General features: G+C 33.4%; 221 protein-coding genes and 2 pseudogenes (1 of these 223 cut by a window edge). 86 read left to right on the forward strand and 137 right to left on the reverse strand.

From position 1 onward, the window contains the following. The first annotated feature begins 208 nt into the window (after window positions 1-208). The 3 genes from ACFFLS_RS07815 (at window position 209) to ACFFLS_RS07825 (ending at window position 2,610) form a co-directional block, all read left to right on the forward strand. Entirely contained in the window at window positions 209-793 is a 585-nt protein-coding gene (locus ACFFLS_RS07815) for an RNA polymerase sigma factor (RefSeq protein ID WP_379685974.1), read from the forward strand. Between the two features lie 49 nt (window positions 794-842). Further along, complete coding sequence (locus ACFFLS_RS07820; protein WP_379685975.1) at window positions 843-986, forward strand: hypothetical protein; 144 nt, start codon at window positions 843-845, stop codon at window positions 984-986. A 559-nt stretch (window positions 987-1,545) separates the two neighbouring features. After that, window positions 1,546-2,610 (forward strand): tetratricopeptide repeat protein, encoded by a 1,065-nt coding sequence (locus ACFFLS_RS07825; protein ID WP_379685976.1) that lies wholly within the window; start codon window positions 1,546-1,548, stop codon window positions 2,608-2,610. Between the two features lie 60 nt (window positions 2,611-2,670). Here the strand turns inward: ACFFLS_RS07825 and ACFFLS_RS07830 are convergent, their stop codons facing one another. Continuing rightward, on the reverse strand, window positions 2,671-3,330 hold the full coding sequence (locus tag ACFFLS_RS07830) for an endonuclease III domain-containing protein (RefSeq protein WP_379685977.1): 660 nt from the start codon (window positions 3,328-3,330) through the stop codon (window positions 2,671-2,673). 260 nt (window positions 3,331-3,590) lie between these two features. Between ACFFLS_RS07830 and bcp the strand changes: the two genes are divergently transcribed. Then, complete coding sequence (gene bcp / locus ACFFLS_RS07835; protein ID WP_379685978.1) at window positions 3,591-4,043, forward strand: thioredoxin-dependent thiol peroxidase; 453 nt, start codon at window positions 3,591-3,593, stop codon at window positions 4,041-4,043. A 239-nt stretch (window positions 4,044-4,282) separates the two neighbouring features. Here the strand turns inward: bcp and ACFFLS_RS07840 are convergent, their stop codons facing one another. Then, the gene (locus ACFFLS_RS07840) at window positions 4,283-5,743 is read right to left on the reverse strand and encodes a TonB-dependent receptor (protein WP_379685979.1); all 1,461 of its coding nucleotides are present in this window, start codon (window positions 5,741-5,743) and stop codon (window positions 4,283-4,285) included. Between the two features lie 90 nt (window positions 5,744-5,833). Here ACFFLS_RS07840 and ACFFLS_RS07845 point away from each other — a divergent pair, with 90 nt between their 5' ends. Further along, window positions 5,834-6,598: an MBL fold metallo-hydrolase gene (locus ACFFLS_RS07845; RefSeq protein ID WP_379685980.1), complete on the forward strand. Its 765-nt coding sequence runs from the start codon at window positions 5,834-5,836 to the stop codon at window positions 6,596-6,598. 13 nt (window positions 6,599-6,611) lie between these two features. Continuing rightward, window positions 6,612-7,115, forward strand: coding sequence for a hypothetical protein (locus tag ACFFLS_RS07850; protein ID WP_379685981.1), 504 nt, complete (start codon window positions 6,612-6,614; stop codon window positions 7,113-7,115). A 63-nt stretch (window positions 7,116-7,178) separates the two neighbouring features. Here the strand turns inward: ACFFLS_RS07850 and ACFFLS_RS07855 are convergent, their stop codons facing one another. The 5 genes from ACFFLS_RS07855 to ACFFLS_RS07875 all read right to left on the reverse strand — a co-directional run bounded on the left by ACFFLS_RS07855 (window position 7,179) and on the right by ACFFLS_RS07875 (window position 12,270). Next, window positions 7,179-7,745 carry a hypothetical protein gene (locus ACFFLS_RS07855; RefSeq protein WP_379685982.1) on the reverse strand — a complete coding sequence of 189 codons (567 nt, stop codon included), beginning with the start codon at window positions 7,743-7,745 and terminating at the stop codon, window positions 7,179-7,181. A gap of 98 nt (window positions 7,746-7,843) precedes the next feature. Further along, the gene (locus ACFFLS_RS07860; RefSeq protein ID WP_379685983.1) at window positions 7,844-8,488 is read right to left on the reverse strand and encodes an alpha/beta hydrolase; all 645 of its coding nucleotides are present in this window, start codon (window positions 8,486-8,488) and stop codon (window positions 7,844-7,846) included. 125 nt (window positions 8,489-8,613) lie between these two features. Beyond that, window positions 8,614-8,940 (reverse strand): hypothetical protein, encoded by a 327-nt coding sequence (locus ACFFLS_RS07865; protein WP_379685984.1) that lies wholly within the window; start codon window positions 8,938-8,940, stop codon window positions 8,614-8,616. 5 nt (window positions 8,941-8,945) lie between these two features. Then, window positions 8,946-10,196, reverse strand: coding sequence for a dihydroorotase (locus ACFFLS_RS07870; RefSeq protein ID WP_379685985.1), 1,251 nt, complete (start codon window positions 10,194-10,196; stop codon window positions 8,946-8,948). A 145-nt stretch (window positions 10,197-10,341) separates the two neighbouring features. Beyond that, a complete protein-coding gene (locus ACFFLS_RS07875; protein ID WP_379685986.1) occupies window positions 10,342-12,270 on the reverse strand; it encodes a BatA domain-containing protein in 1,929 nt (642 codons plus the stop codon). Between the two features lie 257 nt (window positions 12,271-12,527). Here ACFFLS_RS07875 and ACFFLS_RS07880 point away from each other — a divergent pair, with 257 nt between their 5' ends. Further along, window positions 12,528-13,640, forward strand: a complete 1,113-nt coding sequence (locus ACFFLS_RS07880) for a lactonase family protein (protein WP_379685987.1) — start codon at window positions 12,528-12,530, stop codon at window positions 13,638-13,640. 119 nt (window positions 13,641-13,759) lie between these two features. On the opposite strand, the gene ACFFLS_RS07885 is transcribed toward ACFFLS_RS07880, so the two are convergent. Then, window positions 13,760-15,106 (reverse strand): DEAD/DEAH box helicase, encoded by a 1,347-nt coding sequence (locus ACFFLS_RS07885; protein ID WP_379685988.1) that lies wholly within the window; start codon window positions 15,104-15,106, stop codon window positions 13,760-13,762. A 205-nt stretch (window positions 15,107-15,311) separates the two neighbouring features. Here ACFFLS_RS07885 and ACFFLS_RS07890 point away from each other — a divergent pair, with 205 nt between their 5' ends. Together ACFFLS_RS07890 and ACFFLS_RS07895 are read left to right on the forward strand one after the other, a co-directional pair. After that, window positions 15,312-15,929 carry a hypothetical protein gene (locus ACFFLS_RS07890; protein WP_379685989.1) on the forward strand — a complete coding sequence of 206 codons (618 nt, stop codon included), beginning with the start codon at window positions 15,312-15,314 and terminating at the stop codon, window positions 15,927-15,929. 53 nt (window positions 15,930-15,982) lie between these two features. Then, the gene (locus ACFFLS_RS07895) at window positions 15,983-16,498 is read left to right on the forward strand and encodes a hypothetical protein (RefSeq protein ID WP_379685990.1); all 516 of its coding nucleotides are present in this window, start codon (window positions 15,983-15,985) and stop codon (window positions 16,496-16,498) included. A gap of 106 nt (window positions 16,499-16,604) precedes the next feature. Here ACFFLS_RS07895 and ACFFLS_RS07900 read toward each other — a convergent pair whose 3' ends face one another. The 9 genes and pseudogenes from ACFFLS_RS07900 to ACFFLS_RS07940 all read right to left on the reverse strand — a co-directional run. After that, window positions 16,605-17,474, reverse strand: coding sequence for a hypothetical protein (locus tag ACFFLS_RS07900; RefSeq protein WP_379685991.1), 870 nt, complete (start codon window positions 17,472-17,474; stop codon window positions 16,605-16,607). 159 nt (window positions 17,475-17,633) lie between these two features. Continuing rightward, entirely contained in the window at window positions 17,634-19,529 is a 1,896-nt protein-coding gene (locus tag ACFFLS_RS07905; protein ID WP_379685992.1) for a hypothetical protein, read from the reverse strand. Further along, window positions 19,529-20,824, reverse strand: a complete 1,296-nt coding sequence (locus ACFFLS_RS07910; RefSeq protein WP_379685993.1) for a LysM peptidoglycan-binding domain-containing protein — start codon at window positions 20,822-20,824, stop codon at window positions 19,529-19,531. The genes ACFFLS_RS07905 and ACFFLS_RS07910 overlap by 1 nt, the downstream gene beginning before the upstream one ends. A 25-nt stretch (window positions 20,825-20,849) precedes the next feature. Further along, window positions 20,850-21,113: a hypothetical protein gene (locus ACFFLS_RS07915; protein WP_379685994.1), complete on the reverse strand. Its 264-nt coding sequence runs from the start codon at window positions 21,111-21,113 to the stop codon at window positions 20,850-20,852. A gap of 537 nt (window positions 21,114-21,650) precedes the next feature. Next, window positions 21,651-24,641, reverse strand: coding sequence for a sensor histidine kinase (locus ACFFLS_RS07920; protein ID WP_379685995.1), 2,991 nt, complete (start codon window positions 24,639-24,641; stop codon window positions 21,651-21,653). 10 nt (window positions 24,642-24,651) lie between these two features. Beyond that, a complete protein-coding gene (locus ACFFLS_RS07925) occupies window positions 24,652-25,407 on the reverse strand; it encodes a LytR/AlgR family response regulator transcription factor (protein WP_379685996.1) in 756 nt (251 codons plus the stop codon). An 86-nt stretch (window positions 25,408-25,493) separates the two neighbouring features. Further along, on the reverse strand, window positions 25,494-26,258 hold the full coding sequence (locus ACFFLS_RS07930) for a TIGR02757 family protein (protein ID WP_379685997.1): 765 nt from the start codon (window positions 26,256-26,258) through the stop codon (window positions 25,494-25,496). 109 nt (window positions 26,259-26,367) lie between these two features. Beyond that, window positions 26,368-26,817: pseudogene (locus ACFFLS_RS07935) on the reverse strand (ABC transporter ATP-binding protein); the annotation flags it as partial. 204 nt (window positions 26,818-27,021) lie between these two features. Continuing rightward, window positions 27,022-27,246 (reverse strand): annotated as a pseudogene (locus tag ACFFLS_RS07940) (ATP-binding cassette domain-containing protein); the annotation flags it as partial. A gap of 168 nt (window positions 27,247-27,414) precedes the next feature. Between ACFFLS_RS07940 and ACFFLS_RS07945 the strand changes: the two are divergent. Together ACFFLS_RS07945 and ACFFLS_RS07950 are read left to right on the forward strand one after the other, a co-directional pair. Next, entirely contained in the window at window positions 27,415-28,128 is a 714-nt protein-coding gene (locus tag ACFFLS_RS07945) for a phosphodiester glycosidase family protein (RefSeq protein ID WP_379685998.1), read from the forward strand. 11 nt (window positions 28,129-28,139) lie between these two features. Continuing rightward, the gene (locus tag ACFFLS_RS07950; protein WP_379685999.1) at window positions 28,140-28,427 is read left to right on the forward strand and encodes a hypothetical protein; all 288 of its coding nucleotides are present in this window, start codon (window positions 28,140-28,142) and stop codon (window positions 28,425-28,427) included. A gap of 49 nt (window positions 28,428-28,476) precedes the next feature. Here the strand turns inward: ACFFLS_RS07950 and ACFFLS_RS07955 are convergent, their stop codons facing one another. The 8 genes from ACFFLS_RS07955 to ACFFLS_RS07990 all read right to left on the reverse strand — a co-directional run bounded on the left by ACFFLS_RS07955 (window position 28,477) and on the right by ACFFLS_RS07990 (window position 36,929). Then, window positions 28,477-31,254 (reverse strand): T9SS type A sorting domain-containing protein, encoded by a 2,778-nt coding sequence (locus ACFFLS_RS07955; protein WP_379686000.1) that lies wholly within the window; start codon window positions 31,252-31,254, stop codon window positions 28,477-28,479. 302 nt (window positions 31,255-31,556) lie between these two features. Then, window positions 31,557-31,859, reverse strand: coding sequence for a DUF6787 family protein (locus tag ACFFLS_RS07960; protein ID WP_379686001.1), 303 nt, complete (start codon window positions 31,857-31,859; stop codon window positions 31,557-31,559). A gap of 33 nt (window positions 31,860-31,892) precedes the next feature. After that, on the reverse strand, window positions 31,893-32,327 hold the full coding sequence (locus ACFFLS_RS07965) for a DUF6146 family protein (RefSeq protein WP_379686002.1): 435 nt from the start codon (window positions 32,325-32,327) through the stop codon (window positions 31,893-31,895). 147 nt (window positions 32,328-32,474) lie between these two features. Beyond that, the gene (locus ACFFLS_RS07970) at window positions 32,475-33,044 is read right to left on the reverse strand and encodes a hypothetical protein (protein ID WP_379686003.1); all 570 of its coding nucleotides are present in this window, start codon (window positions 33,042-33,044) and stop codon (window positions 32,475-32,477) included. Window positions 33,045-33,204: 160 nt separating this feature from the next. Further along, window positions 33,205-33,564, reverse strand: a complete 360-nt coding sequence (locus tag ACFFLS_RS07975) for a hypothetical protein (protein WP_379686004.1) — start codon at window positions 33,562-33,564, stop codon at window positions 33,205-33,207. Window positions 33,565-33,660: 96 nt separating this feature from the next. After that, on the reverse strand, window positions 33,661-34,611 hold the full coding sequence (locus tag ACFFLS_RS07980) for a D-2-hydroxyacid dehydrogenase (protein WP_379686005.1): 951 nt from the start codon (window positions 34,609-34,611) through the stop codon (window positions 33,661-33,663). Between the two features lie 89 nt (window positions 34,612-34,700). Beyond that, window positions 34,701-35,771 carry a 3-phosphoserine/phosphohydroxythreonine transaminase gene (serC, locus tag ACFFLS_RS07985; RefSeq protein WP_379686006.1) on the reverse strand — a complete coding sequence of 357 codons (1,071 nt, stop codon included), beginning with the start codon at window positions 35,769-35,771 and terminating at the stop codon, window positions 34,701-34,703. 93 nt (window positions 35,772-35,864) lie between these two features. Beyond that, window positions 35,865-36,929 carry an acyl-CoA reductase gene (locus tag ACFFLS_RS07990; protein WP_379689273.1) on the reverse strand — a complete coding sequence of 355 codons (1,065 nt, stop codon included), beginning with the start codon at window positions 36,927-36,929 and terminating at the stop codon, window positions 35,865-35,867. A 137-nt stretch (window positions 36,930-37,066) separates the two neighbouring features. On the opposite strand from ACFFLS_RS07990, the gene ACFFLS_RS07995 reads away from it, so the two are divergent. Beyond that, complete coding sequence (locus ACFFLS_RS07995; RefSeq protein WP_379686008.1) at window positions 37,067-37,417, forward strand: 4Fe-4S dicluster domain-containing protein; 351 nt, start codon at window positions 37,067-37,069, stop codon at window positions 37,415-37,417. A 169-nt stretch (window positions 37,418-37,586) separates the two neighbouring features. Then, on the forward strand, window positions 37,587-38,750 hold the full coding sequence (locus ACFFLS_RS08000) for a hypothetical protein (protein ID WP_379689275.1): 1,164 nt from the start codon (window positions 37,587-37,589) through the stop codon (window positions 38,748-38,750). Here ACFFLS_RS08000 and ACFFLS_RS08005 read toward each other — a convergent pair. After that, window positions 38,745-39,494, reverse strand: coding sequence for a class I SAM-dependent DNA methyltransferase (locus tag ACFFLS_RS08005; RefSeq protein ID WP_379686011.1), 750 nt, complete (start codon window positions 39,492-39,494; stop codon window positions 38,745-38,747). The two genes, ACFFLS_RS08000 and ACFFLS_RS08005, sit on opposite strands and share 6 nt — an antisense overlap. An 84-nt stretch (window positions 39,495-39,578) precedes the next feature. Continuing rightward, a complete protein-coding gene (locus tag ACFFLS_RS08010) occupies window positions 39,579-42,233 on the reverse strand; it encodes a TonB-dependent receptor (RefSeq protein ID WP_379689277.1) in 2,655 nt (884 codons plus the stop codon). Between the two features lie 330 nt (window positions 42,234-42,563). On the opposite strand from ACFFLS_RS08010, the gene ychF reads away from it, so the two are divergent. The 12 genes from ychF (at window position 42,564) to ACFFLS_RS08070 (ending at window position 56,714) form a co-directional block, all read left to right on the forward strand. After that, complete coding sequence (gene ychF, locus ACFFLS_RS08015; protein ID WP_379689279.1) at window positions 42,564-43,658, forward strand: redox-regulated ATPase YchF; 1,095 nt, start codon at window positions 42,564-42,566, stop codon at window positions 43,656-43,658. Between the two features lie 417 nt (window positions 43,659-44,075). After that, window positions 44,076-44,753, forward strand: coding sequence for a TIGR02117 family protein (locus ACFFLS_RS08020; RefSeq protein ID WP_379689281.1), 678 nt, complete (start codon window positions 44,076-44,078; stop codon window positions 44,751-44,753). Window positions 44,754-44,761: 8 nt separating this feature from the next. Beyond that, window positions 44,762-45,442, forward strand: a complete 681-nt coding sequence (locus ACFFLS_RS08025) for a hypothetical protein (protein ID WP_379686016.1) — start codon at window positions 44,762-44,764, stop codon at window positions 45,440-45,442. A 93-nt stretch (window positions 45,443-45,535) separates the two neighbouring features. Beyond that, window positions 45,536-46,459 carry a YihY/virulence factor BrkB family protein gene (locus ACFFLS_RS08030; RefSeq protein WP_379686017.1) on the forward strand — a complete coding sequence of 308 codons (924 nt, stop codon included), beginning with the start codon at window positions 45,536-45,538 and terminating at the stop codon, window positions 46,457-46,459. Window positions 46,460-46,480: 21 nt separating this feature from the next. Beyond that, window positions 46,481-47,005, forward strand: coding sequence for an NADPH-dependent FMN reductase (locus ACFFLS_RS08035; RefSeq protein ID WP_379689284.1), 525 nt, complete (start codon window positions 46,481-46,483; stop codon window positions 47,003-47,005). A gap of 3 nt (window positions 47,006-47,008) precedes the next feature. Next, window positions 47,009-47,989 carry a transglutaminase domain-containing protein gene (locus tag ACFFLS_RS08040; RefSeq protein WP_379686018.1) on the forward strand — a complete coding sequence of 327 codons (981 nt, stop codon included), beginning with the start codon at window positions 47,009-47,011 and terminating at the stop codon, window positions 47,987-47,989. Window positions 47,990-47,997: 8 nt separating this feature from the next. Next, window positions 47,998-48,975, forward strand: coding sequence for a transglutaminase domain-containing protein (locus tag ACFFLS_RS08045; protein WP_379686019.1), 978 nt, complete (start codon window positions 47,998-48,000; stop codon window positions 48,973-48,975). An 84-nt stretch (window positions 48,976-49,059) separates the two neighbouring features. Then, the gene (gene pncB, locus ACFFLS_RS08050; RefSeq protein WP_379686020.1) at window positions 49,060-50,235 is read left to right on the forward strand and encodes a nicotinate phosphoribosyltransferase; all 1,176 of its coding nucleotides are present in this window, start codon (window positions 49,060-49,062) and stop codon (window positions 50,233-50,235) included. A gap of 163 nt (window positions 50,236-50,398) precedes the next feature. Beyond that, window positions 50,399-52,267 carry a DNA topoisomerase IV subunit B gene (locus ACFFLS_RS08055; RefSeq protein WP_379686021.1) on the forward strand — a complete coding sequence of 623 codons (1,869 nt, stop codon included), beginning with the start codon at window positions 50,399-50,401 and terminating at the stop codon, window positions 52,265-52,267. Between the two features lie 19 nt (window positions 52,268-52,286). Continuing rightward, entirely contained in the window at window positions 52,287-53,396 is a 1,110-nt protein-coding gene (locus ACFFLS_RS08060) for a PDDEXK nuclease domain-containing protein (protein WP_379686022.1), read from the forward strand. A gap of 3 nt (window positions 53,397-53,399) precedes the next feature. Continuing rightward, entirely contained in the window at window positions 53,400-53,963 is a 564-nt protein-coding gene (locus ACFFLS_RS08065) for a hypothetical protein (protein ID WP_379686023.1), read from the forward strand. Between the two features lie 36 nt (window positions 53,964-53,999). Next, the gene (locus ACFFLS_RS08070) at window positions 54,000-56,714 is read left to right on the forward strand and encodes a DNA gyrase/topoisomerase IV subunit A (protein WP_379686024.1); all 2,715 of its coding nucleotides are present in this window, start codon (window positions 54,000-54,002) and stop codon (window positions 56,712-56,714) included. Between the two features lie 47 nt (window positions 56,715-56,761). Here the strand turns inward: ACFFLS_RS08070 and ACFFLS_RS08075 are convergent, their stop codons facing one another. Both ACFFLS_RS08075 and ACFFLS_RS08080 read right to left on the reverse strand, forming a co-directional pair. After that, a complete protein-coding gene (locus tag ACFFLS_RS08075; RefSeq protein ID WP_379686025.1) occupies window positions 56,762-59,221 on the reverse strand; it encodes an AAA family ATPase in 2,460 nt (819 codons plus the stop codon). 6 nt (window positions 59,222-59,227) lie between these two features. Then, on the reverse strand, window positions 59,228-60,280 hold the full coding sequence (locus ACFFLS_RS08080) for a PKD domain-containing protein (RefSeq protein WP_379686026.1): 1,053 nt from the start codon (window positions 60,278-60,280) through the stop codon (window positions 59,228-59,230). A 200-nt stretch (window positions 60,281-60,480) separates the two neighbouring features. Here ACFFLS_RS08080 and ACFFLS_RS08085 point away from each other — a divergent pair, with 200 nt between their 5' ends. Then, window positions 60,481-60,807 (forward strand): hypothetical protein, encoded by a 327-nt coding sequence (locus ACFFLS_RS08085; RefSeq protein WP_379686027.1) that lies wholly within the window; start codon window positions 60,481-60,483, stop codon window positions 60,805-60,807. A gap of 28 nt (window positions 60,808-60,835) precedes the next feature. Further along, window positions 60,836-61,333, forward strand: a complete 498-nt coding sequence (locus ACFFLS_RS08090) for a hypothetical protein (RefSeq protein ID WP_379689286.1) — start codon at window positions 60,836-60,838, stop codon at window positions 61,331-61,333. Between the two features lie 63 nt (window positions 61,334-61,396). On the opposite strand, the gene ACFFLS_RS08095 is transcribed toward ACFFLS_RS08090, so the two are convergent. From ACFFLS_RS08095 to ACFFLS_RS08125, 7 genes are all read right to left on the reverse strand, one after another. Beyond that, window positions 61,397-63,181, reverse strand: a complete 1,785-nt coding sequence (locus ACFFLS_RS08095; protein WP_379686029.1) for a cytochrome-c peroxidase — start codon at window positions 63,179-63,181, stop codon at window positions 61,397-61,399. 73 nt (window positions 63,182-63,254) lie between these two features. After that, window positions 63,255-64,739 (reverse strand): PhoX family protein, encoded by a 1,485-nt coding sequence (locus ACFFLS_RS08100; protein ID WP_379686030.1) that lies wholly within the window; start codon window positions 64,737-64,739, stop codon window positions 63,255-63,257. A gap of 157 nt (window positions 64,740-64,896) precedes the next feature. Continuing rightward, window positions 64,897-65,529 (reverse strand): 3'-5' exonuclease, encoded by a 633-nt coding sequence (locus ACFFLS_RS08105; RefSeq protein ID WP_379686031.1) that lies wholly within the window; start codon window positions 65,527-65,529, stop codon window positions 64,897-64,899. Beyond that, window positions 65,529-67,448: a DUF294 nucleotidyltransferase-like domain-containing protein gene (locus ACFFLS_RS08110; protein WP_379686032.1), complete on the reverse strand. Its 1,920-nt coding sequence runs from the start codon at window positions 67,446-67,448 to the stop codon at window positions 65,529-65,531. Before ACFFLS_RS08110 ends, ACFFLS_RS08105 begins: the two co-directional genes overlap by 1 nt. A gap of 143 nt (window positions 67,449-67,591) precedes the next feature. After that, window positions 67,592-67,963 carry a DNA topoisomerase IV gene (locus tag ACFFLS_RS08115; RefSeq protein ID WP_379686033.1) on the reverse strand — a complete coding sequence of 124 codons (372 nt, stop codon included), beginning with the start codon at window positions 67,961-67,963 and terminating at the stop codon, window positions 67,592-67,594. 165 nt (window positions 67,964-68,128) lie between these two features. Then, window positions 68,129-68,704 (reverse strand): DUF1572 family protein, encoded by a 576-nt coding sequence (locus ACFFLS_RS08120; protein WP_379686034.1) that lies wholly within the window; start codon window positions 68,702-68,704, stop codon window positions 68,129-68,131. An 11-nt stretch (window positions 68,705-68,715) separates the two neighbouring features. Continuing rightward, window positions 68,716-69,066 carry a winged helix-turn-helix transcriptional regulator gene (locus ACFFLS_RS08125; protein WP_379686035.1) on the reverse strand — a complete coding sequence of 117 codons (351 nt, stop codon included), beginning with the start codon at window positions 69,064-69,066 and terminating at the stop codon, window positions 68,716-68,718. A 131-nt stretch (window positions 69,067-69,197) separates the two neighbouring features. On the opposite strand from ACFFLS_RS08125, the gene ACFFLS_RS08130 reads away from it, so the two are divergent. Further along, on the forward strand, window positions 69,198-70,001 hold the full coding sequence (locus ACFFLS_RS08130; protein WP_379686036.1) for a DNA alkylation repair protein: 804 nt from the start codon (window positions 69,198-69,200) through the stop codon (window positions 69,999-70,001). Between the two features lie 66 nt (window positions 70,002-70,067). On the opposite strand, the gene ACFFLS_RS08135 is transcribed toward ACFFLS_RS08130, so the two are convergent. The 5 genes from ACFFLS_RS08135 to murQ all read right to left on the reverse strand — a co-directional run bounded on the left by ACFFLS_RS08135 (window position 70,068) and on the right by murQ (window position 72,368). Continuing rightward, window positions 70,068-70,640, reverse strand: coding sequence for a pentapeptide repeat-containing protein (locus ACFFLS_RS08135; protein ID WP_379686037.1), 573 nt, complete (start codon window positions 70,638-70,640; stop codon window positions 70,068-70,070). Next, window positions 70,628-70,942, reverse strand: a complete 315-nt coding sequence (locus ACFFLS_RS08140) for a type II toxin-antitoxin system RelE/ParE family toxin (RefSeq protein ID WP_379686038.1) — start codon at window positions 70,940-70,942, stop codon at window positions 70,628-70,630. The genes ACFFLS_RS08135 and ACFFLS_RS08140 overlap by 13 nt, the downstream gene beginning before the upstream one ends. Further along, window positions 70,927-71,157: a hypothetical protein gene (locus ACFFLS_RS08145; RefSeq protein ID WP_379686039.1), complete on the reverse strand. Its 231-nt coding sequence runs from the start codon at window positions 71,155-71,157 to the stop codon at window positions 70,927-70,929. The genes ACFFLS_RS08140 and ACFFLS_RS08145 overlap by 16 nt, the downstream gene beginning before the upstream one ends. 27 nt (window positions 71,158-71,184) lie before the next feature. Further along, entirely contained in the window at window positions 71,185-71,406 is a 222-nt protein-coding gene (locus tag ACFFLS_RS08150) for a DUF6095 family protein (protein WP_379686040.1), read from the reverse strand. A 149-nt stretch (window positions 71,407-71,555) separates the two neighbouring features. After that, on the reverse strand, window positions 71,556-72,368 hold the full coding sequence (gene murQ, locus ACFFLS_RS08155; RefSeq protein WP_379686042.1) for an N-acetylmuramic acid 6-phosphate etherase: 813 nt from the start codon (window positions 72,366-72,368) through the stop codon (window positions 71,556-71,558). A gap of 167 nt (window positions 72,369-72,535) precedes the next feature. Here murQ and ACFFLS_RS08160 point away from each other — a divergent pair, with 167 nt between their 5' ends. The 3 genes from ACFFLS_RS08160 (at window position 72,536) to ACFFLS_RS08170 (ending at window position 77,461) form a co-directional block, all read left to right on the forward strand. Then, the gene (locus ACFFLS_RS08160) at window positions 72,536-73,678 is read left to right on the forward strand and encodes a helix-turn-helix domain-containing protein (RefSeq protein ID WP_379686043.1); all 1,143 of its coding nucleotides are present in this window, start codon (window positions 72,536-72,538) and stop codon (window positions 73,676-73,678) included. A 94-nt stretch (window positions 73,679-73,772) separates the two neighbouring features. After that, window positions 73,773-74,918, forward strand: a complete 1,146-nt coding sequence (locus ACFFLS_RS08165; RefSeq protein WP_379686044.1) for a helix-turn-helix domain-containing protein — start codon at window positions 73,773-73,775, stop codon at window positions 74,916-74,918. Between the two features lie 155 nt (window positions 74,919-75,073). After that, window positions 75,074-77,461 carry a TonB-dependent receptor domain-containing protein gene (locus tag ACFFLS_RS08170; RefSeq protein ID WP_379686045.1) on the forward strand — a complete coding sequence of 796 codons (2,388 nt, stop codon included), beginning with the start codon at window positions 75,074-75,076 and terminating at the stop codon, window positions 77,459-77,461. Between the two features lie 72 nt (window positions 77,462-77,533). Here ACFFLS_RS08170 and ACFFLS_RS08175 read toward each other — a convergent pair whose 3' ends face one another. Both ACFFLS_RS08175 and ACFFLS_RS08180 read right to left on the reverse strand, forming a co-directional pair. Beyond that, window positions 77,534-78,202 (reverse strand): ZIP family metal transporter, encoded by a 669-nt coding sequence (locus ACFFLS_RS08175; RefSeq protein WP_379686046.1) that lies wholly within the window; start codon window positions 78,200-78,202, stop codon window positions 77,534-77,536. Window positions 78,203-78,295: 93 nt separating this feature from the next. Beyond that, on the reverse strand, window positions 78,296-79,060 hold the full coding sequence (locus tag ACFFLS_RS08180; protein ID WP_379686047.1) for a class I SAM-dependent methyltransferase: 765 nt from the start codon (window positions 79,058-79,060) through the stop codon (window positions 78,296-78,298). A 149-nt stretch (window positions 79,061-79,209) separates the two neighbouring features. On the opposite strand from ACFFLS_RS08180, the gene ACFFLS_RS08185 reads away from it, so the two are divergent. The 3 genes from ACFFLS_RS08185 to ACFFLS_RS08195 all read left to right on the forward strand — a co-directional run bounded on the left by ACFFLS_RS08185 (window position 79,210) and on the right by ACFFLS_RS08195 (window position 81,500). Next, window positions 79,210-80,373 (forward strand): THUMP domain-containing class I SAM-dependent RNA methyltransferase, encoded by a 1,164-nt coding sequence (locus ACFFLS_RS08185; RefSeq protein ID WP_379686048.1) that lies wholly within the window; start codon window positions 79,210-79,212, stop codon window positions 80,371-80,373. 186 nt (window positions 80,374-80,559) lie between these two features. Further along, window positions 80,560-80,796 carry a hypothetical protein gene (locus ACFFLS_RS08190; RefSeq protein WP_091491243.1) on the forward strand — a complete coding sequence of 79 codons (237 nt, stop codon included), beginning with the start codon at window positions 80,560-80,562 and terminating at the stop codon, window positions 80,794-80,796. Between the two features lie 11 nt (window positions 80,797-80,807). After that, complete coding sequence (locus ACFFLS_RS08195; RefSeq protein ID WP_379686049.1) at window positions 80,808-81,500, forward strand: aspartate/glutamate racemase family protein; 693 nt, start codon at window positions 80,808-80,810, stop codon at window positions 81,498-81,500. 58 nt (window positions 81,501-81,558) lie between these two features. Here the strand turns inward: ACFFLS_RS08195 and ACFFLS_RS08200 are convergent, their stop codons facing one another. From ACFFLS_RS08200 to rlmD, 4 genes are read right to left on the reverse strand one after another with little or no spacing between them, the layout of a single operon-like run. Further along, window positions 81,559-82,497: an XAC2610-related protein gene (locus ACFFLS_RS08200; RefSeq protein ID WP_379686050.1), complete on the reverse strand. Its 939-nt coding sequence runs from the start codon at window positions 82,495-82,497 to the stop codon at window positions 81,559-81,561. 10 nt (window positions 82,498-82,507) lie between these two features. Next, the gene (locus ACFFLS_RS08205; protein ID WP_379686051.1) at window positions 82,508-83,305 is read right to left on the reverse strand and encodes a DUF6048 family protein; all 798 of its coding nucleotides are present in this window, start codon (window positions 83,303-83,305) and stop codon (window positions 82,508-82,510) included. Then, window positions 83,277-83,816: a DUF6452 family protein gene (locus ACFFLS_RS08210; RefSeq protein WP_379686052.1), complete on the reverse strand. Its 540-nt coding sequence runs from the start codon at window positions 83,814-83,816 to the stop codon at window positions 83,277-83,279. The genes ACFFLS_RS08205 and ACFFLS_RS08210 overlap by 29 nt, the downstream gene beginning before the upstream one ends. 11 nt (window positions 83,817-83,827) lie before the next feature. Beyond that, the gene (gene rlmD / locus ACFFLS_RS08215; RefSeq protein ID WP_379686053.1) at window positions 83,828-85,240 is read right to left on the reverse strand and encodes a 23S rRNA (uracil(1939)-C(5))-methyltransferase RlmD; all 1,413 of its coding nucleotides are present in this window, start codon (window positions 85,238-85,240) and stop codon (window positions 83,828-83,830) included. A 155-nt stretch (window positions 85,241-85,395) separates the two neighbouring features. Here rlmD and ACFFLS_RS08220 point away from each other — a divergent pair, with 155 nt between their 5' ends. Continuing rightward, a complete protein-coding gene (locus ACFFLS_RS08220; RefSeq protein WP_379686054.1) occupies window positions 85,396-86,445 on the forward strand; it encodes a sensor histidine kinase in 1,050 nt (349 codons plus the stop codon). Window positions 86,446-86,522: 77 nt separating this feature from the next. Here the strand turns inward: ACFFLS_RS08220 and ACFFLS_RS08225 are convergent, their stop codons facing one another. The 5 genes from ACFFLS_RS08225 to ACFFLS_RS08245 form a co-directional block, all read right to left on the reverse strand. Beyond that, the gene (locus ACFFLS_RS08225) at window positions 86,523-86,924 is read right to left on the reverse strand and encodes a hypothetical protein (RefSeq protein ID WP_379686055.1); all 402 of its coding nucleotides are present in this window, start codon (window positions 86,922-86,924) and stop codon (window positions 86,523-86,525) included. 55 nt (window positions 86,925-86,979) lie between these two features. Next, window positions 86,980-87,378 (reverse strand): hypothetical protein, encoded by a 399-nt coding sequence (locus ACFFLS_RS08230; RefSeq protein ID WP_379686056.1) that lies wholly within the window; start codon window positions 87,376-87,378, stop codon window positions 86,980-86,982. Between the two features lie 119 nt (window positions 87,379-87,497). Further along, entirely contained in the window at window positions 87,498-88,484 is a 987-nt protein-coding gene (locus tag ACFFLS_RS08235; protein WP_379686057.1) for an aldo/keto reductase, read from the reverse strand. Window positions 88,485-88,585: 101 nt separating this feature from the next. Beyond that, window positions 88,586-89,473, reverse strand: coding sequence for a cysteine synthase CysM (gene cysM, locus ACFFLS_RS08240; protein WP_379686058.1), 888 nt, complete (start codon window positions 89,471-89,473; stop codon window positions 88,586-88,588). A 1-nt stretch (window position 89,474) separates the two neighbouring features. After that, a complete protein-coding gene (locus ACFFLS_RS08245; RefSeq protein ID WP_379686059.1) occupies window positions 89,475-90,266 on the reverse strand; it encodes a serine O-acetyltransferase in 792 nt (263 codons plus the stop codon). A 192-nt stretch (window positions 90,267-90,458) separates the two neighbouring features. Here ACFFLS_RS08245 and ACFFLS_RS08250 point away from each other — a divergent pair, with 192 nt between their 5' ends. Beyond that, entirely contained in the window at window positions 90,459-91,160 is a 702-nt protein-coding gene (locus ACFFLS_RS08250; RefSeq protein ID WP_379686060.1) for a DUF1003 domain-containing protein, read from the forward strand. A 59-nt stretch (window positions 91,161-91,219) separates the two neighbouring features. Here ACFFLS_RS08250 and ACFFLS_RS08255 read toward each other — a convergent pair whose 3' ends face one another. Beyond that, on the reverse strand, window positions 91,220-91,501 hold the full coding sequence (locus ACFFLS_RS08255; RefSeq protein ID WP_379686388.1) for a DUF2752 domain-containing protein: 282 nt from the start codon (window positions 91,499-91,501) through the stop codon (window positions 91,220-91,222). Between the two features lie 105 nt (window positions 91,502-91,606). Here ACFFLS_RS08255 and ACFFLS_RS08260 point away from each other — a divergent pair, with 105 nt between their 5' ends. Then, window positions 91,607-91,780: a hypothetical protein gene (locus tag ACFFLS_RS08260; protein ID WP_379686061.1), complete on the forward strand. Its 174-nt coding sequence runs from the start codon at window positions 91,607-91,609 to the stop codon at window positions 91,778-91,780. A gap of 1 nt (window position 91,781) precedes the next feature. Continuing rightward, window positions 91,782-92,333 carry a DUF8465 domain-containing protein gene (locus ACFFLS_RS08265; RefSeq protein WP_379686062.1) on the forward strand — a complete coding sequence of 184 codons (552 nt, stop codon included), beginning with the start codon at window positions 91,782-91,784 and terminating at the stop codon, window positions 92,331-92,333. Window positions 92,334-92,470: 137 nt separating this feature from the next. Here ACFFLS_RS08265 and ACFFLS_RS08270 read toward each other — a convergent pair whose 3' ends face one another. After that, window positions 92,471-93,448, reverse strand: a complete 978-nt coding sequence (locus ACFFLS_RS08270) for a hypothetical protein (RefSeq protein ID WP_379686063.1) — start codon at window positions 93,446-93,448, stop codon at window positions 92,471-92,473. An 87-nt stretch (window positions 93,449-93,535) separates the two neighbouring features. Here ACFFLS_RS08270 and ACFFLS_RS08275 point away from each other — a divergent pair, with 87 nt between their 5' ends. Beyond that, entirely contained in the window at window positions 93,536-94,660 is a 1,125-nt protein-coding gene (locus tag ACFFLS_RS08275) for a cysteine desulfurase family protein (RefSeq protein WP_379686064.1), read from the forward strand. A 260-nt stretch (window positions 94,661-94,920) separates the two neighbouring features. Here ACFFLS_RS08275 and ACFFLS_RS08280 read toward each other — a convergent pair whose 3' ends face one another. Next, entirely contained in the window at window positions 94,921-95,505 is a 585-nt protein-coding gene (locus tag ACFFLS_RS08280) for an L-threonylcarbamoyladenylate synthase (protein ID WP_379686065.1), read from the reverse strand. A 221-nt stretch (window positions 95,506-95,726) separates the two neighbouring features. Here ACFFLS_RS08280 and ACFFLS_RS08285 point away from each other — a divergent pair, with 221 nt between their 5' ends. From ACFFLS_RS08285 to ACFFLS_RS08295, 3 genes are all read left to right on the forward strand, one after another. After that, entirely contained in the window at window positions 95,727-96,854 is a 1,128-nt protein-coding gene (locus ACFFLS_RS08285) for a glycosyltransferase family 4 protein (protein WP_379686066.1), read from the forward strand. A gap of 147 nt (window positions 96,855-97,001) precedes the next feature. After that, window positions 97,002-97,823 (forward strand): glycosyltransferase family 2 protein, encoded by an 822-nt coding sequence (locus tag ACFFLS_RS08290; protein ID WP_379686067.1) that lies wholly within the window; start codon window positions 97,002-97,004, stop codon window positions 97,821-97,823. A 37-nt stretch (window positions 97,824-97,860) separates the two neighbouring features. Next, entirely contained in the window at window positions 97,861-98,727 is an 867-nt protein-coding gene (locus tag ACFFLS_RS08295; RefSeq protein ID WP_379686068.1) for a hypothetical protein, read from the forward strand. 70 nt (window positions 98,728-98,797) lie between these two features. Here ACFFLS_RS08295 and ACFFLS_RS08300 read toward each other — a convergent pair whose 3' ends face one another. After that, complete coding sequence (locus ACFFLS_RS08300; RefSeq protein ID WP_379686069.1) at window positions 98,798-99,871, reverse strand: glycosyltransferase family 4 protein; 1,074 nt, start codon at window positions 99,869-99,871, stop codon at window positions 98,798-98,800. An 82-nt stretch (window positions 99,872-99,953) separates the two neighbouring features. Between ACFFLS_RS08300 and ACFFLS_RS08305 the strand changes: the two genes are divergently transcribed. Beyond that, entirely contained in the window at window positions 99,954-100,718 is a 765-nt protein-coding gene (locus ACFFLS_RS08305; protein WP_379686070.1) for a Kdo domain containing protein, read from the forward strand. Here ACFFLS_RS08305 and ACFFLS_RS08310 read toward each other — a convergent pair. Together ACFFLS_RS08310 and ACFFLS_RS08315 are read right to left on the reverse strand one after the other, a co-directional pair. Next, on the reverse strand, window positions 100,699-101,472 hold the full coding sequence (locus tag ACFFLS_RS08310) for a glycosyltransferase family 2 protein (protein WP_379686071.1): 774 nt from the start codon (window positions 101,470-101,472) through the stop codon (window positions 100,699-100,701). The genes ACFFLS_RS08305 and ACFFLS_RS08310 overlap by 20 nt on opposite strands. A 16-nt stretch (window positions 101,473-101,488) precedes the next feature. Beyond that, window positions 101,489-102,553, reverse strand: coding sequence for a glycosyltransferase family 9 protein (locus ACFFLS_RS08315; protein ID WP_379686072.1), 1,065 nt, complete (start codon window positions 102,551-102,553; stop codon window positions 101,489-101,491). 128 nt (window positions 102,554-102,681) lie between these two features. Here ACFFLS_RS08315 and ACFFLS_RS08320 point away from each other — a divergent pair, with 128 nt between their 5' ends. After that, window positions 102,682-103,428, forward strand: coding sequence for a glycosyltransferase family 2 protein (locus tag ACFFLS_RS08320; RefSeq protein ID WP_379686073.1), 747 nt, complete (start codon window positions 102,682-102,684; stop codon window positions 103,426-103,428). 89 nt (window positions 103,429-103,517) lie between these two features. Here ACFFLS_RS08320 and ACFFLS_RS08325 read toward each other — a convergent pair whose 3' ends face one another. Next, window positions 103,518-104,333 (reverse strand): 2,3,4,5-tetrahydropyridine-2,6-dicarboxylate N-succinyltransferase, encoded by an 816-nt coding sequence (locus tag ACFFLS_RS08325; RefSeq protein ID WP_379686074.1) that lies wholly within the window; start codon window positions 104,331-104,333, stop codon window positions 103,518-103,520. Between the two features lie 263 nt (window positions 104,334-104,596). Here ACFFLS_RS08325 and ACFFLS_RS08330 point away from each other — a divergent pair, with 263 nt between their 5' ends. The 4 genes from ACFFLS_RS08330 (at window position 104,597) to ACFFLS_RS08345 (ending at window position 107,964) form a co-directional block, all read left to right on the forward strand. Next, window positions 104,597-105,226 (forward strand): PAS domain-containing protein, encoded by a 630-nt coding sequence (locus ACFFLS_RS08330; protein ID WP_379686075.1) that lies wholly within the window; start codon window positions 104,597-104,599, stop codon window positions 105,224-105,226. 146 nt (window positions 105,227-105,372) lie between these two features. After that, window positions 105,373-105,618, forward strand: a complete 246-nt coding sequence (locus ACFFLS_RS08335) for a hypothetical protein (RefSeq protein ID WP_379686076.1) — start codon at window positions 105,373-105,375, stop codon at window positions 105,616-105,618. A 312-nt stretch (window positions 105,619-105,930) separates the two neighbouring features. Next, window positions 105,931-106,344 (forward strand): Holliday junction resolvase RuvX, encoded by a 414-nt coding sequence (gene ruvX / locus ACFFLS_RS08340; protein ID WP_379686077.1) that lies wholly within the window; start codon window positions 105,931-105,933, stop codon window positions 106,342-106,344. 126 nt (window positions 106,345-106,470) lie between these two features. Next, the gene (locus ACFFLS_RS08345) at window positions 106,471-107,964 is read left to right on the forward strand and encodes a malate:quinone oxidoreductase (RefSeq protein ID WP_379686078.1); all 1,494 of its coding nucleotides are present in this window, start codon (window positions 106,471-106,473) and stop codon (window positions 107,962-107,964) included. 39 nt (window positions 107,965-108,003) lie between these two features. Here ACFFLS_RS08345 and ACFFLS_RS08350 read toward each other — a convergent pair whose 3' ends face one another. Next, the gene (locus ACFFLS_RS08350; RefSeq protein WP_379686079.1) at window positions 108,004-110,226 is read right to left on the reverse strand and encodes an FUSC family protein; all 2,223 of its coding nucleotides are present in this window, start codon (window positions 110,224-110,226) and stop codon (window positions 108,004-108,006) included. 200 nt (window positions 110,227-110,426) lie between these two features. Here ACFFLS_RS08350 and def point away from each other — a divergent pair, with 200 nt between their 5' ends. The 3 genes from def to mazG all read left to right on the forward strand — a co-directional run bounded on the left by def (window position 110,427) and on the right by mazG (window position 112,434). Further along, the gene (gene def, locus ACFFLS_RS08355; protein WP_379686080.1) at window positions 110,427-111,017 is read left to right on the forward strand and encodes a peptide deformylase; all 591 of its coding nucleotides are present in this window, start codon (window positions 110,427-110,429) and stop codon (window positions 111,015-111,017) included. A gap of 64 nt (window positions 111,018-111,081) precedes the next feature. Beyond that, on the forward strand, window positions 111,082-111,564 hold the full coding sequence (locus ACFFLS_RS08360) for a DUF5606 family protein (protein ID WP_379686081.1): 483 nt from the start codon (window positions 111,082-111,084) through the stop codon (window positions 111,562-111,564). Between the two features lie 99 nt (window positions 111,565-111,663). After that, entirely contained in the window at window positions 111,664-112,434 is a 771-nt protein-coding gene (mazG, locus tag ACFFLS_RS08365; RefSeq protein WP_379686082.1) for a nucleoside triphosphate pyrophosphohydrolase, read from the forward strand. Here the strand turns inward: mazG and ACFFLS_RS08370 are convergent. Next, window positions 112,431-113,114: a Crp/Fnr family transcriptional regulator gene (locus tag ACFFLS_RS08370; protein ID WP_379686083.1), complete on the reverse strand. Its 684-nt coding sequence runs from the start codon at window positions 113,112-113,114 to the stop codon at window positions 112,431-112,433. The genes mazG and ACFFLS_RS08370 overlap by 4 nt on opposite strands. Before the next feature lie 202 nt (window positions 113,115-113,316). On the opposite strand from ACFFLS_RS08370, the gene ACFFLS_RS08375 reads away from it, so the two are divergent. The 8 genes from ACFFLS_RS08375 to ACFFLS_RS08410 all read left to right on the forward strand — a co-directional run bounded on the left by ACFFLS_RS08375 (window position 113,317) and on the right by ACFFLS_RS08410 (window position 121,940). Then, the gene (locus tag ACFFLS_RS08375) at window positions 113,317-115,704 is read left to right on the forward strand and encodes a heavy metal translocating P-type ATPase (RefSeq protein WP_379686084.1); all 2,388 of its coding nucleotides are present in this window, start codon (window positions 113,317-113,319) and stop codon (window positions 115,702-115,704) included. A 116-nt stretch (window positions 115,705-115,820) separates the two neighbouring features. Then, window positions 115,821-116,012 carry a cbb3-type cytochrome oxidase assembly protein CcoS gene (gene ccoS / locus ACFFLS_RS08380; protein ID WP_095930917.1) on the forward strand — a complete coding sequence of 64 codons (192 nt, stop codon included), beginning with the start codon at window positions 115,821-115,823 and terminating at the stop codon, window positions 116,010-116,012. A 2-nt stretch (window positions 116,013-116,014) separates the two neighbouring features. After that, window positions 116,015-118,198, forward strand: coding sequence for a cytochrome-c oxidase, cbb3-type subunit I (ccoN, locus tag ACFFLS_RS08385; RefSeq protein WP_379686085.1), 2,184 nt, complete (start codon window positions 116,015-116,017; stop codon window positions 118,196-118,198). A 7-nt stretch (window positions 118,199-118,205) separates the two neighbouring features. Next, the gene (locus tag ACFFLS_RS08390) at window positions 118,206-118,400 is read left to right on the forward strand and encodes a CcoQ/FixQ family Cbb3-type cytochrome c oxidase assembly chaperone (protein ID WP_379686087.1); all 195 of its coding nucleotides are present in this window, start codon (window positions 118,206-118,208) and stop codon (window positions 118,398-118,400) included. A 3-nt stretch (window positions 118,401-118,403) separates the two neighbouring features. Beyond that, complete coding sequence (locus ACFFLS_RS08395; protein WP_379686088.1) at window positions 118,404-119,339, forward strand: cbb3-type cytochrome c oxidase N-terminal domain-containing protein; 936 nt, start codon at window positions 118,404-118,406, stop codon at window positions 119,337-119,339. An 11-nt stretch (window positions 119,340-119,350) separates the two neighbouring features. Next, the gene (ccoG, locus tag ACFFLS_RS08400; RefSeq protein ID WP_379686089.1) at window positions 119,351-120,769 is read left to right on the forward strand and encodes a cytochrome c oxidase accessory protein CcoG; all 1,419 of its coding nucleotides are present in this window, start codon (window positions 119,351-119,353) and stop codon (window positions 120,767-120,769) included. A 12-nt stretch (window positions 120,770-120,781) separates the two neighbouring features. After that, window positions 120,782-121,231: a FixH family protein gene (locus ACFFLS_RS08405; protein ID WP_379686090.1), complete on the forward strand. Its 450-nt coding sequence runs from the start codon at window positions 120,782-120,784 to the stop codon at window positions 121,229-121,231. Window positions 121,232-121,238: 7 nt separating this feature from the next. Further along, a complete protein-coding gene (locus ACFFLS_RS08410; RefSeq protein WP_379686092.1) occupies window positions 121,239-121,940 on the forward strand; it encodes a sulfite exporter TauE/SafE family protein in 702 nt (233 codons plus the stop codon). 12 nt (window positions 121,941-121,952) lie between these two features. On the opposite strand, the gene hemN is transcribed toward ACFFLS_RS08410, so the two are convergent. The 5 genes from hemN to ACFFLS_RS08435 all read right to left on the reverse strand — a co-directional run bounded on the left by hemN (window position 121,953) and on the right by ACFFLS_RS08435 (window position 126,644). Beyond that, window positions 121,953-123,317, reverse strand: a complete 1,365-nt coding sequence (gene hemN, locus ACFFLS_RS08415; RefSeq protein WP_379686094.1) for an oxygen-independent coproporphyrinogen III oxidase — start codon at window positions 123,315-123,317, stop codon at window positions 121,953-121,955. 119 nt (window positions 123,318-123,436) lie between these two features. Next, on the reverse strand, window positions 123,437-123,913 hold the full coding sequence (locus ACFFLS_RS08420) for a hypothetical protein (protein WP_379686096.1): 477 nt from the start codon (window positions 123,911-123,913) through the stop codon (window positions 123,437-123,439). Between the two features lie 106 nt (window positions 123,914-124,019). Further along, on the reverse strand, window positions 124,020-124,367 hold the full coding sequence (locus tag ACFFLS_RS08425; protein ID WP_379686098.1) for a hypothetical protein: 348 nt from the start codon (window positions 124,365-124,367) through the stop codon (window positions 124,020-124,022). Window positions 124,368-124,470: 103 nt separating this feature from the next. Continuing rightward, the gene (locus tag ACFFLS_RS08430) at window positions 124,471-124,893 is read right to left on the reverse strand and encodes a DoxX family protein (protein WP_379686100.1); all 423 of its coding nucleotides are present in this window, start codon (window positions 124,891-124,893) and stop codon (window positions 124,471-124,473) included. Window positions 124,894-125,015: 122 nt separating this feature from the next. Then, window positions 125,016-126,644, reverse strand: coding sequence for an acyl-CoA carboxylase subunit beta (locus ACFFLS_RS08435; protein WP_379686101.1), 1,629 nt, complete (start codon window positions 126,642-126,644; stop codon window positions 125,016-125,018). Window positions 126,645-126,995: 351 nt separating this feature from the next. Between ACFFLS_RS08435 and ACFFLS_RS08440 the strand changes: the two genes are divergently transcribed. The 4 genes from ACFFLS_RS08440 to ACFFLS_RS08455 all read left to right on the forward strand — a co-directional run bounded on the left by ACFFLS_RS08440 (window position 126,996) and on the right by ACFFLS_RS08455 (window position 128,636). Continuing rightward, window positions 126,996-127,586, forward strand: coding sequence for a TetR/AcrR family transcriptional regulator (locus ACFFLS_RS08440; RefSeq protein ID WP_379686103.1), 591 nt, complete (start codon window positions 126,996-126,998; stop codon window positions 127,584-127,586). A 69-nt stretch (window positions 127,587-127,655) separates the two neighbouring features. Continuing rightward, window positions 127,656-128,114 carry a hypothetical protein gene (locus ACFFLS_RS08445; protein ID WP_379686104.1) on the forward strand — a complete coding sequence of 153 codons (459 nt, stop codon included), beginning with the start codon at window positions 127,656-127,658 and terminating at the stop codon, window positions 128,112-128,114. A gap of 2 nt (window positions 128,115-128,116) precedes the next feature. After that, complete coding sequence (locus tag ACFFLS_RS08450) at window positions 128,117-128,419, forward strand: DUF3817 domain-containing protein (protein WP_379686105.1); 303 nt, start codon at window positions 128,117-128,119, stop codon at window positions 128,417-128,419. A gap of 10 nt (window positions 128,420-128,429) precedes the next feature. Beyond that, window positions 128,430-128,636 (forward strand): hypothetical protein, encoded by a 207-nt coding sequence (locus ACFFLS_RS08455; RefSeq protein WP_379686106.1) that lies wholly within the window; start codon window positions 128,430-128,432, stop codon window positions 128,634-128,636. Between the two features lie 54 nt (window positions 128,637-128,690). On the opposite strand, the gene lpxD is transcribed toward ACFFLS_RS08455, so the two are convergent. From lpxD to prfB, 4 genes are all read right to left on the reverse strand, one after another. Continuing rightward, window positions 128,691-129,689 (reverse strand): UDP-3-O-(3-hydroxymyristoyl)glucosamine N-acyltransferase, encoded by a 999-nt coding sequence (lpxD, locus tag ACFFLS_RS08460; RefSeq protein WP_379686107.1) that lies wholly within the window; start codon window positions 129,687-129,689, stop codon window positions 128,691-128,693. 313 nt (window positions 129,690-130,002) lie between these two features. Next, the gene (gene msrB / locus ACFFLS_RS08465; protein WP_379686109.1) at window positions 130,003-130,449 is read right to left on the reverse strand and encodes a peptide-methionine (R)-S-oxide reductase MsrB; all 447 of its coding nucleotides are present in this window, start codon (window positions 130,447-130,449) and stop codon (window positions 130,003-130,005) included. A 29-nt stretch (window positions 130,450-130,478) separates the two neighbouring features. Next, window positions 130,479-131,333: a hypothetical protein gene (locus ACFFLS_RS08470; protein WP_379686111.1), complete on the reverse strand. Its 855-nt coding sequence runs from the start codon at window positions 131,331-131,333 to the stop codon at window positions 130,479-130,481. Then, window positions 131,334-132,432, reverse strand: a protein-coding gene (prfB, locus tag ACFFLS_RS08475; protein WP_379686112.1) for a peptide chain release factor 2 whose coding sequence is annotated in 2 segments (ribosomal slippage) — window positions 131,334-132,368 and window positions 132,370-132,432 — 1,098 coding nt in all. Because the reading frame shifts where the segments join, the coding sequence is not laid out codon by codon here. A gap of 152 nt (window positions 132,433-132,584) precedes the next feature. Here prfB and ACFFLS_RS08480 point away from each other — a divergent pair. Continuing rightward, window positions 132,585-133,604, forward strand: a complete 1,020-nt coding sequence (locus tag ACFFLS_RS08480) for a threonine aldolase family protein (protein WP_379686114.1) — start codon at window positions 132,585-132,587, stop codon at window positions 133,602-133,604. Window positions 133,605-133,720: 116 nt separating this feature from the next. On the opposite strand, the gene ACFFLS_RS08485 is transcribed toward ACFFLS_RS08480, so the two are convergent. Then, window positions 133,721-134,041, reverse strand: a complete 321-nt coding sequence (locus ACFFLS_RS08485; protein ID WP_379689289.1) for a YbaB/EbfC family nucleoid-associated protein — start codon at window positions 134,039-134,041, stop codon at window positions 133,721-133,723. Window positions 134,042-134,110: 69 nt separating this feature from the next. On the opposite strand from ACFFLS_RS08485, the gene ACFFLS_RS08490 reads away from it, so the two are divergent. The 3 genes from ACFFLS_RS08490 (at window position 134,111) to ACFFLS_RS08500 (ending at window position 138,608) form a co-directional block, all read left to right on the forward strand. Beyond that, window positions 134,111-136,246 (forward strand): S9 family peptidase, encoded by a 2,136-nt coding sequence (locus ACFFLS_RS08490; RefSeq protein ID WP_379686117.1) that lies wholly within the window; start codon window positions 134,111-134,113, stop codon window positions 136,244-136,246. Window positions 136,247-136,318: 72 nt separating this feature from the next. Continuing rightward, window positions 136,319-137,359 (forward strand): cysteate synthase, encoded by a 1,041-nt coding sequence (gene capA / locus ACFFLS_RS08495; RefSeq protein WP_135220240.1) that lies wholly within the window; start codon window positions 136,319-136,321, stop codon window positions 137,357-137,359. 355 nt (window positions 137,360-137,714) lie between these two features. Then, on the forward strand, window positions 137,715-138,608 hold the full coding sequence (locus tag ACFFLS_RS08500; RefSeq protein WP_379686120.1) for a LamG-like jellyroll fold domain-containing protein: 894 nt from the start codon (window positions 137,715-137,717) through the stop codon (window positions 138,606-138,608). A 93-nt stretch (window positions 138,609-138,701) separates the two neighbouring features. Here the strand turns inward: ACFFLS_RS08500 and ACFFLS_RS08505 are convergent, their stop codons facing one another. Continuing rightward, window positions 138,702-139,181 carry a hypothetical protein gene (locus tag ACFFLS_RS08505; RefSeq protein ID WP_379686121.1) on the reverse strand — a complete coding sequence of 160 codons (480 nt, stop codon included), beginning with the start codon at window positions 139,179-139,181 and terminating at the stop codon, window positions 138,702-138,704. A 426-nt stretch (window positions 139,182-139,607) separates the two neighbouring features. Between ACFFLS_RS08505 and ACFFLS_RS08510 the strand changes: the two genes are divergently transcribed. After that, complete coding sequence (locus tag ACFFLS_RS08510; protein WP_379686122.1) at window positions 139,608-140,390, forward strand: LamG domain-containing protein; 783 nt, start codon at window positions 139,608-139,610, stop codon at window positions 140,388-140,390. Between the two features lie 5 nt (window positions 140,391-140,395). Here ACFFLS_RS08510 and ACFFLS_RS08515 read toward each other — a convergent pair whose 3' ends face one another. The 7 genes from ACFFLS_RS08515 to gcvT form a co-directional block, all read right to left on the reverse strand. Then, window positions 140,396-140,767, reverse strand: a complete 372-nt coding sequence (locus ACFFLS_RS08515; protein WP_379686124.1) for a hypothetical protein — start codon at window positions 140,765-140,767, stop codon at window positions 140,396-140,398. A gap of 39 nt (window positions 140,768-140,806) precedes the next feature. After that, entirely contained in the window at window positions 140,807-141,226 is a 420-nt protein-coding gene (locus tag ACFFLS_RS08520) for an SMI1/KNR4 family protein (protein WP_379686126.1), read from the reverse strand. Between the two features lie 32 nt (window positions 141,227-141,258). Beyond that, window positions 141,259-142,581: an endonuclease V gene (locus ACFFLS_RS08525; RefSeq protein ID WP_379686127.1), complete on the reverse strand. Its 1,323-nt coding sequence runs from the start codon at window positions 142,579-142,581 to the stop codon at window positions 141,259-141,261. Between the two features lie 207 nt (window positions 142,582-142,788). Continuing rightward, window positions 142,789-143,205, reverse strand: a complete 417-nt coding sequence (locus ACFFLS_RS08530; RefSeq protein WP_379686128.1) for a hypothetical protein — start codon at window positions 143,203-143,205, stop codon at window positions 142,789-142,791. Window positions 143,206-143,366: 161 nt separating this feature from the next. Next, window positions 143,367-144,080: a YebC/PmpR family DNA-binding transcriptional regulator gene (locus ACFFLS_RS08535; protein ID WP_026729302.1), complete on the reverse strand. Its 714-nt coding sequence runs from the start codon at window positions 144,078-144,080 to the stop codon at window positions 143,367-143,369. A gap of 245 nt (window positions 144,081-144,325) precedes the next feature. Then, window positions 144,326-146,356, reverse strand: coding sequence for a S41 family peptidase (locus ACFFLS_RS08540; protein WP_379686130.1), 2,031 nt, complete (start codon window positions 146,354-146,356; stop codon window positions 144,326-144,328). A 187-nt stretch (window positions 146,357-146,543) separates the two neighbouring features. After that, complete coding sequence (gene gcvT / locus ACFFLS_RS08545) at window positions 146,544-147,626, reverse strand: glycine cleavage system aminomethyltransferase GcvT (protein ID WP_379686131.1); 1,083 nt, start codon at window positions 147,624-147,626, stop codon at window positions 146,544-146,546. A 541-nt stretch (window positions 147,627-148,167) separates the two neighbouring features. On the opposite strand from gcvT, the gene ACFFLS_RS08550 reads away from it, so the two are divergent. The 3 genes from ACFFLS_RS08550 (at window position 148,168) to ACFFLS_RS08560 (ending at window position 150,359) form a co-directional block, all read left to right on the forward strand. Then, complete coding sequence (locus ACFFLS_RS08550) at window positions 148,168-149,013, forward strand: NAD(P)H-hydrate dehydratase (protein ID WP_379686133.1); 846 nt, start codon at window positions 148,168-148,170, stop codon at window positions 149,011-149,013. A gap of 193 nt (window positions 149,014-149,206) precedes the next feature. After that, the gene (locus tag ACFFLS_RS08555; protein ID WP_379686134.1) at window positions 149,207-149,986 is read left to right on the forward strand and encodes a HipA family kinase; all 780 of its coding nucleotides are present in this window, start codon (window positions 149,207-149,209) and stop codon (window positions 149,984-149,986) included. Beyond that, entirely contained in the window at window positions 149,976-150,359 is a 384-nt protein-coding gene (locus ACFFLS_RS08560) for a DUF3037 domain-containing protein (RefSeq protein ID WP_379686136.1), read from the forward strand. Before ACFFLS_RS08555 ends, ACFFLS_RS08560 begins: the two co-directional genes overlap by 11 nt. A gap of 218 nt (window positions 150,360-150,577) precedes the next feature. Here the strand turns inward: ACFFLS_RS08560 and ACFFLS_RS08565 are convergent, their stop codons facing one another. Beyond that, window positions 150,578-151,696: a pectate lyase family protein gene (locus ACFFLS_RS08565; RefSeq protein ID WP_379689291.1), complete on the reverse strand. Its 1,119-nt coding sequence runs from the start codon at window positions 151,694-151,696 to the stop codon at window positions 150,578-150,580. Between the two features lie 233 nt (window positions 151,697-151,929). Between ACFFLS_RS08565 and ACFFLS_RS08570 the strand changes: the two genes are divergently transcribed. Next, window positions 151,930-152,502, forward strand: coding sequence for a Crp/Fnr family transcriptional regulator (locus ACFFLS_RS08570; protein WP_379686139.1), 573 nt, complete (start codon window positions 151,930-151,932; stop codon window positions 152,500-152,502). A gap of 259 nt (window positions 152,503-152,761) precedes the next feature. On the opposite strand, the gene ACFFLS_RS08575 is transcribed toward ACFFLS_RS08570, so the two are convergent. The 3 genes from ACFFLS_RS08575 to ACFFLS_RS08585 all read right to left on the reverse strand — a co-directional run bounded on the left by ACFFLS_RS08575 (window position 152,762) and on the right by ACFFLS_RS08585 (window position 155,504). After that, the gene (locus ACFFLS_RS08575; RefSeq protein ID WP_379686141.1) at window positions 152,762-153,268 is read right to left on the reverse strand and encodes a GNAT family N-acetyltransferase; all 507 of its coding nucleotides are present in this window, start codon (window positions 153,266-153,268) and stop codon (window positions 152,762-152,764) included. Window positions 153,269-153,292: 24 nt separating this feature from the next. Continuing rightward, the gene (locus ACFFLS_RS08580; protein WP_379686142.1) at window positions 153,293-153,880 is read right to left on the reverse strand and encodes a hypothetical protein; all 588 of its coding nucleotides are present in this window, start codon (window positions 153,878-153,880) and stop codon (window positions 153,293-153,295) included. Between the two features lie 91 nt (window positions 153,881-153,971). Then, window positions 153,972-155,504, reverse strand: a complete 1,533-nt coding sequence (locus ACFFLS_RS08585; RefSeq protein ID WP_379689294.1) for a S10 family peptidase — start codon at window positions 155,502-155,504, stop codon at window positions 153,972-153,974. Window positions 155,505-155,790: 286 nt separating this feature from the next. Here ACFFLS_RS08585 and ACFFLS_RS08590 point away from each other — a divergent pair, with 286 nt between their 5' ends. Beyond that, window positions 155,791-156,561 (forward strand): hypothetical protein, encoded by a 771-nt coding sequence (locus tag ACFFLS_RS08590; protein ID WP_379686144.1) that lies wholly within the window; start codon window positions 155,791-155,793, stop codon window positions 156,559-156,561. Between the two features lie 442 nt (window positions 156,562-157,003). On the opposite strand, the gene ACFFLS_RS08595 is transcribed toward ACFFLS_RS08590, so the two are convergent. The 6 genes from ACFFLS_RS08595 to thrA all read right to left on the reverse strand — a co-directional run bounded on the left by ACFFLS_RS08595 (window position 157,004) and on the right by thrA (window position 165,671). Continuing rightward, window positions 157,004-157,399, reverse strand: a complete 396-nt coding sequence (locus tag ACFFLS_RS08595; RefSeq protein WP_379686147.1) for a hypothetical protein — start codon at window positions 157,397-157,399, stop codon at window positions 157,004-157,006. A 58-nt stretch (window positions 157,400-157,457) separates the two neighbouring features. After that, complete coding sequence (locus ACFFLS_RS08600; protein ID WP_379686149.1) at window positions 157,458-158,474, reverse strand: hypothetical protein; 1,017 nt, start codon at window positions 158,472-158,474, stop codon at window positions 157,458-157,460. Between the two features lie 332 nt (window positions 158,475-158,806). After that, on the reverse strand, window positions 158,807-160,126 hold the full coding sequence (locus ACFFLS_RS08605; protein WP_379689296.1) for an AAA family ATPase: 1,320 nt from the start codon (window positions 160,124-160,126) through the stop codon (window positions 158,807-158,809). Between the two features lie 250 nt (window positions 160,127-160,376). Further along, window positions 160,377-161,666, reverse strand: coding sequence for a threonine synthase (gene thrC / locus ACFFLS_RS08610; protein ID WP_379686150.1), 1,290 nt, complete (start codon window positions 161,664-161,666; stop codon window positions 160,377-160,379). Between the two features lie 508 nt (window positions 161,667-162,174). Beyond that, on the reverse strand, window positions 162,175-163,098 hold the full coding sequence (locus tag ACFFLS_RS08615; protein WP_379686152.1) for a homoserine kinase: 924 nt from the start codon (window positions 163,096-163,098) through the stop codon (window positions 162,175-162,177). 125 nt (window positions 163,099-163,223) lie between these two features. Beyond that, the gene (thrA, locus tag ACFFLS_RS08620) at window positions 163,224-165,671 is read right to left on the reverse strand and encodes a bifunctional aspartate kinase/homoserine dehydrogenase I (protein ID WP_379686154.1); all 2,448 of its coding nucleotides are present in this window, start codon (window positions 165,669-165,671) and stop codon (window positions 163,224-163,226) included. 568 nt (window positions 165,672-166,239) lie between these two features. Here thrA and hutH point away from each other — a divergent pair. The 4 genes from hutH to ACFFLS_RS08640 all read left to right on the forward strand — a co-directional run bounded on the left by hutH (window position 166,240) and on the right by ACFFLS_RS08640 (window position 171,335). After that, window positions 166,240-167,754, forward strand: coding sequence for a histidine ammonia-lyase (gene hutH / locus ACFFLS_RS08625; RefSeq protein WP_379686155.1), 1,515 nt, complete (start codon window positions 166,240-166,242; stop codon window positions 167,752-167,754). Between the two features lie 48 nt (window positions 167,755-167,802). Continuing rightward, window positions 167,803-168,447: a DUF47 domain-containing protein gene (locus ACFFLS_RS08630; RefSeq protein WP_091491116.1), complete on the forward strand. Its 645-nt coding sequence runs from the start codon at window positions 167,803-167,805 to the stop codon at window positions 168,445-168,447. Between the two features lie 30 nt (window positions 168,448-168,477). Beyond that, window positions 168,478-169,818 carry an inorganic phosphate transporter gene (locus tag ACFFLS_RS08635; protein WP_379686156.1) on the forward strand — a complete coding sequence of 447 codons (1,341 nt, stop codon included), beginning with the start codon at window positions 168,478-168,480 and terminating at the stop codon, window positions 169,816-169,818. Between the two features lie 152 nt (window positions 169,819-169,970). Then, the gene (locus ACFFLS_RS08640) at window positions 169,971-171,335 is read left to right on the forward strand and encodes an SMI1/KNR4 family protein (protein ID WP_379686157.1); all 1,365 of its coding nucleotides are present in this window, start codon (window positions 169,971-169,973) and stop codon (window positions 171,333-171,335) included. A gap of 35 nt (window positions 171,336-171,370) precedes the next feature. Here ACFFLS_RS08640 and ACFFLS_RS08645 read toward each other — a convergent pair whose 3' ends face one another. From ACFFLS_RS08645 to ACFFLS_RS08655, 3 genes are all read right to left on the reverse strand, one after another. Next, a complete protein-coding gene (locus tag ACFFLS_RS08645) occupies window positions 171,371-171,892 on the reverse strand; it encodes a DUF421 domain-containing protein (RefSeq protein WP_379686158.1) in 522 nt (173 codons plus the stop codon). Window positions 171,893-172,003: 111 nt separating this feature from the next. Further along, on the reverse strand, window positions 172,004-173,371 hold the full coding sequence (gene rimK, locus ACFFLS_RS08650) for a 30S ribosomal protein S6--L-glutamate ligase (protein ID WP_379689298.1): 1,368 nt from the start codon (window positions 173,369-173,371) through the stop codon (window positions 172,004-172,006). A gap of 140 nt (window positions 173,372-173,511) precedes the next feature. Continuing rightward, complete coding sequence (locus ACFFLS_RS08655; protein WP_379689299.1) at window positions 173,512-176,058, reverse strand: ATP-dependent Clp protease ATP-binding subunit; 2,547 nt, start codon at window positions 176,056-176,058, stop codon at window positions 173,512-173,514. Window positions 176,059-176,315: 257 nt separating this feature from the next. On the opposite strand from ACFFLS_RS08655, the gene gyrA reads away from it, so the two are divergent. Beyond that, on the forward strand, window positions 176,316-178,955 hold the full coding sequence (gene gyrA / locus ACFFLS_RS08660) for a DNA gyrase subunit A (protein ID WP_379686160.1): 2,640 nt from the start codon (window positions 176,316-176,318) through the stop codon (window positions 178,953-178,955). 37 nt (window positions 178,956-178,992) lie between these two features. Beyond that, window positions 178,993-180,261, forward strand: a complete 1,269-nt coding sequence (locus tag ACFFLS_RS08665) for a tetratricopeptide repeat protein (protein WP_379686161.1) — start codon at window positions 178,993-178,995, stop codon at window positions 180,259-180,261. 71 nt (window positions 180,262-180,332) lie between these two features. On the opposite strand, the gene ACFFLS_RS08670 is transcribed toward ACFFLS_RS08665, so the two are convergent. The 6 genes from ACFFLS_RS08670 to ACFFLS_RS08695 all read right to left on the reverse strand — a co-directional run bounded on the left by ACFFLS_RS08670 (window position 180,333) and on the right by ACFFLS_RS08695 (window position 188,802). After that, window positions 180,333-180,752, reverse strand: a complete 420-nt coding sequence (locus tag ACFFLS_RS08670) for an OsmC family protein (RefSeq protein WP_379686162.1) — start codon at window positions 180,750-180,752, stop codon at window positions 180,333-180,335. A 195-nt stretch (window positions 180,753-180,947) separates the two neighbouring features. Then, on the reverse strand, window positions 180,948-182,939 hold the full coding sequence (locus tag ACFFLS_RS08675; protein WP_379686163.1) for a DUF349 domain-containing protein: 1,992 nt from the start codon (window positions 182,937-182,939) through the stop codon (window positions 180,948-180,950). A 426-nt stretch (window positions 182,940-183,365) separates the two neighbouring features. After that, a complete protein-coding gene (locus tag ACFFLS_RS08680; RefSeq protein WP_379686165.1) occupies window positions 183,366-184,118 on the reverse strand; it encodes a shikimate dehydrogenase family protein in 753 nt (250 codons plus the stop codon). A 2-nt stretch (window positions 184,119-184,120) separates the two neighbouring features. Beyond that, window positions 184,121-185,515, reverse strand: coding sequence for a tetratricopeptide repeat protein (locus ACFFLS_RS08685; RefSeq protein ID WP_379686166.1), 1,395 nt, complete (start codon window positions 185,513-185,515; stop codon window positions 184,121-184,123). A gap of 253 nt (window positions 185,516-185,768) precedes the next feature. Continuing rightward, window positions 185,769-186,962: an aspartate aminotransferase family protein gene (locus ACFFLS_RS08690; protein WP_379686167.1), complete on the reverse strand. Its 1,194-nt coding sequence runs from the start codon at window positions 186,960-186,962 to the stop codon at window positions 185,769-185,771. A gap of 178 nt (window positions 186,963-187,140) precedes the next feature. Continuing rightward, on the reverse strand, window positions 187,141-188,802 hold the full coding sequence (locus ACFFLS_RS08695) for an OstA-like protein (protein WP_379686169.1): 1,662 nt from the start codon (window positions 188,800-188,802) through the stop codon (window positions 187,141-187,143). 287 nt (window positions 188,803-189,089) lie between these two features. On the opposite strand from ACFFLS_RS08695, the gene ACFFLS_RS08700 reads away from it, so the two are divergent. After that, on the forward strand, window positions 189,090-190,961 hold the full coding sequence (locus ACFFLS_RS08700; protein WP_379686170.1) for an alpha-amylase family glycosyl hydrolase: 1,872 nt from the start codon (window positions 189,090-189,092) through the stop codon (window positions 190,959-190,961). 54 nt (window positions 190,962-191,015) lie between these two features. Here the strand turns inward: ACFFLS_RS08700 and ACFFLS_RS08705 are convergent, their stop codons facing one another. The 7 genes from ACFFLS_RS08705 to rsfS all read right to left on the reverse strand — a co-directional run bounded on the left by ACFFLS_RS08705 (window position 191,016) and on the right by rsfS (window position 196,645). After that, complete coding sequence (locus ACFFLS_RS08705) at window positions 191,016-191,795, reverse strand: superoxide dismutase (protein ID WP_379686172.1); 780 nt, start codon at window positions 191,793-191,795, stop codon at window positions 191,016-191,018. Between the two features lie 8 nt (window positions 191,796-191,803). Beyond that, on the reverse strand, window positions 191,804-192,073 hold the full coding sequence (locus ACFFLS_RS08710; protein ID WP_379686174.1) for an acyl-CoA-binding protein: 270 nt from the start codon (window positions 192,071-192,073) through the stop codon (window positions 191,804-191,806). Further along, a complete protein-coding gene (locus ACFFLS_RS08715; protein WP_379686176.1) occupies window positions 192,074-192,727 on the reverse strand; it encodes a phosphatidylserine decarboxylase family protein in 654 nt (217 codons plus the stop codon). Next, window positions 192,717-193,607, reverse strand: a complete 891-nt coding sequence (locus ACFFLS_RS08720) for a phosphatidate cytidylyltransferase (RefSeq protein WP_379686177.1) — start codon at window positions 193,605-193,607, stop codon at window positions 192,717-192,719. Before ACFFLS_RS08720 ends, ACFFLS_RS08715 begins: the two co-directional genes overlap by 11 nt. Window position 193,608: 1 nt before the next feature. Then, window positions 193,609-194,214, reverse strand: a complete 606-nt coding sequence (locus ACFFLS_RS08725) for a lactate utilization protein B/C (protein ID WP_379686179.1) — start codon at window positions 194,212-194,214, stop codon at window positions 193,609-193,611. A gap of 115 nt (window positions 194,215-194,329) precedes the next feature. Beyond that, window positions 194,330-196,258, reverse strand: coding sequence for an ATP-dependent zinc metalloprotease FtsH (gene ftsH / locus ACFFLS_RS08730; RefSeq protein WP_379686181.1), 1,929 nt, complete (start codon window positions 196,256-196,258; stop codon window positions 194,330-194,332). 15 nt (window positions 196,259-196,273) lie between these two features. Next, window positions 196,274-196,645, reverse strand: a complete 372-nt coding sequence (rsfS, locus tag ACFFLS_RS08735) for a ribosome silencing factor (RefSeq protein WP_007809313.1) — start codon at window positions 196,643-196,645, stop codon at window positions 196,274-196,276. A gap of 93 nt (window positions 196,646-196,738) precedes the next feature. On the opposite strand from rsfS, the gene ACFFLS_RS08740 reads away from it, so the two are divergent. Continuing rightward, window positions 196,739-197,467 carry a biotin--[acetyl-CoA-carboxylase] ligase gene (locus ACFFLS_RS08740; RefSeq protein WP_379686182.1) on the forward strand — a complete coding sequence of 243 codons (729 nt, stop codon included), beginning with the start codon at window positions 196,739-196,741 and terminating at the stop codon, window positions 197,465-197,467. Between the two features lie 98 nt (window positions 197,468-197,565). Here the strand turns inward: ACFFLS_RS08740 and ACFFLS_RS08745 are convergent, their stop codons facing one another. The 3 genes from ACFFLS_RS08745 to pyrE all read right to left on the reverse strand — a co-directional run bounded on the left by ACFFLS_RS08745 (window position 197,566) and on the right by pyrE (window position 199,567). Continuing rightward, complete coding sequence (locus tag ACFFLS_RS08745; RefSeq protein ID WP_379686184.1) at window positions 197,566-198,219, reverse strand: hypothetical protein; 654 nt, start codon at window positions 198,217-198,219, stop codon at window positions 197,566-197,568. 204 nt (window positions 198,220-198,423) lie between these two features. Next, entirely contained in the window at window positions 198,424-198,816 is a 393-nt protein-coding gene (locus ACFFLS_RS08750) for an SRPBCC family protein (protein ID WP_379686185.1), read from the reverse strand. A 106-nt stretch (window positions 198,817-198,922) separates the two neighbouring features. After that, window positions 198,923-199,567, reverse strand: coding sequence for an orotate phosphoribosyltransferase (pyrE, locus tag ACFFLS_RS08755; protein WP_379686186.1), 645 nt, complete (start codon window positions 199,565-199,567; stop codon window positions 198,923-198,925). A gap of 7 nt (window positions 199,568-199,574) precedes the next feature. On the opposite strand from pyrE, the gene ACFFLS_RS08760 reads away from it, so the two are divergent. Then, complete coding sequence (locus tag ACFFLS_RS08760) at window positions 199,575-200,213, forward strand: NUDIX hydrolase (protein WP_379686188.1); 639 nt, start codon at window positions 199,575-199,577, stop codon at window positions 200,211-200,213. A 301-nt stretch (window positions 200,214-200,514) separates the two neighbouring features. Here ACFFLS_RS08760 and ACFFLS_RS08765 read toward each other — a convergent pair whose 3' ends face one another. From ACFFLS_RS08765 to ACFFLS_RS08780, 4 genes are all read right to left on the reverse strand, one after another. Then, window positions 200,515-200,925, reverse strand: coding sequence for a hypothetical protein (locus ACFFLS_RS08765; RefSeq protein WP_379686189.1), 411 nt, complete (start codon window positions 200,923-200,925; stop codon window positions 200,515-200,517). Window positions 200,926-200,946: 21 nt separating this feature from the next. Next, window positions 200,947-201,282, reverse strand: a complete 336-nt coding sequence (locus tag ACFFLS_RS08770) for a cyclic-phosphate processing receiver domain-containing protein (protein ID WP_379686190.1) — start codon at window positions 201,280-201,282, stop codon at window positions 200,947-200,949. Continuing rightward, window positions 201,282-202,022 carry a DUF6882 domain-containing protein gene (locus tag ACFFLS_RS08775; RefSeq protein WP_379686192.1) on the reverse strand — a complete coding sequence of 247 codons (741 nt, stop codon included), beginning with the start codon at window positions 202,020-202,022 and terminating at the stop codon, window positions 201,282-201,284. Before ACFFLS_RS08775 ends, ACFFLS_RS08770 begins: the two co-directional genes overlap by 1 nt. Window positions 202,023-202,288: 266 nt before the next feature. After that, entirely contained in the window at window positions 202,289-204,016 is a 1,728-nt protein-coding gene (locus ACFFLS_RS08780) for a M14 family metallopeptidase (RefSeq protein ID WP_379686193.1), read from the reverse strand. A 485-nt stretch (window positions 204,017-204,501) separates the two neighbouring features. Here ACFFLS_RS08780 and ACFFLS_RS08785 point away from each other — a divergent pair, with 485 nt between their 5' ends. Further along, the gene (locus ACFFLS_RS08785) at window positions 204,502-205,863 is read left to right on the forward strand and encodes a DEAD/DEAH box helicase (RefSeq protein WP_379686194.1); all 1,362 of its coding nucleotides are present in this window, start codon (window positions 204,502-204,504) and stop codon (window positions 205,861-205,863) included. Between the two features lie 198 nt (window positions 205,864-206,061). Beyond that, a complete protein-coding gene (locus tag ACFFLS_RS08790; protein ID WP_111283618.1) occupies window positions 206,062-206,505 on the forward strand; it encodes a hypothetical protein in 444 nt (147 codons plus the stop codon). A 171-nt stretch (window positions 206,506-206,676) separates the two neighbouring features. Here ACFFLS_RS08790 and ACFFLS_RS08795 read toward each other — a convergent pair whose 3' ends face one another. The 5 genes from ACFFLS_RS08795 to ACFFLS_RS08815 all read right to left on the reverse strand — a co-directional run bounded on the left by ACFFLS_RS08795 (window position 206,677) and on the right by ACFFLS_RS08815 (window position 210,747). Next, complete coding sequence (locus ACFFLS_RS08795; protein WP_379686196.1) at window positions 206,677-207,255, reverse strand: PhnA domain-containing protein; 579 nt, start codon at window positions 207,253-207,255, stop codon at window positions 206,677-206,679. 76 nt (window positions 207,256-207,331) lie between these two features. Continuing rightward, window positions 207,332-208,354: a hypothetical protein gene (locus ACFFLS_RS08800; protein ID WP_379686197.1), complete on the reverse strand. Its 1,023-nt coding sequence runs from the start codon at window positions 208,352-208,354 to the stop codon at window positions 207,332-207,334. 20 nt (window positions 208,355-208,374) lie between these two features. After that, a complete protein-coding gene (gene coaD, locus ACFFLS_RS08805; RefSeq protein ID WP_379686199.1) occupies window positions 208,375-208,836 on the reverse strand; it encodes a pantetheine-phosphate adenylyltransferase in 462 nt (153 codons plus the stop codon). A gap of 101 nt (window positions 208,837-208,937) precedes the next feature. Next, window positions 208,938-209,630, reverse strand: coding sequence for a DUF421 domain-containing protein (locus ACFFLS_RS08810; protein WP_379686200.1), 693 nt, complete (start codon window positions 209,628-209,630; stop codon window positions 208,938-208,940). 145 nt (window positions 209,631-209,775) lie between these two features. Continuing rightward, window positions 209,776-210,747 carry a D-alanine--D-alanine ligase gene (locus tag ACFFLS_RS08815; RefSeq protein WP_379686202.1) on the reverse strand — a complete coding sequence of 324 codons (972 nt, stop codon included), beginning with the start codon at window positions 210,745-210,747 and terminating at the stop codon, window positions 209,776-209,778. A 310-nt stretch (window positions 210,748-211,057) separates the two neighbouring features. On the opposite strand from ACFFLS_RS08815, the gene ACFFLS_RS08820 reads away from it, so the two are divergent. Continuing rightward, entirely contained in the window at window positions 211,058-211,675 is a 618-nt protein-coding gene (locus ACFFLS_RS08820; RefSeq protein WP_379686203.1) for a PASTA domain-containing protein, read from the forward strand. Continuing rightward, the gene (locus tag ACFFLS_RS08825; protein ID WP_379686390.1) at window positions 211,668-212,714 is read left to right on the forward strand and encodes an RluA family pseudouridine synthase; all 1,047 of its coding nucleotides are present in this window, start codon (window positions 211,668-211,670) and stop codon (window positions 212,712-212,714) included. Before ACFFLS_RS08820 ends, ACFFLS_RS08825 begins: the two co-directional genes overlap by 8 nt. A gap of 236 nt (window positions 212,715-212,950) precedes the next feature. Here the strand turns inward: ACFFLS_RS08825 and ACFFLS_RS08830 are convergent, their stop codons facing one another. From ACFFLS_RS08830 to ACFFLS_RS08925, 20 genes are all read right to left on the reverse strand, one after another. Then, window positions 212,951-213,574 (reverse strand): hypothetical protein, encoded by a 624-nt coding sequence (locus ACFFLS_RS08830; RefSeq protein ID WP_379686204.1) that lies wholly within the window; start codon window positions 213,572-213,574, stop codon window positions 212,951-212,953. A 19-nt stretch (window positions 213,575-213,593) separates the two neighbouring features. After that, entirely contained in the window at window positions 213,594-214,817 is a 1,224-nt protein-coding gene (locus tag ACFFLS_RS08835; protein WP_379686205.1) for an ATP-binding cassette domain-containing protein, read from the reverse strand. A 17-nt stretch (window positions 214,818-214,834) separates the two neighbouring features. After that, the gene (locus ACFFLS_RS08840; RefSeq protein WP_379689303.1) at window positions 214,835-215,686 is read right to left on the reverse strand and encodes a sulfurtransferase; all 852 of its coding nucleotides are present in this window, start codon (window positions 215,684-215,686) and stop codon (window positions 214,835-214,837) included. Between the two features lie 104 nt (window positions 215,687-215,790). Then, window positions 215,791-216,180, reverse strand: a complete 390-nt coding sequence (locus tag ACFFLS_RS08845; protein ID WP_379686207.1) for a DUF1398 domain-containing protein — start codon at window positions 216,178-216,180, stop codon at window positions 215,791-215,793. A gap of 176 nt (window positions 216,181-216,356) precedes the next feature. Then, window positions 216,357-217,346 (reverse strand): alpha/beta fold hydrolase, encoded by a 990-nt coding sequence (locus tag ACFFLS_RS08850; RefSeq protein WP_379686208.1) that lies wholly within the window; start codon window positions 217,344-217,346, stop codon window positions 216,357-216,359. Between the two features lie 152 nt (window positions 217,347-217,498). Then, the gene (locus ACFFLS_RS08855) at window positions 217,499-217,906 is read right to left on the reverse strand and encodes a hypothetical protein (RefSeq protein ID WP_379686210.1); all 408 of its coding nucleotides are present in this window, start codon (window positions 217,904-217,906) and stop codon (window positions 217,499-217,501) included. Window positions 217,907-217,918: 12 nt separating this feature from the next. Next, on the reverse strand, window positions 217,919-218,356 hold the full coding sequence (locus ACFFLS_RS08860; protein WP_057122622.1) for an acyl-CoA thioesterase: 438 nt from the start codon (window positions 218,354-218,356) through the stop codon (window positions 217,919-217,921). An 82-nt stretch (window positions 218,357-218,438) separates the two neighbouring features. Then, the gene (locus ACFFLS_RS08865; protein WP_379689305.1) at window positions 218,439-219,536 is read right to left on the reverse strand and encodes a nuclease-related domain-containing protein; all 1,098 of its coding nucleotides are present in this window, start codon (window positions 219,534-219,536) and stop codon (window positions 218,439-218,441) included. 12 nt (window positions 219,537-219,548) lie between these two features. After that, complete coding sequence (locus ACFFLS_RS08870; protein ID WP_379689306.1) at window positions 219,549-220,013, reverse strand: SRPBCC family protein; 465 nt, start codon at window positions 220,011-220,013, stop codon at window positions 219,549-219,551. A 57-nt stretch (window positions 220,014-220,070) separates the two neighbouring features. Then, a complete protein-coding gene (locus tag ACFFLS_RS08875; RefSeq protein WP_379686218.1) occupies window positions 220,071-221,330 on the reverse strand; it encodes a Na+/H+ antiporter in 1,260 nt (419 codons plus the stop codon). A gap of 16 nt (window positions 221,331-221,346) precedes the next feature. Further along, window positions 221,347-221,745, reverse strand: a complete 399-nt coding sequence (locus ACFFLS_RS08880; RefSeq protein WP_379686220.1) for an NUDIX hydrolase — start codon at window positions 221,743-221,745, stop codon at window positions 221,347-221,349. A gap of 10 nt (window positions 221,746-221,755) precedes the next feature. Beyond that, on the reverse strand, window positions 221,756-222,310 hold the full coding sequence (locus ACFFLS_RS08885) for a hypothetical protein (RefSeq protein ID WP_379686221.1): 555 nt from the start codon (window positions 222,308-222,310) through the stop codon (window positions 221,756-221,758). A gap of 84 nt (window positions 222,311-222,394) precedes the next feature. Further along, entirely contained in the window at window positions 222,395-223,429 is a 1,035-nt protein-coding gene (locus ACFFLS_RS08890) for a hypothetical protein (protein WP_379686223.1), read from the reverse strand. Between the two features lie 79 nt (window positions 223,430-223,508). Continuing rightward, complete coding sequence (locus ACFFLS_RS08895) at window positions 223,509-224,819, reverse strand: DUF2931 family protein (protein ID WP_379686224.1); 1,311 nt, start codon at window positions 224,817-224,819, stop codon at window positions 223,509-223,511. A 618-nt stretch (window positions 224,820-225,437) separates the two neighbouring features. After that, on the reverse strand, window positions 225,438-226,196 hold the full coding sequence (locus tag ACFFLS_RS08900) for a hypothetical protein (RefSeq protein ID WP_379686226.1): 759 nt from the start codon (window positions 226,194-226,196) through the stop codon (window positions 225,438-225,440). Window positions 226,197-226,300: 104 nt separating this feature from the next. Then, on the reverse strand, window positions 226,301-226,936 hold the full coding sequence (locus ACFFLS_RS08905) for a WG repeat-containing protein (protein ID WP_379686228.1): 636 nt from the start codon (window positions 226,934-226,936) through the stop codon (window positions 226,301-226,303). 567 nt (window positions 226,937-227,503) lie between these two features. Further along, the gene (locus ACFFLS_RS08910; RefSeq protein ID WP_379686231.1) at window positions 227,504-228,127 is read right to left on the reverse strand and encodes a hypothetical protein; all 624 of its coding nucleotides are present in this window, start codon (window positions 228,125-228,127) and stop codon (window positions 227,504-227,506) included. A gap of 56 nt (window positions 228,128-228,183) precedes the next feature. Further along, window positions 228,184-229,239: a DUF4240 domain-containing protein gene (locus ACFFLS_RS08915; RefSeq protein WP_379686233.1), complete on the reverse strand. Its 1,056-nt coding sequence runs from the start codon at window positions 229,237-229,239 to the stop codon at window positions 228,184-228,186. Window positions 229,240-229,420: 181 nt separating this feature from the next. Continuing rightward, entirely contained in the window at window positions 229,421-230,059 is a 639-nt protein-coding gene (locus ACFFLS_RS08920; protein WP_379686234.1) for a hypothetical protein, read from the reverse strand. A 171-nt stretch (window positions 230,060-230,230) separates the two neighbouring features. Then, window positions 230,231-230,686 carry the 3' portion of an SIR2 family NAD-dependent protein deacylase gene (locus ACFFLS_RS08925; protein WP_379686236.1) on the reverse strand. It continues 369 nt past the right edge of the window, so only the last 456 of its 825 coding nucleotides appear in the window; its start codon lies off the right edge, out of view; the stop codon is at window positions 230,231-230,233.

Here is a 230,686-nt window from a genome sequence, read left to right on the forward strand (position 1 = left end):
GACTTGATTTTCAATGTAAATTTTGAGTTTATTTTTTATTAATTAATGATTTACTGCTAATTATTATTTATTTTATTTGCTTTTTAAAATAAATATTTGTTAAATTTGGTCACAATATTAACATAACTAAAAAAAGATACGCCTATACAATAAAACTACTTTTTATAAAAATTACTCCAATTTTAAAATAAAACTAAAAAGTAGTATTATGGCTGATCTGCATATTCCAGACGCTCTATTAGTAAAAAATTATGTTGACGGCAGTGAGGCTGCTTTGGCAACATTAATAAAAAGGCACGAATCTAAAATATATGGTTTCATATATTCAAAGATTGCTGATAGAGATATTTCAAATGATATTTTTCAAGATACATTTATTAAAGTAATCAAAACTTTAAAAAGCAATTCTTATAACGAAGAAGGTAAATTTCTTCCTTGGGTTATGCGTATTTCTCACAATTTAATTGTAGATCATTTTCGCAAAAACAAAAAAATGCCGATGTATAGAGAAACAGAAGAGTTTTCTATTTTTTCTATCATGTCGGATGATTCGCTTACAATAGAAAGCAAAATGATTTTAGATCAGGTAGAACTTGATCTGAAAAAACTGATTGAAGAACTTCCTGATGATCAGAAAGAAGTCGTGGTTATGCGTATGTATCAGGATATGAGCTTTAAAGAAATCTCAGAACTAACTGGTGTAAGTATCAATACAGCACTCGGAAGAATGCGTTACGCACTAATGAACTTAAGAAAAATAATAGATAAACATCAAATTATTTTAACCAACTAATACTATTTTGATAATTAGTCCGTTATACTAATATAAAACATTTGATAGTATGGCGAAAATTTACTCAAAAAAAGCATTAGCTTCTAAAAATCTTAAACCTAAAAAAGAAGTTATTTCTTTTTTATTAAATTATTCACAAGCCCTTACGGTAGTGAAAGTTAATGAAAAAAGTTTTGAGGTCATAGCTAACTAAACAACCCACTATATTTGTCGGATGTTTATCTAATAAAAACCAAAATGGTCGTTTTTGGTTTAGAGACTCACTGCTGGTATGCAAATACAAGCAGTGAGTTTTTTTATATAAATTTTTTAGTCTTTCGAATCTTTTTAAGTAAATTTTATAAGGAAATTACTTTGTTTTTAAATGTTTTTTGTTAAAATTTAATCTTTTGTTTGATTTTTTATTTTTATTTGATAATTAATCTTATTTTAGTTAAAAAGTAGTTTTTTATGCAGTAAGAAAGCATATTGATTGTACTTTTTTTTACTAATTCCAAAGTTGATTAATAAAAGTAAAATTTATTTAAAACGATAGAATGTTTAACCAATAACCAATAAATTATGAAGAAAAACTACCCAGATTCATTCTGTTAAGTTTACTACACATCTGATTTTGTGCGGAGAATATTTGAACCAGAAAATATTTTATCGCAATTGTAAAGCAGTCAAGGTGATAATGTTAAAATCATCCTTCTTTGCTATGCCTCAACAAACCTAAAAAATCATTTAACACAAAAAACTTAACCGAAAAAATGAAAGAGAATATTAAAATTTTAGCCTGCCTATTTTTGATTAATGTTGGAGCGTTTGCCCAAAAAGATCAAATCAAAGAGGCGCAATCATTGTATGATAAAGGAAAAAGCCAGGAGTCGCTGGTAATTTTAAATAAAACAGAATATCTTATCCTTAATGCTTCAAACGAAGACAAATCCGATTATTTCTTTTTAAAAGGAAATGTATTAAAAGATCTGGCTGTAAAAAATATAGACGCAGCCAATAATTTTACCATGGCTTCCCAGTGTTATCAGGATGTATTTTTATACGAAAACGAATCTGGTAAATTTAAATTTACTGTAAAAGCCAATGCTGCTTTAAAAGATTTGAAATCAAGTCTCGTAAACGGTGCAATGACTGATTTTAAAGCGGGTAAATTTAAAGAAAGTGCAGAAAAAAGCTACAAAGTATATCTGTTTGATAAAAAAGACACACTCAATCTATTTAATGCTGCATCTTCGGCATTAAACGCTAAGGATTTTGATTCGGCTATTAAATACTACGAGGCTTTAAAAAAACTTAATTACTCAGGAAAAGGAGTTTTATACTGCGCGATAAATAAGAAAACGAAAGAAGAAGATATCTTTATTTCGCCAAAAGCAAGAGAATCTGCAATTCAGCAGGGACTTTATGAAAAGCCAAGAACCGAAACGGTTCCATCCAAAAAACTGGAAGTCAATAATAATCTTGCCTATTCTTATGTAGAGAAAAAAGAATATTCTAAAGCAGAAGCTGTTTATAACTACGTTTTTGAGCTAAGTCCAGATTATTTGGACGCTTACATTAGTATGGCTTATTTGAAATTACAACTCAAAAAAGATGTAATGGATGAGATTTCAACTTTAGGAACTTCGCCTTCAGAAATGCAGAAATACGATAAGTTAAATGCGAGAAAAGATGACATTGCACGAAGCACAATTCCATATCTTAAAAAAGCTCTCGTAATTGAGCCTAAAAATCCAGATGCTACCAAAACGCTTCTAGGAGTTTACCGTTCGCTGGATATGACAAGTGAATACAATTCTCTAAAAGCAGGAATGTAGTTTGAAAAAAAGCTACAAAGCTGCATAGCTACAAAGGCACAAAGGTTTTTCTTTTGTGCCTTATTTTTTTAAAGTTTTATCTAACTCCGCAATTAATGACTTTTTGCCGACCGTTTTGGTAATAATATCCTTTTCTAAGTTCCAGCCTCGCGCAGGAGAATATTCTCGGCCGTACCAGATAATCTGAAGATGAAGATCGTTCCATAATTCTCTAGGGAATAATCTTTTAGCATCTTTTTCAGTCTGCGCTACATTTTTGCCGTTCGATAAATTCCATCTGTACATCAATCTATGAATATGCGTGTCGACCGGAAAAGCCGGAACTCCAAACGCCTGAGACATCACCACGCTTGCAGTTTTATGACCAACAGCCGGAAGTGCTTCAAGAGCCTCAAAACTCTGCGGTACTTCGCCATTATATTTTTCAATCAAAATTTCAGACAAGCCATAAATTCCTTTCGATTTCATCGGCGATAAACCACACGGACGTATAATTTCCTTAATTTCATCTACCGTCATCTTAACCATATCATAAGGATTGTCGGCTTTAGCAAACAACAAAGGCGTTATTTGATTGACACGGACATCTGTACATTGAGCAGAAAGCAAAACAGCAATTAAGAGCGTGTAAGGATCTTTGTGATCAAGCGGAACAGGTATGGTAGGGTAAAGCTCTTTTAAGGTGTTGATGACAAATTGTACGCGTGCTTCTTTATTCATTTCCGTAGATTTAACCCTGTAAAAATACTATAATTTTTATGATGTGCCTAATCCGGCTTTCCGTTTCAACTCCTCATTATGCCGGTTTTATTTTTAAGTATTTAAAAGAGCTTCCGTTGGTCGCTTTTTAAATACAAAAAATAATAACCATCATAATTCCGGGGTTTTCACTTCAATCCGGGGCATGAAAAGGTTATGAGTTAAAAGTTATGAGTTATCTTTGTTTGAATCTAAAATCTAAAATCTAAAATATAAAAGATATGACAACATTAAAAAAAGGAGATAAAGCACCCAATTTTTCAGGAACCGATCAGGACGGGAAAAAACACGAATTGGCCGATTATGCTGGAAAAAAGCTAGTGGTTTTCTTTTATCCAAAGGCAAGCACTCCAGGATGTACAGCAGAAGCTTGTGATCTTCGTGATAATTTTGAACGTTTTAAAGCTAACAATTACGAGCTTTTGGGAGTAAGTGCCGATAGTCAAAAAGCACAGTTAAAATTTAAAGATAAATACGAATTCCCTTTTCCGTTAATTGCAGACGAAGATAAATCAGTTATAAATGCCTTTGGAGTTTGGGGCCCAAAGAAGTTTATGGGAAAAGAATACGACGGAATTCATAGAACCACTTTCGTAATCGATGAAAAAGGAATCATTGAGGAGGTTATCGAAAAAGTAAAAACAAAAGAACACGCTTCACAGATTTTGAAATAAGAAATTTTGTTTCAGGGTTTTTCTTGTTTCAGGTTTCAGGTTTCGAACGAACGAGATTTAAACGTAAAGTTCGCAAAGCTAACCTTAAAAAGCGTTGTGAACTTTGCGTTTTTAAGTGGAGACTAAAAGAAAAACTTAGTGTGTTTTAAGTTTAAAAATTACACGTCAAAACAACTTGAAACCTGAAACAAGAAAAATCCTGAAACAAAAAAAAAGTCCCAATAAAGGGACTTTTTTCGCTATGTATTTTGTTCTAATTCTTTTTGCGGATGGTATCCAAAAAGATGATGCTCTTTTATGAGTTCAGAAATACCCGATGGCAACATAGGTTCCCAGCCAGATTTTCCTTGATTGATCATTTTTAAGACTTCGCGAGAGAAAACCGATAAAATGTTCGGGTCATAATCTTCAATATCAACAACTTTTCCGTTGAACTTAAAGAATTTGTACAATTCTTTCATTCTTGGGTGAACTTTTAAGTTGTTTGAATTCATTAATACACCTTCTTCATCAAGCATCGGATATAAGAAAACTTTCATATCGCGGTAGAATAATTTTCCAAATGCTTCAAGGATTCCTCCACTTAAATGGCGGTAATATTTTTCATCAAATATATCGACAAGGTTATTTACTCCCATTGCCAATCCCATTCGGGCTTTAGTATAATTGGCAAAATATTCAACAACTTTATAATATTCTTGGAAATTCGAAATCATTACGGTTTGCCCAAGTGAGCAAAGTAGTTCTGCTCTGTCCATGAAGTCGCGTTCGTCAATTTCGCCATCTGAGCGTAAATTCGAAAGCGTGATTTCAAAAATTACAAGTGTATTGCTTTTTTCAACCTTATTTTCTTTGAGAAACATTTCTAATGATTTCTCATACATGTCCATATTTACATTTGTTACCGGACGGAAACTTCCTCTTAGAGCCAAAAGATTCTTTTTATAAAGAATTGCAGCCGGAAGAATGTTTTTTCCTTCTGGATTAAACATTACGGCATCAGTCATTCCGTTTTTAACCAGTTGAAGACTTATTAAACGGTTGTCAACGTCGGCAAAACGCGGTCCAGAAAAGTTGATTGTATCGATTTCTAACTGATCTTTATCTAAGTGGTCGTATAGATAACGAAGCAGTCGTTTTGGGTCGTTGTATTTATAAAAAGCACCATAAATTAGGTTAACGCCTAAGATTCCAAGTGTTTCTTGTTGCAGTCTTGCGTCAGTTTCTTTAAAACGAATGTGAAGGATGATTTCGTTGTAGGCTTCATCCGGTTCAATCTGATAACGGATTCCGACCCAGCCGTGTCCTTTAAATTGTTTGGCAAAATCTATTGTGGCTACCGTATTGGCGTAACTAAAGAAAAGTTTCGTAGGATGTTTTTCTCTGCTCAGACGCTCTTCTATGATCTGGCCTTCGTGGGTGAGCATTTTTTTTAATCGCTCTTCGGTTACATATCGGCCATCGCTTTCAACTCCATAAACCGCGTCACTAAAATCTTTGTCATAGGCAGACATCGCTTTTGCAATAGTTCCTGATGAGCCTCCGGATCTGAAGAAATGTCTAACTGTCTCTTGTCCAGCGCCGATTTCAGCAAATGTTCCGTAAATATTCTCGTTTAAATTAATGCGTAACGCTTTGTCTTTTATAGAAGGAATCTGTTCGATGACTCTGTCACCTTTGAGTTTTATTTCTGTACCCATTTTATTTTAAATAGATTTGTTACAAAGTTAGCAAATTAGGCTTCTAATGAAAGAGAAATAATCCTATTTTTGTAAAAAAATTAACTCCAATTGAAGATCTATTTTTTAGGGACCGGCACTTCTCAAGGCATTCCGATTATTGGAATTGATCATCCTGTTTGTAAAAGTACTGATGCTAAGGATAAAAGACTCCGCGTATCCATTTGGATTACTTGGGACGAGCATTCGTATGTCATAGACTGTGGTCCCGATTTCAGGCAACAGATGCTTTCTTGTGGTTGCCGAAAACTCGATGCAATTCTCTTTACTCACGAACATTCCGATCATACGGCTGGTTTAGATGATATTCGTCCTTTTAATTTTAGACAAGGCGAAATTCCGATTTACGGACATAAACGTGTCTTAGATAATTTACGAAGACGCTTTGACTATGTATTTGAAACTGTAAATAAATATCCAGGCGCACCAAGCGTTAAAACGATAGAAGTCCATAACAACAAACCTTTTGAGGTTGGTGATAAATTGGCCATTCCTATTAACGCGATGCACGGCGACCTACAAGTTTTTGGTTACAGAATCGATGATTTTGCTTATCTCACAGATGTTAAAACTATTGATTCGGCTGAAATAGACAAGCTTAAAAATCTTAAAGTTTTGGTGGTAAATGCACTGCGCGTAGAACCGCATGATACTCATTTCAATCTTCAAGAAGCACTTGATTTTATTAAACTGGTAAAACCCGAAAGAGCTTATTTAACACACATCAGCCATGTATTAGGATTTCATGAAGAAGTTCAGAAAGAACTTCCAGAAAATGTTTTCTTGGCTTATGATAATTTAGAAATTACAATTTAATTATACGAAAAAAATGAAAAAATCCCTAATGCTTTACCTTCTCATCTTAGCTGTATTGATGAACCTTTTTACTTATATGTTTTACAGTCAGGAAGTGAAATTCGAGCAGAACAGATACGAAAAAACGACAAAAAAATTAAGAGACAGCATAAATCTGGTAAAAGTAAAATTAGACGAAGCCGATTATTTTTCGTTAGAACACAATGAAAATGCACAAAACTACTTTGACAATACCGCTTCGGGTGGTAAAATCATTCTTCACGAAAAACTGATTCCGGTAGTAACAGAGAAATTGTTAGATTTTAATGCCAATCCAAAAGGAAATCCTTATACAGGACAAGATCAGATTGGGCCAAACAAATTTATCATCAATAAAGTGAAAATTTTAAACCACAGATGGATTATTGCAGATTACAGCAACGGAGAAATGTGGGGAGAAGTTCTTTTAAAATACTTCGTTAACACAGATGAAAGCATTTCATTCGAAGTAAATCAAACTTGGTTATATCAGAAATAGGATTTTTTAAATCCTATTTTTTTTGTCCCAGTTTTACGTGATTGCAAAAATACTGTTTAGGTCTTAGTATATGGAATGCGCCATCAAAATAATCATATAAATCCAAAAATTATATAATAGGGTAAAGCCAAAACCATAAGCGGCGCTTTTTAGAAAATTACCCTTGCAAACAGCTGATTTCTTAAAAACAAGTCTCAAAGCCCGGAAGAAAATCCAATATAAGATTCCGATGAAGTTTAAGAGTATGATCCAAGCTGCGGTTTCAAACATCCAAAGGAGATAACTTCCGGCTATAGAAATAATAAACCATAATAAGAGACTGAATAAGATTCCGGCAAACCCATCGTCAATTTCTGGAATATCCATCTCTATAATCGAATTTTTACGAAAAAAGATGTTTTCTTGTTCTAGAACACCGAGATCGTTTTTAATTTTGGTTCCATTAAATAGACCGATTGAAATAAATAAAAAGAAAGAAACAGATAAAATTGTGGTAGACAAAAGTGAATTTGCAAACAATGATCTGTGATTATCCAGGCCTAAAACCCAAACCAATAAAATAGTTAGCGGAATAACGATAAGGGTAATTATAAAAATATTTCTAGAATTAATGATTTTATAATTGCTCATATTATTTTTTACTAAAGAAACTTTTTAGTTATGCTGTATAGATTTACGTTAGTGATTCAAAATAGTGACTGAATACTAAAATTCCTGACCACTGGACACTAACTAATCAGCCAATTCTTAAAATCAAAGAAATTTTGCGGAGCAACTCCATGTCCAACAGGATATTCTTTATAAGTAACTGGGATATTTAATTTCTCTAATATTGCGGGAGTTTTTCTAGCCCATTCAATCGGAATAACTTGATCTACTGTTCCGTGAGAGGCAAATATTTTTAGGTTTTTAAAATCGTTATTTTCAAAACCTTCTTTAATGATTTCTTCATTAAAATAACCGCTCATTGCAACAACTCTCTGAATTTTTTCAGGATAAGAAAGTGCTGTAGCATAGCTTAAAATGGATCCTTGGCTAAATCCGATTAAAGTAACATCATTAGCATCAATTGGATAATTTGCCGTTAATTCATCAATAAAAGAAGCAATCACGTCTCTCGAAGTTTTGGCTTGTTCGTTATCAGAAAATTTATTTTGGTCTGCATCGAAGTTAATGGCATACCAAGCATAAGCACCGTATTGTAAATCGTAAGGTGCTCTAGCAGAAATTATATAGTAATTGTCAGGAAGCTCTGAAGCAAATGAGAACAAATCGGCCTCATTGCTGCCGTATCCGTGTAACAACAGTAAAAGCGGATTTTTATCTAAAATTACTTTTGGTTCTCTTATTTTATATTCTAAAGATAAATTCATTTTTTTAGTATTCAGTGTTCAGATTTTCAGTGTTCAGTTTGAGCTTTGTCAAAGTTTGAAGCTTTGACAAAGTTTTGGAGCGTCTAGTGTTGGAATTTGGATTTTTTTAATTGGAATTTAAAAGTTTATCCAATTTTACGAAACCATTTTTGAAACAATTCTCCAACCAAAGGAATTGGTTTCATTTGCCCTTGAATAGCATTGAAAATACCAAAAGTCCAAAGAATCGAAATACAGATCCACATTGGAAAAGTGATAAAAAAACTATCGAAATTACTGATAATGGCTCCCAAGGAAATAAAAGTTAAAGACAAGCCTAAAGCTTGACGAATGTGAAAAGAAGCAAAAGAATTTTTATTCTCAGAATTCATGCTCATGGCGATTAAGACACCAATGATTAGGATATAACTGGTAATGGCAATTGATTTTCCTTCTTCGACTGTATTGTTCATTTTTATTATTTTGTAACGAGTTGATTTTGATTGAAAATTCCGTAAACAGAACCTTTTAATTCAGTTCCTAAGAAAGCAGAATTTTTAGATTTTGAAAGGATGTTTTCTTTTGTAAAAGTTGATTTTCCTTCGGTTGTAAACAAGGTAAGATTTGCTTTGGCACCTTCTTCAATTGTAGCGTTTTCTAGACCAAATACGCTTCTAGAGGCAGTAAGTTTGCTTACAATTGTTTCTACAGGAAGAACCGTTAATAAAGCTCCAAAAGCACTTTCTAGACCAATTGTTCCGTTTTTTGCTGTATCAAATTCCATTTTTTTGAATTCAATATCAATCGGATTGTGGTCAGATGTAATCATGTCGATAGTTCCGTCGGCAATTCCGTTAAGTAAAGCTTGTCTGTCAACTTCAGTTCGCAATGGGGGAGTCACTTTGAAACGAGTATCAAAACCGTCCAGTTTTTCATCTGTTAAAACTAAATGATGCACCGATGCACTACAAGTTACGTGCAAACCTTTAGCCTTGGCCTTTCTAATCAATTCAACTGATTTTTCGGTAGAAATTGTCGGAATATGAAGTTTTCCTCCTGTATATTCCAGTAAAAACAAGTTTCTTGAGATTTGAAGTTCTTCTGCTAGATTCGGAATTCCTTTTAAACCTAATCTGGTCGAAACGATTCCTTCGTTTGCAACACCATTTCCTTTAATGTTTGGATCTTGTGAATAAGCAATGACCAATCCATCAAAATCTTGGACATATTGTAGCGCAATTTTTAGGATATTAGCGTTGTCGATACTTTTGTTGTAATCTCCAAAAGCAATAGCTCCTGAATTTTTCATATCAAAAAGTTCTGCCATATCTTTTCCTTCGCTGGCTTTTGTTAAAGCTCCAATCGGGAAAATTTCAGTAGCAAAACCATTTGCTTTATTTTTTACAAAATTTACCTGAGATTGATTGTCAATAATTGGTAATGAATTGGGTTGTAACGCAATGGCTGTAAAACCGCTTTTTGCCGCAACATTCAGTCCGTTTGCTATAGTTTCTCGGTCTTCGTAGCCTGGCTCTCCAAAAGAGACACTGCTGTCGAACCAGCCTTGCGAAATGTGAAGATCATCAAATCTTACTACTTCGGCATCGTCGTTTGGAAGAGAAACTCCTATTTTTTCTATTAAACCATCTGCAATTAAAAGATCAACAGTCTGATTATGAAACGGACTTTTTGAGTCGATGATTTTGGCGCTTTTGATGATTATTTTCATATGTAGAGAAATTTATTTTTTTTTAAAGATTCTGCTTTGTCATTTCGACGAAGGAGAAATCTCACTAGATATTCCGTTCCAAATGTTCTCAGCATGTGTGATTTCTCCTTCGTCGAAATGACATACTAAACGAATAATTTGAAAATCATTTTACAAATTTTATAATCGCCATTTCTAATGCTAAAAACAGCAATGCAAAGATAACAAACCATTTCCAAATTTGGCTGTCTGTTCGCTCAGTTTGCAGCGTGTTAAAAATAGTCGAAATCGTATCGGCTGTTTTAAAATCTGATATTATTTTTGTGTTAGGCTGGCTTAAATCACTTTCTGTTCTTTTGTAATTGAAGCTGACATTTTCTACCTGCTCTTTTTTGTCAAAAATTCCATAGTTTCCTGCTGTTTCAGGAAAGTCGTTAAAGGTTAGTTTGACTTTATTATTCATAATCTGCTGAATGGGAATGAAAGAATCTTCCGTTCCTTTTACTTCTAAAATCGCATCTTTTGTCAATAAAACATCAGCAAAATAAGGAATATTGTTTCCTATCGTTAAAGCGTTTACACCCGTTTTCTGATTGTTCTGTCCGATTTTATAAAATAAAGGAACAATAAGTGGTGATTGCTGAAAATTAGAATTTACAGTATTGATTGGAGCGGCAAAAATAGTAATTCCAGAAACCGGATTTTGAATTGCAGTTACAAAAGCGCTCTGATCTTCATAAGATAAAACCGCTGGATAAGGGCTCGAGACTGCAAACGATGAATTTGTTTTTGGATATTGGAAATTTGTGATTTTATTTTCAAAAACACCTGAAAACAAAGGATGATCAAAATTGATTTTAGTAATCTGCTTAGGATTGTTTTCTAAATTTTTGAACTGAATTTTGCCAAAATTGCCTAAAAAAGTATTTAGGTTTGAAATCGAACTTTTGTCAGAAGGAATTATTGCCAAATTACCGCCTTTAGAAACAAAAGCTTTTAAAGTGGTTTGCAATGCTTGTGGAATTTCGGTCAGCTCGTTTAAAATAATGGTGTTTTGTTTGTCTAAGCTATTGTAATCCAGTGCTTCAATTGGATAATTATTGTAATTAAACTCTGAAGAAGTATGAATTCGTGATAAGAAACTGCTTTTTTCAGGTTCACCAATGCTGATTACATTTGTTTTTTTGTTTTTAGAAATGCTGAAAAACAGCTTGTTGTCGTATGGCAATCCGTTATCTTCAATCGCAGCATAACCGTGGAATGCTTCTTTTGGAATAGTGAAATTTATTTTCTTTTTCTTCGAATCAAAATTAATAATCGTCTTGGCAATTAGTTTGTTCTGATTGTATAAAGCAGTAGAAACAGGTTTAAAATCTTCGCCGTATGCAGATAAATCAATACCTATTTCGTAAAAATTCTCTAAAGTCTGGACAATGTAAACACTATCGATAGAAATATTGTTTTTCTGCTCTGCTTCTGGAACTATAAAATAAGGAGTTTCATCAAAATCGATGTTTTTAATGTCGTTTTCTTTCAGTCCGATGGCATCGCTAATAATTACAACATCTTTTTTATGAGCCGATTTGTGCGCTTTGATTTTGGCTGTAATAGACGAAAGCTCAAAAGGAGTGGCGCTGTATTTAAGGTTTTGAAGTGCGCTTTTGACCGATTTAATATCGGTATTCCAGAAATTTTCGGTATTGGTTAAAAGTGAGAACTGCGTATTTTCTGGAGTATTTTCTAATAATTCCTGAATGGCGCGTTTTAATAATTCTCCTTTTTTTCCTTTTGCCTGCATACTAAAGGAATTGTCTAAGACAATATACATTTCGTTTGAGGCATTTTTACTGTCTTTTGCCTCAAAAAAAGGTTGCGCAAAAGCAACAATTACAGCTGTAAGCAGTAATAAACGCGTGGCCAGTAAAAGTCGTTTTTTTATTTTTGAACTTTTTCGGGTCTGGATGGCAAGCTCTTTTAAGAATCGGACATTGGTAAAATAGGAAGTCTGAAAACGTCTTAATTGAAACAAATGAACCACAATTGGTACTATCAATAAAAACAGAAAGTATAAAATCTCAGGGTGTTTAAAATGCATTCCGGCTTTGATTTACTTCGTTACGTTTTGTTTTTCGCGAAGATGCTGGTCAAAAATACAAAATTTTAATTGAATGTGTAAAATTGTTTTTAGCATATCGGTATGGTCTGCTTTTTAATAAGTATGACAATGTCTACGTTTTAGAATGGCTTATTGGATTAATAATCAATAGTTTTAAAATGTAAATTTTCTATTTTGACTTATAACAATGAAAATATTTTAATGCGTATTTTAGCTGATTCAAAAAACAAAAAAATATGAAGAAATTAAATACACTGTTTTTTACAGTTTTAGCCTGCATGAGTCTCCAAGCGCAGCAGAAGTTTAATTTATTGATAGGAACTTATACCAATACCTGTCAGAGTAACGGAATTTATGTTTACGAATTTGATGCCGATTCTGGTTCTTTTAAAGAGAAAAATTCGTCAGAAAATGTAATCAGCCCGAGTTATTTATCGGTTTCTGCAGATAATAAATTTATTTATGCCGTAAACGAAAACGGAACCAAAAGTGCAGTAAGCGCATTTGGATACAACTCTAAATCGGGAAAACTTAATTTTTTAAATACCAATGAATCTCTTGGTGCCGATCCTTGTCATATTATTAATGATGATAAGAATGTGATTGTGGCGAATTATTCAGGAGGAAGTATTGCTGTTTTTAAGAAAAAAGCTAATGGGAGCATTACTACAGTTCAGCAGTTAATACAGCATGAAGGAAAAGGGCCAAACGCCGCACGTCAGGAAAAAGCACATGTTCACATGGTATTATTTACACCAGACAAAAAGTTTGTTTTGGTGAATGATTTAGGAGAGGATAAAATTTTTATCTATAAATACAATCCGAATTCTAAAAATGAAATTTTGACTTTAAAAGAAAGCGTGCAAGTAAAATCAGGAAGCGGACCAAGACATCTTACTTTCAGCAAAGACGGAAAATATGTCTATTTAATTCAAGAATTAGACGCAACACTTACGACTTTTGCTTACGATAAAAGCGGTAGTTTAAAGGAAATTTCAGAAATCAGTTTACTTCCAGAAGGTTTTAAAGGCGCAACAAGCTCTGCTGCAATTAAAATTTCGCCAGACGGAAACTTTTTATACGCTTCAGATCGCGGTGATGTCAATATGATTTCGGTTTTTAAAATCGGAAAAGCAGGAAGTCTTGAAAAAGTAGAGCAGGTGAGCACTTTAGGAAAAGGACCAAGAGATTTTGCCATTGACCCTACAGGAAATTTTCTTGTGGTAGGACATCAATATACCAATGATGTTGTTATTTTTAAAAGAGATAAAACGACAGGTAAGTTAACCAATACCGGAAAAAAAATCGAATTATGTTCTCCGGTTGGACTTTTGTTTACGAAAATATAGTTTTTTTGAGGTTCAAAGAAACAAAGGCTCAAAGGTACAGAGGTTTAAAACTGTACTTTTGAGCCTTTTTTATTACTTTGTCACTTTGTTGCTTTGAACCTTTGTAACTTAAAAAAAAGTTATTTTTTCTTCTTCTTCTCGTTTCTAGTCTTCAACATATTTCTATTAACAGAACCGTGAGTTTTCTTTTTGGTTTTTGAAGGACCGCCGAGGTTGACTTTCTGGTTCTTTTTAGATTTTTCATGAAAAGCGCCATCACCTTCTAGTTTTGGTTTTTTCATTAAAAACTTTCTTGGAAGTTTGTCTTTTTCAGGTTCGATTAATTTGTCTGAAATTTCAACTTCTTCAGGGAAATCGGCAACTTCCAGCTCCAAATTCATCAAAAGTTCCGTTTCTATTTTGTATTCTTCTTCTCTTGGAGTAACAAAACTGATTGCGGTTCCTGTTGCATCTGCACGACCTGTACGTCCGATTCTGTGCATATACAACTCTGGTTCTTCCGGCAGTTCAAAGTTGATTACGTGTGTAATGTTAGAAATATCCAAACCTCTTGCCATAACGTCGGTTGTAATCAAGCCACGAAGATTTCCTTCCTGAAATTCAGCCATTGTACTCAAACGGTAATTTTGAGATTTGTTAGAGTGAATGACACCAAATTGCCCTACAAACAAATCATCTATACGATTGAAAAGCATATCAGATATTTTCTTATTGTTTACGAAAACCAAAATACGACTCATACTTTCGTCGTTTTCCAGTAAATGCTTTAAGAGATTTACTTTTGTATTGAAATTCGGAACATTATAGGTGATCTGAGTAATTTTTTCAAGCGGAGTTCCAGAGGGAGCAAGCGTAACTTCTTCAGGAAAATCGAAATAATCATTTAAGAGGTCATCAACTTCATCCGTCATTGTTGCAGAAAACAAGATGTTTTGACGTTTGGTTTTCATCATTGCAAAAAGAGCAGTAAGCTGTGGTCTGAAACCTAAATTCAGCATTTCGTCAAATTCATCGATAACCAGTTTTTGAGTTTCGTCAAAACGAACTACAGCGTCCAGCGCTAAATCCATAGTTCTTCCTGGAGTTCCCACTAAAATGTCAACACCTTCGTAAACGGCTTTTTTCTGCGTATTGATATTTACGCCTCCATAAATTCCAAGCGTTTTAACCGACATATAGGTAGTCAATTTTTCCACTTCTTCTACAACCTGAACTACTAATTCACGGGTTGGAACCAGAATTACGATTTTTGGAGTATTGGTATGCGTAAATTTATAAAGCTTTAAAAGAGGCAGTAAATAAGCAAATGTTTTACCGGTTCCGGTTTGTGCAATTCCCATCATATCGCGTCCAGACATGATTACAGAAAAAGATTTTTCCTGAATTGGAGTAGGCGTAACAAATCCTAATTCGTCAACTGCTTTTTGTAATGATTTTGGGAGATTGAATTTTTCGAAAGTAGTCATTTGCTTTAAATTTTGTGCAAATGTACATTAAATTCATGGTTAGAGCACTAATTTTTTCGAATCATCTAATAAAATAGAGTCGTAATTGATTGATTTTCAGTTTTTGTAAATCTTGATATTCTTTTATTTGGGTTTTAAAAGTGTTTTGTAAAACGAAAAGCTCTTTTGAATATTTTTGAAAAGTAAAGAACAGATTATAAATAAGATGGGAACATTTTCACAGACGAGTATTAAGTGTAATAATATTGAAACCATAATAGAAGAGCTAAAGGAATACTTGCCAATTGGTAGAGAAATATGGCTTGATACTAATAAGTGGTGGTTTTATAATGTACCACACGAAGAAAATTCTTTTGATGGTACAAATCTAACAATAATAGTCTCAAAAAACTTAAGTAAAGACTGGGTCGAAGTTGAGTTCGACTTTCATTTCGGTCTGTATTTTTTTGATGAAATTTTAAAACAGATTTCAAAAAAAATGGATACTTTGATTTTGTTAGTGTATTATCAGTCAACTGTTGAAGAAGCTCGGTTGGCGAAATTTAAAAATGGGCAATTGCAATTGTCTTATTATGAAAAGTATTTTTACGAAGAGGTTATTGAAAACGATGTACTTACGAGAAAATCTAATTATGTAGCAGACAATTTTGGAGTTGCTGCTTCGACTATTGAAGAACTGAAAAATACAAAGTTAGGGGATGAAACGCTTTTGATTGAATATGACTTTATATATAAATATTTAAACTCTGAAGGCTGGGGAACTGATTCAGCAAGAGAAAATTTTACAGACGAGAAATACTTGCATTTGGAACACTTAAAATGATTTTGTTTCAAATTTGAAATTAGTATATCGTTTAAATAAAAACAAAAAAACACATGTGTCGTAATTTGTTAATTATCATTACAATCTTCATATTTAACTGGTCGACAGGACAATCTAAGAATATTGTTTTAGATAAATATCCTTTTAACAAAGCAAAGTCTATTATGCTTGCTTCTTTTCAGAATTTAGAATTTGTAAATGACACACTTTCTAAAATTAAATGTGTCGAAATTCCGAAGACAAATGGAAAGGTAAATGTCGAAGAGTTTGAGCAGTTGGTGAAATTGCATAAATCAAAATATGAAAAGTTATACAACATATTATTTTCAAAAAGTATTGAAGAAAATATTGTCGGCAAAGGAAATTGTTCGGAAACAGGATATGCCGTTTTATTTTTTGACGCTAAAGGAAATGTTTTTGAGTACCTTCAATTTTGTTATAATTGTAAAACATTCTCGTCAAGCTTTAATAAAGACCTTTTAAAGAATGAAGATTATGCAAAACTAGAGCAATTTAAAAAGCTTTTCGATGATAACGGAATATCGGTAATTGGTTATAGAGGTGAATAGTTTTGTTTCTCTAATTTCAAAACTTTCTTCTTTATGCTGCTTATTGGAACTTACCGAAAATGCTCCGATTTTATAATCGGAGCATTAACGTTTTAATTTACAAAATTTATGGGACAGTGTTTATTGAAACTTTGATTTGGGAATTAACATTACCTTCGCTTTCATCGTTCAGTTTATCTCTCTCTTCTTCCTGTTGAATTAAATTAGAAATATCAATATCTGCTTCAATATTGCAATTATTACAAATTTGTTCATTTTTGTCATTTTCTCTAAACAATTTTCCTTCTAATTTTAATACATCGGGCTTTATTTGAATTACTTTTTCTAAAGTCCCAAAGTTTCCTATACAAAAAAGAGCATATCTTCTTGGCATTTCATGACCGTTATCAAAAACTAAGTATGTTTTGCGATAAGCACCAAAATCTGTTGCTCCACCTGAGCTTAATACAATAATTTTGACTTTGTACTCTTTAACTTTAAAATCGTAAACTTTATCAATTTCAACAGAGTTAATAAGTAAATTGTTTTCATTTTCTATATTTAGTACCAAATTACTGTATCTTGAATTAACCTCGACACCTTCATCTTGTTTCACCATATTATAATCTAGTGAAGCTAAACAATATTCCTGCATACCCTCATCTTTTACATAGGAAAAAACATACTCAGAGCCGTCTTGATAAGTTAAAATCACTGTTTCTCCTTTAAGCTTATATTTGCCCCTATATATTATTGTATTGTCTTTATTGTCAATAGTATTAAAAATAAATTGACCATTTTTATCAAATGTAATATTCATGTTTTCTGCATTATGCGGTTCAATCCATTTACCAATAATGTCATTTACATTCAACTGTTTTCCTTTCTCTGTAGTTTTTTCAACATTTGTTACAGTTTTTTTCTGTTTTTCATTTTCATTTTTACAGCTAATTAGTATGGTTAGACTTGCAATTAAAAAAAAGATTTTGTTTTTCATATTTTTTACAAATAAATGATTTGCTACGACTTTAGTTATTTTGAATTATAAGTAATCCTACATATTGTTAATAATTGAATTTTGCTTTTTTAAATATGTTTAAAAAGACTGTTGGAAATTATTTTTCCATTTTTTATTTGTTAAATTATCGTTTTGGAATTATTGCCCAATATAAATAGGGGCGTAATTACTGCATTTTTCTGCAATGTTTAAATCAGAACTATTTGATAAAATTATTTTACCGTTTTTATCTATAACAAAACTATAATTTAATTTTTCGTCACTAGCTAATTTTCCTTTTATCAAATATCCTCCTCTGCTTTCCTGAAAAAAAGTCCTTTTATTAGTTTCGAATACAACTATAATTTTGTTTGAATTACATACGTTGACATCTTTTAATGCCCATTTATCAAATTGTATGATTTTTTTCTTTTCATAATCACCCGTTACTAATGTGTATTTCCCAGTGCCATTACAATTAAAACATTTTACAGGGCTACCAGTTAAAGGATTTCTTTGAAATGTTCTAATATATCCATTGCGAACTTTGTCTGGCACAATACCTGTTCCAGCACAAACCTCACATGACCTTTCTCCAATGTCTTTTGAAGGTTGCTTGTCAACTACTGTCTCAGAATTATTATTTTCTGGAAGTAATGGATTAAAATCAATCCTATTTGCCAGTATCTTTTGAAATGTTAATTGATTTTCGCTAAGTGGATTTTCAAAATTGTTGATTTGACTAAGAGATAAATTATAAATGGATAATTTATTCTCTATCCAACCCATAAAAGTATATTTGCCAATTGTATTATTATCAAAAAATATTGGAAGATTTAATCCTAAATTATTCAATTCACTTATTGCTTTATAATATTTCCATTCATAGCTATTACCCCAAATATTTAATACTTTATCAGATTTGATAGTTTGGTCTAGCCATGGGCTTATGAAATAATATTTATCACTTTCATATTTGAGATATAATTTGTCTCTTTTATATTCAACTACTTTTGGATTGTTTCCAATTACATTTGCTTTGAAATATGAATTGATTTCTGAGATTGCCTTATCGTATAACCCGTCAACATTTTTTAATAGATCATCAATTTTTGTTAAGACTGCATTGTTTTTAGAGCCGTAACTTGTGCCGAATAAAGCGAATGTTCCTTTTGAATTTTGAATTACGTCATTCAATAAATAATTATTTGAAACAGTCTCTGTAAAATCTGAAAAATTGTTAATCGTTGTATTTCGTTTAAAACGCCCTTGGAGGTTAGTAAAAAAATCTATCGCATCAAAATGAGTTTTATCTCCTAAATTGATAAATTTTAGAGGAACAAAATTATTGGCGGTAAAATAAACACCATCAAATCGTTTATTCATTTTGAATTTTTTCTTTGAACTGCTTAATTCTTGTATTTTTGATATTGCTTTTTCTTGAAAATATTTTGGGTTAGTATTTAAGATTTTTGCTTCATTTAACAATTCCATTTTTGGAAATGAATAAAGCAAATATAATCCAGTTAATCGTGAGGATGTTGTTGATTCTGTTGTGTTTAAATCTAAAATATAATAGTCAATAAATTTATCTTTTGTCCCGTTAAAATTATATATTTTTATGACTAAATATTGCTCATTGTCAGTTAAAGATAGACTTGTAATTATGGAGTTCTTGTTAGAGCCTGTTGTATTTAACATTGCAATTCCAAGTTTCGAAAATGCTATAGTTTTTTCTAATCTGCCAGTTGGTAAGTCATAAAAAAATAAATCACCAGCATAGTTTGCTGTTATAATTTTAGTTTGTTTGTTATAAGTTACAATTGTTGGACAACCAATGTTAAATATTTTTGTAAATTCCTCGTGGTAACTCCTGTTTTCGTAATCAGCATTGGATATTTTATATCCACCGCTTTGGGAATAATTATCTGTAGCTTTATATTGAATTTCATTTTCGATATTGTCTTTTGATTTTTCTTTTATATCGATTTTTATCTGCGAAAAACAATTAATACTTATAATTAATAAAACAAATGTTGTTTTTACTTTTTTCATTATTTTGAAATTTCAATTGATGGTAGGGCATAAACAAATTTATTATTGATTAAAATGTATTTCATATCAAGAGAAACAATTGCGTTATCAACTTTTCCTTTATCAAACTTGAATTCATATGTATATATTGGCATCGAAGGTTCATTACTGTTTTTAAAAAAATCTATATATGCACTATAAATACTTTCATCAGGGTTTATTGCAGAAGGTTTTCCATCTAAATATTTCCATTGTGGAACACGAGCGTAAGCACAAATATCATTAGGAGTGAATGCACATGATTCATTTAAATTTTCATACCGCAATCTTCTCATTTTTGAATTAGGTGGAACATTATGATTTGAATAAACGCAGTCATATATAGTAAAATCTTTATTTTTTGTTTCAGTTTTTATTATTTTACTGCTTTTATCATATACTACATAAATTTTCTTTTTTTTATCATTCCTAGTCGCCTGAATCATTTCTACAACAAGGTCTAAAGAACTTGTTAAAAAATAATTTTCTGTTTCAACATAATAATCGCTTTTATGCCAATATCCTGTACAAGGAACGCTATTACCTTTTGTTTGTGTATTAATTGTATATAAAAGGTTCTCTTTGTAATTGACGAACAAAAATGAATTCCCATTACTCATCAGTGGGGCAATTTTAAGCATTTTTAGATTATATTTATCAAATCTGTAAATCGGATAATTATCATTTTCATCGTTTAAAGCTAATGGTTGCAGCTTTTGCTTTGAGCTAATCTTATTAAATTGTTTGAAATTAAAATCTACAATTGAAAAGAAATTTTCTTTCGTTTTATAAGTTTGACCTTCTCTTGTTTTGTTTTCAGCAAATTCTCTACCAAGTAGTAACATATAATTATCAGAAAAATCTATTATTCTTTTTTTATCGGCACCATCTTTACTAGAATTTATAGAAATTGAAGGGTTGATTTCTCCAACAAAACTTGATTGTGATTTCTGATTCTGACTATTAACTGAATTCGAAACATCAGTGCCCTTTTTAACTTGATTTGCTCCCTCTGCATTAACAACAGGTACTTTTAAAGACATCCCCAACTGAATCCCCTCATTTTTAAGTTCAGGATTGAGTTCAATCAATTCGCCTGTACTTAAATTATACATATTTGATATACTATATATAGTCTCTTTTGGTTTTACTTCATGAGTAGAAAAAAGAATTTTGCTATTAGTATTCACAGTCTGTCCTGTTGTACTTGATATGTTCAAAAAATGGGCTAACAAAACAAAAAATAATTGTTTTGATCTTATTATATTTCTTATCATCAATTTTAAAGAATTAAAATTTATTTTACCATAATTCGGGACAATCTAATTCCCTTATTTTCTTTTTAAGAATTACTGTCGTCAAAAAAAAGCTTTCGCCTTTAATTTGATTTATACGCTGTTCTTCCGTTAAACCCAAAATGTATGTCTGACTATTTTCTATAATTCTAAAACCATTAAAAACAGTATTGTCCGACAAAACAATTCTTATTGTATGGTTTTGTCCATCGCCATGAAGTATATTCATTAAAATTTCTTGTAATTTGTTTTCTATTTCTTCTCTACTCATTTTTTATAGGTATTAGATTCTTGATTGTTAGTTAAATTTTCAATTATAACAGATGGATATGGTCATCAACAATTTTTTAATTTCTAAACATATATCATCTTTTTCTTTTCTTTCTGGCATATTTTGATGTTTACGAGCTATGATAGACATATATTCTTGAAGGCTTATTGGAATAATGATTTTATCTATAATTAAAGTTCCCAGGTTATTAATTCATCCCAAAACTAAATCAAATTAATTGTCAAAAAATTAAGAATTAGTTATCGTGTAATTTTGCTGATTTATCGTTTGGGTATTAATTTTTTATAATAATTGAATGACAACTATAACAAGACTTTTTTCTTGTCAGGAAAATTCAAATGGGAAATTTCCTGACAAGAAAAAAGTCTGTAACATATTCAAGAATTACGAATTAAAATAAATCGCAGGACAATTTGCAATTTTGAAAGAGTGACATTTTGAGCTTATAAGATAGAAGAACTAATGCTGTACCTTCAGCATTAGAAAAAATATATTAAGATTACAGATAAAACACATTTAATCTATCTGCAGTCTCAAAACCACCATTGTACCTTCATTTAAATTCGAAGAAATAGTTATCGGATTTGAATTATCCATGTGAAATAAAGCAATACGTTCTTTGGCTAAGTCAATTCCTTTTGAAGTATGAAGTTTGTTTAAATTTACTGAAAACATTCCTTTTCCGTTATCGATAATTTTACAAATAAGATAATGTTCCTCTTGAGAAAAGGATAAGATGAGTTTTGGATTTATGGAACGAGAATCAAAAGCATGAACAAATACATTTTCAATAAACGGTTGTAAAAGCATTGGAGGGATTTCTATTTCAAATAAATCCAATTCGTCATCTAAAATCAGTTCAAATTCAACTTGATTTTTAAAACGCATGTTTTCCAACGTAATGTAAGATTGTAAATATTCAATTTCATCTGATAACGCAATGCGCTGAATAGAGGAGTTATTGAGTGTCTGACGAATTATTTTTGAAAATTCGCCCATATACATTAAAGCGTCATCAGTATTGTTATCAATGATAAAGTTCTGGATAGAATTCATGGCATTAAAGATAAAATGAGGATTCATTTGACTTTGCAATGCCTCCATTTTAGTTTCGGCCAGACGTTTTTGAACTTCTGCTTTTGCACGCTCCTTGCTTTTAACTGCTCGAATGCGATTAATGTAAATTAAATAGCATCCAATACAAATAATAAGAAAACTAGAAAGAAGAAAACACCAGGTTTTCCAGAAAGGAGGTGTTATTTCAATATCTAAAATAGTATTTGAAGAGACGGCTCCCAAAAATAAATCTTTAATTTCTAGTCTTATTTTGTATCTACCACTGGGCAAATAAGTAAGATCAATGCTTTTGTCTTTTGTCCATTTAGTCCAATTCGAATTTGTCAATCCTATGACTTTATAACGATACTCTAATTTGTTTGGATATTCTGCATTTTGAGGTTCAAAACTAATTGAAATTATATTCTCATTATAAGGAAGCACAATTTTATCAGACTCATAATCAAGCCATTTAAAACCATTTTGATTAAAGCTTTTAAAATTGACTTCGATTTTTGTGATTTTTATTTTTCTTTGAGTATTTTTTGTCGAAATATAGTTTTTAAAATCAAACTCAAAATAACCGTTTTGGGTTCCCATTCTCAAAATCGTTCCTTGAATATTGGAAGATGTAAAAGCTTTGGCTGTTAAACCTTGTTCTTCATCAATTAAACGAATTGTGCCATTTTTATAGATATTCAATCCTTTTTCTGTTCCAATAAATAAAAAATCTTTATAGCACTCTAAAAATGAAATCGAATTCCCTTTCAATAATTTCCGATCAATTTTCTGTATTATTTGAAAGCCTTTAGATACATTAATAATAAAAATGTCTCCAAAAGAATTAGCAATTACAAGCTCTTTTTTGTCGTTAATTTTGGCTTGAACCAATTCATTTTCTTTCCAAATCGAATTGAAATAGTAAGAGAAAAATTTTCCATTTTTATAACGATACAATCCATTAGAACTTGAGACTATAAAATAGTTGTCATCTAATGGAAGAATAGTAAAAGCTTCTTTAGGATTATTTAAATCATTTGCTTCATGTTGCTTAAAGGCACTATTGTTTTTGAAATCATTTACAGTACAAAAACGTCCGTATGCAACTTGATACATAACTTTGTTTGGATTCTCAAATTCGAAAGCACTTACAGAATAAGGATAATATTCTGTAATTATTCCATTATTTACTCCAAACATACCAATAGTTGAGCTGATCCAGACAATCGAATTTACAACTTTGAAACTTCTTAATTCAAATGCTTCTAATCTGGTTTTAGAGAAAGAAACTAAATAGTCATATTCTGATAATTTAGAGTTTGTCTTAAAACTGTAATGAGCGAAATCATAAAATTTTTGGCTCGAAATCTCACTCTGAATTTTGTTGTCTTTCAAATAAAGCAATCCGCCTTTGTGTAAAACTAAATCTTGATTTTGGAAATTTACAATAGATACAATATCTAATTTTGATTTTTTAAAATAGGATGGAGGATAATACTTAATCTGTTGTTTTAAATCGATTTTGTATAAGCCTTTATTGATTGTTCCTATATAAAGATTATCTGTTGGAGCATCATAAAATAAACTCCAGACTTCTGAACTGTCAATTCCAAAAACAGCATTAAGATTGCTGATTTTGTTATTGTTAACTTTGTAAATACCGCCTGTTCTAAAGTTAATTCCATTCCCAGCGATGTAGGTTTCTCCTCGTTTATCAGTAATAAAATTCCAGAAAACACTGCTTCCAAAATGAATCTTAGCGTCTTTATTTGCAAGATAATCTTTTATACTAATCTTGCTAATGGCTTTATTGACAGCATCGCTATGACAAATGAAAAGACTGTCATTTTTTTTATGAATTGAAAAGATATCAGGTTGCTTGTGGTTTATCAACTTTATGCTTTTTGTTGGCAAATCCACTCGCCAAAATCCATCATTGAAAGTTCCAAAATAGATTTTAGAATTTATTTCAACAAAATCCATTACCTGAAATAAATTTCTGCAACCAATAATTTTCTTACTCAGAATGATTTTATGAGTTTTAATATCCAAAACAGAAATCCCGAATTCAGTTCCTATATAGAGAAGATTTTCGTGAATAAATAGTCGTCTGATTTTATCGTGAATCAGTCCGTTGTTTTTATTTATTACTTCAAATTTTTTGCCATCATAAAAGGTTAAACCGCCACCATGACTTCCAAACCACATATTATGATTATAATCTTCTTCAATCGCCCAGCAACTATTGTGTGCTAAACCATCTGACGTAAAATAGTTTTTTACCGATCCGTTTTGGATTGCTGCTAATCCGTTTGCAGTTCCAACCCAAAGAATATCCCTGCTGTCCTTGTAAATCGAATAAATGCTATTGTTTGGCAGTCCGTCAATAGTTGAAAAATTCTTTGATGGAAATTGTTGCGAAAAAGCTGTTTCGACAACAATAAGCAGCATAAATAAGAGTTTATTTTTTTTGAATGATAGCATTTATAAAATCTTCTTTTTTCCTGACAGATACAGGCAAAGTTTCACCATTGGTAAGTTCAACAAGAAGTTCATTGGTTTTGTTGAATCGGGTAACGTAGTTCAGATTTACTAAATAAGATTTATGAATTCTTTGAAAAATGGAGTTAGGAAGTAATTCTTCTATATACTTCAAGGTTTTGGATAGGATAATATTTCGTCCATCCAGACAAACAATTTTACAATAATTACTGTCAGCTTCACAATACAAAATGGAGTTGGTTTTGAGAAGCTCAAATCCGTTTTCTGTTGGCAATGCTATTCTGTTGTATTCTGAACCTCCAGTGTCAATGTTCTCTAAAAGCAATCTTAGTTTTTCTTCTTGAGATGCTTTATTTTGTTTGTCATCATATTTTTTGATGGTCTCTAGTAAATCAATATAATTAATTGGCTTTAACAAATAATCCAGTGCACTGCATTTTATTGCATCGATGGCAAACTCTGAATGTGCCGTTGTAAAAATAACTTCAAAATTTACTTTATTCAATTCCTTAAAAAGCTGAAAACCATTTTTGTTAGGCATTTGAACATCAAGAAAAACTAATTCAGGATTGTATTTTTCAATTGAAACAATTGCTTCATCAACGCTTTCACATTTGTCCAGAATTAGAAATTTATCTGGAAAATATCGAGTCAAAAGTTTTTCTAAAAACTCTCTGGCGTTAAATTCATCATCAACTATTATTGTTTTTATCATTTGTTAAAAATAGTACTATTTTGAAAGATTTTGAGGTATCAATTAGTAGCCGTAGTATTATTTGAATTTAACGATAATCGAGGTTGTTAAAATCCTTCAAAAACACCTAATCCAAACAAGGCAAAATCATACTTTACAGGGTCTGTCGCATCCATTTCGCGAAGTTTAGTGTCTAATTCTGCCAATGCTTTTGCATCATTTTGTTTTCGTTCCAAAATTCCCAGTTTACGGGCTACATTGCCAGAATGTACGTCGAGCGGACAAGACAATGCCGAAGGGGAAATAGTTTTCCAGATTCCTAAATCAACTCCTTTTGTGTCTTGGCGCACCATCCAGCGCAGGTACATGTTGATTCGTTTGGCAGCAGAATTATTCAGAGGATCAGAAATGTGTTTTTGAGTTCTGGCCAAATGATCAATTTCGAAAAATATTTTTTTGAATTCGCTGATGCTTTTCTGAAGACTGTCTTTTTCCTGATTTTTGGCAAATACAGTTTCAAGTCCGTTGTGATTTTTGTAGATATGCTGCAAGCCTTTTATAAAACCTCCAAAATCTTTTCCGTTGAAAGTTCTGTGAACGAAAGTTTCGAGTTTTGTTAAATCATCATCGGTATGCGACATCACGAAATCATAAGGTGTATTGCCCATTAATTCCATCATTTTATGTGCATTTTTGATGATCATTTTACGGTTCCCCCAAGCAATGGAAGCACTTAAAAACCCCGCAATTTCGATATCTTCTTTTTGAGTAAAAAGATGCGGAATCTGGACAGGATCACTTTCAATAAAATCCAGCGTGTTGTATTGAATGACTTTTTCGTCTAGAAATTCTTTTAGTTCTTTTTGATTCATGATGAAATGAAATGTTCTTGTTATTCAAATGCCCTAGCCTAGATGGGAACGGCATCCTTTTGTGGCGGGGTTCGCCACAAAAGATATAGTGAACAGCTGGAAATAGCTCCTAATTACTAATCTGGCCATCAACCATAACTAATTTTCTGTCGGCCATATTGGCTAATTCTTCATTATGTGTTACGATTACGAATGTCTGACCGAATTCGTCACGCAGTTTAAAAAATAATTGATGTAAATTTTCAGCAGAATGCGTGTCTAAGTTTCCTGAAGGTTCATCTGCAAAAATTACATCTGGTTTGTTGATTAAGGCTCTGGCAACGGCAACACGTTGTTGTTCTCCTCCTGAAAGTTCATTCGGTTTATGGTCGATTCGGTGTCCTAGTCCGAGATATTTTAGTAATCTTTTTGCTTCTGCTTCGGTTTCTGCCTTCGGTTTATTGGCTGCAAAAGCAGGAATGCAGACATTCTCCAGCGCCGTAAATTCAGGAAGCAATTGGTGAAACTGAAAAATAAATCCTAGATGTAAGTTTCTAAAAGTGGATAGTATTTTGTCCTGTTTGCTTTTCTTCTGGAAATAACGGCTCATGTAGACTGCCGTCAAGACAAAAGGTAAAAACATAGGAATAATGTTGATTTCTGAACGGATTGCTTCTTGAAATTTGGTTCTTAAAAAGATAATAAAGACAAGCAATGCAATAAGATAAATGGAAATTGCCCAGCTTACAATTTTAAAATTTCTTTCTTCTTTAGAATTATCGATTTCAACATCCTGTAATTTCAGTACATTTTCGCCATTAATTGTCAATGAAGATGTTGCGTTGCGCTCTGGTTTATCTAAAGTTCCCAAAATATGCAACAATGTAGTTTTTCCGGCACCAGAAGCGCCGACAATAGAAACAATTTCCCCTTTTTTGATATGTAGATCGACTCCCTTTAAAACCTCAAGCTTATCGTAGAATTTATGTATGTTTTTTGCCTGTATCATTTTTTGAAACTGTTTTTACAAAGAAACAAAGATTATGCGGATTTAAAAATGGGTTCTAACAGAATTTTATGAACGAGGATTCAGACTTGTTTATTTGAAAGTTTAAGAGCTCAGGATGTAATTTATCAATCAAATTTTGTTTTAAATTTATGCAAATATTTATTCGAGATGAAATTTAAAACCAGACTGCTTTTAATAGCTCTTTTACTGCTTCTCACCAGCGCAGAATTGTATGATGATAACTCTTTTTTGATTTATACTGCTGATCCTAAAAAACAGGATTTGAAAATGTACTGGAAAAATGAGAAAGGAGAGAATTTTGCAAGTATTCAGAATTTGAAAGTCTGGATGGAAAGCAAAAACCTGATTTTGGATTTTGCTATGAATGCGGGAATGTATAATAAAAACAGCGCTCCGCAAGGGCTTTATATCGAAAAGAAAAAGACTTTGGCATCTTTGGATACGTCCAATGCAGCAGGTAATTTTTATTTGAAACCCAATGGCGTATTTTATTTAACAACAAATAAAGTTGCTAAAATATGCAGAACGGAAGAGTTTGTGGATGACGGAAAAATAGAATACGCAACGCAATCTGGACCAATGCTTTTAATTGACGGAAAAATTCATCCCGAATTTAAAGAAGGATCTTCGAATTTGAATATAAGAAACGGAGTTGGGATTCTGCCAGACGGAAAAGTAATTTTTGTATTGTCTAAAAACGAAATAAATTTTTATGATTTTGCCAGCTATTTTAAAAAGCTTGGATGTAAAAATGCCTTGTATCTAGACGGTTTTGTTTCTAGAGCCTATGTGCCTTCTAAAAACTGGGAGCAGACCGACGGAAATTTTGGTGTGTTATTTGCAGTAACAAGAAAACGATAAAAAAATCTAGGATGAAAAGTGAAGAAACAATTGTTGAAGATGATAAAATGTCCAAATTAATCATAGGGTTAATTTTGGACGGAATCGGAATGGCTACTTCCGCAATCACTATTTTTGGGGATTTAGGAGATATTATCTGGGCTCCGATTGCGGCTTTTATAATGACGCGAATGTATAAAGGAAGAGTAGGGAAGGCGGCCAGTATTTTGACATTTATTGAAGAAATCCTGCCGATAACGGATATCATTCCGTCGTTTACACTTACGTGGATTTATACTTATTTTTTTCAAAAGAAATAAAAAAAGGCGGTTCAAAACGAACCGCCTTTCGAAATTTGTTGGGGCAAATTTACTGGATAATTATCTTCTTCACATATTGCGATTTTTTGGTTTGAGGATTGATGACTTTAATAAAGAAAACTCCTTTTGAGTGCAACTGAATATTTTCCTCAGTTTTCGTTTTGATTTTTTGTTTTAAAATCTCTTTTCCGTTAATATCATAAATCTTAAGATCGGCAGTATCAAAATCGTCATTGTCTGCAAAAACAGAAAAAGAACCATTGCTCGGCACCGGCCAGACTTTAAAAGAATTTTGAGATTCCTTAATAAATTCATCAGTTTTTAGCAAGGAATGACCACTTACAATATTTACTTTCCTTTTCATTGAAGCTCCCTCTGAATCTGTTACTGTAAATTCAAAAGAGCCTAAACCATTAGCACCAGGTGTAAACGAAACAATTTCTGAGTTTAAAACGGCATTTCCGTTTGTCACATTCGAAAGTGCATATGAAACTCCGTTTGTAAAACCTCTAGATAATTTCTGGATATTGATGTCTATTTTGCTTCCATCAGCCGATTCGTAATGTGGCAATGACATCCATTGCAGGTAAATGTCAAGATTGGTATAACCATCATTATTGTTGTCGGCATTTGAATCTGAGAAATCTCCAATAGCAGAATTTAAATTCGTACCAATGATTGTTTCCCACCAGTTTGGCAGTCCGTCCTGATCGCTGTCCCAATTGGCATCACGAACAATAACAGGATAATCTTCAAAACCGCCAGCATCGGCTTCATTATCAGGAAATCCCGGTTTTCCGGTTACGCTTCCTACAGCAGAATAAGTTCCGTTTAAGGTTTCGTTTATAATACGCTGATCGTGACTGTCAAACTCAGGCTGGGTGCATCCAACATCTGATAAGACTATTTTATAAGCATTTTTTGCAGTCTGGGTAGTGACATAAGACGGAAAAAAAGGAGTGGTGACAAAGTTTTGATACGAAACCGTATTTCCTGAAGCTTTTCTTCCTATAGTCTGGTTGCTTTCGTCAAAATAGCCAGGCATTACATTACCACTGAAATAACATTGCTGCATGCCTGTTCCAACTCCTTCGTTCTGCTGATTAAAAGCAACAAATATTTTAGAACCGGCTCCTGGTTTGTAATAATTATTAACGAAGTTTACTTCTTTGGTTCCGCCGTCGGTTGTTCTTCCTCCCCAATTGTACACTACATTGTTGGTAATATCCATTCTTCCGGCATAAGCGCCATTACCATCCAATCCTCCTCCTAAGCTCCAGTTGCGTCCGTAGCAGTGTGCCAAAAGATTGTGATGAAAACTTCCTATATCTCCTCCAATTGTAGCAGCATAACCATGTTCTGTTCCTGCAGGATAGTTTTGATGATTGGCTGCATTTAAAGCTTCTGAAATTAGTGTTTTTTGTAAAGTTATATTTTTTCCTGATCTGGAACTGAAAGACTCGTCGATTGTCCAGCTGATGGAGCAGTGGTCGATAATACTGTAATCAGCACCTGTTAATCCCATTCCGTCAAAAGTTGCTCCAGCGCCCAGTCTCACTCTTATGTTTTGAACTACGGCATCATTTCCTGTTACACCAAAAGGAGCAGAACGTATAGTGATTCCTTTTCCAGGTGCGGTCTGTCCGGCAACTGTTACATAAGGCTGGCTTAGAACCAAACGCGAATTTAATTGTATAATTCCAGAAGTGTTAAAAACAATGGTTCGTGGACCTATGTCATTGGTAACCGCTTCGCGAAAACTTCCCGGACCGCTGTCGTTCAGATTGGTTACAGCGACAACTTTTCCGCCTCTTCCTCCTCGGGCAAAACGGCCGTAGCCTTCTGCATCAGGAAAAGCGAGTTGTGCAGGACGAAATCTCCATAAGTTTCCTTTTTCGATTTGGCTATTGTTCAAAACTTCATCAATACGCCAATAATAAGTCTCCCCAGTATATAATCCATTTAACTGATAAGAAGTGTTGGCTAAAGGCTGATTTCCTTTGAATTCAGGTGAAGAAGTCGTTGCGTTGCCAACAGCAATGGGATCAGTACCAAAATAGATGTTATGCGAAACGCCATTTGAAGCCGCAGTCCATTCTAATAATCTGCCACCCGAATTTACTTCGACATGTTCATTATTGTGTTTTGGATTCGGATTGGTAGCCTGATAGGCAATATTTGGAGTATTTAACTCAAAACCATTGAGAATAAAGTTTTTAATTGTTTCTGTTCCCGAAGTTTCGGCCGCAAACAAAATTACAACGTCAGTATCTGCAACCGCTTGAAATTTTAGATAAGCAGATTGGGCGTCAGCGGTTTTGGTTGCTCTAATAGTTGGTATAAGATTGTCAATAACCAGCGTTCCATCAAGAGAAATATCGATTGGGCTATAAGTTCCGGCAGTAGGGCTATCTACATTGTTAAAAAATCCTAGAAACGAATGCTGTCCTGTAGCCAATCCTTTAATCCTTAATTCTATTTTAGCGCCCTGATTTGCAGTATTTCCTTTTACTGTTATTCCGTCACAGACCAGTCTGGCGTAATATGGAGCTTGTATTCCTGCTTTGTACCAATTGGTTCCAAGTGCGTCACCGTTAGTTCCCTTTCTGGTAACGGTAAAAGTTATTCCGTTTTCTACATAAGTGCTTGTATCGCCCGAGCCGATAACCCATGCGGTGTAATCGAACTCATTTACTTCGGCTTTTGGTCTTCCGGCGTGGTCAAAGTCAATTTTAATAATCGGATTTTGGGCAAACGTTGAAATTAAAGGAATAATGAGGCATAAGAATGTCATTATTACTTTTGGGGTTAAGTAATTTTTCAGCATTTTAATGGTGGTTTGGTTAGTAAGTTTTCGTAAAAATCAGAATTAACTAATTGAAGGTCAATTGGTGTTTTTGATTTTGACTAATGTAAAGATTGATAAAACTTACATCACAACCATCCTGTACCGTCCTGCTGTTTATGTGTTTTTCGTATTTAATGTGCGTTTAAAAAATGGTAATGATTTTTTTAATCTTAAATTTTTGAATAAAATTTATTTAATTTTTTAATAACAAATGAATTTGCTATTATCTTCGAGGAAATCTCCAAAGAAATTAAGAAAAGGTGATTAAGTAGCTATTAGAATTAATCTTTAAATAAAAATCCAAGCCCCATTCTTTTCAGCATTTTCTTTTCGAAATTCCAAAAGAAGCGGAATTGACCAAAAATAGTACCGATAGCAACCAGAAGGACTTGATAAATCGGAAGTATAATGAGTAAACGAATTAAGGTAAACCAACCGCCAAAATCTTCTTTATGAATTCCGAGCAAGTCGCAAAAGGGTCTAGAGAGCCATGCAGATGCCGATCCGGTGATGGCAAAAACAATAAGAATGATAATGGCTTGCAGATTTGAGGTAATGCCCCAGCGTTGTTTTAATTTATTCATTAGTTATTTATAACGATTACAAATATACTAACATTATTGTTGCGGCACATACCCAGCAAGCTTTTGTTTGAAAGTATTTTGAAAATAAATCATATAGTTGTAAATAAGGTAATTTACCTCGTATCCGTAATGGATTTCGGGTCTATAGTCAATTGTCATTTCGTAAAGATTTGGATTGTAACGTTGGGGTTGCATGACTCTGTTGTTCCATTCTGTTACATATTGGTAGTTTTTATTTTCGAGGTAAGCGAGAGTGTAATAGTGTCTCGGGAGTGCTCTCGAAACAAGCCAAGTATTAAATCCGTTGTCTATGATGATTACTTCATATTCTAATGAATCATTTGCGATTCTGACCGTATCATTTCCAGTTGTTTTTTTAGGCTGCGAATTATCCGCAATGTTTTGAGATGCCGTAGAACAGGCAATTATTGTAAAAAGAATAATTAGTATAAAGACGATCTTTTTCATGACTTAAAGTTACGGAAAAAGTTGCAAAGGGCAAAGAATCAAGGAAGCAAAGTCTTTTTAAAGGATAAAAAAGGGTTTTCAATTGTCGTAAAGCCAAAAAAGAGGTTGTGCTTTTAGAAACAACCTCTTTGAGTTAGCGTCTTTAATTTATGAGCTAGATTTACCAAATAATCTGCCGATAAAACCAGAAATACCACCTTTGCTTTTGGTTACGACCAATACATCTGCAACATCTACTTTGCCGTCATTGTTTTGATCAAGGCCAAACTGCATTCCGTATTTAGAAATCGTATCCATTAGTCCAGATGCTTGTGTGCTGTTTCCTGAAATCGCAGAGATAATATCAGAAATTTGAAAGCTACTGTCGTTGGAATCTTTTGCTTTATTAACCAATGAGCTTAAGATTTGCGGTATCATGCCTGAAGCCACTCCTGATGAATCTGAACTGCTCAATCCGAATTTTTCTCCCAAACTGCCGCTTAGCTGATCTGTAAGTTGTTTTACAACAGGATTGTTATTGTCAATAGGTGAATTGCCGTTGAATAAGCCTGCAAGTTGTTCGCCTCCGTTTTCTGAAGCTAGTTTTTGTAATCCTGAAAATATCGAAGAACTAGTTTCGCTTATTACAGCTTCGTTGTGTTCATTTGGAACTGCGCTATTGTTTACAACAGCATCGCCTCCGTATTGCTTTACTAATTGGGTTAATTGTTCAAACATGGTTATAAGAATTTAGATTAGACGCCAAAACTAATAAAAAGAAAGTAATTTATTACAAAATAATAATAAGTACCATCAAAGTTAATCTATTTTTGAATTGCTTAGATCAACTGGTGCCATAATTGTTCAAATCTCTTATTTGTGTGGTTTTGAGTTAAAATTATGGTTTAGGATTTGGAATTTTTACTCCACACCAAGTTGTGATATCTGTTGGGTTAAATCCGGGACAATTAGAGATATTCTTTTTAGGAAAAAACAGGAAATCTTTGTTAAAAGAACTTAAGTTGTAATAGTGATTGCTATAATCTTCTCCATATCTCCATATATCGCTTGAACCGTCATTATGAACGGTTTCGTTAAATGTGAAAATTGAAGATTGTTTAGGGATGAAATATTCTTTTTCGATAATTAGAGAAAATAAGTTAGAAAACATATTGGTGAAACACAGAAGGATTATAGAAGTGAATAAAATCAAGCGAATAATCCATTTGCTTAGAGGGCTTTTTTTATCTGTTTTCATATTGCAATTTGGATATATGTCAAAATTATAAAAAAAAATAAAGGGATTTACTACAGAAAAGCAGTAAATCCCTTTATTTAATTTATTTTTAATTTCTTAGCTCAACAAGGTAATAATTTGTGAAGCTAATTCAGTACCAATTCTATCTTGTGCTTCTCCTGTTGCAGCTCCAATGTGTGGAGTCAAAGAGATTTTAGAGTGCATTAAGATTGCCATTTCTGGTTTTGGTTCGTTTTCGAAAACGTCTAAACCTGCAAAAGCAACTTTTCCAGAGTCTAAAGCTTTTACTAAAGCTACTTCGTCAATAACACCTCCACGAGCACAGTTTACAATTCCAACACCATCTTTTAAGATTTCAAAATCTTTCTCTCCAATGATGTATCCATTTTGAGCAGGAACGTGTAATGTAATGAAATCAGCTTCTTTGAATAAAGATTCTAAAGATTGAGAAACGATTTTTGTTGTGATTGACTGTCCGTCAAAAAAATCAACTTTTACATCAACTTCAGGAATAAAACTATCCGCAGCGATAACTTTCATACCTAAACCAAGAGCCATTTTTGCAGTAGCTTGTCCGATACGGCCAATACCAACGATACCAAGGGTTTTTCCTCTTAGCTCAACACCGTTAGCGTATGCTTTTTTCAAACCGTCAAAGTTTGAATCTCCTTCAAGAGGCATATTTCTATTAGAATCATGCAAGAAACGCACACCCGAAAATAAGTGTCCGAATACCAATTCGGCAACAGATTCTGAAGAAGAAGCTGGTGTATTGATTACATGGATTCCTTTGCTTTTCGCATAATCAACGTCAATGTTGTCCATGCCAACACCACCACGACCGATGATTTTGATACCAGGACAGGCATCGATGATATCTTTACGTACTTTAGTTGCGCTACGAACTAAAATTACGTCTACATTATTTTCGTTAATAAAGTTAGCTACTTGTTCTTGAGCAACTTTTGTAGTTATTACTTCAAATCCACCTTTTTCTAAAGCAGCAATTCCGCTTTTAGAAATTCCGTCATTTGCTAATACTTTCATTGTATGTGTATGTTGTTTTTGTTTCTGTCACAGAAACAGAGTTAGATTATTTTTTTTCTTTTTGATAGATACAGTTTTCACTGTAGCCGTTAAACTTTAGTTTCTAAAGCTTTCATTACATCAACCAAAACCTGTACGCTTTCGATTGGCATTGCATTGTAGATAGAAGCTCTGTAACCTCCAACAGAACGGTGACCAGGCAATCCTGAAATTCCAGCTTCTTTCCATAAAGCATCAAAAGTTGCAGTATGATCAGGGTTTGTTAGTAAGAAAGTTACGTTCATGTTAGAGCGATCTTCTACTGCAGCAGCACCTTTGAATAATGGGTTTCTATCGATTTCAGCGTAAAGTAATTCTGCTTTAGCGTTGTTTAATTTTTCAACAGCAGCGATTCCGCCTTTTTCTTTAATCCATTGTAAAGTTAAAAGAGAAACATAAACAGCAAATACAGATGGAGTATTGTACATGCTTTCTGCCTTGATATGTTTAGTATAATCTAGCATACTTGGAATTGTTCTTCCGTTTTTGCCTAAGATTTCTTCTTTAACTACAACAAGAGTTGTTCCTGCCGGCCCCATGTTTTTTTGAGCACCTGCATAGATTAAGTCGAATTTAGAAAAATCTAATTCGCGTGAAAAAATATCAGAACTCATATCGCAAACAACAGGAATGTTAGTTGCTGGGAATTCTTTCATTTGAGTTCCGAAAATGGTATTGTTGCTTGTGCAGTGGAAATAATCAGCATCAGCTGGAATTTCGTAGCCTTTTGGAATATGATTATAATTGTCGTCTTTTGAAGAACCAACGACAACAGTTTCACCGAAAAGTTTAGCTTCTTTTATGGCCGCAGTTGCCCACGTTCCCGAATCTAAATAAGCCGCTTTTCCGTTTTCTTTTAATAAATTATAAGGTGCCATTAAGAATGCTGTACTTGCACCGCCTTGTAAAAATAAAGCCTGATAACCTTTTCCCTGAAGTCCTAATAATTCTAAAGCAAGGGAGCGAGCTTCATCCATTACCGCAACAAAATCTTTACTTCTGTGCGAGATTTCAAGAATAGATAATCCTGAATTATTAAAATTTAATACTGCTTGTGATGCCTTCTCAAAAACTTCCTGAGGTAAAATACTTGGTCCTGCGCTGTAGTTGTGTTTTTTCATGGTTGTTGTTAATAGTCGAAAATTTTAAAGACGCAAATTTCGTTAATAAGACACGAAAAAGCGTTAAAATATTCGAAATAATTAAACATTTTTTTACTTTGTTGTTAACAAAAACGTTATAGTATCAACGTTATCTGCGTAATCCCACAATTGCGGTTTTTGGGTTTCTCCAAAAGCGATGCTGTTTGAAGTCAAATTGGCGCTTACTATGCACTGAATTTGTTCTGAATCGTCTGAAAGACGTTTTTGAAGTTCTTCTAGGTTTTCATAGTATTCATAAAAGACGCTCGAAATAGGAGAGGCGTAGCTTGCGTCTTCTTTTAAAGTCAAAAAACCGTTGTCGGTTAGTTTGAAATTGCTCATCAAGAAAACGGCTTTGTTGTAATCGTAATTATTGGCGTATTTTTCGTAATGAATAACATCTTGATATTTAAAAACTGCATGAAAAAAATTATCAAAAGAATAGTCTTTTGGAACAAAAAGCTTCGAAACATTTCGGCATCCTAAACCAAAATATCTAAAAATGTCTTCTCCTAAAGCTTCAAGTTCTTCGTGGGTTTCTTTTCCGGTCAGAATTGCGGCCGAATTTCTGTTTTTACGAATAATTGATGGTTTGTCTCTGAAATAATATTCAAAATAACGAGAAGTGTTATTGCTTCCAGTTGCAATAACGGCATCAAAATTTTCTAGTTTTCCTTCTACGAAAGTGATTTTATCAGCAAATGCTGCATTAATGGCAATAATGTATTTTGCTAAAAAGGGTAGTAAATGCTGATCATTTGAAGACGTTTTGACTAAAGCTTTATTGCCAGTAATCAGAACGCATAAAAAATCATGAAATCCGACTAGCGGAATGTTTCCAGCCAAGATTAAAGCGACAGTTTTTTCAGAATCGTTGTCACTAAAAGTGTATTGCGAAATCCATTTTGTAATATTTTCTTCTGTTAAAGCTTCTGCCCAAGACTGAACAGCAAAATAAACCTGCTCCGGAGTATACCAGCCATTATGAGATTGTGATAAATGGATTAGTTTTTCGAAATCCTCAAAAAAAATCTCGTTATGCAAAACGCCTGATTTTTTTTCGGATCCGTTTTCAGAAAACTGACTTAAAAATTTTCCTAATTCAACAAAAACACTTTTTTTTGTTTCTAATGTCATAATGTTTGCTTATGAATTGTTTTGATTGTAATTTTGCACAAAAATAAGCTATATTACGTTATAAGGCAAAGTAGATTAGGATCTTTGGTATTTTAATTTTAAACTTATAATTTTTTAACTAAGAAACGAAGAAAAAGATGGCAATAATTATAACTGACGAATGTATTAATTGCGGGGCCTGTGAACCAGAATGCCCAAATACAGCAATTTATGAAGGAGCAGACGACTGGAGATATAAAGACGGAACAAGTCTTTCTGGAACTATAGTTTTACCGGACGGAACAGAGATTGATGCTGAAGAAGCGCAAACTCCTATTTCTGATGAAGTCTATTATATCGTACCTGGAAAATGTACAGAATGTAAAGGTTTTCACGATGAACCTCAATGTGCCGCTGTATGTCCTGTTGATTGTTGTGTTCCAGATGACAATCATGTAGAAGATGAAGAAACTTTATTAAACAGACAGTCATTCTTGCACGGAGAATAAGCTGAAAGAATATATTTTTTATAAAAAACCTGAGCAAAACTCAGGTTTTTTTTTGCCCCTGATATCAGGTATTTTTAAAAGTTACTTTCTTGATAACTAGTATTTTATTTTTTTACTATTGCTTTATTATTAAAAAATTAATACTTTAGTTGAAAATTTAATAACGCTTATGAAGAAATTGATACTTTTATTTGTCGTATTATATAACGTTAACATTTGCGCACAAAATCAGGAGTATTCTATAATTGTAAAAGACATAGAAACACTGGAGCCAATACAAAATGCTACGGTTATTATAATGAAAACACAGCAGATTTTGTTGAGCAATGAAGAAGGAAAAGTTACTTTTATGTTGACTGGCGGATCTAATGTTCAGGTTTCTGAAACGAATTACGAAGATTTAACAGTACGTTGGACGTCTTTAAACGGAGATCAAAAATTTGTCATTTATTTAAAAAGTAAAAACAATAAATTAGACGAAGTTGTTTTGTCTAAGGAATCTCCAGAAAAAATATTGCAGAAATTGGTAAACAATTCGACCAAAAAAATTAGTATTTCGCACAGGCAAAAAGTATATGTGAGAGAGTTTTTTATGCTCAACAATCAATATTCTTATTATAATGATGGATTGGTAAATTTTCAGTTTGATAAAAACAATAATGCAACGACTTTACTTGTTGAGCAAAATAGATCGTACGGATTATTAGAAGCAGATGTAAGCCCCGATTTAAGAGGTTATAATTTGAATAATATCATGGAGAATTATTCTAACTTTAAATATTTTGATCCACTATTAGATTCAAAATCAAAAAAAGAATATGACTTTACTATAAAAGGACATTCAAAAAACAAGGATTACTATGTAATGTCTGTGAGTCCTTTGGATAAAGCAAAAGAAGCAATCGATAATTTTGAAATTGTTTACGATCCTGAAAAAAAGCTAATTATTGAATTCGAAATTACTGTAACATCTTTAAATCTAGATAAAGTCGAAGAAAAAGCAGGTAACGGAGACAAGAATCTGACAAGATCGTATGTAAAAGTTTCTTACAGATTGGATGGAGAAAATTATTATTTTTTAAGTTCTAATGAAGAAGTTGCTTATGATTTGATTGCAAAAGACAAGCCTAAAAAGAATGTTCAAGTTCGTAACAGCTTTGTAACGACAGAATTTACGAAACAGAACTTTACCTATAGCGATAGTGATGTTTTTAAAGAGAAATCACTTTTTAATAAAAAGAACAAAATCCTGACCAAGTATTGGGATCTTTCAGGATTTACGGCAACTGAAGAAGAAAAAGCTATTATTGCTTCATTGGAATTTAAATTATAGTTTGATTTTTTTTGCAACTATAACATAGGTGTCATAAGCATAGGTTTTTCGATCTATGGTTTGGAGTATTTCAAAATGATTTAGGTATAAAAAAAGTTCGATTTCGTTACGTGTAAATACACGAACAGTTGAAAAATCATTTTCTATCATTTCTTTTTTGCCATTTATTAGAGCGTAATATTTCGCTGACCATTCTAGCATAAAATTTTCGAGAGACATATTGGTGTCCCAATGGCTTTCTCTTATGTAATGTATGTCTTGATAATCTGCTTCGTGAGTAATTACGGGATTTTCTTTGGTAAAAGGGATAAAACGGTTTGCATCAATAAAATCAAAGATGATTATTCCTTCATTGTTTAAATTTTTATGAAGACATTCAAAAGTCTTGTTTATATCTTGATTTGAAATTAGATAACTTGTCGATCTTCCGGTTATCAATATGCAATCGACAGTTTCGTTTAATTGAAAATCGCGCATATCTCCTTTTATAAAAGTGCCGTTTTTGTTGCGTTCTTTGGCTATGGCAATCATATCTTCGCTATAATCCAAACCTATGTAATTCTGATTGTTTTTATGAAATCGTTTGGCAAGATTTCCGCTTCCGCTTCCTATTTCTAACACACTAGAAGCATTGTTTTCTGTAATAAGATTGTTGTAAAAAGCGTACTCATCATCATAATTTACAAAAGTCTGATACATTGCATCGTAGATAGCGGCCATTTTTCCGTCGTATAAATTTGCCATAATATTGATTTTTAAGTTATAAAGTTACAAAAAAAGAGGGCAGTCCTAAAACTCCCTCTTTTGATTCTTTAAGATTTTTAGGCCTTAGAATTTATAGTTTAATGATAAATTAAACATAGTTCCTAATTGGCTGAAATGAAATCCATCATAAGTCATTCTAGAATAACGTTGATTGAAAGTTATCAGGTTAGATTGTGCTTTTGTTTGATCAGGATCGGCAAGCAGAGCTTGTCCAGCTGCATTTTCGGCAACAAATTTCCATTCAGGTAAAACATTGAATAAATTATTTACATTAAATGCGATTGTAAATTTTTCAGTTGCATTAAAATTGATGCCTAAATCGGTTACAATTTTAGGAATGAATTCCGTTTTCAAATTTTCATCAAGTCCATCCTGATTGAAAGTCGTTTTGCCAAAATAAGTGTTGTTTAAAGAAAATCCGAATTTGCCGATTTCGTAGTTTATTCCAAGAATCCATTTAGTGTCAGGTCTTGAAGTGAAAGTCAGAGAGTTTAAGATGTCTCCAAACGAATTGTTTGTTACAGGAGAAATTCTTTCGTTTTCCAAGGTTATATTTCCCGAAACATTAAATCCTAATCGTCCTTCACCAATTCCGATATTGTTATAATTTGCTACTACATCTAGACCTGAAGTTCTAGAATCGAATGAATTTGAAAACCAGGCAACATTTCCAAATTGTGTATCTTGTCTGTCACCCAATACGATTCGGTCTTCTACTTTAATATTATAGTAATCTATTGTGAAATTGAAGTTTGTGAAAGGTTTTGCACCAACTCCAACCGTGATATTTGTAGATTTTTCAGGATCTAAAGCCGGAATTCCCAATTGGCGTGCTTGAGGAGAAATATTATTAATGATACCGCTGATTTGGATACCTTGTCCGGCTACGAATGAGTATTGTGATTTTTGAGTATAAATTTGATGTAAAGTCGGTGCTCTAAATCCTGTAGAAACAGATCCTCTCAAAGTAATTTTATCATCAAGGAATTTGTATCTTGTACTAGCTTTCCAAACGGTTGCTCCTCCAAAATCGCTATATTCTTCATGACGTACTGTTCCGTTTATTAAAAAGTCTTTTGTGATGTCAAAGGCTAGATCAAGATAAACACCAACATTGTAACGATTCCATTTTCCTGAATTTTCTGGTCGGTTTCCTGCAAAAGAGTCGGCACCGGTTCCGTCCCAAGAAGCTTTGTCTCCCTCGATAACGGTAAAGTTTTCAGATCTGAACTCGGTTCCAAAACCGATACTGATTTTGTCTGTTACAAGTTTAGAAACATCAATATTACCAACTACATGACTAAAAGATGTCCCACCTGGTTTAAAAGAAATTGGGCTGTTTTCTCGGTACACATTATTCCCGTCAGCATCTACAATATCTGATCTGTTAACAGAATTATTTACAATATAGATTTGTTTATTTCCACCAACAGTAACACTTGCATCAGTATTCCAGCCGTTTTTAGTAGTTTTAAATCCTAATGTACCATTGTAATCATTTAAATCACCTTCAAAAGTTGGTCCATAACCATCATAAGACGGATTAGCGGCATCACCATTTCCGAAGAAATTATTAAGATAAGGATCATCAGCCAAAGGTCTCCAATAAGGTGTTCTGAAATTGGCAAATGAGTTTACTTTTTTGTAGACATAAGCAGCATTGTAATATAAGTTTGTGGTCTCGCTTATTTGGTTTCCACCGTTAATTAAGAATTTTGCGGCAGCAGTTTCTGGAGAACCATTGATGTTTCTCGCATCGGGATGTCTGGCAAGAAAAGACTGAACATCTGCTATGTCGGCACCAAAATCACCAGCTTCACCTTCTGCATCAACAGTTCCGGGTCTGTTTGCTAAATTTACTTTAGAGAAATCGATTGTATAATTTAGAAAGCCTTTTTCTCCAACTGTAGTACCGTTATTTAAACTAACGCCAAGCATCTCGCCATCGCCTTCAGATGTGATACCGCTTCTTACGGTTAAAGATCCGTCGTTGTTGTTTTTCTTTAAAATAATATTCATTACTCCAGCAATCGCATCAGAACCGTATTGTGCCGATGCTCCGTCGCGAAGTATCTCAACTCTTTCGATAGCATCGGTCGGAATTGCTGAAATGTCTGCGCCTGTTTCTCCACGGCCAGGAGAGGTTTGTACATATAATAGTGAACTTAAATTTTTACGTTTACCATTAATAAGGATTAAAGTTCTGCTAGGTCCCATATTTCTAATCTCGTACGGATCTAGTAATGAAGTGGCATCATTAACGGGAGTTTGTACGGTATTAAAGGAAGGAATTTTATATTGCAGCGCTTTGTCAAACGTTGCCTGCCCTGTAGAAGTTAAATCCTTGGATGATAGAACATCGATAGGCAGTGCGCTGGTAGTATTGCTCCTGACGGCCGCCCGAGAACCTGTAACCACAACTTCATCTAAATTTTGTCCTCCTTCTGCCGAAAGTGAAACGTCAATTTGTGGTGAATTGGCTAATCTTATAACAGTATCGTAACCGATGTAAGTAAAAATTAAGGAAGCGCCTTCTTTTACTGTTATTTTATAAGATCCGTCAACATCAGTAGAAACACCATTATTGGTTCCTTTTTCGAGAATGTTAACTCCAGGAAGAGGATTTCCGCTATTGTCCTTTACTACTCCTGAAACCTGTTTTTGTGCAAAGAGAAGCACACTGTTAAATAGAAAAAATAAAATTGCAATTTTTCTCATGTTAAATGTTGTTTTGGTTAAATTTTCCTTTGAGGTTTGTTAAATTTGATGATAAAAGTAGTTTTATTTAACAAAATATTAAATAAAAGTTTAATTTTTTTTAAGAAAAGTACTAAAAAAACAGATATCCATATTTTTTGTATAATCAAGAGGTATTAAATCTTATATTTGCAAAATTTTAATGCCGAAAAATATCATTTTGACAAAATTTTCAGCATCCTAAAAAGTAATATAAATACGATTAATCTTTAGCTAATTAATTGATGCATAGTGTAGTATTGACGGGGCTTGAGACGTTAGAATTAAATAAAAAACAAATATTATCTATAGATGAAAGCAGGAATTGTAGGATTGCCAAATGTTGGAAAATCAACATTATTTAATTGTTTATCTAATGCAAAAGCGCAAAGTGCAAACTTTCCGTTTTGTACAATCGAACCAAATATTGGTGTTGTAAACGTTCCGGATCCGAGAATCAATAAATTAGAAGAATTAGTAAAACCAGAGCGTGTTCAAATGGCAACTGTAGATATCGTAGATATTGCAGGTTTGGTAAAAGGAGCAAGCAAAGGTGAAGGTCTTGGAAACCAGTTTTTAGGAAACATTAGAGAGTGTAATGCTATCATTCACGTTTTGCGTTGTTTTGATAATGACAATATCGTGCACGTTGACGGAAATGTAAACCCAATTCGTGACAAAGAAACGATTGATATCGAATTGCAGTTAAAAGATTTAGAAACAATCGAAAAACGTTTAGAAAAAGTAAAACGTGCTGCAAAAACCGGAAATAAAGAAGCTCAGGTTGAGGAGGCTTTATTAAACAGAATTAGAGAAGCTCTTTTACAAGCAAAATCAGCTAGAACAATTATTCCTCAAAACAATGACGAAGAAGTTCTATTAGAAAGTTTCCAATTAATTACAGCAAAACCAGTTTTATATGTTTGTAATGTTGACGAAAGTTCTGCTGTAAGCGGTAACAAATATGTGGTTCAAGTTCGCGAATTAGTAAAAGACGAAGATGCTGAAGTAATTATTCTTTCAGTAGGAGCAGAGGCAGATATTACAGAATTAGAAAGCTACGAGGAGCGTCAGGTTTTTCTTGAAGACATGGGATTAACTGAGCCAGGAGCATCAGTTTTAATTCGTGCGGCTTACAAATTATTAAAACAACAAACTTATTTTACAGCTGGTGTAAAAGAAGTTCGTGCTTGGACAATCAATATTGGAGCTACAGCGCCACAAGCAGCTGGAGTTATCCACACTGATTTCGAAAAAGGATTCATTCGTGCTGAGGTGATTTCATACGAAGATTACGTTCAATACGGTTCTGAAGCAAAAGCAAAAGAAGCTGGGAAATTCAAAGTTGAAGGAAAAGAATATGTCGTAAAAGATGGAGATGTAATGCATTTCCGTTTTAACGTATAATTTTTTTCTAGAGAAAATGGAATAAAGAAAATAGATAAAAACTGCTGGAGAGATTCAGCAGTTTTTTTTATGTTTTTAAATGAATAATCATAAAGCTTTTCATTTCGACTGAAAGGAGACACGAGCGATAGCGACTGACGAAGTAAATCACACTCGTGAATCCACAAAGAGAGTCGCCAATCTTTATTGAGTTTCTAGTGTAATTTACTTCGTCAGTCGCTATCGCTCGTGTCTTCTTCGTCAAAATGAGAAACTATACTTTTGCATTGTCGTTTTGAAAAAAATTCCGTGTAAATCCGCGCTTTCGCGAAAGCGAATCCGTAAAATCCGTGGGTTATTTTTTCAAAAGTAAATTTTTGGCTTAAAAATTGGTTACAGAAAAATACCAAAACTATAATCTTAAAACCAATCATCAAAATGCTAAAAAAAACTTTCAAATTTCTAGGCTGGACACTTTTCGGATTTTTTACTTTTCTGGCTCTTTATATTACATCTGTTTTAATTATTTCTAAAATAACGGTCAACTCAGATATTTCAAAAGTTGAAGAACAAAACGCAATTCCTATTTATATTCTTTCCAACGGAGTTCATACCGATATCGTGGTTCCAATAAAAAATGAAATAAAAGATTGGCGAAATGAAATCCAGTTCAGTCAGACAAAATCAAAAGATTCTGTAATGAATTATATTGCTTTTGGCTGGGGAGACAAAGGTTTTTATCTCGATACTCCAGAATGGTCCGACTTAAAAGCAAGCACCGCCTTAAAAGCTGCTTTTGGTGTGAGCTCATCTGCAATGCATACTACATTTTTTAAGCAATTAAAAGAAGGCGACGACTGTAAACGTATTTTGATTTCAAAAGAAAACTATCAAAGTCTGGTTAACTACATTTCAGAGAGTTTTAGCGATTCTGTTCATCCACAATGGATTGAAGGACACAGCTACGGAATGAAAGATGCATTTTATGAAGCAAAAGGAAGTTACAGCCTTTTTTATACTTGCAATACTTGGGCAAATAACGCTCTAAAAGCTGCGAATCAAAAAGCAAGTTTATGGACGGTTTATGATAAAGGGATTTTTTGTCATTATAAGTAACCCTTTCTATGAAAAAGTCAATCTTAGTTTTAGCAATAATTGTAATGATTGTTTCTTGTAAAAAAGCAGATGCAGTTGCAGAATGTGTTTACGGATGTTTGACCTTTTATTTTCAAAATCCCCAGCCAGACAATGATTCGGAATTAGACCATTTTCCAAATAAGTTTAGAGGATTGTATGTAAACAATGATTCGACTTTTATTAGAATTGAGGACGATAGGATTCTAGAAGAATATTTTCATAAATTCAAAATTCATAAACTGGCACTAGATTCACTAAAGGAAGCTTATGACATTGTTGATGGTAAATTAAAAGTAAAGGATACAAAATATAGTTATGTGATGTTAGCGAAGGGAGATTCTATAGAATTGATTCAAAAACGTATTGATACATTATTTAGGTTTTCTCTTTATCAAAAAGCAAAACGCATTGACGGAAAATTAATTTTGAGCAGAAAAGATTCTATATTTTGGAAGGTTCAGTTTGTTTCAATTGACAAAGACAGCCTGAAATTTAAAAACTTGTATGATATAAAAGATTTAAAAAAACTCGATTCTGTAACTCAAATAAAAGGAAAAATGCTTGATTCTACTTCTTATTTAATGAAACCTACCAGAAGGGAATTAAAAAAAATATTGAAAATTAAAGATTTAGGAAACGATCAGAAATATAAAAAAGTAACGAAATAAAAACATGGAAAAAATATAAAATCCTATTAGAAAGCAAGAATTACCGATTTTCGATTATTGCTTAAATTTGAGTGTAACTCAAAAAATCAGCAAATGAGAATCAAAAATATTTTTTCAAAAACTTGGTTTCTTCTAAAGAATACTTTTTTAGAATTTAATGATGACAATGCTATAAAACTCAGTGCTGCGCTGTCTTATTACACCATATTTGCATTACCACCGTTATTAATTATCATTATTACGGTTTGTGGTTTTTTCTTTGGAGAAGAAGCAGTTACAGGGCAATTATACGGTCAGATAAATGGTTTAGTTGGTAATGGCGCTGCAACTCAAATTCAGGAAGCGATTAAAAATGTAGAATTATCCGGAAATAATGTTTTTGCAACAGTGTTTGGTGTTGTAATGTTGTTAATTGGAGCTTCTGGAGTTTTCGCAGAAATTCAGAGTTCAATCAATTTTATTTGGGGACTGAGAGCCAAACCAGATAAAGGGGTTAAAAAATTCATTCAAAACAGGTTAATGTCATTTTCTATGATTGCTTCCGTTGGATTCTTAATGATTGTCAGCCTTTTTATCAATACGGTTTTAGATTTGGTGAGTGCCCGCTTAAGAATTTATTTTCCAGAGAGTACCGTTTATCTGTTTTATGTACTTAACATAATAATTGTATTGGCGAGTATTACACTTTTATTTACCATAATTTTCAGGACATTACCCGATGGAAAAATCAGATGGAAAGATGCTATTATTGGGTCTAGTGTTACGGCAGTTCTTTTTATGATTGGTAAATTTGCAATAGGTTTTTATTTAGGCAGCTCGACTGTAGCTTCCGTTTACGGCGCGGCGGGATCGGTAATAATTATTTTAGTGTGGGTATATTATTCGGCAATTATTCTGTATTTTGGAGCAGAATTTACTAAAGTATACGCAAAATCTTACGGAGGTAAAATTTATCCAAATGAATATTCGGTAGAAATAGCAAAAGATATTTACGAAATTGAAACCCCAAATAAATAAGAACAAACAAAAAAATAAGATATGAAAATAGTAGCCTTTGGAGGAAGCAACAGCATGCAGTCAATCAATAAGCGTTTAGCGACTTATGCAGCAGGTTTATTTGAAAATGCGGAAGTTGAGGTTTTAGATTTAAATGATTTTGCAATGCCTGTATTCAGTGTAGATCTCGAAAAAGAAATCGGTCAGCATAAAGTGGCACAAGCATTTCTGAATAAACTCAAAGAAGCTGATATTCTAGTGGTTTCAATGGCAGAAAATAACGGCAATTATTCAGTTGCTTTCAAAAATGTTTTTGACTGGAGTTCGAGAATAGAAAAAGATGTTTTTCAGAACAAACCGATGTTGTTATTGGCCACTTCGCCAGGTGGAAGAGGTGGCGCATCTGTTTTAGGAATTGCTCAAAATCTTTTTCCGAGATATGGTGCCGAAATAAAAGGAAGTTTTTCATTACCAGCATTTGGCGCGAATTTTGATGTACAGGAAAATAAAATTTCAAATCCAGAATTGGACCAACAGTTAAAAGATATTATAAAATCAAGTTTTTAATAAATGCCACAAAAAAAGATTGCTCTTCTATTTTTTTTCTTAAACACTTTTTTCCTGAATTTTACTTTTGCTCAAAAGATAAACGAAGTTGACAAGATTGTTGCGAAATACCCGAAAAGTTTTGATACTACCGAAAAACTAGCCGAAAAAATCGAAAAAGATTTTGATTCAGATTCAGATCGTGCCCGAGCGATATACAGCTGGATTGGCTATAATATCAAGTACGATTACAATGCTTATCTGAATCCACCAAAAACGCAGGGTTTCAGTTATTCTTCAGAAGCAGAAAAACAGCGAAAAATAAAACAATTGAATGATAACCTGATTCAAAAAGCTTTTAATTCTAAAAAAGCAGTTTGCGAAGGTTTTACAGCTTTGTATCAGCATCTGGCTTCTTTGATGGGAATCAAATGCGAAGTGATTCGAGGCGATTCTAAAATTTCATTACGAGACATAGGGCGAAAAACATTGTCTTCTAATCATGCATGGAACATGGTTTTTTTTGATAAAAAATGGCGTTTGATCGATGTGACTTGGGGACAAGGTTATTATGATACAAGTAAAGGAAGAATGGTAAACGATTTTAATCCTATTTATTTCGACACAGATCCTGATTACTTTTTTGCCAAACATTTTCCAGATTCTGGGACTTTTTTGGGAAACAAATTAAGTAAGGATGATTTTCTAAACGGACCTTTGATTTACAATAAAACGATAGAAGAAGATTATAAAATTAAGTCTCCGAATTCGGGAATAATTGAAGCTAAAAAAGGTGGAAAAATCGAATTTGAAATCAAGAATATTTCTAAATCGGATCAGGTCTTTTATTTGAATAAAAAAAATCAGGCTGTAAAAATACAGAACCCAAAAGAAAAACGTGGCGGTTTGGAATTCGAAATTTTAAACGATAATAACGTAGGCGAGTATATTACTATTTTTGTGGGTACAAGCAGTGTTGTTTCTTTCAAAATAATTTCGAAATAAAGCCTTATATGATATTAAAGAAAATTGCTTTTATACTTTTTTTCTTGAACACTTTTTTTGTTAGTTCAGGATATTCTCAAAAGTATAATGCAATTGATAGTATTATTTTAAAATATCCAAATTTTGGTAGTCCTGAAAAATTAGCACAGAGAATTCAAAAAGATTTTACTTCGGAATATGATCGAGCAAGAGCAATTTACAGCTGGATGGCAATTAAATTAAATTATGATCTTGAAACTTATTTAAATCCTCCAAAACAAAAAACTTATAGATTTAAAACTAAGGCTGAATGGGATAAAAAAAAGCAATTATTAGATGCAAAAACAATTCAGAAAACATTTAAATCTAAGGAAGCAGTGTGTGAGGGTTTTGCTCTGTTGTATGGATATTTAGCTACATTAAACGGTTTGAAGTGCCAAAAAGTTACGGGTGATTCAAAAACATTGTTAAATGATATTGGGAGAAAAAGATTAGGTTCTAATCATGCATGGAATACTGTTCAGATTGAGGGAAAATGGATATTAGTAGATGTTACATGGGGAAATGGATTTTACGATGAAAAACGTAAAGTAATAGTAAAGAAATTCAAATCCATTTATTTTGACATGAATCCTGAATATTTTTATGCAAAACATTTTCCTGATAATGCGATGTATAAGAACAATACTGGCAATAAAGAAACATTTTTAAACGGACCTCTTTTTTATAATGGATTTTTTAAAGCAGAATCTCAGGTTGTATTTCCGTTTTCTGGAGTAATTCAAGCGAATGATGGGGATAAAATGACTTTCAAATTTAAAAACATTTCAAGATTAGAAGATCTTTATTGTTTAAATAAGAAAGAAGAGCGTATCGAAATCGAAAGCCCAAAAGAAGAAAATGGAATTTTGGAGTTTCAAATAACTTATGATAAAAGAATGGGACGATATATTACTTTTTATCTTTTTGAAGAAGGTTTTGCTGCATTTAAAATTGTTCCAAAATAGGGAAGACTGTTTTTGTGTAATTAAGAATTTTTGCCTTTCCTTAAATTGCCGTATCTTAGCAAGAATGATCCGAATTTAAAGGCTATGGAAACTACTTCTCTGAAATCAATATTAGATAATGATTTCTATAAATTTACAATGCAGCATGCTGTAATTAAACTTTTTCCAAAAGCTAAAGTTCGTTATGGATTTATAAATCGCGGGAAACATATTTTTCCGGCAGGTTTTGCGGCATTACTTCAGAAATCTGTAAATGAAATGGCAAATCTTCGTTTAACAAAAGAAGAGAAGCATTATTTAGCACACTATTGTCCTTATTTGGATCCTACTTATTTAGATTTTCTTCAAGGATATGTTTTTGATCCGTCTGAAGTTCATATCAGCCAAGAAGGTTCAGAAATAAAAGTTACGGTTGAAGGATTTTGGTATCGTACCATTTTGTGGGAAGTCCCTTTGATGGCCTTGATTTCAGAGCTTTTTTATAAATCCAATCATTTGATTCGCTTAAATGATGAAGCCATAAAAAAACTAACCAAAGACAAAATCGATAATTATAATAAAATCGGAGTTTCGATTTTAGAATTCGGAACAAGACGTCGTCATTCTTATGAAGTGCATAATCTGGTAAACGAAACCTTGCGTACTTATGGAGGGCAAAGCTTTATTGGCACCAGCAATGTGCATTTTGCGATGCAGAATAACAAACGTCCTTTAGGCACGCATGCACACGAATGGTTTATGTTTCATGCAGCGCAATATGGTTTTAAGATGGCCAACTCGACTGGTCTTGAAAATTGGACAAAAGTATATGGCGGCGATCTCGGAATTGCCTTAACAGATACGTATACAACCGATATCTTTTTCAATCAATTTGATAAAAAATATTCAAAACTTTTTGACGGTGTTCGCCATGACAGCGGTGATCCTATTGAATTTGCCCAAAAAGTGATTTCGCATTACACTAAAATGGGAATTGATCCTAAATCAAAGACAATTGTTTTTTCGGATTCCTTAAATTTTGATAAAGTAAAAAGAATTGCAGATTTCTGTAATGATAAAATAAAAATGTCGTTCGGAATTGGAACCAACTTCACAAACGATGTTGGACTTCCAGCAATGAATATGGTGATTAAACTAACCGAAGCAAAACCTGACAATACGCATTGGCAGGGAGTTGTAAAACTTTCAGACGAAAAAAACAAAAATACGGGAACGCCTGAGATGATTGCCCTTGCAAAAGAAGTGCTCGGAATCAAATAGTATTTTTTTGCTGAAAAAGCAGTTTTTCTATATTTTTAGTCTGCGTTTTATTTTAAAATCAGTTTAAATAGATTTTTAACTGTTATTATTCGTAACAAAAAGAAAATACGCTTTCATTTTTTGTTAAGAAATGGTACATTAGCCAAAAATCCTAAATTCATATATGCTAGAGCAAAATCAATATACCGAAGATAATATTCGTTCGCTTGATTGGAAAGAACATATCCGTATGCGTCCCGGAATGTATATCGGAAAACTTGGAGACGGATCTGCTCCGGATGACGGTATTTACATTCTTCTAAAAGAGGTTTTAGACAACTGTATCGATGAGTTCGTAATGGGCTCAGGAAAAACTATTGAGGTAAGTATCAAAGAAAAAACTGTGACGGTTCGTGATTATGGTCGTGGTATTCCTTTAGGAAAAGTGGTAGATGTAGTTTCGAAAATGAATACCGGAGGAAAATACGATTCTAAAGCTTTCCAGAAATCAGTTGGTCTGAACGGTGTCGGAACAAAAGCCGTAAATGCACTTTCTACTTTTTTTCGTGTAGAATCGGTTCGAGATGATAAACAAAAAGGAGCAGAGTTTTCGGCTGGAAATTTAGTTTTAGAAGAAGATATAATCGATACGACAAAGCGTAAAGGAACAAAAGTAACTTTTACACCAGACGAAACGATTTTCAAAAACTATAAATTCCGTATGGAATATGTAGTGAAAATGGTTAAAAACTATTGTTATCTAAACAATGGTTTGACGATTATTTTCAATGGAGAAAAATATTATTCAGAAAATGGACTTCGTGATTTATTAGAAGAAACCATCAATGCAGAAGATTTAGAATATCCAATTATTCATTTAAAAGACCATGATATTGAGGTAGCGTTAACGCACAGTAAAACCCAATACAGCGAAGAATACCATTCTTTCGTAAACGGTCAGAATACAACTCAGGGAGGAACGCACTTAGCGGCGTATCGTGAAGCTGTTGTAAAAACAATTCGTGAGTTTTACAATAAGAATTTTGATGCATCAGACGTTCGTAAATCGATTGTAAGTGCGATTAGTATTAAAGTGATGGAGCCGGTTTTTGAGTCTCAGACCAAAACCAAATTAGGTTCTACCGATATGGGTTCTGATGATGGAACACCGGCAGTTTCTGTTCGTACTTTCGTTAACGATTTTATCAAAACGAAGCTGGACAATTACCTGCATAAAAACCCGCCGACAGCCGAAGCTTTATTGCGTAAAATTCTTCAGGCAGAACGCGAAAGAAAAGAATTATCAGGAATTAGAAAACTGGCAACAGATCGTGCTAAAAAAGCCAATTTGCACAATAAAAAATTAAGAGACTGTCGTGCGCATCTTCCAGATACTAAAAACCCAAGAAACTTAGAAAGCACGCTTTTTATTACCGAGGGAGATTCGGCTTCTGGATCGATTACCAAATCGCGTGATGTGAATACACAAGCGGTTTTCAGTTTACGTGGTAAGCCTTTGAATTCATACGGAATGTCTAAAAAGATTGTGTATGAAAACGAAGAATTCAACTTATTGCAAGCGGCATTAGATATCGAAGACGGATTAGAAAAATTACGTTACAACAATATAGTAATAGCAACTGATGCCGATGTCGACGGAATGCACATTCGTTTGCTGTTGATTACGTTTTTCCTTCAGTTTTTTCCTGAGTTAATCAAAGAAGGACATTTGTATATTTTGCAAACACCGCTTTTCAGGGTTCGAAACAAAAAAGAAACGATTTATTGTTATTCTGAAGAAGAAAGAAAAGATGCGATTGAAAAATTAAAACCAAAACCAGAAATCACCCGATTTAAAGGTTTGGGGGAAATTTCGCCAGATGAGTTTAAAAACTTTATCGGCGATACTATCCGCCTTGATCCAGTTATGATGGATAAACATACTTCAATCGAGCAGTTGTTATCTTTCTATATGGGGAAAAATACACCAGACAGACAAGATTTTATTATCAAAAATCTGAAGGTTGAGATTGATGAGCTTGAGGAGGTTTAGAAAATAAATTAGAAGTATAGTGTCAGACGGTCTTCAAAATAAAGTTATTTTTCAACAAGTTGCCGAGTTATTGCAAAATGCACGTCAACAGGTTTTACGTACGATAAATTCAACAATGACCATTACCTATTTTGAAATTGGAAGAATTATAGTTGAAGAAGAACAGAACGGAAGAGATAGGGCTGAATATGGCAAGCAACTTTTAAAAGGACTTTCTCAACAATTGACTAAGGAGTTTGGAAAAGGGTTTTCTATTGATGTTTTAGAAAGGATTAGAAAGTTTTATTTGATTTATTCAAAATCCGCGACACTGTTGCGGATTTTAGAAATAAAGAATTCCGCGACACTGTCTCGGAATTCTGAAGAGAAGATTTCGCAGACGTCATCTGCGGAATTCGAGAAACTAGATTATGAAACTTTGTCTTCATTTTTCAAATTGAGTTTCAGTCATTATGTTTTTTTAATGCGAATTGATGATGAAAAAGAAAGACGTTTTTATAAAATCGAAGCTGAAAAACACAATTGGAGTGTTAGAGAATTGAAACGTCAGTATGATACGGCACTTTATACAAGATTAGCTTTAAGTAGAGATAAAGAAGGTATCTTAAAACTTTCAGAACAAGGCCAAATAATTGAAAAACCGAAAGATATTATTAAAGATCCTTATATCCTTGAGTTTTTAGGATTGCCAGAATTGAATCAATATTCTGAATCTCAGTTAGAAGAAGAAATCATTAATAAACTGGAACAGTTTTTATTAGAATTAGGTCACGGTTTTACATTTGTTGCAAGACAAGAAAGAATTAGTTTTGATGATAAGCATTTTAGAATTGATTTAGTTTTTTACAATAGAATTTTGAGATGTTTTGTTCTTATTGATTTGAAAATTGGCGAATTGAAACATCAGGATTTAGGGCAGATGCAAATGTATGTCAATTTTTATGACAGAGAAATGCGTTTGGAAGAGGAAAATAAAACTATCGGAATTGTACTTTGTCAAAATAAAAGTGAAGCTGTTGTGAAATATACTTTGCCAGAAAACAATGAACAGATTTTTGCCAGTAAATATAAAACTGTTTTACCAAGTGTTGAAGCTTTAAAAGAATTATTAGAAAGTAATAAAATTTAACGAATGAAGAGAATTTTACTTTTATTAATTATTTTAGGTATGATTTCTTGTAAAAAAGAAACTACAGATTCTTCAATCGTAATTGAGAAAACTGGAGTGAGTAAATCAAAAAGTGAAATAGCCAAAATAAGAGATTTTCCTTTGAAGGATTTATCCAAAGTTGAGGTTTTGTCTTATGAAGACCGAATACGATGGGACAGAAAAATTACGAAAAAAGATAATAAATATACAAAAGACCTTGTTGTTGATTATAAATTAAATTTTGATAGTACGAAGGTTAAAGAAAGGGTAGTATTAAATTCAGTATTGAAAACAGAATTACTGGAATTAATGTCTCAGGATAGTTGTAAATTAGAAAATTTACCTAGAGATTGTTATATGCCACGTCATATGATACTTTTCAGAGATCAAAAAAATAGAATAATTGGTTACAAAGAGCTTTGTTTGTCGTGTAAAGGTTTTAGAGAATCAAAAAACCTTGAAAATTACAATGGCTTTTGCTTTAGTCAAATGGAAGAGCTTTTTAAAAAAGCTGGAATCAAATATTTAGGCGAAGATTATGAATAATAGAAATAGTTTACTGAAATAAATTCAGCATAAAAAATGAAAGACGAAGAAGACGATAACATAATTCCAAACGACGACGAGAATAATTCAGATGACAATCTGGATAACATTCAGGATGGCGATGATGATGTGATTGATGGTGATGGAAAAAATTTTGAAGGAGCACATTTTTACGAAAATCAGGAAGAAGAAGGAGAAGACGTTATTACGAAAGTAACGGGAATGTACAAAGACTGGTTCCTGGATTATGCTTCGTACGTAATTCTGGAACGTGCGGTTCCTGCTATCGAGGACGGATTTAAACCGGTTCAGCGTCGTATAATGCATTCTCTAAAAGAGTTGGATGATGGTCGTTATAACAAAGTTGCCAATGTTGTTGGTCACACCATGCAGTATCACCCACACGGAGATGCGAGTATTGGTGATGCGATGGTGCAGATTGGTCAAAAAGATCTATTAATTGACTGTCAAGGAAACTGGGGAAATATTTTAACTGGAGACGGAGCGGCAGCTTCGCGTTATATTGAGGCACGTTTATCTAAATTTGCTTTGGAGGTTTTGTATTCTCCAAAAATTACAGATTGGGGCGTTTCGTACGATGGTCGTCGTGCAGAACCAAATAATCTTCCTGTAAAATTCCCATTGCTTTTAGCACAAGGAGCGGAGGGAATTGCGGTTGGACTTTCGACAAAAGTTTTACCTCACAACTTCAACGAATTAATTGATGCTTCAATTAAAATCTTAAAAGGAAAACCATTTACGCTTTATCCTGATTTCATGACGCAGGGTATCGCCGATGTTTCTAACTACAATGACGGAATGCGTGGCGGTCGTGTGCGTGTGCGTGCTAAGATTTCGCAGTTAGACAAAAATACTTTGGTGATTACGCAGATTCCGTTTTCAACCAATACATCAAGTTTGATTGACAGTATTTTGAAAGCCAACGAAAAAGGTAAAATCAAAATCAAGAAAATTGAGGACAATACCGCTGCGGATGTTGAGATTTTAATTCATCTTTTTCCAGGAGTTTCTCCAGATAAAACAATCGATGCTTTGTTTGCTTTTACGGCTTGCGAAACATCTGTTGCGCCTTTAGGATGTGTTATCGAAGATAATAAACCTTTGTTTATTGGGGTTTCTGAAATGCTGAAAATCTCGACGCACAGAACCGTTGATTTGCTTCGTCAAGAATTAGAAATTCAGCTGGAGGAATTACGAAATAAATGGCATTTTTCTACTTTGGAGAAAATCTTCATTCGTGAAGAAATGTATATTGATTTCAAATTGTATGGAGACAGAGAATCTCTTTACAAATATTTATACGACCGATTTGAGCCTTTCAAAAAATCATTCGTAAGAGAAATCAATGACGATGATTTACAAAGACTGACTCAAATTCCGATGATCCGTATTACGCGTTTCGATTCTGATAAAGCAGACGAACTGATTTCGAGATTAGAGGAAGAAATGAAAGAGGTAGAATACAATCTAGAGCATCTTACCGATTTTGCGATTACCTATTTTACTAAATTAAAAGAGAAATACGGAAAAGGACGTGAACGTAAAACTGAACTTCGTGTATTTGATAATGTTGAGGCGACAAAAGTAGTTTTAAGAAATACAAAACTATATGTAAACCGCGAAGAAGGCTTCGTAGGAACAAGTTTAAAGAAAGACGAATATATTGGCGATTGTTCTGATATTGATGATGTTATCGTGTTTTTGCGAGATGGAACGTTGATGATTACAAAAGTAGATGCCAAAACTTTTATAGGGAAAGATATTATACACGCAGCTGTTTTTGATAAAAATGATAAACGTACCATCTATAATATGATGTATCGAGATGGTAAATCAGGTCCGTCTTACATCAAACGTTTCAACGTTACTGGTGTTACACGTGATAAGGCGTATGATTTAACAAATGGAGCGAACGGCTCTCAGGTAGTTTATTTTTCGCATAATCCAAATGGAGAAGCTGAGGTTGTAACTATCCTATTGCGTCAGGTTGGAACGATTAAGAAATTGAAATTCGATATTGATTTTGCTAACTTAGCCATCAAAGGACGTGGTTCAAAAGGAAACTTAGTGACCAAATATCCAATCAAGAAAATCGAATTAAAAGAAAAGGGAATTTCGACTTTATTGCCAAGAAAGGTTTGGTTTGATGATACTGTAAAACGTTTAAATGTTGATGCAAGAGGAGAATTGTTAGGAGAATTTAAACCAACTGACAAAATTTTAGTAATTAGCCAATCAGGAAAGTTGAAGGTAATCATTCCAGAATTATCGACTCACTTTGAGGAAGATATGATTGTTCTGGAAAAATGGAAACCTAAAAAACCGATTTCGGCAATTTATTATGATGGAGAAAAAGAACGTTACTTCTTAAAACGTTTCCTTGTTGAAAACGAAGGAAAAGAAGAAAGCTTTATTACAGACCATCCAAATTCGCAGTTGGAAATTGTATCGACTGATTATCGTCCGGTAGCGCAACTTATTTTTGCGAAAGTAAAAGGAGTTCAGAAAGACGATTTACATATTGATGTAGAAGACTTTATAGCCGTAAAAGGTTTCAAAGCTCTTGGAAACCAGTTAACAACGGATAAATTAAGACAAGTTAATTTACTAGATCCGCTTCCTTACGAAGAACCTGTAGAAGAAGTTCCAGAAAAACCGGAAATACCAGAAGAAGATCCTGTAGAAACAGAATTAGATGACGATGGTCAGATTGGTTTGGTTTTAGAATAAAAAATGAAAACGCTAAGAATTGATTCTTAGCGTTTTTTATGTTTAAACTAATCAAGAGTAGAAATAGTTTCTTCTTTAATCCATTTTATATTGTTATTTTCAATAAGAACAGAAATGGAATCTCCATTTTGCACTTCTCCAGAAATTATCTTTTTTGCTAATGGTCTTCTCAAATGGCTTCTGATAATGCTTTTTATTGGTCTGGCTCCATACTGGGCATTAAACCCATTTTCGACAAGATAAAGTTTGGCTTCCATCGGAATATTGATCGAAATATTCATATTTTTTAATAAATCAGTAAACTCTTTTTTAAGATGTATTTCAAAGATTTTTAAAGCATTTTCTTTACTGATAGGTGCAAAAGGTACTATTTCGGTTAAGCGTCCTAAAAATTCAGGTCGAAAATAATTCCCCATAATTTCCATTAAAGAATTTGAAGTTGGAACTTCACCATCATTAAAAGTATTTACAATATGATCAGCTCCAATATTTGAGGTAAAAAGAATAATGGCATTCGAGAAATCTCCTTCTTTTCCTAAACGATCATGCAGTTTGCCTTCATCCATGATTTGAAGAAATATATCAAAAACAGAAGGATGTGCTTTTTCAATTTCATCGAATAAAACTATTGAATATGGCTTTTGACGAATTTGGTTTACTAATACGCTTCCCGATTCGAACCCAACATATCCCGGAGGCGACCCTAGCAGTAAAGAAACGGAATGTTCTTCCTTAAATTCAGACATGTCAAAACGGATAATTGCATTTTCATCCTGAAAAAGAAATTCAGCTAAACTTTTGGCTAATTCTGTTTTACCTGTGCCTGTTGGCCCTAAGAAGAAAAACGAGGCAATTGGTTGTCCTGTCTTACTTAACCCGGAACGAGATTCTAGAATGGATCCGGCTACTGTTTCAATACAGTGATCTTGTCCAATAACTCGTGTAGATAAAACCTGTTCTATGTTTTTTAACTTTTCATTTTCTGATTTCTTAAGTTTGCCAACAGGAATTCCTGTTTTTTTCGCAATAATTAAAGATAGATCAAATGCTTCAATATGAGAGCGTTTATCTAATGCTTTTTCCTCAACTTTATTTATTAGCTCTTCAATATAAGTAACAAATGATTCGGATGTTTCAAATATTTTCTTTTCATTTTGTTCATCAGCATCAATTAGAAATGTTGTTTTATTTATTAAATCTATTAGAAACCAATTATATTCTTTAGTTAATTGTTCTTCTGATAGTTCTAAATCGTTATTTTTTAAATTATTAAGTTTGTTCAGAATCGATTGTTTTTCTTTTAAAAAGGTTTCTCCCGATGTTTTCAAAACAGACATTGTATGGTCAATCAAACTAATGGCTGATTCAGGAAGACTTTTTTCTTTTAAATATCTTCTGGACAGTCTGATAGATTCTAAAATAGTTTCGTTGTCAATTTGTATTTTATGATGTTCCTGATAAGATTTGATTGATTCACGAATCATTCGAAACAAATTTTCATCATTAGATTCTTCCAATTTTACAATTTCAAACATACCAGAAAGCCCCTGTTCTTTTTCAATTCTTTTAGAATATTCATCAATTGTGGATGTGGCAATAATAGTTAGTCCTTTGCTCAGCTCATTTTTTAAGACGTTTGAGATTCCTGAATCCGTGCCATTATCTAATAATGAATGAATTTCTTCGATAATTAAAATGGCTTTTGGATATTGTTTTAATTCTTGAATGCAATTTTTCAATCGATCTTCAATTTCGCCTTTATATGACGCTCCAGAAATAAGTGAAGACAAATCAAGTTCAAAAAGCTGTGTTTTATTTAAGACTTCTGGAACTTGATTGTCGATTATATTTTGAATTAAGGTATTGATAAGAATTGTTTTTCCAATACCGCGATCGCCAATTAGCAAGACATTTGGTTTTGAAAAACGGCATAAAATTTCTTTTATCGTATTTAATTCTGTTTCACGTGCAATTGCTGAAATTCGTTTCTTCTTCTTTTCGTTATTTCTATGAATGCAATATTTACTCAAAAAAACTTTTTTACTTTCTTGCTGATGAATAATTTCATTTTGCGGAATTGTTTCCTGTTCTTCTAGAAGTTCATTTCTAGAAATTGGATAAGATTTCATCTGATCAAAACTAAAACCTACTCCAGGAGAACTTAAAGCAATCAAAATGTTGTAAATCGTAATTTCATCTTCATTAAGAACGTTTCTTAATGATTCGGCTTCTTTTATAATTTGGTCAATTATAGCATGTGGTTCAGCATCTAAAACATGAGAAGTTTTAGGTTCTTCTTCTATTCTTACTTCTGCCCATTCGTCAAGATAATAAACGTCTTTGCCCATGGTTTCGAGCTTTTTTAACAGTGATAAATCTCTAGCTAAAATTGCTTTTAGCAAATGCGAAGCCGAAAAGAATTTGTTTGAATTATTCTTAGCTATTTTTTTTGCAATCTCAAAAGCAGTTATTAATTCGCTGCTGAAGATATTTTGTTCTTTTTCCATAAAATTTTAGTCCTTTACCCAGATCAGGTATTTTTTTATCTTGTAATTTATTGAGATTCCCTTCACACAATTAGTAATCTTGTCTTTATTGAGACGGATTGATTCTATTTTTATTTTTTTTCCTTTAATACTGGAACAGAGCTGTGCAAATGTCAATAAGTCTTTATCATTTTTGACAACAGGAACTTCAAGGTCTTCACATAAAAAATCGGAAAAATCATCTTTTACCTTACTGCCTTCAGCGACTTTATTTAATAAGATTTCAAATTGATCTTCGGATATTTTTGGAGCTTTTTTAACATTTTCAATCGAGTCTTTTTGTGTTTTGGTTTTTGGAGCCACAGGAACATATTGCAGCATATCTTCAAGAGGGTCTTTTTTTACAGAGCCTCGGGGTAATGAGAAAGTTTCTACATTCTTTTCATAAACATAAGAGGTTACATCTAAAGGATTTGTTTTTTTAATTACTTTCGGGTGTACATAAATAACTTTTTTTGCCACTCTGCTAAAGTCTCCATTTACAACAAGTGTAATTGTTTTTTCTCCAGAAGAAGTAAATGTGTAAACGGGATTTGAAGAGGTTTCTATGACGCCTTTTCCTTCGCCAAATCCCCATTCCCATGTTTTAGCTTCAGGAGAAATAGAACTGAAATAAGTGGACTGACCTACCGTAATAGTTTTGGAAGTAATTATTTGTGGAGTTCCTAATTTATCGAGAAGATACTTATCTGTTAAAATTAGTTCTCGAGTATGTGTGCATTCGCCATTTATTGTAAGTGTTACAATATATTTTCCTGGATTTTTATACGTATGAAAAGTATGTCTTCGAATATCAGTGGCTGATCCATCTCCAAAATCCCATTTCCATGATTTGGCATTATGGGTTCGGTCATAAAATTCAATAGGTTCTTCACTTTGCGAATGATCAGATAATATATAGTACTTAACATCATCGCAATCGACATGTTTAAAAAATTGTATGAGAAAGGATACAATTGCTGCAAGTAGAATAATACTAAAAAAGAGTACAATTCGGCTGTCTATTTTTTTGATGTTCATTTTTTGCGGGTATATAATAATCACAAAAATAACATTATTATGTGTAAAATCTTATAAAAACAAATATTTTTATTTTATATTTGTAAATATATACTTATTTAATGTTGCTGATTAAAAGTGAGAAATACCACTTCTATCTCATTTCTATTTGTAAAAAATTAAATTCAGACATTCAATTTTCTAAATATTAATACTAAAAAATGAAGCAGTTATTTGTTCTGTTGCTTGTTGCTATATGCGTTGGATGTACGGGAAAAAAGTACATTTCACAAATTCCGTTTAAATACAATTACTCTTTGGAGTTGATAAAAAAACAGTCAGAAATGGAAGAGAAAGGTTTAAGAAACAAAATTATTGTAAATGATAATTCTGAGAATCTCAGTGATGAAGTTTTGTATTTAAAGGAAAAATATTCAATTGTACTGGCTGTTGTACCCAATAAAATTACAAATTATAAGCTTTATTCTTATTTCGATTCTTGGATTAAAATTGTTAGCCTCTATTCAGCAGCAAGCAAAAGAGAGTAATTTTACTAAAAGCAATGATCCTTATCTAATGATTAAACCTAAAAATGATGCGGGAGTTGGGAAAAATTTTCATATCAACTATTGGTCTACATGTGCAGAAGAAGGAAATGATGTTAAAGCAGGGACTTTTTTACAATGTCGGGATTTTATATTCGAAAGCAAAAGCATAACCCTTATGACCAACACTGTTGGCGGACTAAACAAACAGAATAACAAAGATAGAATTCTGTCTTACAGAAATGCGTTACTGACTCGTGGCAGAATCGTAACTTTTGCCGATATTAAAGCTTTTGGATTTAACCATTTTAAAGGTTCAATAGAAGATATAAAAATTGAAAAAGGAACTCGAAAAGAGATTTCTGTAAAAGCCGGTTTTAGTAGAACGGTTGATATTTTCATAAAAACGAATCCTGAAGAAAGAAAACTGCTCTCAGATTCCGAGTGGAATTATTTATGTGACAGCTTTTTTAAAAACCTTAAAAATAGATCATCAAACGTGTTTCCGTATCGCATGTTTGTAGATTAAAAATCAAAACGCCGAAAAATATACTTTTCGGCGTTTTTGTTTAGATGAGGTTGTATTTTGGTTTTACTGGTATTTTTTATCTGTAAGCGTTTTCATAAAAGCCACGAGAGCTTTTTCTTCTTTGACATTTAAATTCAGTTTGTCGAAAGGCAGTGTTTGATTTTCTACTTTGTAACCTAGACCAATTCCGCCTCCTTTGTTGTAAAAGGAAACTACTTCTTCTAGCGTTTTAAAAACTCCGTTATGCATGTAAGGAGCGGTTACGGCTGCATTTCTGACGGTCGGGGTTTTGAAAGCACCAACCAATTGAGGCATTTGGTTGTATATATAACGACCTTTGTCTGGACTTAGAGATTTTCCAGAAGCTTCATTTGGAGTTCCGATAACTTCGTGTTCGGTTTTTGAATAACTTGGTGGAACCGTTCCGTTAAACAATGGCGTAAAATGACAAGTTGCACATTTAGCTTTTCCCATAAAAAGATTCATTCCTTCAATTTCTTCGGTGTTCAAGGCAGTTTTATTTCCTCTCATATATTCATCAAATCTGGAATCAAAGGCATTTAAGGATCTAACGTAACTTGCAATAGCATTCTGAATTTGCCAAGTTTCTGGTTTTGCAGTTTTTGGATAAGCTTTTTTAAACAGTTTTACATATTCTTTATCCAGCTGAATTTTAGCATGAATGTTTTCCATTGAGCCATGCATTTCGTCTTTATTCTGAATTACATCGACACTCTGCTTTTCTAAATCAAGTTGTCGCATATCCCAAAATTGGGCATTTTGCAACGAAGCATATGTTAGGGTAGGCGTATTTCGTGGCAAATTCATTCCAGTAAGCGAAACGTTCGTTTTTAGTCCATCGGTAAAAGCTTTTTCAGGATTATGACAGGTGGCACAGCTTCGATCGTTGTTTTTAGAAAGGCTTTTATCATAGAATAATTTTTCACCTAAAACCTCTTTTTCTTTGCTGAAATTATATTCTTCTGAAAGCACAAAGGCGTTTACATCAAAAGCATCTTTATCAAATAAAGTTTCTATTGTGGGTTTTAACGGACTATTTTTCTTTACGTTTTTGATATTTTCTTTTTTCTGAAAAGTTTTCAGTTTTTTCGAAATCGGATTTAAATATTCGGTTATAAAGAAAGCTCTGTCGAAAGCATTGAAATTGTTATTCTCTTTGCAATATTTTTGTGCTTTTTCAATCAGAATTTTTAAGTCAGACAATGATTTATTAGTGTTGTTTATTTTTTCTAAAGATTTAGAAATTGCAATTAAACTTTCTCCTGCTTCTGGAATTGAAGACTGCAAAATTGGACTATCAAAACCAGTAATTCCCAAAGCAATTACACGAAAAACATTTTGCTGAATAGCATCCAAAACATAGTCGTCACTTATTGTGATAACTTCAAAAGAACTTTTCAGCTGTTTGACATTGGATTGAAAAATATTTAATTCTCTGATTAAGTCTTCTTTGCTCTCAGAAGTATAGTCAGGATAAATCATTTCTTCGATAACTTGAAATCCATGAGGTTCAAAAGATCGGTTTTCTTCCAGTTCCATTTCGTCCAAAGCAGGACCATTCATAAATCTGGCAGTTTCAGGAATGAAATATTCAATTGCCCATTCCACTTTTTTATAAGCTAAACGAGATTTTTTGAATTGTTCTACAATTTCTTTTTGAGAAGAATCACTATTTACCAGTTTTTGAAATTGAGTGATTTCATTACTTAATTTAGTCAGATCGATTAATAAATCTTGTTTGATTGTAGCTTTTGGAACTTCATTTTCTTTGCATGAAAAGAAAAAACAAATCAGTATAAATAGAAAAGTAAAATGCTTTAATTCCATAATTGTATTTTAATAAAAACAACCCTTATCGAAAAAATAAGGGCTGTTAGTAGATGATTTTTTGCTGCAATTATTATCTCTGTACGTTTCTGATAATTACAGTTTGTCCTCCCTCTTTATTAGTTTGAGTTCCAGAACCATCAGCATTTTTAAATGCATCACTCTGCCAAGTGTGTGGGTGAATGTTCACAGTAAAAGTATCTGGAACACCAATGATATCTGAGATATCTTCCATGGCGCCAAACTCCCAGCTTCCAAATCTCATTTCGCCAGTTTGGTTGTAAAGCGTATTCCAAGTAGGATCTGTTCTTTTGTGGTTCATGTTTAACCATGGTTTGTTTTGCTTAGTTGCAATACTGTATTGCCAGATATACGAATCGTGTTTTGCAGCTGCATAATAACTGTCGCCATCTTCCTGAATGTAAACATAGTTTTCAGTTACGCATAAGTTATCTGGATTGATAATTCCTGTCCCAGGAGTACTGTCGCCTTCAACAGCCAATTCTAAAGTTCCTTTTAAAGGGTTTGTGGCATCCAATTTCAGTTTATAAACTCTTCCCCACATTGTATATCCGTCAACAGGAGCGTTGTTTGTTGCCTGACCCGTTGCTGTAAAATAGATTTCTCTGTTGTTGCTTGCGCTTCCTTTTCTGTAATCTACGTCTTCAACTCTAGAAAAACGAATCGCCTTTAAATCATTTACAGTTGTATTGATTACTGCTCCAGTTAAGTTTTTAGCATTCGGAATTTCAACAAATTCAACTGGATATGAATTATTTAATGTTATAGTTGTTTCAACCTGATTTCCGTCTGTTCTTTTTAAAGCATAAAGTTTTCCGTTTGATAAATCACCAACAGCAGAGCCTATGTACATAATTAATTGTCCAGCACTTACATGAGAAGTCGCATAAGATTGATCTTCACCAATTAAGATAACAGTTTTTCCTGGGTAAGCTTCTTTTGGAAGTGGAACAGCGTTTTCCATACTTGCTTTTCCTAAAGCTGGTAAAACTCTGTCGGTTCTACTTTTATCAGAAGATTGTCCAAGAGGATTAATTCCATGAACCATACTTTCCTGCCCACTTTCTCCAGCAGTCAAGAATATTGGCCCAAATCCGTGGATTTCTGGAGTTGCTAAAGTTGCAGAACATAAACGTGTTAAGCCTCCAACTCCGTCAACAATATAATCACCTTTTACAGGTTTGAAAGTCTTATCGAAATAAACTCTTGAAACAGACTGTAGGATTTCGTGGTTTGTAATCATGATGTAACCTTCTCCAGTTGGGTTTTTCATTAATCCGGCACCATCAGGTTGTGCACCGTATATAAATGAAGGAGATTCTGGCAATACATCAGAGCTCGCAATTAAAGTGCTGATTTTTAGGTTTTCAAATCCGCTCATCGGATACACAAAAGCAGGAATTTTTGAGTGTGTTGTAAAATCGATGTTATTGTTAACACCATTTGACGAATCCTTTTTGTCGTCATCATTACAGCTTATTACAGCAAATCCTGTCATTCCAAGCAATGCAAGAGATTTTAAAAAATTTAGTTTCATATACTGTTTTTTGTTTTTTTTGATAGAACAAATCTATCTCTCTAAAACAAAATAGAAGTTATGTTAATTTTTTCTTAATGCTAATAATTGTAAGTCTTGTATTATGAAATGGTAAATTAAAGGTTTTGAATGTAAATTTAAGACTCATAAAAAAATCTTAAAGAGGTTTGAAAAGTTGATTTAGATTAACCGCTTTCTTCTCTTTCAGCTTCTTAACGATTTTCAAAAATGCTATAGCAGTTATATAGGCATCACCCAAAGCGGTGTGTCTGTCTTTTTTTGAAATATCAAATTTATCTGCTAAATCGTCTAAGGTGTAATGATCTTTTCGTTCAAACAAATGAGACTGAATTAAAGTTTTTTTATACAAATAAGCGGTGTCTAAACGATGATTTTTTAATTCAGGAAGACCATTTCTTTCCAATGCCCTATTAATCATAGTCACATCAAAAATGGTATGATGGGCGATGATTATTGAATCGCCAAGAAATTCTAGGAACTGTTGTAAAGCCTCAAGTTCGCTAGGACGCTTTACAAGCAAATCTTTCAAAATACCGTGAATTTGTGCCGTTGATTTATCGTAATGCTCTTGTTCAAGATAGACTTCAAAACTGTCTTGAACATTTATAATTCCGTTTTGAAGCACAAGAGCGCCAATACATAACATGCGGTCATTATCGTAATCAAAACCTGTCGTTTCGGTGTCCAGAACCACAAATCTTGTTTCTTCGATGGTCGTATTTTCATCAAAAAAATCTTCTTCTTTCTTCCAAAAATTAAATAAACTCATTATACTAGATTTGAGATATTAAAACGTACTGAGATTAATTCCTGAAGCTCTTTAATAGTTTTAAAAGTACGTTTCAGTTTAATTTTCTCCATTTTGGTTAAAGATTCCAATTCGATAAACTGGCCAGAATCATGATGCAAAAGACCTTGTTTGGTTCTGAATTTCAATAATGCTTTAAAAGAATACGAACAAGACAAATACAACTCTCTATTATTAGACTCCAATTCAGCTAATTTTTCAAATCGTTCAGCCGTATTGCTGATTCCTTTGATTGAATGTGATAAAATCAAAACTCGCGCAGCATCGGTCAAAGGCATCAAAGCTCTTCGTTTGATATCGAAATTATCCTTATTGGCACCATCTTGTTCTACCAAAAACTGTCTAAAGAAACCAGTAGGCGAAGGGCTTTGTAAAGCGCCACTCACTAAATGCATATAGAAAATAGGGTTGACTTTTATGGTCTCAAAAATATAATCAGACAACTGACTTACAATTTCTGTATCGCCATATGTCGCGCTGTAGTCAAAGAAAATAAATGACAGTAAAACTTCATTCTTGCCCGGATTGGTAATCCAGTATTTTACTTGTTCTTTCCACTCGTCTAGGCTCATGCACCATTTTGGGTTCGAAGCCATCATTTCGGCCGGGCAGTAATCGTAGCCAATCTCAAAAAGCCCTTTATTGACATGACTCGCTAATTTTAAGAAATAGATTTTAGTTTCATCCCTAAAAACTTCGTTTACATTTTCATAAACAATCGCATTATCCTGATCAGTATGCAGCATTTGTTCGCCTCTTCCTTGACTTCCAAGCGCCAACCAAGTAAACTTTACAGGCGGCGGACTGCTCATTTTCTCTAAACAAATTTCGATAACACGAGTAGTGCAAGCCTCATTAAGTTCGGTAATGATTTTGGTAATCAATGTCATCGGAATATTTTGATCCAAATACCCCTGCAATAACTGCATAATCTGGTTACGGATTGGTTTTATTTCCTTGATTTTTTTGGTACGTTTCAACGCTTTAATCAATACGGCCGGATTGTTTCCTAACGCGACCATAACGTCGTGTTTAGATAAAATTCCAACAGCTTTGGTGTTTACTGTACCGTCTTTTGTTAGGCATAAATGACTGATGTCACTTTTCATCATGGCCATTTGAGCTTCCGTAACAGTCATTTTTTTCGGATACGTAATAACCGGTTTTGTCATGATCGTTTCGGCAGTTGTCGTTATCGGAAAGTCGCCGCTTACGATTTTATTTCGAAGATCTTTGTCTGTCAAAATACCAATCGGAAGCATTTCATCTACAATAAGAATTGCTCCCACTTTTTTCTTGCTCATGATTTTTGCAATATCCTTTACCGTTGTAGAAGGACTACAAGTAACAATTTTCTTTGAATACTTAATCGGAGTTAAATCAAATGAATGATTGCTCGAATGCAGGTTTTCATCTAAAATATCATCTCCGTATAATTTATCTTTATGAATATCCGAATACGGATTTCGCGTATTTGAAGCGTAACTTTCTATCAGGAAATTACCGACATTTCTATTCTCAAGCGCATAAGGCTTAAAAACGGCAATCGGTATAGCGTATAAAATACTTTCTTCATGAGCCGCCGCTTCCATAATATAATTTTCCTGTGCCAATAACGGGCGAAGTCCAAAAATATCGCCTTCGTCGCACATGTCTAAAACGCTATTTTTTGTGCTTTTTTTCAAAGCGACTGCACCTTTATGAACGACATAAAAAGAATCGTGTGTTTTGTCATTTTCAGCAAATATCACAGCATCTTTTTCTTTGTAAATAATAGAAATCTGTTCCGAAAGTTTTTCTAAATCTTTCTGATGCAGAAAATTAAACGGCGGATAATTCTTTAAAAAGTCGGCTACTCTTTGCGAAATGGTATTTTTCATGTGGCTAGATTAAGGTCCTAAAGTACTATTTAAAATAGAAATGTAAAAGAAACACATTATAATAATTTGCCACAAAGGCACAAAGGCACAAAGAAATAAATCCTTGGCGTCTTTGTGCCTTTGTGGCAGAAAAAGTTAACTATTTAATCTACTTTATGAACCGTTCCTCGTTGTTTTTCTTCAGAACCAACCAAACCGAATTCAAAAGTATAAGAATCTTTGGTAGTAGTTAAAATCTTCATGCTGATAGCTTTTTCTTCAGCCATATTTTTTGGATGTTTTTTCTGTAGCACATACTCGCAGTCGCTCACCCAACGAATTGTTGCAGTATCTGTTTTTCCTTCAAAAGTTTCGATTTCGATGTCATCTCTGCGCTCAAAATAAGTAGTTTTTTTAACGCCGTTGACTTCTGTCTCAAATTTGAATTTTCCGGTTTTAAAATCTTTGCAATTGTGTTCGGCATTATAGCACGATACCAAAGCCAGAACAGGAAATAAGAATATAATTTTTTTCATTTTAATTAGTTGTTTTTTAGGAGCTAATCCCGCTGTCCGCTGTATTCCCGATAAACAAAAACTACGGCTAAAAAGCCTTGTTTTTCTAAATCGGGAGATGTCGCTACCATCGAGGCTAGGAGTATCATTTCCAAAAGATTGTTTCGTCTTGATTAGATGAAATGATTATTTCAATCTCTTTAATTCATCGTCAGTAAAGTTCTTAATTTCTTTTTCTTTGGCAAACTTTTCAGCATTGTAATTTCCCGATTTATTCTTTGGAATCGACAAGCTATTCCATTCGCTGTTTTTCAATTGTTTGGCATAAAAAACAATCTGTCCGACATGATAAGGATAATGCGCCAATTGACGATTGATGGCTTCAATGACCGTATGCCCTTCATTTCGAATATAAATAATATCCGAAAGTTGCTCGGGTTTTAGACTTTCAAGCGCATTTTCGAGACAATTCCAACCTTTATTCCAAACTTCTAGAACTTCTTCTTTAGATTGCAAATCATTTTCAAATTCGGCATCACGGTTTCGCCATTCTTTCTCGCCGTCAGAAGTCAGGAAATTGGTCCAACGCGAAAGCATATTTCCCGAAATGTGTTTTACAATCGTTGCAATGCTGTTGGTATCTTCATTAAAAGATGCAAAAAGCTGTGAAGGTTCGAGTTGATCGATTGCCTTTTCGCCAAGCATTTTATAATACAAAAACTGTTTTTTAACGCTTTCTAGATAAGATTCATGCGTTTTCATGATTTGCTATTTTAAGATTGAAGTCCAATTTTGTTGTCCCGAAGTAATATTTCCCCCCAATCATTTAGTTTCCAAAGAATTTCGACTAATTGTTTTCCCGTTTCGGTCAGAGAGTATTCAACTCGTGGCGGAAGCTCATTAAAAGATTGTTTGATCAATATGCCATCTTCGACCATTTCGTTTAATTGCTGATTTAAAACACGTCGATCGACTTTTGCAATGCCTCTTAAAAATTCGCTTGGTCTTTTTTTTCCATCATTAATCTGCCACACAATTGGAATTTTCCATTTTCCGCTAATTGTATTGACGGCAATTTCTAATGGACAAATTTTATTTTCGGTGTTTCGTTCCTTTGTTTGCATAAAATTGACTTTTATTTCCCTATGGGATAAAAATATGCGGTATTGCCAGTGTTGGCAGGCTTTCCGATATTTACAAAAATAATCAAAATTTTAAGTCGAATGAATGATTTAGCCAATCAAATTGAAAGACAATGAAAGAAGTAAAACGTAAAGGAGCAAGATCGATAAAAGATATTTCCGCAGTTATTTTGGAACAGCTCAATAATGGCGAAATTGAGACAGCAAATTTAATTGAATGGCTTGCGGTGAATCAAACCAAGCTTTTAGAAAATGTATTGAAAGAGTCTAATCGAATGAACTATCTAGAACCCATTTTAACAGATATCAGCAATTTAAAAAAACAAACCGTAAATACCATAAATGAGGCAATAGGAACAGGAATATTGACAGAATCAATTCTTAATAATGATGCTGAAATACTTTCGATAATTTCAAAACATAAATCGGATTTGGTGCGATGTTGGTCTGCTTATACCATTGGGAAAAAAGAAGAGCTGACAATTGAAGAAATGTTACAGCAAATTCAGTTTCTGTCAGCCGACAAACATTTTGGTGTAAGAGAAATTTCATGGCTGGCAGTAAGACCAAATATTTCAAATAATTTAGAAAAAAGCCTTGAAATTTTATTGAAATGGACTTCCAATGAAGACGAAAATATCAGACGTTTTGCAACTGAAGCAACAAGACCAAGAGGAGTTTGGTGCGAACATATTGAAAAATTGAAAAAAGAACCAGAATTAGGTTTAAAGATTTTAAATGCTTTAAAATCAGATTCTTCCAAATACGTTCAGGACAGTGTTGGCAACTGGCTCAATGATGCCAGTAAAACAAGACCAGATTTTGTAAAAGATTTATGTGAAAAATGGAAAAAAGAAAGTCAAACAAAAGAAACGCTTTATATTATTAAAAAAGCATTGCGAACAATTGAAAAGTAGTTTTTTTAGCCACGAATTACACGAATTTTATCTTCAAATAATTCGTGTAATTCGTGGCTAAAAAAACTATACAATTTTAATGTCATATTTATCCAAAAGCCCGACAATTCCTTCTGTCGAAAACTGTGCTTTTTTCATCGGATTAAATTCAGGATCAATTTTATAATTGTAAGCCGTTTTAAAATTGACTCCAGCTAATTGTGTTTCGTTAAAAATAGCACCATCAAGATTGCAATTATCAAAAACGGAACTCGTTAAGTTGGTTCCGATAAAAGTTACTTCTCTTACTGAAGAATTGATGAACTTGGTTTTTGGCATTTTTTTGTTCGAAAATAAAGCGTAATCTAAAGTGCAATCTTCAAAATAAACCTGAAATAAGAAATCGTCACATTCATTAAAAGCGATTCCGAGAAGTTTGCAGTTTTTAAAAGTGACATTCTTTAAACTCGTTCCTGCCAGACTGGTCATAGACAAATTACAGTCAATAAACTCGCAGTCTAAAAAAGTATTGGAATTAAAATTGCTATTCGAAAAATCACAGTTTTTAAAAACACAGTCTTCAAACTCGCGATTGTTTATTTTTTTGTCGATATAAACAACTTTCTCAAATGTCTTCTGAATGTGAATTAGGCTTTCCATGAATGTTTTTTCGGTTTTTGTGCATTGTGACGCACTCGAAGTATATAGATAGATTCTTCTGTTATTTGATAAGAAACAGCATAATCGTAAACAGAATAAACTCTAAAACTCCCATCATTATTGGTTTTTTGTTTATCAAATTTATAGATTTCAGGCTGTGTTTTTAGTATTTCAGTACTATCGAAAATAGTATTGACCACTTTGTCAGCAATAGTGAGGGATTTGCTTTCAAAGAAAATGTAAAAATGAATATCTTCTAAATGGTTTAAAGCATTGCTTGACCAAATTATTTTCTTCCCCATTTTTTTGCAATTTCTTTAGCTTCATCTTCGGTATAAAAATTGCCTTTTTTTATATTATCTAAGGCATTTTCAATATCCATATTATAAGATGCATCTGAATCAATTGTGGTATTATTTATTGATTGTAGAAGATGTTTAAGTTTTTCAACAAAAGAAGGATCTTTTACTTTATCAATCTCTTGATGAATCCAGTTTATTTCTGCTTGTATATCCATAATAAAGAATTTTAGTAAAGATACGAATTAGTCATTAAATATACCTTTCATAATGATTTTCAATCCTAAAAAGATCAAAAACATTGAACCAAGGCAAGCCACAATTCCGATTCCTAAAACCAAATAATGCCAGTTGGTATGCTGATTTTGAAATGCGTTGTAAATTAATGAAGGACCAATAAACATTAACGGTAGTGCGCCAGTTAAATATTTTATTCCTTTCATCAGTAATTGTTTGTTTGTTGCCATGTTTTTTGTTTCAAGTTTCAAGTTTCAGGTTTCAAGTCGTTTGGCTTGTGTTTAATCGCAAGGTTCGCAAAGCTTTGAAAATAACTTGCGAACCTTGCGTAAACCTTAGCGTGCTTTGCGGTTAAACTAAACAATAAAGCAAAATACTTTTATTTTTTATAATTATCTACAGCATTTCTTACGCTGCCGTATTTCTTTAATAATTCAGATGCTTCTTCATACGAAACCGGAATTTCTCCCATAATCATTTTTACACCTCGGTCAACAAGTTTGATGTTGCTTAACTGCATGTCAACCATTTTGTTGCCTTTTACTTTTCCGAGTTGAATCATCGATGCGGTCGAAATCATGTTTAAGACCAATTTCTGTGCTGTTCCGGCTTTCATTCTTGAACTTCCGGTTACAAATTCTGGTCCCACAACAACCTCGATAGGGAATTTCGCTGTTAATGCCAACGGACTTCCAGCATTATTTGTGATGCATCCTGTTACAATATTGTTTGCATTACAGGTTTCTAAACCGCCGATAACATAAGGAGTAGTTCCAGAAGCCGCAATTCCGATTACAATATCGTTCTGATTGATGTTGTGTGCCTGTAAGTCAATCCAGGCCTGAGTTGCATTGTCTTCGGCATTTTCTACTGCACGACGTATCGCAGTATCGCCACCGGCAATAATACCGTTTACCAAATCAAACGGAACACCAAAAGTCGGCGGGCATTCTGAAGCGTCAACAACACCCAAACGGCCAGATGTTCCGGCACCAATATAAAAAATACGGCCGCCCAATTTTAAGTTTGCAACAGTTTGTGTTACCAAAGCTTCGATTTGCGGTAATGCTTTTTCGACAGCCAAAGGAACAGTTTTGTCTTCGTTGTTAATATTGGTCAGCAGTTCGTTAACTGACATTTTTTCTAAATGCTCGTATTTTGAAGATTGTTCGGTTGTTTTTGTAAAGGCCATTTTTTGTTGAAATAGTGATGTTCCAAAATTACTCTTTTTTATGGCAATCCTGTAAACTATGCAGATTAAAAAAACTTTTTTCTGTGATTCTTTTAAGGGAGATTACTTTCTATATTTCGTATTAAAAAATCTAAAATATTATATTTGTTGAAATATTAAAAAGATAAATGGATAAACTAGTTTTTTTGGATAGTGTTGCCCGCATTGCTGTCTTTGTTTCGTTATTACTTGCACTTTCTTTACTTACGGTAAAAACGGAAAATAAATTAGCTAATAGACTATTTGCTTGTTTTATTATTTTTTCTGCCATTGATTTCAGCGGACTTTTAGATTATTCACTTCCTTTGGAATATGTAAATGTAGATTTTTTCAGAAGCACTGTGTGTTTACTGGAAATGCCTTTAATTTATCTGTATGTTTTAGCGGTTTGTTATTCAGATTTTCGTTTAAAATGGAAGCATTTGATTTATGCACTTCCTTTTATTGTTATGAATTTTGTTTTAATGCCGAGGGTTTATCTGGAATCTGGCGTTGAGAAACAACATGTCTTAAATCATTTCAATGAAATGTTTGAGATTTACTTTTTTCAGATTTTAATCGAATTCCAATATTGGTTTTATATTATCAGTATATTTTTGATTTTAAGAAAATACAAAAGAATTTATCTCGAAAATTATACCAACCCAAGTGCTTCTACTTATAAATGGCTTTTTCAGATGAATTGTGTTTTTTTAATAATGCACTCTATTACGGCTTCAAAAAATCTATTGCGTTATACTGCGTCTCGAGATATTTTTCTTTGGGGAAATGTTCTTATGGTTCTTATGGCCTTATGTGTTATATGCTGGTTTGTCATGAAAGCATTAAATCATCCGGAACTTTTTAGAGGAGTTAATTCTAAGTTGAAACTAACAAAAGATATTCTTCCGGAAGTAGAGGAAAAATCAGAACCTATCAATACGCAAAACGATTTGATAAACAATCAGATTGAAATATTGAAACTATATATGAGTGAAAAAGAGCCATTTCTTGATCCTTCATTGACCATACAAGAACTTAGTAATCAAATTAATATTCCGGTTCGAGATTTGTCTATTTTGATTAATCATCATATGAACCAACATTTCTTTGATTTTGTGAATGAATATCGTATTCAGAAAGCAATGCATATTTTAAAAGATCCAACTAAAAATGAGTTTACGGTTTTAGAAATCCTATATGAAGTTGGTTTTAATTCGAAATCTTCCTTTAATACTTCTTTCAAAAAATATACAAATGTAACTCCGACCGCTTATCGAAATGCTTCGTAGTAAAGTTTTTACTCACTTCTTTGACAGGATGTTTCTTTTTTGAAATAATGCCAAAAAATCTAAAATAGTATATTTGTTAAATAATAAAAAAGGAATGAATATAGTAAGCTTTTTAACGGGTATGGCCGGATTGTCAGTTTTTGTTTCCTTATTGCTGGCCTTTTTCTTGCTCACTGTGCAAACAAAAAATAAACTGGCAAATAGGCTTTTTGCTTGTTATTTGATATTTTTTGCCATTGACAACAGTGGTATTTTTATTGACGAAAACTTCATTAGAAATAATTTTAATTTAGAATTTTTCAGATGGACAATTTGTGCTCTAATACTGCCTGCTTTTTACTTGTATATAGTGTCTGTTTGTTTTGCAGATTTTCGATTAAAGCCAAAACATCTGGTGCATATAATTCCGTTTATCATTACAAATACCGTTTTTTTGGTCAGGCTTTATTTTTTAGATGATGCGCAGCAAACACTTTTTTACGAACATCGAGATCAATCTCCAGAAATGTCATATCTGTTTTTGGTTTTAGGTTTACAAACTATATTGTATAGTATAGGAGTATTTTTGGTTTTAAAAAAGTACAGAGCAATATATCAGGAAAATTACACCAATCCGCGAACTTCTATTTTTAAGTGGCTGTTTCAAATGGCCATGGCACTCTTTGTTTTGTATTACTTATCGATTATTAAGAATATTGTGCGTTATGCCAATATTGATTATTTATGGATTTGGTCCAATACGATATTGCAATTTCTAGTTTTGGCGGTAACCTGCTGGTTTGTTTTGAAAGCTTTAAATTATCCTGAACTTTTTAGAGGAATCGATTCTAAATTGGAATTGGCAAGAGATATCGTTCCTAAAGAAAATAAAGATATTCTAGGAACTAAAGGCAATCAAGAAGAAGCTATTACAAAACAGATTTTGGCACTTAAAAATTACATGACAGAAAAAGAACCTTTTCTGGATCCGTCACTTACCATTCAGGAACTTTCTAATCAAATAGACATTCCCGTTCGTGATTTATCAATTCTCATTAACCATCATATTGATCAGCATTTTTTTGATTTTGTGAATGAATATCGCATTCAAAAAGCCATGAATATTTTAAAAAATCCTTTAAAAAGCGATTTGACGGTTTTAGAAATATTGTACGAAGTAGGTTTCAATTCAAAATCTTCGTTTAATACTTATTTTAAAAAATACACAAATTTAACTCCGACAGCTTATAGAAACACTTGAAAATAAGTGTTTTGAAAAAAGTCGTACTTCATGCCTAATAAAGTCGAACCAATTTCTTTAACAGAAAATGGTTCGACTTTTTTTTGTCGGTCGCATAGCGAGAATTTCTAAGGCAACTTTGCTTCAAATTAATCGAACAAGTAAAATTAGAAATCATGAAAAAGTCAAATGTCCTTATTTTTTTATTACTGCCTTTGTTTTGTCTAGCGCAGTCAACGGTGAAACTAAAAGGAAAAGTTTCAAGTCAAACTGCATTATTAGAATGGGCAGATGTTTCAATCTTAGATTCAGAAGGAAAAATTATCGACGGCACTACAACTCAAAAAGACGGAGTTTTTGAATTAAGCCTTAAAAAAGGGATTTATAAATTAGAAATAACTCTTTTAGGTTTTGCAGAATATAAAAATAAAATTGATATTGAAAGAGATACCGATTTAGGTACCATTACTTTGATAGAAAATACAACCAATTTGGGAGAAGTTGTCATTCAGTCCAGAAAAAATACGATTGAACAAAAAATAGATCGATTGGTTTATAATCCAGAAAATAATGCAACAACTGCGGGAGGAGATGCTTTGAGTGCCATAAATACAGCGCCTGGAGTTGTAGTAAAAAATAATGCCATTACTATATTAGGAAAAGGAGTTTCGAGAGTGATGATTGATGGAAGAATGATTGAATTAACGGGAGAAGAGCTGAATAACTACCTAAAATCGATTTCGGCAAGTGATATTAAAAATATTGAAATTATAAGTAATCCGTCTGCAAAATATGAAGCTGAAGGAGATGGAGGATTGATTAATGTGATAATGAAAAAAGGTGCTCGTGATTCTTGGAAAAATACAACAACAGCTTCGTACGATCAAAACAAATATGGAATTTATACTCTAAGAAATAATTTCTTTTACAATAAAAATAAGTTTCGATTCTCGGCCAGTATTAACGGAAAAGCGGGTTACAGAAGCATTAAAGAATCGTTGGATATGTATTTTGATGAAGGGCCTTCAAAGATGAAAGCTAACACAAAATTAAATGAAGAAAACCTCTCTGGAAAAATAGCTTTAGATTATGATTTTTCTGAAAAAACAACCATTGGCTTTCAAATTTTAAAAGATAAAAGCAATCCAGATTTTGACACAGATATTAGAATTAACAATTATAATGCTCAAAATGAGTTAAATAATTATATTCTTAATGAAAGTTTTTTAGACCGAAAATCTGGTAATCAGACCTATAATTTGCATTTGATTACAAAACTTGATTCGCTAAACCGCAAATTATCATTTGATGCTGATTATTTTAGTTACAACTCAAAATTTGATCGAGATTTTATCGCGAATAATTATGCAGCAGACGGAACTTTTGTTGATGTAAATCAGTCAGGAAGAAATCTTTCGAATCAGGATATTGACAACGTGAGTTTTAAGGCAGATATGGAACACCCGCTTCAAGCGTTAAATCTATCGTATGGCGCCAAAATGAGTTTTACAAAAAGTAAGAGTAATGTCGTTTTTTACAATACGATTACAGGAACGCCAGAATTAGATTCTAATCAAACCAATCAATTTAGATACACAGAAAATAATCAGGCGGTTTATATTAACGCAGATAAAAAGATTAATGAAAAATGGAATTTGCAATTGGGATTGCGTTTAGAAAATACGCAGACAAAAGGTTTTTCTGAAACGTTGAATCAAGAAACCATCAATAACTATTTTAAGCTGTTTCCGACCTTTTTTGCTGCTTATCAGAAAAATGAAAACAATAGTTTTAGTTTCAATTATGGAAAGAGAATCCGCAGACCTGGTTTTTCGATGCTGAATCCTTTTAGAGTTTACATTAGCAGTAATAGTTATTCAGAAGGAAATCCGTTTTTGAAACCTTCTTTTAGTGATAATTTTGAATTGGCGCATTCGTATAAAAAAATATTGAGAACAAGTATTTTCCTAAATTCGATTACAGATGGTTATGGCGTGATATTTACCTCAAATCCAGAAACGATGACACAGATTATTTCAAGAGAAAATTATTTTAAAGGTCTTAATTACGGAATTGGTGAGACTTACTCGGTTAGTTTTGCAGATTGGTGGGAAAGTGAAAATTCATTATATCTTTTAGGTTCAGACCTTAAATTTATAAAAGATATTAATGCCAAGCCTGTAAACGGTTTTCAGCTTGATTTTTCTACCAATAATACTTTCTTATTAGGTAAAACGACTAAACTGCAACTTGATTTTAATTATACATCGCCTTATAAAAGCGGTTTGTATGATACAGGTTACACATCAAGTTTAAACATTGGTTTTAAACAGGATTTGTTGAATAAAGCAATGCAGATTTCCTTTTTGATAAATGATATTTTTTATACTTCTTATTTAAAAAATGATGTTTCGATTGTAAATGGCGTAAAACAAGTTTACAGTCAAAAAGAAAGTAACCGATTTGCTCGTTTAACGGTGGTTTACAATTTTGGAAATAATAAAATCAATGTAAAAGATCGCGCTTTTGGAAATCAGGATGAGAAGAAGAGAACGGGGAATTAATTAGAAAATCAGATAATTTGTCAATTAGATAATTATCTCATTATCAAATTGACAAATTATCTAATTTATTTATTATAAAAAGTATGCTAATAAAATTCCAAGAACAATCATAGAAACTTTGGCGATGTTGAATTTATGTCCTTCACTGCTTTCAAAAATAATAGTAGATGAAATATGGAATAAAATACCAATTACAATGGCTGTAATTTCGGTGTAATAATCATTTAAAAAGGCTAGATACTCAGATGCAATTGTGCCAAGCGGTGTCATGATGGCGAAAACCAGCATAAAAGCAAAAATGGCTTTTTTGTTTAAATCGGCATTGATGAAAAATGTGGTTAGAATTACAGCAATCGGCAAATGATGAATGGCAATTCCGATGGCTAAATCATGATGATGGCTTACTGGAAATCCTTCTAAAAAGGCATGAATACACAAACTGATAAACAAAAGCCACGGAATTTGAGACATTTTAGCATGTCCGTGAACGTGTCCGTGTTCGGCTCCTTTGGAGAAAAACTCTAAAATGATCTGAAATAAGATTCCGATCATGATAAAAACTCCAATTTTATGATTGTGTGCTGCATAAACTTCTGGAAGTAAATGCATCACGGTTAAAGACAATAAAAAAGAACCACTGAAGGCCAGTAGTAATTTTAAATTGGTTTTGTTTTTTGGTTTTATAAACAAAGCCACACTATATCCTAAAAGTACAGAAAATAAGGGTAATAGATAATTCATCTTTTTGTTTAATCGTTGTTTTGTTTTATCGTTTAATCAATCTTTGTTAGTTTGTTTATTCGTTCAAACAAATTAACGATTTTGCGATTAAAGCTATTTAAAAATCATGATTAATCTTTCACTTTCAGTTTTATGGAATTTTTTGAGTTTGTAATCTCCGAAAATGTCGAGAAGGAAAATTCCGGCTTCGTCCATTAAATCCTGAAAATCTTTTAGTGTTAAGGCTTTTACTTTTTCGGTAAAATGATATTTTCTGCCTTGGTCTTCAAAGTCGATTTCTTTAAAAATATGTCCGTCTTCAACGTATCTTTTAATGTGAAAATCAATTTCATCTACCGTTTTTACTTCTTCGGGAACCAAAGTTTCGATTACGTTTGTTACGTTCATAAAATCGATTACGGCAAAACCATAGTTTGAAAGGCTTTCTTTTATTGCTTTTAAAGTAGTAAGATTATCATCATCGTTTTCGAAATAACCGAAACTGGTAAACAAATTGAAAATGGCATCGAACTTTTCTTCAAAAGGTTCGCGCATGTCATGAACTTTAAAATGCAGGGTTTCGTTGCTGTTTTTACTGGCTTCTGCGATGCTGTTTTCAGACAAATCGGCACCTAAAACATCAAAACCCAACTGATTTAAATAGATAGAATGACGGCCTTTTCCGCAAGCTAAATCCAATACTTTTGCTTTTTCAGGCAAATTCAGATAGTGCGTCAAATTGTCCATGAAAACCTGAGCTTCACGATAATTACGATCCTTATAAAGAATATGGTAATAAGGCGTATCAAACCATGAAGAATACCAGTTTTGATTGTCACCTTCCTGATTCGGAATTGATTCGTTATGCGTTGCAGACATTTATTCTATTTCAATTAATTTAAAGTCCGGCAAATTTAGTGTATTTTTGCCGAAAAATAACTATTTAGCAACGATACATTGTTGCGTTATGTATAGATGCAGAATTGGCATCTTTTAAATTTTAGTTTTTTTTTAATTTAAAAGAAAAGATGGAAGAAAATTTTAAAATGATTGCCAAATGTTTTTTTGGCTTTGAAGAAATATTAGAAAAAGAACTGGTTGCACTTGGAGCTCAGGATGTTGAAAAGGGAGTGAGAATGGTAAGCTTTAAAGGAGATAAAGGTTTTATGTACAAAGCCAATTTATCTCTGCGTACGGCTCTTAAAATCTTAAAACCAATTTATTTTTTTAGAGCAAACAACGAGCAAGCTTTATATAAAGGAATATCGGGTTTAAACTGGTCTAAATATTTAAATGCAAATCAGACTTTTGTAATTGATACAACGGTTCATTCTACTTATTTCAATCATTCTGAATTTGTTTCTCAAAAATGTAAAGATGCTATCGTAGACCAATTTAGAGAAAGAACGGGGCAGCGACCAAGTATCGATAAGCAATATCCAGATTTAAGAATCAATATTCATATCGACAAAGATCAGGTTTCGGTTTCTTTGGATACTTCTGGAAATTCACTTCATCAGCGTGGTTACAGAACAGCTACTAATATTGCTCCGATTAACGAAGTTTTGGCTGCAGGAATTCTGTTGTTGTCAGGATGGGATGGACAAAGTCATTTCTTAGATCCAATGTGCGGTTCGGGAACTTTTCTGACTGAAGCCGCGATGATTGCCTGCAATATTCCGGCAAACATAAACAGAAAGGAATTTGCTTTTGAAAAGTGGAAAGACTGGGACAACGATTTGTTTGATAAAATCATTGACAGTTTAATGAAAAAGACAAGGGAATTTCATTACACCATAAAAGGTTTTGATAAAGCGCCAAGTGCGGTAAGTAAAGCCAAAGACAATATCAGAAATGCCAATTTAGAGGAATATATAAAGGTTTCTGAAGAGAATTTTTTTGATACGGAAAAAGAGACTGAAGGAAAACTTCATATTGTTTTCAATCCGCCTTATGATGAGCGTTTAGATATTCATATGGAAAAATTCTATGCTAATATCGGAGATACGCTAAAGAAAAATTACCCAGGAACAAACGCTTGGTTTATTACAGCAAACCTAGAAGCCTTGAAATTTGTGGGACTAAAACCTTCAAGAAAAATCAAACTTTTCAATGCGAGTTTAGAAGCACGTCTCGTAAAATACGAAATGTACGAAGGAAGCAAAAGAACGAAATTTCAAGTCTCTGAATAGGTGCAAAGGTTCAGAGTTACAAAGGTGCAAAGGAAAAATTCTGTGTCGCTTTTAGGATAAAAACTTTGACCGCAAAAGAATAAAAATATAATTTGTTATTTGTTCAAACAAGCAATTATTAAGATAAGCAAAGGAAAAACCTTTGTTTCTCTGAACCTTTGCAACTTTGAACCTAAAAAAAAATATATGTCAAAACTACAAGTAAGAGCTTTTTTATATCAATTAGGATGTTTTGCAGTCCTATTTTTAGCGTTCCGATTTTTAATCGCCGCTTATACTGGTTTAACTGGAATCTGGATTCCGTTAACTGCTTTTGTAATTGGAACTATTATTGGACCGAAGTTTCAGGCAGCAAGAACTAAAGACGGAGAGAAGCTTTTTATGAAATGGATTTTTATAAAAGGAATTAAAGAAATCGGATAATTTTAGTGCAAATGAAAAAAATCGGACTTATCGGCGGCATCAGCTGGGTTTCAACTTCAGATTATTATACGCTCATCAATAAGGAAATAAACGAGAAACTTGGAGGTCTGAATTTCTCTGAATGTCTTATCTATTCTTTTAATTATGCAGATATTAAAAAAAATAATGATGCCAACGATTGGGATTCGACTTTTAAAATGCTTTTTAAAGGATGTGAATTCCTAAAAGCGGGCGGGGCAGAAGCGATTGTTCTTTGCGCCAATACGATGCACTTAATTGCAGATAAACTCGAAAAAGCCATTGAGCTTCCCGTTATTCATATCGCAGTTGAAACGGCTTTAGAAATACGGAAAAAAAATCTGAAAAAGATAGGATTGTTAGGAACCAAATTTACAATGGAATTGGATTTCTTTAAAGACAAACTTGCCGAAAAAGGAATTGAAGCTATAATTCCAGTTTCAGAAGAAGATAAAGATTTTATTCATTACACTATTTTTGAAGAATTGGGAAGAGGAATCGTAACGGAAGAAACCAAATCACGCTATTTGCAAATCGCCAATGAACTCATTAAAAGCGGTGCAGAAGGAATAATTTTAGGTTGTACGGAAATTCCTTTGGTTATAAAGCCAGAGGATTTAGCAGTACCTATTTTTGATACTACTTTGATACATGCAAAAGCAGCTGTAAATTTTCAGTTGTCTTAGAATAAAACCAATACACAAAAAACAAAGCCATGAACTTAATTAAAATTCATGGCTTTTTTTATTTCTGATATTCTCTAACTTTTACCGATTTGTTGTTTTTGATTTGATATTCAATATAAGTGGTTTTGTCGCTATTCTCATAAGAGATAATTTCTCTTGCAAGATAAAAACTTTTGTTGAACCATTTGTAGTAATGGCTGGAATCATTGCCACTTCCATCTCCTTCATATCGAACAAATTCTTTGTTTTTTTGATCAAAAAACAGGTATTCCAGTTCTTCTAATTTAGTATTTCTTACAAACTGTTTTTTGGTTTTATCATAAATTAAATATAGAAAACTGCCGTCATATTTAATTCGGTCTGGAAAGTAAATAGGGATTTTGATATCCAATAAACCATCAAAATTTAGATCTTCGAATTCGATTTTTCCGATGTTGTCAGATAATACATTATTGAAATTTGAAATTGTTTGTATTTTCTGTTTTTTCGAATCATAAATGTCAAGCTGACTAATTAAGTAATAGTCTGCCAATTGATTGCTGAAATTGGTCGCTTTTCCTTTATGAGGATTGAGTTTATAACTGTAATTTTTCGGATTAAAAGATTGTAAGTCCTCCAGACAACTTAGCGTTGCAGAAAATTGTTTGTCTTTTTTTGCATTTTGCCAATTACCGCTTAATTCATAATTGGCATTGAGTTGCAGAGAAAAACTTCCCGTTATTGTGGGAACATTTCCACTTTTTTTGGGTATGTAAGTGGTTTCAGCAAGCTTTAATTCATTGTTCTTAAAAATTCCTCTTAAAAGAATAGTGTTGTCTTTCCCGCTTTTAACATAATAATAGCTTCCTGATACAGAATCTTTTCCTTGCTGAAAATCAATTGTCATTTCAATAGGATATTTATCTATTTTTCCAGAGAAGTGTAAAGAGGTAGTGACAGTCGTTTTTTGTGCAAAAACAAATTGGCCAAACATAAAAAGAACGAGTAGTTTTTTCATTTCAGAAAATTTACTTCTTAGGATTTGCTTTTATAAGTGTTGGTACAACTGTTTTTTTCTTGTAAATAGGGATGAAATAAGAAACGGTGTAATTAAAACCAACACCAAAACTTCCGTCATATGTTCTGTTGAAACCTGGAATGTACAGGTTATCAAAACCTGATGGTTTGTTGTTCATTGCCAAAAGCTTTAACTGAACGCCAAAACCGACAAAAACATTATTAAACACTTTGGCTTTAAGCCCCAATGCTACTTCAAGCCAAGCAGCGCTTAGTCCGTTATGTTTTTCGTTTACCTGTATTGGAGCCAGCTCTCCCCAATACGGATTCGGATTATAAATCTTATAACTGTTTAAATCTTGACTGAATGTGCTAAAACCACCACGAAGACCTATGGTAATAAGGTTTTCCATGTCGAGCCAGTTTTCGTAAAAATTATAATCAAAACCTCCTTTTATGTAAGTTCCGGTTGCAGTTGTATTTAGACGATCATCTTCGGTAGTTTTGTCCTCAAACCCAAGTTCGGCGGCCAGATAATATTTTTTGGTCAAACGCCAGTCAGCCACAAACTCTACACCTTTGTAGTTTTTATCGTAGAATGCGCGACTAAGCTTAAATAAATCAACGCCGACGCGAAGACCATAACGGTCAGTTTTTACAATACTGTCTTTTACAGGCTCTTTCGTTTCAGTTTTTGGAGCCTTTTTATCTGCAGTTTCTTTTTTTGCTGTTGGTGTTTCCTGAGCTTCTGTTAAAAACATTGAAAACAATAAACAAATACTAAAAAAAGATTTCAACGTGTGTTTCATTTTCAGTTTCAATGTTACGAATTTTTACTTCAATATTTTTCATCCATTCTCCATCAGTACCGGTGCTATAAACGACATCGTTTTCATCAGGAAGCTGAAAAGTAGTTTTATAACCGCAGGCTCGAGATACATAAGCATTGGTACGAGAATAATTAATTGTCAGAAGATCAGTATTTGATTGAGTCGAGCTCGATGCGTTATAGATAAATTTGTAAGTAACCGTGTCGGCATCTACTCTTAAAGGTACCGATACTGTACTGGCACTGGTAAGGTATTTTGTTGTCGAAGTGCCATTTTCATTAAAAATGATTCCTTCTGGCTGGTCAACACCATCGATAACGCCTACAACTTTCATGTTAGAAACATTTCTAACAGTCGTTGGATTATTGTCATAATAAAAAGTAATGACAAGTCTTGGTGTTGTCTGCGTGTTTGCATCGCAGATATCATCTTTTTCACAGCTTGACAGGCCAAAGGTAAAAAGCAGTAAAACGGCAATTATTTTTTTCATCTAAAGGTTTATTATCGAAGTTCTAAAAGTACTACATTTTCGACATGATGAGTCTGCGGAAACATATCAACAGGACGCACACGCGTTACTTTGTATTTTTCATCCATCAAAGCCAAATCACGTGCTTGTGTAGCCGAATTACAGCTTACATAAACTACTTTTTCAGGCGCTATTTTTAAAATTTGCTCTACAACGTCTTTGTGCATTCCGTCACGTGGTGGATCAGTAATAATTACATCCGGTTTGCCGTGGCTTGCTATAAAAGCTTCGTTAAAGACAACTTTCATATCCCCAACAAAAAACTCACAATTCGTAATATTATTGCGTTCAGCATTGGCTTTTGCATCTAGAATTGCTTCAGGAACACTTTCTACTCCAATAACTTTTTTTGCTTTTTTTGAAACGAATTGAGCAATGGTTCCTGTTCCTGTGTACAAATCGTAAACAGTTTCATTTCCGGTAAGGCCTGCAAAATCTCTGGTAATTTTGTACAATTCATACGCCTGGTCAGAGTTGGTCTGGTAGAAAGATTTTGCATTGATGCTGAATTTCAAACCTTCCATTTCTTCTAAGATATAATCTCTTCCTTTGTAAAGGATTACATCTTGGTCATAAATAGTATCGTTTGGTTTTCCGTTTACAACATACTGCAATGAAGTAATCTGCGGGAATTTCTCGTATAAATGGTCTAAAATCAATTCTCTGTTTTCTTTGTCTTCTTCAAAAAACTGAATCAATACCATTATTTCGCCTGTCGAAACTGTACGAATCATAACCGTTCTTAGTAATCCTGAATGTTCTCTCGGATTGAAAAACGCTAAATTGTGCTCATTCGCAAAAGCTCTGATTTCGTTACGAATTGCATTTGAAGGATCTTCCTGTAAATGGCATTTTGTGATGTCAAGGATCTTGTCCCACATTTTCGGAATATGAAAACCTAATGCATTTCTGTTTCCTAGATCTTCTGTGCTTCCAATCTCTTTTTCGGTAAGCCATCTGCTGTTCGAAAAAGAAAATTCCATTTTATTTCTATAGAAAAATTGTTTGTCAGAACCCAGAATGTTTTCAAATTCAGGAAGTTCTATTTTTCCAATTCTCTGTAAATGATTTTTAACTTCATTTTGTTTAAAGGCAAGTTGCTGGCCGTAGTTCATATTCTGCCATTTACAACCTCCGCAAACGCCAAAATGCTCGCAGATTGGGTCTACTCTGTACTCTGATAATTCATGAAATTTTACCGCTTTACCTTCGTAATATGCTTTTCTTTTTTTAAATGTTTGTACGTCAACAACATCACCCGGAACCACATTCGGAATAAAGATTACTTTTCCGTCTGGCGCTTTGGCTACCGATACTCCTTTTGCTCCAGCATCAAGTACCTGAATTTGATGAAAGACAACTTTGTCTGTATTTTTTCTTCCCATAGCGCAAAAATAAGCCTTTGAAAACTTTTACAAATTTTATTTTTAAAATATTTTAGAAATTATTCAAAATAGTAGTTTAATTAACTTTATAAGTTACCTTTGTTTTGTAATAAATCCAAAAAGTTACAATTTTAACCTGCTATTGATGTACTTATATGAAGTTGTATCATAAACTTTCACAAATCGGCTTTTTAAAAAAAAGTTACGCTTTCAAATTCCTTTTTGTAGCATTTATAGGTATTCATATTCCCCTAATCGGAATTTTATTCTTTGTATTGTATTTTAAGCACAGTATTTCGCCAGCTTCTATTTTGGTGTTTTCGCTGATAATGACACTTCTTGCTACGGCAATCACGCTTTTGGTTTTAAATCGTTTGATAAAGCCTATTCAGACCGCCTCAAAAGCTTTAGACGATTACCGAAATTCCCGAAAATTATCTGTGCTTCCAACAGAATATACAGACGAGGCCGGACTCCTTTTATGCAATATTCAGGAATCTATTTTTGAAGCAGAAAGTTTTATCAACGAAAAGCAGGATTTGATTTATATGCTTTCGCATGATTTGAAAAATTTTGCAGGAAATCCAAATGGGCTTGCTAAATTAATTATAAGCGAAAATCCTCCCGAGTCTATACGAAATCTTGCTGAGCTGATTTGCGAATCTACAGATCTTCAGTTTAGATATATCGAAAATTTCATTAAACTTCTGAACGAACAAGATCAGGTTGCAAAAGTTAATGTTGAGTCAAGGATAATTGCTTTTGCTGGTATTCTTCCATTCATAAACGAGCAGGTAGAACAGCGTCTTTTAGACAAAAACATTAAGCTGAGTATAATTGTTGAAGCTCAAGAAGCTCTTCTTAAAATAGACGAAGGACTGCTGGTTCAGGTTTTGGTCAATTTGATAAGCAATGCAGTTAAGTTTTCTTATTTTGACAGCGAAATAAAAGTGAAGATTTGTATTGAAGATTCGTGTCTGATTATAACCGTGACAGATGCAGGTATTGGTTTTGATAAAAATCAAATTGACGAATTGTTTAAAAAATTCACGAAAATGAGCCGTTTGGGTACTGCCAATGAAACTTCAACCGGAATTGGATTGTATCTCTGCAAAAAAATAATCGAAAGAAATAAAGGTCGCTTAAGCGCTTCAAGCGAAGGAAAAAATAAGGGAGCTGAGTTTAAAATTGAATTTGATATTTAAGATATTGTATTAGAAAACTAAAAAATGGTTGTAATTAAAATTACAACCATTTTTATTTATAGACATTCAGAATTTGATTAATGTAGTGCCTGATGATAGAGGATTCTTGCTTTGCCTTCCACGCATCCTATTCCGACTGGTTCTGCAGGAAGTACAGAGAAAAATGCACAATAGACTTTCCATTTTTCTACATAAGCTTGAGATGATTTGTTGTACTGTTCTACTTTTTTTAGAAAAAGTTCAGTATTAGCCTTTTTTGAATACAACATAAATTGTCCTCCACAGGTCGTAACTATGGAAGTATAAGCCCATTCGTCAGGATTGGTGCAGGTATGTGTTTCTTGGCCTGAAAGAGTAACCAATTCGGCATGCATTTTAGATAATTTAGCTGTATCTTCTTCTTGTGTTGTGTCATCGTCATTGCTGCAAGAAGTAAAAGTCATTAAGATTGTAAATACTATAATACTTAGTTTTTTCATGGTTTATGAAGGTTAGTTGTTAAAAAGATTAAACAGTAGAAATTTACTCACAGAGTTATGGTTTATTGTATACAAATCGAGGTTTGTTCTCGTAGCATTCAATACCCGATGGAGGACCCCAATAAATCAAATAATTACCACACATAAACCCCCATTTCTTTTTATATCTTTCAAAATGTCTTTTGTAACGGTCTACTTTTTCCAAAAAGGTTGCAGTATTTATTTTTTTAGAATAAATGATGTTTTCTTCGCCACCACAGATATCTCCTAATTTTACGTATTTCCATTCTGTGGGGTCACTACAGCTGTAGTTGTCTATCTGCGAAAGATCTCGCAGTTCTTGGTGCATTTTGTTGAGTTGTGCAAGATCTTCTTCTTGTGTAGTTTCACGGTCATTACTGCACGAAGCAATAATGAAAAATACACCTGATAATATAATACCTAGTATTCTCATGGTTATGATTTAATGGTTAGTTATATTATAGATGTGCTGATTCGCAATTGGTTGCGTAAGAAAATAAAAAAAGCTTCAAAACCTACTATTTTAGTAGTTGAGAAGCTTTTAAAAAAAGATTACCAAAGCTGATGAACAGCCGGTTTTATGAGCTTTTCGTAAATTTTATTCATTTCTGAAATCTGCTCTGAAGTTAGCTGAGGGCTATCGTAAACCGATAGATTTGATAAAACATGATTGTTTTTTGAAGCCCCTGGGATAATGCAACTGATTTCATCAAAACTTAAAATCCACTGTAGTGCAATTGGAGCTAAGTTTTCTGTTTCAGGAAATAATGCTTTTAAAGCTTCAACAGCTTGTAAGCCTAATTCGTAATCAATTCCAGAGAAAGTTTCGCCTTTGTCAAAGGCTTCTCCGTTTCGATTAAAGTTTCTATGGTCTTGAGTTTCAAATGTTGTTTTTGAGTCAAATTTGCCTGTCAAAAGTCCGCTTGCAAGAGGAACACGCGCTATGATGCCAATGTCTTTCTTTTTTGCTTCTGAGAAAAATAATTCAGAAGGACGCTGACGAAATAAATTAAAAATAATCTGAACTGTGGTTACATTAGGATATTCGATAGCTTTTAAGGCTTCTTCGACTTTTTCGACACTTACACCCAGATTCTGAATTTTTCCTTGATCTTTTAATTTGTCAAAAAGTTCAAAAATTTCAGGACGATAATATACTTCTGTAGGAGGACAGTGCAGTTGAATCAGGTCTAAAGTTTCTAGACCAGTTCTTTTCAAACTGTCTTCAACAAATTTCTGAAGCACTTTTGGCGTATAGCCTTCATTCACGTGAGGATTGATCTGTCTCCCGCATTTAGTGGCAACAAAAATACGTTCAGAACGAGAACGAACGACTCTTCCAACTGCGGTTTCGCTCAATCCATTTTCGTAAACATCGGCAGTATCAATAAAATTGACGCCATTATCAATCGCGGTATTCAAAAGTTCATCAGCCGTTTTATCATCAAAACCCGATCCCCATTTCCCACCGACCTGCCAAGTCCCAAGTGAGATTTCAGAGATATTAAAATTTGTTTTTCCTAGTTTTCTGTAGTTCATTTCTTTTTTAGTTACAAAGGTTCAGAGGTTCAAAGAGACAAAGTTTTTTAGGGAAAGTTTAGAGGCTTTGTCCCTTTGAGCCTATGTCGCTTTGTCCCTTTTTAGTCAAATAAATCCGAAGACAAATAGCGATCGCCTCGGTCGCAGATTACGGCTACTATAACTCCTGATTCTAATTGTTCTGCAATTTTTACTGCAACAGCAACAGATCCTCCGCTGCTCATTCCGGCAAAAACGCCTTCTTCAAGAGCTAATCTTTTGGTCATTTCGCGTGCTTCTTCTTCGCTGATATCTATAACGGTATCTACTTTTGAAGCATCAAATATTTTTGGAAGATATTCCTGAGGCCATTTACGGATTCCTGGAATCTGAGAACCGTCGCTTGGCTGTGCTCCGACAATCTGCACGTTCGGATTTTTTTCTTTCAAATAAGTCGAAGTGCCAATAATTGTTCCTGTAGTTCCCATGGCCGAAACAAAATGGGTTACAGTTCCTTCCGTATCGTTCCAGATTTCTGGGCCAGTTGTTTTGTAATGTGCTTTCCAATTATCGTCATTCGCAAACTGATTCAGCATTAGATAGCCGCCTTGAGCTACTTTTTTATCAGCATAATCTCTAGACCCAATAATTCCTTCTGCTGCAGGAGTCAAAATTACTGTCGCGCCATAAGCACGCATGGTTTGTGTTCTTTCTTTTGTAGAATCTTCTGGCAGAACCAGTTCGATTTCTATTCCAAACAATTGTGCAATCATTGCTAGTGCAATTCCGGTATTCCCGCTCGTTGCTTCAATTAATTTATCTCCTTTTTTAATATCACCTCTTTCAAGCGCTGCCGCAATCATATTGTAGGCTGCACGGTCTTTTACACTACCTCCTGGATTATTTCCTTCAAGTTTCAGTAAAAGTTTTACATTTTTATTTTGAACCAGATTGACTGTTTCCATTAATGGAGTATTTCCAATCAGGTTTACTAATTTCTGTGGTTTCATTTTATTTTTTTTCTTTTATTTTAACTTCGGTTGTGGTGGTGTTGAGTACAATAGAATCAGAAGGTATTGATTTTGTAACCCACGAATTTCCCCCAATAATGCTGTTTTTGCCAATAACAGTCTCTCCGCCAAGTATTGTGGCATTTGCATAAATGCAAACATTGGCTTCAACAGTTGGATGTCTTTTGGCATTTTTCATTTCTTTGCTCACACTCAAAGCTCCCAGAGTAACTCCCTGATAAATCTTTACATGTTTTTTTATTACAGTAGTTTCTCCAATCACGATTCCGGTTGCGTGGTCAATAAAAAAGGGTGATGCAATATCTGCACCTGCGTGAATGTCTGTTCCAGTGATTCTATGTGCGTATTCGCTCATTAACCTTGAAAATAAAAGCAAATCCAAAAGATACAGTTCGTGGCTGAGTCTGTAAATGGCAATGGCATAAAATCCAGGATAACCAAGATATACCTCGTCTATGCTGTTTGAAGCAGGATCGTTTTCTAAAATGTATGCTGCATCCTGATTCAATTTTTCTAAAACTCCTGGAAGTTTTTCTAAAAAGCGATCCCAGATAGATTCGCATAAATTCTGAGGTTTTTTGCAGGCCAACACAGCGATTTCCTTAAAACAGATTTCCAGTTCGTCTATACTGTCTTCTAAATCTGCATTTGAATCAAACAGGGTATAAAAAAGCTTTTCTGTAAAATCTTCTGTTTTGGTTTTAATGCCGTAATTTATATGAGAATAGCTTTTTAAAGCCTTGATATTTTGTATGATAGTGTCTTTTGTCACAATGGTAAAAATGAATGAATAATTTTGAAACGTTAAAAGTAAGGTGTTTTTTGGAAATATAAGCACGAATTAACGAAAGAAATTTTTTGTAAAAATGCTGATTTGTGATAAAAAAACGATTTCGAAAGAACAGTATTTTTTATCGATTTTTAAGCTATTATTTGTTTAAATTAGCTTGTAAATTAGATTAAAATGAAAAACAATCCAACTTTTAAAAGTGCTATTTCGGGACAACATTTTGCTGTAAGTGAAAAAATCTATGGCAACACAATTCACGATCCAATTTTAGGATTGATTAAGGAAGATTTTCCCGACTTTAAAGAAGAAGACTGTATTGCCGTAAATGAACTGAATGTTTACCGCCAGAAATATATATCCAATTATCTTTCAATGGAAATTGGAGCACTTTCTAATCTCGAAAAAAATGTTATTTCATCTTTAAAAGATGACAAATCGATAGTGACGATTGCAGAAGATGAAGATGATATTCGGAATTTTGGACAAAGAGTAGCCGATAAAGTGGCCGATTTTGGAGGAAGCTGGACCTTTATCATTTCGTTTATAGTTTTCATCACTATTTGGATTTTATCAAATGTCTTTATTTTTATCAATAAAGGTTTCGATCCGTATCCTTTTATTCTCTTAAATCTGATTTTGTCCTGTATTGCAGCGCTGCAAGCTCCGGTTATCATGATGAGCCAAAATCGTCAGGAAGAAAAAGATCGAAATCGCGCCAAAAAAGATTATATGATTAACTTGAAATCAGAATTGGAAATCAGAATGATACACGACAAAATCGATCATTTGATTATGCATCAGCAACAAGAATTAATCGAAATTCAGAAAGTGCAGATTGAAATGATGAATGATATTCTGAACCAAATCAAGAAATAATTAGAGCATATTAAATGCAATAACTTTAAAAATCTGCGGGAGAAAAATAAAGCCAATTGTTAAATGAAGTGTTTGTAAACGTAACCGCCAATCATAAAAGCTAGATTTACAAAAGCGACCTGCCAGAATAGTTTTTGATGTTTTTTAGATTTGTCAAAAAAATGAAATGCGGCGAATGTTAAAAAAAATAAAGAAGTAAAGATTGCCGGATACATCTTAAAAGCACCCAAAAAATCTCCTTTAAAAAGTAAGAAAACCGATCGCTGAAAACCACAGCCTAAACACTCAAAACCGAACAGTTTTTTGAACAGGCAGGGAATCATGTATTTCTCGAAATTCATCACGGTTCTTTTCTGCAATTTTAGCAAAAAAAAACGAGAATCGGTTTTTAAGGCTGTATTGCTATTTTAAAGTTTTATATTTTTGATTTTTAAACTTTGGAATTTATGAAAGCTTTTAAAATTTTAATAATGATTCTGGCAATTTCTGTGGCATTGTACGAACAGGTTTCAGAAGAAAAAAATATCTATATTATGATTATCGCCATTGTGGTTTTCATGTATGGAATGATGCAGCTCAGCGCAAAAACGCCAAGTAAAAATCAAAATAAAGAAGAGTAGGATGTTGGTAAAAGGAGATAAGGTCTCGGTACTTGATGAGGCCATAAACGGAACTGTGGTTTCGGTTAAAAATAAAGAGATTTTGATAGAAACGGATGACGGTTTTATGATGACATTTTTTGTCAATGAATTAATTAAGATTCAAGAAACCAGTGATTTAATGAATTCTATTAAAAGAGTTGATTTAAATGAAGCTTCAAAAGATAAAATAGAGCCAAAACCGAGAAGTTTTGTGAAAGAACGAAAGGAGAAAAGAGATGTGGGCGTTCCAGAATTCGATTTGCATATTGAAAAATTGGTACCAAATAAACGTGGGATGTCTAATTTCGATATTTTGACATTACAGACTGAAACTGCCAAAAGACACATCGAATTTGCAATTCGAAATCGAATTCCTAAAATTGTTTTTATTCATGGAGTCGGCGAAGGAGTTTTAAAAGCCGAACTGGATTTTTTGTTAGGCAGATACGATGGAATCGATTTTCAAGATGCCAATTATCAAAAATATGGTTTAGGTGCAACCGAAGTTTATTTCAGGCAAAATAATAAATAAAGTTTTTTCAGTCACTGTAAGAAGGAGTTTTAAGAAATAAAAAACATCCGTTTTTTGAGAAAGGTTTGAAGTTAAAACCAGTCTGAAAAAACGGATGTTTTTTTGTGAGAATATAAAAGTCTGTAGACTCTTTCTTTTTATGAAGGAGAAAATTTTCCAAGAAGGAAAGTCGACGGAAGTGAAAACGAACTGTTTCCTTTTTTCATTTTAACAGCTTTCAATATAATAGTGTGGTAAAATACGCCGGCAACTTCTTCTGTTGCTACTTCGATCATGCCATCTACGCCAATTTCTGCGGTAAAATCCAAATCAATTCCAGGCAGAGTCGGGAACGTCGCACCGCCACAGAAATAAGAACTGGTAAATGATCCTGTATCTTGTTTGATTGTACGATAAACAACTCTATTGGTTGTAGTTCCCACAGGTCTTCTTCTTGGGCTGTCTAAAGGCGTAACTTCATTTTTAAGCAAATCTGGCTCAATATTGTCAATCATTATAAAAAAGGAAGCCGTATAATTATAAACGCGGTCTAGATTGGGACATTTATAGGCAGTTTGAGGAGTAGCAAATACTAAACTTGCAGGTATCGACAATGTGCTTGTAAGGTTTCCAAACGGATAGGTTTCATATGTCTGCGTTTTTCCTGAAGGAAGCAGAAATTGAATATTTGTAAAATTGATGCTGTGGTTGTAACCTTCAATTTTGGTGCTTCCGTCTGTTGCAATTGCAGAAGTTTTTTGTTTTGAGGTTATATTGATTACCCCAGAGGTAGCTAGCCATTCTTCTGAAACTTTTGGCGTGCTTGGCGGAATCGTACCACAGATGTTGTCGGTAGCAACAGTTCCGTCATAAGCTCTGTACACTACGCGGTAATTTCCTTTTCCTCCTGGATCAATATTATAGGTATATGTGCTATCATCTTCTATAATTCCGGCATTTTCTACTAGTTGCAATAAGAGCGCTTCTTGATCTTTTAGTTTATAGATTAAATTTTCGTTCAACGTACAATTTTGAGGATTGGCACTTTCAAAATCTATTCGGTCAACAGTAAGGTCTCCATCATCACAGCCATTTAACATAAGAGCAAACAACAGGAGGTATGTAAATTTTTTCATCGTAATTTTAATTTGTGTCAAAAATAGTGAAAAAATTGCCAAATGATATTTAAGTTTTCACAATTGATATTTCTTAACTTTGCAGCAATGAAAAAAGTATATCTCGACAACGCTTCTACAACAGCCATTCGACCTGAAGTTATTCAGGAAATGACAAAAATAATGGCTGAGGATTTTGGAAATCCTTCTTCTACGCATAGTTTTGGACGTAATGCCAGAACTATTTTAGAGCTTTCTAGAAAGAGCATTGCAAAGCATTTTAATTGTACAGCACAAGAAATTCTTTTTACGTCTGGTGGCACCGAAGCTGATAACTGGATTCTGCGTTCGGCTGTTGAAGATCTTAAAGTGGAGCGCATTATTACCTCTAGAATTGAACATCATGCTGTACTGCACACGGTTTGGGTTTTACAGGAAGAATATAATATTGAAGTTGAATATGTAAATGTAAATACAGACGGAAGTCTTGACCTTACACATTTATCGAACCTTTTGTCTGATGCTAAAAAGACCTTGGTAAGCCTGATGCACGTGAATAACGAAACAGGCGCAGTTTTGGATCTCGGACGTGTGAGTACAATCTGTGGACAGTATAGTGCTTTGTTTCTTTCAGATACCGTACAATCTGTTGGTAAGACAGAAATTGATTTGCAGAATACCCCAGTCGATTTTATAACCGCAAGTGCACACAAGTTTCATGGTCCAAAAGGAGTCGGTTTTGCATTTATCCGAAAAAATTCTGGCCTGCAGCCTTTGTTTTTTGGAGGAGACCAAGAAAAAGGACTTCGTGCAGGAACAGAAGCCGTTCATCAAATAGCTGGAATGGCAAAAGCTTTGGCCATTTCATATGAAAACCTAAACGAAGAGAGAAATTATATTTCGGATTTAAAGAAATATCTTATCGAACAATTGGAGATTCATTTTCCCGATTTCAGAATTAATGGAAAGCCAGATGATTTTTACAACATTATCAATGTTATATTGCCGTTTTCTTCAGATAAAACGTCTATGCTTTTATTTAGCCTTGATATGAAGGGAATCGCTGTTTCGCGAGGAAGTGCTTGTCAGTCAGGAAGTATAAAGCCTTCGCATGTACTGAAAGAAATGCTTTCTGAATCCGATTTGAAACTGCCAAACCTCCGAATTTCTTTCAGTCATTATAATACAAAAGAAGATATTGATTGGCTGATTGAGAGTTTGAAGAGTTTGTAAGTTTCTCAGGTGCAAAGATACAAAGTGACAAAGATGCAAAGTGACAAAGATGCAAAGTTTCAAAGTGATAATTAGTAAAAAAGTCCGAATCAAATTTTAATTTGATTCGGACTTTTTTGGTAAAATCTAAAATCTAAAATCTAAAATCTAAAATCTAAAATCTAAAATCTAAAATCTAAAATCTAAAATCTAAAATCTAAAATCTAAAATCTAAAATCTAAAATCTAAAATCTAAAATCTAAAATCTAAAATCTAAAATTCTATTTTCGGATTATTTTTACCTGAGAATCGTTTGTCAGTTTAATGATAGTGGATGGTTTTCCGGCAACTTCATCTTGATTTAGCTTAACGACATAATCGACTCCTTTGATAATTTCTGGACTAATTTCTTTGAAAGACATTGGAGTAGGCTGTCCTGAAATATTTGCAGAAGTAGAAACGAGCGGTTTTTTCATTCTTTCCATCAATTTATAGCAGAAAGGCTCTTTTACCAATCGAACACCAAGAGATTTATCGGCAGAAATAACGTTGTGCGCTACATTTCTGGCATCGTCTAAAATTAGAGTTGTTGGTTTTTCAGACAAGTCCAAAATCTGCCACGCCACTTCAGGGATGTTTTTAAAGACGTTATACATCATTTTTTCTCCATTCATCAAAACAATCATGCTTTGTGTTTCGGCACGCTGTTTCAATTTGTAAATTTTAGCAACTGCATCAGGATTCGTCGCGTCACATCCAATTCCCCAAACGGTATCTGTCGGATACAGTATAATGCCGCCTTCTTTTATGACTTCGTAAGCGTTTAGGATTTCCTGATTTAATATAGAATTAGAATTTTCAGTCATTTTGCAGTGTATATTTTAAAGACTTCAAAGTTATTATTTTTTATCAGTTTTATAAAATTGTTACTGATTTTCTATTATGTTTAAAATCATTTTATGTCGTGTTGCTTTAGACCTGTATTATTCTTAATAAAATGTTTAAATGTGGTAAAAAATCACTTAAAGTTGCAGCATTTCAGAAATAAACTATCTTTGTTTTACTCAACAGAAACAAAAAAATACACATGAAAATCATACTGGATTCGCAGGCTTTTGATATGCAGCAGTACGGAGGCATTTCTAGATATTATACTGAGATATTTTCTGTTTTATCCCAACAAAAGGATATAAGGATAGAGATTCCATTAGGTTACACGCACAATGTTTACTTTAATGAAAGCATACTGCATAAGAATAAAAAAAGTGTAGCTGCGTTATGGTTGTATTTATTAGAAAAAGCTGGATTAAGCATTCGAAAAAAAATCAAAAAACTAAACAGAACCGAAACTAAAAAGCTTCTGTTAAAGCAAGATTTTGATGTTTTTGTTCCTACTTATTACGATTCTTATTTTTTAGAAGATTTGAGGAATAAACCTTTTGTTTTAACGGTTTATGATATGATTCATGAACTTTTGCCACAGTATTTTTCGGATGCATCCAAAATGGCGGAGAAGAAATTATTTTTAATTGAAAAAGCAACACGGATTATTGCAGTTTCAGAAAATACCAAAAAAGATATCCTAAAATTTTATCCGCATATAGACGAGTCAAAAATTGATGTTGTTTATCACGGCAGTTCTATAAAAATCAATGAGAACATAAAAAATGATCTTCCTGAAAACTATATTTTGTATGTAGGCTCAAGAGAAAACTACAAAAATTTTGATTTCTTGGTTCAGGCTCTAAAAGAGATTTTACAACAAAATCCCGAACTGCATTTGGTTTGTGCTGGAGGAAAAGAATTCAGCAAAACCGAAATCGAGTTTGTCAAAAGTCTTAATCTTGAAAATCAGATTATTCAAAAAGATTTTGATGAAGAGGCACTTGGCAGTTTTTATAAAAATGCAAAATGTTTTGTTTTTCCGTCGCTTTATGAAGGTTTCGGAATTCCGGTTTTAGAATCCATGGCTTGTGGCTGCCCTGTGGTGTTGGGAAATCACAGTTCATTTCCAGAAGTTGCTGGCGATGCGGGAGTATATTTTGATATTAATGATAATAAAGATTTAACTGTAAAAATAAACGAGCTGCTACAGAATCCGGCCTTGCAAAATGAATATGCAACGAAAGGATTACAGCAAATTCAGAAATTCAATTGGGAAGATGCCGCAAAAGAATGTTTAAATGTTTACAAAAAAGCAATAACCGGATTTTAAAATAAAAAAGCAATTTTGGAGTGTGCAATTAGCAGTTTTAAAAGATGAAAAAATAAAGAGTAACCGCATAAGAATGTAGTTTTTTGTTCTTGCAATAGAATAAAAGAATTGAGAATAAAAATCTGGAAAAAAATAAAAAGTAAGCCAATGCCAAAAATTACTGTAATAACTGTAAATTATAATGACAAAGACGGTCTGAAGAAAACTTTGGAAAGCGTTGCCAATCAATCGTACAAAGATTTTGAATTTATTGTTATTGATGGAGGCAGCACAGATGGAAGCAGGGAACTGATTGAACAGTACAAAGACAAAATCTCGTACTGGGTCAGTGAGAAAGATAATGGCGTTTTTCATGCTATGAATAAAGGCATCAGAGCTTCGTCTGCAGAGTTTGTCATTTTCATGAATGGTGGTGATTGTTTTTCTAACAATACTGTGCTAGAAGATAACGCAAATAGCCTTACTGCCGATTATGATATTTATTACGGTGATAATTACAAGCAAAAAGGAAGTTCTAAAAGATTAAAAACATACACCGAAAAACTAAGCTTTTCTTTCTTTTACACTAGTTCTATAAACCATCAGTCGACATTTATTAGAAGAAGACTCTTTGATGATTATTTTTATTACAACGAAAATTATAAAATAGCTTCAGATTGGGAGTTTTTTGTTTATGCAATCTGTCATCAAAATGTTCCGTATAAATATTTAAAGAATACAATTGCGGTATATGATTTTACAGGAATTTCTTCTAATCCAAAATTTAAAGATCTGTACGAACAGGAAAAAAGACAAACATTTCTAAAATATTTTCCTGCTATTGTAGACGATTACAAAGAAGTTGACGTTTTAAATTCAAAGCGTTTTTTACAATTTCAGCATATTAAAAATTATAAAATTGCCTGGAAGTTATTGAAGGCTTTTATAAATTTATTATTACTATTTTTGCCAAAAAGAGTACAAAAATAATTTTGCATAAAACAGAATATAGAGTATAAAAAATTATATGAAAAAAATCCATGTAGGCTTTTTGTTTTCACATGATTATGAAAAACTAAAATTGTCAATACCACCTGTTTACAGTGCCTCAGATAGGATTTTTATCGCTATTGATGAGAATTTAGTAACCTGGTCAGGAAATAAATTTGACGTTGACCCAACCTTTTTTGAATGGTTGAAAGAATTTGACGTTGACAACAAAATCGAAATTTATCGAGATAATTTCTATGTTCCGTCAATGACTGAAATTGATATGGATTCTCGTGAACGCCATTTGCTTTCTCTAAAAATGGGAATTGGTAATTGGTTGATTCAAGTAGACAGTGATGAATATTTTTATGATTTTGAAAAGTTTATTGCCGACCTAAGAAAATTTGATCACTATCTGGATAATCCTGAAAAGAATAAAATACAGATTGCTGCTTTTTGGATTATCTTATACAAATATACAGAAAAAGGAATTTTGTATGTTGATAAGCCTATGAAGGCTGTTTTTGCTACAAACTATCCAAATTATACCTGCGCACGCCGAACAAAGGCTCGAGTAATTTATACAGATAATATTATTCTGCACGAATCTTTATCGAGAACGGAGGAAGAATTGCGTTTTAAGCTCGAAAATTGGGGGCATAAACGCCAAGTAAATCCAGATTTTTTAAATAAATGGATCAAGGTTAATGAAAACAATTATAAAGAGTTAAATAACTTTTATTATATTGAACCGGAGAGATGGAAGAGACTTAATTATTTTCCGAGCACGGATCTAAAGGAGATTAAAGAATTTATAATCAGTTCAAAAGTGCTCCGCATTCCAAAAATTTATTTAGCGGGAAAAAACTTCGGGCAATGGTTCAAGTTTTTATTTAAAAGATAAACTGCTATAAAACAAAAAGAGGATAGACTTGAGATTTCAAATTTATCCTCTTTTATTATAAATGCTTTTTTTATCGAAGTATTTTTTCATAAACATCAAGGTATTCTGCTGCTGATCTTTTCCAGTCAAAAGATGCCGCCCTGTTTTTGATTATGATTTCTCTCTCTGCTTTATTGATTTCATAGTCATGAAGTCCTTCAAATAGGATGTTTTTCATGTATTCAGGGTCAAAGTTCTCCCAGTAATTTGCTGCATTGCCACCAATTTCAGGAAGCGATGTTCTATTGGCTAAAAAAACAGGTTTGCCAAAACTCATGGCCTCTATCGGAGGAAGACCAAAACCTTCGCGTATGGACGGAAAAAGAAAAGCGGTACAGTTTTTCATAAAAAACTGTTTTCCCTCATCGCTTACTTTTCCGGTAAGGAAAACACGATTTGATAGTCCATTTTCGCTAATTAAGTTTTTAATTTCTTCTCCGTACTTTTTATTGTTATTTCCCGAAATAATAAGATTAAAGTCTGCTATTAATTTCATCATAGTAACAAGAGCTTCGTAATTTTTTCTTTCTAGAAAATCTCCGATTGTATAGAAAAAAGGTCTGTCGACAGGCACATTTGGTATAAATTGAGAAGTGTCTATAAGCGTAGAAACCGGATTACCGTTGTAAATCACATATTCGGGAACATCGGGAACATTGAAATATTTATGTGTTTCAGTTTTTACAAATTCTGAAATATAAGTTATGGCAGTCGATTTTTGAAGCTTGGCCCAAAAAAGCTTGTTCAGCCTGTGGTTAGGGTCTGGAGAAACTTCGTCAATAAAATGCACATCATGAATGGTGAGTAAGTATTTATTGCAGTAAAAAGGCTCTACTTTTGTATTTTGATTTACAGAATGCCATAAATCATATTTTTTTCTGACTCTAAACAACGAATGTCTTGAAAGTGTACTGTATCTGTGATATTTAAATTTATCTTTAAATTCTTCTTTAAGAAGATCAGGATGAGAAGTATTAAGTGTTAATTCATAATTTTTAAAGTCCAAAGCAGATAAGCCTTTAATTAGTTCATAATTAAAAGTTCCCAAACCAGCCGCTCTGTTATTTATATTATGTGTTTCAAGAAAAATACTCTTCGATGACATTTTTTGTTTTTTTACGAAAATACAATAATAATTTGAAGTGTTAAATCGTATATGTATTTTTGTTGTTTATAAAAAGCAACTGATGAACTTTAAGGTAAATCCTCTTTTCGAAAATAACTCGGTAACTATACTTGAAACTATCAAAAATTTTAATACCTCTGGTAAACTTTTTGGCAATGGTGACCGTAATAAAATAAAGCTATTTGATTTTGAAGGAAAAACAATCAACATAAAATCATTTAAGATTCCGAATCTGATCAATAAAATTGCATATCGTTATTTTAGAAAATCAAAAGCCCAGCGTTCTTTTGAATACGCTGTAAGTTTATTAGAAAAAGGAATCGGAACGCCTCAGCCAATTGCTTATCTTGAGAATTTTAATGTTTTAGGATTAAGAGACAGTTATTATATGAGCGAACATTTAATAACCGAACTGACATACAGAGAATTGGTAGAAATTCCTGACTATCCAGATAGAGAAAATATTCTAAGACAGTTTACCAGATTTACGTTTGATCTTCATGAAAAAGGAGTCGAATTTTTAGATCATTCTCCGGGAAATACTTTAATTAAAAAAACAGCTGGCGATTACGAATTTTTTCTTGTCGATTTAAACAGAATGATTTTTCACGAAAGTATGAGTTTTGAACAACGTATGATAAATTTCAGTCGTTTAACACCTTATGAAGAGATGGTTAAGGTTATGAGTAATGAATATTCGAAATTCTATAAAGAACACTCTGAGGCGGAAATTTTCAGCAGAATGTGGCAGTTAACTGCAGACTTTCAGGAGAAGTTTTACAGAAAAAAACGTTTAAAGAAGAAGCTTAAATTCTGGAAGAAATAATACGATTCATTTCCTTATAACGCGCATACACGCTGTAGGCGTTGAGATAGCAGATTGTAATTCCTTTTGCACCATCTAAAAAACCGAATCGGATTATAAATTGGTATAAAAAAGTATATGTCGGATGAAGAAACAAAAGAAAAACAGATTTATGGTTCCTTTTCTTGAGTTTTTCATTTGCCTTAAAAATGCCATAATTGTACATTTTCAGTTTATAGTCCTCATAATTTGAATAGGAATAATGAATGAGCTTGCTTTTTAGAATAGCTGTATTTCCATTTACAATCAGCTTTTCATGTACCATTCTGTCTTTACTGTAAAAGCAGTCATTTTTCTTAAAAAGCCTAAAAATCTTGTCTGTCTGCCAGCCGCTAAAATGCAGTTTACGATTTTTAAACATAAATGTGCGATAAACTAAATAAGCACTGGCGCTGTTATCGCTATTTACAACAGCGTCAATTTCCGATTTTAGCGCGGGTGTTATGCGTTCATCGGCATCAATAAACAAAATCCAATTGTTTTTTGCTTGTTCTAGAGCAAAATTTCGCTGCGAAGTGTAATCTGTAAATTTATGTTGGATTAATTTCACATTCGCAAATGACTCAATTATTTCTACAGTTCTGTCAGTACTAAAAGAATCGACTATAATTATTTCATCAGCAAAATCAATATCATCGATAAGATTTTTAATAAAACGCTCTTCATTGAACGTAATTATTAATACGGATATTTGTTGCTTTTGAATGGTATTCATTTGCTTTTGACTTGTTTCAGTTTTTGTATTCCTGAAAATAAGTTTCCAATTTCTTCAAAATCAATTCCAACGGATACTCAGCATAATATTCAAAAGTATGTTCTTTGATATATTGCTCAGTATGTTGTTCGTAGATTTCTGGTTTTAAGTCTTTTAAGTGAATCGATTCGTTTTTTGCTTCATTTTCAAAAAGCTGCCAAGTTTCTTTTCTAACAGAAGGTGTAAAAATAGAAAAAGTTGGAATTTCAAGTGCTTTCGCCATATTTACGGCGCCTCCTTCGTTTCCTATCAACATTTCGCATTGAGAAAGTACGGCTAAAAACAGACGTAAATCGGTTGCGTACAAATCGAAAACAATATGTTTTTTCGTTTCTTCAGAACAATGATTATATACTTCAAGAGCTTGTTCTTTTTGATTCGGAATATAGTTGAAGAGAATAGTTGCGTTTGTTTTGGCTACTGTAAAATCGATAATCTTTGCCATTCCCTCAGGTGGATAGGTTTTATAGTGTTCACTTCCTAAAATTCCGAACATGATCAATGGTTTTTCAGGACTAATATTGTAGCTCTTCAAAAGATTTTTAGCCTCTGTTATTTCAGATTCTTTCAAAAAGATTTTCGGTTTTACATTTGTTATTTTTTCAGAGAAAAAAGGCTTAAGCAATAACAATCTGTTCTCAATTGCTAGGCCGTGTTCTGATTTTATGGCATCAAAGCGCTCATAACTGTAGTTGTAGAAAATATTAGAGTACCATTTATGGTAAGAAACTTTGTATTTCGCACCAGAAAAAAACGTGATTAAATTAGTTCCTAATTTGCTGTACACATCTATTACGGCATCGTATTTTCTTCTTCGAATCTCAAAAATAAATTTAAAGAACCCCAAAGTCGATTTCCTAATTTTATTGGTCATCGGAATGATGTTGTCAATATTCGGATTTTCTTTTAGTACATCAACAGAATTAGGATAACACATATAGTCGATTACCGAATCAGGAAACTTATTTTTTAAGTTGTTACAGATTATTGTACTGGTTAATACGTCTCCAATTCTTTTTTGCTGAATTACTAATATTCTCATTTACTTTTAAGGTTCAATTTAGTGGCTAAATTACAAACTATTTTATAAAGAGCACAGCAGTATTTGCAGAATGCAATTGAACTAATTAAAAAAGTTTTACTTTTGTCATTAATAAATTTAATTTTAGAATGAAAATTAGCGGCCTGGTTATTACTTTCAATGAAGAAAAAAACATTGGAAAATGTATTGATGCTTTGTTTAAAGTTTGTGAGGAAGTAATTATTGTAGATTCTTTTAGTAAAGATCGTACAGTTGAAATTGCGAAAGAAAAAGGCGCAATAGTGGTAGAGCAAGCTTTTTTAGGAGATGGGCCACAGCGCACGCATGGTCTTCCTTATTGTAAAAACGATTGGATCTTAAATCTTGATGCCGACGAATTTTTAGATAAAGATGCTGAGCAATTTATCCTTAACGGAAAATATTTAGAAGGAAATTATGATGCTTTTAGTTTTAGAGTAAAAAACTTTTTGGCAGATAAACTGATTGATTTTTCGGGTTGGTATCCAGATCATAAAGTTCGTTTTTTCAACAAACAGACGGCTCATCCTTCTGAGGCGAAAGTGCATCAAAAAATCATTACTCAGAATGAAAAAAAAGTAGCCGTTCATATTTTGCATTATGGCTGGGATTCTTTGGATCAGATTATTGCTAAAAAAAATCAGTATTCAGGTTGGCATGCTCAACAATTGTTTGATCAAGGAAAAAGAGTAAATGCTTTTAAGCCGGTTTTAAACGGTACAGTTGCTTTTGTACGCTGTTATTTTTTTAAGAAAGGTGTTTTTAACGGAATAGACGGGCTTTCAATAGCGATGATTCAGGCTTTCTTTTCTTATATGAAATATGCAAAACTTTTGAAACTTCAGAAACAGAAATAAAATAGAGTTTTGTCAAAATAAAAATCCAAATTCCAATCATGACAATTGGAGTTTGGATTTTTTTAATTGAAAATTATATAACTTATTTATTATACTGCAACATCGTATTCGCGAAGTGCATTGTTTAATGAAGTTTTTAAATCTGTAGAAGGTTTACGAGTACCAATAATTAACGCGCATGGAACCTGAAATTCTCCAGCAGCAAACTTTTTAGTATAGCTTCCTGGAATTACAACAGATCGTGCAGGAACAAAACCTTTCATTTCTACTGGCTCATCGCCTGTAACATCAATAATTTTAGTTGAAGCAGTAAGACATACGTTAGCGCCAAGAACTGCTTCTTTACCAACATGAACGCCTTCAACTACAATACAACGAGATCCGATAAAAGCACCATCTTCAATAATTACTGGAGCAGCCTGTAAAGGTTCTAAAACTCCACCAATACCAACACCACCGCTTAAGTGTACGTTTTTACCAATTTGCGCACAGCTTCCAACGGTTGCCCATGTATCAACCATAGTTCCTTCGTCAACATAAGCACCAATGTTTACGTAACTTGGCATTAAGATTACACCGCTTGAAATGTAAGCTCCGTAACGAGCAACTGCATTTGGTACTACACGAATTCCTTTTTCAGCATAATTTCTTTTAAGTAACATTTTGTCGTGGTATTCAAAAATACCAGATTCCCATGTTTCCATTTTTTGTATTGGGAAATACATAACAACAGCTTTCTTAACCCATTCGTTTACTTGCCATTTGTCTCCAATTGGTTCAGCAACGCGTAATTTTCCTGCGTCAACCAATTCGATTACCTCTCTAATAGCATCAGTTGTAGTTGTTTCTTGTAATAAAGCTCTATTTTCCCAAGCTTGTTCAATTATAGTCTGTAAAGAATTCATAGTTTAAATTTTTGGCAAAGATAACTTATTTGAAGGAATGCAAAAAAGCAAAACAGTGCTAAAAAGTTACAGATTTAACTTTTTGTGTTGAATTTGATAAATAAAAATTAGTGTTTATAAAAATCAATTTTAAAAAATACCCTTAGAAGTTTTTTTTATATCAAAATATGACAAAAGTCAGATTTTACGATTTTTATTGTCAATAGTTTTGCCTCGTTAAAAAAAGAACCATTCAGAAATAAATATATAAGCACTGTCTAAACATGAATCAGGAAAATCAGAATAACAACAGAGTAATAGTTGATAAGGAAGTAGCTTGGGATAAAACACAAGTTATTATGAGTAAAACAAATGCATTCGGTATTATAGAATATGCTAATGAAGTTTTTGTTGATGTCTGCGGTTATGAAGATTATGAATTGATGGGGCAGCCTCACAATATTATTCGTCATCCAGATATGCCGAAAGTTATTTTTAAAGTGCTTTGGGAGAATCTTAAGAATGGAAAAAATTTTCACGCGATTGTTAAAAATCGTGCAAAATCGGGAAGGTACTATTGGGTTATTACCGATTTTGATATTGCAAGAGATGAAAATGATGTTATTGTTAATTATTTCGCCAGAAGACAGTCTGTACCGCAAGAAGTAATTGCCTTGCATATAGAGCCGTTGTATAAAAAATTATTGCAGATTGAAGCCGCAAGTGGTGTAGAATTCAGCGAAAAATACCTTATTGGGTTTCTGGAGGAAAAAAACAGGTCTTATGTAGAATACATCAAAGAGCTGATTTATGAGCACCAGAGATCACAGGAGAAATTTGCCAATTATTCTGAAGCTGAAGAAGACGATCACGAAGATCAAAGGGGGTTCTTCGGTCGTCTGTTTGGCAGATAGATAATTGGAGTGATTTTTTTTAGTTTTTTAATAATTGGATATGGATTAATCCGTTTTGATTTCTCAGAACGGATTTTTTTGTGGGTTTTAAAATCTTGAAATCAAACTCAAAAAAATGGTATCTTTGTTTTGTAAAATGACTTATTATGGAAGCTATCAGATTAGAATTTCAGCCTGAAATAAAAGAAAAAATCTTAAAGTTATTAAGCTCTTTTTCTTCTGACGAATTGAAAATTGTGGAAGAAGAAGGTTTTTCGGATCCTAATTTTGAGCAGAACAAAAGAAAATTAGAAGCAACGATAAAGAGAATGAAAAGCGGAAGCGCTAAGTTGTACACTTTAGAAGAGGTGGATGTTATTTTAGAAAAGACTATTTCTAAATATGAAGATTAGTTTTGTTGATGATTTTATATTTTCTTTAAATGAACAGGTAGATTATATTTCCAAAGACAAGCCAATTGGCGGCAAGGAAATTTAAAAGAGATTTATTAAAGAACATTAAAAAAGATTTAAAAAATCCGTATAATTTTAAAAAATCCATATACTTTAATGAAGAGAATTTTAGAGACTATGTTTTTAAAGGATATGTCTGTGTTTATGAAGTAGATTGTGACTTAAATACCGTATTCGTTTTCGGTTTTATAAAATATAAAGAATCTCTTTGAAATTTATAAAAATTCAATTCTATCTTTGCAATAAAACAAAATGCCAAGAATCCTCTCTATAGATTACGGTCAAAAGCGCACAGGTATTGCTGTGACAGACGAAATGCAGATAATCGCTTCGGGTTTAACTACTATTGCGACGCATACTTTAACCGATTTTTTAAAAGATTATTTTAGTAAAGAAAAAGTAGAAGCCGTCTTAGTTGGCGAGCCAAAACAAATGAACGGAAATCCTTCGGAGAGTGCTTCGGTAATTAATGGGTTTGTAAAGCATTTTTCTAATGTTTTCCCCGATATGAAAGTCATTCGCGTAGACGAACGTTTTACATCAAAAATGGCATTTCAAACCATGATTGACAGTGGCCTAAGCAAAAAACAGCGTCAAAATAAAGGCTTGATTGATGAAATTTCTGCCACGATTCTGCTTCAAGATTATCTTTCTTCAAAAAAATAATGCCTTTCGTCGTTATTTTTGCTTTTAATTTAATGGTTTTTAGAAAATCCTAACTTTTATCATGTAAAAATTAGTTTTTTTTTGCAATTAAAAAAGTACCTTTGCATTTTAAAATAAAATACTGTTATGCCTGACGAAACCATACGTTCAAATAGTGATGTAGTACTTATAGGAGCTGGAATAATGAGTGCCACTCTTGGAGTAATTTTGAAAGAATTACAACCTGATATAAAAATTGAAATTTACGAAAGATTAGATGTTGCTGCTGCAGAAAGTTCTGATGCTTGGAATAATGCAGGAACGGGTCATTCTGCTTTTTGCGAATTGAATTACACTCCTGAAAAGGCAGATGGAAGCGTAGATCCTAAAAAAGCGATAAGTATTGCGGAATCTTTTGAGGTTTCTCGTCAGTTTTGGTCTTATTTGGTAGAGCAGAATAAAGTACCATCTCCAGAAAATTTTATTAAAAGTGTTCCTCATATGAGTTTTGTATGGGGTGATAAGAATGTTGCTTACCTAAAGAAAAGATTCGAAGCGCTTCAAAGCAATCCAATTTTTGCAGACATGACTTTCAGTACTGATTTTAAACAACTGAAAGAATGGATGCCTTTAGTAATGGAAGGACGCGAAGAGGGCGAAAACCTTGCTGCGACTCATATGGAAATGGGGACTGATGTCAATTTTGGCGCTTTAACAAGAAGCATGTTCAGTTACTTAGAAAAACAAGAAGGCGTTTCCTTATTTTTTAATCATGAAGTTAAAAAACTAAGGCAGCGTGAGGATAAATCATGGAGAATTAAAATAACTGATGTATCTACCGGAAAAGTGCGTAAAGCCTATACAAAATTTGTGTTTATTGGTGCAGGAGGAGGTTCGTTGCCACTTTTAGAAAAAGCAAATGTTCCTGAAGGACATGGTTACGGAGGTTTCCCTGTAAGCGGTCAATGGCTTAAGTGCACGAATCCTGAAGTGATTGAAAAACATCAGGCTAAAGTGTACGGAAAAGCGAGTGTAGGTGCGCCACCAATGTCTGTTCCGCATATTGATACACGTGTAATTGATGGCGAAAAAGCGCTTCTTTTTGGGCCTTTTGCCGGATTTTCTACTCGTTTCTTAAAAAATGGTTCCTATCTAGACTTGCCTTTGTCTATTAAACCAAACAATTTAATTCCGATGCTTGCCGCTGGATATCACAATATTCCGCTTACGAAATATTTAATAGAGCAGGTTCGCCAATCTCCAAAAGACAGGATGAAAGCTTTACGTGAATATCTGCCGACAGCACGTTCTAAAGACTGGAAACTTGAAAAAGCCGGGCAACGTGTTCAGGTGATTAAAAAAGATGAAAAAGAAGGCGGAGTTTTGGAGTTCGGAACAGAAGTTATCAATACTAAAGACGGAAGTCTAGCGGTTTTATTAGGAGCTTCTCCAGGAGCGTCTACAGCTGTAGCCATTATGGTTGATTTGATTAGCAGATGTTTTGCAAATCAGATTAAAACGCCAGAATGGGAAGCGAAATTAAAAAATATGATTCCATCTTACGGACAAACTTTAAACAATAAGCCAGAGCTTTTAGCAGAGCTTAGAAAACATACAGCAGAAGTTTTAAAAATAAAATAAACTGCTTTTTATAGTATTAGAAAAACAAATCCAGATGAATTAATCTGGATTTGTTGCTTTTAGGTCGGTTGTGTTTTTCAGGATTTTTTCAGCTAGATTGCTCATCCAGATTAATTGCTCAATAACCATAGATGCTTCCTGCATTTTTGCCTGACGGGTTTCTTTATCAAGTTCGTCATCTTCTGCCAATCGCGTGAAGTTTTTTCTTTTTAATTCTTCAAATTGCAAAGTCACATCTTCTTTTTCAAAAAACGTATCCGTTAAAATAGTTTCATTTCTTAAAACGGCAATAGAATGGTCGAGATTGGCTAAAATTGTTTTAATGATATAATTAAAAGATTCTGAGGCAGATGTAGTTTGATGTGATTGAATATAGGTTGAAAGCGATGCTAAAGCAGATAAAAGAGAATGGTTTAAAACCACAAGTTTGTTAACCAAAGGCATTGTTTTTTGCTTTGATTTGGGTTCCTGCATCATACGCTGAAAGGAAGTCATCAAATTGCCGATTTCGACAAAAGCATTTTTTCTAGCCAATCTGTAAGAGGTCGGAACTTCTCCTTTTTTATTGTAAAAATCAGCAATCTCTTTTAAGTAATTTCTATTGGCGCGAATAGAATTTTCGATATGAATAGGAGTGTTTATAAACTCCCAAGCAGGCCACAAAAACTGATTAGCCAAAAACGCTAGAGTTGCTCCTGCAAGTGTATCTACAATTCTAAACTGTATTACTTCGACAATATTCGGAACTAATATTCCGTAAATAAACACAACGTACATTGTTACAAAAGTTGCGCTTATTTTGTAATTAATTTGTGTAAACGCAATTCCGAGCATCATACAAATAATAGAAAGAATGCTCAAAGCAATGTGATTTTGTATAAAAGAAACAATTCCGAAAGCAATTATTCCTCCTGCGATTGTGCCCAAAATCCTGTTGTATGACCGTTCTTTTGTTAATCCGTAACCCGGACGCATGATTACTACAATAGTAAGGAGGATCCAGTATTCGTTTTGCAGGTCTAATGCTCCTCCAATTGCTAACCCAATTAAGATAGTTATGGTTAATCGTATCGAATGTCTGAAAATAGAAGAAGAATAACTTAAGTTTTCTATTAATGTTCGTATTGGGTAATATTGAGGCGTTAAGAATTTTTCGAGCTCTTTGTCTTTATCTTTCAATTTGTAAGACTGTATTGCAAGCGAAAGGGCACGCTGAATGATTTTGATTTTGCCGACTTGGTTTTTGGCGTATTTCAGCATGTTTGTCAGCATCAAAACTCCTTCTGCGGCTTCTTCTTTTCCAGATGTTTTTTCGTAATCAAAAATGGCAAATTCTAAAGCATCAAGTTCGTTTTTTAAATCTTGTTTGTCGACATAATTGCTAATGCTGTGTACATTTTTAGAAAGCTTTTTGAGTGTAGACGCTAGCTTGTAAGCTACATTTTGGTAGGTTCGTAAAACATCGGGATGTCTAGCAAATTTTTCGTGCAGTTTGCTGTGGTCAAAAGAAGTATAAAGAGCAAGTTCTTGAATTTCGACCAATGTAATAAAAACCAAAAGCATTTTTCTGTTCTGACTTGTAGTTGCAGAAGCATTTTGGTTTCCGATAAGCATTTTACGCAAATCTTCATGAATCAGATTCAAGTCGACCTGAATGGCTAATTGTTTTTCTATAATGGCGCGACGATTGGCTTCTGGACTCCATAAATCACCGCGCAGTTTTAGGTATTTCGCTGTAAGCTTAATGCCTTCTGCAATTTGAAGTTCTACATATTTGTAAGGTTGTACAAAATGAAAAACTAATGAGACAATAAGGTACAAAATACCACCAATAAAAATAAAAGCCGAATATTCAACAGCTTCCATTCCTGTATGCAGATGCCCGAACGAAAGAGAAATTGACAATAACGCTGAGAATGATATTAAGGTCGCACGCTGGCCATAAACCGAAATCATTGAGCATAAAAAAAGCAACAAACCTAAAAACGGATAAAAAAGAATAGGGTATGGATAAACGAGATTTACCAATAAATTTACGACAGCAACGATAAATGATGCAGCAATAAGTCCTTTTATTTTGTGGCTTAATGAGCTCGGAACATCACTAGGATAGGTGTAAAAAGCTCCTAGTGCAATAGTAAAACCAATTTCGAAATGACCAAGAAAATTTAAGACTAAAACAGGAACAACAGAAGCAATAGTTACTTTAGATGCATTTAGGAATGATGTGCTGTTAGTAAATTTCGTTATACGGTCAAACATATGAGGAGGTTTACAAACAAAGATAGGAATTGTACTAGTGATTTTGGCATAATAAAGACTGAGATTTTTAACGGTCTCGAAAAAATATGAGATAATAAGGCTTTAAAATTATTCATTGACTATTTTTTACTATTTTTGCCAGCTGAATTACGGTAACTTGTAAATGAGGTTTCGTAACTTAAAATTATAAATAAATACAAATGATTTTACCAATTGTAGGATACGGTGATCCTGTTTTAAGAAAAGTAGGAGAGGCAATAACGCCGGAATATCCAAACTTAAAAGAAACAATAGCAAACATGTACGAAACCATGTATAATGCTTACGGAGTTGGGCTTGCTGCACCACAGGTTGGCTTGCCGATTCGTTTGTTTGTTATTGATACGACTCCTTTTAGCGATGATGATGATCTTCCTTCACAGGAACAAAAAGATTTAAAAGGTTTCAAAAAAACTTTTATCAATGCTAAGATTCTTAAGGAAGAAGGTGAAGAATGGAGCTTTAACGAAGGATGTCTGAGTATTCCAGATGTACGTGAAGATGTTTACAGAAAACCAACAGTTACAGTAGAGTATTGTGAAGAAGACTTTGTAATGAAAACCGAAGTTTTTGACGGTCTGATTGCAAGAGTTATCCAACACGAATACGATCATATTGAAGGCGTTTTGTTTACAGATAAAATATCTTCTCTTAAAAAACGTTTAATTCAGAAGAAACTTAAAAATATCACCGAAGGGAAAACATTTCAGGAATATAGAATGAAATTTTTTGCCGCTAAAAAAGGAAGATAAGATTTCTATAAACATTTAGAATCAACACAATAAATCAAAATTCTTAATACTAATTTTAATAAAAATGAATTTAGCAAAAATTTTAGCCATTTCTGGAAAACCTGGTTTATACGAATTAAAAGTACAAACTCGTACAGGTTTTGTGGCAGAATCATTACTTGATGGGAAAAAAATTACTGTGAGCTTAAAAAGCAACGTAAGTTTATTGTCTGAAATTTCTATTTACACGCATACGGGAGAAAAACCATTAACAGAAGTTATGCAGCAAATTGCCATTAAGGAAAACAAAGGTCAGGCTATTTCTCATAAAGAAGAAAATGCAGTATTACTTTCTTATTTCAAAGAAATTTTACCAGATTATGATGAAGAAAGAGTTTATCCTTCAGACATTAAAAAAGTATTGAACTGGTACAATACACTTCAGGCAAAAGGTTTGGTGACTGATTTAGCTCCTGCTGCTGAAGAACCAAAAGAAGAGGCGCCTGTTGCTGAAAAACCTAAAAAAGCACCAGCTGCTAAAAAAGCAAAAGCTAAAAAAGAGGAATAGTAATTTCTTTTTTCTAAATATAATAATCCTGTTAAGAGATTTTCTTGACAGGATTATTTATTTTTACACTATGGTTATAACCCTAAAAAACTTCGAAAGATGAGTAAAGAATTGCAGTTAAAAGCGTTTGAAAGATTGTTGATTATTATGGATGAACTTCGTGAACAGTGTCCATGGGATAAAAAACAGACTTTGCAAACTTTGAGGCATCTTACAATCGAAGAAACCTATGAGCTTGGTGATGCTATTCTAGATAATGATTTGAATGAAGTTAAAAAAGAACTCGGAGATTTATTGCTGCACATCGTATTCTATGCTAAAATCGGAAGCGAAACCAAAGATTTTGATATTGCAGATGTATGCAACGAAATCTGTGAAAAACTGATTCATCGTCATCCCCATATTTATGGAGATGTAAAAGTTGAAAACGAAGAGGAAGTAAAACAAAACTGGGAAAAACTAAAACTTAAGGAAGGTAAAAAGTCTGTTTTAGAAGGAGTTCCAAGGAGTCTGCCGGCATTAGTAAAAGCAAGTCGAATTCAAGATAAAGTAAAAGGAGTAGGTTTTGACTGGGAAGAACCGCATCAAGTTTGGGATAAAGTCCAAGAAGAATTGCAAGAACTACAAGACGAAGTAAAATCCGGAAATCAAGATAAAATCGAAGATGAATTCGGAGATGTTTTGTTTTCTATGATTAACTATGCCAGATTTTTGAATGTAAATCCAGAAGATGCGCTCGAACGCACGAATAAAAAATTCATTAAACGTTTTCAATATTTAGAATCAAAAGCTGAAGAAATAGGAAAACCGTTAATGGATATGACTTTGGCAGAAATGGATATTTTCTGGAACGAAGCCAAAAAGCTTTAGTTTTCGGCTAATTTTTTTAAGGCACGAACGTCTTTCAGCATGATTTTTTTGCCAACCAATTCAATTAAACCTAATTTATTAAAATCGGATAGTAAACGAATACAGCTTTCAGTTGCTGTACCGATAATTCCGGCCAATTCTTCTCTGGTTAACTGAACTTTCAGCGTTTTGTCTGTGTCTTCGCCAAATTCGTCATGCAAATGAAGTAAAGTTTCAGCAAGTCTCTGCTTAACCGTTTTTTGAACTAAAGCAATCTTTTCATTTTCAGACTCTTTCAAATCTTCACAAACAGACTGCATCATGTTTAAAGAAAACTGATTGTTACTGTTGAAAAAATTGATGATTTCAGATTTCGGAATAAAACAAACTTCCATATCGGCAACAGCTTTTGCGGTTAAGTTCGCTGGTTCGTTGCTAATCATGGAACGTTGGCCTAAGAGTTCGCCTGATTTTACCAATTTTACAATTTGGTCTTTACCATTTGCGCTAAGTTTAGAAAGCTTACCGATGCCGTCTTTAACACAGAAAACACCATTAGTGACTTCGCCTTCTTCAAAAAGGGCTTCTCCTTTTTTGATTTTATAGCTCGTTTTACTATTAGCTAATTTTATAACTTCTTCTTTATTAAGGGCTTTTAGAGAACTTAACTGACGTACAATGCATTGATCACATTTACTCATGGCAATAGTTGTTTGATGCAAAATTAAGCATATTTAAGACTTTTTGGCATTATTCGATGGTAAAATTATTATAAATAAGGTTTTCAGGTAATTAGGCACTTTAAATTTTATTAAATTAGAATTCAATTTCAGTAGAACATGACAATTATCATCTTAATAATTGTGCTTTAATTGGAAATTTGCGACATATAAAAACAGGTTTATGAAAGAGCAAAGTTGTTTTCATTGTGGTCTAACAATTGAACAAAATGAAGAGATTGATTTTGATGATAAGAAGTTTTGTTGCACCGGCTGTAAAACAGTCTACGAAATTTTCAGCGTTAATGACTTAACCTCTTATTATGATTTTGAAAAGTCGCCTGGTGCCACACCACAAGACATCAAAGGCAAATATGATTTTTTAGAAAACGAAGCTATACTTTCTAAAATCTTAGAATTTCACGAAGGAAATACAGCCATCGTTTCTTTAAATATTCCGCATATTCATTGTAGTTCTTGTATTTGGATTCTCGAAAATCTAAATCGTCTGCAACCAGGAATCAGTACTTCACAAGTTAATTTTCATGAAAAAAAGGTTCGAATTACTTTTAATTCTGATAGCGTTTCTTTAAAAGAAATCGTATATCTGTTGAGTTCTATTGGTTATGAACCTTACATCAGTTTAGAAAATTACGGATCAGAGAAAGCTAAGGTTGATAGAAGTTTAACCTATAAACTAGGCGTAGCATTTTTCTGCTTTGGAAATATCATGCTCCTTTCGTTTCCGGAATATTTTGAAATGAAGGAATTCTGGCTCGACAGCTATAAACCATTTTTTAGGCTATTGATTTTCCTTTTGGCATTGCCAAGTTTCTTGTACTCAGCAAGCGGTTATTATGTTTCTGCCTATCATAGCATTAGAACCAAAATGCTGAATATTGATATTCCGATTGCTTTAGGAATTATTGTAATGTTCATTCGCAGTACATACGATATGCTGATGGATCATGGACCAGGATTTTTTGACAGTTTGGCAAGTTTAGTATTCTTTATGCTTCTTGGTAAAATGTTTCAGATTAAGACGTATAGTTTTTTAAGTTTCGAAAGAGATTTTAAATCGTATTTCCCAATTGCTGTAACCAAAATGAATAAAGATTCTTCTGAAGAGAATGTAGCCATTTATGATGTTTTAAAAGGAGATCGTTTATTGATTCGTAATCAGGAATTGATTCCAGTTGATGGAATTTTGATCAGCGAAAGCGCCGAAATTGATTATAGTTTTGTTACCGGCGAGGCTGTTCCGATTACTAAAAAGTCTGGAGATAAAGTTTTTGCAGGAGGAAAACAGATAGGGAAAGTAATCGAAATGGAAGTGTTGCATTCGGTTTCGCAAAGTTACTTGACTCAATTATGGAGCAACGAAATTTTCCAGAAAAAGGTAGACCAAAAACACAAAACCATAACAGATGCAATAAGCCGGTATTTCACCCCAATCTTACTGCTTATTGCGTTTGCAGGTTTTGGTTATTGGATTTTTATAGACGGCAATACAGCATTTAACGTTTTTACAGCAGTTTTAATTGTGGCTTGTCCTTGTGCATTGGCTCTTACAGCTCCTTTTACTTTTGGAAATATTTTGAGAATTTTAGGGAAAAAGAAATTCTACTTAAAAAATGCCATTGTAATTGAACAGCTTGCTAAAGTTGATACAATTGTTTTTGATAAAACAGGAACGATTACGACCAATAAAAAATCAAATATCCTTTATGAAGGAAAAACGATTTCTGATTCGGATATAATATTCATTAAAAATGTTTTACGAGGCTCGAATCATCCTTTAAGCCGTATGCTTTACGATTTTCTTCCAGAGACCAAACGTCTTAATGTTGAAGATTTTCAGGAGATTACGGGAAAAGGAATTTTGGCAGTTGTTGAAGGAAAAGAAATTAAGATTGGTTCTGGACAGTTTGTAGACAATATAGTCGCAGACGGTTCTGAAATCGAGAAAACAGCACTACATATAAAAGTAGGAGGCGTTTATTTTGGAAAATTCACTTTTCAGAATCAATATAGAGAAGGTTTAGAAAAGCTTTTCTTAACCTTGAGTAAAGAGTACGAAATAAAAGTGCTCTCAGGAGACAATGATGGCGAAAGGGCAAATCTGGAAGCGATTCTGCCTAAAGGTACCGAATTGATATTCAATCAGAAACCAGAGCAAAAATTAGAATACATTAAGAAGCTTCAAGACAAAGGGCAAAATGTAATGATGGTTGGTGATGGTTTAAATGATGCTGGAGCATTGGCGCAAAGCAATGTCGGAATCTCGATTTCAGAGAATGTAAATGTTTTTTCACCTGCTTGTGATGCAATATTGGATGCGTCAGAATTTTCACGCTTAAACTACTTTTTGAAGCTTTCTCACAAAGCGATTTCAATCATAAAAATGAGCTTTACTTTATCGTTGCTTTACAACGTTGTTGGTCTTGCATTTGCGGTTACAGGAAACCTGCTTCCGCTGGTTGCGGCAATCATTATGCCGTTGAGTACAATTACCATTGTGAGTTTTGTTACTTTTATGTCTAACTATTTCAGCAACAGAAAATTAGGTTAATTTTTTGATTGCTCAAAAAGATATTTTTTATAAATTTAACATATCTTTTTGTTCATGATAATTATCATATTTTATACGCCCTTAACGAAGTAATTTTGTTAATATAAATCTAGGGTATGAGTGTTATTTATCTATTAATTTCAGTAAGTATTTTTGTGGCAATCTGTTTCTTTATTGCCTTTATCGCAGCTGTCAAATCTGGACAGTATGATGATGATTATACGCCATCAGTCAGAATTCTTTTCGATGACGAAACCAAAATTAATTCCCAAAATAATAATTCACCAATCGAAGAAAAACAAGTATAATTATGGAAATGGAACAGTTTTATTACGACAACAAAATTGTAAAAAAATTCATTTACGCCACAATACTCTTTGGAGTTGTGGGTATGTTAGTGGGACTTACCCTAGCGGTAATGTACCTTTTTCCCAACATAACAGATGGGATCTCGTGGCTTAGTTACGGTCGATTAAGACCTTTGCACACCAATGCAGTTATTTTTGCCTTTGTGGGTAATGCCTTTTTTGCTGGTATGTATTACTCGCTGCAAAGATTGCTAAAAGCCAGAATGTTTAGCGATTTTTTAAGTAATCTTCATTTCTGGGGCTGGCAGCTGATTATCGTAGCGGCGGCAATTACACTTCCGTTAGGTTATACTTCTTCTAAAGAATATGCAGAACTAGAGTGGCCTATTGATATTGCGATTGCATTGATATGGGTTGTAATGGGAATCAATATGATTGGAACCATGCTGCGTCGTAGAGAGCGTCATTTGTATGTTGCAATCTGGTTTTACTTGGCAACATTCGTGACTGTAGCAGTACTGCATATTTTTAATAATATCGAAATTCCGGTTTCAGCTTTAAAAAGTTATTCTGTATATGCAGGGGTTCAGGATGCATTAGTACAATGGTGGTACGGACACAATGCAGTAGCATTCTTCCTGACAACTCCGTTCTTAGGTTTAATGTATTATTTTGTTCCTAAAATCGCAAACAGACCAGTTTACTCTTACAGATTATCTATCATTCACTTTTGGTCATTGATCTTTATTTACATCTGGGCTGGACCACACCACTTATTGTATTCTGCATTACCAAACTGGGCACAGAATTTAGGAGTTGCATTTTCTGTAATGTTGATTGCTCCATCTTGGGGAGGTATGATTAACGGTCTTCTAACATTAAGAGGAGCTTGGGACAAAGTGCGTGAAGAACCAGTTTTAAAATTCTTCGTAGTAGCAATTACGGGTTACGGTATGGCAACTTTTGAGGGGCCGATGCTTTCTCTTAAAAATGTAAATGCTCTAGCGCACTATACAGACTGGATCGTAGCACACGTACACGTAGGAGCTTTAGCTTGGAATGGTTTTATGTCGTTTGCAATCATTTATTGGTTGATTCCACGAATGACTAAAAGCGAATTGTTCTCTAAGAAATTGGCAAACTTCCATTTCTGGATTGGGACTTTAGGTATCATTATTTATACTATTCCTTTGTATGTTGCTGGTTTTCAACAAGCCTCAATGTGGAAGCAGTTTAATCCGGATGGAACTTTAACCTATGGAAACTTCCTGGAAACTGTAACCGCTATCATGCCAATGTATTGGATGAGAGCTATCGGAGGTACATTGTACTTAATAGGTATGTTTACATTAGTGTACAATATTATTATGACAGTTAGAGCTGGTAATACTATTGAAGACGAATTGGCTCAAGCTCCAGCTTTACAAACCATAAAAAGCAGCAGATTAACAGGAGAGAAATTCCACTCTTGGTTAGAAAGAAAACCAATTCAGTTAACGATTTTAGCTACTATCGCCATTTTAATTGGTGGTATCATTCAGATTGTGCCAACGATTATGGTAAAATCAAACATACCAACTATTGCGAGCGTAAAACCATATACTCCTTTAGAATTAGAAGGACGTGATTTATACATCAGAGAAGGTTGTGTAGGTTGTCACTCACAATCGGTTCGTCCTTTCAGACATGAAGTAGAGCGTTACGGAGTTCAGGCAAAAGCCGGAGAGTTTGTGTATGATCATCCATTCTTATGGGGATCAAAACGTACAGGTCCAGATTTGCAAAGAGTAGGAGGCAAATATAATGACAACTGGCACTTTAACCATATGTGGAATCCACAGAGTACCTCAGCGGGATCTATCATGCCAGGTTACAAATGGCTCTTTGATAATAAACCTCTGGATATTTCATTGACACAAAAGAAAATGCAGGCGATGATTTCGTTGGGAGTTCCTTATTCTCAAGATGAAGTTGCCAATGCACAGAAAACTTTAAGAGATCAAGCCGTTAAAATCGAAAAAAGCTTAGAAAGCGATCCTGATTTTGTGAAGAGCTACGAAGACAGCCGCAAAAAAGCTGCAGCAAAAGGCGAGAATTTCGTTCCGATGAACGAAAGGGAAATCGTGGCGCTGATTGCTTATATTCAAAGACTTGGTACTGATATTAAAGTAAAACAAACTAAATAACAGCAGTATGTTTGAGCAAATAAAACACAATATGGAAACAATATCGGGTATAGAAATTTACCCGATACTTTCCCTCTTAATTTTCTTCTTGTTCTTTGTAGGATTAGGCTTTTGGGTCTTCTCTTATAGAAAAGAAAAAATTCAGGAAATGAGTAGTATTCCTTTAGATGAAGGACTTGTTGTAATTACAAAAGAGATATAAAAAATGAAAAAGTTTTTCCCAGTATATGTTAGAGTACCGTTGATTTTCTTCATCGTATTTGCTTTGATGGAATATTTTGTAGACTCAGGAGATCGAGCTGCTTTTATAAAATATCCGATGGTTTCGCTCTTTTTATTTGTCTTTTTGTTTATTCTGATTGCAATCGAAATTACGCTTAGCGCAGTAAATCGAGTGATGTATCAATTACTGTCACCAGAAGAAAGAGCACAAAAAGAACTTGAAGAAAGTTTAAGTTTCAAAGAAAGCGCTTGGTTTAAAAATTTGATGCACAAATTGACACAAACCGCGCCAATGGAAAAAGAAGGAGAGCTTTTAATGGATCATGATTATGACGGAATTAAAGAGCTTGACAATAATTTGCCACCTTGGTGGGTGTATTTATTCTATATCTGTATCATTTTCGGTGTAATTTACGTAGTTCGTTACGATGTGTTAGGAGCAGATAATCAGGAAATGGAGTTGAAAAAAGAATTGGCTCAAGCAAAGATTGATGTTGCCGAATACATGAAAACTGCTCCAGATTTGATGGACGAAAAAACAGTTATTTTGCTTACGGATGAACCAAGTTTAGCAGCGGGAAAAGAAATCTTTACAACAAACTGTGCGGCTTGTCACCGTGCTGATGGTGGTGGACAAATCGGACCAAACCTTACAGATGACAAATGGATTTTGGGAGGTGGCATTAAAAATCTTTTCCATACCATTACAAATGGAGGTAGAGATGGTAAAGGTATGATTTCTTGGAAAGGAACCCTGAAACCAAAAGAAATACAAAAAGTTGCAAGTTACATTCTGTCTTTGCAAGGAAGTAATCCAAAAGATGCGAAAGAAGCAGAAGGTGAGGTTTGGGTAGACGAAAGCGCTCCTAAAACGGATGCCACAGCAACTGCAAAAGATACCACAGAAGTTATAAAATAAAATAGAATACCATGTCAAATTTACCAGACGAAGCTTTTAGAAACACCATCGGAACAATAGATGAAGGTGGTAAACGAAAATTTATTTTTCCTAAAAAACCGTCTGGTAAATTTTACGATTACCGAAAGATTGTCAGCTATGTTTTATTGGCAATTTTAGTCATAAATCCCTTTATTAAAATAAATGGAAACCAATTTATGATGTTCAACTTTATAGAACGTCGTTTTAATATTTTTGGATTTCCTTTCTGGCCTCAGGATTTTTATCTCTTTGTCATTTCGATGCTTGTCGGGGTTGTATTTGTTATTTTGTTTACGGTGGTTTTCGGAAGGATTTTTTGTGGCTGGATTTGTCCACAGACTATTTTCCTTGAATTGGTTTTTCGTCGTATTGAATATTGGATTGATGGAGATCGCGGAGCACAGACTCGCTTGGCAAAACAAGAATGGAATGCTGAAAAAATTCGTAAACGATTAATCAAATGGACTATTTTCTTTTTGATTTCTTTCCTAATTGCAAATGTCTTTTTGGCTTATCTCGTTGGAAGCGATTCTTTGTTCTTAATGATTCAACAAGGTCCGATATCGCAAGCAAGTAATTTTATTGCACTTCTTATTTTTACTGGAGTTTTTTATTTTGTTTTTGTATGGTTTCGCGAACAGGTATGTATTATTGCTTGTCCATACGGACGTTTGCAAGGTGTGCTTTTAGACAATAAATCAATCAATGTTGCTTATGATTTTGTTCGAGGCGAAAAAGAAGAAGGACGTGCGAAATTCAATAAAAAAGAAGATCGAGCATTAACAGGAAAAGGAGATTGCATCGACTGTCTTCAATGTGTTCATGTTTGCCCAATGGGAATTGACATTAGAAACGGAACACAGCTGGAATGTACAAACTGTACAGCTTGTATTGACGAATGTGATCACATTATGGAATCTGTAGGATTGCCCAAAGGTCTGATTCGTTATGCTTCTGAGGACGAAATTGCCAAAAAAGAGCCTTTCAAATTTACAACAAGAATGAAAGGTTATACGGCGGTTCTCTTCATTCTCTTAAGTATTTTTGTCGGAATGCTCTTTTTAAGAACAAATGTTCAGGCGGTTATTTTGCGTTTACCAGGTCAGCTATTTCAACATAATGGCGAAAAAATAAGTAATGTTTACACCTATAAGATTGTAAACAAAACCATGCAAGATTACAAGGACATTCATTTTGAATTGATTGATCAGAAAGGTGAAATTAAAAATGTAGGTAAAAGACATTTTAAAGTAGCAAAAGAAGCAATTTCTCAAGGAACTTTATTTATAGAAATTGATGAAGTATTACTAGAAAGCGATAAAACTAAAGTTAAGATTGGAGTTTATAACGGTTCTGAACTCCTACAGACGACAACAACTAATTTCTTAGGACCGCGAAGTTTTAATTAAAATTATTAGATTATGAAAATCAATTGGGGTACCGGCATTGTCATTGCATTCGCATTGTTTATGACATTTATTTTATATTTTGTTTTTGAAGTGCAATCAAATTCTAAATACGATAATGATTTGGTTATCGAAGAATATTACAAACACGATACGCACTTTCAGGAAGAAATGGCGAGAATTCAAAATGCTCACGATTTACAGCATAAACCATCAATCAAATATACCGAAAATGGCGTGGCGGTGATTTTTCCAATGGGATTTGAAAGCAATAAAGTAAAAGGAAATATTCAGTTATACAGACCTTCAAACAAAAAATTCGATTTTAATACTCAAATCGCTTTAACGAATTCAGAAATTATTATTCCGCAGAAAAAATTATTAAAAGGTCGCTGGGATGTTAATATGGAATGGCAGTATGAAGGCAAGAAATATTTAACTAAAGAAGTGATATACGTAAACTAATAACAAGATGTTGTTTTCAGCTTTTATTTTGGGTCTTATCAGTAGTCTGCACTGCGTTGGTATGTGCGGACCTATTGCTATGATGCTTCCTCTTGATCGTAAAAACGAGGCTAAAAAAGCGACTCAGATTCTTACTTATCATTTGGGGCGTTTAACAGCTTATGCTTCGATAGGATTGGTTTTTGGATTATTAGGAAGAGGTTTCTTTTTGGCCGGTCTACAGCAGAAAATGTCGATTTTTATTGGCGTTTTCATGATTATTGTAGTTCTGATTCCGGAGAAAAAATTGGCGAATTATAATTTTTCTAAACCAGTTTACAAGGTTATTTCCAAAATAAAATCAAATCTTGGAGCGCAGTTTAAAAATAAAAGTTACAAATCTCTATATACAATCGGCCTCTTAAACGGATTTCTGCCTTGCGGAATGGTTTATGTCGCTTTATTTGGAGCAATTGCCATGCAGAGTGCAAGTTACGGTGTTTTTTATATGCTGTTGTTTGGGCTCGGAACCATACCGCTCATGAGTATCGTGGTGTATGTAAACGCACTGCTGAAATTGCCTTTTCGAAATAAAATTCAAAAAGCAATTCCATATGTTGCAGTATTTATAGGTGTTTTGTTTATTCTTAGAGGTTTAGGACTTGGAATTCCTTATATATCTCCTTCAAGTATGAGCTTATTTGTACAGCAGGCACCAAACTGCCACTAAAAATAATATTTTCTATACAGTCATCGAAAACAAGTTTGTTTCCGGTGACTTTCTTTTTAGGTGTAAGTCGAAAGCCATGCAAATGTTACGAACAAATGGTCTTCCTTCTTCTGTAATGGTGATTTTATTGTTTTCAATAACAATTAAGTTGTCATTTTCTATTTCCTTCAAAGCAATCAATACTTCTGGTAGTTCAGCAAAATTTAGAGATTCTGCAGTCCAGGAAGTTTCCAATTCGCAGGTTAAATTCAGGATATGTTTTCTGATGATAAGATCTTCATCATTCAAAATATGACCTTTTACAACAGGCAGTTGGCTAGACTCTAAAATCTCATAATATTCTTCAAGGCTTTTGGTATTTTGAGCAAAACTGTACCAGCTGTCACTTATAGAAGAAACACCCAAACCAATCATAACTTGTGTTTTAGAAGCGCTGTAACCCATGAAGTTTCTATGCAGCTTTCCGTTGTGAGCAGCTTTATATAAACTGTCTTCAGTCAAAGCAAAATGATCCATACCAATTTCATGATATCCATTTTGAATCAGAAGTTTTTTGCCAATTTCGTACAGTTTTCTTTTTTCGGCATCTTTAGGAAGATTTTCATCATTAAATCCTCTCTGTCCGTTTCCTTTTATCCAAGGCACGTGAGCATAGCTGTAAAATGCCAATCGATCTGGTTTTAAAGAGTTTGTTTTTTCAACAGTATCAATAACGTCTTCAATAGTTTGAAACGGAAGTCCAAAAATGATATCATGGCCAATAGAAGTATAACCAATTTCTTTTGCCCAAAACGTTACTTTGGCAACATTATGAAAAGGCTGAATCCTGTTAATGGCTTTTTGAACTTTTGCAGCGTAATCTTGAACTCCAAAACTTACACGTCGAAAACCTAATTCATATAGTTTTTTAAGCTGTTCGTAAGTGGTATTATTTGGATGTCCTTCAAAACTAAATTCATGATTTTGTGCTTTTACAGCATGATTAAAAATTCCGTTTATAAGGTTTTCTAAGTTTTCTTTTGAAAAGAATGTTGGAGTTCCACCTCCTAAATGTATTTCTTTAATGATGGGTTTTTCTGGAAGCAAATCACAATACATTTTCCATTCTTTCAGAACAGCTTGAATGTATTTTTCTTCTACAGAATGATTTTTTGTGATACGTTTATTACATCCGCAGAAAGTGCACATGCTTTCGCAGAACGGAAGATGAATATATAAGCTGATTCCATTTTTAGAATTGCTTTCCGAAAATGATTTTTGAAGTGTTGTAGTCCATTTTTCTGCTGTAAAATCGGCTTCATTCCAATAGGGTACTGTTGGATAGCTGGTATATCTCGGACCTGGTACATTGTATTTTTGAGTCAAAGAAATTTTCATAAAGACGGATTTAGTTTTCCCCCAAAATTAAAACTTCGGCAATGGACATAAAATGACAAATATCATATAAGAATAAAAAAAAGAGACTCAAAATTGAGCCTCTTTACTGAATTAAATAACTAACGTAAAATAGAATCCTCGATGATTTTATGCCATTTTTTCGCAAACTGATGATCCTGATAGACGCTTATTTGTTTTATGCGGTCATCATCAAAATCATAGAATGGAATTGTAATTTTTTTAGATGTTTCTTTATCCTGAAATTCAAAATCAATTTTGATAATGGTATCAGTATGTGAGTCGGTTGTCGGAATCAGTCTGCACGAATTGACAGAATTTAAGTCTACAAAAGTAGATTCCTGCTGATTCGGATTAAAATTCATCAGAATAAACTTTTTATTAGTCTGATCAATCGTAAGTGTCTTGTTGTTTATTGATTCTGTCAAATCAAAATTTTCAGGATTTGAAGGATTGAATCTTTTCTTGATATTCAAAATTCTTGTTTTGCCCGCCGCAGAAGAACGTGCAGAAAAATATACTGGGATAGCGACAAGAATCAAAATCACAAGACCCATTATTGTGGTCGTAGTTTCCATAATGTTTTTAATTAAATAAATAAAATGATATGCGAACAGTTGTCAAATTGAAAACGGTTCAGTTTGCTATGAAGAATGAATCTTCAAATGAAAATCAAATATTTATTTACCAGAAAAAATGGAAAGCATAGAGTATGACTAGAACTTTTTTACTTTGAGTTGTAAATTGTCTAGTATATGCTGTAGTAACTGCAACAGTTTGATGCTGTGGAATTAGCGGTAAAAGCGTGTCGAAGCATCTTAGTATTCCCGCTGCATTGGTTTTGATGTTTGCCGCAAAATGATAATTTTCCTGCGGTTGAATAAATGCCAAAGAATCGGCAATATCTTTAGAAAAATTGGTGTCCGTTTTTTGTTTTTCGATTATATGCACAGGAACATTTTCTGCTTGATAAGCAAAAAATCCTGCGATTAAAAACGCGATAAAAACAATGGTTTTACGAATCCAATTCATGTCGGCGAATTTAAGTCATAAAACACAATTAAAGAAATTTTAAAGGATTAATTAACAATTCAAAAAAAAACTCCCCGATTTTGTTGCCGAGGAGTTGATATTCTTATTGTTGCATTTTAAAATAATAGTCTGCAGAGTGTTTTCCGCTACCATAAAACAGAAAGAAAATGCACAACATTAAAACTATAATAGCCAGAAATAAACTTTCAGCATGCATTTTTCCCATTATATTGAAAAGAACTGCGCCAAATAAAATGGGCAGCTGTGCAGCAACAGCCCATCTTGTCAGCAGTCCAAAAATAATCATTATACCGCCAATCATATGAGCAGGAGCAATGTAATGCAGCAGAAACATTCCGCCCCCAAACTGATCAATCGGAGAAATTAAATCATGCAGGTATTGAACATTGGTGACAAACGAGACCCCCTTCATAAATAAAAATCCACCCAAAACAATACGTACTAGATCAACTGGTAAATAAGTGTGCGAATTTGCCCATTTATTCAAACTTTTTACATTTTCCATGATGTTGTGTGATTAGAAATTATATATAAAGTTACTAACTTTTTTAGATATAATTATTTTTAATCTACTGAAAATGAGTTTTATGTATTCTTTTTAACGTGTTTTTTAGAAATACTTAAAAGCTAAACCTGAATTACACCCAGATTAAATGGTTTTTGAATAGGAGCGTGGTTTGCAGCTTCAATTCCCATCGAAATCCAATTGCGGGTATCCAACGGATCAATTATAGCATCTGTCCAAAGTCTTGATGCAGCGTAATAAGGCGAAGTCTGCTCGTCGTAACGAGCTTTTATTTTATTGAACAATTCGGTTTCTTTTGCTTCGTCTACTTTTTCCCCTTTCGCTTTAAGCGAAGAAGCTTCAATTTGAGCCAATACTTTTGCGGCTTGAGTTCCTCCCATAACCGCCAATTCTGCGCTTGGCCAGGCAAAAATTAATCTCGGGTCATAGGCTTTTCCGCACATTGCATAATTTCCTGCGCCATAAGAATTTCCAACAATAACAGTAAATTTCGGAACGACAGAATTACTGACAGCATTTACCATTTTGGCACCATCTTTAATAATACCGCCATGTTCCGATTTTGAGCCAACCATAAATCCGGTAACGTCTTGTAAAAATACCAACGGAATTTTCTTTTGATTGCAATTGGCAATAAAACGGGTTGCTTTGTCGGCACTGTCAGAATAAATAACGCCACCAAACTGCATTTCGCCTTTTTTAGTTTTTACCACTTTACGCTGATTGGCTACAATTCCAACTGCCCAGCCGTCAATTCTAGCGTAACCTGTAATTAACGATTGTCCGTAACCTTCTTTGTAAGCCTCAAATTCTGAATTATCAACCAAACGTTTGATGATTTCCATCATATCATATTGTTCCGTTCTTGCTTTCGGAAGAATTCCGTAAATATCGTTGGGTTCTAAGGCTGGTTTTTCTGCTTTGATTCGGCTGTATCCAGCTTTGTCGTAATCACCGATTTTATCTACAATATTTTTTATTTTGTCTAATGCGTCTTTATCGTCTTTTGCTTTGTAATCGGTCACACCTGATATTTCGCAGTGTGTCGTAGCGCCTCCGAGAGTTTCATTATCAATAGTTTCGCCAATTGCAGCTTTTACCAGATAACTTCCGGCAAGGAAAATACTTCCCGTTTTATCTACAATCAATGCTTCATCACTCATAATTGGCAGATAAGCGCCACCCGCAACACAGCTTCCCATAACGGCAGCAATTTGGGTAATTCCCATACTGCTCATTTGAGCATTGTTTCTAAAGATTCGTCCGAAATGTTCTTTATCAGGGAAAATTTCATCCTGCATTGGCAGATATACTCCAGCGCTGTCTACAAGATAAATAATCGGAAGTCGGTTTTCCATAGCAATTTCCTGTGCTCGAAGATTTTTCTTTCCTGTAATCGGGAACCAAGCGCCGGCTTTTACAGTAGCGTCATTAGCCACAACGATACATTGTTTGCCTTTAATGTATCCGATTTTTACAACAACACCTCCAGAAGGACAACCGCCGTGTTCTGGATACATTCCTTCGCCGGCAAAACCACCAATTTCAATACTTTTAGAATTTTCGTCCAATAAATAAGCGATTCTTTCACGAGCCGTCATTTTACCTTCTGCGTGTAGTTTTTCGATACGTTTTTCGCCTCCACCTAATTTTACTTTGGCTAATTTTTGTTTTAATTCAGAAAGGAGCAGTTTATTGTGATCTTCGTTTTTATTGAAGTTTAAATCCATGATATAATATTGATTTTACAAAATAGTGTTGGCTAATTTACAAAATCAATTGAAATAAAGCGATTGCTTTATCAATTAAGAGAAGTTTATAATATTCTATTTTTATTTAAACACATAGAAACATAGAATAATTTAAAAAAGGAATTAGAATGAAACAAGTTTCTAACACATAGCTTTGTGTAAGCGGTTACAAAACTTTGACAAAGTTTAGCAAACAGAGAGCTATGTGATTTATTATGAATAAAATGCCTTTTTAAGCGCAAGTATAATTATGTTTCTATGTGTTTGAATTAATTACGTCACGAATTATTTTTCTTTAAATTTGCTTTTTCATACTAATTAGTATTTTTTATGTCAAAAGCAGCAAACACTCGTCTTACCATTCTTCAAAAAGGATTTGAATTGATTTATACCAAAGGCTATCAAACAACAAGTATTGACGAAATCATTGCGACTACGCAAGTTACAAAGGGTGCTTTTTATTACCATTTTAAAACCAAAGATGAAATGGGAATTGCAATTATTGAAGAAATCCTCAAACCTACCATGCAGGAACATTTCATTAAACCAACAGAAGCCTCTAAGAATCCAACGGAAGATTTTTACAATATGATTTCGTATTTGCTTCTTGAAGATCCTTTTTTGCAAGTAAAGTATGGTTGTCCTGTTGGAAACTTGACGCAGGAAATGACTCCTTGGAATGACAAGTTTAGTGAATCTTTAGCTGAATTAGTGAATTTGTGGAAAGAAACTATTATTAAAACTATTGAAAAAGGAAAGGAATCTGGTTTGATTAGAAAAGATGTAATAGGAGAACAAGTCGCTTTTTTCATCTTATCTGGCTATTGGGGAATACGGAATTTTGGAAAACTTCAAAATGATATTTCAGCTTATCTGGTTTATTTAAAAGAGCTTAGAAGCTATTTGAATGGTTTGAGATAAAATTATTTCTTAAAAACATACTAACTAGTATGTTTTTAAATATATTTGCATTGTCTAAATCAAAAAACAATGTATCAAACTCTTTTAGAAGGCCATTCATTTATAAGATGGCTCGTATTGGTAAGCTTATTATGTTCTATTTATATTGCTTACAAAGGCTATTCGCAGAAACTTCCATTTACTAAAAAAGCAAATTTGTTCCGACACTGGACTGCTACTATCGCTCATATTCAGCTTCTTTTCGGAATATTAGTGTATTTGCAGAGCCCGATTGTGAAATATTTTTGGAGAAATTTTAAACATGAAGTTCAGAATTTGGATGCTTCTTTTTTTGGAATTATTCATATCGCGTTGATGTTAATCGCGATTATCATCATTACGATTGGTTCAGCCCTTTCGAAAAGAAGAAAAACCGATGCAGAAAAATTCAAAACGATGCTTGTTTGGTTTTTGATTGCATTATTCATCATCTTTATTGCCATTCCTTGGCCATTTTCACCTCTTGCCAGCAGACCTTATTTTAGATAATTATGAAAAATTTAGTACAGACCAATATTGGAAGACTGAGAATTATTGGATTCTTAGAAGGAGCAACGCTTTTAATTTTGCTTTTTATAGCAATGCCTATGAAATATATTTTTGAAATGCCTTTTTTGACAAGACCTATCGGAACAATTCATGGTGCATTATTTCTGCTTTTTATTTTCAATACAATAAGCGTAGGAGTAGAGCAGAACTGGAAATTTAAAGATACAACGTGGAAAGTGCTTTTGGCGTGTGTAATTCCGTTTGGAACTTTTTATATTGATTCTAAAATCTTAAGTAAAATTTAAAATTAGGCTAATGATTTTTGTATTCAAAACAAATGTTGACAACATTTCGAAAGTAAAGAAAGTAACTCCTAAATTGAATCGATTATTTCCGAATTCAAAATGGAATTTTGATTTAGAAGATTGTGATAATATACTAAGATTTGAATGTAAAGATGATATTATGGAAAAGGTGATTTTCTTAATGAAAGTAATTGGCTTTGAATGTGAAGCGTTATAAAAACAAAAAACATCCGTAAAAGCGGATGTTTTTTTTATATGAATTATAAGTAAATTATTTTTTTGAAGAGCAAACCATTCTTTTTAAGATTGCCCATTGTTTAAGAGCATCACGAGCTTCAACAGCCGGATAACCCAGCATTGTTTTTCCTGCAGGAACATCTCCAGTAACGCCAGATCCTGCGCCAATTACAGCTCCGTCTCCAATAGTAGTATGATCTTTTATGGAAGCACTTCCGCCGATAATAACGCCATTACCTAAAGTTACAGAACCAGCTAAACCACTATTTCCAGCCATAATGCAAAACTTTCCTAGTTTACTATTATGGCCAATTTGAACTAAATTATCGATTTTACAACCGTCACCTAAAATTGTTGAACTGAATTTTCCACGGTCAACACATGAATTTGCTCCAATTTCTACTCCGTTTCCAATAATGACATTTCCAATTTGCGGAATCTTAACCAATCCTTTTTCAGTACAAGGACGAAATCCGAAACCATCTGCTCCAATTGTTGCGTTTGGGTGAATGATACAATCGTTTCCAATATGGCAACGCTCACGAATTACTGTCCCAGACCAGATAATAGTATTTTTACCAATTGTACATTGGTCTAGAATAGTTACGTTAGGATAAATTATCGTATTAGCTCCAATTTCAACTTTTGGTCCAATATAACAACCAGCACCAATTTTAGTGCCTTCGCCAATTATAGCAGTTTCGTCTATAGTAGCTGTTCTGTGAATATTATTATGAAAGATTGGTGTAGGCGGAGCAAAAAGAGCAAGGATTTGTGACATGGCCAAATCGGCATTTTTTACTTTTATAAAAGCGCGATCTTCTCCAGGTTCAATTGAAATGTCTTCGTTTACGACGGCAATGGAAGCATTGGATGTCGACCAGTATTTTTCGTATTTTTTGTTTCCTATAAAAGAAATCTCTGATCTTGATGCTTTTTCTAATTGTTCTGTTGCAGTAATGCTTTGGGAAGTGTTACCGTAAATTACGCCATTAATAACTTCATTAATTTCTTGAATTGAATAGGATCTCATTGACAAATTTTAATCGACTTAGGGTTATTTTTTGCCAAATAAAATGAATTAGATTTTAATTACCTAATTAAATTCTCTTGTTTCTTAATAAATGTTTAAAATAAATATATGGTTTTTATAAAAATAACATTTAAAGTATTAATTTTCTTAATTTTTTTTATTGCGTTGAATGGCTGTGACTTAGTTTTTAAGTAAATATCAACTAAATAAGGAATAAGTGAAAAATAAATAATTTAATAGTTATATGACCGTCTACATTTTTTATTTTATTGAAATAAAAAAGCGATTCACTTTTAATGAATCGCTTTGAAAATTATTCTTTGCTTTTTGATAATGAGACTGCATTAATGCAATAACGTAAACCGCTTGGAGGAGGCCCGTCAGGAAAAATGTGTCCCAAATGTGCATCACAGACATTGCATACCACTTCAACACGAACCATTCCGTGGGATCTGTCGGCATGGTAAGCGATAGCGTTTTCTTTGATTGGTTGTGTAAAAGACGGCCAGCCAGTTCCCGATTCGAATTTTTCTCTCGCATCAAAAAGAACCGTTCCGCAACATTTACAATCATAAATTCCTGGATCAAATAAACTGCACATTTCTGAGCTGAAAGATCTTTCAGTTCCTTTTAATCGCGTTACCTGAAATTCTTCCGGAGTTAAGATTTGTTTCCACTCTTCCTCCGTTTTTTCCACTCTCTTTTCAGGAGCTGGATTTCCTTTATTTGTAAAATGAATTACATCTGCCCATTTTATCATAACTTAATTTTTTAGTAAATACGAAAAGTTTAATTGTCAAAAGGATAATTTTTATAACGTTTATATTCTCCAGTTTTACAATTTATTTTGACCACATAATGTTTAAGATTTCTAGGAACCAAATCATTTGGAAGTGTTCCAGATTCTGTTTCTTCGCCAAATAAGTAGTAGCTATTTTTTGGCCCTACTTCAATGCCATCTATTGAGGTGCTTCTAAAAACCTGATTTTTTCTTTTTTCTTTAAGGATACGATTTGCATCTTCAATTTTAATCTTGCATTTTTTGGCAAAACCATAATATTCAATACTGTCAGAAGCATTTATTCTTTTGATGTGTTTTGATATTTCTGGATTTATCCATCCACGTTCTCTAATTAGTACTGCGCTATAAAAAACGTCATTATTGATGGTTGGGTTATCATTAAATCTGCAATCATGACTTCCGAGATAACCTGTCATTCCATAATGAAGATAAGCATAATGACCGTAACCTGAAATGTAATAATGTAATTTGTTTTGTGTTGTAACTACAATTGTATCGGTTTTTAAAAAGGTTTTGTAAGGAATAGCAATAGTGCTGTATTCAGTACTAGCATTTTTTTTCTTGAACCCATTTTTAATGATGGTGTCCTGGATAAATTTCCCATCTCTCAGAATTTGAAATTTAATAACACTAATTTCATTTTTTTTGAATTTTACAAACTCAATTTCTGGTTGTTCAGTAATAGATTTGATAGAATCGCATTCTTTTGAGAATGCGATTCCATCAATTTCAGCTTGTTTTCTGCGGTTACTTGATGACCAAAAGAACCATCCAATTAGCAATGCCGATAATACAACGCCAATGGCAATCAATGTTAAACAACCTTTGAGATATTTGTTCATTTATTCTTCTTCTTTTTGTCCCATCATCATTAGATAGGCTTTTAGAAAAGCATCAATATTTCCGTTCATTACGCCGTCTACATCGCTTGTTTCATAGCCAGTTCGAACGTCTTTTACTAATTTATAAGGTTGCATTACGTAATTTCGAATCTGCGAACCCCATTCGATTTTCATTTTTCCAGCTTCAATATCAGCACGTTGTGCTTGCTGTTTTTTCAATTCAATTTCATACAATTGAGAACGCAACATCTGCATGGCGCGCTGTCTGTTGTCTTGCTGGGAACGTGTTTCAGAACATTGAATCTGAATTCCGGTCGGTTTGTGCACTAACTGAACTTTAGTTTCCACCTTGTTTACGTTCTGTCCTCCCGCACCACTAGAACGAGAAGTTGTAATCTCAATATCGGCTGGATTAATATCAATTTCGATACTATCATCTACCAGCGGATATACATAAACAGAAACGAACGATGTATGACGTTTGGCATTACTGTCAAAAGGCGAAATTCGAACCAAGCGGTGAACTCCGTTTTCTCCTTTTAGATAGCCAAAAGAATAATCGCCTTCAAACTCTAAAGTTACCGTTTTGATTCCGGCAACATCTCCCTCCTGAAAGTTAAGTTCTTTTATTTTGTAGCCATAACTTTCGCCCCACATCATGTACATACGCATGAGCATTCCGGCCCAGTCGCAACTTTCTGTTCCTCCGGCTCCAGCTGTAATCTGAACTACTGCGCTTAAACTGTCACCTTCATCAGAAAGCATGTTTTTGAATTCAATGTTTTCAATATGCGATTGTGCTCCATTGTATTGCTCGTCCAATTCTTCTACAGAAAGTTCTCCTTCTTTGTAAAAATCATAAGCAAGTTGCAATTCATCTGTTAGGGAAACAGCTTTGTCATAATCTTCAATCCATTTTTTCTTGTTTCGAAGATTTTTTACAATAAGTTCAGCTTCTTTTGGATTGTTCCAGAAGTCTGGTGCAAAAGTTTTTTCTTCTTCGTTTGCAATTTCGATTAGCTTGGCATCGACGTCAAAGATACCTCCTCAACGCACCAAGGCGCTCCACAATACCTTTTACTTGTTCGGCTGTTGTCATAAATTAATAATAAGTTTTTATAAGTTTTTTATAATTATTACGTTAATTTGGTCTATAGAAATCTGCGAGTTAAAATTTAGTCAAACTTGCTGAAAATAACTATGAGTAATACGTAATTTTGCTTTACAAAAATAAGATATAGTTTTTAGAATATGGAAATAAATTTAATCAGCGATACCATTACCAAGCCTACTTACGAAATGCTTCAGTATATGTTTAACGCTCATGTCGGCGACGATGTGTATAAACAAGACCCAACGGTGATTGAATTAGAAAATAGAACGGCTGAGTTTTTTGGTATGGAAGCCGGACTTTTTTTTCCGTCTGGAACTATGGCGAATCAAACGGCAATAAAACTTCATACACAGCCGGGAGAACAATTAATAGCAGACAAATATGCCCATGTTTATCATTATGAAGGAGGAGGAGTTTCGTTTAACAGCGGAGTTTCTTGTTGCCTTTTAGACGGTCATAGAGGAATGATAAACGCTGCTCAGGTCGCAGCGGCAGTAAACGATCCTGAATTTTATCATAGCCCGCTTACCAGTTTGGTTTGTGTAGAAAATACAACAAATAAAGGTGGTGGCGCTTGTTACGAATTAGAAAATCTACGAGAAATAAAAAAGGTTTGTGATGCCCATAATTTGAAATTTCATTTAGATGGCGCTAGAATCTGGAATGCTTTGGTTGCGAAAAGACAAAATCCGAAAGAGTTTGGAGCAATTTTCGACACGATTTCAGTTTGTTTGTCCAAAGGTTTGGGCGCTCCGATTGGTTCGGTACTTCTTGGAAGTAAAGCTGATATTTGCAGAGCGTTGAGAATCAGGAAGATATTGGGCGGTGGAATGCGTCAGGTTGGGTATTTAGCTGCTGCAGGATTGTATGCTTTGGCTCATAATATCGAAAGGCTGGCAGAAGATCATCGCAGAGCAAAAGAAATTGCAAAAGTGTTAAGTACAAAACCATGGATTGCTTCAATTGAACCCGTAGAAACAAATATTCTGATTTTTTCGCTTGCAGAAGGCTACAGCGACCAATTATTGATAGAGAAATTAAAACAGAAAAATATTTTAATCAGTTCACTTGGGCATAACAAACTTAGAATTGTAACACATTTAGATTACAAGGAAGTTATGCATACTTATGTAATTGATACGCTTTCGAAATTTTAGGCAAAGGTTCAAAGAGGCAGAGGTTCAGAGCAACAAAGGATTAGAAAAAAGGGACAGAGGGTTACAATTATGTAGTAAACCTTTGTCCCTTTGTTCCTCTGAGTCTTTGTTTCTTTTTATTTAAACAAATTATCCATTCCAGGAATAGACGGCATATCCATTCTTGCAACGGCGTCTAATTCTCTTTCGTTAACATTTGTCGCTTTTTCAATTGCTTTGTTGAGAGTTATAATCAAATAGTCTTCTAATTGTTCTTTGTCTTCCAATAAAGAATCATCAACAGAAATTGATTTTATTTTTCTGCTGGCAGTAATAGTCACTTTTAATAATCCGTCAGCACTTTGTTCGTCTATCAAAACAGTATCTAAGCGTTTTTTTGTATCTTCAATTTTTTGTTGGGTTTCTTTAAGTTTGCCCATCATTCCCATTAAATCCATTTTTTGCTCTTTTTTAAATTATTTCAGACAAAATTAGTATATTGCTGTGTTAATTCAATAGAATATTTTATGAAAAAATTAATTCCGTTCTGTTGCGTTTGTACTATTTTTGCGTCTTCGTATTTAAAAATTAATGCTCAATCAATGCAAAATGATATAACGGCCCCAAAGGCTAAAATAATTCCAAAAGCACTAAAAAAACATAAAGAGACTCGAGTAGACAATTACTTTTGGCTTAATGATCGGGAAAATTCTGAGGTAATCAATTATCTTAATCAGGAAAACGAATATTATGAGAAGATGACCTCTCATACAAAACAACTGAAAGATAATCTGTACGAGGAAATGAAAGCAAGGATAAAAGAAGATGATTCTTCTGTTCCGTACTTTTACAACGGTTACTACTACATTACACGTTTTGAAAAAGGGCAGGATTATCCAATTTTTGCCAGAAAAAAAGGAAGTCTCTCTGCAGATGAAGAAATTTTGTTTGACTGCAACCAAATGGCTGTAGGGCATGCTTATTTTAAATTGGGAGGTTTAAGCATTAGTCCAGATAACAAATTTGCAAGTTTTGGTGTCGATATTGTCGGAAGAAGAATTTATACCATTCAAGTAAAAAATCTTGAAACTGGCGAAATCTTAGCAGATAAAATTCAAAATGTTACAGGAGCTTCTGTATGGGCAAATGACAATAAAACCATCTTTTATGTAAGACAGGATGAAGTGACGCTTAGAGCAGATAAGGTTTTTAAGCATAAATTGAATACAGACGCTACAAAAGATATTTTGGTTTATGACGAAACAGACGATACTTTTAATGTTTCGGTAAGCAAGGAAAAATCAAGAAAATATATCGTAATCGGTTCTTCGAGCACGCTTACTACAGAATACAGAATCTTGAAATCGGATGAGCCTGATGGTGAATTTGCTATTTTTCAGCCTCGTGTACGCGGACTAGAATACAGCATTTCGCATTACGAAGATTCGTTTTATATTTTAACGAATAAAGATAAGGCGACGAACTTTAAACTGATGAAAACTCCTGAGAATAAAACAGGAAAGAAAAATTGGGTCGATCTTATTCCCCATCGAGAAGATGTTTTATTGGAAGATATTGAAATATTCAAAAACTATTTAGTTGTAGAAGAGCGCTCAAACGGTTTGAATCACATCAGAATTATGCCTTGGAACGGCGAGCCAGATTATTATCTTCCTTTTGGTAGTGAGACTTACAATGCCTACACAACTACAAACGTAGATTTTGATACCGATATTTTGCGTTACAGCTACCAATCATTGGCGACACCTTCTTCTATAATTGATTTTAATATGAAGACTCAAGCCAAGGAAATCCTGAAAGAACAGCAGGTTTTGGGTGGAAAGTTTGATAAAAATAATTATGTAGAAGAAAGAATTTGGGCAACAGCAAGAGATGGCGTAAAAGTGCCAATTTCGATTATTTACAAGAAAGGTCTAGAGAAAAATGGCCAAAATCCATTATTGCTTTATGCTTACGGATCTTATGGGATAACAATGGATACTTATTTCTCTTCGACAAGATTGTCGCTCTTAGACCGCGGATTTGTTTATGCCATAGCGCATATCAGAGGAGGAGAAGATTTAGGAAGGCAATGGTATGAGGACGGAAAACTGTTAAAAAAGAAAAATACCTTTACAGATTTCATCGATTGCTCTAAATTTGTGATAGACCAAAAAATTACTTCTCCAGAACATTTATATGCTGAAGGAGGTTCTGCTGGAGGTCTGTTAATGGGAGTTATTGTAAATGAGGCTCCAGAATTATATAATGGCGTTATCGCTCAGGTGCCTTTTGTAGACGTAATTACCACAATGCTGGATGACAGTATTCCGCTTACAACTGGAGAGTATGACGAATGGGGGAACCCGAATAATAAAAAATATTACGATTATATGTTGTCGTATTCACCTTACGATAATGTAAAAGCGCAAAAATATCCAAATATGTACGTATCAACGGGATTGCACGATTCGCAGGTACAGTATTGGGAGCCGGCAAAATGGGTGGCAAAGTTGAGGGAGATAAAAACCAATGATAATCTTTTGTTTTTAGATACCAATATGGACGCTGGACATGGCGGGGCTTCAGGACGTTTTGAGGCTTTGAAAGACTTAGCAAAAGAATTTAGTTTTTTATTAGATTTAGAAAAAATTAAAAGCTAGTTTGAAATTTTTTGTTAAATTTGCAACTTGTCAAGGTTAATTTAAAAAAGGCCTTTGATTAACTATTTTTTTATGAAAGAAGAAATAACCGCTTATAATAATGTTTTAGAGTTAATAGGTAATACCCCGCTTATTAAACTAAATAAAATCACCGAAGAGTTAGAAGGGAATTTCTACGCGAAGGTAGAAGCTTTTAATCCAGGTCATTCCTCAAAAGATAGAATAGCATTATATATTATTGAAGAAGCTGAGAAAAAAGGAATCCTTTCTCCGGGAGATACCATTATAGAAACTACTTCCGGAAATACCGGTTTTAGTTTGGCGATGGTAAGCATTATTAAAGGTTACAATTGTATTTTAGCAGTAAGTTCAAAATCATCGAAAGATAAGATTGACATGCTGCGAAGTTTAGGAGCCAAAGTATATGTCTGTCCGGCTCATGTATCTGCAGATGATGAAAGATCATATTATAATGTAGCAAAACGTCTGCACGAAGAAACAAAAGGATCAGTCTACATTAATCAATACTTCAATCAGTTGAATATTGATGCTCACTACAACACTACCGGACCCGAAATATGGGAACAGACAAAAGGGCAGATTACTCATTTAATTGCCTGTAGCGGAACAGGAGGAACTATCTCTGGAACTGCAAAATTCTTAAAAGAAAAAAATCCAAATATTAGAATTCTCGGAGTTGATGCTTTTGGTTCAGTGCTAAAAAAATACCACGAAACAAAAGAGTTTGACAGCAAAGAAATATATCCTTATCGTATAGAAGGTTTGGGTAAAAACTTGATTCCGTCAGCTACAGATTTCGATATTATTGATAAATTCATGAAAGTAACCGACGAAGAAAGTGCGCACTCTGCAAGAGAAATCACTAGAAAAGAAGGCTTATTTGTTGGATATACTTCTGGAGCTGTAATGCAAGCCATTAAGCAATATGCAGAAGAAGGAGAATTTACAAAAGATAGCAACATCATTGCAATCTTCCCAGATCACGGTTCTCGTTACATGAGCAAAGTATTCAGCGACGACTGGATGAATGAACAAGGATTCTTTGATAGTATTAATGAAGAAGAAGCCCAAAAAATTGAATTTGTAAAGTAAATTTTTTACTCTTTAAAATAAACCTACTCCATTCACAATTGTGAATGGAGTTTTTTTTTTGTAAATGTTTGATGTTCCAAATTCAAATTTTCAGATGTCAGTCTGAAAATCTCAATAAAGGATATTTGTGAATACCGTATTTATACGTAGGAATTTAATAAATACGATGAATTAAATTTATCTTTTTAATAGTATTTGTGAGATTGTGAAATTAATGTTTGAGATTTGAATCATCATTTTTGGTGATTTTAACGGTTTTTTTGGTCAGTTGTCGGAAAAATTTTCAATCAATGTGCTAATCTAATAGTTTAGCGATACAAATAACGGATGTTATTTCTTCCTAAAATCTACTATCATGAAAAAAAAATTACTTACATTGCTGTTTGTAAGTTATTTAAATCTTAATGCACAGGCACCAATTGAGGAATTTAATTTTAATGGTACATTAAATAATACGAGCAATACAATCTCGTTTATGGGAACTGGCAATTTTGTTGAAGACCGTGCAGGAAATATAAATGGAGCCCAAAGATTGTCTAATAAAGCTCTCGAAGCCGTAATCGACAATTTGCCACAAGAAAACGGTGCAAGAACAATCAGTATTTGGGTTAAGTTTACTGATATTACAAATGTCAATTATGTTTGGGGTTATGGCAGTGCTTTTGATGAGCAATATTGCGGTTTATTACAACAGGGAACTACAACAGAATCTTCGAATTTGAGTTTGGTTTCTTGGGGTGTCTCTAATGATGTGACTGTTGGTGCTCCGATTGAAAAAGCTATCTGGTATAATTACGTCATTACATATGAAGGCATGACTTCTAAAATATTTAAAAACGGAAAATTATTAAAGTATTTAGAAGGGATGAAACGCTATACTAAAGGAAATATCTTTAGGTTAGGCGAGCTTAATACGATCGTCGGAATTAATGCCGATGTAGATGATTTACAAATTTATAATGTAGCGCTGACTTCCGAACAAATTGAAGAGCTTTACGAAAGTTCTAAACCAGATGCATCTGAAGTTTCTGAAACAGATAAGCAAGCCGTTAAAAATGAAACGGCTCAAAATAGCAAATACGATAAAGTTATAGTAGCAAGTGATACTGGTGTTGCAAAAAAAATAGAAGTTTACTCTCAAGGAGAGAAAATAAAAGGAAGCAATGCGATGAACATTAGCGATCTTCCGGAGGGAACTTATCTTTTAAAAATTACGAATTCTCCAGTCAAAAAAATAACTTCCAAGTGATAAAAGATTGGGTTAGTTTATTAGTTAGTTTTTAGGTTGTTTAACAACTATTAAATTTTTTGAATAGTGAAGAAAGCCTTCTGATATTTATGTTCAGGAGGTTTTTTTGTTTGCTTTTCTACCGCTTTTTAAAATAGCTAAGTAATAAAATAGAGCAGGAATTACAGATAAAATAAGCAGTGGGGTAATCCAATAGTTACGCATTTCATAAGAGAATGGACTATTTAATATATTATTCTGTCTTCTGTAGATGACTTCATCCTTAATGATGCTTATTCTCCAAATAGGAATTTTATTGATGTTGAAATTGCGGTCTTCAATAATATTCATCGAAATTGCAACACTGCTTTTTAATTTATCAGATGTACATATTCCATAAAATAACCAATGCGTTTTATTGCTGTTACTGCTCATTGGTGGTATTTTTTCTTCTACTTCTAAATCATCTTTATAAAAATAACGCTGTGGATTAAAAGAAGCGTAAAAGACTTTAGTTTTACTAAAATCATTTGCTATTTCGATACCAAATATCATGATTCCGAGAAAGATTAAAATTAGGCAAAGTGTTCTCATGATTTAATTTATTTTTAATTCATTCTATTGCTCAAAAGGAAAATAGGTTTGATTAGAAAATTCTAATATAAAATAATTTTATTTAAATAAGATAGATGCAAAGCTTTGTAAAAATGTCATTGTGATTTTTTGAAATCGCTGTGATTTGAGAAATTTTATAAATGGCTGATAGTGATATTTTTGACATGTTAATATTCTTTATTTATGTGAGAATAATATATTTTTTTGTAAGAAGTGCTTGTTTGTGTTGAATTAAAATTATAGTTTTAACAAAATTTCGTAAAATATTAGAAAATGTAACTGATCTAAAGCATCAGTTTTAGTAGTTTTTGCTCATTTAGATTTAGAACCAAATAAATACTGTCTTAAGAACTTTTAAATATGAAAAAAGTATTACTCCTTTTAATGTTTGTTAATTTTTTAAATATGAATGCACAAAACCCTGTGCAGGAATTTACTTTTAATGGAAGTTTAAATAGTGCAGATAATACAATTTCATTTTTAGGAACGCCACTTTTTGTAAATGACAGAATGGGAAGCCCTAAAAGTGCTTTAAGGCTCAATAAAGCGTATCAAGCTGTTGTGGGAGAACTTCCGCAGGGCAATAAGCCTAAGACAATTTCTGTATGGGTTAAATTCAATGCTGTCAATACAGCCAATTATATCTTTAATTACGGTACACCAACAAACGGACAATATTTTGCATTGATACAGCAACCGGTATCTGGTGGTAATTCTGATTTAAGTCTTGTTGGGTGGGGAGATGCCAACAATATTGTAGTTTCTGTGCCACTTGTAAAAGAAATCTGGTATATGTACAGTGTTACTTATGATGGAAATGTTTCGAAGATTTATCGTAATGGCGAATTGTTGAAGACGGTAGATGGCATTGAGCGATCTGCAAAAGGTTATATTTTAAGTTTAGGAAAACTTAATACAGCAACAAGTATTAATGCAGATATTGATGATCTTAGATTGTATAGTGTTGCCATGACAGATGAGCAGGTTTTTGAAGCTTATAAAAGTTCGAAGCCTCCAGTTGTAGCCACAGCAGCTAAAAAAGCAGCTCCGGTTCCTGCTGATGCTAAAGTAGGAAAAAACATAGAGGTTTTTCTGGATGGCAAAAAAATAATGGATACTAATGGAGCGAATATTGGTGATTTGCCAGAAGGAAATTATTTGATTAAGGTTACTTCTGGAAAGAGATAAATAGGTTATATTTTATTTCCATTTTTATCGTAACCTGACGGATAAACTCCATATCGGTTTTTGTAATCATTTAATGTTTCAGGTTCTCCCATGTTTCCGTGAAAATGGTTAGGGCTTAAATTTTCGTACCATATTTTCCATTTTTCATCCTCTGCCTGTCTTTCTTCATTGGTCATGGCATCTAAACGTTCCTGTTCTTTTCTTTGGATTAAGTCGATTCGTTTTTGATGAATTAGAAATAATTGGGCACCATCGAGTTTTTTGTGGCATTCAAGCCATTCTTTTGAGGTTGGTTTTTCACCCATCATTTCGGCTAAAATTTCTAATTGCTCTTCGCTTAAGTTCGCTGTGATTTCTTCAGGATTAATTCGTTTCATAAATCAGTAGAATAGTTTTTTTGTGATGATGGAAAAATATTAAAGGTTAAATAAAAGCATTTTTTCACGGATGTATTGCCTGAAAGTTTTGCCTGTATGATAAATTTCGTTCGAGTCATACCAAAATTCCACAACTTCGTTTTTATGTTGTAAAAGATCAAAACCGGCAAAATCTCCTGAGAAATTATCTCCAAAAAATTGGATAGATTCTGGTAAATAGTAAACATCTTCCAATCCTAAATCAGTAAAATCGAATAAATTGCTCATTACCTTGAATTGAGATTCGAGAATAGTTCCAGAACCGATTTCAAGCAGATAATCAAAATATTCCTCAGGAAGAGTAGGATAGCGGTTTTTAAGGATTGTGATTTCTGCAGCAGTAGCCTTTTTTCTCTCACTATGGATATTATCTTTCTCTTCCATAATTAGAAGATGGCTTAATTCTTTTTCAAAACTCATTGTAATGTAGCGGATTAAAATTTCGGTTTTAGCTATAGGATTATTCCATTTATATTTTCTCTGTCGTCCAGAAAATCATATCGAACTCTTTCAGGCATTATTTCTTCTGTAATCTTAATAGCTTCGCTTATGACAATAGGTAACGTTGTATTTTGTGTGGTTTTTAAAACCCATTCAATTGCAGTGTCTAAACTTATTTTATGACCAATAGAAACATATAAAGGATTATTGTTTTCCTGAGTTCTTAATGCTTTGCCTACAATTTGATCATCAAACCATAATTCTTCAGTAGCTCCTCTATGAGTTTCTAAACTCGATTTTTTATAATAACCGACTAATCTTTTTTGTGGACAACCAATTGCGGGAATATCTAGCTCGATGCCTAAAATAGTTGCTAGTCCAACATTTTTAGGATGTTCGATGCCATGTCCGTCACAAAAAAATAACTGAGGTTTTATAGTTAGTTTTTCGAAAGCTTTTATTACTAAAGGGACTTCATTATAAGCAAATAAATCAGGAATATGTATGGTAATATCTTCTGATTCAGAAAATGCTTGGTCTACAATTTCTTTCGTTTCTACATCCAGTACGACTATAGCCGTAACCATTTTTTGATTTATATCGTTGTACGCCACACTAACGCCGGCAATATATTTTATTAGATATTGAATTTGGTCTTCGTTGATGATTTTTTTAGCAATTTCGTTTTCAAGAACGTACTTTTCCATAAATTCATCTGCAACGGTATGGCCCAATAATTCATTCATGCTTTCTTGGATGAGGTAAGCGTATAGTGACTTGCCAATTCGTGCTTCATTTAATTCTTTGGTTAGATTAAAAGGATTATTTGAATTTGAATAAGAATGTGCAAACAAACCTAATTGATAAAAGGTTTCTCTGTTTTCTAGATAAAGCTGTAGAATTTCAGAACTTTCTTTTATTTTTTTATCATAATCTAAGTCTTCTCTATCAAAATAAAATGATTCTTGATGGCGTTTTCTTCCATCTTCAACAATTTTATAATCTATTATTAAGTCTAAGGTATCCCAATCATAGACAGTACTCACTTCAAAATTGGATTCTTGAGAGTTTCTTCTCTGAATTTTAAAGGCATATCTACATTCATTATAGGTGTAAACATAAATACTATAAGAATTTTTCCAAAGCGTAAATCTTACCCCATGCCGTTTTCCATCTACATAAGTTTCCCGGATATATTTATAGTCTTTTGGAGGAAAACTTTCTTTAACTCCAGTAAAACGTTTTCCATTATGATAAGTACCATAATTTGAATTAGCTGCAATAAAGCTAAGGTTGCTTTTAGATGGGGAATGTTTTGTGCTTTCAGAATCCATTTATTGGTGTGTTTGTGAAATAAAAAAACCTTCTAAGATAGTAACTCAGAAGGTCATTTTCTATTGTTTGGCCATTTAACTTAGTACACTTATTACAACGAATAAGATTACAAGAAGAATAACAGCAAATCTTGTGATTTTTGATGTTTGCATGGTATTTTAAATTAATTTGTTTTTTGATTAAAGCAAATATAGCAGTTTATTTGATTACTGAAGCTTTTTTAGGAGTTTTGGAAAAACAGTATAACAAAGAATTATAAAAAGAGCAGAAATCGGGCTAGCATAATCAACAAATCCATAATAATTTCGGACTTCTTTGCCGTTGCGTTGCAGCATCCTTACGGTGTTTCCGTTAAAAAGTTTTCTAAATACAACCGTATCACCTATCCTAAAACCATAATAAGCAGTATCACTGTTGCCATTATCGTTAAATTTTGTTCCATCTTTAGCAATAATGAAGTAATTATGAGTTGTTGCAGAGTTAGAACCACGTTTATAAGTGTTGTGGTCGTATATTACACCTGTTCCAAGTGTTTTTTCTCTACTGTAAAACAATCCTACAGTTCTTTTCATAAACATTAAAAAGGCAAGCAGTACAAAAAAGTGGAATATAATTACTTTCATAAATGATTATTTACAAGCGTAAATATACAGTAATTTAAAGAAGAGGCAGTTTTTTCAATCTTTTCAATTAACAAAATCTGTGTGAAATAAAAACATTAAAAACTGAGCATAAAAAAAGCTTCAGAAAAATCTGAAGCTTTAAAATATTGTAAAAGAAAAAATTACTCTTCTTTCATAGTATGATAAACGTTCATTACGTCATCATCTTCTTCGATTTTCTCGATTAGTTTTTCAACGTCAGCGATTTGAGCTTCGGTCAATTCTTTTGTGATTTGCGGAATACGTTCGAAACCAGAAGATAAAATTTCAAGACCTCTGTTTTCTAATTCTTTTTGTAAAGCACCAAAACTTCCAAAAGGAGCGTAGATTAAGATTCCGTCTTCGTCTTCAAAAACCTCTTCAGCACCAAAATCAATTAATTCTAACTCTAATTCTTCCGCATCAAGACCATTGTTTGCAATTCTGAAATTACATGTATGATCAAACATAAACTCAACAGAACCCTGAGTTCCCATTGTTCCGTTGCATTTGTTAAAGTAACTTCTAATGTTTGCAACTGTTCTGTTGTTGTTGTCAGAAGCAGTTTCAATCAAAATTGCAATTCCGTGAGGAGCGTATCCTTCAAAAAGAATTTCTTTATAGTTTGCAGTGTCTTTGTTGCTTGCGTTTTTAATTGCGCGCTCCACATTGTCTTTTGGCATGTTGGCAGCTTTCGCATTTTGTATAACAGCTCTTAATCTAGAATTTGCGTCAGGGTTAGGACCGCCTTCTTTTACAGCCATTACGATATCTTTACCAATTCTGGTAAAAGTTTTGGCCATTGCAGACCAACGTTTCATTTTTCGTCCTTTTCTAAATTCGAATGCTCTTCCCATTTCTAATTTTTAGTTTTGTGATGCAAAAATACAGTTATTCCTTATTTCTTCAAAAACAAAATTGCTCTTTTTTGTTTCAGGTTTCAAGTTTCGAGTTTCGAGTTGAATGGCTTGTGTTGAATTTAACCGCAAAGTGCGCAAAGTTTTTTTAAAGTTCTACGTTAATCGACGAAAGGTTTGCAAAAAATCGTATAAAATCATTGCGAACCTTGCGATTAAACCTGAAACTCGAAACAAAACCAACCCTACTTACCGCCATTAAATTCATTGATGATATTTACAGCTTCGTTGAGGTATGGATTTGTTTTAAGATTATCCATTTGGTATTGATTGATTGTTTTATCTGTTGGAAAAGTGCCAAGAAGGTATTGATTTACAGTCGAATTGTAAACATCCAACGGATTGTTTTCATCATTGAAAGTATTAATTTCCGTCCAAAGGGAACTGATGTTTTTCTTTTGATTGAAAACAGCGTCTAACGTCATCGGAATCTCCGATTTTGGAACATTTACCAACTGATCAATCTTCAGGTTTATTTTGCGGATATTGTTGAAAAAGTAATTATCGGCAAGCCTTGCAGAGCTGTTTTTAGCAATTTTATCAATCAAAGATCTCTTAAAATAAGGTCTGTATTTTAAGGCAGGCTGAATGCTGTCATTTTTAACGGCAGTTGGAAAATCATTTTCTTTCTGATAAATATCTTCGTAAAATTCAGGAAGTACAACATCTGGCGTAACCCCAACATATTGATGGCTTTTGCCAGTAACTCTATAAAATTTATTAATAGTGATTTTGAGGAAATCGGTGTTTTTTTCTTCGTCAAGCGAAAGAATGGTTTGCATCGTTGCTTTTCCGAGCGTATTGCTTCCAACAAGCAAAGCACGATTGTAATCCTGCATAATCGAAGCAAAAAACTCGCTGGCCGATGCTGTATTGCTGTTTATTAGAACTACAATAGGTCCTTTGTAAATCATACCACGATACGGATCGTTGATAACAGATCTATTTTTTTTACCGTCTACCACGATAGAAAGAGGTCCGTAATCTACAAACATTCCGGCAAGTCTTATAGCTTCTTCCATAGAACCGCCGCCGTTATCAATCAGGTCGATAACAAGACCTTTAATTTCATCACGTTCTAATTTTATAATTTCTCTAGCTACGTCATCGGCACAGCCTTTACGAGTGTTTCCGTCTAAATCTGCATAAAAACTCGGAATTTTGATGTAGCCGATTTTACTTTCTTTTCCGATAATAAAACTGAAAACCGAGTTTTCTTCGTCTTTCATAACCTGCTTTTCAATGTAAACATCAAAGTTTTTACCCGAATTTCGCTTTAGCGTAAGAATAAGGCTTTTGTTGGCTTCAGATAAAATCATGGTCGAAATCGATTCCAAAGAAGCGCAGGAAACCTGTAGTGTTTCTTTATGATTTGAAACAGAAATTATCTGATCACCTTTTTTAATCTGTCCCGTTTGGTAAGCCGGGCCTTTTGGGTCGATTTCATGAACGATGATTTCATTTTTTTCATTAAGATTGACTGTCATTCCCAACGACAAATGCTCTTTTGAGAGTGAAGCTACAAAACTTGATTTCGAATCATCACTAAAATAGGCAGTATGTGGATCAAAATAAGTGCAGAAAAAATTATAAAGATTCTCTTCCTGATTCGTTTTGGTTTCTAACAGCGTACTGATGCGACAGATTTCGTTAGACAAAATCATTTTTTTTGATTTGGCTTCAATAGAGGCGAAATTGGCTTTTAGCGAATCAAGATTTTCACTGCTTTCGGCTATATCATCCAAAATTTGGTAGCGTATTTTTTTTCGCCACACTTTTTCCAGATCCTCTTTTTTGAGATAAAAGGCAAATGATTTTTTATAAAAACGAATAGTATCTTTTTGGGAATAATCAAAAGGAACAGACTGCAATTTTTCGAGCAGTTCTTTAGTTCTTTTTAGTCCAACTCTATATTTTGAAGTAATATCGTTTAAGAAGCTACAATCATTTTTCAGGATTAAATCGTCGAGATTCAATCTGTACTTTGTTACCATCTCGTCGTATTCACTCTTAAAAAAGATGTTGCGAGACGGATCCAGTTCGTTTAATAAGTTGTCAAAAACAAAAACAGACAAACTATCATCTACCGCTTTTGGTTTTAAATGCTCGAGCTGAATTACACTATTTATCTTATTCAACATCACACATGCTCCATCGCTATTCTGACTGAATAGAGGAGAAGTAACAAGTAAAAACAGCAACAAAATTTTTTTCATAAAAATATATATGGACATCGACAATTAAAGTTACGCTAAATTTTCGATATCGGTTTATATTATTTCTAAAAAATCTTACAGGAATTTAACTAAAAATCTCACAAAAATGATGCTTTATTTGTTTGTTAAGGCAAAAAAAATGCGTTGCAATTCAATTACAACGCATTATATAAATTTTGAGAAAAAATTATTTCTTGTAAAAAGGCAGTTTTACCACTTTTGCAGGAACATCATTTTTTCTAATTCTAATAAAAATATCGCTGTCAACAGCACTGTTTGCTACCGTAACATAACCTAAACCAATCCCTTTATTCATAGAAGGCGACATAGTTCCTGAAGTTACAATTCCAATTACAGCTCCAGACCCATCCACAATTTCGTAATCGTGTCTTGGCACCGCGCGCTCCTGCATTTCAAAAGCAACCAGTTTTCTAGTAACTCCAGCTTCTTTTTGCTTTTTAAGTGCTTCAGAATTAGTAAAATCTTTAGTGAATTTTGTAATCCATCCTAAACCAGCTTCAAGCGGAGAAGTCGTATCGTTAATATCATTTCCGTACAAACAGAATCCCATTTCTAAACGTAAAGTATCACGAGCTGCAAGACCAATTGGCTTAATTCCGTAAGAAGCTCCAGCCTCAAAAACTTTATTCCAAACCTGTTCTACCTCATCATTTTTACAGTAAATTTCAAATCCTCCAGAACCAGTATAACCAGTAGCTGAAATAATTACATGCTCAATTCCAGCAAAATCACCCACTTCAAAATGGTAGTAAGCAATAGCAGACAAATCAACAGAAGTCAAAGACTGCATAGCTTCAACCGCTTTTGGCCCCTGAATTGCCAGTAAAGAATAATCATCAGACAAGTTTCTCATTTCGACACCCAAATCATTGTGAGACGAAATCCAGTTCCAGTCTTTTTCAATATTAGAAGCATTTACAACCAGTAAATACTGCTCTTCTTTCATTTTATAAATAATCAAATCATCCACAATTCCGCCTTCATTATTAGGAAGACAAGAATATTGCGCTCTTCCAATTGTCAAAGTCGAAGCATCATTTGAAGTCACTTTCTGAATCAGAGCCAAAGCATTTGGACCCGTCAGCAAAAATTCACCCATATGCGAAACGTCAAAAACGCCCACACTATTACGAACCGTTTCATGTTCAGCATTAACCCCTTCATAAGTAATAGGCATGTTATAACCAGCAAAAGGAAGCATTTTTGCTCCTAAACCTTCATGTATGTGCGTAAGCGCAGTATTTTTCATTGTGTTGTTTTATAAAATTGTTCTGCAAATCTATTCAAAAAATATCGATTTCGAATACCTTAAATTATAAATTTCGCAATAATTAGGAGCTATTCCAGCTTTCCGTTGCAAGTCCTCGCAAAAAAAGCGAAAGTTTCTAATGTTCCAAAAAGAGCTTCCGTTGGTCGCTTTTTTAGAACAAGAAACTTTCGCTTTTTTTACTCCGGGCTTTTCACTTCAATCTGGGCTAGGGCTGACCGTTCAAAAGATAGATTCATGATTTCAATTTTTTATGTAATTTTATTGTAAAATCATGCTTTCAGAAAAGTTTTTTAACCGCAAATTGCACAAATTCACACAAATTAATTTGCGAAAATTTGTGCAATTTGTGGTTGAAATTAGGTTTTACAACCTTGTAGACTTTAAGTCTTTCAATCAAACCTATAGATTTCAAGTCTATAGTGATTAAACAAGTGAAATGCCTTTACACGCAAAATAAAACTATCCCGAAGCTTCGGGACTATGTGTTTAAAAATTAACCGCAACAACTAAAAGAAGCCAGATGAAGTTTCCCTATTTAATCACAAAAGAAGAAATCTTAAAAATTTACAAACCCGTAAACCCGCACGCACACAAAGGAATACAAGGCCACGCTGTGATTATTGCGGGAAGCTACGGAAAAATAGGAGCAGCAGTTTTAGCTTCAAAATCCTGCCTAAAATCAGGATGCGGATTGGTAACATCTTTTATTCCAAAATGCGGTTATCAAATTCTTCAAATTTCGATTCCAGAAGTAATGACGGTTACTGATGAAAATACCAATTTCATTACCAACATTCATCTATCATTAATTCCTCAAGCCATCGGAATCGGACCAGGATTAGGGCAGGAACTCGGAACACAAAAAGCACTATTTGAATTTTTGAGAACCAATAAAGTCCCTTTAGTTCTTGATGCCGATGCATTAAACATTATATCTCAGAATTTATCATGGTTAGAATTAGTTCCAGAAGACACAATACTAACACCTCATCCAAAAGAATTAGAACGCCTAATTGGCAAATGGAATTCAGAATCCGAGAAATTTCAAAAAACAATTGCCTTTTCAGAAAAATACAAAGTCATTGTGGTTATGAAAGGTGCTCCAACATTTATCATCAATAGAACTTCAGTTTACGAAAACACCACAGGAAACGCAGCACTCGCCACAGCAGGAAGCGGGGACACCTTAACCGGAATTCTAACCAGTCTTTTGGCGCAAGGCTACGAACCCAAATACGCCTCCAAAATGGGAGTTTATCTACATGGATTAACAGCAGATCTCGCTTTGCCCAAAACAGGTTACGAATCTTTTACGGCCTCTACAATTATTAAGTATTTAGGAAAAGCTTTTTTGAGTTTAGTTTAACCGCAAAGAGCGCCAGGAATTTACGCTAGGTTCGCAAAGTTTTTTAATCTCGCAAAGACGCAGAGTCGCAAAGTTTTTATATTCTTTGCGACTCTGCGTCTTTGCGAGCAAATTCTCTATCATGTAAAACAATCCTTGCGTTCTTTGCGATAACCTTTGCGCTCTTTGCGGTTAAAATCATTAAGTTTGTAACATGAAAAACTTCGATCTTAGAACAGTAAACGTCATGCGTTATATAACGCCATTGCGTGAAGGCGGTTCTTTACCCGCTTTAGCAGAAGCCGATGACGACTTTAAATACGTATTAAAATTCAGAGGCGCCGGCCACGGCGTAAAAGCGCTAATAGCCGAATTAGTAGGCGGACAAATCGCAAAAGCTTTAAAACTGCAATTACCAGAATTGGTTTTCGCCAATCTAGACGAAGCTTTTGGAAGAACCGAAGCCGATGAAGAAATTCAGGATTTACTTCAAGGAAGTCAAGGATTAAATCTGGCGCTTCACTTTTTATCAGGTGCCATTACTTTTGATCCTGCTGTAACTACTGTAGATGCCAAATTGGCTTCGCAGATTGTTTGGCTGGACGCTTATATCACAAACGTAGACCGAACATTCAAAAATACCAATATGCTGATCTGGCATAAAGAATTATGGCTGATCGATCATGGAGCGTGTCTATATTTTCACCATTCTTGGAACAATTGGGAACAGCATGCCAAAAGTCCGTTTGCCTTGATAAAAGATCACGTTTTACTGCCTCAGGCTTCACTTTTAAAAGAAGTTGATGCCGAATTTAAAGCGATTCTAACTCCTGAAATTTTAGAAGAAATTGTTAATACAATTCCACAGGATTGGTTACAATGGGAAGACGCCGAAGAAACGCCGGAAGCATTACGAAATGTGTATTTGCAGTTTTTAAAGACAAGGTTAGAAAATTCAGAAATATTTGTAAATCAAGCTCAAAATGCAAGATAATCACTTATACGAATATGCTGTGATTCGGGTTGTGCCAAGGGTAGAACGCGAAGAATTCCTAAATATTGGAATCATTTTGTTTTGCAAAAGAGCGAAGTTTATAAAAGTACTTTTTCATCTTAATAAAGAAAGGATTCAAGCCCTTTCTGCCGATTTTGACATTGAGCAATTAGAATGTAATCTGACCTCATTAGTAAAAATAGCCAACGGAGCCAAAGACGGTGGTCCAATTGCCGAATTTGAGATTCCGGAGCGTTTTCGCTGGTTAACAGCCATTAGAAGTTCTGCAATACAAACCTCAAGACCGCATCCGGGTTTGTGTCAGGATTTGGAGAAAACGATCGATCGTTTGTTTGAGGAGCTAGTACTTTAATTATAAGATAATTTGAGATTTAGCTTAAAAATAATCTCGCAAAGTCGCGAAGGCGCAAAGAAAAACAAAACTTTGCGTCTCTGTGGCTTTGCGAGATTAAATAAAAACTTTGTGCCTTCGCGGCAAAAAAACAAAATAAAAAACCACGAACTGCATTCACTGCAATCGTGGTTTTAAAAACTAAAAACTAACTCATTTTTAGAGCTGTCGTGCTTTAATTAAAAAGAACCACAGATATTACCTCCCAATGTTGCTCCCGCATTGGCAGAAATATCAGCTTTAACAGCAGTTTTGTTCAATTTTACAATAGAATATGGTGGCGTAAAAGCAGTTTTGTTTCCGGCTTGATTTCCTGATACATTTGTAAAAACATTATCAGTTGCTGTAACTGCAGTATAACCACTCATTAAATCGATTGGATTTTTTACACCTTCAAAAACGTTGCTTTCTACGCGAATATCAGCTTCAACTCCTGCTGCAATACATTTGTTGCTTACTGTACTATTAAAGAAACTGTTTACGATATGTACTTTTCCGAAACGAACTCTAGGCATTCTTTCTTTACATCCAGGAGCCCACCAGCATCTTGCAAAAGTAATTCTTAATTTACCACGATCAGCTGTCGCGCCGTCACTTGAACCAATTAAGTTAGAATATCTATGGTCGTCTGAACCTCCTGAACCTCCAGCTTTTGGTGGTTTTAAATAATGAAATTTAGAATACGTTACTGAAATATAATCTGATTTGTTTTTGATATCGAAGTTTCCATCAACACCATCTCTAAATTCGCAATGATCTACCCAAACGTTTGTACATTCGTCTAAGATGGCATTATCCCATCCGTCTGTATCATAAGCGCCAGGTCCTTCAAAAATCAAGTTTCTGATAATGATGTTTTTACATCTTTTAATGTTGATGATTCCAGAACCATCTTTAGTTTGATTCGTTGAAACCAATTTAGCGCCATTAGCACCATAAATTGTTTTTCCGGTTTGATCCTGAAACGACAATCTAGTCGTAATTGTAATCGTTCCAGAAACTTTAATCACTTTTACAGAAGCGCTTTCGATAGCCGATTTAAGCTGTGCATAAGTAGTAACAGTTGTTTCTGCCGAAGAACCTCCTCCGGTTGTGCCTCCATTTTGTGAAGCCCATCCTGGAACCTGAGCACAGTTTCCAACTTTAGCGGTTAAATTGGTTGCAGGTGCATCAATTATTGTTTCGTTTGTTGTTTCGGTTCCTGCTTCTGCATTCGAAACAATTTCTTCAGAATTACATGCTGCAAATCCGAAGATCAATGCTACTGCGAACATTGAAAGTTTTGATTTTAAGTTCATAATTGTTTGGTTATTTATAAAGTTTGACATCGCAAAACTCAGTATTATTTGTAGGAAAAAAGTTGAACAAGTTCAAACTATTGTAAAAAAATCTATGAAATATGTTTTTTTAACACTTGTAAATTTACAAAAATGCATAAATAGCGTATTTTTACGTAATCGATTACATTATTTAAGCCCCTAACTAATAATGAATTGAAAAAACAAATTTATTTCCAAACAAAAACCACAAAATGTACAACCTACTTAGACAAAACATCGAGCGAAAGATTCCGCTCACCGATGAGGAATGGGAGATTATTGTTTCAAAAGCTGAACTCATTAAGCTTAAAAAGAATCAATTCCTGCAGATTCAGAATTCAAACAACAGTTATGAAGGATTTATTTTGAAAGGTTCATTCAAGACCTACATCTTAAACGAAAACGGAACTGAAACCGTGATTTTCTTCTCTTTTGAAAACGAATGGATCTGCGATTTGGAAAGTTTTTATCACCAAAAGCCAACCACTTACAACATCAAAGCAATTGAAGACAGTGAAATAGTGGTGATCAACAAAATGCAAAAAGCCTATTTGTTTGCAGTCGTTCCGAAACTAATTAAGTTTCATGTTCTCATGATAGAACGTGCGAATGTTGCCATACAGCAACGCCTTTTGGATGTTCTGAACAAAACTTCCAAACAGCGCTATCTTGATTTTAAAGAACGTTATCCGCAGAAAATAAGTTCGATAAACAACAAGAATCTGTCATCGTATCTGGGTGTTTCTCATGAATTTCTTTCCAAGATTAAGAGAACGGTTTCTTAATTTAGAGGTTCAAAGGTTCACAGAGACAAAGTGACAAAGGTTTTTCTGTAGAGACGCACCGCAGTGCTTTTCTCGTCATTTAAAAAATCTCGCAAAGTCGCAGAGGCGCAAAGTTTGTTTTTAACCATATAAGTCATGTAAGATAATTTAAGCTTAGTCTAAAATGAGCTTATATGACTTACATGGTTTTATTTTTCTTTGCGTCTCTGCGACTTTGCGAGATTAAAAAAAACTTAGAGCCTTAGTGGCAAAAAAAAAATCAAAGCCTTTTCTCCAAATAAATAAACTCCAATGGAATTTCAGAAACTGTAGTGTGAATATCGCTCTCCGGAAAAGCCTCACGTTCGCCTGTATCTCTATAACCATGACGTTCGTACCAAGCGACAATCTCTTCGCGAACCGAAATAACGGTCATAATAATACTCGACAAACCTAAAGATTTAGCGTGGTTTTCGGCTTCAGCCAAAAGTTTTTTTCCGATACCGCCATTTTGAAGTTCTGGCGAAACCGTAAGCATTCCGAGGTACAATTGAGGTTCTTTTTCAACCAATAAAACCGAACCGATAATGGCATTATTTTCTGTAAATTTCAGAATCGTATTTTTTGGGTTGAGAAAGATTTGAGTCATTTCCTGTTCATCAGTTCTTTTTCCTTCCAGTAAATGTGCTTCGGTTGTCCAGCCTTTTTTAGAAGTTTCACCTCTGTACGCCGAGTTGATCAAGGCTACTAATGCTGGAATATCTTCGAGTAATGCTTTTGTAATCATGGTTTGTAATAATAGGGTTTCCAATTAATAACTTGGAGTATTTTGTTTGACTTTTTCAAGTAACTGATTTTCTTTATTAATCATTTTTTGGAAAGGATCGTTTTTCGGCAGATGTTCGTTTTGGTATTTTTCCATCAGCGGAAGCGTTAAAATGATTTTCAATGTATGATGATAATCATAAATATTGTTTTGTTTTTGATTGATCGTTTTTACTAAAGCTTTTAGTGCTGTTTTTTTAGAAGTATATTTTTCTTCACTATCTGCAATCAACTTCAAAATTTTCTGCTTCATTATACTATCAGTAATCAAATCTGCGTGATTTTTTGCAGAGCGATAATAATCACTTGACTTTTGGTCGTAGTTGAAATAGAGATTTAAAGTATCGGTTGGAGTAAATTGATTTAGTTCGGTTTCTAAAGCTTTTAACTCGGGAGATTTGTCTACGAGTTCTTGGTACAAATCATCTACTAAATCATTTTCGCCTTTTAATCTTCCTAAGTTTATACTCTTTTCCTGTAGTGCTTTCGGCTCTTCATTAGCTCTGGCATTCGATTTATTTTCTTGGCACGACACTAAGAGAATTAGTGATAATAACAAATATATTTTGTTCATAGTTTTAGTATTGCTGATGAAAAACGAAGCCACAGGAAAAGGATTTACTTAATTTGCAAAAATCGTAATGTAGCTTTTTTTATGATTAGATTTAATATTTTGCAGGTTCTCCAGCTTTAGGCAAGGATTGTTTTATAAATGTTCTAATGTCTTCATTTGCAGTTTCTAGGTCGGCTTTTCTTAAATACATCATATGACCGCTTCTGTAGCCTTTCCATGACATTCTATCATTTAGTTTTCCGCTTGGGTCCATTTGCCATAAATTGTATTTAGAATTAAAATAATCGCAAGCACCATCATAATATCCTGATTGTACCATGACATGTAAATACGGATTTTGTGCCATAGCTTGTCTTAGATTTTCGCCAGTTCGATTGTTCGATTTGTCCCAAGGATGTACAGAACCAAACATATTGTATTTAAAGTCAGTTTTGTAATTAAGATTATTACGAACATACATATTTATAGCAGGTGTAAACGAATGGAGCCAAGAAGTAAGTTCTGCATTAAAATCTGGGCTTTCACCAGAGTCCTTACGGTCAATTCCTTTGTATCTAGAGTAAAGTCTTCCTATTGTATAGCCTTTATCTCTTAACAATTCTTTCCAAAAATAATCGTAAGGAACGTCTAGATTATTTTGTAGAATCACCTTCTCTGAAATCCCAGAATAACGTGCTATTTTAACCGCAATTTCTTTTCTTTTTTGTTCCTCCAAAGATCCTCCTTTGCTCAGCGCAGGAAGAAGTTCATTTATGGTAAAATCTTCAACCTCTGGCAGCATAGCCGTTAAATCTTTGTTTTGAAGGTCAGAACTAAGCATTTTATGATACCAGGCAGTAGCCGCAAAATAAGGCAATTTTAGAGCGGCATCAGAAACAACTCCACGAGTTATTCCTAAATCGGTTGGAGACACTAAAATTACTCCATTAAGATACATCCATTGATTGTTTTGCAACTGAAGCGCCAATCCTGAAACTCGAGTCGTACCATAACTTTCTCCAATCAAGTATTTCGGTGAAGCCCAACGATTAGATCGGGTTACAAAACCATTGATCCAATCGGCTAAATATTTAATGTCAGCATTTACGCCAAAGAATTTAGCAGCAGGAATATCTTTGCTTGTTGGTCTTGAGTAAGCAGTATTGACAGGGTTTACAAAAACAATATCGGCAACATCTAAAATAGAATAAGGGTTTTCCTTTATTCCGTAAGGTTGCACAGGATATCCTTCATCATCAATATTTAACAAACTAGGTCCTGTATAAGCAATCTCCATCCAAACTGAAGCAGAACCAGGCCCGCCATTAAATGAAATCACTAAAGGGCGAGAATCTCTATCCTTTACATCAGAACGCTCATAGTAGGTATAAAATAATCCGGCAATTGCTTTTCCGTCTTCGTCCCAAACCGGCATAGTGCCTGCTGTTGCTTTGTACGATACTTTTTGACCTTTTATGGTCGTTGTATGATTGGTGGTGACTTGAGAATCTGGGTTAAAAGTAAGGTTGGCAGGAGAGTTTTCTTCTTTTGCTACGGGAGGCGCAATAGCCGTTTTTGGTTTTGATTCCTGAGCGGATACAGTAAAAAATCCAACTAAAAGAAATGAAATTAATGTTTTTTTCATAGAATTCGGGAAGGTATTATTTTAATGATGAAATTTGAATATTCTAATTTAGAAAGTAGAATTAGAGTTTTTAAAGATATAAAAAAAATAGAGAGTGCTAATTTTTTAGTCTTAAAGAGGTAGGAAACTATTTGTATGAAAATGCTACTAAGTTCAGTTGGTTTACGTTAGGTCAAAACAAGAGGATTCTTTTTAAGTAAATCGTGATTCTTATAATTTTTTAATTTCTCAAAGCGAAATGTCTCGAGAAAATTATTGTATTTTGTAAATCGAAAATTAAAAAGATATGAGCAGAATACATTTATTCGAATTTGAAGATCAGCAGTGGCTTCCGGAGTTTATTAGAAATTATATAACGGACTTTTTGCAGTTTCTCTCGAATAAAACACCAATGTACAAAGGCATTGTTCCCATAATTGAAAAAGGCTTAAAAGAAGCCAATACCAATCAAATAATTGATCTAGGTTCTGGCGGTGGCGGCGGATTGATTTGGCTGAACAAAGAATTACGAAAAAGCAACCCCAACCTAAAAATTCTGCTGACTGATTATTTTCCGAACATTCCCGCTTTTGAGCATACTAAAAAACAAGTAGACAACTTTGAATTTATAAAAACACCGATTGATGCTCGAAACGTTCCCGAAAACCTAAACGGATTGAGAACACAGTTTTTATCCTTACATCATTTTAAACCCGAAGACGCTCAGCAGATTCTGCAGAATGCTGTTGACAGCAATAGTTCGATTGCGATTTTTGAAGGGCAGGAAAGAAGCTTCCGCAGTATTATGGCGATGATTTTTTCGCCGTTCAGTGTTTTAGTCACAACACCTTTTATAAGGCCGTTTCATATTGGCAGAATTATTTTTACTTATATTATTCCGATTGTGCCGATTCTGATTCTTTGGGACGGCGTCGTTTCTTCTCTAAGAACCTATTCAGTGGACGAAATGAATGTCTTGGTTTCTAATCTAAACAATAAAGAAAACTTTAATTGGGAAGTTGGACGTGTAAAATCGGGACCTACAAAGATTTTGTATTTGTTGGGGACTAAGAAGTGATTTTTTTTTAATATTTTAAATGTATTGTAAAGCTTAAAAGCATTAGAGAAACCAAAGAAACCAGAAATAAGATTGATTCTTTTTTAATATTGTGAAATACTTTTTCTTTCTTTAATTTGTATAAAATAGAAATTACAAGTAAGGCTATAGTGTTGAAAAACAATGTGAAAAGAGATAAAAAGATTATGCAGTAATTAATAGAATAACTTTCGAATCCGGTAAAAAGCAAAGTGAAAACTACAGCAAATAACAATATTGAAATTAAAAACCAAGATGAAATTCTGATTAGACTTTTAACGACTTCAAATTTTTCAAAATTGTATGTTTCACTCATGATTTTGATATTGTTTTTTAGGTTTTAAAGATATATTAAATTGAGAAGAGAACTTTGATGAGGTCTCTTTTTTTATTTTCAGTTGCTAATGAGAGCGCCCTAATATATTTATTGTATAAATTCTAATTCAACACCACATTCTTTAAAATCTAAATATCGTAATTCAATATGTTTTTTATTATAAGGAAACTTTCTAAAAAGAAATTTATCCTTTTTAAAAAGCACGTTTTTTAGTTCACTTTCACGCTCGAATTTCAGTTTCAGTGTGTCTGAATTTGTCTGCCAAATAAAAGTTTCTTTTTCTATTACTTTTTCATTCTCTAGATAGCCTTTTCCATTTTCTAAAAAAGTAAACGAAAAACCTTTAGGAACTTCATCTCTTTCAGAGCAAAACAATCCAGAAACTTTCCATTTTCCTAGAATAGGATTTTCTTCTTTCTTTTCTTTGATTTCATGAAATGTACAAAGTAGATATATTGAAAAAAACAATGTGCAAAGCTTCATAATAATTTTTTTTATTTTTGGTTCTTAGGTGCTAGTGCTAGCTGGAGGAAAACAATAATTATTTATAAAATTCGTAATAATTTTTCAAATTATAACTTGTATCAATTTCTTGAGTTTTTTTGATTATTTTCACAGGAACTTCAAATTTATCTAATAAATAATCTTCAACACCGTAATAAGAACTGTCTGCTCCTTGATATTTGTATTTTGTAAGGGTGTTTTTTGAAAATTCTTTCCTTGAAAATTCAATTTTATTTTCTTTTTTAATTATGATTTTATTTGAATTTTTATATAGGTATTCAGTGCTCCTTAAAGTATCCTTATCCTTATTTAAGGAGTATGTTTTCTTTAAGTTGTTAAAATTGTTGTACACAAAATATTTTGTATTTGTGTCCCATTTTTTATTTTTTACATAATATTCTATTTTTTGAATTTTATTTTTTTCATTTAATATGTACAGTTTGTATGATCCATCATCCTGAATATTATTTGAATTAAAATATTCTTTAATTTCATTTTTAGAAAATTCTCTTTTAATCGTATAGTTTGGTCTTTTTTTACTGTTGCTTTCGATTTTTTTTATGAAGCTGATGCAGGCTTGATAACTCTTAATTTCTTTTATAAGCAAATGAGGGTTGTTATTATAACCTTTTAAATATCCAAGTAAAAAAGATTTTAATTCAGTAATATTATCACCATTATAAGTGTATTCGAAAACTTCATATTCAATGTTTGAATGTAAATAATAAGTTTTTACAAGTTTACCTTCATTATAGACATTTGCTTCTATCATATAAAGAAATTTACCATTCCAATTCTCACTTACAAACTGTTTGTAATACTTGAAGATTAGATTTTTGTTTTTATCAAATTCAAGAATATTTAGAGTGTCTTGATTTTGTATTTGATAAAATTTTTTGATTTTGTTGGGGAATTTATTTTCTGAAAGAATTAAATTAAATGGCATTTCAGAAGAAGAAGGTAAAGTATTTTCTAAAAGTGGTGGTAAGTCGATTTTTTCCTTATTGCAAGAAATAAATAAGCCAAAAATAAAAAGAGAAATTATTTTTTTCATTTGGATTGAAAATGATTAGTAATCAAATTTATCAATTTAACTCGCAAAAAAACAATTCACAACTAAAATAAAAACCACAATTTGCATTAAAAAATTAGCGCAACTTATGGTTTGAATTATATAAAAAGAGAATAGTAATTACAAGTTGAATTTTGAATTTCTTGTCTTGTCCTAGAATAGGTTTACACAAAAGTTTAAAAATATGGAAAGATATTCAAAAACATCTTCTGCTAGCGCGAGCGTCCCGCTCGTGTACGTTCCAATTGGTTTTTGAATTTCTTTGTGTTCACTAGCGAGACGCTCGCGCTAGCGGGAGAGCAGGGGTGCAGTTTTTATTCAATTAAATCAAGCATTATGTTTATTGATGTTTCCAATTCTTCTTGACTATAACTTCTTGCTCTTTCGTCGGGATGATGTAGTGAATTTCTAATAAAAACGGGTAAAGATTCACTTATAGTGTCTCCAATATTTATTCCACCATATCTTACTGTTGCCGTGTGATTTTTTTGAGGTATAGTAGTGTTATTATTTAAAATACTTTTTAATGCATTATAATTGACATTATTTTTCACTTCTAAAGCAGTAAATAATTCAATATGTAAAAGTTCATCAAGTATTCCATAAGCTAGGTAGTTTATTAGGTTTATGCTTGGGTTTTTTAAGCTATGAGGATAATAACCAATTTTTTCTCCAATTTCTAAAATATTATTTCCATTTTCATCTATCTTATTTCTATCAATTTTAATAGCAATACTTTCGCCTTCCTTAATTCCTTGCAGAATATATGGTGAATGGGTAGCAATAATAAATTGAATATCCAAGCCCTCAAATGTGTTTAGAAGAAATTCAATATATTTTCGTTGCCATTTTGGATGAAGACTTGTTTCAGGTTCATCTATTAATATTATACCGTTTTCTAAATTATTTAGGTTTTTTAATAAATTACCGACGCGAAAAACAATTTGTTTTTCACCAGTTGAAAAAGAACTCATATTAACTTCATTTCCTAAATTATCAATAAATATTATTTTTTTCTCACCATCTTCATTTAATATTTTCTTGAAACTTTTTGTTCCCGCGTACATTTTATCAAAGGCATTTGTAAAACGATCTAGTTTTTTAGTATAGTTGGGAATATTATTATGCTCGCTTATGTAATCAGCTATATAAGCATCATCTTCGGCTTTAATATTAGCTAATAATTGAGGTATCATTTTTCCGAGGTCAGAGGCTCTTTCTTTTGGGTTAATATCTTCATCTGCTGTTAATGCAGTAACGGAAGTAATCTTTTCAATATTAAAAGTAGTATTGACTTCATCGAAAATAATCTTAATGTTTTCTGGATATTTACTACTTCTAATTCCTGATTGCTCAACAATTACTTCAATCTCAGGGTTTTCATTAGTAATCCAAAGATTAAATTTAGTTCCTTTTTTTAATTCAGTACTACCATAATAACCTTGCTTACCTTCGGCTAATCCGTTATACAAGTAATTTAGTATTGATGTTTTACCCGAACCATTATTTCCTACTAGAAAAATTATTTTAGGAATTTCAACTTCTGTACTATTTTCATCAAAAAAAGTAAGCTTTGAATCGTCTTTAAATACTTCACTTTTTTTAAATTCTATCTTTTGTATTTTTCTTTTCATTATACTTTTTTACAAATTGCACCTAACTTGTTTATATGCGAAACAAACTTTCGTATATACACCTGAATAGGGTAAGATAAGCGAAAGTTTGTTTTGTTTTCTTTATTTTCAAATATATATATTTTTTCTTGCCAATTTTTACGGATTTCCGTACTTGATATTTTATATATTAATTCAAAATAATTAATTGTAATGCAATAAAAAAGCGAGTAATTTTTTTTACTCGCTTTAATCATTTATCATATGTTTTTTACCCCAAAAAATTCTTCAATTCCTCATAACTAGAAATCTTCACACTAACTTTCTCCTCATTAATAACACTCTCAATTTGAGCAGGAATAGGAAGTGTAATTCCCAACGCTGGTTCCACAACATCTAAGAATTTTATAGGATGTGCCGTTTCTAAGAAAACACCAATCGCGTTAGGGTGTTTTTCTAATTCTTTTTTCAAACCTAAATAACCAACAGCGCCGTGTGGTTCTGCGATATAACCATCTGTGTTATAAATTTTCTTTAGAGCTTCAAGCGTTTCTTCATCGGTATAGCTATAAGAAGAAAAGTCTTTTTCGAAAGCTTTTAAATCATTGTTGTACAATTCCTGAATTCTAATAAAGTTACTTGGGTTTCCAACGTCCATGGCGTTTGAAATTGTTGCTTTAGAAGGTTTTGGGGCGTATTTTCCGTTTTCTAAGAATCTTGGCACGGTGTCGTTTACGTTTGTAGACGCTACAAAATGCTCAATTGGCAAGCCTAATTTCTTTGCCATAATTCCGGCACAGATATTCCCAAAGTTGCCGCTTGGGCAAGAGAAAACTAAAGGTTTGTTTTGGCTTTTCAACGCTTTGTAAGCAAAGAAGAAATAAAACATTTGCGGTAACCAGCGTGCAATATTAATAGAATTGGCAGAAGTCAGGTTTTTATGCGCTAAAGTTTCATCTAAAAACGCTTTTTTTACCATATCCTGACAATCGTCAAAAACGCCATCAACTTCCAATGCTTTTATATTTTGCCCTAAAGTGGTTAATTGTTTTTCCTGAATATCGCTCACTTTTCCTGACGGATATAAAATGACAACATCAACACCGTCAACGCCTAGAAATCCGCTGGCAACAGCTCCACCTGTATCTCCGGAAGTCGCTACTAAAACGGTATTTTTAGCGTCTTTTTTATCTTTATTGAAATATCCCAAGCAACGCGACATAAAACGCGCTCCAACGTCTTTAAACGCCATTGTAGGCCCGTGAAATAATTCTAACGAATAGATTCCGTTTTCGACTTTCACCACCGGAAAATCAAAAACTAAAGTCTCTGCAATGATTTCTTTTAGTTTGTCTGCTGGAATTTCGTCTCCAACAAATTGTTGAATCGCTTCAAAGGCAATTTCTTTGTGGCTTAAACTTTCGATTTTATCAAAAAAAGAAGGATCAAGCGGTGTAATACTTTCCGGGAAATATAATCCTTTATCAGTTGCTAATCCTTGTATAACAGCTTCCTGAAAAGAAACTTTTGGGGCATTATGGTTTAAACTGTAGTATTTCATTTCTAAATTTTAGATTTTAGATTTTAGATTTTAGATTTTTTGGAGGGTAAATTCCAAATGCTAAAATTCCAAATTCCAATGGTTTGTGTTTGTTTAACCGCAAAGAGCGCAAAGGAATTGTTTCTTTTGAAAACGCAGAGTTCGCAAAGCTTTGTGGTAATATTTTTTATTCAATAGTTATTTTTAAGCATTTTTGTCATTTCGACAAAGGAGAAATCTTCGCAAGTAACTCCGTTACAATAAGTCAATCTTTGTCGAGCTTCTCGTGAAGATTTCTCCTTTGTCGAAATGACAAACTACATGTGTATGTTTTGTGTTTGTACTTTATGTCTGTACTTTGTCGAGCTTCTCGTGGAGATTTCTCCTTCGTCGAAATGACAAACTGCACGGTTTTGTATTGTGTCTGTACTTTGCGTGGGCTTCTCCCGAAGTCTCGGGACCGCTCAGCCTGACAAACTTTGTCTTAATACTTAATTCTTTTTGCTTAATACATCTCACATTTCACATTTTACAAAATGCGGACACCATCAGGATTAATCTTCGAAACATGAATTTCATACGGTAAATTCATTTTTTCGTAAACGTCGCTCATGGCTTTGGCAATTTTTTCGGCGGTTTCTTTTCCTCTGCTTAAAGCGAAAATAGATGGGCCGGAACCTGAAATACCAGAACCTAATGCACCATTTTCGTAAGCTGTTTGTTTGATTAAGTCAAATCCTGGAATTAAAACACTTCGTAAAGGCTCAACGATTTCGTCATGAAGCGAACGTCCGATTAATTCGTAATCTTTGGTGTAAAGACCTGCAACCAATCCGCCTACATTTCCCCATTGCATGATAGCGCTTTTCAGGGAAACGTTTTGTTTTAAAACCGAACGGGCGTCAGAAGTTTTCAATTCAATCTGAGGGTGAACAACTGTTGCATATAATTCTTCAGGACTGTCAATTCTGATAATGTCTAAAGGTGCATAACTTCTTACCAACGTAAATCCGCCTAAAAGGGCAGGAGCAACGTTATCGGCATGTGCATTTCCGCTGGCTAATTTCTCGCCTTGCATTGCAAACTGAACCAAATCTTTACGAGAATACGGTCTTCCTAATAATTCATTAATTCCGAAAACCGCTCCGGCAGAACTTGCCGCGCTGCTTCCAATTCCGCTTCCGGCTTTTATGTTTTTGTAAATTTCGATTTCAAATCCAAAATCTAGTTCGTCTAAAGTTTCAAGCATTGCCAAGGCAGCAACTCCAGAAACGTTTTTCTCGGTTTCCAAAGGCAAATCGGCACCGACAATTTTAGTGATTCGAACTCCTTTTTGATTGACTTTTCGAACAATCATTTCATCGCCCGCATTGTCTAAGCAAAGGCCGAGTACGTCAAATCCGCAGGAGAGATTGGCAATTGTAGCGGGACAGAATAATTTTATTTCTTTCATTTTTTTGGTTTTTGCCACGAAGGCACAAAGTCACAAAGTTTATTTTTATAGTTTCTGAGATACTAAGTTTCTAAGATGCTAAGTATAAAAAAACTTAAAAACTTAGCGTCTTAGTGCCTTAGCGGCTATACATTCCCAATGCGTATCACGTCTGCAAAAATTCCTGATGCCGTAACAGCTGCTCCGGCTCCGGCTCCTTTAATCAATAAAGGCTGGTCTACGTAACGATCGGTGTAGAACAACACGATATTGTCTTTTCCTTCTAAATTGTAGAAAGGATGATCTTTTGGAATGAACTGAAGACCAACGCTTGCTTTTCCGTTTTCGAATTGTGCAACGTATTTCAATCTTGAATCTTTGGCTAGAGCTTCTTTGTAAATGCCCTCAAAATGAGAAGCATGTTTGATTAACGATGCGAAAAAGTCTTCATTGTTTGTTGTTGACAGACATTCTGCTGGTAAAAACGATTCGTTTGCAATCGCGTCAATATCCATTTCGTAACCGCTTTCGCGAATAAGAATCAGGATTTTACGAGCAACGTCGATACCGCTTAAGTCGATTTTTGGATCTGGTTCTGTAAATCCTTGAACTCCGGCTTCTTTTACCACATCATGGAAAGAATTATTCTCATCAAAATTGTTGAAAATAAAGTTCAGACTTCCCGATAAAACCGCTTGAATTTTATGTACTTTATCGCCAGACGCAATAAGATTTTTTACCGTATCGATAATGGGCAATCCCGCACCAACATTCGTTTCAAACAAGAAAGGAGCGTTGTATTGACGCGATAAGCTTTTTAGTTTTTTATAATTGTCGTAAGCAGATGAACAAGCAATTTTGTTGCAAGTTACAACCGCAATACTTTCCTTTAAAAATTTCTCATATAGGTCAGAAACGCCCGCATTTGCTGTAATGTCTACGAAAATACTGTTGCGTAAATTCAGTTCTTTGGCACGAGCGATAAATTCAGTTGGAATTGCTTCTTCGCCTTTGTCCAAAGTCGATTGCCAGTCTTTTAGAGAAATTCCGTCTTCATCAAAAAGCATTTTTCTTGAGTTTGATAAAGCAATTACGCGAACATTGATTTTTAAAACATCTTTTAGAAATTTCTTCTGGTTATGGATTTGCTCGATGAATTTTTCACCCACATTTCCAACTCCCATTACAAATAAGTTGAGCTGTTTTGTGTTTTCTTCAAAGAAATTTTCGTGCAAAGTATTCAATGCTTTCTTAACGTCTCTTTCGTTAATTACAGTCGAAATATTTCTTTCAGAAGCACCTTGCGCAATGGCACGAATGTTTACGTTATTTTTTCCTAAAGTGCTGAACATTCTTCCGCTTAAACCTTGGTGGTTTTTCATGTTTTCGCCAACCAAAGCAATAATGCAAAGATCTTTTTCTACATAACAAGGATCGATTTTGTTTTGTGAAATTTCGATTTCAAAAGCTTTATTAATGGCAGCTTCGGCATTATTGGCATCAGAATTCAAAATTCCGATACAAATAGAATGCTCAGAAGAAGCTTGTGTGATAAAGATCACGTTGATTTTTTCCTGAGACAAAACTTCAAACAAACGTCTTGACGAGCCTGCAACACCAATCATTCCCGGACCTTCAAGAGTTAAAAGCGAAATATGATCAATATGACTAATTCCTTTTACAACTGTATCTTTTGAAACAACTGTATCTGAAATTAAAGTTCCAACAGCTTCTGGCTCAAAAGTATTTTTGATTAAAATCGGAATATTTTTTCTTAAAACCGGCTGAATCGTAGGTGGATACAAAACTTTGGCACCAAAATGTGACAATTCCATTGCTTCCTGATAAGAAATAGTCGCAATAGGTCTTGCCTGTTTTACAATCTTAGGATTTGCAGTAAACATTCCGTTTACGTCAGTCCAGATTTCCAATTGTTCGGCATTAAGTGCTCCGGCGATAATAGCTGCTGTATAATCAGAACCGCCACGTCCAAGAGTAGTAGTAATTCCGTCAGGAGTTTGTGCAATAAAACCTGGTAAAATATTGATTTGGTTGTCATTATGTTCAAAATATTCCTGAATCAGATTGTTTGATAAGTCAAAATTTACAGTTGCTTTTCCGTAATTATGGTCAGTTTTAATCAATTCGCGGCTGTCTTTGTAAACTGCATTTTTGTTGATTTGCTGAAACGCCTGTGCAATGATGAAGGAAGAAAGCAATTCGCCAAAACTTAAAATAGTATCTGCAGTTCTTGGAGACAATTCACCTAAAAGGAAACATCCGTCAAGTAAAGTTTCCAAATGATTGATGATTCTTTTTACGTGGCTCAAGAGACTGCTTTGCTCGCTTACCGGAATCAATTCTTTTAGTGTATCAAGGTGTTTTTTCTCGATTTCGGCTACAACCTCTCTAAAACTTTCGTCGTTTGCGGCTGCTTTTGCGGCTGCAGATTGAAGTAAATCGGTTACTTTGCTTAAAGCTGAAACTACTACAACCAATTGGTCTTGTTTTGCTTTTTGTTCAACAATTTCTAGAACGAGTTTTATATTTTGAGCATTGGCAACAGAAGTTCCGCCAAATTTTAATACTTTCATTTTTGATATTTTTATTTTTTTGAATGCAATAGTTTTCATGTATCCATTACCTTTCTTCTTTCGCGAAAAAAGTATAGACAAACCGGATTATATGTAAAAATGTATACCCCTAAGGGGTAGTAGTTGTTGTAGTAGAAATTGTAATAACAGCAATTGCAGCTTCAGTTGGAGCTGTAATAATCGTAGACTGATATTTTATGCTGTTATTTTTCATTTTTGATTTTTCAAAAGTACAGCTTTTTGTAAAAGTTAAAAACTCCAAAAGCCTTTTTACGAATATCTTAATAATTCAAATCTCTACTATTCGATATTGAGCATTTGTCAAAATTAAAGATGTTAAGTTGAGGTTTTAGTATATTTCAGATTGGCTTTAGAGCTGTTTTATACTGATCAAAGAATTGATTTTTAGATAAAAATGAGTTTGAAATTGTGCTATTGGCCGTTTTTTAGCATTGATAAATTAAGCAATAGTTAAAATTACATCTTAAGATATTTTAATTATTGTGATAAATTGTTGCTTTTTAATGTTGATTTGTTGAATTTTGGCGTTTTAAAATTTGAAATCACCATGAGAGACGTTCATTATATAAGTACAGAGACTATAACTTTAGAAACGCTTCACGAAATTATAAGCTTTGATAAGTTGCTTGAATTATCAGAAGAGGCAAAAGTCAATGTTCAGAAGTGTCGTGATTATTTAGATAAAAAAATGATTTCGCATTCTGAGCCGATTTACGGAATCAATACCGGTTTCGGATCTCTATATAGTGTGAAAATCTCTAATGAAAACTTGTCTAAACTTCAAGAGAATTTAGTGAAATCTCATGCTTGCGGAACAGGGGAGGAAGTTCCTTCAGAAATCGTAAAAATGATGCTTTTACTTAAGATTCAATCTCTAAGTTATGGACATTCAGGAGTACAATTAAAAACTCTAGAACGTTTAGTTGATTTCTACAATAATGATATTTTACCGATAATTTATACGCAGGGTTCTCTTGGAGCTTCTGGGGATTTAGCACCTTTAGCACATTTGTCATTACCTTTAATAGGAGAGGGAAAAGTCCTTTTTGAAGGAAAGATAACAGATTCGGCAGCAGTTTTAAAACATTTTAACTGGGAACCAATTGTTTTGCAATCAAAAGAAGGTTTGGCTTTGTTGAACGGAACGCAGTTTATGAGTGCTTATGGAGCGCATATTTTAATTAAAGCTTATAAATATTCTTATTTGGCAGATTTGATAGGAACTATTTCTTTGGAAGGTTTTGATGGAAGAATTGAGCCTTTTAATGAATTGATACATTATATACGTCCGCACAAGGGGCAAATTGTGACTGCACAGCGAATCACAGAGTTTTTGGATGGAAGCGAAATTATCGTTCAGCAAAAAAAGCACGTTCAGGATCCGTATTCTTTCCGTTGCATGCCTCAAGTTCATGGTGCTTCAAAAGATGCGATTGATTACGTTCGAAAAGTATTCAAAACAGAAATAAATTCTGTGACTGATAATCCAAATATATTTATTGAGGCCGATCAGATTATTTCTGGCGGAAATTTCCATGGTCAGCCATTAGCTTTGGCTTTAGACTTTTTAGCAATTGCTTTGGCAGAATTGGGCAGTATTTCTGAAAGAAGAACGTATCAATTAATTTCGGGATTGCGTAATCTTCCTGCGTTTTTGGTTGATAATCCGGGACTGAATTCAGGACTTATGATTCCGCAATATACTGCCGCAAGTATTGCAAGCCAGAATAAGCAATTGGCAACTCCTTCAAGTGTTGATAGTATTGTTTCCAGCAACGGTCAAGAAGATCATGTAAGCATGGGAGCAAACGGTGCTACCAAAGCCTTAAGAATTTTAGATAATTTAGAGCGCATTTTAGCTATCGAATTATTAAATGCTTCTCAGGCAATTGCGTATCGAGAACCTTTAAAATCAAGTGATTTCATCGAAATGTTTTTAGGAAGTTACAGAGAAGTTGTGCCGTTGGTAAAGGAGGATAGAATCTTACATATTGATATCGAAAATACAATTTCGTTCCTGTCTAGTTTTCAAATAGAAAACGATTTGTTAACAATGGCTTAACATTGTAAAATATTATTGAAGTAATTTTGCACTATCAAAAATATAAAAATGTCAATAAACAGTATTTTCCAATTTTTAGTGCCGAAAGACAAAAAATTCTTTCCACTTTTTGAAGAGGCTTCAAGCAATTTAATTGAATTAGCTTCTAACTTACACGAAGCTGTAAATTTACCATTAAAAGAAAGAGAAATTCTTTTTCAAAAGATTGACGAATTAGAACAAAAAGGTGAGGATATTACGCGTCAGACCAATTTGGAATTGAGCAGAAACTTCATCACTCCATTTGATAGAGAAGACATCCATACGTTAATTACTTCAATAGACAACGTTGCAGATTACCTTCATGGTGCATCAAGCCGTATGAGATTATATCAAGTTGATAAGATTACAAAATCTATCAGAAAGATGACAGAAATCAACCTTGAAGCTTGTCAAAACATTGACAGTGCGGTAAAAGAGTTGAGAAACTTAAAGAATTTTAAAGTTATTAAAGATGCGTGTGCTAGAATCAACAAGCTAGAAAACAAATCGGATAACGTTTATAACAAAGCAGTTTTTGAAATTTTTGAAAACGAAACAGACGCTAAAAATATCATTAAATATAAAGAAGTGTTATCTGTTTTAGAATCAGCAACAGACAAATGTAAGAGTGTTGCGAACATACTAGAATCTATTTCTGTAAAACATTCTTAATTCAATTTTTCATTCTGAAGTTATAATTTTATGACGCTACTTATATTAATTATAGTACTAGCCTTAATTTTTGATTACATCAATGGTTTTCATGATGCGGCAAATGCTATAGCGACTGTTGTTGCAACAAAAGTTCTGACGCCTTTTCAGGCAGTTCTTTGGGCAGCATTTTTTAACTTTCTAGCTTATTGGGTTTTCGGATTTGGTGTTGCAGATACTGTTGCTAAAACAGCACACACGATGGAAATTAACCTGGTAGTGATTTTAGCCGGAGTTATTGCAGCAATCTGCTGGAATTTATTGACTTGGTGGTTAGGAATTCCTTCAAGTTCTTCACATACACTTATTGGAGGTTTTGCAGGAGCTGCGGTTGCGCATGCAATAGCGGTTCACGGATTTTCAGGTTATATTGGCGAAGACGGAGCAACACATTATTGGTATCAAATTGTAAGCTGGTACAAAGCCGGAAAAGATGGTGGAATGCCTTCCGGAGTTATTATAATCATTGCTTTTATTGTTTTGGCGCCATTATTAGGAGCTTTAGCTTCTTATTTAATCTCTATTTGGTTGTTAAATGCTTCAAGAAAAAGTATTGGTCCAAAAATCTTTACTGTGGCTTTAATGATTGCAACAGTTTGGTTTGTATATGCTCAAATGGTTCCTTATTCAGAAATTTTAGAACATGGAAAACCTCGTTTTGATTCTCATTTTTGGAGTGTAGCTTTTGATCCTCATAATATTAAATGGTTTTTAGTAGCCTTTATTATTCTAACTGTAAGTGCATTTTGTTTGATATTTAGTAGTTTAAATTTACATCAGGCAGATGCAGCGTTGAAAAAAATGCAATTATTATCTTCTGCGGCTTTTAGTTTAGGTCACGGAGGGAATGATTCTCAAAAAGTTATGGGTATTATAGCTGCGGCAGTAGCGGTTTATATCAATACAAATCCTGGAGTTCATATGGATGCCTGGTTGGATGTTGTATTGCCAAACGACGATTTGGGTATTAAAGGAGTAATGCCGGGTTGGATTCCCTTAGCGTGTTATTCTGCAATTGCTGCAGGAACTTTAAGTGGTGGATGGAAAATTGTAAAAACAATGGGTTCTAAAATTACAAAAGTAAGTTCATTTGAAGGTGTTGCTGCTGAAACAGCCGGAGCTTTAACACTTTACTTTACAGAACACTTAAAAATTCCGGTAAGTACAACTCATACTATTACAGGATCTATTATTGGAGTTGGATTAACAAAACGTGTATCTGCAGTTCGTTGGGGAGTAACGGTAAGTTTAATCTGGGCTTGGGTGTTGACTATTCCAATTTCAGCCATTTTAGCAGGTTTGGTTTATTTTATTCTAAGCGTATTTATTTAGTAAATTGATTATTGTGAAATGTAAGATGTAAATTGCATTTTCTTTAAATATTCTAAAGCCGATTTCAAATTGAAATCGGCTTTTTTGCTTTCCGAAATATCTTTTTTAATAATTGTAAAGTGATATATTTGGTATTAATTTAAAAGCCTTTCATGATAAATCAAAAAGTATTAAAGCAAATAGAGAGAATAAAAACAAAGCTTTATTTAGCACAAGAAAAAGATCAAGATTTTGAAGTATTTGCGGCGGATAGTCACGAATATGTGGTGGGACAAGTAGTAGAGAATAATGATATTTTGAAATTTGAGAAGGACTATGAAATTTCTCTTCCAGAATGTTATAAAGCTTTTTTGTTAAATGTTGGAAATGGAGGGAAAACTTCTGAAAAATCTGCGGCAGGTCCTGGTTATGGAATATTTACTCTCGGAAAAAATATTGCAGAATTTGTTTATAGTAACCCAAAGAAATTTCTAAAACAAGATTGTAGGATTCATCCCAAAATGAGTGATGATTTTTGGAAAGAACTAAATAAGAAAATTGATGAAAATATTTCTGATGAAGAATTTGAATATGAGCTAGGGAAAATTTTTTCGGGGATTTTGCCTATAGGTACAGAAGGTTGCACGTATTATTATGGACTTGTTTTAAACGGAGAATTTAAAGGAAGGGTAGTGAATATTGATATCGACAGGCGTAAACCATATTTTGCTTTTGAGACTAATTTTTTGGATTGGTATGAACGCTGGCTGGATGAAATTACAGAAGGAACAGAAGGTTTTGATGCTGATTTGTTTAATTATACATTAGGTGGAGCTGTATCGCATATTTTGGATGTTTATGCTGTTGTAAATGATAAAGAAACTAAATTGGAGTGTTTGACGGCGATTTTAAGAAAGAAAAATATAGATTCTAAAATTCTCAATATTTTTGAAAAAGAATATCATTCAAATGAAAATGGAATCCAGAAAAAATCACTTCAAATACTTGCAAAGTTCGATTATAATCGTGCATTTCCCTATTTAGCTGATTTTGCTAAAAAGGATTTATTGACTGTTTTTCAATTTGTATTCTGGTATGCAAAAAACAGAAGTTTGGATTGGTTGGAGTTTGTAAAAACTAATATTGAAAAAGTAAATGACGAGGAGACATTTCGTTTTTGTACTTATTTGCTAAAAGAAATGAAAATTGATTACGGAGATATTATCGTTCCATTTGCTGCAAAAAAAGATGAAAATATAAGAAGACAGACTTATTATTCGCTTGGGTTGTTAGAAAATAAAAGCAAATATATTGATGCTTTTATAATTGGATTAAATGATGATTCAAATAAGGTTGTTCATTCTGTGTTACAAGCTTTAGATGGGGTTGATGATGATAAGCTTTTGGTTCATTATAAAAGTATTGCTGAAAAATTTCCAACAGAACAAGATTATATTTTGATAAATCTGAATCATCGCCTTAAAGCTTTCGGATTAACAAATGAAACAATAAAAAAAAATATTAATAGTTTTTTATAAACCCAAAATATTAATGAAATAGGTTTTTTTGTTTTTTAGAATTTTTGTAGATTTTTTCGATTGTGTTTGCGCTTGTAGTGTGTTTGTTTAAGATGTTTTTCATCTTCAGAAATGATGCTAATTGTTCCATCAATCTCAAGCATTGCTAGTTTTACGTTTTTGAAAAATTCGACTCCATGTTCTCTCATAGCTTCTTTTAATTCTTCGTCAGAAATATCGAGTTTGCTTAAAGTTTTGAAATCTAATTTGCCATCGTGAATTAGAATTTGAGGTTTGTCTAACAACAGATTGCTGAATATTTTGTATTTGCGAGTTAATTTTTTTATGATATAATTAATTACAAATAAAACCAAAGCAGCGACTAAACCTCCTGTCAAACTTGTATCTGGACCAACCATGGCATTTTGAACTGAATTACTGATCAGTAAAATCAGTATAATATCAGCGGTATTCAATTGTGAAAGTTCTTTTTTTCCAAAGACTCTCAATGCAATCGTCATGAAGAAATAAACGGCAACACTTCTAAGAATAATGTCAAAATAAGGAAATTGTATCATTTTTAATTCTTTTGTAGAACTTAAAGTTAAATAAAAAAGCTTTGTCAAAGTTCTAAACATTGACAAAGCAGCTAAAATATTTATTCGGTATTAAGTTTGAAATGAACTTAACTATAATTTGAAATTTTTTTCAATTGCTTTGATCATTTCTCCTGCAATATCTTTATTGGTCGCGCCTTCAATTCCTTCAAGGCCTGGAGAAGAGTTTACTTCTAATAATAATGGTCCTTTTGAAGAGCGGATAATATCAACACCAGCCACTTTTAAATCCATTGCTTTTGCGGCTTTAATGGCTATTTTTTTCTCTTCAGCAGTAACTTTTATGACAGATGCAGTTCCGCCAAGATGGATGTTGGCTCTAAATTCGCCCGGCATTGCTTCACGCTGAATGGCAGCTACGACTTTTCCGTCGATTACAAAACAACGAATATCTTTTCCGTTTGCTTCTTTAATAAATTCCTGAACTAATATATTGGCATTTAAGCTTTTGAAAGCATTGATTACGCTTTCTGCAGCTTTTTTGGTTTCGGCCAAAACAACGCCTTTTCCTTGTGTTCCTTCTAATAATTTTACAATTAAAGGAGAACCGCCAACCATTTTGATTAAATTGTCTGTATCAAGCGGAGAATTGGCAAAACCGGTTGTCGGAATGTCGATACCGCTGTTCAATAACAATTGCAGTGAATATAATTTATCTCTTGACTGTGTAATTGCGGTAGCCGAATTTAAGCAGAATACCTTTAATGCTTCAAACTGACGTGTCAGCGCACAGCCATAAAAAGTAATGCTCGGACGGATTCGTGGAATAATGGCATCAAATTGATTTAAGATTTTTCCGCCTCGATAGTGAATTTCTGGGGTCTTGGCGTCAAGTTTCATATAGCATTCTTTGATGTTCAAAAAATGCATTTCATGGCCGCGCATTTCGCCCGCTTCCATAATACGTTTGTTGCTGTATAATTCTGGATTGCTTGCCAAAAGCCCGATTCGTAAGCCAGTTGTCGCTTTTTCTGAATTTTTGTATAATTCTTTTAACGACTCTGGTGTAGGCTGTCCCAAAAGGTATTTTTGTTCAGGATCAACCAAAACCCTTCCACTCATGGCTTCACGTCCTAAAAGCATTCTAAAGCCCATAGAATCGCGATTGGTAAGCGTCATTTCTATCGGCCATTTTACATCGCCGATTTTTAAGCTGGTTTGAATTACGTAACGATGTTCTCTAAAACCACTCGAACTTTTTACAATTCGTTTGTCGACCAGTGGTGCTTCACAATGAATAATTGTTTTGATGTTATTTTGTATCGGATTAATGTCAAATTTAACCCAATTGGTATCATTTTTTATAAATGGGGCAATATTAAGTGCGTGCATTGCCGAAGTTTTGGCGCCAGAATCAACACGAGCTTTAATAGTTGGGATTCCAAGTTCTGGAAATGAGCACCATTCTTCACTGCCTAAAATGACCTTGTTTTGAAGCATATTTAGTTTTTATATTATAGAATTTAAATTCAAAAATAGCTATTTGCTTTTACTAAAGATAATAAATTATTTAAAAAAAATGCCCGTTATGTTATGAAAACGTAACGGGCTTGTTGTTTTTGTTGTAAATATTAACTAATTTATTGATTTGTCGGCTCTTCGGCTTTATGTATTTCTACCGACAATTCTTGTGAGTCATCTTTAAGGTCCATCAGAATTTCATCGCCTGAATGTATTTTTGAAGTAATGATTTCTTCTGCAAGCAAATCCTCAACATATTTCTGAATTGCTCTTTTTAGTGGTCTTGCGCCAAATTGTTTATCAAAACCTTTTTCTGCGATAAACGCTTTAGCTTTGTCAGTTAGGCTTAATTTGTAACCTAAATCAGCAATGCGAGAATACAATTTTTTCAATTCGATTTCGATAATCAAATCAATATCAGATTTTTCAAGAGCATTAAATACAATTACGTCGTCAATTCTGTTTAAGAACTCAGGAGCAAAAGTTTTCTTTAAAGCATTTTCGATAATGCTTTTTGAGTTTTCATCAGCTTGAGCAGTTCTTGCCGCAGTTCCGAATCCAACTCCTTGTCCAAAATCTTTCAACTGACGTGCACCAACATTGGATGTCATGATAATGATAGTGTTTTTAAAGTCGATTTTACGTCCTAAACTATCTGTCAAATATCCATCGTCTAAAACCTGAAGCATCATATTGAAAACGTCTGGATGTGCTTTTTCGATTTCGTCTAAAAGAACTACACAATATGGTTTTCTGCGCACTTTTTCAGTCAATTGTCCGCCTTCTTCGTACCCGACGTATCCTGGAGGTGCTCCAACTAAACGAGAAATCGCAAATTTTTCCATGTATTCGCTCATGTCGATACGAACCAATGCATCTTCAGAATCAAACAATTCTTTAGCTAATACTTTTGCCAATTGTGTTTTACCAACACCAGTCTGACCCAAGAAAATAAACGAACCGATTGGTTTGTTCGGATCTTTTAATCCGGCTCTATTTCGTTGGATAGAACGAGCAATTTTAAGAACTGCTTCGTTTTGTCCAATCACTTTATTCTGAATCAATTCAGGCAATTTAGCAAGTTTGTTGCTTTCTGTTTGTGCAATTCTGTTAACAGGAATTCCAGTCATCATCGATACAACATCGGCAACATTGTCTTCTGTAACTTCAATTCTATTGTTTTTAGAATCTTCTTCCCATTGTTCTTGGGCTAAAGCAAGGTCTTTTTCGATACGTTTTTCGTCATCGCGAAGTTTTGCTGCTTCTTCATATTTTTGTTTTTTGACAACCATATTTTTAAGCTCACGAACTTCTTCCAACTGACGCTCTAAATCCAAAATTTGTTTCGGAACATCAATGTTTGTAATGTGTACACGAGATCCGGCTTCATCCAGAGCATCAATAGCTTTGTCTGGTAAGAAACGCTCAGACATATAACGGTCTGTAAGCTTAACGCAGGCTTCAATCGCTTCTGGTGTATAAGTTACATTATGATGATCTTCATATTTGTCTTTTACATTGTTCAAAATTGCAATTGTTTCTTCAACAGAAGTCGGCTCTACAATTACTTTTTGGAAACGTCTTTCTAAGGCGCCGTCTTTTTCAATATATTGTCTGTACTCATCAAGAGTAGTAGCACCAATACATTGAATTTCACCTCTAGCAAGAGCTGGTTTGAACATATTTGAAGCATCAAGCGAACCTGTTGCTCCTCCGGCACCTACAATTGTGTGGATTTCATCAATAAAAAGAATGATGTCATCATTTTTTTCAAGCTCGTTCATAACGGCTTTCATTCTTTCCTCAAATTGACCTCTGTATTTTGTTCCGGCAACTAAGCTTGCCAAATCTAGCGTTACAACACGTTTATTGAAAAGAATACGTGACACTTTCTTTTGAATGATTCGAAGTGCAAGCCCTTCCGCAATAGCAGATTTACCAACACCAGGCTCTCCAATAAGAAGCGGGTTGTTCTTTTTTCTTCGGCTTAAAATCTGTGAGACACGTTCAATTTCTTTTTCGCGTCCAACCACAGGATCCAGTTTTCCTTCTTCGGCCATTTCTGTTAAATCTCTCCCAAAATTATCCAAAACAGGAGTCTTAGATTTTTTGTTTGACTTATTGGCTGGATTATTAAAACTGCTTTCTTTTAGACTGTCATCTTGTCCTGAATCGTCGTTGTAAGATTCATTTCGAGGCAGGTTTTCTAAGAATTCTTCTTCGTTTGGCGTCATATTTAAATATTGTTCTTTAGCTATGTCATAATCTATTTTAAGTTTATTCAACAGCTTGGTTGTGGGATCGTTTTCGTTGCGCAAGATGCATAAAAGCAGGTGTGCCGTGCTTATTGATGAGCTTTGAAATACTTTAGCTTCAAGAAAAGTGGTCTTCAGGGCTCTTTCGGCCTGTCGGGTAAGGTGAAGATTTTTCTTTTCTGTATTTACTTCAACGCTCAGGTTGGCAGGGCTTAGTATTTCTACTTTTCTGCGTAAATGATCTAAATCGACAGCTAGGTTATTAAGTATATGAATAGCTTTTCCGTTACCATCTCTTAAAATGCCTAGCATTAGATGTTCGGTACCAATAAAGTCGTGCCCAAGACGAAGTGCTTCTTCTTTACTGTATGTAATAACATCTTTTACTCTTGGTGAAAAATTATCATCCATAATATATAATTGGTATTGTAAATTTAGTGAATTACTGTTTGAAAAACAAAAACCGTACCCTATTGAGTCTCCTGACAGCTAATAGACGAAAAAAAAGAGAATAAAAGCGTTAAAAAACGCTTAATTTATTAACTAAAAGCGAAAATAAAGTTGTTAATAAATCATTGAAATAAGTGTAAGGAAATAGCTGAAAAAATTTCAAAAAAACGTATCTTGGCACGCTTTGAAACTAATATAATTATTTAATATAACAACTTATGTCTGAAGGAGAAAAGTTAATTCCTATTAACATAGAGGATGAAATGAAATCAGCTTACATCGATTATTCGATGTCTGTAATTGTATCGAGAGCACTTCCTGATGTTAGAGATGGCTTGAAACCAGTACATCGAAGAGTTCTTTATGGAATGTATGATTTAGGAGTAACCTCAAGATCTGCCCACAAAAAATCTGCGAGAATCGTTGGGGAGGTTCTGGGTAAGTACCACCCGCACGGAGATACATCTGTATATGACGCTATGGTTCGTATGGCTCAGGAATGGAGTATGCGTTATTTATTAGTTGACGGTCAGGGTAACTTTGGATCTGTAGATGGTGACAGTCCGGCGGCAATGCGTTATACTGAGGCCAGAATGCGTAAGATTTCAGAAGAAATTATGGCAGACATCGAAAAAGAGACAGTTGATTTTCAGCTGAACTTTGACGATACTATATATGAACCAAAAGTAATGCCTACAAGAGTTCCTACCTTATTAGTAAATGGAGCAACAGGTATTGCGGTTGGTATGGCAACAAATATGCCTCCTCATAACTTAACTGAGGTTATCAATGGTACATTAGCCTATCTTGATAATAACGATATTGAAATAGATGAATTAATTACACATGTTAAAGCTCCAGATTTTCCAACTGGAGGTATAATATATGGTTATGAAGGCGTTCGTGAAGCTTTTAAAACTGGTCGCGGACGTATCGTGATGCGTGCAAAAGTTGGCTTTGAAGAAGTAGATGGAAGAGAATGCATTATCGTTACTGAGATTCCATATCAGGTTAACAAGGCCGAAATGATCAAGCGTACAGCTGATTTGGTAAATGATAAAAAAATAGAGGGTATTGCCAATATCCGAGACGAATCGGATAGAAATGGTATGCGTATCGTTTATATCTTAAAACGCGACGCTACGCCAAACGTAGTTTTAAATACCTTATATAAGTACACTCAATTACAATCGTCTTTTAGTGTAAATAATATTGCATTAGTAAAAGGACGTCCTCAATTATTGAATCTAAAAGATATGATTCATTATTTTATTGAGCACCGTCACGATGTAGTAGTAAGGAGAACACAATTCGAATTGCGTAAAGCAGAAGAAAGAGCTCATATTTTAGAAGGATTAATTATTGCTTCGGATAATATCGATGAAGTAATTGCGTTAATTAGAGGGTCTAAAAACACAGACGAGGCAAGAGAAAAATTAATCGAAAGATTTAAATTGTCTGACATTCAGGCACGTGCAATTGTAGAGATGCGTCTTCGTCAGTTAACAGGTCTGGAACAAGATAAATTAAGAGCTGAGTACGATGAGTTGATGAAGTTGATTGATCATTTAAAAGCTTTGTTGGCAGATGTTAATTTAAGAACGAACTTAATTAAAGAAGAATTAGTTGAGATTCGCGATAAATATGGGGATGACCGTCGTTCTCAAATTGAATACTCAGGAGGAGATGTAAGCATTGAAGATTTAATTGCTGATGAAAATGTGGTAATTACCATTTCGCATGCCGGTTATATCAAACGTACCAATCTTACAGAATACAAAACACAGAATAGAGGAGGAGTAGGCCAAAAAAGCGCAGGAACAAGAGATCAGGATTTCTTAGAACATATGTTTGTGGCGACAAATCACCAGTATATGATGTTCTTTACGCAAAAAGGAAAATGTTTCTGGATGCGTGTTTATGAAATTCCTGAAGGAAGTAAAACTGCAAAAGGTAGAGCAATTCAGAACTTGGTAAATATTGAAAGCGATGATAAAGTAAAAGCTTTCATTTGTACACAAGACTTAAAAGATAAAGAGTATATCAATAGCCATAATCTTGTGATGGTTACCAAACAAGGTCAGGTTAAGAAAACTTCTTTAGAGAAATATTCTAAACCTCGTGTGAATGGTGTAGCTGCTATTACAATTAAAGAAGGCGATGAATTAATGGGAGCACAATTGACAGATGGAGAAAGCCAGATTATATTGGCAGTTAAGTCTGGTAAATTAGTTCGTTTTGAAGAAACCAAAACACGTCCAATGGGAAGAACGGCTTCTGGAGTTCGTGGAATTACCTTAAAAGACGATAGCGATGAAGTAATAGGTATGGTTACTGTCGCTAAAAATGATGTTAACGATTCACAGATTTTAGTAGTAACAGAAAACGGATACGGTAAGCGTACGAAATTGGTGGATGATGATGGTGAAGATGTTTACAGAATTACAAACCGAGGTGGTAAAGGGGTTAAAACTCTTAATATTACTGATAAAACAGGTAAATTAATTTCAATAAATGCCGTTACCGATTCTGATGATTTAATGATTATCAATAAATCAGGATTGACAATTAGAATGGCAATTGAGGATCTTCGCGTTATGGGACGTGCTACGCAAGGTGTAAGGCTTATTAACTTAAAAGGTAAGGATTCTATCGCTGCCGTTACAAAAGTTATGAAAGACGATGCAGAAGAAGTTGTTGTAGACGAAGATGGAAATGTTATTGAATCTGCAATCGAAAGGGTTAAGCCGGATATGGAGGTCCTTGAAGATGACGGAGCTGTAGAAGAGGAAGAGGAAGACGAAACAGAAGAGGATTTAGATGAAGAAGAATCAGATGAAGAGGAGTCTGAAGAATAAACAATAAATAAAAAAAGTAAATACAAATTAGATTATTATGAAAAGTAGATATGTAATATTTGCATCAGCTTTACTGATTTCTGCAGCAGCTTTTGCTCAAAAAGACCAAATAAAAAATGCTGAAAAAGCATTAAAAGGAGGTGATGCCCAAGGAGCAATTACGATTTTGAATGACGCCGAGAATATGGTAGCAAACGCTAAAGATACTGAACAGGCTCAGTTTTATTTCGTAAAAGGAAATGCTTACCTTGATTTAGCTAACAAAAAAGTTGAAGAAAGTAAAAATTTAAGTCTTTCTGCTGAAAGCTATAAAAAGCTTATTGATATTGAGAAAGCTTCTGGAAAACAGAAATATTCTACACAAGCTGCAACATCGATTACAGACATCAAAGGTAAATTGATCAACTCTGCGATTGCAGATACTCAGTCTAATAAAAATGCTGAAGGATCAAAAAAATTATATGATGCTTATTTGTTAGACAAAAAAGATACAATCAATTTGTACTATGCGGCTTCAACTGCAGTTAACGGGCAGGATTTTGATGCAGCTCTAAAAATGTACGAAGAATTAAAAGAAATAAATTATTCTGGAAAAGGAACTTCTTATACAGCAGTTGACAAAGCTTCAGGAACTGAAGTAGGTTTCAGTAATGCAAAAGAAAGAGATTTGGCTTTAAAATTAGGAACTCACGAAAAACCTAAAACAGAAACAATTCCTTCTAAAAGAGGTGAGATTTACAAAAATCTTGCTTTGATCTTAGTTCAGAAAGGACGCACAGAGGATGCTAAAAAAGCAATCGCTGATGCTAGAAAAACAAATCCTGACGATTCTTCATTAATTTTGACTGAAGCTAATTTGTATCTTGAAACTAAAGATTACGAAAAGTACAAAGTATTAGTAAACGAAGCATTGCAAAAAGACCCAAACAACGCTGATTTGGTATTCAATTTAGGAGTTATTAGTGCGGGAGCAAAAAATAATGCAGATGCTGAGAAATACTATTTGAAAACAATAGAAATTAATCCTGCTTACGCAAATGCTTATATTAATTTATCTGTTTTGAAGTTAGAAGCTGAAAAACCAATCATTGATGAAATGAATAAATTGGGTACTTCTGCTAAAGATATGAAACGTTACGATGAATTGAAAGTTAAGAGAGAAAACGTATTTAAAAGCGTAATTCCTTACCTTAAAAAAGCTAACGATTTAGATCCTAAAAATGAAGATATCGCTAAAACACTTATCGGTGTTTATAATGCTCTTGAAATGACAGCTGAAGCTAAAGCTGTAAAAGCAAAAATGTAATCAGATATTTTTCAGATAAAAAAAACCAAGGTGAGAGCCTTGGTTTTTTTATGCTTAATTTTTATTTTAAATCAGCTTACTAATGCCGCAGATAAAGTGATTGTGGTATTTAATAATTTGGATATCGGACAGATTTCTTTTGCTTTGGCGGCTGTAGCCTCAAATTCTTCAGCAGAAATAGAGGGTACTTTTCCTTTTAAATCTAGATGAATGAGTGTGATTGTTCCGTCTTCAAAGGTTACAGTTGCTTCTGTCGTAAGGTCGTCTGCTGTAAAACCAGCTTCGTTTAGTAAAAAGCTTAATTGCATGGTAAAACAGCCCGAATGTGCTGCTGCTACTAATTCTTCTGGATTTGTTCCAACTCCGTCTGCAAATCGGGTTTTAAATGATAATTGGGCATTATCTAGGGTTGTGCTTTGAGTACTTATTGTTCCTTTTCCTTCCATGCCAGTTCCTTTCCAGTTGGCATTTGCTTTTCTAGTAAATTTCATTTTCTGAGTGATTAAAATTAATACTTGTATTTTATTGATTATCAATGAGTAGTGGTTGCTCAAATATAACGAATATTTTTTAGTATTAATTTATCAATTGGTTATTTGAAAGTAAATTCATAAAAAAAAATCCAAATTCCAATAGGCTCAGCTCAATTGGAATTTGGAATTTATAATGTTGAATATCTTTCTTTTTTATTCCTGGTTTAAATTTCGAAGTTGTCTTAATTTATCTTTCCAAACTTCAAGACTTTCTTTGTGAATAGCGATGTTTTTTCGAACTTCTAACACAATAGAATTTTCTTTTTTCGCATTCTTAGTATTGGCAAAGAATTGAATGTTATTTTCAAGCTGGAAAATTTCATTCTGAACCTCTTCAATTTTGCGCATAATAAAGATTTTTTCGTTGTCTAATTTACGAGTATCATTGCTGTCAGACAAAGAATCAATTCTGTTAGAAAAACGCATCATTTCGCTTTCTTTTTTGCTCAGACTTAATTTTTCGAAAAGGGCATCCAATATTTTATTGAATTTCCCTTCGATGTGACGTCTTGAGAAAGGCACTTTTCCATAACCTTTCCAGATTTCGATATGCGCTTTTATAGCATCAAGATCTGTTTTATGATCGCCAGTAAGCTGGAATGCTCTTAATACATCTAAATAAGCCTTCTTGTTGTCAAAAGCGGCTACTTCTTCACCGTTTTCTTCAGATTTATGTTCTTTTAATTTATCAAAATAATGATTGCAGGCATCTTTAAACTCTTTCCAGATTTTATCTGAGTATTTTTTAGGTACATGACCAATTTGTTTCCACTCTTCCTGAATCTGTTTCATTACTGGCGTTGTAGCAGCAAAATCGGTACTTTCCTGCAATTCTTTGGCTTTAGCAACCAATGCCATTTTTTTATTCAAATTCTCATTTTGATCTTTTTTGATGTCTTTATAAAATGAATTTTTGAATGCATTAAAATTGCGTACAGCAGTTTTAAATGTAGCCCACGTTTCTTCATTTACTTCAGTAGGAACTTTTCCTGCTGCGAAGAATTCATTGCGTAACGCTTCGACTTTTTCAATCTGTAAAAGCCATTGTGAATGCGAGTTTACTTTTTCAGTTCCTAAAGCTTCAATTTTGGCAATTATTTCTTTTTTTATCTCGAGATTTTGTTGCTCGCCAGCTCTTTGGTTTTCAAATAAAACCTCTCTCTTATCATGGATTTTTTTAGTCAGTTCACTAAATTTATTCCAGATGTTGTCACGATGTTCTTTAGAAACAGGGCCAATTTCTTCTTTCCATATTCTGTGCAAATCTTGTAATTCGCGGAAAGATTTGTTAATGTCTGTTTCTTCTGCTAATTGTTCAACTCTCGAAATTATTTTTAGCTTTTGCTCTAAATTGTGCTTAAAATCCAAATCTCTTGCTTCTCGATCCAAATGCAGGTAATCGTAGAAATTTTCGACATGAAAGTGGAAATTATTCCAAACGTGGTTGTATTTGTCTTTAGGAATCGGACCTGCATTTTTCCATCTTTCTCTTAAGTCATTAAAATGTTTAAGCGTGTCTTTTATATTTTCCTGAGGATTAATCAACTCTTTTAGTTCCTCGACAATAGCAAGTCTGTTTTCTAAATTTGATTTTAGATTGGTTTGTAAGTGCTTAAAGTGAATGTTTCTTTTTTCTCTGAATACATTATAATATTCATCAAATTTAGATTTTAAAGGCGAGTGGTATTCAAATTCTTCGTTTGGATCTTCTTTAGAAGCATTGAATTCCTCTCTTTTTTCATCTAAAAGATGATTGTATTTGGATAAAAACGATTTTTTAATTTCTTCAATATGATCTTTTACAGACATGATTTTGTCTGTATTTACCAGTTTTTTTAATTCATCAACAAGAGCATCTAAGGCAAAAGTGTCGTAATCCTTCATTGGGATTTCATGACGACCTTTTAGCGTTTCATCTTCACCTTCTTCTGCGTTTGAATTTGTTATGGCATCCAATGCTTCTTGATGGTCCGTTTGTTCTGTTGCTTCTGGTTTTTCAGCCTCAACTTCACTGCTTAAAACAGCTTTTTCTTGTGCTGATTCCGTCTCATTGCTTTCTATGGCATCATTTTTTGCAGCATCGCTCATATCGATTTCTAATTTTCCGTCTGCTTCTTGCAGGTTATCATTCTTTTCTTCTAACATCTTTAAATGTATAAGGTTTTTACTTTAAACATTGCGAAAGATAGTGAAGGTGTTTCTAAATACAAAATAATTCGCTTGTTTATGACGTAATTTATCATGAAATTCTTATTCTTTATGCTGATTTTGAATTATGATTACTATTTTTTTACTGAATTATTAAAATAAAAGGAAATTCTTTTTTTAGCAACTTTATCTCAATAAAATATAATTTGAGTTTGATTTGTAATTCAAAACGCTATCTAAAAGCTATATTTACGCAAAAAATAAGTGTTTTTATTAGTAGAACTCATAATCGTAATATAGTGCGTAAATATATTGGCAGCGATTTTTTGTACAAACCCAGTATGAAACTGTAATAAAATAAAATATGCAGCAGTAATTGGAGAAAAATTACTGCTGCATATTTTTATTTTAAAGGTGTTTTTTTTACTTGTTCCAGATTTTCCATGCTTTTTCAGCCTGAAAAATAAGCATATCATAACCATTTTTAATGATAGCACCGTGCTCTTTTGCTTTTTTAAGAAAAGTAGTTTCCTCCGGATTATAAATCAAATCGTATGCAATATGTTTTTCTGTAAAGAACTCATAAGGCAAATTTGGGCATGCTTCAATATTCGGACTTGTCCCAACTGGAGTACAATTGATTATGATTTGAAAATTATCAAACGTTGTAGCGTTGATTAAATCGTAATCAATAATGTTTTCTTTTGCTTCTCTTGAGACAAAAGTGTACGGAATATCGAGCTCTTCAAGCGCGTATGCGACACCTTTTGAAGCGCCTCCAGTTCCCAAAATAAGAGCTTTTTTATGATGCGGCTCCAACAAAGGTTCAAGTGACTTTTTAAAACCGTAATAATCGGTATTGTATCCTTTTAATTTTCCTTTTTTGGTAAACTTAATCGTATTGACAGCACCAATTTTAGTAGCTTTTTTTGATAGTTTGTCCAAGAACGGAATTACTTGTTCTTTGTACGGAATGGTGACATTTAACCCTTTTAAATCAGGATTATTCCTAACTAATTCTGTAAAGAAATTAATATCTGAAATATCAAAATTCTCATAGCTGTTTCCAGCAAAGACTTCATTATTAAATTTTTCTGTGAAATAACCTTTTGAGAAAGAGTAGCTAATGTTGCGACCCAATAATCCAAAACGTCTTCTTAGTAAAATGTCAACCATTCTTATTTACGATGTTTTTCGATGTAATTTTTTACTGTTTTTTTCGTCCACACAACAGGGAACAAATCTTCAATTAAGATGTAATTGTCAAAGTTTAATCTAAGTCCGTTACTTAAATGAAATTTAGCTTTTGTGGTATCCTGAATCATGAAGTACAATCCGGCCAAGCGGTATTCTATTTCATTTTCTTCAGGAAAATATTCTGTTGCCTGAAGCAGCGTTTGGATTGCCATTTCGAACTCTCCTAAAAACTGTAGGATATCAACCCAGTACAACCAAGTATCTAATGCATAATCACCAAATTCAACTGCTTTTCTGTATCCAAATTCGGCTTCTTCAAAAAAGTTCATTTGTTTGTTGATGGTCGCATAACGCTTCCAATACAAACGATTTTGATTGTCAATGGCCAAAGCTTTATTTACAAAAAACAATGCTTTTTGAAAGTTCTTCTGACGAATGTGAAAATCAGTTATGGCAATCCATCCTTTATCCAAAAGCGGATCTTCGTGTACCGTTTGGTTGTAATACTGAATTGCTTTTGCCGAATTTCCAAGTTTTTCGTAGCATTTCCCAATTCGTAGTAAAGCATATGAGGTAGCATCCTCAAGTTCAATTGTTCTGTTGTAGCTTTCGATTGCTTCAGGATACTTTTTGAGGCGTTCGTAAGCTTTAGCTTTTTCCATAAAAGCGCCTAAAAACTCATCATCGATCAGGGTTGCATAATCAAAAGCACGGATTGCATTTTCATATTCTTTTATCCCATAATGCAGTCTTCCAAGCTGATGCCAAGCGATTTCACTGTACGGATTTCTGTTGATGTAATCGTTAAGATAAACAATCGCTTCCTGATTTTGGTCTAAAAACTCAAAACAATAAACCACATTGTAAAGGGCAGATTGGTCTTCTAAATCTTCTTCAAGACATTTTATGAAGTTTTCTTTTGCCATTTCAAGATTATCCATAAAAAGATATTCCATTCCAATCAAGTTATACACGTCAGCATAATCATCAGTGTATTGCAACGCGATTTTGAGCAGTTCTACGGCTTTTTCGTGTTGGTCTCTTTTAGAGCAGATATTGGCCTTCTGGATATAGATTTCTTCATTGTTTGGTTCAATAGCGTACAACTCATTCAAAAGCTTTTCAGCCATGTCGAGTTTGTCATCATAAACCAGCATTTCTACTTGTACTAATTTTAAGCCCGTAGATTTTGGGTGCTGATCTAATGCAAGCTTTAAGGCCTTTTTTGCTAAATTAGCCTTACCTATGTCTAAATAATGAAGAATGATTTCTTCGAATTCTTCAGAATCAAAAAAGAGTACTTTGTTGGTTTTCAACATCGACTCAAATTTTGATAAGGATAGGTTATAATCTTCTTCTTCGTTGCTTAATTGCATACTTCGTTTATTTGAAATTAGCCTGTTATAAATTTAGGCAACCATATAATTGTTGTAAGGATAAGAAATTAATTGTTTTGAACAATTTAATTAACAATATATAGCGTTTTTTATTCTGTTTTGGGAAGAAATCTCTTTTATTGTCAAGAGATTAGCTTCGGTTTTGTCTTTTTTCTTTTAATGCTGAAAAATGTTTTAACGAAATTACGATACGGATAAAACAATAAGATTCGTTCGAAAAAAATCGAAAGTTTTATTGACCATTCTTTTTCATTATTTTATCCATTACTTCTAAAATTGTAGCGCAGCCTTCGCGAATTTCATTTTCTGAAATAGTCAAAGGAGGCGTAATTCGTATGGCACAGCCTTCGAATAAAAGCCAGAATAAAATCAGTCCTTTATCTTGGCAGGTAAGAATCACTTCATTTGTAATTTCAGCCGATTCTGTCATCGCAGCCAGCATTAATCCTTTTCCTCTAACTTCTGTAATCAAAGGATGTACCAAAAGTGATCTGAAAAGTTTTTCTTTCTCCAGTGTTTCGGCCATTAAATTTGTTTCAGTTAATTCCTGCAAAGTAGCCAAACAAGCTGACGCAATGACAGGATGCCCGCCAAAGGTTGTAATGTGGCCCAGTTTCGGATTTTCAGTCAAAAGATCCATTCGTTCAGCCGAAGCAGTAAAAGCGCCAACCGGCATTCCGCCGCCCATTCCTTTTCCCATAACGACAATATCGGGTACAACATCGTAGTTCTGAAAACCGAATAATTTTCCGGTTCTACCAAAACCTGGCTGGATTTCGTCAACAATCATCAAGGCGCCAACCTCTTCGCAGCGTTTTTTGACTTTTTGCAGAAAGTTATTTTCTGGTTGAATGAAACCTGCGCCGCCTTGAATGGTTTCTAAAAGAATCGCAGCAGTTCGGGTGGTAATTTTTTGTAAATCTTCTTCGTTATTAAAAGTGATAAAATCAACATCTGGGAGTAAGGGCCTGAAAGCTTGTTTGCGTTCTTCAAATCCCATAACGCTCATAGAACCCATAGTGTTACCGTGGTAAGCATTATGACATGAAATAAGTTGACTGCGTCCTGTTGTTCTTTTTGCAAGCTTTAAAGCGCCCTCAATAGCTTCTGTTCCCGAGTTTACCAAATAGGTTTTGTTTAAAGATTCAGGAAGGAGTGAAGCCATTAATTTGCAATACTGTACAGCGGGACTTTGTGAATATTCTCCATAAACCATTACGTGCGAATATTTGTCTAGCTGATCTTTTATCGCCTGATTTACTCGTGGATGCTGATGTCCCAGTGTGCATGCAGAAACTCCAGCAACAAAATCTAAATATTTTTTATCGTTTGTGTCGTAAATGTAAGATCCAATGGCGTGCGAAACCTCCATGCCTAAAGGGTAAGGAGAAGTTTGTGCTTGGTATTTTATAAAATCTGGATTCATTTTTTAAAGTTGCTAAGTGCTGCGATTCTAAGTTGTGTTTTTAACTTTATGTTGTTGAGACTTTTAGATTCAAAGTGATAAATGTACTAAGATTCTAGGGTTTCAACTTTAGGCTTAGGTTAAGTTTTGTAACTCGTATCAAAGCTTTCTTGTCTAAATTGTAAATAAAGAATTGAAACTACTTTTTGCCTTTAACAGCAGGAGCAGTTTTCTTTTTATCATAATTCAAGGTTTCTTTTCTGACTTTTATCGGAACGTTTTTGCCTTTTTCTTCCTCTTCTTTACCTTCTTTAATTAGTTTTTCATTGAGTTCGTTGTCTTCTTCAGTAAAAATATCGTCTTTTGATTTTATTCGTTCATCGCCACGCCAAACCATTCCTTTGAGTTTTCGAGCATTTTCAGGAAGTTCGTCTTCAGGATAAATATCACCGTCGACTTTATTAAAGAATGTAATGGTTTCTACAGCATTATTCTCTAAAATCAAATTAATTTTACTGCTTACATTTTTATTGATTCCAATGAGTTCATTTGCATCATTCCGCATAAAATAGACCACTTCTGTATTTTTGATTACATCCACATCATGAAGTTTTCCATCCCGGAATTTTCCAAACAAATTGAGTCCCTTGACTTGATTGTAACCAGTTCCGAGTGTGTCTTTGGAAATCATAAAAGTATTGTTCAATACTTTCAAAGAATCGATTTTTCGGGTTGTATTATCGCCTATTAAATGCATAACATCGCCAGTAATCTGACTTTCGCCATTCCATAAAATCGGTTTTCCGATTAACTTTGTAAGGGCTGTTTTTGAGTTGGAATGAATAGAATCACATTTACCGCTCATATCTATTTTGTAAAAGCGAACGTTATTAAAAGCTCTTAAAATTCGTTCACCTTCTTTTCCTGTAACCAGAAGTTTTTTTCCGTGGATGTAAACAGAGTCATTTTCGACAAAATTAACTGCTACAGCTCTTTTCGTCACAAACATAGAATCTTTAAGCTTGTAAAGCTCTGCATAATGGCCTTTTACTATTCCGCGATTAATCGAGTCGGTAATTTTTACGTTTCGAGTAGCCGATGCAAATTCTGTATTTCGATTATAAAACAAGCTATCGCCTTCGATACGCCGGTCATCATATTTTATGTAAGATTTTCGCAAAAAATGAGCAAGATTTTTCTTGGTGTCGTAAAAGCCTTTTTCTGTATAAATATAATTGGTTTTACTGGTGATTGTAGAAGGTCCCAATAGATAAGTATGCCCCGAATTACTGTAATAATCCAAATGATTTGATTTGATAACGTATTTCGGATTGGTAATAGTAACTTCTGTCAAAAAACGAAACTTTTTTTCCTCAGCAAAATACCTTCCAGATTTACTTACCAAAGTGTTTTCCTTATTGATTATTGTTCCTTTCGTATTATAAAAGGCTTGCTGTAAATTGCGATCAAAATTGATTGTATCGGTTTGTAAAGTGGCGTCGGGAGAAGTCATTACAGCATCTCCGGTAGCAAAAGCTTTTTTTAGGTCACCGTTATATTCTGCATATTTGCTGTTTAGAAACAAGGTGTCGCCTTGTACCAGCTGTACGTTTCCGAAAGCTTTAAGGTAGTTTTCTTTCTGAAAAACATAAGCCTTGTTGCAAGTAAGCACTACACCATCATGATCAACTTTTACATTTCCGCTCAAAAGCACTGCACCAGGAACTAACTCCTCATTTCGCTCAAAATTATCGGCATGCTCTATATGAATCTGTTTTGGACTTGTTTTTTTCGCCTGCGCGAAAGTGAACTGAATGCTTAAGATAACAAGACAGGATATAAAAAAGAGTGATTTCTTCAACTGATTAAATTTTTTGTCAAATTTATGAAAAAGCTAATAACCTTAGATTGTTATTAAGATTAATTTATAATTAGTCATGAACAGTTTAATTAAGAAGCTGAGCATCATTTATTTTTTCAACAAAACCCCAAACTCTCACGTTGTAGTTGTGCTATTTTAGATTTAAGAGAGAGCATTTTGAGGAGACTGTACACTGAATTTTGAAAAATGAATTACATTTAGAAATTAGTTTTAATTTTTTAAGTGGTATTGTGTTAGTATCACAAGTTAAGAATCGCCTAAAATATATGGTAAATAAAAAAATAATTGTAACCGGAATAGCATTAACTGTACTGTTTTCTGCCTGCAAAACAAAAGATTTGAAAATGAGTTCAGCAAAAGAGAAAGCCACAACAGAAAAAAAAGTTGTGGTCTATCAGGTTTTCACACGTTTGTTTGGAAATAAAAATACAACAAACAAGCCTTGGGGAACTATAGAAGAAAATGGCGTTGGAAAATTTAATGATTTTACCGATAAAGCACTTCGTGAAATAAAGGATCTTGGGGTTTCTTATATCTGGTATACGGGAGTGCCACATCATGCAGTCGTAAGAGATTATACTGCTTTTGGAATTTCTAATGATGATCCTGAAGTAGTAAAAGGAAGAGCTGGATCGCCTTATGCTGTAAAAGATTATTACAATGTAAATCCGGATTTAGCCGTAAATCCGGCTGAAAGGTTGCAGGAATTTGAAGCATTGATTTCTCGTACGCATAAAGCCGGTTTGAAAGTAATCATTGATATTGTGCCAAATCATATTGCGAGAAAGTACGAAGGTAAAAATAATCCTGAAGGGGTGAGTGATTTCGGTGCAGCTGATGACGTTTCGGTGGAATATAAAGGAGACAATAATTTTTACTACATACCCAACCAGCACTTTGAAATTCCTGATAATGTTTTGCCTTTAAATGGAGAGAAAAATCCTTTGATTGACGGTAAGTTTGATGAAAATCCTGCGAAATGGACAGGAAACGGTTCCCGTAAAGCCAAACCAGATCAGAATGATTGGTACGAAACTGTAAAAGTAAATTACGGTCTAAAACCCGACGGTACGAAAGATTTTCCAGAACTTCCTGCTGGTTTTGATCAGAAATCTGTTCAAGAACATTTTGCTTTTTGGCAGAACAAAGACGTTCCCAATTCTTGGAAAAAGTTTAAAGATATAGCGATATTTTGGACTGCAAAAGGTGTAGACGGATTTAGATATGATATGGCCGAAATGGTTCCGTATGAATTTTGGAGTTATATGAACTCGGCTATTAAAGCAAAAAATCCGAATGCATTTTTATTAGCTGAAGTCTATAATCCAAATGAATATCGAAATTACATCCATTTAGGAAAAATGGATTATTTGTATGATAAAGTAGAGACTTATGATAAGCTTAAGGATATCATTAGAGGGAAATCTTCTCCAGATGAATTGACTGCAATTCAAAACGGTATGTCTGATATCGAGCATCATATGCTTCATTTTCTAGACAATCATGACGAACAGCGTTTGGCAAGTCCTGAATTTGCTGGAAGTCCCGAAAGAGGAAAACCTTTGATGGTGGTTTCGGCAACCATTAGCACTTCGCCAACTATGATATATTTTGGGCAGGAAGTAGGAGAGGCAGGAGATGAAGATGCAGGATTTGGAAAGCGTTCTAGAACTTCTATTTTTGATTATATCGGCGTTCCTAATCATCAAAGATGGATGAATGACGGCAAATTTGATGGCGGACAACTTTCTGATTCCGAAAAAAAGCTACGTGATTTTTACAAACGCTTATTAAATTTCACCATCAAAAGTCCGGCTTTAATGGGAAGTTTTAAAGAAATTCAAACAGTAAATCGCAATAAATCTGTTGCGTATGATTCTTTGGTGTATTCGTATACACGTTGGACTGAAAATCAAAAACTGATCATCACCGTAAATTTTTCTTCTGAAAAAACGAGCGAATTTGAATTGATAATTCCTGTGGATGTCATTAAGAAATGGGATTTAACAGACGGTTCGTATGTGCTGGCTGATCAGTTGTATTTAAAAAGCAAAACGTATTTAACGGTTAAAAATGGTGAAGGAAAAATGTATGTAAAACTTAATCCATCTGAATCATTGATTTATGAATTGAAGTGATATTTTAGGGTATGAAACAAAAAAGCTGCTAAATTAATTAGCAGCTTTTTTGTTTTAGACTTTTTTGACCTTTTTCAAGGCTTCAATATAATATTCGTTGACTTTTTCCCAATTAATATGTTCATAAAAAGCATCAATATAACTGCCTTTTCTGTTTTGATAATCTAAATAGTAAGCATGTTCCCAAAGATCTATTCCTAAAATAGGCGTTCCCGGAATCAAAGCGTTTCTCATTAATGGGTTATCCTGATTTTCTGTCGTTGTAATTTGTAGTTTTCCGTAGCGGTCAACAACGAGCCAGACCCAACCTGAGCCAAACTGCTTTTCGGCTTGTCCTTTAAACTGATTTGTCAGATTATTAAAAGAACCGAATTCTTTACTAATAGAACCTGCCAAAGTATCTTTTGGCGTTTGTTCTTTTGGTGTCAATACATTAAAATAAAGAGTGTGATTGTAGTAACCACCCGCATTCTGACGAAGCTTCACATTATTTAAGTCCATTTTTTTTAAAATGTCTTCAATAGGCATATTTTCAAATTCTGTCGATACAATTTCTTTATTGAAGTTATTTGTATACGACAAATAATGCTTAGAATAATGTGTTTCTAAAGTAAGCGTTCTGATTGCCGGAGCCAGTGCATCGTAAGCAAATGGCAGTTTCGTCATTTCAAACGAACCAGGATCTGCTTTTACATCAGTAGGAGCGCCAATAATAATTTTTTCTTCCTTTGTAGGCAGTGGAACTTCGACTACTTCAACCAGTTTATCATCTTTACAGGAAAATAAAAGTAAAAATGAAGTAAAAATGCTGCAAATAACAAGATACTTCTTCATGATGACATCTATTTTGAGATTAATGAATTAATGATTTCGATGTAGTTTTCCTTGGCTTCGTCGATTGATAAATGGCTGATCTGAATCCATGCATTGGTTTTAAATGCATTTCTCAAATCAAAATTTTCAGATTGATTAGAAACAGCTGTTCCAAAAGTTGCTTGTTTATAAAAGGCGTAAAGACGCAGTTGCACATCTTGTGGCAACGAAGCCTGAGTCATTTTCATGGCAATTTCTACGGCCTCTTCAAAACGAGTATCTAAATCTTTATTCGTCATTTAACCTTTTGAAGCGATAATGGTTTTACCTCCAACTGCTTTTTGTCCAAGTACTACATCGACAGGTGTGCCTAAAGGTAAAAATAAATCTACTCTCGAACCAAATTTTATAAATCCAGCATCGGTTCCTTGTACTACCTGCATTCCTTCTTGTGCGTAATTAACAATTCTTCTAGCCAATGCACCCGCAATCTGACGGTACAAAATTGCGCCAAAAGTTTCGTTTTCAATTACTACAGTTGTTCTTTCGTTTTCCTCACTTGCTTTTGGATGCCAAGCTACCAAAAATTTTCCAGGATGGTATTTACTGAATTTTATAATTCCGTCCATTGCATAACGGGTAACATGAACATTGATTGGCGACATAAAAATAGAAACCTGTAGACGTTTATCTTTAAAGTATTCACCTTCGTAAACTTCTTCAATTACCACAACTTTCCCATCAACCGGAGCCAAGATATGACCACTGTTTCTGACTGCAATTCTTTTCGGATTTCTAAAAAACTGTAAAATAATAACAAGTATCACAAGCGCTGCAATTTGTACCAGCATGCGCAGCCAATAGATATCTATAAATTTTTCAGCAATTAAAATCAATGCGACAGTAAAAACTGTACCTAATAAAATGGACGGACCTCCTTCTTTATGAAACATAATATAAAATTTGATAAAATAAAAATATAATTGGTGCAACAAATATAACACTATCTAGTCGATCTAAAATACCTCCGTGTCCAGGCATTATCGAGCCACTGTCTTTTATGCCGGCTATACGTTTAAATTTTGATTCGATTAAATCTCCGATAGTTCCAAAAATACTGACGATTACGGCGATTCCTGTCCAAATCAAAATCGACCTACCGCTGAATTCTGCTGTCGGCTGAATGTAAAAATTTGAAATTAAATACCCAGCAAGTGCTGCAAAAACAGCACCTCCCAGAAAACCTTCAATGGTCTTTTTAGGAGAAACACGCTCAAAAAGCTTATGTTTTCCTATTGATTTTCCGACCAGATAGGCAAAAGTATCATTAGTCCATATCAAAATGAAGAGACCGAGAATAATTTTAGGATTGTAATCGTTTGTCCCAAAAGAAATTTTCACAATGAATACAAAAGGTAGGGTGATATATCCTAGCAGATATAAATATTTTGATGAAATGCTTATTTTTTGAACGGAATCATAAAATAAGAAAATAATGCATTTTATAGAAACGACAATGGTAACTGCCAATAAAACCAAGTCTAATTGCTGAATATTGGTTTTTAAATCCACATTAGCACCAAAATTAGAATTGATAAATTCTGTCGTCTGCTTATTGTAGTGGCTTACGAGCAGAATACACGAATATAAAAGGACGCCGAATAAAATCGAGAAAATTTTATTGAGGTTTACTATGTTGCTGAATTCGTAAATTGTAATAACTAAAAAAAGACCAAAAAGGAGAATAAAGCTTTCAGTCGAAAACAAGATTGACGTTAACAACAAAGCGATATAAACAGCACCAGAAATGGTTCTCTTGAGTGTTTCGTTCATCTTAAAGATCCTCTAAAAGCAATAAATAAAGGTTCTTGGCAACACTTCCGTATTGTGTAAAGTCTTCTTCTTTTGCTTTTTCGAAATATTTTATTGTAGTGATATTGGTTGGATAGTCTCTTTCGTATTTGCGTTTTATAGCGCTTAGTCCATCGCTCTTCATAGGAAGAATCTGGCTTGTGGTGGCTATAATGACAATATTAGCGGGTAATTCGTTTGGTTTGTTTTGTCGAATTTGTCTGGATGAAAATAAAATGGAACCTTCGTCGGCTATAAGATTTTCACAGCTCGCTAATAAGAATTTTGGATTAGAAGGCGCGATATAAAATAACTTGTTTTCATCTAATAAGCCAAATAAAGCAGGTTCATAACATAAAGCTTCTTGTTCAAACCAGTCGTTCTCTTCTAAAATGTTTTCAAACTGTTCAGTAACCTCTGTTTTATTTTCACAATACAAGAATTTACCTCCATTTTTCTTAAAATTGAAAATGAATTGTTCGTCTAAAGATAAATGACTGTTTTGGGCAGAGGTTCCGGCGTATTCGCTTTCACTCTCTTCATCAGAAGAGGCTTCACCTGAACCAAATATTTTTCTGAAAAAATTCATTTTTTATGTGAAATACTTTACATGTTAATTGAAAACGTTCAAAGATAAAAAAATCTTAATTCAAAAGCCTGTTTTGAATTAAGATTTTAAAAAATATTCCTTATTTGATGCTAATTTATGAAACTACCTCTTCTAAATTTTTATCCCAAGTACGTTTTCCAAAAATCGTTTCGAGATCATCTTTAAAGATTACCTCTTTTTCAATTAAGATATCAGCAAGCTGGTTTAGTTTGTCTTTGTTTTCTTCTAATATCTGAATAGCTCTCTGATATTGTCCTTCGATTAACTCTGAAATTTCAGCATCAATGATTTTTGCTGTTTCATCAGAATATGGTTTAGAGAAATTGTATTCGCTTTGACCAGTTGAATCGTAATACGTAACGTTTCCGATTTTATCATTCAATCCGTAAATCGTTACCATTGCACGAGCTTGGCGTGTTACTTTTTCTAAATCACTTAAAGCTCCTGTAGAAATTCTGTCAAATGTTACCTTTTCTGCTGCTCTTCCGCCCATTGTAGCACACATTTCGTCTAACATCTGATCTGTTCTTACGATTTGTCTTTCTTCTGGCAAGTACCAAGCAGCTCCTAAACTTTGTCCGCGAGGAACAATTGTAACTTTGATAAGTGGCGCAGCATGTTCCAGCATCCAGCTCACAGTTGCGTGACCAGCTTCGTGAATTGCAATTGCTCTTTTCTCATCAGGAGTGATGATTTTATTTTTCTTTTCAAGACCACCAATAATTCTGTCTACTGCATCTAAGAAATCTTGTCTGTCTACGGCAGGTTTGTTATTACGTGCCGCAATAAGAGCGGCTTCATTACAAACATTTGCAATATCTGCACCTGAGAATCCCGGAGTTTGTTTTGCTAAGAAATCTAAATCAAGGCCTTCAACTTTTTTGATTGGAGCCAAGTGTACTGCAAAGATTTCAGCTCTTTCGCGAATGTCTGGTAAGTCAACAAAAATCTGTCTGTCAAAACGTCCCGCTCGCATTAAGGCTTTGTCTAATACGTCTGCTCTGTTGGTTGCCGCTAAAACAATCACATTTGAATTTGTTCCAAAACCGTCCATTTCTGTTAGTAATTGGTTCAATGTGTTTTCTCTTTCGTCATTTCCTCCAGACATATTGCTTTTTCCTCTTGCTCTACCAACAGCATCAATCTCATCGATGAAAATAATAGCAGGAGATTTTTCTTTTGCTTGTTTGAACAAATCACGTACACGTGAAGCACCAACTCCAACGAACATTTCAACAAAGTCAGAACCTGACAAAGAGAAAAATGGTACTTGCGCTTCGCCAGCAACAGCTTTTGCTAATAAAGTTTTACCAGTTCCCGGAGGCCCTACCAATAAAGCTCCTTTTGGGATTTTTCCTCCAAGGTTGGTATATTTTTCTGGGTTTTTAAGGAATTCTACAATTTCCTGAATTTCTTCTTTTGCACCTTCTAGACCTGCAACATCTTTAAACGTTGTTTTGATGTCTGTTTTTTCGTCGAATAATTTAGCTTTAGATTTTCCGATATTGAAAATCTGTCCGCCTCCGCCAGCGCCTCCGCCAGACATTTTACGCATGATGAAAAGCCAAACACCAACAATGATGATGATAGGAAGTAGGCCAATTAAGATATCGCTCCAATTGTTTGCTTCTTTAAAATCGTAACCTCCAACTAATTTTTTTTCAGCTTTTGCTCTGTCTAGTTTGTCCTGAAAAGATTTCAGATCACCAAATTTTGCAGTATAGTGAGGACCTTTGTTTGGTCTTTCAAAAATATCTTTTGCTATTTTTTTATTAGATGGGTCTTTTAAGGCTTCGTCAGTAAGAAAGATTTCAGCATCTTTATTGTTAAAGATGGTAACGCTTTTAATTTCTCCTTTGGCTAACAAATTATCTATGTCAGACGATTTTAATTGTGCGGGTTCGCTTATGCTTGATCCTCCGGTTGCAAAACTTATGAATAAAAAAACTAAAAGTATTGCGGTATATATTAACCAAGGACTTATTCTAAATTTATTCGGATTTGGATTATTATCTTTAGCCATTTAATGAAAGTTTCTTTAGTATTTATTTTCGATTGTAGTTATTTTGGCATCGCCCCATAGGCTTTCGATGTTGTAATATTCGCGAATGTGTTTCTGGAAAACATGTACCACAATGTGTACATAATCCATTAAAACCCATTCTGCGTTATCGGTTCCTTCTACGTGCCAAGGCTTATCTTTTAAGTCTTTTGATACAGTTTTTTGAATTGAGTTTACGATGGCGTTAACTTGGGTATTTGAGCTACCGTTGCAGATTACGAAATAATCGCATACCGCAGTATCTATTTCTCTTAAGTCAAGAATGTCGATATCATTTCCTTTTACTTCCTCAATCCCTTTGATTATGTTCGCCAGCAGAACATCATTATTAATAGTCTTTTTCGCCATGAATTATTTTATATGAATTTGTAAAGTTACCAAATTTTGTGATTATTTTTGAACCTTAACAAAATATTAAATTAAGTTATTTAAATTATTGTAATGAAGTTAATCAAACTCGATGCCATAGATTCGACAAATGATTTTTTAAAATCGCTATCTACTCAGGACGAACTGGAGAATTTTATCGTCGTAACGGCTGAAAATCAGACTAAAGGAAAAGGGCAACGAGGTTCTAAATGGGAATCTGAGAAAGGTAAGAACTTAATTATGAGTACCTTGGTTAAAGATTTTTTGTTTGATAATGAGCAGGTTTTTAATTTGAGTGTTATTGTTTCATTAAGTGTAATTGAAGTTTTAAAATCGCTTAATATTCCCGAATTAAGTATTAAATGGCCAAACGACATTATGTCATATAATAAAAAAATTGGTGGCATACTTATCGAAAATACTATCAAAAGTGATGGCAGAATTGTGTCAGTCGTTGGTTTGGGACTAAATGTAAACCAGACTAATTTTGGAGAATTGCCTCAAGCTTCTTCGCTCTGCGTTATCTTAAATAAAACTGTAGACAAAGAAATATTTCCAGCTTTGATAACAGATAAAATCAAAGAAAAAATTGCGTTATGGGAGCGTTCATCTTATGTGTTTTGGCAGGATTATTTCAATTCGTTATTCCGAAAAGGCGTGCCGATGCCTTTTAAAAACCTTGAAGACCGTAATTTTATGGGAATTATTCAAGGTGTCTCTTCTGTTGGAAAAATACAGATTTTACTTGAAGATGATTCTGTTTCTGAGTTTGATATTAAGGAAATCAAGATGCTTTATTAAATTATTGTTTTTAAAAACTGATTTCTGTAAGTATCTAAATCGTTGAGAAAAAAATCATTTCAAGTAAAATATTTCGCATTGCTGTTGTTTTAATTGCCTTAAACTTCTGAAAGTCTCTTTTTAGGTTCTATTTTTCTGTTCCAGTAAATGATGTAGAAGGTTCCGATTACAGAAGGAAGCATCCAAGCTGTAATATTCCCCAAACCCATTCCGGCAACGATAAAAGCTGTGATAGACGCAATTAGAGCTCCAGACATTTTTCCGATATGTTTTGAAAGCCATTTAGTATTTCCTGCAGAAACGTTTTTGAAGAACAGAAAATCTTTTACAGTCATATAAAGACCAAATCCGCCGAAGAAAGTGAATAATATTCCGTTTTGAATGCCTTTCAGCTGACAGTAAATTCCAAGAGCTACCATTATTACAGAACAGAAAAGCATGCTTCCTGAGATTAGTTTATCGGTAAAGTCGGCTTTGGTTTTGTTTTTGAATGACAAAAATCGATTACCCGAAATTACAAGATAGATGGTAAACAGTCCGACAAGAAATGAAAAGATATTCTGATGTTTTGGCATTAAACAGATTGGAAGCGAAAGCAGGCTGCTTACAAGCATTCCGACAGAAAAAAGCTTTCCCATTTTTTTATGTAATGGGCTTCCTTTTTTTGCGACAATACTTCCAATACCGCTTATTAATCCGATTCCTCCAAAAAATGCATGAATGTAAATTATAGTTTTGATTGTTGTTTCCATTTTGGTTTGTTTTAGTTTATGGATCAAACTTCGGTCAAAAAAATGATGCGGAATAATTAATAGTTCTGAACTGTAGTTTTTCTAGGATGAAATGTTTTTTTTAAGATTCAAAGGTTCAAAGTTGCAAAGGTTCATAGGTTCTTCTTTTGAACAAAAAAAGCCCAATCAAATGATTGGGCTTTCGGGGTATTTCTTGCTTTACAATTACAACTTGTGCATATTGTTTGCTAAAGTTTCGATAAACTTGCTGATAGGACCTTTAACCATCATCGCCATCATCGCGTTAAACTCTCCTTCAAAAAATAACTGAACTGCACTTTCTGAATCAGACACGGTATCAATGTTTGAAGTTAGTGTAAATGGAAGCTTGTCACTAGCAGCACCCAAAACAATTTTGTTTGGAGCTGTTTTGTCTTTCATTTTTAATTTGATTTCTGGCATGCCTTTCAATCCAAAAATAAAAGAGTCTTCTCCGGTTACTTCAAATTTAGCGATGTTATCCGGCATTAATTTTTCAAAATTTCGTACATCAGATAATTGATCAAAAAGATCCTGAGCTGATTTCTGAACTGTAACTTTTGGACTTTCTAAGTTCATATAATATTTTTTTTATTTGTTTCTGGAATCAAAAATAAATTCCAAATTAATAAATCCCAAATTCCAAAAGGAGCAAAGCAACTTTTAGAAAATCTAAAATCTAAAATTACTCCTGTCCCCAAGTTGATGGACTTTCGTTCCATTCAAGCAAAGTAGACTGTTGGTCTTCTGTTATGTATTGTTTTTGAACAGCTAAATCTAATAGATTTTCGTAGTTGCTTAATGTGAATAAATCAATATTAGCTTCTTTGAAGTTTTCTTCAGCAACACCAAAACCGTAAGTAAAAATAGCAGCCATACCTTTGACATTAGCGCCTTCGCTTCTTAAAGCTTCCACAGCCATTAAGCTGCTTTTTCCTGTGCTGATTAAATCTTCAACAACTACAACATTTTGTCCTTTTTGTAAAAAACCTTCAACTTGGTTTTGTCTTCCGTGTTTTTTTGGTTCCGGACGTACATATACAAAAGGAAGCCCTAAACTTTCGGCAACCAGAATACCAACTCCAATGGCTCCAGTAGCGACGCCAGCAATGACATCAGGCTTTCCAAACTGTTTTTCGATGTTCTTAGCAAACTCATCACGAACATAATTTCTGATGCTCGGAAATGAAAGAATCATCCTATTATCGCAATAAATAGGAGATTTCCAACCAGAAGCCCATGTAAAAGGATTTTCGGGATTCAATTTAATTGCATTTATTTGCAAAAGCAATTCGGCTGTTTTTTCGGCAGTATCTTTATTAAAAATCATAGTACAAATGTATAAAGTTTTTGTAAACGACAAACCACTTTTTTTGACAAATGAAATCTCAAAGGAAACAGATTTTCAATTGTTCTTGTTGGAAAGTATTGATATCGAGCAGCTTATTATAAAAATTTTTCAAAATAAAATTCAAAAAGCCATTTTATATCATCCCGACGAAAGTGAAATGATGAAAACCCTTAAAGCCAAAATTCCGGTGAATAAAGCGGGCGGAGGCTTTGTCTACAATAAAAAAGGCGAAGTCTTGTTTATCTTTAGAAACGGAAAATGGGACCTCCCAAAAGGCGGAATCGAGAAAGGGGAAGACATCGAAGCGACGGCTATGCGTGAGGTAGAGGAGGAGACAGGGGTAAACCAGCTTCGTATTACGAACAAACTTCAAAAAACCTATCATATCTTTAAACGCAACGGAAAGTATAAACTCAAAATCACGCATTGGTTCGAAATGCAGTCTGATTTTGAAGGAACTCCACACGGACAAATAGAAGAAGGAATCGAAAAAGTGGCTTGGCTAAATCCCGAACAGATTAAGGAAGCACTAAAAAAATCGTATGAGAATATTAAATTGTTGTTTGAAGAAGACAATCAGGCTCCATTAGATTTGAAACCAAAAAAAGAAAACTTAGAATCTTAAGAGGCTTAAAAAAAACTTAGCATCTTAGCGTCTCATTATCTTAGTATCTTAGTATCTTAGAATTATGGCGTGCCACCAATTAAAAAAAGACCCAATCAACTTTGCGTTCATTGGGTCTTTTTTTAATTGCTGTCGGGCTTTCGCTGCTACTTCGGTAGCTTAGCTCTATCCCTCACGCGGAGATATGCTTTGTTTGAATTTGTTTCAAGTTTCAAGTTATTTGCTGTTGTGAGTTTGATGCTCATGTCTTTTTGAATTGCATTGAAAAGAAAAACACCGAAACACAATCAAATAGGATTACTTACTTCAACTGATTATATTTTTCGATAAAACTCGCAAGTTTTACCTCATCAATTCTAAAATCTTCCTTAATTACATTGTTTTCAGCCAAAGCAAATATTAAATCATTTCGCCCTATGATCCTTTCGTTTGAGAATTTTTTATCGGATGCAATAAAGGTAATTATGCTCGAAAATTTCCCATTTCCAACAGAATTAATTTGTCCCGAGATTACTTCCTTGTTTTTCAGATCCGAAATGCTAAAGTTGTTGCCGTCTTTCAAATAGAAAAATGCAATTTTGTTATTTAAAATGATTTCGCCTTTTTCAAAAGAAATAGCCTTTATTATTTGCTCTTCTTTTTCTTGAGCAGACAATAAATTAGTTGAGAAAACAATTGCAAATAGCAAAATTGTAATTTTTATAACTCTCATAATTTAATTTGTTTATTAGAATTAACCTCTTAAATGTTTAATATAATTATCAAGCAAACTTTGAATTTGCACACTTGCAACAGGATTAGCAGAATGAACGTTGAATTTTAGATGCTGTAAATCTAGCCCAGATTCGTAAACCAGCCATTTGGCACAAGCGTAACCATCTTCGGCAAGATTGTCGTTTTCATCAAGTCCTAAATCATTATCAAAACTAATCAATTCAGGAAGCCCTTTTTCGAGAATTGCTTTTTTGAAATCATGGAAATTTCGAACTATCACAAAATCATCATTAGTTAGTTTTTTATAAATCATATTTACATCCCTAATGTCGTCGAGAAAAAGTTTGTATGACATTAAGAATTAGCATTTAAATTAATCAAGAGATTATTTTCATTAAAAGCAGCATTAATTACATTTCCGTCTTTTTCTGCTTTAACTTCATTTCCATTTGGAGTCAGTTCGAAGCCTTTTTGCGCTAAATAATTGGTAAAAGCATTTTTGTGATTCTGAATTTCAAATGTTGAAATCAATTCTGGAAAAACAGTCAAAATTCTTGAGAATTCTTCGCTTTCTGTATTGTCTATCGATTCATCTTTTATCGTAACAACCATCGTTCCCTGTCCATAATTTCCAAGATAATAACCGCTTAAATTAAACATAGTAGTAGCAATCATTCCAATAAGATGTAAATCATTAGGAACAGCATCAAATTTACCAACGGTCAATAAATCGATATTATTCTCTTCTCCATATTGTTTCAATAAAAGCGCCTCTTTCATGACAGATTCTGCATAACCGCCTGCTTTATTTTCCCAAAGCCAAAGCCAGGTTTCAGAAGAATGCGAAAAAGAACCCAAAACCTGCATCGAAAAAGTAAGATCTTCTCCAAAAGTGATTTCCTCGGTATCCATATTTACATTCCACGAAAGACCGCCTGTTACGTTATGTAAATTTCTTTGTTTTTCTAATGCAAGAGCGCCGTATTTTTCTAAAAAATCATTTTCAGAAGTAAAATAAATACTTCCATTTTCTGGCTTAAGTGCTGATTCTGTGTTGTCTTCTTTCTTTTTAAAAAAGTTGTTGAATAGTCCCATTTAGTTATGATTTTTTATAATTTAAAATTGATGTTTTCAAATATAGGATTTTTAAAATAAGTCAGAAAAACATAATTAAATATAAGGCTCATTGTTAGAAAATTGAATTGTGTCCAGCTTTAGCTGGATGATAAATTTAAATGGAAAAGGAAAATGGCTTTAGCCAAACTTTGATAAAGATCTAAACGCACAGTTTTGCGTTCTTATCGGAAGTCAAACTCAATCAAAATCAAAAAAACTAGCGGACTTTGCGGTTAAAAAAAAAACTATAAAACACGATAAACAGGATACTGCATATGTGCCTTTTCATAATAAACAGAATGTTTGTAAATCCAATTCAACTGCGCTTCTGGATTTTTAGCAAACTCGCGGTCATTTTGTTTTTTAGTTTCTAATTCTGCTTTTAGATTTTGATTGTCTTTTAAAAGTTGTGCTGCCGTATCTTCAAAAATATATTCTGAGTAATGTTCTTTTTGCTGTAAAATAGCATCGAAGAAATTCCAATTGAAGAATGAATCTACACCTTCGGGTTCAAAAGCTTCCAAAAGATATTTAACGCCTTTTTGGTTTGTCGGAATATAGTAATCTCCTTTGGCAAAATTCATTTTCACCATTTTAGAAGTTACAGTTGTGTTTCGATGTAGATAATGGCCTTCGTAAGCAGAAGGTACCGTTTTAAAATCGGCAATTCGGTAACTTTCTACTTCAATTATCGTGTCGTTTTTAATTTCGGTAAACGAGATGTTATTGTTTTTCAGCAAGTCAACAATATTCCAATAACCACGCGGCATGATATAAGCAGACGGGATAACAACTTCTTTTTGCGATTTGAATTCTTTGATATACGGAACATCTTTTTTATAAGGTTTGTTTCTGTCGTAATACAAACGATCTCCAGTTGTGGCTTCGCTTTTTTTGTAGCCAGCTTCGTAACCTAAAAATGTGAATTTTGTTGTTTTCGTACTGTCCATTTCCCATTTTAAAGTATAAGATTTTTTAGGTTGGTATTGCTCCAGGTTTTTTACACGAAGTTCTTTGATTTTCTGATAATTGGCATCGGTAAAATCCAAAGTCGATTTCATGTATTCATACGTCATTTTTACGCGTTCGGCGTATTTTTTCAACATATGGGTTTCGACCACAAAACCGATTGTATTAAATAGAGAAGTGTAACCCGTTGTGTATCTTGGACTATCAACAAACTGGCCAAAACCTTTATCTGGCGTATCTTTAAACGAATCAACATAAGGCGTGGTTTCGATTTTCTTTTTCTGAAGATCTTTTACCAAAGCTGGCATCATTTCGTTATTCATAAAATCGCCTAAAACAGTTCCGAGTTTATTGTGCTGTGTCATGATATACGTCAGTTTGTATTGATAATCAGAACCATTGCTAACATGATTGTCAATAAAAACATCGGTATTTATTTTTTGGAAAATCTCAATAAAACTTTTGGTATTTCTGGTGTCCGATTTCATTAAATCGCGATTCAAATCGTAATTTCTCGAATTTCCTCTAAAACCATAAACTTCTGGTCCATCTTGATTGGCGCGAGTTGTAGAATTCCGATTCAAAGCACCGCCAATATTATAAACCGGAATGGTAACCAAAACAGTGTTTTTCGGCGCTTTCATTTTTCCTGTGGCCAGATCTCTGTAGAATTGCATTGTTGCGTCGATTCCGTCCGGTTCTCCTGCATGAATTCCGTTATTGACAAAAAGAACGGCTTTGGTTTTCTGAATTTTATCAAAATCAAACACTTTATCCGGATTAAATGTCACCATATGCAACGGATAACCAGAATCTGTTAATCCCATTTCTTTGATTTGTATCGTAGGAAAATCGTTTGCCAAAAGTTTAAAATACCGAATGGCTTCAAAATAATCAGCTGCCTGATTTCCGTTTCCTTTCTCAAAAAAAGTATCGTATTTTTTGTTGTTTTGAGCAAAAAGAGAAATTGTAAAAAATGAAATGAGAAGGGTAAGAAGTTTCATGATTTTGGTTTTTTGAAGAATCAAATATAGGTTTTTATTTGTTTCAGGTTTCAAGTTTCAGGTTTTGTATACTTTAATGGTTATTTATTCTCTCACAGATTATGCGTATCTGGGAGATTTTTTATTTTAATGCTTGAGATTTAATATGCATAATCTGCTAGATCTGCGAGAGATGATTTGTTTCACGCAGATTTTACGGATTTAAGCAGATAAAATTTGATTTTTTTAAATCTGCTAAAATCCATTTTAAATCTGAATGAAATGTAATCTTTGTGGTTATTTACTTCTCTCAGATTTTGCAGATTTCGCAGATTTTTTAATTTTATATTTAGAGTTTAATCTCCTTAATCTGCAAAATCTGCGAGAGAAAACTATCTGTTCAATCTGCTTAAATCTGTAAAATCTGCGTGAAACAAAAAAACAGCATTCAAACTTGAAACTTGAAACAAGAAAAACCTAAAACAAATTTTAGTTACTTTTGCAGCATGAAAAAACACCATTCCAACAATATACTTTTGAATTTGGGGATTCAGAGCCTCAACGAAATGCAGGAAACCGCGCAGGACGCAATTCTGAACGATAATAATGTTTTGTTGCTTTCTCCAACTGGATCAGGAAAAACATTAGCATTTTTACTTCCGGTTTTAGAATTATTACAGCCCGAAATCTTATCGGTTCAGTGTTTGATTTTGGTTCCGTCACGAGAGCTTGGACTACAGATTGAACAGGTTTGGAAAAAAATGGGAACGCAGTACAAAGTAAATATCTGCTATGGCGGACATTCAATTGAAACTGAAATCAAAAATTTAAGCAATCCCCCGGCGGTTTTAATCGGAACGCCAGGGAGAATAGCCGATCATATCGATAGAGAAACGTTCAGGACAGATAAAATCCAGACTTTGATTTTAGATGAATTTGACAAATCGCTGCAATTAGGTTTTCATGAGCAAATGTCTTTTATCATCGGAAGGCTTTCGAAAGTGAATAAAAGAGTTTTGGTTTCGGCAACTTCAGATATCGAAATCCCGAAATATACAAAAGTTGTAAATCCGACGGTTTTAGATTTTATTCCTGAAGAAGAGGAAAAGGCAAACCTTTCGTTGAAAATGGTGATTTCGCCTGTTAAAGATAAACTGCAGAGTCTTTTTAATCTGATTTGCTCTTTAAAGTCAGAATCAGCGATTATTTTCTGTAATCATCGGGATGCTGCAGAACGAATCAGCGATACCTTAAACGAAAAAGGGATTTATTCGGTCTATTATCATGGCGGAATGGATCAGGACGAACGTGAGCGTGCTTTGATTCAGTTTAGAAACGGAAGTATCAGTTATCTGGTTACTACAGATTTGGCTGCGAGAGGCTTGGATATTCCAGAAATGAAACATGTTATTCATTATCATCTTCCATTAAAAGAAGACGAGTTTACGCATAGAAATGGCCGTACCGCGCGTATGCAAGCATCTGGTACAGCATATTTAATCATTCACGAAAGTGAAAAACAGCTTGATTATATCGATTATGAAATGGATGTTTTGGATGTTGAAGGGAAAGTTTCTCTTCCAAAACCGCCTCAGTTTCAAACCATTTATATTAGTGGCGGAAAGAAAACAAAACTAAACAAATTTGATATCGTGGGTTTCTTTTCACAAAAAGGGAAACTAGAAAAAGACGATTTGGGTCTGATTGAAGTAAAAGATTTTGTTTCGTTTGCGGCCGTTAAATACAATAAAGTAAAAGATCTGCTGAAAGATATCAAAGATGAAAAGATGAAGGGCAAAAAGTTTAAAATAGAAGTGGCTCGTAATGTTGTAAAGAAAGTTGAAGACGATAAAAGAGGTAAATATTAGTTCAAATCAAATGATTTTTAGTACAAAAAAAGATTTTGTATTGTGAAGATTTGGTTTTTATCTTCTTGTTTTTCAGTGTTTTATTTTTGTTTAGCTGACTTTTACAATTTTATATTGAAAAAATAATGAATTGATAGGGGTTTTTTCAATATTTCTATGTTTTTTTGTGTTCGTAAAATTGTAAACCCCAAATACTATATGAAAAAGATTATTACTCTTGCCGCATTGTTTTTTAGTTTTGTTTCGTTTGCACAGGTTAAGGTTCTAGAAACAGTTCCTGTAGAAAAATTAGGAAAAGTAAACAACAACTACATTCAGAAAATTGGTGACGAATACACTGTGTATTACACTATCGTTCAAAGTGATGATGATTCGACTTTGAGAAAATTTTCATTCAAGAACATTGATAATGCTTATAACTCTTTATACAACATTATCATGGGCGGATTTACAGCTTCTCCGTTGTACGATATCAAATTAGAGTTACCTAACAACTATATTTGGTTACACTACACAGGTAATGTGGTTCCAGACAAAGCTACAGTTCAGTTTATGGTTTCTGGTAAAGAAAGAGACGCTGCAACAAACAACGTATCTGAGCCATTCGTAAAAGACCAAATCAGTAAATTATTCCAGAAATAATTTTTTTGAGGTTCAAAGCCGCAAAGAGACAAAGGGACAAAGTTTTTTCAACTTTATCTTTATATCATAACGAAAAAAGCTGTTCAATTTGAACAGCTTTTTTTATGCGTAAGTTAGTTAAGTGTAAAAAAAACGTAGCAACTCAGAATCTTAGTAGCTTAGTATTTTTTTTTAAATTTTCTTCACATACTGTGTAATAATCACAATCTGCTGTCCGTCTACTTTTCCTTCTATGTATTCTGCATTTTCGTGATCAAGACGAATGTTTCTTACTGCTGTACCTTGTTTGGCTACCATGCTAGAACCTTTTACTTTTAGATCTTTAATTAAGACAACAGAATCTCCGTGTTGTAAAACAACGCCGTTGCTGTCGCGGTGAACTAGTTTGTTTTCATCATCTTCTCCTTCTCCAGTTGCTTTTGCCCATTCAAGAATATCTTCATCAAGATACATCATGTCTAGTAATTCTTGTGACCATCCTGCAGAGCGCATACGGCTCAACATTCTCCAGGCAACAACCTGAACAGGAACATTTTCATTCCACATACTGTCATTTAGGCATCTCCAGTGGTTCAAATCTACGTTGTCTGGATTTTCAATTTGGTCAATACAGGTGTTACAGGCTAATACAGCTTCATCAATTCCACCTTTTCTAGTTGGAAGGACTTGATAAACTTTTAAATTTTCTTCAGCGCCGCAAAGCTCACATTTAGATCCGCTTCGTTTGCTTAATTCTCTTTCGATGCTCATTATTTATGGGTTTGTTTAAAAATGCGAAATTACTTATAATAGACAAGCATTGCAAATTTATATTTCGGCGTAAAATTTAGTTTTTAAATATTATTTTATTAAGATTAATAATCGAAGTCTCACCTTGAGAACTTTCGAGATACTTTATTTCAATACTGTTTTCAGAAATAAATCTTATTTTTTTATCACAACCCGTAACACACGCTTCGGTATAAACTGGAAAGTATAATTGTTTGTTTTTGTCAAATGCAATGATGTTGGCTCTAAAATAAGATACAATTTTAAAGTTGTCATTTTCAATACTCTGTGATTCATCATAGTCTCCTGTGAAATTGAATAAATCATCTTTGTAATAAGTACTATAAATAATGTCTGGAATTCCAGAATAACCATTTGCCATGTGATTGATCGAATTGTTATCTGTTTCCCATTTTTTCATATAATTGCTATAATGATTTGGATCTTTGGCAGCATGAAATACCAATTTGCTTTTATTTGCAAAATCATAAAGAACTTTTTTTATTTCTGGGTTTGAATTTAAAAGCTTGTTTTCAATAAATTCCCCAACTATTGCTTCTCCTTTATGAACTGTCGTTTCACCTCCATATACTAAGTTGTAAGTGTTTAGATTGTTGGTGTTTAACATAATAAAAGTTACCATTTCATCTGTAATTGCAGATCCTTGGTAAGTCTCATGTACAGATAAAAGAATGTATTCTTGGTCTTTAATAGTTACTTTCTCGAAACTTTCTTTTCCGATTGAAGTATAATTATATTCGTTCGAAATTAAAGTGTCTTGTTTAACGAGTTTAAATTCCTTTCCTTCTTTCAAATACTTTGAAGCTAGAATAAAGTTTTTATCCTCAGCAAGCAAATATTTGTTATATTCACTTGCTTTGGATGTAGTAATTCTTATTTCTTCTGTATTGTCTTTGTTTTTAGTTTTGTAAAGAGACGTTAAACCGTCTGAATTAGTTGTGTTATCGGTTTTTATGCTGTCTCTATTATTTGGTTCAGGGATTGAAATTACTTTTGTTTCTTTCTTACATGAAATTACGCCAAAACAGATTACAAGTAATATTATGATTTTTCTTTTCATTAAGAAGACTCAAAAAAAAATTATTTAATTTTCACTCTAACCGCATCCGGAACCAACATTTCATATTCGCCACCATGACGCAATACGTCGCGTACAATGCTTGAGCTGATAAATGATGTGCTTGCTGCAGTTAACAAGAAAACGGTTTCTATTTTAGAAAGTTTTCTGTTAGTGTGGGCGATAGCTTTTTCGAATTCGAAATCGGCTGGATTACGCAGACCTCTTAAAATGAAATTTGCTTTTAGTTTTTTGGCTAAATCAATGGTAAGACCTTCATAAGTGATAACCGAAACTTTTGGTTCGTCTTTAAAAGTTTCTTCGATAAACCGTTTTCTTTCCTCTAATGAAAACATGTATTTTTTTTCGGCATTGACACCAATTGCAATTACGATTTCATCAAATAATGGAATTCCTCTTTTGATAATATCTTCATGTCCTAATGTAATCGGGTCAAATGATCCTGGGAATATGGCTTTTCGCATTTCTTTAAGTTTCTAAGTTTCTGAGATTCTAAGTTTTGTAGAATCTTATTTTTTCTTTTTTTGGAATTTGGAATTTGGAATTTTATTTTTGGAATTTGGTTTTACGTTATCCTTTTGGTATTGATGGAGGGAACCCATTCCTCTTTATGGCAGTCTTTACAAGTTGAAGTTCCTTTTTTTAATTTTTCAGTATTACCGCAGAAAGAACAAGAATATATTCCTTCTTCTGAGATGATTTTATTTTTTTTCTCGAAAAGCAAAGGCAGAATCGGTAATCCGTAGCCAACATCTTTGTCTTCATAATAAAAAACACTGATTTCACCGCTGGTTTCTATAAAAGCATGTTTTACCTGTCCTAAATGCTCAATCGATTTGATTCGCAATTCTGCGAAAAACTCGTCTTGAGCAAGAGTTTCTTTTCTAAAACTGCTTATAGAAAATTTCCCGTCGTTAATTAAACATTCGGTTTTACCTTCTATAAATTCTTCAAATTTTTTGCTTTTTCCTGTAAGCCATGTTACAGTTCGATATAAAATGATTATGGTTGTAAAAACTATTGCAGCAGGAATAATTCCAACATCTTCATAAAACATAGGATCGCCAGCTGCAGAACCTAGCGCGATAATGATAACCGTTTCAAAAATAGATAACTGTTTTACGCCTCGTTTTCCTGCCAGCTTTAAGGTTAGCAGCAAAATAGTAAACATGACTGTCGATCGAAAAATAACTTCCAAAAGAAAACTTTCTGGCAGACTGTTAAAGAAAACTCTATCCCATTCAAATATTTGGTTCATTTTTTTGAGGTGCTAAGTTGCTAAGGTTCTGAGATGCTACGTTTTTAGGTTCAAAGTAACAAAGGTCTTTGCTTCACTTTGTTCAGTCTGATTGTAATAAAAAAATAAGGTTCTGAAATCTTAGAATCTCAGAACCTCAGTATCTTTAAGCTAACGCTAATTCAATCGCATTTGTAAATAAATCTTCAAGAGAAATTCCGGCTGCTTTTGCTTGTTGCGGAATCAAACTTTCTGTTGTTAAACCCGGAATGGTGTTCATTTCGAGCATATGTGGTTCGTCGTTTACGATGATGAATTCGCTTCGTGAGAAACCTTTCATTTTTAAGACTTCGTAAGCACGTTTTGCTGTTTCTCCCACTTTTTTAGTCAATTCGTCAGAGATTCTCGCTGGCGTGATTTCTTGCGATTTTCCTTCGTATTTAGCTTCGTAATCGAAGAAATCATTGTCTGATACAATTTCGGTAATTGGCAATACAATAACCTCGCCTTTGTAGTTGATTACGCCGACAGAAACTTCTGTTCCGTCAAGGAAACTTTCAATGATGATTTCGTTGTCTTCTTTGTAGGCAACTTCAATAGCGATTGGCAATTCGGCTTCGGTTTTTACTTTTGAAATTCCGAAACTAGAACCGGCTTTATTTGGTTTTACAAAACAAGGAAGTCCCACTTTTTTAATGATTTCCTCCGTGTTGATTACATCACCTTTGTTCAAATAATAGGAAATCGCTGTTTTGATTCCGTATGGTTTTAAAACCGATAATAAATCTCTTTTATTGAATGTCAATGCAGCTTGGTAATAGTCGCAAGAAGACTGCGGAATTCCTAACAATTCAAAATAAGCCTGCATTAATCCGTCTTCTCCTGGAGTTCCGTGAATAGCATTGAAAACACAGTCAAAAGTGATTTTTTCTCCGTTTACAGTAACTGAAAAATCATTTTTGTCGATTGGAAATTCGGCATCATTCTGGTCTACATAAACCCATTTTTCTTTAAAAATATGAATACGGAATCCGTTGTATTTTGTTTTGTCAAGATATTGGTGTACAACGTTTCCGCTGATAAGCGAAATTTTGTATTCGCTTGAATATCCGCCCATGATGATGGCAATGTTTTTCATTGTATATTTTTATTTTTTAATTGTTTCAAGTTTAATGTTTCAAGTTTAATGTTTCAAGTTGTCGATTAAGACTTCCTTGTTGAGAATCTTTCTACAATAAAAATGCACTTTTTTCTTTTAAGTAACGTTCTTATGAAAACTGGAACCCTAGCCCTGATGGGAGCGGCATCCTTTTGTGCCGGGGTTCGGCGCAAAATATACAGCGGACAGCAGGAAATTGCTCCTAATTAAAAGCATTCTCGTTTTAAACAAAATTATCATTTTTTTTGAAACGAAATACTTTATCTTTGTCGCTAATAAAAATAAATTTATGAGTTTACGTAAGTATTTAACAAGCAGAGTTTTTTTCTTGCAATTATTAATGGCTGCTGCAATTATTGTTGTTTTAGGTTATTTATTTATGCATTGGTTGACTTTTACAACCGATCACGGACACGAAATCGAAGTTCCGAATTTGGCTAGACTGACAGAGGAACAGGTTGAGCAAAAACTAGATGAACTTGATTTGGATTATGTACTTCTGGATAGTGTCGATTATCGAAGCGAATTTCCGAAATACAGTGTTGTAGAACAGGATCCATTGCCGGGAACTAAGGTAAAGGTGGGTCGAAAAATTTATATTAAAATTAATGCTTCCGGTTTTTCGTCTGTTAAGATTCCGGATTTAATTGATAAAACATATCGTGAAGCAGTTCCTACCTTAAAAGCTCTTGGTCTTGAAGAGGGAACGATTACTTATATTCCGAACCTTGGTAAAGATATGGTTCTTGAAATGCGTTACAAAGGTAGAAACCTTAAAGTAGGAGACAGAGTGCTTAAAGCGTCTAAAATTGATTTAGTTTTAGGTGACGGAAAAGCAAGTTATGTAGATGAAAGCCAGGTCGATAGCACAGCAACGGATCCTGCAGAAAACCCAAATGATGAGTAATAATATTGATGAAAATTTAGATCTGGAAGACGAATTATTCGAACATTACAGATTTGAAGTCCCTAAAGGTCAAGCGTTTTTGCGTATTGACAAATATTTGATGTATTTGATTCCAAATGCCACGCGAAATAAGATTCAAAACGCAGCAACCAATGGAAACATTTTTGTGAATGATATTCCGGTAAAATCAAATTATAAAGTAAAACCTTTTGATGTGATAACCGTAATGTTGTCGCATCCTCCATACGAAAATCATATTCTTCCTGAGGATATTCCGCTGAATATTGTTTACGAAGATGATGCTCTTTTATTGATCAATAAAGAGCCGGGAATGGTAGTGCATCCTGGGCATGGAAATTATACAGGAACTTTGGTAAACGCATTGGCGCATCATTTTGATAATCTGCCAATGAACAGTAGCGAACGTCCTGGTTTGGTGCATCGAATTGATAAAGATACATCGGGACTTTTGATTATTGCCAAAACAGAAGCTGCCATGACGCATTTAGCAAAGCAGTTTGAAGCCAAAACTACAGAACGTGAATATATTGCATTGGTGTGGGGTAATGTTGTGGCAGATAGCGGTACTATTGAAGGAAATCTCGCAAGGCATTTGAAAGATCGTATGCAGATGGCGGTTTTTGACGATCCTGAAATTGGTAAACCAGCCATTACACATTACAAAGTTTTGGAACGTTTTGGTTATGTGACGCTTATTTCTTGTAAACTAGAAACAGGAAGAACGCACCAGATTCGTGCGCACATGAAGCATATCGGACACCCTTTGTTTAACGACGAACGTTATGGTGGTCACTTGATTCTGAAAGGAACGACTTTTACGAAATACAAACAATTTATAGAGAATTGTTTCAAAGCATTGCCACGTCAGGCATTGCACGCTAAAACACTTGGATTTGTTCATCCGAATACAGGCGAATTGATGCGTTTTGACACAGAACTTCCAGATGATTTTCAGGAATGTTTAGACAAATGGAGAAATTATTCGAAGTCGCATCATGTTGAAGATGAAGAGAATTAATTAGATAATTTGTCAATTAGAAAATTAGATAATTTCTTGAAACGAAAAAAAACCAAAAGCTCCTACTGGGAGCTTTTGGTTTTTTGGCATAATTTTATTATCGTTCCAAATTTCTGTAGAGGTATACTGCAGTGCGTATAACGTATTGTTGATATTCGTTGCGACAACGCACTACATTGCATCTGTACGGAAATGCGTTATGTTCTAATTATCACATTATCTAATTGACAAATTATCTAATTTAATTCTGATAGATATTTAATTTTTAAATCGGTTATTATGACTTTTCCGTTGGTTATGAAGCCTAGTTTTCCTTTTTGGCTTAGATTGCTTTTTTCAAGTGAACATTCTAATGAAGTCTGGCCATCGACTGAAAAGTATAATTGGTTGTTTGTGACTTTAATTTTTACGTCGTACGTTTTGTTGTTTTCCAGTTTCATGGGGTTCTTAAATAAGGTTTTGCCACCTCGTTTGCCGTATGAATCATCGTTTTTGTAATAAATGCCTTCACCAATTACAATGTTTTGGTCAATTTGATACAGATAGGTTCTGATGTATTTTCCTTTGTCCAGATTAAGCATTATTTCAAATAAAGATTCCTTTGTCATATTGACTTTAAAATCAATTTCATAATTTTTTGGAAGTTGTTTTTTCGATACCAGAACACCCCATTTTGAAGGTGAACCTGATCCGGTGATAGTACTGTTGTCTAAAAACCATTCTTGAGAATCGATTGTCCAGTCTGATTTTAATATCGAAGAAGTGGTAGCTGAATATTCCTTTTTTTTGGTTGAAATTGTGCTGGAACACGAATTTAAAATCAATAAAAAAAGCAATATGCTAATGTGTTTTAGTGTCATTTTAATTTAATTCTGAATGCTATTTTATTTTTCCTGTTGATCCTGTTTCTGATGGCAAAAGTTCGAAAACCGAGGTAGGAGCCAGACCAGATTCAATACGATGCGAAACGTAAATGATGCTTACATTGGTTTCTTGTTTGATTGTATTAATCAATTGAATCACCAAATCTACATTTTCGTCGTCTAAACCTTCAACTGGTTCGTCTAAAATCAATAACGGCGGGTGTTTTAAAACCGCACGTACAATTAAAGCTACTCGCTGTTGTCCGATAGAAAGATCTATAAAACGTTTTTTGCGAAGATCTGTCATCTCAATCACTTCCAACCATTGTGTGACTATATTTTTTTGATGTGTAGTGGGTTGGGTATAAAGGCCAATCTGATCAAAAAATCCGGAAAGAATCATTTGCTCCAAAGTGTGGCCTTTCTGAAATAAATCGGTCATTGAAGTTGCGAAGATTCCGATTTGCTTTTTAATGTCCCAAACACTTTCTCCAGTTCCTTTTTTTCGTCCGAATAAATACAAATCCTGTCCAAATCCTTTTGGATTATCTCCCGTAATCAATGACAAAATTGTGCTTTTTCCAGAGCCGTTAGGACCGATTAACTGCCAGAATTCACCTTGTTTTATCGTCCATGAAATGTTATTGAGGATTTTTCTTTCTTCATAACTTACCGAAACATTTTCGAGTTTGATCAGTACACTTTCGTGAAAGGAATGCGTTTCGGTCGCTTTTGGAATTGCGGCAGTATTTAAAGTTTTAAAATGATTTTCGTTTTTTGAAATCGGATAAAGCTCAAATGTATTGTCTTTGATTAAGGCTTTATTAGGAACAAATTCTAATACATCGACCATTCGGTTTAAGAGCTGAATGATGGCAATTTCGCCAGTTAAATCTTTTAGTGAGTCTGCCAGAATCACTCTTGATGCTTGATCTAAATGATCGAACGGATTGTCAAAAATGATAAAATCCGGTTTTTGATTGATACAGTATTTTAAAAACTCCTTTTTGCGTTCGCCCGACGAAAAAGTACGCAATTGCCTGTGTGTATCAACCGAGGCTTCTACGCTGTCGTATTGGAATTCTTTCTCAATAAACTTTTCAATTGCAATATCAGAAAAAAGAATTCCTTTCTGGCTGTTAAAAATTTCTAATTCTCCTTTGGCTTTGCCCGACAATACGGTATCTATAAATTCTTTTTTATTTACTTGATTTGATAAAAGTATATCCCAATGCTGCATTTTTATTTTTTAGGTAATTAATTATTTTCTTTTAATGCCATTTCGCGGTTGTTTCTCGACCATTCACTCCAAGAGCCCACATAAAGTTTTGGAATCGGAATTCCTGCATAATCCATTGCGAGCAAGGTATGGCAAGCGGTAACGCCTGAACCGCAATGAACGATACTATTTTCCGGATTTTTTTCTCCAATAACAGCCTTGAATTTTCCTGACAAAGCTTCAGGTGTTTTAAAAAGCCCGTTTTCATCGAGATTTTCGGTCAAGGGTACATTAACTGCGCCTGGAATATGTCCAGAAACTAAATCTAACGGTTCTGTAAGTCCGTCAAATCGATTTTTGTCCCGAACATCGATTACAATATTTTCTGGATTGTTTCGAGCTTTTTCTACTTCTTCAATATCGGCTAAGCCTAATTTCCAATCAGAAACTGGATATTTTTCGACTATTTTGTTGCTTTCAGTTTCAGAACTTATAGGAAAACCTTTTTTTAATGCTTCTTGAAAACCTCCGTTTAAAACCTGCACTTTTTTATGTCCAACAGCTTTTAACATCCACCAAAATCTCGAAGCCGCATTTGATCCGTTTTTGTCATCGTAAACAATAACATGAGAAGAAGGTGAGATTCCCAGTTTTGAGAGCACCTCAGAAAATTTCTCTAAAGAGGGCAGAGGATGTCTTCCTCCATTGGCAGGATTACAGTCTATTTTAGCTAAATCTTTATTTAAATTGACATAACGTGCTCCTTTAAGATGTTCGTTTTTGTAATTCTCTTCGGCATTAATTCCGGCTCGAGCATCAACTAAAACAATTTCATCTAAATTCTGGAGCTGCAGTAATTCTGTAACGTTTATAATAGGTAAAAATGACATTTTATAGCGTGTTGTTAATGATTGATTAATTAGCAAATGCCTGGCTGTGGAAAACTATAAAAGTATTATTTGTTTTATTGAAAGTGAGGCATTGTAAAAATCTCTTATTCCGGAATTTTTTCAATCAAGATTTCATTCCCCGATTTATCAAAATAAGTACAAGTCATTTCAACAATGTCGACTCTCCATTTTGCAATACCACATTGTGCGCAGTGATTGCAGAAAGTCATATAATCTGTTTCTCCATGCTGGTGTTTAACCAGAAGTTCTATAAAATATTCCTTGTTCGCAAAATCAGCAACTTTGATTTCTGGATATTTTTCATCGGCAGTAACGGTGTAATTGTTTACTCCGTAGTATTCTACATGTCCGTCATTCACGAAAGTGTCATAACCTTTTACACCCAAAATAATTAAATCCTGAATGTAATTTGGGAAATCTGCACCAGATTTTACTTTTGAGTGCGCTTCTTTTATTTGTTCTATTGTAAACATATTATAAGTTTTTTAGGTTAGGTTTTTGCCACGAATTACACGAATTTCCACGAATTAAACTTTTGCCACAGATTAAAGGATTAACACAGATAAATCATTTTAATCCTTTAATCTGTGGCAAGATTCAAAAGAAATTAGTACAACTTCGCGTAATTAGTGGCAAAGAAAAAAAAATATTATTTCAAAAATACGATTAATGGTTTTATAAATTGGTCAAAAGATTCAATATGCGGCAAATGTCCAGTATTGGCGATTTCGACTAATTTAGAATTCGGAATCGCTTTTTGTGTTTTTTTACCCAGTTCGGCATAATTCCCCATTGTTTTTCTTATTTCTTCAGAAACAAGTGGTTTGCCAATTGCAGTTTTGTCTCTTGTTCCAATGATTAAAAGTGTTGGGCATTTTATATTTTTGAATTCATACAAAACAGGTTGCGTAAAAATCATATCATACATAAGAGCAGAGTTCCAGGCTACTTTGCTGTAGTCTGGAGCGCTTGTCCAACCGGCGCCCAATTCTGCCCATTTTTGGTAATCGGCATTCCATTTTCCGTCATAATAATTGGCCATTTGGTATTTTTTGATGCCTTCGTAGTTTTGTTTTAATTCCGATTCGTACCACCAATCAACCGGTTTATACGGAACAATAAGTTTCCAGTCTTCTAATCCGATTGGATTCTCTAAAATCAATTTTTCGGTGATTTCAGGATACATCAATGCAAAACGAGACGCTAGCATTCCGCCCATGGAGTGTCCAAGAATTGCCGTTTTTTGAATGCCAAGTTGATCCAATAATTTTTTGGTATTTTCTGAAAACTGTTGAAAGGTATATTGAAAATTTTCTGGTTTTGATGATTTTCCGAAACCAATTTGATCCGGAACAATTACGCGGAAACCTTCTTTTGTTAATGCTTTTATGGTGGTTTCCCAATAAGCTCCGTTAAAGTTTTTTCCGTGAAATAAAACGATATTTTTAGAATTGTAGTTACTTGGTTTGATATCCATATAAGCCATTTTTAGGTTCTGACGCTGGTTGTTTACTTCTAAAAACTGTACCGGAAACGGATATTCGTAATTACTTAAATTAATATCTAACGGTTTTATTTTCTGCTCTTGCGAAAGACAAAAAAGGGGCAGTACTAGTATGATAAGTTTTATGATTTTCATTCTTTGTGGTATTTACAGATTAATGTACTATAAATTTAAAGCTATGTATTTTTATGACAAAGCTTAAAATCTTAAAATTATCAGAAAGTATTTGGAAAGGAAGCATAATTAAAAAATCCAAAAACATTTATAATGCTTTTGGATTTTTGTTGTTATTTGAATGTTCCAATTGATTCGATGAGCCATTTGTCTTTTACTTTCCTCAAATCGAATTCAATCGGCATGACAATTTCGTTGTTAAGTGTCACAATAATTTCTGCGTTAGAATTTGTTATGCTTTTTTCATGATAAGTAGCATCTTTTTCTTTATTGATAAATTCCTTTTTTCGTTCATCAGGCAAGCTTTTCTCCATTTTTTTGATGGTTTCTAATTGCATCAGATTGTTTTTGTTCGGAATCAAAAATTTTTCTGCGGTTTCAAAATCAAAACGATTTATTGCTGCCAAATAAGCTTCTACAGTTTTTTGGGGCGACATGACTTCCTTTAAAGGTTTGTTTTCTGGAGATTTGCAGTTCACGAAAAACAATAGAATTGTCAAAAAAGAAATAAAATGTTTCATAATTTTAGGCTTTTATAATCCGACGAAATCATCACTTTTTGGGAAAATGCTCAAAGCCTGAATTGCGATTTCTGGAGTTGGCGAAGCTAGTTTTCTAAGTTTTGTGTCCATCCAAGCGCCGTCTACTGTAATGGTTGCACAAAGTGTGTCGTCTTCTCTTCTAAATTCGTGAATGATGGACCAGCGAGAAGCATCGGCTTTCATTTTTGATGTTTTGGTGTGAATGAATATTTTGTCTGAAAGTTTCAGCTCTTTTCTGAAAACACATTCTTCACGAAATAAAACCGGACCAAATCCTTGAGTCTGCATCACTTTTAAAGTTAAGCCGAGTTCTTCGAGGATTTCGATACGATGCTGCGCTCCAAAATCGTAATAAGCACTGTGACGAACGTGAAAATTTGGGTCAAGATCTGACCAGCGAAAAGAAATTTCTTTTGTAAATGAAGCCATTTTTTTAATTGTAATTTATTGAGAAATCTAAATTACGACTTTTTACAATTATATTTTTTTGAAAGTTAATTTATCAAATTTTTTACATAGATAATTTTGAGATTACTTCATTGTGTTGTGAGAGGTTCAATAAATAATTAGCAATACTTTCTGTTTCATTAATTGTAAAGTTAGAATTAAAATATTGTATGTATGAAATTAATTCACCAAGCCGAAGTATTTTAATGAATTGATATTGTTCTTTTGGAGCATTGTTTATGAAAACTATAATATTTTTGATGGGAATTTTTCTATTTCCCCAATGTTGTCTCGAAAAATTCCAATTGTGTTTTTGTACACTGTCATCTAAGAGTTTAAATAAAGCATAATTGGTTCTAAGAATTTGTTGAACGGGAGAACGCAGTTCTAAGTTGTCAAAAGAACGATTGCTCCAATTTTTTGTTTCGATTATAAAAATGCCAGCTTGAGAAATTAAAAGATGATCAATTTGAATGGATTTTATAAAATCACCATTATACTTAATTGGGGTTGCAAAACTATAGCAGAAATCATTTATTAATATGTAATCATCGGATAATTTTTTTAAGACAGTTTCTACTTTTTGCTCGCCAATCGCACCATAAATTGTATTATTCAATGCTGTTATGATTTTCTTTTTTGATTCAAATTTTTGTAAATCCATAAAACTGCTGCTATTTACAGCATCTTGAAAGTTTGCGGAAATATAATTGAAACGCTTATTATTTTTTGAAATTAATTTTTTATTTGAATGCTTTAAATAGAAGACATTAACTGGAAATTTGAATTGTATGTACCAAAATTCTATTTGAATTTTAAGATTCATCCAATAATCTTTTATTGTAGGAATGATTTTAGAGTTTGTTTCAGGCAAATCTTCGATTTCTTGATTTAGATCATTCAGTTTTTCTCTTAATCGATTCTTTAAGTCATTTATTTTTTGATTTAGATAAGTATTTGATTCTGAAATTTCATCTTCAAGAAATATTTTTTCATCCTGTATTCGTTTGTTATGATTAGTAATGATTTTCTGTTCTGTAACATGAAGGTCTTTTTGAAAATCAATGAGCTCATGTATAGAACTAAAATCATCAATATTATTTCTGACTAATTCAAGTTGTATAGTATTTAGACATCCAATTGTATTATAAACTCTACACATAATCTTAAATATCTATTGCAACTCCATCTTAACCAATTCAATCTCTAGTTTGTCAAAGTTTTCTTCATTTTTATCGACAACATAAGGCTTTAGTTTTTGGCATTCTTCCACGGTTTCAAAAAGCATTTTAAAAACGACTTTGGTTTGGTTTTCTGAGACTTTCTCAAAAGTTGCCAAGATTTGAAATAATGGTTTCGAATGACGTTTCCAAGCAATAAGATTCGGTTTTTCTATTTTGATGAACTCGCATTCGTTTTCATAATTTCCTTTTTCTGGGCCGTGCATGGTGAATTTCCATATGCCACCTTCACGAAAATCAAATTCATGAAAAGTATTGGTAAAACCATTTGGTCCCCACCAGTTTTTCAAATGTTCAGGTTCGCTCCAAGCCTTAAAAATCAATTCTTGAGGAAAATTTAAAACTCGTGTCGTAACAATTTCCGAATTTGGTATTGTGGAAAGAATATTTGAAGTCATTGCTTGAATGTTTTTAGTAAAAAAAATGAAACACATAAAGTTATGATTTAAGTTTTACTAATCGTCTTTAGTATTCAATTTTTTGACAATCCACGGAAGTGTAAGTCCTTGTCCGATAAGTGTAAAGAGCACAACGGCTACAGAAATGAATATAATAGCATTTCGTTCGGGAAACGGATTTCCGTTTTCAAGAAATCTAGGAAGTCCGATAGCGATAGCAAGAGAAACAATGCCACGCATTCCTGACCAGCCTAAAATGATACTATTCTTAAAATCGAGAAGCGCATCTTCCGTTATTTTTCGTCTTCCTCCACGATTTTTTTTAAACGCTTTTTGCAGATTGATCTTTTGAAGAAATATCCTCATAAATCTGATTAGTAAGGCGACAATGGTTATAATAAAAGCATAACCAATGTAAGGCAACAGCATATCATTCTCAATATCTTTCAATACATATCTAAAATTAAGTCCGATTAGGATAAAAATTAATCCATTTAATAGAAAGATAATAATATCCCAAAGGTTTCTTGAACTGTTTTTTAGGCTTTCGGGAAATACTTTTTTACTAAAACGAGCAATTGCTAATCCCGAAATTACAACTGCGATTACGCCAGAAACATGCAGATGTTCTGCAATCAGATAGGTCACAAAAGGCATTAAAAGCATAAAACTGATTGTCACGTTTGAATTTTTATGCACTTTTTTTAAAATTACAGCTAGAATTTTTGACATCACAAAACCGACTAAAAAACCGCCTCCTAACAATAAGACAAATTGCAATGTTGCCTGCCAGATTACAAAAGCAGATCCCATTACGGCCGCGACAGCAAATCGATAAGCGACCAAGGCAGAAGCGTCGTTTATCAAACTTTCGCCTTCTAGAATGGTTATGGTTTTATGTGAAATATCGAGTCCTTTTGTGATGCTTATTGCCGCAACAGCATCGGTTGCAGAGAGAATTGCTCCCGATACAAAGGCAAGAGGCCAAGTTATATTAGGAATTAAATAATGTGCGACAACGGCAATCCAAAAGGTGGTGAGAAAAACGAGTGTTATTGCTAAAGTACTGATGGTACTGATGTTTGTTTTGAAATCTTTTGGCGAAATATTAAATGAAGCATCGTACAATAAAGGTGGAAGAAATAATAGGAAAATAATCTCAGGATTAATTTCGATTTCATTCATTGTCGGAATAAAACCGATACCAACTCCCACAATGACAAGAAGAATAGGGTAGGGCAGTTTGGCTTTGTCGGCAAAGGCAGATAATCCGATAACGATGGCAAGTATGAATATAATGATGCTGTAGTTTTCCATTGCTTTAGGGGCTTTTTTAAGCTAACAATTTATTTTCTTTTAGATGTTTAAAGATGATTTTATCAACTTCAGATATTATGTTTAAATCAGTATAATTTAGCCATCTAATTTCTGCTATTTCATTATTCTCTTTTGGTTTACCAATATAATCAGCTTTATAGCACGTCATTTTTACAATGATTCCTTTTGCATCTCCATCTGATTGCGCTTTGAATGTCCCAATGTACTCGATAGTTTCAGGAATTATTTCGACGCTTAATTCTTCTTGAATTTCTCTAATCAGAGTTTGTTCATCTGTTTCATTATTTTCCCTTTTTCCGCCAGGAATATAATATTTGTTTTTCCCTTTTGATTTTGTGCTTAAAATTTGACCATTTTCAATTTTTATTAATGCAATTTTATCAATTTCGATCATAATTTTTCGATTATTTTTTATCAAGTTTTGATTTTATTATGCTGTCATTTATTGAATTTGTTCTAAAAAAATCAGGTGGTACAGACAAAGCTTTGTCTTTATAACTTTCATATTTTATGGCGTAATATTTCTTTTCATTAATTTGCATCAAACCGTTGAGATAAATATTTTCGCCAGAGTAAGAACTTGTTGGTAGTTGGTAACGTGTATTTCTCTTGCTATACTTGAATTTATATGTCGGTATTTTTGCTATAAAATTTTTGTAGGCTAATTCATTTGGCAAAATATAGAGTATGCTTAAATATTCGCTTCCTTCTCCGTCTTCTATAAAGGTTAGTTCAATTATTTCATTTGTGTTTTGTTTATGGAATTTGAACTTTTTTTGTTTTGTTGAAATCGTATCACGCAGCAATATAAAACCTTTTGATACGAATTGTTTATAATCGGTAGATTTGTCGTAATTAAATGTTTTTCTAAAATCAGAAATTTTTAATGTCTGAGCGAAAGATGAGTTTACAAACACCATCAAGATTAAGATACAAAGGTTTTGTTTTACTGTTGTCATTTCTTTTCATCATTTAAATCGCAAAAGTCTCATTTACTACTAAAATCAAATAGTTTTTACTTAAAAAACGATTCGACCAAAAATCTATTTTATTTGTATGTTAACAGGAATCCGAATTGTTTTTTTTACCAATTTTGATGCTTTTGGACTGTAAAAGAATACTTTTTCAAGTTGGGAATCATCCGATCTTAATACCGAAACAAAATTACCTTTGTCGGGATACTGCATGTTTTCCAATCCAAATTCTTTGTATTTCTTTAAAAAGGAATCATAATCTAAGCCTTGATTATTTCTAAATTTAGTATAAGTATTTTCAGGAATCTTGATTTTACCATAATTGTCTACATAGATACTAAAATTTTCAGCATCACTATCAAATAATTTATAGTGAATGACATCGGCATCAAATTCTAAAATTTGCACTTTTTGTCCACCAATGGTAAAAGTATCTCCGATGTTGTTTTCTGAGATTTCTTCTTTTTCATATTCAACCGGAATTTCTATTTCGATAACTACATGCCCCTTTAATCTCAGATATTCTGAGTTTCCCATTCCCATGGTTTGAAATGCAATTCCTTGAAGAAGCTTCCCGTTTTTCGTTTCAAAACCTCCAAGATTTAGACCTAGTCCATTTTGGTTCAGCTTTATTTTTTCATTTTTTTCATTAGTTAATTCATAGCTTTTTACAGTGGCTTTTATATAATCTAAAATAGATTTTTGTGTAGTTATGCTTTCTGTTTTTTCGTATTCTGATAATTGTTCTTTAGTATAAAAATTATCTACCAACGCATAAAAATAAATTGAACTCGATGGTTCTTTATTGTAATCTGAGGCGCCGTCTGTTATTGCAGTTATCGATTTTTTAATTTGGTCGGCGGTTTCTTCTGCGCGTTTTTGCGATATAGCGATTTCCCAAGGATATTGTTTTTTTGTATTCGTTTTTGCTTTTGGAATTTTGCTATTTTTAGTAGTGACATTTTCATAAACGGAGAAATCTTGAAAATGTGCACCGCTAAAATCCTTATCAGAATATTTTAATTCTTTGTTTAGGAGATCTGGAAACTCTTTTTTACAGGCAGTTATAGAAAATAAAAGGATTAATAACAGAATTTGTTTCATAATTAGATATAAAGAGTATTTTGTGTTTTGGTTTGTATTTTTTGCCTTCAATTGTGTCTTTAAAGTTTTGAGACTAGTATTAATCGGCACGAATTTTTACAGTTTTCATTTTTTCAAAATCGAGCGCTTTGTCTTTAGAACGTAATTGAATTGTTGTTTGGTTTAAATCTGAACTTATATTCAGTACAATATCAAGTAATTCATTTGAATTGTTTGATGCCAATTTTTCGAAATGACTGAATATTTCTTCTTCGTCAAACTGAAGAAATGCTTTATATGTTTTGTTGTCTTTGATGAATGTATAAATCAGATAATTTGGAACAACTTGTTTTTGATACGTCATTTTAAGAACCTCTTCGTTGAACAATTCATATTCTTCGCCATTAAAAAAACTAATATCCAATGCCGATTTCGTTTGGCCAAAACTATTGATTTCTGCTTTCCAATTGTATTTTTTTCGGTACTTATTTGCCCAAATTCCATAGGGAATTGGTTTTCCGTTATTTACTATTTTTCGGAACTGAACATCATTTTCACAGGTGCAAGTATCTGTCAAAACTTTTTTCATTTCGTCCGCTTTTACCACATCATAATCTCTGATTTTTGTAACATTTATTGAGTCGGCCTTAAAAACTTCTAATTCTTTAGTATTATTAACACCTGAAATCCAGAGTACGACATCTCCGCCTGGAGCGATTCCAGCAATCAATCGTTGGTAATCAGCAATTATTATTCGGTCCAAATTACCGCTTATATCTCGTTTGTATTGTGTTTTGAAATACCTAGATATTTTGTTTTTGTCTAGTTTTGTGTTTAATCGATAGTATTTATTTTCTAAAAATGAATACCAGCTAAGTTTTAAACTATCGGGTACTACAATATCGGGTCCATCAGAAGATTTAAAAGTAGTGTCTCCGTTTCCCCAATTTATAGAATAAACTTTACCAGTTTCTAAAAGAGTGTATGGCGTACGATCTGCAGTGACAGCGAGAGTAAATCTGCTTTCTGAGAGTAATTTTATGGGATAACCTTCTGGTGTAGAAATCCCTTGCATATAATCATATTTTTCGGTATTGCGAAAAACCTGCTCATTGTTAAACGTTTGCCTTTCTTCATCAGAAGTATTCCAAAGGACTAAAAAGCAAGCCACAATCAATAATCCTGAACAAATAGTAATAGCCAATTGATTTTTTTTGGAAATAAAAGCAACAACAAACAATAAAGCAGTTTGTGGAATAATAGCCAATAAAATCAGAAAAATAATAAAAAGCTCTTGCGGCACATAAGAACTGTTGTGGACAATTTGGAATTGCAATAAAAACAGAAAAAGCAGTACATTGATTATTCCGATTCCTATTGAAAGGAGAAAAAGTTTAAAATAGTATTTCATTGTTGATTGTGCTATTACTAGTTTAACTTTTAAAATTGTTTTTAGAAAAGTTATGACTATTGTTTTTAAATGAAAATTTACTGTTTAGTATTAGTTGTGTTTTTATATGGATGTAGGCAAACTTATGTTAGATACTATACTGTTATGGGAAACAATATGCTAAAATTCCCATTGGTATCACTAAACTTAACATCATAAATGAAAAATAAAAAAATCTGTCCCAATTTAATCCATCATATTCAAAAGAAAAGCGGGGAGGATTTTTAGGATTTCTTTCAAAACTTTTTTTAAACAATTTAAGACCAATTCTTAAAATTGATAAAGAATATAATGGACAAATTAGAAATAAATAAAAATTTGGTTTTGACGAATTTGAGTTTCCTAAAGTCAATAAACCCAGAATAGCCAAAATAATTGTAAAAATATAAATTGGCCAAAACAGTTTTTCATTGAAATATAATTTTGGGAAAAATTGAAACGAAAAAGGAATTATCATTAATCCAAATAAAAAACATACTAGGTCAAGGGTCATTTAATTTTCAGATTGTTTTAAATTGTTATTCGCATTTTGATACGTTCATGAGCATAAAGTAAAGGCTGAAATAGCTATTACTGATTTTAAGGTGCGTTTTCTTCTCCGTTATACAAATCCAAAATAGAAGTGTTTTCGAACAAATGTTTTTCTGATTTTGTTTTAAATGTAGAAATCGGAGAACTATTTTCATCCATTGTATAGATTTCGGCAATAGTTCCTTCACCTTTTTCATAATCAGCTGTAGTTTCAATACATTGGCCAGCACCACCCGAATAAGATGTCATGTAGGTAAGAACAAGGTCTTTTCCAGAGTATTTAAACTTGCACAAAATCATGTTATGCGGACCGCCCCAAAGATAGATGCGGAGCGCTCCTTCTTCTACGCTAATATTTTCAGGGTCATAGAATTTAAAATCATTTTCGTTATATTCTGCCGGCATAACTACATCAGAAACTTTGTCTAAACGATACGTTTTGTTTGCATTTTGCAAAAGGATCAGCATAGGCCTTTTGGCTGTATTGACCTGTTTGTGTTTTAAGACAACGATAACATCATCAAGGCCGTCTTTGTTAAGGTCGCCTTTTGCTTCATATTGAATTTCATAAATAGCAGGTTTAGGAAGAAAGTCTGCCGTTTTATTTCCAGTTTCAGGATAAATAACCTCTACGTCTTCAGAAAGATCTTCGTCGTATTCTTCGCCATTTTCCTCAAACTCTTCATTATTTGGGAGACTGTCTATAATTGCAGCATTTTTTGATTCGCTTTTAACTTCTTTTTTGTTGCAGGATTGTATCAAGATAACCAGTAAAATGGATACTATAAGTATAAAATGTTTTTTCATTTTTATGATTTAAAGAAAAACTAAATGTAATTAATTTCTTTAAGAAAGTATATTTAATGATTACGAAAGGTTTTAATTCTTGTATTTTCTGTTTTGACAGCTTTTTATTTGAGTTTTTTAGTATTGTTGCCGTTCTTGCTTTTAATGAATGTGCCGTTTAAAGTATAATAATATTCAATTTTGTTTTTAACCGCTTTTATTTTGTCTTCATCAACATTTAGATCTTCAAATTCGAAAGGAATAATTGTTTCTCCCAAAGAATTTAGAACTCCGTATTTGCTGTTTTTTTTGGCAATAATAACGTTTTTGTCCTCTATGTTTAATTCTTCATATTCTATCGGAATTACGATTTCATTTTGCTCATTTACCGTTCCGTATAGATTATTTTTGATAATATAAATGATGCCTTTGCTGACATAAATTCCGTCATAGTCGTTTTTAAAGTCGATAATAAATTGGCCTTTGCTGTTAAGCAATCCAAATTTTTCGGTGTTTGGAATATGCTCTTCTTTTCGCCTTCCATTTTCATAGTATTCGTGTTCGCCTTTTGAGACAATGTAATAACCGTCAACACTGTATGTTGCCGAACAAAATTGCGGGGCAACTACATTGGTCATGTCTTCGAGATAATAGCCTAGATAACCTACTTTTTTATCGTTGACAGGAAATAATTCAGGGTCGTTTTGTGCATTGCCTACTAAATGCATTAAGGGGAAAAGTAAGCTAAATACTATTTTCATTTATTTTCGAAATTATTTCTTGGTACTGAAATATGTTTTCAAATATAAAATTTTTCTTGTAAAATTTTAATGATTTTTTTAAATTGATTTATAGCAATTAGTCGATAATGTTCTCTCAATTTGTTATTTTAGAAGCATAGCAAAGCCCTGCAGAATATTCAAATCTGTCAGATTTAAGGCAACAATATTTTTTGTTTAATATTTTAGTTATTTCGTTTGCTTTCTCAACCTTAATTGCTTTTTCGATTGAGCTTCCATCATTTGAAGCTATATCTTTCGTTGAACTACAATTTAAAAATGTAAAACATAGAGCAATTACAGTGATGCATTTTTTCATAATTTATTTAGTTTTTTTATTTAAGTCTATTATTATTCTCGCTCTTTTTGACAATATTATGGCTAACGTTCTTGCGCTACAAACGCATCCGATGACTAAATTAAGCCCATTTTTTGGATTTGTAACCTAACAATAGCGAACTGGCGAAGCAAATTATTTCAAATGTAAAATCATTTTAAAATTGAGCCTAAAATATCAATCTTACCAAACGGCTGTTATGCAACGTAATGTTATTGCATACACTTTCGTCCTTCACAATAAATTCCGAGGCTTTTTGTTTTAATAAATCCGTTCTTGTTGATTTTTATTTCAATCGACTCTTTGCTCAATGGGAAATCATGATATTTCGTCAAATGCAATTCAAAACCATTTGTAACTTTCCGATACGCACTCCCTCTAATATCATGATCTAAAACATATCCATAAGTTATTGCTAGGAGTATTGCTTCTTCTAGATTATCTATAGTCCCTAAAAAAGTTCTGAATTCATCTTCTGTTTTTATGTAATTTACTTTCTGATTTTCAATAGTTACGGCATAATTACAGCGATAACTTGGATGTCCACCTTGAAATATTCCAATAATCTTGTTTGGATTAATTTTTTCACTGATTTTTTTTCTCAGCAAAGTATCACCGCCATGTTTTAGAACAGTATATTTTATATTCTGATCACCAATACCTTGATAGTAAGTTGCATATTGCCAATATTGATAGTTTTTGTCTGGAATAATTTTTTTCCCTAAACTATCAAGATAATTATAAGCTACGTTATAATTTATTTTCTGAAATTTAGATTCTTCTTTTTGTATGCAAGAAGTTAAAATTAAAAGTAGCAAGATTATTAGGGTTCTCATTTTGCGCTTTTTTTTGATATTATATTACTTAACGTCTCGTTTGTGGTCGTTTTTTGTCATTCAAAGTTGAAAAGCTTGCAAAGTGTTGGAAAGGTTTGTGGAAGATTGTCTTCGTCCCACCGTTTACCAGTCAATTTACTTGTCTTAACTCTTATTGGAGGCATTAAGTCAGAAGTTTTTGTCTCGTAAACTTGTTCAGCTAAATAATTCAATTCTTCAAGTTGTGGGTCTTCATCAAAGATTTGTAAAAGTTGATTTTCGTTTAATTCTTTTATTGCTTCAAATGATGTTTGTCCTTTAGAAACCGCCCAAACTCTGAAATAATCAAATTCATCGTCACCGCAACCGCTTCTGACAATATATGCTAATGCCCAATGTTCCCAAGTGTTTAATTCGTTAGCTTTTGTAATCAACAATTTGTCAAATTTTCGCAATTCCTTTGGGTGAAATGTTTCTAGAGTTGATTTTAAATTGTCAAGGAAATTGAATTGGTCAGTAGATATTTTACGGTTTTCGTCAATTATTTGCCAAAATATAGTTTCATCAATTTTTCTTTTGTCAGTCGTAGGTTTTGGTTTTGGCTTTTCAAGATTTGAAACTATAGCAAGTAATGAGATTTGTTTTGCTATTTCTTCACTGTCTTTTAGAATTTCAAGCCCTTTAATAAACTCGTTAATACCTTCAATGATATACAACCGTTTCCAAGCAAAACATCGCTCAATACTTTCTTCTGATGAAAATTGATTAAACCCGTTAATATTGACTAATTTTATTTTTTCAAGTGTAAAATCGGGCAGCTCTTGTCTTAAATAATCATATTGATTCCAAAATTTATCAAGTCGGTTTCTGATTATCCCTTTCCAAAGTCTCTTGTAAAAGTTCAATTCTTTGTTGTCGATAAGATGTTTGCTAAAAGGCCTGCTAAAGTTATCGCAATTTCCGGAGTCCCAATTTTCTAGAATGAAAGCAATTAGTTCTTTGTAGCGTTTGTCTGTAATCCATTTGTCTCGTATGATTTCTTCAACTTTCTCATAATTGAGGTAAGGAAGATTGTTTTTATTCCTCCAATTTGTATATACTCCGGCTTCTTTTTGAAATTTTCCGTAACTCATTGTTGTCTATTTGTGTTTCGCTCTAAAATGGTTGCTAATGTATCACTACTAAGGCGGTTTGGGACTAAATTAAGTCTATTTTCGGATTTGCCACTCGAGTGATAGCGAACAGGCGAGGCAGATTATTAGAAATACAAAACTTTTTTATTTAGCCTATTGCCCAAATCTGTTGAAGGAGCCGTTAGCGAATGCCGTTTTTTTCGTTCACCATTCTTTTTAATGTGAAAAAAAACATAAGAAAATAAGCTATTATTGGTAAAAAATATTTTTTAGAAAAATCTATTACTTTTTGGTAGGTTAATTTATTTTTTTGTTCTTCCAAATATTCATTTTGTAATCTCGCCGAAACACAAATAAAAGTTCTAATTGCTTCTTTGTTTACGTTTGGTTTATGTGTAATAATTTTTGGATTAGCAAAATAGATGTCATTTTTATAAGGTAAATAGACTTGAGCCTTTTCAATTTGAAAAATATCAAGAACACTAATGTAAGACCAATATTGTGCTTTGTTATCAAAATGAAATTTTATGCCTTTTATAGAATCTTTAGTTGAAATTATTTGTCTCACATTTTTTTGGGCAATCTTTAATTTTGCTTTATCAGATACCGAATCTCCTGTTAGATTTACAATCGTGAATTTCTTTGAATTTAAAAATTTGGTAGTTTCTTCTTTAAAATCTTTACCATTCCAAACATATAAATCTATCGAACCATAATGAGTAAATGCATCAATATTCTCTAAATATAATATACACAAAACAGGAAGCAATAATATGCTAATTAATCCTGCCGAATAATATATTTTCTTTTGTTTTCTCATTTTTTTTCCCCCAAGGTATCCGCTAACATATTGCAACTACAATGAGTCTGGGACTAAATTAAGCCTTATTTTCGGATTTGCCACTCGAGTGATAGCGAACAGGCGAGGCAAATCATTAGAAATACAAAACTTTTTTATTTAGCCTATTGCCCAAATTTGGTTTAGCATCTGTTAACTGATGTTTTTTATTATTTCGTTAATCATTTTAAGCGCTTTTGTTGATGTTTCTCGAATGATAATTTTATTTTTTTTATTCCTAATAAGTTCTGTGAACAAATTATCCTCTGTATTTATATCAACAATTGTTCCTCCGTATTTTAATGTGGTTTCAGCAATTGCTTTTGGTAAATTTGTTGCTCCTGAAGTTCCAATAATAAAAAGAATGCCTGCATTTTTAGCAATTTTTAAAGAACTAAATTTTTTATTCGTTTTTTCGTCATAGTACTCATCAAACCATAAAATGTTTGGTCTCATCCAATTGTTACATTCTTTGCATTTTAGCAATTCTATTTCTTTTTCTGTTAAATCTTCATCTATATCTTTACCTTTAATTGCATCGGGTAGATGTTGTATTCCTTTACAACCATTTGAACATTTAATTTCTCTATTATTACCGTGAATTTCATA

Source organism: Flavobacterium procerum (genome assembly GCF_042431625.1).
Lineage (GTDB): Bacteria > Bacteroidota > Bacteroidia > Flavobacteriales > Flavobacteriaceae > Flavobacterium > Flavobacterium procerum.

Excerpts from the sequence above, each read along its gene's own strand:
- ACFFLS_RS08220 (WP_379686054.1), top strand. The coding sequence starts at position 85,396 with ATGAAGTTGTATCATAAACTTTCACAAATCGGCTTTTTAAAAAAAAGT.
- ACFFLS_RS08645 (WP_379686158.1), bottom strand. The coding sequence starts at position 171,892 with ATGATACAATTTCCTTATTTTGACATTATTCTTAGAAGTGTTGCCGTT.
- ACFFLS_RS07995 (WP_379686008.1), top strand. The coding sequence starts at position 37,067 with ATGGCAATAATTATAACTGACGAATGTATTAATTGCGGGGCCTGTGAA.
- hutH (WP_379686155.1), top strand. The coding sequence starts at position 166,240 with ATGAGAGACGTTCATTATATAAGTACAGAGACTATAACTTTAGAAACG.
- ACFFLS_RS08775 (WP_379686192.1), bottom strand. The coding sequence starts at position 202,022 with ATGGGACTATTCAACAACTTTTTTAAAAAGAAAGAAGACAACACAGAA.
- ACFFLS_RS08915 (WP_379686233.1), bottom strand. The coding sequence starts at position 229,239 with ATGAGTTACGGAAAATTTCAAAAAGAAGCCGGAGTATATACAAATTGG.
- ACFFLS_RS08020 (WP_379689281.1), top strand. The coding sequence starts at position 44,076 with ATGCTAAAAAAAACTTTCAAATTTCTAGGCTGGACACTTTTCGGATTT.
- ACFFLS_RS07880 (WP_379685987.1), top strand. The coding sequence starts at position 12,528 with ATGAAGAAATTAAATACACTGTTTTTTACAGTTTTAGCCTGCATGAGT.
- rsfS (WP_007809313.1), bottom strand. The coding sequence starts at position 196,645 with ATGGCGAAAAAGACTATTAATAATGATGTTCTGCTGGCGAACATAATC.
- ACFFLS_RS07860 (WP_379685983.1), bottom strand. The coding sequence starts at position 8,488 with ATGAATTTATCTTTAGAATATAAAATAAGAGAACCAAAAGTAATTTTA.
- ACFFLS_RS08835 (WP_379686205.1), bottom strand. The coding sequence starts at position 214,817 with ATGCAGCATTGGGATATACTTTTATCAAATCAAGTAAATAAAAAAGAA.
- ACFFLS_RS08310 (WP_379686071.1), bottom strand. The coding sequence starts at position 101,472 with ATGAATACCATTCAAAAGCAACAAATATCCGTATTAATAATTACGTTC.
- ACFFLS_RS08810 (WP_379686200.1), bottom strand. The coding sequence starts at position 209,630 with ATGAACCAAATATTTGAATGGGATAGAGTTTTCTTTAACAGTCTGCCA.
- ACFFLS_RS07915 (WP_379685994.1), bottom strand. The coding sequence starts at position 21,113 with ATGAGTAGAGAAGAAATAGAAAACAAATTACAAGAAATTTTAATGAAT.
- ACFFLS_RS08505 (WP_379686121.1), bottom strand. The coding sequence starts at position 139,181 with ATGAGAACACTTTGCCTAATTTTAATCTTTCTCGGAATCATGATATTT.
- ACFFLS_RS08145 (WP_379686039.1), bottom strand. The coding sequence starts at position 71,157 with ATGGATATACAAGCAGAAATAAACTGGATTCATCAAGAGATTGATAAA.
- ACFFLS_RS08865 (WP_379689305.1), bottom strand. The coding sequence starts at position 219,536 with ATGTGTAGAGTTTATAATACAATTGGATGTCTAAATACTATACAACTT.
- ACFFLS_RS08820 (WP_379686203.1), top strand. The coding sequence starts at position 211,058 with ATGAGTTTACGTAAGTATTTAACAAGCAGAGTTTTTTTCTTGCAATTA.
- ACFFLS_RS08870 (WP_379689306.1), bottom strand. The coding sequence starts at position 220,013 with ATGACTTCAAATATTCTTTCCACAATACCAAATTCGGAAATTGTTACG.
- ACFFLS_RS08010 (WP_379689277.1), bottom strand. The coding sequence starts at position 42,233 with ATGAGAAAAATTGCAATTTTATTTTTTCTATTTAACAGTGTGCTTCTC.
- ACFFLS_RS08510 (WP_379686122.1), top strand. The coding sequence starts at position 139,608 with ATGAATGCACAAAACCCTGTGCAGGAATTTACTTTTAATGGAAGTTTA.
- ACFFLS_RS08585 (WP_379689294.1), bottom strand. The coding sequence starts at position 155,504 with ATGAAAAAAACATTAATTTCATTTCTTTTAGTTGGATTTTTTACTGTA.
- ACFFLS_RS08160 (WP_379686043.1), top strand. The coding sequence starts at position 72,536 with ATGGATAAACTAGTTTTTTTGGATAGTGTTGCCCGCATTGCTGTCTTT.
- ACFFLS_RS08210 (WP_379686052.1), bottom strand. The coding sequence starts at position 83,816 with ATGAAAAAAATAATTGCCGTTTTACTGCTTTTTACCTTTGGCCTGTCA.
- ACFFLS_RS08040 (WP_379686018.1), top strand. The coding sequence starts at position 47,009 with ATGCCACAAAAAAAGATTGCTCTTCTATTTTTTTTCTTAAACACTTTT.
- ACFFLS_RS08485 (WP_379689289.1), bottom strand. The coding sequence starts at position 134,041 with ATGGATTTAATGGGAATGATGGGCAAACTTAAAGAAACCCAACAAAAA.
- ACFFLS_RS08180 (WP_379686047.1), bottom strand. The coding sequence starts at position 79,060 with ATGTCTGCAACGCATAACGAATCAATTCCGAATCAGGAAGGTGACAAT.
- cysM (WP_379686058.1), bottom strand. The coding sequence starts at position 89,473 with ATGAAACCACAGAAATTAGTAAACCTGATTGGAAATACTCCATTAATG.
- ACFFLS_RS08595 (WP_379686147.1), bottom strand. The coding sequence starts at position 157,399 with ATGAAGCTTTGCACATTGTTTTTTTCAATATATCTACTTTGTACATTT.
- ACFFLS_RS08090 (WP_379689286.1), top strand. The coding sequence starts at position 60,836 with ATGATTAAACCTAAAAATGATGCGGGAGTTGGGAAAAATTTTCATATC.
- ACFFLS_RS08720 (WP_379686177.1), bottom strand. The coding sequence starts at position 193,607 with ATGAACGAAACACTCAAGAGAACCATTTCTGGTGCTGTTTATATCGCT.
- ACFFLS_RS08035 (WP_379689284.1), top strand. The coding sequence starts at position 46,481 with ATGAAAATAGTAGCCTTTGGAGGAAGCAACAGCATGCAGTCAATCAAT.
- ACFFLS_RS08095 (WP_379686029.1), bottom strand. The coding sequence starts at position 63,181 with ATGGAATTAAAGCATTTTACTTTTCTATTTATACTGATTTGTTTTTTC.
- ACFFLS_RS07875 (WP_379685986.1), bottom strand. The coding sequence starts at position 12,270 with ATGCATTTTAAACACCCTGAGATTTTATACTTTCTGTTTTTATTGATA.
- ACFFLS_RS08000 (WP_379689275.1), top strand. The coding sequence starts at position 37,587 with ATGAAGAAATTGATACTTTTATTTGTCGTATTATATAACGTTAACATT.
- coaD (WP_379686199.1), bottom strand. The coding sequence starts at position 208,836 with ATGCGAAAAGCCATATTCCCAGGATCATTTGACCCGATTACATTAGGA.
- lpxD (WP_379686107.1), bottom strand. The coding sequence starts at position 129,689 with ATGAGATCCTATTCAATTCAAGAAATTAATGAAGTTATTAATGGCGTA.
- ACFFLS_RS08440 (WP_379686103.1), top strand. The coding sequence starts at position 126,996 with ATGTCAAAAGCAGCAAACACTCGTCTTACCATTCTTCAAAAAGGATTT.
- ACFFLS_RS08140 (WP_379686038.1), bottom strand. The coding sequence starts at position 70,942 with ATGGGGAAGAAAATAATTTGGTCAAGCAATGCTTTAAACCATTTAGAA.
- ACFFLS_RS08570 (WP_379686139.1), top strand. The coding sequence starts at position 151,930 with ATGTACAACCTACTTAGACAAAACATCGAGCGAAAGATTCCGCTCACC.
- ACFFLS_RS07830 (WP_379685977.1), bottom strand. The coding sequence starts at position 3,330 with ATGAATAAAGAAGCACGCGTACAATTTGTCATCAACACCTTAAAAGAG.
- ACFFLS_RS07955 (WP_379686000.1), bottom strand. The coding sequence starts at position 31,254 with ATGCTGAAAAATTACTTAACCCCAAAAGTAATAATGACATTCTTATGC.
- ACFFLS_RS08435 (WP_379686101.1), bottom strand. The coding sequence starts at position 126,644 with ATGGATTTAAACTTCAATAAAAACGAAGATCACAATAAACTGCTCCTT.
- ACFFLS_RS08540 (WP_379686130.1), bottom strand. The coding sequence starts at position 146,356 with ATGAAAAAAATTTTGTTGCTGTTTTTACTTGTTACTTCTCCTCTATTC.
- ACFFLS_RS08100 (WP_379686030.1), bottom strand. The coding sequence starts at position 64,739 with ATGAAACTAAATTTTTTAAAATCTCTTGCATTGCTTGGAATGACAGGA.
- ACFFLS_RS08670 (WP_379686162.1), bottom strand. The coding sequence starts at position 180,752 with ATGAAATTTACTAGAAAAGCAAATGCCAACTGGAAAGGAACTGGCATG.
- ACFFLS_RS08125 (WP_379686035.1), bottom strand. The coding sequence starts at position 69,066 with ATGCAAACAAAGGAACGAAACACCGAAAATAAAATTTGTCCATTAGAA.
- ACFFLS_RS08325 (WP_379686074.1), bottom strand. The coding sequence starts at position 104,333 with ATGAATTCTTTACAGACTATAATTGAACAAGCTTGGGAAAATAGAGCT.
- mazG (WP_379686082.1), top strand. The coding sequence starts at position 111,664 with ATGAGTAAAGAATTGCAGTTAAAAGCGTTTGAAAGATTGTTGATTATT.
- ACFFLS_RS07930 (WP_379685997.1), bottom strand. The coding sequence starts at position 26,258 with ATGAATCAAAAAGAACTAAAAGAATTTCTAGACGAAAAAGTCATTCAA.
- ACFFLS_RS08855 (WP_379686210.1), bottom strand. The coding sequence starts at position 217,906 with ATGAAACATTTTATTTCTTTTTTGACAATTCTATTGTTTTTCGTGAAC.
- ACFFLS_RS07885 (WP_379685988.1), bottom strand. The coding sequence starts at position 15,106 with ATGACTACTTTCGAAAAATTCAATCTCCCAAAATCATTACAAAAAGCA.
- ccoG (WP_379686089.1), top strand. The coding sequence starts at position 119,351 with ATGTCAAATTTACCAGACGAAGCTTTTAGAAACACCATCGGAACAATA.
- ACFFLS_RS08315 (WP_379686072.1), bottom strand. The coding sequence starts at position 102,553 with ATGAGAATATTAGTAATTCAGCAAAAAAGAATTGGAGACGTATTAACC.
- ACFFLS_RS08235 (WP_379686057.1), bottom strand. The coding sequence starts at position 88,484 with ATGAACTACAGAAAACTAGGAAAAACAAATTTTAATATCTCTGAAATC.
- ACFFLS_RS08295 (WP_379686068.1), top strand. The coding sequence starts at position 97,861 with ATGAAAAAAATCCATGTAGGCTTTTTGTTTTCACATGATTATGAAAAA.
- ACFFLS_RS08165 (WP_379686044.1), top strand. The coding sequence starts at position 73,773 with ATGAATATAGTAAGCTTTTTAACGGGTATGGCCGGATTGTCAGTTTTT.
- ACFFLS_RS08615 (WP_379686152.1), bottom strand. The coding sequence starts at position 163,098 with ATGAAAGAAATAAAATTATTCTGTCCCGCTACAATTGCCAATCTCTCC.
- gyrA (WP_379686160.1), top strand. The coding sequence starts at position 176,316 with ATGTCTGAAGGAGAAAAGTTAATTCCTATTAACATAGAGGATGAAATG.
- ACFFLS_RS08335 (WP_379686076.1), top strand. The coding sequence starts at position 105,373 with ATGGAAGCTATCAGATTAGAATTTCAGCCTGAAATAAAAGAAAAAATC.
- ACFFLS_RS08185 (WP_379686048.1), top strand. The coding sequence starts at position 79,210 with ATGGAAGAAAATTTTAAAATGATTGCCAAATGTTTTTTTGGCTTTGAA.
- ACFFLS_RS08265 (WP_379686062.1), top strand. The coding sequence starts at position 91,782 with ATGTTGGTAAAAGGAGATAAGGTCTCGGTACTTGATGAGGCCATAAAC.
- def (WP_379686080.1), top strand. The coding sequence starts at position 110,427 with ATGATTTTACCAATTGTAGGATACGGTGATCCTGTTTTAAGAAAAGTA.
- ACFFLS_RS08085 (WP_379686027.1), top strand. The coding sequence starts at position 60,481 with ATGAAGCAGTTATTTGTTCTGTTGCTTGTTGCTATATGCGTTGGATGT.
- ACFFLS_RS08815 (WP_379686202.1), bottom strand. The coding sequence starts at position 210,747 with ATGAAAAACATTGCCATCATCATGGGCGGATATTCAAGCGAATACAAA.
- pncB (WP_379686020.1), top strand. The coding sequence starts at position 49,060 with ATGGAAACTACTTCTCTGAAATCAATATTAGATAATGATTTCTATAAA.
- ACFFLS_RS08450 (WP_379686105.1), top strand. The coding sequence starts at position 128,117 with ATGAAAAATTTAGTACAGACCAATATTGGAAGACTGAGAATTATTGGA.
- ACFFLS_RS07990 (WP_379689273.1), bottom strand. The coding sequence starts at position 36,929 with ATGACATTAGAAACAAAAAAAAGTGTTTTTGTTGAATTAGGAAAATTT.
- ACFFLS_RS08070 (WP_379686024.1), top strand. The coding sequence starts at position 54,000 with ATGAAAGACGAAGAAGACGATAACATAATTCCAAACGACGACGAGAAT.
- ACFFLS_RS08530 (WP_379686128.1), bottom strand. The coding sequence starts at position 143,205 with ATGAAAGTAATTATATTCCACTTTTTTGTACTGCTTGCCTTTTTAATG.
- ACFFLS_RS08795 (WP_379686196.1), bottom strand. The coding sequence starts at position 207,255 with ATGAGCATCGAAAGAGAATTAAGCAAACGAAGCGGATCTAAATGTGAG.
- thrA (WP_379686154.1), bottom strand. The coding sequence starts at position 165,671 with ATGAAAGTATTAAAATTTGGCGGAACTTCTGTTGCCAATGCTCAAAAT.
- rimK (WP_379689298.1), bottom strand. The coding sequence starts at position 173,371 with ATGCTTCAAAACAAGGTCATTTTAGGCAGTGAAGAATGGTGCTCATTT.
- ACFFLS_RS08685 (WP_379686166.1), bottom strand. The coding sequence starts at position 185,515 with ATGCAATTAAGCAACGAAGAAGAAGATTATAACCTATCCTTATCAAAA.
- ACFFLS_RS08845 (WP_379686207.1), bottom strand. The coding sequence starts at position 216,180 with ATGTTTACAATAGAACAAATAAAAGAAGCGCACTCAAAAGTAAAATCT.
- ACFFLS_RS08300 (WP_379686069.1), bottom strand. The coding sequence starts at position 99,871 with ATGTCATCGAAGAGTATTTTTCTTGAAACACATAATATAAATAACAGA.
- ACFFLS_RS08690 (WP_379686167.1), bottom strand. The coding sequence starts at position 186,962 with ATGAATCCAGATTTTATAAAATACCAAGCACAAACTTCTCCTTACCCT.
- gcvT (WP_379686131.1), bottom strand. The coding sequence starts at position 147,626 with ATGAAAAATACTGCGCTTACGCACATACATGAAGGTTTAGGAGCAAAA.
- ccoN (WP_379686085.1), top strand. The coding sequence starts at position 116,015 with ATGGAAATGGAACAGTTTTATTACGACAACAAAATTGTAAAAAAATTC.
- ACFFLS_RS08895 (WP_379686224.1), bottom strand. The coding sequence starts at position 224,819 with ATGAAATACTATTTTAAACTTTTTCTCCTTTCAATAGGAATCGGAATA.
- ACFFLS_RS08255 (WP_379686388.1), bottom strand. The coding sequence starts at position 91,501 with ATGAATTTCGAGAAATACATGATTCCCTGCCTGTTCAAAAAACTGTTC.
- ACFFLS_RS08825 (WP_379686390.1), top strand. The coding sequence starts at position 211,668 with ATGAGTAATAATATTGATGAAAATTTAGATCTGGAAGACGAATTATTC.
- ACFFLS_RS08200 (WP_379686050.1), bottom strand. The coding sequence starts at position 82,497 with ATGAAAAAACTACTCGTTCTTTTTATGTTTGGCCAATTTGTTTTTGCA.
- ACFFLS_RS08790 (WP_111283618.1), top strand. The coding sequence starts at position 206,062 with ATGAAAAAGATTATTACTCTTGCCGCATTGTTTTTTAGTTTTGTTTCG.
- ACFFLS_RS07920 (WP_379685995.1), bottom strand. The coding sequence starts at position 24,641 with ATGCTGCTTATTGTTGTCGAAACAGCTTTTTCGCAACAATTTCCATCA.
- ACFFLS_RS08565 (WP_379689291.1), bottom strand. The coding sequence starts at position 151,696 with ATGAACTTAAAATCAAAACTTTCAATGTTCGCAGTAGCATTGATCTTC.
- ACFFLS_RS07825 (WP_379685976.1), top strand. The coding sequence starts at position 1,546 with ATGAAAGAGAATATTAAAATTTTAGCCTGCCTATTTTTGATTAATGTT.
- ACFFLS_RS08770 (WP_379686190.1), bottom strand. The coding sequence starts at position 201,282 with ATGTCATACAAACTTTTTCTCGACGACATTAGGGATGTAAATATGATT.
- ACFFLS_RS08430 (WP_379686100.1), bottom strand. The coding sequence starts at position 124,893 with ATGGAAAATGTAAAAAGTTTGAATAAATGGGCAAATTCGCACACTTAT.
- ACFFLS_RS07820 (WP_379685975.1), top strand. The coding sequence starts at position 843 with ATGGCGAAAATTTACTCAAAAAAAGCATTAGCTTCTAAAAATCTTAAA.
- ACFFLS_RS08675 (WP_379686163.1), bottom strand. The coding sequence starts at position 182,939 with ATGTTAGAAGAAAAGAATGATAACCTGCAAGAAGCAGACGGAAAATTA.
- ACFFLS_RS08725 (WP_379686179.1), bottom strand. The coding sequence starts at position 194,214 with ATGAATTTTTTCAGAAAAATATTTGGTTCAGGTGAAGCCTCTTCTGAT.
- ACFFLS_RS07865 (WP_379685984.1), bottom strand. The coding sequence starts at position 8,940 with ATGAACAATACAGTCGAAGAAGGAAAATCAATTGCCATTACCAGTTAT.
- ACFFLS_RS08375 (WP_379686084.1), top strand. The coding sequence starts at position 113,317 with ATGAAAGAGCAAAGTTGTTTTCATTGTGGTCTAACAATTGAACAAAAT.
- ACFFLS_RS08520 (WP_379686126.1), bottom strand. The coding sequence starts at position 141,226 with ATGAGTTTTGAAAAAGAATTAAGCCATCTTCTAATTATGGAAGAGAAA.
- ACFFLS_RS08830 (WP_379686204.1), bottom strand. The coding sequence starts at position 213,574 with ATGACACTAAAACACATTAGCATATTGCTTTTTTTATTGATTTTAAAT.
- ACFFLS_RS08115 (WP_379686033.1), bottom strand. The coding sequence starts at position 67,963 with ATGAAAAAAATTATATTCTTATTTCCTGTTCTGGCTTTGGTATCGTGC.
- ACFFLS_RS08785 (WP_379686194.1), top strand. The coding sequence starts at position 204,502 with ATGAAAAAACACCATTCCAACAATATACTTTTGAATTTGGGGATTCAG.
- ACFFLS_RS08330 (WP_379686075.1), top strand. The coding sequence starts at position 104,597 with ATGAATCAGGAAAATCAGAATAACAACAGAGTAATAGTTGATAAGGAA.
- ACFFLS_RS07815 (WP_379685974.1), top strand. The coding sequence starts at position 209 with ATGGCTGATCTGCATATTCCAGACGCTCTATTAGTAAAAAATTATGTT.
- ACFFLS_RS08420 (WP_379686096.1), bottom strand. The coding sequence starts at position 123,913 with ATGGAAACTACGACCACAATAATGGGTCTTGTGATTTTGATTCTTGTC.
- ACFFLS_RS08745 (WP_379686184.1), bottom strand. The coding sequence starts at position 198,219 with ATGGAAACAACAATCAAAACTATAATTTACATTCATGCATTTTTTGGA.
- ACFFLS_RS07850 (WP_379685981.1), top strand. The coding sequence starts at position 6,612 with ATGAAAAAATCCCTAATGCTTTACCTTCTCATCTTAGCTGTATTGATG.
- ACFFLS_RS08455 (WP_379686106.1), top strand. The coding sequence starts at position 128,430 with ATGATTTTTGTATTCAAAACAAATGTTGACAACATTTCGAAAGTAAAG.
- ACFFLS_RS08885 (WP_379686221.1), bottom strand. The coding sequence starts at position 222,310 with ATGACAACAGTAAAACAAAACCTTTGTATCTTAATCTTGATGGTGTTT.
- ACFFLS_RS08850 (WP_379686208.1), bottom strand. The coding sequence starts at position 217,346 with ATGAAAATCATAAAACTTATCATACTAGTACTGCCCCTTTTTTGTCTT.
- ACFFLS_RS08230 (WP_379686056.1), bottom strand. The coding sequence starts at position 87,378 with ATGAGAATACTAGGTATTATATTATCAGGTGTATTTTTCATTATTGCT.
- ACFFLS_RS08075 (WP_379686025.1), bottom strand. The coding sequence starts at position 59,221 with ATGGAAAAAGAACAAAATATCTTCAGCAGCGAATTAATAACTGCTTTT.
- ACFFLS_RS07925 (WP_379685996.1), bottom strand. The coding sequence starts at position 25,407 with ATGATAAAAACAATAATAGTTGATGATGAATTTAACGCCAGAGAGTTT.
- ACFFLS_RS08005 (WP_379686011.1), bottom strand. The coding sequence starts at position 39,494 with ATGGCAAATTTATACGACGGAAAAATGGCCGCTATCTACGATGCAATG.
- ACFFLS_RS08190 (WP_091491243.1), top strand. The coding sequence starts at position 80,560 with ATGTCAAAACTACAAGTAAGAGCTTTTTTATATCAATTAGGATGTTTT.
- ACFFLS_RS08715 (WP_379686176.1), bottom strand. The coding sequence starts at position 192,727 with ATGTTTCATAAAGAAGGAGGTCCGTCCATTTTATTAGGTACAGTTTTT.
- ACFFLS_RS08030 (WP_379686017.1), top strand. The coding sequence starts at position 45,536 with ATGAGAATCAAAAATATTTTTTCAAAAACTTGGTTTCTTCTAAAGAAT.
- ACFFLS_RS08680 (WP_379686165.1), bottom strand. The coding sequence starts at position 184,118 with ATGGTTGACATTTTACTAAGAAGACGTTTTGGATTATTGGGTCGCAAC.
- ACFFLS_RS08860 (WP_057122622.1), bottom strand. The coding sequence starts at position 218,356 with ATGGCTTCATTTACAAAAGAAATTTCTTTTCGCTGGTCAGATCTTGAC.
- ychF (WP_379689279.1), top strand. The coding sequence starts at position 42,564 with ATGAAAGCAGGAATTGTAGGATTGCCAAATGTTGGAAAATCAACATTA.
- msrB (WP_379686109.1), bottom strand. The coding sequence starts at position 130,449 with ATGATAAAATGGGCAGATGTAATTCATTTTACAAATAAAGGAAATCCA.
- ACFFLS_RS08890 (WP_379686223.1), bottom strand. The coding sequence starts at position 223,429 with ATGAAACAAATTCTGTTATTAATCCTTTTATTTTCTATAACTGCCTGT.
- bcp (WP_379685978.1), top strand. The coding sequence starts at position 3,591 with ATGACAACATTAAAAAAAGGAGATAAAGCACCCAATTTTTCAGGAACC.
- ACFFLS_RS08175 (WP_379686046.1), bottom strand. The coding sequence starts at position 78,202 with ATGAATTATCTATTACCCTTATTTTCTGTACTTTTAGGATATAGTGTG.
- ACFFLS_RS08630 (WP_091491116.1), top strand. The coding sequence starts at position 167,803 with ATGTCAATAAACAGTATTTTCCAATTTTTAGTGCCGAAAGACAAAAAA.
- ACFFLS_RS08535 (WP_026729302.1), bottom strand. The coding sequence starts at position 144,080 with ATGGGAAGAGCATTCGAATTTAGAAAAGGACGAAAAATGAAACGTTGG.
- ACFFLS_RS07950 (WP_379685999.1), top strand. The coding sequence starts at position 28,140 with ATGAAAAGTGAAGAAACAATTGTTGAAGATGATAAAATGTCCAAATTA.
- pyrE (WP_379686186.1), bottom strand. The coding sequence starts at position 199,567 with ATGATTTTTAATAAAGATACTGCCGAAAAAACAGCCGAATTGCTTTTG.
- ACFFLS_RS08700 (WP_379686170.1), top strand. The coding sequence starts at position 189,090 with ATGGTAAATAAAAAAATAATTGTAACCGGAATAGCATTAACTGTACTG.
- ACFFLS_RS08105 (WP_379686031.1), bottom strand. The coding sequence starts at position 65,529 with ATGAGTTTATTTAATTTTTGGAAGAAAGAAGAAGATTTTTTTGATGAA.
- ACFFLS_RS07900 (WP_379685991.1), bottom strand. The coding sequence starts at position 17,474 with ATGAAAAACAAAATCTTTTTTTTAATTGCAAGTCTAACCATACTAATT.
- ACFFLS_RS08405 (WP_379686090.1), top strand. The coding sequence starts at position 120,782 with ATGAAAATCAATTGGGGTACCGGCATTGTCATTGCATTCGCATTGTTT.
- ACFFLS_RS08390 (WP_379686087.1), top strand. The coding sequence starts at position 118,206 with ATGTTTGAGCAAATAAAACACAATATGGAAACAATATCGGGTATAGAA.
- ACFFLS_RS07970 (WP_379686003.1), bottom strand. The coding sequence starts at position 33,044 with ATGTTTGAACAATTAACCCAATTAGTAAAGCAATACGGAGGCGATGCT.
- ACFFLS_RS08130 (WP_379686036.1), top strand. The coding sequence starts at position 69,198 with ATGAAAGAAGTAAAACGTAAAGGAGCAAGATCGATAAAAGATATTTCC.
- ccoS (WP_095930917.1), top strand. The coding sequence starts at position 115,821 with ATGAGTGTTATTTATCTATTAATTTCAGTAAGTATTTTTGTGGCAATC.
- ACFFLS_RS08275 (WP_379686064.1), top strand. The coding sequence starts at position 93,536 with ATGAAAAAAGTATATCTCGACAACGCTTCTACAACAGCCATTCGACCT.
- ACFFLS_RS07895 (WP_379685990.1), top strand. The coding sequence starts at position 15,983 with ATGTGTCGTAATTTGTTAATTATCATTACAATCTTCATATTTAACTGG.
- ACFFLS_RS08470 (WP_379686111.1), bottom strand. The coding sequence starts at position 131,333 with ATGAACAAATATCTCAAAGGTTGTTTAACATTGATTGCCATTGGCGTT.
- ACFFLS_RS08750 (WP_379686185.1), bottom strand. The coding sequence starts at position 198,816 with ATGAACTTAGAAAGTCCAAAAGTTACAGTTCAGAAATCAGCTCAGGAT.
- ACFFLS_RS07965 (WP_379686002.1), bottom strand. The coding sequence starts at position 32,327 with ATGAAAAAGATCGTCTTTATACTAATTATTCTTTTTACAATAATTGCC.
- ACFFLS_RS08710 (WP_379686174.1), bottom strand. The coding sequence starts at position 192,073 with ATGACGAATAAAGATTTAGATACTCGTTTTGAAGAGGCCGTAGAAATT.
- ACFFLS_RS07945 (WP_379685998.1), top strand. The coding sequence starts at position 27,415 with ATGAAATTTAAAACCAGACTGCTTTTAATAGCTCTTTTACTGCTTCTC.
- ACFFLS_RS08590 (WP_379686144.1), top strand. The coding sequence starts at position 155,791 with ATGAGCAGAATACATTTATTCGAATTTGAAGATCAGCAGTGGCTTCCG.
- ACFFLS_RS08320 (WP_379686073.1), top strand. The coding sequence starts at position 102,682 with ATGAAAATTAGCGGCCTGGTTATTACTTTCAATGAAGAAAAAAACATT.
- ACFFLS_RS08555 (WP_379686134.1), top strand. The coding sequence starts at position 149,207 with ATGAAAAACTTCGATCTTAGAACAGTAAACGTCATGCGTTATATAACG.
- ACFFLS_RS08580 (WP_379686142.1), bottom strand. The coding sequence starts at position 153,880 with ATGAACAAAATATATTTGTTATTATCACTAATTCTCTTAGTGTCGTGC.
- ACFFLS_RS08575 (WP_379686141.1), bottom strand. The coding sequence starts at position 153,268 with ATGATTACAAAAGCATTACTCGAAGATATTCCAGCATTAGTAGCCTTG.
- ACFFLS_RS08120 (WP_379686034.1), bottom strand. The coding sequence starts at position 68,704 with ATGAAAACGCATGAATCTTATCTAGAAAGCGTTAAAAAACAGTTTTTG.
- ftsH (WP_379686181.1), bottom strand. The coding sequence starts at position 196,258 with ATGGCTAAAGATAATAATCCAAATCCGAATAAATTTAGAATAAGTCCT.
- ACFFLS_RS08205 (WP_379686051.1), bottom strand. The coding sequence starts at position 83,305 with ATGAAACACACGTTGAAATCTTTTTTTAGTATTTGTTTATTGTTTTCA.
- ACFFLS_RS08780 (WP_379686193.1), bottom strand. The coding sequence starts at position 204,016 with ATGAAACTTCTTACCCTTCTCATTTCATTTTTTACAATTTCTCTTTTT.
- ACFFLS_RS08370 (WP_379686083.1), bottom strand. The coding sequence starts at position 113,114 with ATGAGTAAATGTGATCAATGCATTGTACGTCAGTTAAGTTCTCTAAAA.
- ACFFLS_RS08910 (WP_379686231.1), bottom strand. The coding sequence starts at position 228,127 with ATGAGAACCCTAATAATCTTGCTACTTTTAATTTTAACTTCTTGCATA.
- ACFFLS_RS08640 (WP_379686157.1), top strand. The coding sequence starts at position 169,971 with ATGATAAATCAAAAAGTATTAAAGCAAATAGAGAGAATAAAAACAAAG.
- ACFFLS_RS08065 (WP_379686023.1), top strand. The coding sequence starts at position 53,400 with ATGAAGAGAATTTTACTTTTATTAATTATTTTAGGTATGATTTCTTGT.
- ACFFLS_RS08080 (WP_379686026.1), bottom strand. The coding sequence starts at position 60,280 with ATGAACATCAAAAAAATAGACAGCCGAATTGTACTCTTTTTTAGTATT.
- ACFFLS_RS08635 (WP_379686156.1), top strand. The coding sequence starts at position 168,478 with ATGACGCTACTTATATTAATTATAGTACTAGCCTTAATTTTTGATTAC.
- ACFFLS_RS08600 (WP_379686149.1), bottom strand. The coding sequence starts at position 158,474 with ATGAAAAAAATAATTTCTCTTTTTATTTTTGGCTTATTTATTTCTTGC.
- ruvX (WP_379686077.1), top strand. The coding sequence starts at position 105,931 with ATGCCAAGAATCCTCTCTATAGATTACGGTCAAAAGCGCACAGGTATT.
- ACFFLS_RS08880 (WP_379686220.1), bottom strand. The coding sequence starts at position 221,745 with ATGATCGAAATTGATAAAATTGCATTAATAAAAATTGAAAATGGTCAA.
- ACFFLS_RS08875 (WP_379686218.1), bottom strand. The coding sequence starts at position 221,330 with ATGGAAAACTACAGCATCATTATATTCATACTTGCCATCGTTATCGGA.
- ACFFLS_RS07890 (WP_379685989.1), top strand. The coding sequence starts at position 15,312 with ATGGGAACATTTTCACAGACGAGTATTAAGTGTAATAATATTGAAACC.
- ACFFLS_RS08410 (WP_379686092.1), top strand. The coding sequence starts at position 121,239 with ATGTTGTTTTCAGCTTTTATTTTGGGTCTTATCAGTAGTCTGCACTGC.
- ACFFLS_RS08195 (WP_379686049.1), top strand. The coding sequence starts at position 80,808 with ATGAAAAAAATCGGACTTATCGGCGGCATCAGCTGGGTTTCAACTTCA.
- ACFFLS_RS08110 (WP_379686032.1), bottom strand. The coding sequence starts at position 67,448 with ATGAAAAATACCATTTCGCAAAGAGTAGCCGACTTTTTAAAGAATTAT.
- ACFFLS_RS07840 (WP_379685979.1), bottom strand. The coding sequence starts at position 5,743 with ATGGGTACAGAAATAAAACTCAAAGGTGACAGAGTCATCGAACAGATT.
- capA (WP_135220240.1), top strand. The coding sequence starts at position 136,319 with ATGAAAGAAGAAATAACCGCTTATAATAATGTTTTAGAGTTAATAGGT.
- ACFFLS_RS07855 (WP_379685982.1), bottom strand. The coding sequence starts at position 7,745 with ATGAGCAATTATAAAATCATTAATTCTAGAAATATTTTTATAATTACC.
- ACFFLS_RS08705 (WP_379686172.1), bottom strand. The coding sequence starts at position 191,795 with ATGAAGAAGTATCTTGTTATTTGCAGCATTTTTACTTCATTTTTACTT.
- ACFFLS_RS08655 (WP_379689299.1), bottom strand. The coding sequence starts at position 176,058 with ATGGATGATAATTTTTCACCAAGAGTAAAAGATGTTATTACATACAGT.
- ACFFLS_RS08840 (WP_379689303.1), bottom strand. The coding sequence starts at position 215,686 with ATGTCATTTTTACCTATTATAAACGTTACAGAATTACTGCAGCTCCAG.
- ACFFLS_RS08350 (WP_379686079.1), bottom strand. The coding sequence starts at position 110,226 with ATGTTTGACCGTATAACGAAATTTACTAACAGCACATCATTCCTAAAT.
- rlmD (WP_379686053.1), bottom strand. The coding sequence starts at position 85,240 with ATGGGAAGAAAAAATACAGACAAAGTTGTCTTTCATCAAATTCAGGTA.
- ACFFLS_RS07905 (WP_379685992.1), bottom strand. The coding sequence starts at position 19,529 with ATGAAAAAAGTAAAAACAACATTTGTTTTATTAATTATAAGTATTAAT.
- ACFFLS_RS08360 (WP_379686081.1), top strand. The coding sequence starts at position 111,082 with ATGAATTTAGCAAAAATTTTAGCCATTTCTGGAAAACCTGGTTTATAC.
- hemN (WP_379686094.1), bottom strand. The coding sequence starts at position 123,317 with ATGAAAATTTCTTTGACTCAAAAATACAATGTACCAGGTCCGAGATAT.
- ACFFLS_RS08280 (WP_379686065.1), bottom strand. The coding sequence starts at position 95,505 with ATGACTGAAAATTCTAATTCTATATTAAATCAGGAAATCCTAAACGCT.
- ACFFLS_RS08765 (WP_379686189.1), bottom strand. The coding sequence starts at position 200,925 with ATGAGAGTTATAAAAATTACAATTTTGCTATTTGCAATTGTTTTCTCA.
- ACFFLS_RS08445 (WP_379686104.1), top strand. The coding sequence starts at position 127,656 with ATGTATCAAACTCTTTTAGAAGGCCATTCATTTATAAGATGGCTCGTA.
- ACFFLS_RS08560 (WP_379686136.1), top strand. The coding sequence starts at position 149,976 with ATGCAAGATAATCACTTATACGAATATGCTGTGATTCGGGTTGTGCCA.
- ACFFLS_RS08490 (WP_379686117.1), top strand. The coding sequence starts at position 134,111 with ATGAAAAAATTAATTCCGTTCTGTTGCGTTTGTACTATTTTTGCGTCT.
- ACFFLS_RS08150 (WP_379686040.1), bottom strand. The coding sequence starts at position 71,406 with ATGGCAACAAACAAACAATTACTGATGAAAGGAATAAAATATTTAACT.
- ACFFLS_RS08055 (WP_379686021.1), top strand. The coding sequence starts at position 50,399 with ATGCTAGAGCAAAATCAATATACCGAAGATAATATTCGTTCGCTTGAT.
- ACFFLS_RS08290 (WP_379686067.1), top strand. The coding sequence starts at position 97,002 with ATGCCAAAAATTACTGTAATAACTGTAAATTATAATGACAAAGACGGT.
- serC (WP_379686006.1), bottom strand. The coding sequence starts at position 35,771 with ATGAAAAAACACAACTACAGCGCAGGACCAAGTATTTTACCTCAGGAA.
- ACFFLS_RS08760 (WP_379686188.1), top strand. The coding sequence starts at position 199,575 with ATGTATAAAGTTTTTGTAAACGACAAACCACTTTTTTTGACAAATGAA.
- ACFFLS_RS08800 (WP_379686197.1), bottom strand. The coding sequence starts at position 208,354 with ATGAAAAGAAAAATCATAATATTACTTGTAATCTGTTTTGGCGTAATT.
- ACFFLS_RS07975 (WP_379686004.1), bottom strand. The coding sequence starts at position 33,564 with ATGAAAACAGATAAAAAAAGCCCTCTAAGCAAATGGATTATTCGCTTG.
- ACFFLS_RS08480 (WP_379686114.1), top strand. The coding sequence starts at position 132,585 with ATGGAAATAAATTTAATCAGCGATACCATTACCAAGCCTACTTACGAA.
- ACFFLS_RS08305 (WP_379686070.1), top strand. The coding sequence starts at position 99,954 with ATGAACTTTAAGGTAAATCCTCTTTTCGAAAATAACTCGGTAACTATA.
- ACFFLS_RS08250 (WP_379686060.1), top strand. The coding sequence starts at position 90,459 with ATGAAAAACAATCCAACTTTTAAAAGTGCTATTTCGGGACAACATTTT.
- murQ (WP_379686042.1), bottom strand. The coding sequence starts at position 72,368 with ATGGCCTTTACAAAAACAACCGAACAATCTTCAAAATACGAGCATTTA.
- ACFFLS_RS08665 (WP_379686161.1), top strand. The coding sequence starts at position 178,993 with ATGAAAAGTAGATATGTAATATTTGCATCAGCTTTACTGATTTCTGCA.
- ACFFLS_RS08025 (WP_379686016.1), top strand. The coding sequence starts at position 44,762 with ATGAAAAAGTCAATCTTAGTTTTAGCAATAATTGTAATGATTGTTTCT.
- ACFFLS_RS08225 (WP_379686055.1), bottom strand. The coding sequence starts at position 86,924 with ATGAAAAAACTAAGTATTATAGTATTTACAATCTTAATGACTTTTACT.
- ACFFLS_RS08395 (WP_379686088.1), top strand. The coding sequence starts at position 118,404 with ATGAAAAAGTTTTTCCCAGTATATGTTAGAGTACCGTTGATTTTCTTC.
- ACFFLS_RS07910 (WP_379685993.1), bottom strand. The coding sequence starts at position 20,824 with ATGATAAGAAATATAATAAGATCAAAACAATTATTTTTTGTTTTGTTA.
- ACFFLS_RS08605 (WP_379689296.1), bottom strand. The coding sequence starts at position 160,126 with ATGAAAAGAAAAATACAAAAGATAGAATTTAAAAAAAGTGAAGTATTT.
- ACFFLS_RS08740 (WP_379686182.1), top strand. The coding sequence starts at position 196,739 with ATGAAGTTAATCAAACTCGATGCCATAGATTCGACAAATGATTTTTTA.
- ACFFLS_RS07980 (WP_379686005.1), bottom strand. The coding sequence starts at position 34,611 with ATGAAAGTATTAGCAAATGACGGAATTTCTAAAAGCGGAATTGCTGCT.
- ACFFLS_RS08270 (WP_379686063.1), bottom strand. The coding sequence starts at position 93,448 with ATGAAAAAATTTACATACCTCCTGTTGTTTGCTCTTATGTTAAATGGC.
- ACFFLS_RS08260 (WP_379686061.1), top strand. The coding sequence starts at position 91,607 with ATGAAAGCTTTTAAAATTTTAATAATGATTCTGGCAATTTCTGTGGCA.
- ACFFLS_RS08905 (WP_379686228.1), bottom strand. The coding sequence starts at position 226,936 with ATGAAAATAGTATTTAGCTTACTTTTCCCCTTAATGCATTTAGTAGGC.
- ACFFLS_RS08345 (WP_379686078.1), top strand. The coding sequence starts at position 106,471 with ATGCCTGACGAAACCATACGTTCAAATAGTGATGTAGTACTTATAGGA.
- ACFFLS_RS08135 (WP_379686037.1), bottom strand. The coding sequence starts at position 70,640 with ATGGAAAGCCTAATTCACATTCAGAAGACATTTGAGAAAGTTGTTTAT.
- thrC (WP_379686150.1), bottom strand. The coding sequence starts at position 161,666 with ATGAAATACTACAGTTTAAACCATAATGCCCCAAAAGTTTCTTTTCAG.
- ACFFLS_RS08515 (WP_379686124.1), bottom strand. The coding sequence starts at position 140,767 with ATGAAACGAATTAATCCTGAAGAAATCACAGCGAACTTAAGCGAAGAG.
- ACFFLS_RS08525 (WP_379686127.1), bottom strand. The coding sequence starts at position 142,581 with ATGGATTCTGAAAGCACAAAACATTCCCCATCTAAAAGCAACCTTAGC.
- ACFFLS_RS08500 (WP_379686120.1), top strand. The coding sequence starts at position 137,715 with ATGAAAAAAAAATTACTTACATTGCTGTTTGTAAGTTATTTAAATCTT.
- ACFFLS_RS07870 (WP_379685985.1), bottom strand. The coding sequence starts at position 10,196 with ATGAAAATAATCATCAAAAGCGCCAAAATCATCGACTCAAAAAGTCCG.
- ACFFLS_RS07960 (WP_379686001.1), bottom strand. The coding sequence starts at position 31,859 with ATGAATAAATTAAAACAACGCTGGGGCATTACCTCAAATCTGCAAGCC.
- ACFFLS_RS08900 (WP_379686226.1), bottom strand. The coding sequence starts at position 226,196 with ATGAAAAAACATTTTATACTTATAGTATCCATTTTACTGGTTATCTTG.
- ACFFLS_RS08550 (WP_379686133.1), top strand. The coding sequence starts at position 148,168 with ATGAAGTTTCCCTATTTAATCACAAAAGAAGAAATCTTAAAAATTTAC.
- ACFFLS_RS08425 (WP_379686098.1), bottom strand. The coding sequence starts at position 124,367 with ATGAATTGGATTCGTAAAACCATTGTTTTTATCGCGTTTTTAATCGCA.
- ACFFLS_RS08045 (WP_379686019.1), top strand. The coding sequence starts at position 47,998 with ATGATATTAAAGAAAATTGCTTTTATACTTTTTTTCTTGAACACTTTT.
- ACFFLS_RS08285 (WP_379686066.1), top strand. The coding sequence starts at position 95,727 with ATGAAAATCATACTGGATTCGCAGGCTTTTGATATGCAGCAGTACGGA.
- ACFFLS_RS08920 (WP_379686234.1), bottom strand. The coding sequence starts at position 230,059 with ATGAGAAAACAAAAGAAAATATATTATTCGGCAGGATTAATTAGCATA.
- ACFFLS_RS08170 (WP_379686045.1), top strand. The coding sequence starts at position 75,074 with ATGAAAAAGTCAAATGTCCTTATTTTTTTATTACTGCCTTTGTTTTGT.